The organism is Ruegeria sp. CG1, assembly GCF_056537265.1.
The window spans coordinates 225786-450323 of record NZ_JBQFRF010000001.1; the positions used below are offsets into that span (position 1 = coordinate 225786).

Genomic DNA, 224538 nt, shown 5'->3' on the forward strand with positions numbered 1-224538 from the left:
GTGTTTGCCCCGCGCACCTGCATGAATTTGTCCAATGAGTATTTAAAGCTCTTCTGATTGCGATCCGCGGCAATCGTACGTGTTGCATATTGCGTTTGTGCGAGCGCCTGCAGACCCTTCTTTTTAACACCCGCTCGTTTGGCGGTTTTGGCAAAGTCGGCTTTCCAGGCCTCGAACCCGCTGCTGGTATTCCCACAAGGGGCGGACAGTGCCACCGAGGGCAGAAGGAACGCGAGTGCAGCGTAAAGGCGAAGACGAGGCATAGAGGAAATCCGAGTGCTGAAAAAACTACGCTCAGCCTAAGCCGAGTTCGACCTACCGCAAAGTGGTTTAATAGAGATCAAGCTCGTCTGTGCCTTTCAGGGATTCGAACCATTCATCCGGGGTTTTGTCGATCTTGGCATGTTTGACCATCATCGCGTTCATATTTGGCAGACTGGATGAGTCCGGCCATTCATCGGGGTGCCACAGGTTTGATCGAATGATGCATTTGGGACAGTGCGCAAAGACGGTTTCGACATGGATTAACAGGGCCAGCTTGGGCACGCGTCCACCGACGGCCATGTTTGAAAGAAGTTCGGGATCTGCGCTAATTCTCGCGGATCCCCGCAGGCGCAGAGTTTCCAATTTTCCGGGGACAAAGAATATTACGCTGACGCGCTGATCTTTCAGCACATTATGAAACGTATCCACGCGCTTGTTCCCAGGCCGGTCCGGGATCGCAATCATCGAGTTCGAGAGCACCTGCACAAACCCCGCAGGATCGCCACGAGGCGAAATATCGAGATGCCCATCGGGATTGGCCGAAGCGATCAGGCAGAACGAGGACATGCCGATGAAGTCTCGACACATCTCATCAAGTGCAGGCAATTCCTTTGCAATGATCTGCGGCAAGGGTTGCCCGCAAATGCGTTCCAGATCTTTTTCCGAGGTTACAAGTCCTGAATACTCAGAAAAGAGTTTGTCGCTTGCGGGCATGTGCTCTCTCCGCCTGATGTTGAGCTCAAATTTTGAAAGATCATCATCGATCCGTCAAATCTCGCGGAGATACAGAAAAAGGGGCGCCCGATGGGCGCCCCCTGAGAATTTTCGTCGAAAATTCTTAATCAGCAGCTGTAGTACATGCCGTACTCAACCGGGTGAGGTGTGTGCTCGTAGGTTTCTACCTCTTCCATCTTCAGCGCGATGTAGCCGTCGATCTGGTCTTTGGTGAACACGTCGCCTTGCAGCAGGAAGTCGTGATCAGATGCCAGCGCTTCCAGAGCTTCGCGCAGGCTGCCGCAGACGGTCGGGATGTCGGCCAGTTCTTCGGCAGGAAGATCGTACAGGTTCTTGTCCATGGCTTCGCCCGGATCGATCTTGTTCTTGATGCCGTCCAGACCGGCCATCAGCAGCGCGGCGAACGCCAGATAGGGGTTTGCGGCCGGATCGGGGAAGCGGGCCTCGACGCGCTTGGCTTTCGGGCTTTCGGTCCACGGAATACGCACGCAGCCTGAACGGTTGCGGGCCGAATAGGCGCGCAAGACGGGGGCTTCGAAACCTGGGATCAGACGCTTGTAGCTGTTGGTCGCCGGGTTGGTGAAGGCGTTCAGCGTTTTGGCGTGCTTCAGGATGCCGCCGATGAAGTACAGCGCCTCATCAGACAGGTCGGCGTATTTGTCGCCCGCGAACAGCGGCTTGCCGTCTTTCCAGATCGACATGTTCACGTGCATGCCGGTGCCGTTGTCACCTGCGATTGGCTTCGGCATAAAGGTCGCCGATTTGCCATAGGCATGTGCAACATTGTGGATCACGTACTTGTATTTCTGAAGCTCGTCGGCCTGCTTGGTCAGGCTGTCGAAGATCAGGCCCAGTTCGTGCTGACACGATGCAACCTCATGGTGGTGCTTGTCGACCTTCATGCCCAGACGCTTCATGGTCGACAGCATTTCCGATCGCAGGTCCTGCGCTTCGTCAACGGGGTTTACGGGGAAGTAACCACCTTTAACGCCCGGACGATGGCCCATGTTGCCCATCTCGTATTCGGTGTCGGTGTTCCACGATGCATCAGTCGCATCAACTTCGTAGGATACCTTGTTGATACTGTTCGAAAAACGAACGTCATCAAAGAGGAAAAATTCGGCCTCAGGACCCATATAGGCCACATCACCAATACCGGAAGCCTTCAGGTACGCTTCGGCTTTCTGAGCAGTGCCTCGCGGGTCACGCTCATAGGCTTCACCAGTGTCAGGCTCCACAACCGAGCAGTGCAGGCAGATGGTCTTTTCCGCATAGAACGGATCGACATAGGCGCTGTCGGTGTCGGGCATCAGTTTCATGTCGGAAGCTTCAATCGACTTCCAGCCCGCGATGGACGAACCGTCGAACATAAAGCCCTCTTCCAGGAAGTCCTCATCGACCTGATCGGACATGATGGTGACGTGCTGAAGTTTGCCGCGCGGGTCGGTAAAGCGGATGTCGACGTATTCGGCGTCTTCATCACGGATCAGCTGAAGAACTGCGTCCTTGCTCATACTATTTGTTCCTCTGATTTGAAGATTGCTGTGTTACAGGGCTTCCGAACCGGTTTCGCCGGTGCGGATACGAATGGCTTGTTCGATAGGTGAGACAAAGATTTTTCCGTCCCCGATCTTGTCGGTCTTGGCGGCGCCAACGATGGCTTCGATCGCTGCGTCAACCTGATCATCATCAAGGACGACCTCGACCTTTACCTTGGGTAGAAAGTCGACAACATATTCTGCGCCGCGATAAAGTTCGGTGTGACCTTTCTGGCGACCAAAGCCTTTCACCTCGACCACGCTGAGGCCCTGGACACCCACGTCCTGCAGCGCCTCTTTCACTTCGTCCAGTTTGAACGGCTTGATGATCGCTTCGATCTTTTTCATTCCGGTTCACCTTGTGTGGTTGTCTTGATGGCAATGATCACGTCTAAGATCGAGCGGCAATGGAACCGCGAATTTGGTCGCCTTGTGGTGCTGCGAAATCGTGCAACGGGTTAAATTTTGATCGATGTGCACAAAATGTAATCAGAATTGAATCGTGTGAGGGCGCAATATGGCAGAGTTGCTGACAGCGGCACAGATGCGGACGATCGAAAAATCCGCGATTGAGTCCGGTGACGTGAGCGGACTGGAGCTGATGGAGCGGGCGGGGCGCGGTGTTCTTCAAGCCGTATTTGAAGAATGGCCAGAGCTGCAGCGGGGGCCAGCCCCCGCACCCCCGAGGTATTTGGGGCCAGATGAAGAGGATCCGCTGCGTGCGGTAATTCTTTGCGGGCCGGGAAATAACGGGGGGGATGGATTTGTTGTTGCACGCTTGCTGCGGGAGCGCGGCTGGGAGGTGGCGGCATTTCTTCTTGGTGATCCGGCGAAGCTGCCACCAGATGCGCGTGTGAATCATGACAGGTGGGGCGAATTGGGGGAGGTTCAACCATTTTCCGAAGTGTTTGCCGCGCATCAAGGGGCTGACCTTTATGTCGATGCGTTATTCGGGACGGGCTTACAGCGACCGCTTGAGGGTGATGTTCTAAAATGGGCAGAAATGACTGCCTCGGATCCAGCCATCGCCGAAAAGACAGTATCCGTTGATATGCCGTCTGGCCTGTGTTCCGATAGTGGGCGTGAGCTGGCCCCGGGGACCGCGACGGTTCAGGCCAGGATCACGGTATCGTTTCATACTGCAAAGCTGGGGCATTATCTGGGGCTGGGGCCGGTCAGAAGTGGCCGATTGGTCGTCAAGGACATTGGTTTGGAGGAGGGAGTTCAGGGCGCGGTCAAACTGGTGACCACCCCGGATCCTGATTTTTCGAAGGCAACTGCCTTACACAAATATGCGCATGGGCATGCCTTGATTATTAGCGGAGGTGCGGGGGCAACCGGCGCAGCAAGGCTGGCGGCACGTGGTGCATTACGCATCGGGGCCGGATTGGTGACGCTGGGTGTTCCACCCTCGGCTCAGATGGAGGTTGCCAGTCACATCACTGCGCTGATGCTGCAGCGGGTCCAGAGCGGCGATGATCTGATGGAAGTCCTGATGGATGCGCGGTTGAATGCACTATGCCTCGGTCCTGGTTTGGGGCTGGCGCGTGCGCAGGAGCTGGTTCCTGCGGCGCTGGCCTCGGGGCGTCCCGCAGTGCTGGACGCGGATGCTTTGACGGCGTTTGCTGATGCGCCAGAGGTGCTGTTGGACATGCTCCATGACAGATGTGTTCTGACACCGCACGGGGGCGAGTTTGCGCGATTGTTCCCGGAGATCTCTGAAAAGCTCTCGGTCAAGCCGGGCAAAGGGCCGGCTTATTCCAAAGTGGATGCCGTGCGTGAGGCGACCAAGCAGGCTGGCTGTGTGGTACTATACAAGGGCCCTGACACGGTGATTGCTGCACCGGATGGGCAATGTGCGATCAATGCGGCGCTGTTTGACCGGGCGGCGCCCTGGCTGGCGACAGCAGGGTCGGGCGATGTGCTTGGCGGGTTCATAACGGGACTACTGGCGCGGAGCTTCAACCCGATGGCTGCAGCCAAGACCGCAGCTTGGTTACATGTGGAATGCGCCAGGCAATTTGGGCCGGGGTTGATTGCTGAAGATCTGCCGGAACAATTGCCAGCGGTATTCGCACGGCTTGAAATAAATGGGTCATAGGCAAATATTGGCCGATCGCGGGTCAAAGCGGCAATGTTTCGCCTTATGATTTACCTGTGCGCATAACGGGTGTTTGCAAGCTGCAACACGCAGCGCAAGAATTGTCTTGCAGGTTAGCTGGGTGCTGCTTTCGAACTAGGTCAAAATATTGATTATAAAACGCTTTCCCTGAAGGTCCCCGCTTCCGCCTGTGGCAGAAATGCAATGCCGGGCTAATAAGCTTTAGCAATCATTGGAACCGTTAATCCAGGTGCGCATATCGGCAATATCTAAAAAAACTGACCCATCTATGGTGAATGACATGACAGTGAATTTTAAGCTGACTTCGATAGCCGCGGCGCTTGTCGCAACAACGGCAATCCCCGCCGCCGCCGAACTGAAATACGAAAACAACACGGGCGGTTATGTCCTGCTTTATGGTCAGTTGCACCCGGCCTTAATCTCGGTTGACGACGGTGAAGAGACCGAAACGCGCGTTCTGGACAATGACCTGTCAAACAGCCGCGTCGGTTTGGAACTGTTGCAGCCCTTCGGCAACAACGATTTCACCTTCCGTTTTGAAACCGGGCTTGGTCTGCCGAGCTCGAGCGAGTGGAACCAGCTGGGCACAGATTTCAGCGGCTGGACCCGTGAAGATATCCGTCACGTGGATTTCGCACTTGCCGGTGACTGGGGTAAATTCTCGGCCGGTCAGGGCAGCATGGTGGCCGATGGCGCTGCCGAAGTGGATCTGTCTTACGTTGGAACTGCGCTGTATTCCTTTACCAACGATGAAAATGGCGGGTTCTTCTATCGCGGTACTGACGGTTTGCTGAGCGACATCACCGTTGGCGATTCCAGCAGCAACTTTGACGGTGCGCGCCGTGGCCGCGTTCGGTATGACACGCCGGAGTTCAGCGGTTTTAAGGCCGGCATCGCCTATGGTCAGAACATTCTGTCCAGCAGCGATGACGATGACTATTACGATATCGGCCTTCGCTATAACAACACCTTCGGCGGCGGGGTTGAATTTGCAGCGGCGGTTGCATACTCGGTGCGTTCGGCTGACGATGGATCGGGGGACCGCAAGGATACGATCGGGTCGGCCTCGGTTATGCTGCAAAACGGCCTGAGCTTCACCGTAGCCGCCGGTACGCGGGACAATGACGCAGATGGTGCGTCTGACCCGAACTACTTCTACGGCAAGATTGCCTATGAGGATCAGTGGGTATCCTGGGGTAAAACCGGTATCGGGATCGACTATTACTCGGGCTCGGACTTCGTAAATGACGGTTCCAGCACCGATGCTTGGGGCATCGCTGTTGTTCAGCGTATCGACAGCATCAATACAGATGCATATCTGAAATACCGCAATCACGATTTCGAAGATGGCGCTTCGTTCGACAACAACGAGGCGTGGGTGCTGGGGGCCCGCTGGAGGTTCTGATTTCTCAGCTTTCGATGATCGAACGCTCCGGCCTGTGCCGGGGCGTTTTTTCGTCTGTAATAGGGGTAAAACCAGCCTGAAAGGGCCTTTGCCTCTTGCACGCAGGCGGCTGTGCAAATAGAAGGCGTCAAATTTGCCCGGCGCGCCCGTTTTGCGCGCCCCGAATCCTATGGGGACTACCAAAATGCAGGTTACCGAGACGCTGAACGAAGGTCTGAAGCGCGGCTACAACATCGTTGTGACCGCAGCCGAGCTGGACGACAAGGTCAACGAGAAACTGACCGAAGCGCAGCCCGAGGTTGAAATGAAGGGTTTCCGCAAAGGCAAGGTGCCGATGGCTCTGCTGAAAAAGCAGTTCGGCCAGCGCTTGCTTGGCGAAGCGATGCAAGAAACCATCGACGGTGCGATGAACAAGCACTTTGAGGACAGCGGCGAACGTCCTGCGTTGCAGCCCGAGGTCAAGATGACCAACGAGGACTGGAAAGAAGGCGACGACGTAGAAGTTGCGATGTCCTACGAAGCGCTGCCTGAGATTCCGGAAGTTGACCTGAAATCGGTTGAACTGGAGAAGCTGGTTGTCAAAGCGGACGACGCAGCCGTGGAAGAAGCGCTGAACAACCTGGCCGAGACCGCGCAGAACTTCAAAGCGCGCCGTAAGGGTTCGAAAGCCAAGGACGGTGACCAGATCGTGTTCGACTTTGTTGGTAAGGTTGACGGCGAAGAGTTCGAAGGCGGTTCGGCTGAAGATTACCCGCTGGTTCTGGGCTCGAACAGCTTCATCCCCGGCTTTGAAGAGCAGTTGGTCGGTGTGAAGGCCGAGGAAGAAAAAGACGTCAACGTCACCTTCCCCGAAGAATACGGTGCTGAGCATCTGGCCGGCAAAGACGCCGTTTTCACCTGCACCATCAAAGAGGTGAAAGAGCCGGTCGCGGCTGAGGTCGACGACGAGTTGGCCAAGAAATTTGGTGCCGAAGATCTGGCTGGGTTGAAGGCACAGATCGCCGAGCGTCTGGAAGCCGAATATGCTGGTGCGTCCCGTGCAGTTATGAAGCGCGCTTTGTTGGACGTGCTGGACGAGAAAGTCTCGTTCGACCTGCCGCCGTCACTGGTAGAAGCCGAAGCCAAGCAGATCGCACACCAGCTGTGGCACGAGGAAAACCCTGACGTTGAAGGTCACGATCACGATCCGATCGAACCAACCGACGAGCATAACAAGCTTGCCGAACGCCGCGTGCGTCTAGGCCTGCTGCTTGCCGAACTGGGCCAGAAGGCCGAGGTTGAGGTGACCGACTCGGAAATGACACAGGCGATCATGAACCAGGCGCGTCAGTACCCGGGCCAGGAGCGCCAGTTCTTTGAATTTGTGCAGCAGAACGCCCAAATGCAGCAGCAGCTGCGTGCGCCTATCTTTGAAGACAAGGTTGTCGACTACGTCTTCGAACTGGCTCAGGTTGCGGACAAAGAAGTCAGCAAGGACGATCTGCAAAAAGCCGTTGAGGCACTGGAAGAGGAATAATCCTCTTCCTTCCCCCATTAGGGGTCAAAAAAAAGCGGAGCCGTCTCGAATTAGACGGCTCCGCATGGGTGGCTTTGTACTATGAGGTGAGGGGGTCAGGCCTCATGAGCAAAAGCACGGGGGGTCTGTAACAGAGCGGTCTTCTGCTCTGGGGTGAATGTGTCGGACAGCGCTTCGATCAGTTTCAGCACTGCCTGCCTTTCTTCTTCCGTCTTGGCCGCACTCATCTGTTCGACAAAGTACTTCTCAAGATCGGTGAGCGGCTTGTGGTCGCGATTTGCCGGGCTGAGTTTGGCGGCCTTTTTGGCCTCGAAGAACTCCAACGCCTTTTCTTCTTCGATAAAGACATCGTGGTGAATGTCTGCGAATTCGCGAAGACCCGAAATCCTTTCTTCTGTGCAATCCAGCAACGCCGCCATGGCCGGTACCTTGCCCATCGGAACGGTTTCGCCCACATAGTCGTAAGGCGCACAGTTCGAGCGTTTGAGAACGCGGTTCATAACCGGGTCAATCACGGTGATGATGTCCTGGATACCCGCGCTGCGGCAGTATTCCAGAGATCCGATCATCAGCTCACAGGTCGCGTAAGAAACCGAGTTCTTCTCTTTTCCTCGGGTCAGTCGCTGCGTGTCGACGCAGAAGCGGGTGGATTCCCACATGGTCGCGCTGCGCATTGGCGCTTCGCCGCATAAGATATCCGAGAACACATCTGAAAGCATGTGCGGGCCGGTTGTCTGGAGTGCACGTACTGCGGCTACGACGTTCCCCTCATCGTCGAGACCAATTACGTATGCAGGATCCAGATGATCGAACTGATCGATTTCTTTGCCGTCTTCGATGTGGACGTCCCATCCAAGTCGCCCGCCAAAAACCCGAGCGCGCAGTTCGAACATATCGTCAAGAACTTCGGTGAACAGATGTCTGTTCAGCCCATCAACTACCAAAATCATGTTAACCCCCTTCGAGTGATCTGTCTGTGGATAAGACGTTACCCGGTTTCCACAGCGAATCTATTGGGGGTTTCCCGTAATATTGGCTTTTTTTAGCCCAATTTCGGCAAAATTTGGCTTTATCCTGGGTAGATTAAGCCGATTCCGATGGCCCGACCGACAGCCTGCGGAGTCGTCAGTGCATTAAGCTTTTCGCGAGAAGAGCGCAAGTGCACCTCAACCGTGCGGTGCGAAATCGACAGTATATCGCCGATATCTTGTTGCGATTTACCCGCTGCGGCCCATTGCAAAATCTCCAATTCTCGGCTGGAGAGGGTCGGGTGGTACAGCATCCGGCTGATCGTATCCGATGTCATGACATTGTCATGGATGTGTACGGCCAATGATTGCAGGTCACTTATCACGTTGGGCACCAGTTTCTTCCACTCATCCCGGCTGCACTCGCGCACTGCGCTAAGCAAGCCGATATCTCCGTACGGCCCGCGAACCGGAATCGTAATGCCTTGATCTGGAATGCCAAAATCATGCGCATCGCGAAAAACGCGCTGGAAATCTTTACCGCGTTCCAGACGGCTCCAGTCGACCGGAGCGATACTGCGCTGGCTCATGTGCAGCGTCGGATCGATCAGGTGCAGGCCTTGCTCTTGATAGTGGGTTTTCCAGTCGTCCCCATAGGTCACATGGCCGTGAATCGTACCTGCAGCAGGATTCATACCCGCATAGGCTGCGTGGTCCATTTCATATTTGTCACAGACCTGACGCAGGAACTCGTCATACCGAGTATCCTGTTCGGGAAGAGTGCTGAGATCAACAATATCCATACGGTAACGACCAGTTAGACCCGAGTGAGCGGGCGGATCCCCTTGGCCAGGAAAATGATACTGTCTTCCCTGACGTCAAGCAGGACACCACATTTCGCTTGTCAAGACAAGAAGATGTGGGAAATGTCTGCCTTTTATAGGTAAATGTGCCTTTCGGGCACACAATTACGCACCTTTAAAAGATTTAACGTCAGAGTTGTGCAGTAGGTCATGGGATTCGCCGTGGCATTTCGAAGGTTATGTATGTGCATTACAATCGAAATGCGAATTAAACATGCCTATTCTGTGGCAGAAACCAGACCCGTCTCGACGAGCATGCCTCTGGCCTTTGCTTCGGGCCAATATCCTTTGGCATAAAGAAAGATGGCACGTTGTTGATCTCCATCAGACAAAAGCCAGGCGCCTCGCAGGTATTTTCCGGCGAACTCCAGATTGGTATCGGCGTCCAGCAGGCCTTCGGCATTTCCAGTATAACCCATTGATCGCGCAGTGGCCGGGAGGATTTGCAGAAGCCCATAATAGGGCCGGTTCACCGCCCACGGTCGATGTGTACTTTCACGGATGGCCAGCTTGTGCACCAACTCCCGCGGGAGCTCGTAGTGGTCAGCCCATTTATTGATCGAGGCGCGAAGCTCGGGTGTTTCATTGGGGTAGAGGGGGGGATCGAACGTATCGCCGGAACCTGAGCTGCCAGGACTGCCACAAGCTGCAAGCGGTGCCATAAGCAACAAGGTTAAGACGCGGCGACGAAGGAGGGGGGTCATCAAAATACTCCTGATTGCGAATGGCGATGATATGAAACCCTCGCCGGTCTGCAAGGCCAGGCGAACAATCGGGCCGAATTTTGCTTGCGATGTAACAAAAAGAAAAAGGGCCGCGTAAAAGCGCGGCCCTTTGATATTGGATATGCAGCCAGATCAGGCTTTTGCTTCGTCTGCTTCGACCGGAGCTTCTTCGGCAACCAGATCTTCGTCTTCCGAAGCGGCAGAGCCTATGTCGTCGAACAGTTCGGCGATTTCGAATTCGGCAGCGGCTTCTTCTTCAGCAGCCAATTCCTGGATCGATTTGCCCGATGCCTGCAGTTCGGCTTCTTCTTCCGAACGTGCGACGTTCATCTTGATCTCGACTTCTACCTCGGGGTGCAGGTTGACTGCGACCGAGTGCAGACCCAGTTCCTTAATCGGAGCGATCAGGGCAATCTGTTTCTTGTCGACGGTGAAACCAGCTTCGGTTGCAGCGTCTGCGGCGTCACGCGGGGTGACCGAACCGTACAGAGCGCCGGCATCCGATGCCGAGCGAATCACGATGAACTGCTGACCGTCCAGCTTTTCAGCCAGCGCTTCAGCTTCTTTCTTGGTTTCCAGGTTGCGTGCCTCAAGTTGGGCTTTCTGGGCTTCGAACGACGCGATGTTGGCGTTCGATGCGCTCAGCGCTTTGCCTTGGGGCAGCAGGAAGTTGCGGGCGTAGCCGGGCTTGACGTCAACGACGTCGCCCATCTGACCCAGTTTCGCAACGCGTTCCAGAAGGATAACTTGCATGTCAGTCTCTCCTTACTTCACGGCGTAGGGCAGCAGGGCGAGGAAGCGGGCGCGCTTGATAGCACGGGCCAGTTCACGCTGCTTTTTCGCCGAAACGGCGGTAATGCGCGAAGGTACGATCTTGCCACGCTCAGAGATGTAGCGCTGCAGCAGACGAGTGTCTTTGTAGTCGATTTTCGGCGCGTTCTCACCCGAGAACGGGCAGACCTTGCGGCGGCGGAAAAATGGTTTTGCGGCCATGGTTTATGTCCTTTCGTCAGGCGTTGATCAGCGGCGCTCGCGGCGGCCTTCGCGCTCATCGCGCTTCTGCATCTGGACCGAGGGGCCCTCGGCATGCTCGTCGACCTTGATGGTCAGAACGCGCATCACGTCATCATGCAGGCGCATCAGGCGTTCCATTTCCTGAACCGCACCCGAAGGGGCATCGGTTTTCAGGAAGGCATAGTGGCCTTTGCGGTTCTTGTTGATCTTGTAAGCCATCGTCTTGACGCCCCAGTACTCGCTTTCGACGACGTTGCCGCCGTTGTCAGCCAGAACGGTGCCGAAATGTTCGACAAGGCTTTCTGCCTGCGCGTTGGACAAATCCTGACGCGCGATCATTACATGCTCATACAGTGGCATGTGCACTCCTGTTTATATCAAGGCGCATTTCAAAGGCGGGGCCATATGGTCCTTCGCGACCCTGCCACGAGAGGCTGCGCGATTCATAACTCCTGCGAAGGATGGCCCCGTATACACGTTTGAGCGGGCGGGGCAAGCCCTGCCACATATGCCTTTGTGAAGTCGCCCTATTTCCACTGGTGCGCCCAATTCCTGACGCTTTTCGCCCCGAGGTTGTTCATGAAGCCGGGAGAACCCGGTAGATTGGAAAACATAGACAGGGCAAGACAATGGCCGTCATGAACACAAACACTTTTGAACAATCGGCACCTGCCGCGGTATTTGATAAATCCGTCCCCGTGCTGATTACGTTTGCGCCGAATTGGCGGGCTCGGATGTTTCTTCTGCGTGCCGTTGGTGTCTTTCTGATTGTGTCGGCCTTTTCGATGTGGTTGATGCCGGGTTCGGTTATGGGGGCCGAGGTTTGGCCTATCAAGTTAGTCGCTTCGCTGATGTTCTTGATTGTTGGCGTCAGCCTGCTGACCATCGAGGTGATGGATGCGCGCCCAGACGCCTACTTTGACCCAATCCGCCGCGAGGTTCGCATTCTTCAGAAAAACGAAAACGGTCGGCCGCAAACGGTATTGCGCCGCAGCTACGACTCGCTGGGTGGCGCGCGTTTCGCTGACGACCAGGTCGAACTGTACGATGTAGACGGAAGCCTGCTGATGAAGCTGCCACTGGAATCGGCGGATGTTGGCTCAGCGCTCAAAGGTCAACTCAGCCAAAACGTAACAATTTTCGCCTGACTTTTATTCTGTTCAAAAAGGAACAGAAGTTGTGAATCAAAAAAACTTGTGTGCTGCCCTTGGGCAGCACATTTTTGTTATCGAGCAACCCATTCGGTTTGCATTCACAAATTTGCGGAGATTGTCATGAAATCCACCCTTCTTGCTGCTGCTTTGGCCGTATCAGCGACCTCGGCGTTTGCCAGCGCCGAGAAATACGTTCTGGACCCCAGCCACAGCCAGGTCATCTTCAGCTATAACCACCTTGGCTTTTCGACTACCACGGGCATGTTTTCGGGCTTTGAGGGCGAAATCATGTTTGATCAGGAAGACCCGGCAGCATCGAGCGTGACTGTTTCGATGCCGGTCGTTGAGATGATCACCGGTTGGAAGCCGCGCGAAGATCACTTCATGACCGAAGATTTCTTTGGCGCAGCCGAAGGTGATCTGGTGACCTTCACTTCAACTGGTATTGAGGTCACTGGCGAAAACACAGCCAACATCACCGGTGATCTGACCATGAATGGTGTCACCAAATCCGTGGTTCTGGATGCCAAGCTTAACCAGGTGGGTGAGCACCCGATGGCGGGCAAGCCATGGGCCGGATTTGACGCCACCACAACGCTGGTGCGCAGCGATTTTGATTTGGGCCAATTCGCTCCATTCGTGGGTGACGAGGTCGAGGTCAATATTTCGATCGAGGCGCAGAAGGCCGACTAATCCCTTCATGATCCCAAAAAGAAACCGTCGGGGTTATGCGCCCCGGCGGTTTTTTATTTGTTGTCGCGTTCTGCCGTCAATTCGACTGCCACGATAACCGTGAACCCCAACGAATCTTCGGTGGGTTGCGATGTTCCAACGTCGAAATCCATTCGGTTGAGTTCCAGATTCCCCGACATCGTCGCTGCATCGTCGGCCAGTTCCAGCGTAAATGGCAGGACGACATCGATAGATTTGTCCCGGATTGTCAGAGGTCCTCGCGCCTCATAACCCGCATCCGTTTTGAACAGGTCGGCCTTAAATTGGGCCGTAGGAAACTGCGCACTGTCAAAGAAATCCGCACCCATCGCTTGGTCGGTGACTGTGCCGAGGCTGAGTGAACCAATGGCAATCGTTACATCGACGGAACCGGCCAACCCGGGTTCGGCGGGATCCTCAAACGCTATCGCTGCAGTCCAGTCTGCAAACTCGCCGCTTACGGGACTGCCCAGTTGCGAGATAGTAATCGACAGGGATCCGTCTTCGACCTCCCATTCCGATTGAACTTGCGCAAGTTCGGCCGTGTCTTCGGATGCTTTGGACTGGTCGTCAAAGACACCGGTGGACCAACCTCCGACCAGCACCGCGCCCCAGATTGCCAAGGCGGCGAAGGCGGGAACAATGGAATGGTGCTGCGCCGGGGGTTCCGGCGCGTCCGATTGGCCGGGCAGCATACGGCGCAGGGTGCTGTCTTTGTCCACGACATGGTGTTTCAGCGCGCCCGCTATGTGCAGCACGAGTGCCACACCCAGGGCCCAGACGAACAGCCAATGCAGGCTGGCGCTGATGTCGGCAAGGAAAGCTGACTTCGGAATAAGCGGCAGGTTCTGACCAAGGGGCCATAGGATCGGCGCGAAGCCGTCGGTGGCGGCGTGGTGGATCCAGCCGCTGAGCGGAGCCAGTACAAGCGAGCCGTACAGCAGCCAGTGCACAGTTTCGGCGGCGAAGGCCTCGGGTTTGTTTTCAGCGTTCAGCAAGCCCGGCTTCGTCTGGGTAACAGCCCAAAGGATTCGGGCCAGTGCGACGAAGAACACGGTAACACCAATGGTTTTGTGCAGTGAAAACAGCTGGGCGGCGCGGGCGATGTCATCCTCGGTCGTGGGAATGCTCGGATCGTAAATCGCATGGGCCAATTGGTTCGCGAACCAGCCCAGCGGCAGAGCCGTCAGGATCAGTAGTGCGGTCAGCCAGTGAAATGCTTTGGTTACACCACCATAGCTGGACCGGGTGTTGGTAAGGGGCATCGATTGGCTCTCCGAGTTTCTGAATTGAGGGTAAGTTAAATGGATGCCGTGTGGACACAAGACAGAGAAATGCACAGTAAAGGTGTCCTGATGCAGAACGCATGCAATGCTTGTGCCGCGCCGATTGTCAGTTTAAACCCCGCCGAAATCTGACGTCACGCAAGAGGCACCAATGACACGCGCGTTTGTTTTCCCCGGGCAGGGCGCCCAGACCATCGGAATGGGCAAGGCCTTGGCTGAGGCATATCCAGCCGCCCGCGCCGTTTTCGATGAGGTCGATGAGGCCTTGGGCGAAAAACTGAGCGATCTAATCTGGGACGGCGATATCGCAGAGCTGACCCTGACTCAGAATGCACAGCCCGCGCTGATGGCAACCTCGATGGCCGCAATGCGCGCACTTGAGGCCGAAGGCGTTTTGATTTCAATGGCATCTTATGTGGCGGGTCACTCGCTGGGTGAATACTCGGCGCTGGCTGCGGCCGGAGCCTTGACGGTTGCCGATACTGCCCGCCTGCTGCGGACGCGCGGGCAGGCGATGCAAAGTGCAGTGCCGGTGGGCGAGGGCGCAATGGCCGCCATTCTGGGGCTCGATCTTGAAGCGGTGCGCGCCGTTGCGGAAGAGGCCGCGCAAGATGAGGTCTGTCAGGCTGCCAATGACAATGACCCAACCCAAGTAGTCGTTTCTGGTTCAAAAGCCGCTGTTGAGCGCGCAGCCGAGATCGCCAAGGAAAAAGGTGCCAAGCGTGCAATTATGTTGCCGGTAAGTGCTCCATTTCACTGTGCGCTGATGCAGCCTGCGGCAGATGTAATGGCAGAGGCATTGGCTTCGGTTGAAATCAAAGCGCCTGCCGTGCCTTTGGTTGCGAATGTTCGCGCCGAAGCTGTGGCTGATCCAGATATGATCCGTCAGTTGCTGGTGGAACAGGTCACCGGCTCGGTTCGGTGGCGTGAGAGCGTACAGTACATGGTCGCGCAGGGTGTGACCGAAGCGTGGGAGATCGGCGCGGGCAAAGCTCTGTCGGGAATGATCCGCAAGATCGATCGAGCATTGGCGTGCACAGCGGTCGGGACGCCTGAAGATGTACAAAAAGCCGTTAACCCCGGCGCATGAACAAGGGACAGCCGCCGGATTCGGCGGCCAGAGAGGAAACATAGATGTTTGATTTGACAGGTAAGAATGCGCTAATCACCGGTGCTTCGGGTGGTATTGGCGGCGATATCGCCCGCGCGCTTTACGACGCTGGTGCAACTGTTGGCCTTTCCGGAACGCGCGTGGAGCCTCTGCAAGCTCTGGCCGACAGCCTTGGCGATCGTGCGCATGTCTTGCCGTGTAACCTGAGCGATCCCGAAGCCGTCGAGGCCCTGCCGAAACAAGCGGCTGAGGCGATGGGCTCGGTTGATATTCTGGTGAACAACGCAGGCATCACACGCGACAACCTGTTCATGCGCATGTCGGATGAAGAATGGCAGAGCGTGATCGACGTGAACATGACCGCAACGATGAAGCTGTGCAAAGGCGTGATCAGGGGCATGATGAAGGCGCGCTGGGGTCGGATCGTCAATGTCTCGTCCGTTGTGGCTGCGATCGGAAATCCAGGGCAGGCGAACTATGCTGCCTCCAAGGCCGGCATGATCGGCTTTTCCAAGGCGCTGGCGCATGAGGTTGCGACCCGTGGCATTACCGTTAATGCGGTTGCGCCGGGCTTTATCACCACCGCGATGACCGAGAAGCTGACGGATGAGCAAAAGAAGGGTCTGCTGCTCAAGGTTCCGGCCGGTCGTATGGGTGATCCGCAGGAAATCGCAGCCGCTGTGCTGTATCTGGCAAGCCCTGAAGCAGGTTATGTTACCGGAAGCACCTTGCATGTGAATGGCGGTATGGCCATGTTGTAATCGCAATTCAGGGTGGGCGCGAAAGCGTTTGCCTTGTGCGTTGTCTGTGCTATAGGCGGCGCATATGCGCAGGAACCGGTCCAAGGGCCGGTTCTCTGATTTCCCGGGGACCCGGGACCCAAACCGCCCGGAAAGGGCAAAACAAGTCCACCCCGAACGGGCAAGGGCAGAACCGGGCGGACAGCCCTGAAATTGAAATGAGGAATAGACATGAGCGACGTCGCAGATCGCGTAAAGAAGATCGTTGTTGAGCACCTGGGTGTTGAAGAGGACAAGGTTGCGGAAAACGCCTCGTTCATCGACGATCTGGGCGCAGACAGCCTGGACACCGTTGAGCTGGTAATGGCGTTCGAAGAAGAGTTCGGCATCGAGATTCCGGACGACGCAGCCGAGACCATCCAGACCTTTGGCGACGCGGTCAAATTCATCAGCGAAGCTTCCTAAGCTGACCTGACTGAGGCAAAAACGGCGCTTCCGGGCAACGGAAGCGCCGTTTTTTTTGCTCTGCCACATTTCGCGCTTGCTTTGAGGCGTTGAGGCTCCGCACTCTGACACCTGAGGCAAGTTTCTGAGCGGGCAAGGGCATGATAAGATCCACCCCGATGATCAACACGGCGCGTCTGACCTTGTGTGCAATGCGGCCCGAGGATTTCAACCGGTTCGCCGAAATCTGGCGCGACCCCGAAGTTGTACGCCATATCGGAGGCACCCCGAAAACGCGCGGCGAGGCGTGGGATTCTTTCCTGCGCAACGCTGGACATTGGCAGATGACCGGGTTCGGTCAATGGGGTGTGATGCTGCAGTCGAATCGTACTCTGATCGGGCAAGCCGGGTTCTTCTATGGCAACCGGTCTCTGGGCGATGATTTTGATGGTTTTCCCGAAGCCGGCTGGGTTCTGGCCCCGGACATGCAGGGGCAAGGATACGGGTGTGAGGCCGCGCAGGCGGCGCACGACTGGTTCGACCGGATCATTCCGGGCCCGTTGGTTGCGCTGATCGACGCGGACCATGCAGCCTCACAGCGATTGGCTGAAAAGCTGGGCTACAAGCTGTTGCGCGAAGCTGAATACCGCGACACCCCCGTTCATCTGTTTCGCCGTGACGGACCTCCGACACGGGTGTGAAGCGCATTGGGCAGTGCGATGCCGCAAAATGGACGAGCTTTGCCGATCTTGTGAAATAAAGCGGCAAACTGAGACTCTATGCTATCGTGGAATTACGGAATGATTCAGCGGAGGATATGAATCATGATGATTTACCCCACGATGGAGTTGCAGAACGGTCGGTGCGTTACGCTGGACAAGGGGCGTCTGGATGAAGCGATGATCTGGCATGTAGATCCGGTCGAGACCGCGCGCGGCTGGTCTGCGGCTGGAGCGGAATGGATGCAGCTTACGGATTTTGACGCGATCGAAGGCCGGGATACCAATTCCGAGCTGATCGAAGAAATCATTCGCTCCTCTGAAATGTCAGTACAGTTGGCAGGGGGGATGCGGACCCGCGAGCATGTTGAACATTGGATCAACAAAGGGGCTGGCCGAATCGTGATTGGCACACTTGCGGCTTGGGACCCACAGTTGGTTAAGGAATTGGCTAAGCTTTATCCCGATCAGATCGTGTTGGCGGTCGATGTTTGGCAAGGGCAAGTGATGACCGAAGGTTGGCGTAGCCAAAGTGCGTTTACCCCGGAAGCCTTCATCGAAGCTTTCGCGGATACGCCTCTTGCTGCCATTCTGGTGACCGATATCGATAGCGATATGGAAGACGTCGAGGCGCAGCTGGGTCTGATTTCAGGACTGGCCGAAAAATCGCGTACACCGATCATAGCCAGCGGTGTCGTGCGTACCAGCGACGATATCTCTCGTCTCGCCTATATCTCGAATATTTCGGGTGCGATCGTTGGCCGGGCACTGTTCCGCAAGTCCGTCGATCTGTCCGAAGCATTGGAAGTCGCCCAATCGGCACACGAGCCAGTCGCCGAGTTCCAGTAAACTTCAGTACCAGACGACCCGCCTTTCCCGTTGAAGGAAGGGCGGGTTTTTGCCTTTCAGGCATCGTTCAACTGAATTGACAGAGGATTTGAACAGGTTACGGCACAAGGATGCCGGTTCAGAATATGCCGTTGCTCTTGCCCCCGCACCCCGGGCCGGGGTATGAGCGGTTCTCATAACAGGAAGCAGGCAAGAGGCACTTCATGCGCAGAGTCGTTGTAACCGGTCTTGGATTGGTCACTCCTTTGGCCAGTGGGGTCGAGGAAACATGGTCACGGCTGCTGGATGGAGAATCCGGCGCAGGACCAATCACGCAGTTTGATGCCGAGGCAAGCGGGGTCACCACGACCTATGCCTGCGAAGTGCCGCGCGGAGATGGCACCAACGGGACGTTTAATCCTGACGATTGGATGCCGCCGAAAGAACAGCGCAAGATTGAAGATTTCATCCTATATTCCATCGCTGCAGCCGAGATGGCTTGCAAGGATGCCAATTGGCTGCCCGAAGACGAAGAAGACCGCCTGCGCACGGGCGTTCTGATTGGGTCCGGTATCGGTGGGCTGGGATCAATTGCCAACACGGCCAACCTGATCCGCGACAAAGGTCCCCGTAGGGTTTCTCCGTTCTTTATCCCGGGCGCGCTGATCAATCTGGCCTCGGGGCAGGTTTCGATCCGTCATGGGTTCAAGGGGCCGAACCACTCGGTCGTGACTGCTTGCTCGACCGGTGCTCATGCGATCGGTGATGCCAGCCGCATCATCCGCGCCGGGGATGCAGACGTGATGATCGCAGGCGGCGGCGAGGGCTGTATTTGCGAAATCGGTATCGCCGGCTTCAACGCCTGCAAGGCGCTGTCGACCAAATACGCCGATGATCCGAAGAAAGCGAGCCGCCCCTATGACATCGACCGCGACGGTTTCGTCATGGGCGAAGGTGCAGGCATTGTAGTTCTTGAGGATTACGAACACGCCAAAGCGCGCGGTGCCAAGATTTATGCCGAGGTTCTGGGCTATGGGATGTCGGGTGACGCTTATCACATCACCGCGCCGTCCGAGGATGGCGACGGGGCCGAACGCTCGATGAAAGCAGCGCTGCGTAGTGCGGGGCTTGAGCCGAAGGATCTGGATTACATCAACGCGCATGGCACCTCGACCATGGCGGATACAATTGAACTGGGTGCAGTTGAGCGCCTGCTGGGGGATCACGCCAGCAACGCGACGATGACATCGACCAAATCGGCCACTGGTCACCTGCTGGGCGCTGCTGGCGCGATTGAGGCGATCTTTTCGATCCTTGCGATCCGCGATCAGGTTGCACCGCCGACCATCAACCTGGACAACCCTGCGGTGGAGACTCCGATCGACTTGGCACCGAATGCAAAACGAGAGCGTGAGATCAACGTGGCCTTGTCAAATTCGTTCGGCTTCGGCGGCACCAATGCAAGTGTGATCTTCGGAAAGGTCAACTAAATGTGGCGAGCGCTCGCTTCGAACGCGTTGACAATACTGATCGTTGGGCTGTTCCTGATGGGCGGTGTCGTCCTGTGGGGGCAGTCGCAATACAAGTCAGAAGGACCGCTGGAAACCGCGATCTGCCTGCAGGTAAAGCCGGGCTCCAACATGACACGGGTCAGCCGCGACCTCGAGGATCAAGGTGCGATCAGCAGCGGGTTGATTTTCCGCTTAGCTGCTGATTACACAGACAAATCTCAGCAGCTGAAAGCGGGTAGCTTTCTGGTTCGCGAAGGCGCGTCGATGGAGCAAATCGTCGACGACATAACTCATAGCGGCGCCAGCACTTGCGGGACCGAGATCGAATACCGCATTGGTGTGACCCGTATGCAGACCCGCGTGCGGGAACTGAACCCGGCGACTCTGGATTTTGATGAGGTGGCTTCCTTTGTGATCGGCGAAGAGGACGCCCCGGAAGTTTATGCAGAAAAACGCGGTGAGGCGGATACGCGTTATCGCATCTCGTTAGCTGAAGGCGTTACCAGTTGGCAGATTGTCGAGTCGCTAAAGGCGATGGATTTGCTAACCGGTGAAGTAGCCGATTTGCCCGCTGAAGGGAGGTTGGCCCCTGACAGTTATGAGGTCAGACCCGGTGAAGATCGGAATGCAATTCTTGCTGAAATGCAGGAAAAACAACAGCTTAGAATCAACGCAGCGTGGGAGGGGCGTCAGGATGGTTTACCTCTGAACAGCCCCGAAGAGATGCTGATTTTGGCTTCGATCATCGAAAAAGAAACAGGTCAGCCGGAAGAGCGTGGCCAGGTAGCCAGCGTTTTCGTTAACCGTCTGAACCAAGGTATGAGGCTGCAGACAGACCCGACGGTGATCTATGGTGTAACCAAAGGGCAGGGTACTTTGGGTCGCGGTTTGCGGCAAAGCGAACTGCGCCGTGCGACGCCTTGGAACACCTATGTTATCGAAGGGCTGCCACCCACCCCGATTGCCAATCCGGGTCTCGCGAGCCTTGAGGCTGCGGTGGCACCTGACAACACGGATTTCATCTTCTTTGTTGCGGACGGAACCGGTGGTCATGCCTTTGCCGAGACCCTGCAAGAGCACAATCGCAACGTCGCAAAGTGGCGTGAGATCGAGGCCGAGCGGAATTCCGGGAACTGATTCAATCGTCCGTGTTGTACAGGTTTGAAACGGCACTTTGTCCGACTTGTACAACACGAAGCTCTGACCCCGATAAAGCAACGGCCCGATCAATCGACCGGGCCGTTTCTTATTCAGGCCGCTTTCGCGCGACGCGGTCGGCGGCGTTTCTGACCGCCCGGTTTGGGCGCACCAGAGTGCTGAGGTTTCGGGCCGCGACGGCGGTTGCTTGGGCGGCGCGGGGTTTTCTTTGGTGAGATTGCTTCAGGCATCTCACCGCTGGCGACCGGGATTTCGATCTTCATCAGCTTCTGAATCTGACGCAGCAGGTCGACCTCTTCCGCCGAGCAGAAGGCAATGGCCTCGCCCTCGCGGCCTGCGCGAGCGGTGCGGCCGATGCGGTGGACATAGTTGTCCGGTACCTCGGGCAGGTCGTAGTTGATCACATAGGCCACGCCCGGAATATCGATGCCGCGCGCGGCGACGTCGGTAGCGACGAGGACGTTCACCTCACCCGCGCGGAAGGCCTTGATGGCGCGGTCGCGCTGGCCCTGGCTTTTGTTGCCGTGGATGGAAGCAGCGTTGAACCCATCCGCGACCAGCCCCTTCATCAGCTTTTCGGCCCCGTGTTTGGTGCGGGAGAAGACCAACGTCAGCGCGTCCATGTCAGCCGAGAGGATCTCGCGCAGTTTGGCGGGTTTTGCAGGCTTTTCAACAAAGTGGATCGACTGCGTGATCTTGTCGGCTGCTTTGCCGGGGGGCGAGACCTGCACCCGTTGCGGGTTGGTCAAATAGGCACGGCTGAGCTCTTCCATTTGCTTCGGCATGGTGGCCGAGAACAGCATGGTTTGGCGCGGCGTGCCCAGTTCCGGCGCGATCCGACGCAGGGCATGGATGAAGCCCATATCGAGCATCTGGTCAGCCTCGTCCAGCACGAGGTGCTTGACTGAACCCAGATTAACCGCACCGCGATCCATCAGGTCGATCAGGCGACCGGGGGTGGCGACAAGAATGTCGGTGCCGCGCGCCAGAAACATGATCTGCTTGTTGATCGACTGACCGCCAACCACGGTCGCGACGCGGATCTTGGTTTTCTTGGTCAAGTTGCGAAGGCTGTCGGCGATCTGGTTGACCAACTCGCGGGTGGGCGCAAGGATCAGCGCCTTGGCGGTTTTGGGATCGGGCTTGCCGGGCTGGGCCAGCAGATGGTCGATCAGCGGCAGGCCAAAGGCCAATGTCTTACCTGTACCGGTCTGGGCGAGGCCAAGGATATCGTGACCATTCAGGGCCAGCGGGATCGCCTGGTTCTGGATCGGGGTCGGTTGAGTGAAGTTGGCGCGTTTGAGCGCATCATTTAGAGCGGGCGCAAGGCCCAGCATATCGAAGTCGAACAAATAACTATCCTTTACAGCCCGAGGCAAAGGTCCACGGGCAAGTCGTGATGGGCCGCTTCCGCGACCGGCAGGGGTTGTGCGAAACCTCAGGACGTGCAGGCGTTCCCTGCAGCATCTGGTTGTCGCGTCAAGAACCCTGCGTGATGGGGAACTATGGGTGAATCGGGCGCTGTTGGGGGCGGTGTCGCCCACGTGCTCACGCGGTAGCGCTGTTTGAGGGGCACATGCGCCTTGCGGTCGCGATTGTCAAGCGCCGTGTCGGCCATAAGCTTGCGCGGGTTGCGCGTTTGCCAGATACGGTTCGGAAGGTTTTATGAGTCGGGTCATGACATTCAGAGCTTTACACGGAGCGGATTTGAGGACCGCCAGCGTCGCCCTTGTCATCGGCGGGATGATGTGGGGGCTGTACTGGATTCCGGTTCGCTACTTTGTCGACCAAGGACTGGATGGCCCATGGCCCGGTATTGTGATGTACACCTCGGCGTTGATCGTACTGACGCCTTTCCTGATGCGCGAACGGCAAGCGCTTTTGAAAGACTGGCGCGGGCTGATCTTCAGCGGGATGTTCACCGGTGCTGCGTTCAGCTTGTTTACCATCAGTCTGGTTTACACAGATGTCGTCCGGTCAATCCTGCTGTTCTATCTGACACCGGTCTGGGGAACGATCCTTGGAATGGTGTTTCTGGGTGAACGTCTTGGCCCGGCGCGCGTGCTGGGCTTACTCTGCGGTCTGGGTGGCATGTTCATCGTGCTTGGCGGAGAACAGGGGTTTCCCTGGCCGCGCAATACTGGAGACTGGCTGGCCCTGATCTCGGGGATCACTTGGGCGATGGGATCGCTGGGGCTTTATCGGACGTCCGGTATCTCTGTTCCGGGGCAGGTTTTTGCCTTTATTTCAGGCGCTTTGGTTTTGTCTCTGCTGAGCCTTCCATTCGGCGGCGGTTTGGCGTCATCAGAGGCAGTCGGCGAGATGGTTATACGAATCGGCCCGGTCGCGTTGCTGTCGGTCCTGTACACCTTGCCGATGTTTTTTCTGACGATTTGGCCCGCAACCAAGCTGACCCCGGCACGCGTTGGTCTACTGCTGATGAGCGAAGTTGTGGTGGGCCTGATCTCGGCGGCGGTCTTCTCGGGCGAGCCGTTTGGGATGAGAGAAGCATTGGGTGCGGCTTTGATCGTAAGCGCTGCGTTTCTTGAGGTCATGCGGGGCTGATCGTTAACGGATCGGACGCCGGGTGTTGCGTCCGCGTTGCGTAACGCATTGACTTTGCGCGCTTTTCTTGGTATGAATTGTGTCATGCTAGAAGAGGTGGGCAACGGCCCCGGGGCGACCCGGCGGTCGTTTTTCGTTTCTCTCGTGCGGAAAAACTCACGCATGAGGTCACAGGCAAACATGACTTTGATTACCCCGGAAGAGCGGATTTCTCAGACGGCTGATTTATTGCGGTCGCTTGAGCGATCCATTCGCGATCTGCGCCAAGCGGCGGAAGAACTGCGAAAACAGATCGGTGCCGGGGAGGATGCAGACCTTGCCGGAACAGGCAAGCAACTGGGTCAGCTAGAGGGGCTGATTCGCAGTTGCCAGAAAGTGGAGACAAGCTTTGTTGAACAACATCACAGACAAGCCGGAATTGCCCAAGGGGGCTATGCGCTCGACCTTGATCGGGCACGATCTGAGATCGGGTGCAGGCTGGCTCGCCTCCGCGCCTGCTGCGGTGCAGGGCAGATTTCTGAGTGAGATCGGGGAGGGGGGGCTGTGTGCCCTCCCTTTCCTGTTCGAGTTCTGGGCGCTGCCGCATCAGTTGCCGCCTGAAGGGGATTGGCGGTCCTGGGTGATCATGGGTGGGCGCGGGGCTGGCAAAACGCGGGCCGGGGCCGAATGGGTGCGGTCGGTGGTCGAGGGGTCTTTGCCTTTGGATAAGGGTGAGGCCAGTCGCGTGGCTTTGGTCGGTGAGACCTTTGATCAGGTGCGCGATGTGATGATCTTTGGGGATAGTGGGATATTGCAGTGTTCACCGCCGGATCGGCGGCCTGTGTGGAAGGCATCCGAACGCAAGCTGGTCTGGCCCAACGGGGCCGAGGCGCAGGCGTTTTCGGCGCATGATCCGGAGGGTTTGCGCGGGCCGCAGTTTGATGCGGCCTGGGTGGATGAGCTGGCCAAGTGGAAGAAGGCGGGCGAGACCTGGGATATGTTGCAATTTGCGCTGCGCTTGGGGGATCGGCCTCGGGTCTGTGTGACCACGACGCCGCGCAATGTGAAGGTTTTGAAGGATTTGCTGGCGTCACCGTCTACGGTGCAGACCCATGCACCGACCGAGGCGAACCGGGCCAATCTGGCGGATTCGTTTCTGGACGAGGTGCGCGCGCGATACGCGGGCACACGGCTGGGGCGGCAGGAGTTGGACGGGGTGCTGCTGTCGGATGCCGAAGGAGCACTGTGGACAGGTTCGGTGCTGGAGGCGACGCGCTGTGCGCAGGTGCCCGCGTTGGATCGTATCGTCGTGGCGCTGGACCCGGCTGTGACGGCGGGGGCGGATGCGGATGCCTGTGGGATCGTGGTTGTGGGTGCGCGGGTGCAGGGGCCGCCTGAAGAGTGGCGCGCCTATGTGCTGGCCGACAGGACGGTGCAGGGTGTTGGTCCTGCGGGCTGGGCGCAGGCGGCGATTGACGCGATGGATGAATTCGGGGCCGAACGGCTGGTGGCCGAGGTCAATCAGGGTGGGCAACTGGTGGAAGAGGTCGTGCGGCAGGTGGACCCTCTGGTGCCTTATCGCGCGGTGCGGGCGTCGCGCGGCAAGGTCGCGCGGGCCGAGCCTGTGGCGGCTTTGTACGAGCAAGGGCGGGTGGCGCATGTCGCCGGACTGGATTCTCTGGAAGAGCAGATGTGCCAGATGACTGCGCGCGGGTTCGAGGGGCAGGGCTCGCCCGACCGCGTCGACGCGCTGGTCTGGGCGCTGCATGAGCTGGTCGTAGGGCCCGCGGGGGCGTTTCGGCGGCCGAGGGTGCGGAGTTTGTGAGCAATTTGAGGGTTGCTCTACAAACAATCAAATTTCGACTAAAGAGCTGATCTTTCGCTGGGCGCATTCAGGTTCAGGACGTTGGGTACTCTTGATTCCAACTGTCCTCGTATTCTCCGAGCAAACGCGACAATGTCAGCAGCGAAGAAAACAGCCTTGCGTGGACATCCGGCGACATCATTGTTTTGTAGTCATCAAGCAGCTGCACAAGAACGACTACGTTGGAGGCAAACACCTCGTAGACGTGTTTGTCGGCAGCAGTAGGTTCCTTGGTCCAGTTATTGTTCGTATCGGAGTGTCCGGACGGTGCAGGTTCGTTTTCAGTCATCGGGTGGCCTCTTCAATTTGAAGCACACTTGGGGGCATGTGAAACGCAGACAATTGCCATGGCACGAAATCACAAGAACTTGGCGGCGATTGCAAAGGAATTAGGTTAAATGTCCAGCGAGCTGCTAAACCTTGCAATCGGCCATGCTGGAGTCAGGTGCAGGGCTCGGCTGACCGGGTCGATGCTCTGGTCTGGGCGTTGCATGAGTTGGTGGTAGGGCCTGCGGGGGCGTATCGGCGGTCTAGGGTGCGGAGTTTGTGAAGCCATAGATGCGAGGAATCGCGAGAAGGTCGCACATCTCGTTTCGAATCGAGAGAGGGTGTAGGGTCTTTTGTGTCGGGGTTCTTATAACTGAGCCGGAGAGACACTATGGAACCTACTGTTTCACAAGAGGAACTGGACGCTGGGCGTGGCTATGAGGAGCTGTTTGTGCCCGCATTGTTTGCGCCGTGGCCCCCACATTTGGTGAAATCCGCCGGAGTCCAAGCGGGCCAGCAGGTTTTGGACATTGCATGCGGCAGCGGTGTTCTGGCGCGGCACTTGTTATCAGTGGTCGGCGATGCAGGCCATGTAACCGGGCTCGATCCGGCGCCAGGGATGATTGCGGCTGCGCGAGAGGTCGAGCCGCGCATTGACTGGGTTTTGGCCGGTGCAGAGGATACCGGGCTGGAGAGTGGCGTTTTTGACGCCGTACTCTCTCAGTTCGGCATTATGTTTTTCCAAGATCGTAATCAAGCGGCACGCGAAATGTACCGTGTGCTCAAGCCGGATGGAGTGGTTTCAGTAGCTGTTTGGAATGATCTGGATCACAATCCGGCCTATCATGCGATAATCAAACTTCTGGAGTCGGAAATCAGCAGGGCGGCCGCAGATGCCCTGAGATTACCCTACTCGTTGGGAAGATCTGAAAAGGTCGCGTCAGTCTATGAAAAGGCTGGCTTCTTGGACATTTCAGTTACCAACAAAACCGAGCCGGCGAGGTTCCCAAGCGCTAGAATAATGGTTGAGGCCGATTTGCGCGGATGGTTGCCTCTATTTGATATTCACCTGAGTGAAGAGAAAATCGCGAGTGTCTTAGCTTGTGCAGACGACGCTCTTGCAGAGTTCCGCGCGGTCAACGGCGAAGTCGTATTTCAGGCGTCAGCTTATATTGTCAGCGGCAGGAAACCCTGATTGGTTGTCGGTCCGCTTCCGTTGCCCAACTCCCGTACGCCCTATTCCCAAGCCTTAAACTTCTTTCCGTCATAACTCCTTTCAACAAGCCGGGCAGAGCGGCGGCAGAAAGGAGCACAGATGGTATTCGATTTCTTGCGTCGTGGATCGGCGGGCGAAGCGCCCGAGGCGAAGGCGAGCGCGGCGGGGCCTGTGGTGGCGTGGCAGACGGGCGGGCGCGTGGCGTGGAGCCCCAGGGATGCGGTGTCGCTGACGCGCACAGGGTTTTCGGGGAATCCGGTGGGGTTCCGCTCGGTCAAGCTGATTGCCGAGGCGGCGGCGGCCTTGCCACTGGTGCTGCAGGATCAGGCGCAGCGCTATGATACCCATCCGATCCTGTCCCTGATGCGCCGTCCGAATGCGGCGCAGGGGCGGGCGGAGTTGATGGAGGCGCTGTTCGGGCAGTTGCTGCTGTCAGGCAATGCTTATGTCGAAGCGGTACGGGCCGAGGAAGGCTTGCCGATAGAGCTGCATGTGCTGCGCTCGGACCGGATGAGCGTGGTGCCGGGGGCAGATGGGTGGCCCAAGGCGTATGACTATGCCGTGGGCGGGAAGAAGCACCGGTTTGCGGCGGAAAATATCTGCCATATTAAGTCGTTCCACCCTCAGGATGACCATTATGGGTTCTCTCCGATGCAAGCGGCGGCGATGGCGATCGATGTGCACAACAGCGCGTCTCGGTGGTCTAAATCGTTGTTGGATAATGCGGCGCGGCCTTCGGGGGCGCTGGTGTGGAAGGGCGATGGCCATGGGGTGATGGCCGAAGATCAGTTCCGGCGTCTGTCCGATGAGATCGAGCAGAACTATCGCGGGGCGCGCAATGCGGGCCGCCCGATGGTTCTGGAAGGGGGGCTGGATTGGAAGCCGATGGGGTTCTCTCCGTCCGATATGGAGTTTCAAAAGACCAAGGAAGCCGCCGCCCGCGAGATCGCGCTGGCCTTTGGGGTCCCGCCGATGCTGCTGGGGATCCAGGGCGACGCGACCTATTCGAACTATCAGGAGGCCAACCGGGCGTTCTATCGCCTGACCGTGCTGCCCCTGGTGACGCGGGTGGCGGCGGCGGTGTCGGAATGGCTGGCGGGCTTTACCGGTGAGGATCTGGTGCTGAAACCCGATCTGGATCAGGTACCCGCGCTGTCGGCGGAACGGGATGCGCAATGGGCGCGGGTGAGCGGGGCCGAATTCCTGAGCAATGCTGAGAAACGTGCGTTGCTGGGGCTGCCGGAGCGTGGCGATGGGTGACGGGTATCCTCCGTTCGACTGCGCGCCGGGCCTGCGCCTGGCCGCGCATGAGCGGGTGACCGAGATCCAGCATGCGCACCTGTGCAGGCGGTTGGATCAGATTGAAGAGATGATGGAGCGGCTGGAGAAGCGGTTATGGCTGACAGTGTACGGCGTGGCTGCGGTGATTTTGGCGCAGGCGTTTCAGTCATTCCTTGCGGTAACGCCATAATGTCAGCGGGTTACATGGAGAAGTTCATGGATTTGGAACATAAATTCGCGCGGTTTGGGGACGGCTTGTCGGTGACCGAGGACGCTGTGATCGAGGGCTACGCCAGCCTGTTCGGGCAGGTCGATCAGGGCAGCGACGTGGTGCAGCGCGGGGCGTATCGCGGCTCGCTTGACGGGCTGGCCAAAGCGGGTCAGCGGGTCAAGATGCTGTGGCAGCACGACCCGGCGCAGCCCATCGGTGTTTGGGACGACGTGCGCGAGGATGACAAGGGCCTTTGGGTCAAGGGACGTTTGCTGGAGAGCACGCAGAAAGGCCGTGAGGCGGCCGAGTTGATCCGGGCGGGGGCGATGGACGGCCTGTCGATTGGCTATCGCACCAAACGGGCTGTGAAAAATGACAAGGGCCAGCGGGTCCTGACCGAACTGGAGCTGTGGGAGGTGTCTTTGGTGACCTTCCCGATGCTGCCCAGTGCGCGGGTGGCAGCGAAGGGTTTTGAGCCTGACGTTGAAAACACCTGGCGCAGTATTGCCGAGGTGTTCAACGACGCTCGGCAGGAGCTGGCGCGGACCTAGCGCGCCTCAATACCCACCCAAAAACAGGACATGCTGATGAGCAAGACCGAGACCCCGGCCTTGACCGGAGAGGGTGCGCCCCTGGTTCAGGAGGTGAAGCAGGCGATGGCTGGCTTCGTGAATGAATTCAAGGGCCTGAAGGCTGAAGTTAAAACCAAACTGCAACAGACAGAAGAGCGACTGACCATGCTGGATCGTAAATCAACCATCGCGGCGCGTCCGCATCTTGCGGCCTCGATCGAGGACGGTGCCCCGCATCAAAAGGCATTCGACGCCTATGTGCGTTCGGGCGAGGATGACGGGCTGCGCGGGCTGGAGATTGAGGCCAAGTCGCTTTCGACGGCAGTCAACAGCGATGGTGGCTATCTGGTCGATCCGCAGACGGCTGAGATGATCAAGTCGGTGTTGAATTCGACTGCTTCGATCCGTTCGATTGCGTCGGTGGTGAATGTCGAGGCGAACTCGTTCGACGTGCTGATCGATCACACAGATGTGGGCGCGGGTTGGGCGGATGAGAATTCGGCCACGGCTGAGACGTCGACTCCGTCGATTGATCGGATTTCGATCCCGCTGCACGAGCTGAGTGCTTTGCCCAAGGCGTCGCAGCGTCTGTTGGATGACAGTGCGTTTGACGTCGAAGGCTGGCTTGCCGGTCGTATCGCTGACAAGTTTGCGCGGGCCGAGGCGGCGGCGTTCATCATTGGCGATGGTGTGGACAAGCCCAAGGGCATCCTGACCCACCGCACGATGGAGAACGGCAGCTGGGGCTGGGACAGCCTGGGTTATGTCGCGTCGGGCATTGATGGCGGCGTTGATGCGGATGCCATTGTGGACGTGGTCTATGCGCTGGGCGCGCAGTACCGGGTGAACGGCACTTTCGTGATGAACTCGAAAACCGCGGGTCTGATCCGCAAGCTGAAGGACAGCGATGGCCGCTTCCTTTGGTCGGATGGCCTAGCCGCTGGTGAGCCTGCGCGTCTGATGGGCTATCCGGTGCTGATTGCCGAGGACATGCCGGATGCGGCGACCGACAGCTATTCGATTGCCTTCGGTGACTTCCAGTCGGGCTACACCATAGCCGAACGTCCCGATCTGCGCGTGCTGCGCGATCCGTTCAGCGCCAAGCCGCATGTCCTGTTCTACGCGACCAAGCGCGTGGGCGGTGATGTGAGCGATTTTGCTGCAATCAAACTGCTGAAATTCGGCATCGCCTAAGCGGTGGCGGATCCGGGGGGCTGCAAGGCCCCTCGGGCGGCGGGCGCGGGCCGGGGTGAGATCCCCCGCGTTGTCTAGCTGCTCCCCTCCGTCCGAGCAACGTGGGGCGGCGCGTGCCCGTCATTTTCCAAGGATACGGCCCCGGAGGGGTCCGAGATTGCGGAGTGAATGGATGATGTTGATCGAAGAAACCGCCATCGCGGATGCGGCGCTGCCGGTGGATCAGTTCAAGGCGCATCTGCGGTTGGGCACGGGGTTTGCCGAGGGCAATTTGCAGGACGAGGTGTTGAATGGCTTTCTGCGTGCGGCCATTGCGGCGATTGAGGCGCGCACCGGTAAGGTGCTGATCGAACGGGATTTCTCGTGGAGCCTGAACGGTTGGCGCGATCCAGCAGGTGAAGTGCTGCCGGTGGCCCCGGTGGTCTCGGTTGCTGCGATCACGCTGACGGATGCGGCGGGGACCGACACGGTTGTGGATGCCGAAGCTTACCGTTTGGAGCGCGACATGCAGCGCCCTCGGTTGCGTCCGGTTGGCGCTTGTTTGCCAAGGGTGCAGACCGGCGGCTCGGTGAAGATTGCCTTCACTGTCGGGATGGCAGCGGATTGGGGCGGGCTGCCCGCTGATCTGGGGCAAGCGGTGCTGCTGTTGGCGGCGCATTACTACGAATATCGCGATGAGACGGCGCTGGGTGCGGGCTGCATGCCGTTTGGTGTGACCAGTCTGATCCAGCGTTACCGCACGGTGCGCTTCGGCGCAGGGGTGACGCAATGAGCGCGCCGCGATTGAACCGCAAGCTGGTGCTGGAGGCTCCGGTGCGCAATGCGGATGGCGCGGGGGGATACACCGAGACCTGGGCCGCGCTGGGCTCGCTTTGGGCGGAAGTCACGGCGCGCAGTGGGGCGGAACGCGCTGTCGGTGGCGCTTCGGTGTCGCGGGTAGGGTACCGGATCGTCGTGCGGGGCGCGCCCGAGGGGTCCAAATTGCGGCCCACACCGGATCAGCGCTTTGTCGAAGGGACGCGCCGGTTTGTCATCCGCGCGGTGGCCGAGCGTGATGGGCGCGGCCAATATCTGACCTGTTTTGCAGATGAAGAGGTGGCGGCATGAGCTATGGCGTTGCAGCCGCTTTGCAGGCGGCGGTGTTTCAGCAGCTTTTGGGGGATGTGCAGGTAAGCGCCCTGTCAGGCGGTGCGATCTATGACGCGGTGCCATCGGGGGTGCTGCCTCAGACCTATGTGACGCTCGGGCCGGAGGAGGTGCGGGACGCCTCGGACCGGTCGGGGGCGGGCGCATTGCACCGGTTCACGGTTTCGGTGGTTTCCGAGGCGGCGGGCTTCAGTGCGGCCAAGACATTGGCGGGCGCGGTGTGTGACGCGCTGGAAGGTGCAGCGCTGAGCTTGGACCGGGGCCATCTGGTGGGGCTGTGGTTCGAACGCGCTAGCGCCCGGCGCACGGGAACTGGCGGCGCGATCCGCCAGATCGATCTGAGATTCCGCGCCCGCGTGGAAGACGACTAAGCAATCAACGGAGAGAGCATATGGCTGCCCAGAACGGAAAAGACCTTTTGGTCAAAGTGGATATGAACGGCACCGGCCTGTTCGAGACCATCGCGGGCCTGCGCGCGACGCGGATCAGTTTCAACGCGGAAAGTGTGGATGTGACCAGCCTGGAAAGTCAGGGCGGGTGGCGCGAGTTGCTGTCGGGGGCCGGGGTCAAATCGGCCGCGATTTCGGGCTCGGGCGTGTTCAAGGATGCGGGCACAGATGAGCGTGCGCGCCAGCTGTTTTTTGACGGTGAGACGCCCGGCTTTCAGGTGATCATCCCCGATTTCGGTATTATCGAAGGCCCGTTTCAGGTCAGCAGCATCGAATATGCGGGCTCGCATAACGGTGAGGCGACCTATGAGATGAGCATGGCAAGCGCTGGTGCGCTGAGCTTTACGGCGCTCTGATGGCCAATCCGTGGACGGGCGAGGTGGCGTTGACCATCGATGGGGAGCAGCGGGTGCTCAAGCTGACTTTGGGCGCTTTGGCGGAATTGGAACAGGAGCTGCAAGCCGGGTCTCTGGTCGAGCTGGTGCAGCGGTTCGAGGGTGGCGCATATTCCAGCGGCGATGTGCTGGCGTTGCTTATTGCCGGGCTGCGCGGCGGCGGGTCTCAGGTGACCCGCGATGATCTGCTGCATGTCGAGATTGCAGGCGGGCCGATGGCGGGTGCGAAGGCGGCGGCTGAGCTGCTGGCGCGCGCCTTCATGGTGCCCGAGTGAGCGGGTTCGACTGGCCCGTACTGATGCGGGCCGGGTTCCTCGGTCTTCGCCTGACGCCGGATCAGTTCTGGCGTCTGACCCCGGCTGAGCTGCGGCTGATGCTGGGGCAGGGCGCGGGGATGCCGGCGATGAACCGGGCGGGGCTGGATGCGCTGCTCGCGGCATATCCGGACAAGACACAAGGAGAGCGTAATGACGGATCGTGATGGTTTTGACGACCTGCAGGAGCGGGGAGAGGCGCTGGGTGACGCGCTGGGCGATGCGGCGACCATGGCCTCGGCATTTGATGGCCAGATGCGACGGATCAAGGCCGCGTTTGAAGAGACCGGAAAGGATGTGGCTACGCTGGAGCGTGGCATGTCGGGCGGGTTGCGCAAGGCGTTCGATGGTGTGGTGCTGGATGGGATGAACCTGTCGGGCGCGCTGGATGTGCTGAAGAACTCGATGATCCGCACGGCGTATTCGGCGGCGATCAAACCTGTGACGGATCATTTTGGCGGCATGCTGGCCAACGGGGTTGGTGGGTTGGTTCAGGGGATTCTGCCCTTCGCGGACGGAGGCAGTTTTTCTCAGGGCCGTGTGATGCCGTTTGCCAATGGTGGGGTCGTTAGCAGTCCGACCATGTTCCCGATGCGAGGCGGCACCGGGTTGATGGGTGAGGCGGGTCCCGAGGCGATCATGCCACTGGCGCGCGGGGCCGATGGCAAGCTGGGTGTGCGGTCACAGGGCGGCGCGCGAGCGGTCAACGTGGTGATGAATATCTCAACACCGGATGTGCAGGGGTTCCGCCGCTCTCAAGGCCAGATCGCGGCGCAGATGAGCCGCGCATTGGGCCGCGGCAATCGCAACAGATAAGGGGAGCAGGCGATGAATTTCCACGAGGTGAGATTTCCCGCCAGCCTGAGCTTTGGCTCGGTCGGTGGGCCGGAACGGCGCACGGATATCGTGACGCTGGCCAACGGGTTCGAAGAACGCAACACGCCCTGGGCGCATTCGCGCAGGCGCTATGATGCCGGGCTGGGGATGCGGTCGCTAGACGATATCGAGACATTGATTTCCTTCTTCGAGGCGCGGCAAGGCCAGATGTTTGGATTCCGCTGGAAGGACTGGTCGGATTTCAAATCGGGCGCGGCGACGGCTGAGGTCGACAAGGGCGATCAGGTGATTGCGCGCGGAGATGGCGAGACGGTTTCGTTTCAACTGGTCAAGACCTACAGCTCGGGCGGGTTCAGCTATGTGCGGCCAATCCTGAAGCCGGTACTGGGGACCGTGACGCTGGGGCTGGATCAGGACGCGCAACGCGAAGGCGTGGACTTTGAGGTCGATTTGGCGACCGGACGCGTGATGTTCTCGGCCCCGCCGCCTGAGCAGGTCGAGATCACCGCAGGGTTTGAATTCGACGTGCCGGTGCGGTTCGACACGGACAAGATCCAGACCAGCGTCGCCAGCTTTCAGGCAGGCGACGTGCCCAATGTGCCGGTGGTTGAGGTGCGGGTCTGATGAACGGCGATAAACAGGCGCTACAGGCGCATTTGCAAACGGGCTTGACCACCACCTGCCGCTGCTGGGCGATAACCCGTAGCGACGGACAGGTCTATGGCTTCACCGATCATGACAGGGAGCTGAGCTTTGACGGGCTGGTGTTCAAAGCCAGCACCGGTCTGACCGCTGCGGCCATCGAGCAGGCAACCGGCCTGTCGATCGATAATACCGAGGCGATGGGCGCACTGTCTGATGCCTCGGTCCGGGAAGAGGATATCGAGGCGGGGCGCTTTGATGGGGCCGAGGTGCGGGCCTGGCTGGTCAATTGGGCCGATCCTGAGCAGCGGATGCTGCAGTTTCGTGGTTCGATTGGCGAGTTGCGTCGCGCTGGCGGGGCGTTTCATGCGGAATTGCGCGGGTTGACCGATCTGCTGAACCGGCCTTTAGGGCGGATTTATCAGAAGCCCTGTACGGCAGTGTTCGGGGATAAGGCGTGCCGCTTTGCCCTGGAGACGCCGGGTTATCGCGCTGAGGCTGAAATTGTCGCGCTGGACGGCGCGGCTTTGCGTTTGCAGGGCGCGGAGAGTTCTGATGCGGGTTGGTTTGAACGCGGCAGGCTGGATGTGCTGGACGGGGCTGCGCAGGGCCTGTGGGCCTCGATCAAGCTGGATGAACAGGTCAGAGATGGCCGCGATGTCACGCTGTGGTCGGCGATTGGCGGCGGGCTGGCGGTTGGGGACCGGGTCCAGCTGATCGCCGGGTGTGACAAGCGCATGACCACTTGCCGACTGAAGTTCAACAACATGCTGAATTTTCAGGGCTTCCCTGACCTGCCGCACGAGGATTGGGTCATGGCCGTACCCAAGCGCAGTAGTCAACACAAAGGGGGAAGCAGGCGGTGATGCGGACAAAACAAGATATCGTGGACGAAGCGCGCGGATGGCTGGGCACACCTTATGTTCATCAGGCCTCTGTTCGGGGTGCAGGCGCCGATTGTCTCGGCCTATTGCGGGGCGTTTGGCGCGCGGTGATGGGGCATGAGCCTGAGGCGGTGCCGGTCTACAGCATGGATTGGTCCGAGCCGCAGGGTGAGGAACGCATGTGGGCCGCAGCCCGTCGCCATCTAGTCGAGAAATCGCCCGATGATTTGGCCCCGGGGGATGTATTGCTGTTTCGGATGCGGGATGCGGCCGTGGCAAAGCATCTGGGCATCGTCAGCGCCCAAGACCCGATGCGATTCATCCACGCCTATACCGGGCATGGTGTTGTTGAAAACACGCTGAGCGAGCCTTGGCGTCGCCGCGTGGTCGCTTGTTTCGAATTCCCGCTGGAGGATTTCTGATGGCCACAATAGTTCTGTCTGCTGCAGGTGCGGCAATAGGTGGTTCGATCGGGGGCTCGGTTGCGGGCCTGTCAACGGCGGTGATTGGCCGCGCGGTTGGGGCGACGCTGGGGCGGGTGATCGACAACCGGTTGATGGCCAGCCAATCCGTAATGGGCGGCGGCAGCGAGGTGGTCGAGACCGGGCGTCTGGATCGTTTCCGTCTCACCGAAACCGGTGAGGGTGCGACCGTCGCGACGGTCTACGGCCGGATGCGAGTTGGAGGACAGGTCATCTGGGCCTCGGACTTTCTGGAAACCCGATCGACCTCGACGACGACGCAAACATCAGGCGGTGGCGGTGGAGGCAAGGGGAAACCCAAGCCCGTTGAAGTGACGACAACGACAACCACGCATAGCTACAGCTATTCGGTGTCTCTGGCGATTGCGGTGGGCGCGGGACAGGTTGCGGATATCACGCGTGTCTGGGCCGATGGTGAAGAGGTCGAGCGCCGAACGCTGAACATGCGGATATATCGCGGCGATCACGAGCAATTGCCCGACCCGCTGATTGAAGCGGTGGAAGGGGCAGGCACGGTGCCCGCCTATCGCGGCACGGCTTATGTGGTGATCGAAGATCTGGCGCTGGGCCCCTTTGGCAACCGCGTGCCGCAATTCTCGTTCGAGGTGGTGCGGCAGGAACAAGACGAGATGCCGGATGCCGAGGACGCGCTGTCTCGGATCATCAAGGGGGTGGCCTTGATGCCAGGTACGGGTGAATACGCACTGGCTTCATCTCAGGTTAATTACACCAAGGGCCGGGGGCGCAGTTGGGCGGCGAATGTCAATTCACCATCGGGCAAGTCCGATCTTGTGACCTCGACCCGCGCGCTGAGCCGAGAGTTATCGGGATGCGAGGCGGCCTCGTTGATTGTGTCGTGGTTCGGTGATGATCTGCGCTGCGGAGAATGCCAGATCCGCCCCAAGGTCGAGCGCAAGAATATCGAAGGCGCAAACATGCCCTGGAGTGTTTCAGGTCTGTCCCGAACTGCGGCGGGGCAGGTGAAATGGCAGGATGGGCGTCCGGTTTATGGCGGCACACCGGCTGATGCGGCCGTAGTGCAGGCGATCGGGCACCTGAAGAGCTCGGGCAAACGGGTTATGTTTTATCCGTTTATTTTGATGGAGCAATCAGAGGGCAACGGCCTGCCTGATCCGTGGTCCGATGCGCCGGATCAACCTCATTTACCCTGGCGTGGGCGGATCACTTTGGATGTTGCTCCGGGGCGGCCAGGCTCGCCGGATCAAACTGCCGATGCGGATGCGCAGGTGGCGGCGTTCTTTGGTACGGCGCGCGCGTCACATTTCTCGACCAGCGGCAGCAAAGTGACCTATCGCGGCCCAAGTGAATGGGGGTTACGGCGGTTCATTCTGCACTATGCGGCCCTGTGCAAGGCGGCGGGCGGCGTGGAGTCCTTCTGCATCGGGTCCGAGATGCGCGGGCTAACGCAAATCCGCGGCGCGTCTGGCTTCGCTGCAGTTGCGGGGCTGCGGTCTCTGGCCGCGGAAGTGCGCGCGATATTGGGGCCGGAAACTAAGATCGGCTATGCCGCAGACTGGACCGAGTATTTCGGGTATCAGCCGCAAGACGGCACCGGAGACCGGTATTTCCACCTCGACCCGCTTTGGGCCGATGAGAACATAGATTTTGTCGGCATCGACAACTATATGCCGCTGTCCGACTGGCGGGATGGGGGCTCGCATCTGGACGCTGAGGTGTCGAATGGGTCGATCTACGATCTGGACTATCTGCGCGGCAATATCGAAGGCGGCGAGGGGTATGATTGGTACTATGCGTCACCCGAGGAAGCCGAAGCGCAGATCCGAAGCCCGATCACTGATGACGATCATGGCGAGCCGTGGGTCTGGCGGTACAAGGACCTGCGCAACTGGTGGGCGAACCGACATCATGAGCGGATCGGGGGCGTGCGGCAGCAAACACCCACGGGTTGGGTTCCGGGGTCCAAGCCAATCTGGTTCACCGAACTCGGCTGCGCGGCCATCGACAAGGGCACGAACCAGCCGAACAAATTCTTGGACCCAAAGTCGTCTGAATCGAATTTGCCGCGCTATTCCAATGGAGTACGGGATGATTTTATCATGGTTCAGTACCTTCGGGCCGTCCTTGGCTATTGGGGTGATACTGAGATCAACCCGGTTTCAGATATCTATGACGGCCCGATGGTGGACCTGTCGAACGCCTTTGTCTGGGCTTGGGATGCGCGTCCGTTCCCGACTTTCCCGAACCTGCGGACGCAGTGGTCGGACGGCGATAACTATGCACGTGGGCATTGGCTGAACGGGCGGTCCGGGTCGCGGACTCTGGCCTCGGTCGTGACAGAAATCTGCCATGAGGCAGGGGTGACGGCGATTGATGTGTCCGAGCTCTACGGCGTGGTACGCGGTTACGCGGTTGAGGACGTAATGAACGCTCGGCAGGCCTTGCAGCCGCTGATGCTGCGCTATGGGTTCGACGCGATCGAGCGGGACGGGGTGCTGAAGTTTAAAACCCGCGACGGGCGTCAGGCCGTTGACATCGACCCCGAGCAGATCGCCATCAGCGCGGATATCGACGGGCCAGTGGAACATCGCCGCGAGGCTGAGGCCGAGATGACCGGGCGTGTGCGTCTGCGGTTCGTCCAGTCGGATGCGGACCATGATGTTGTCGCGGAAGAGGCCGTCTTGCCTGATGACAGAACCCATTCGGTCGCCGTCAACGAAATGCCTCTGTCGATGACCCGCGCCGAAGGGCGTCAGACGGTCGAGCGCTGGCTGAGCGAATCCCGCATTTCGCGCGAGACGGCGCGCTTTGCTCTGCCGCCCTCGCTGCTGCATGTCGGGGCCGGCGATGTGGTGCGTTTGCCGGATGCCGGGGACGGAACGCTATATCGGATTGACCGGCTGGAACAGGCCGAGATGCAATTGGCGGATGCAGTACGGATTGAACCCGGCGTCTATACGCCGTCCGACGTGCTGGACGATGTGGCGGCAGCCAAGCCGTTCATTGCTCCGGTGCCAGTTCTGCCGGTGTTCATGGATCTGCCGCTGATCACTGGATCCGAAGCGCCCCATGCGCCGTATCTGGCGATATCGGCCGAGCCCTGGCCCGGTAACGTGGCTGTTTATTCGGCTGCACAGGATGAGGACTATACCTTGCATCAAGTGATCGCGGGGCAGGCGGTGATTGGCTTCACCGAAACACCCCTGCGACGCGCAGGCGCTGGGATCTGGGACGAAGGGGCCGCGTTGCGTGTCAACTTGATCGATGGCGTGTTGGAGTCTCGTCCCCGCTCGGCGTTGCTGAGTGGTGCCAATCTGGCTGCCATCGGTGACGGAACACCGGGCAATTGGGAAGTGTTTCAGTTCTCGGATGCGGTTTTGCAGGAGACTGGCGTTTACAATTTGTCAGGCCGCTTGCGTGGTCAGCTGGGTACGGATGCCCTGATGCCGGATGTATGGCCTGAAGCGTCTACCTTTGTCCTACTGGATGAACGTGTTTATCAGACCGGATTGCTGCGCACCGAACGCCGCGTGGCCAAGCATTACCGTATCGGCCCTGCAACGCGCGGCTACGAGGACCCGGCATATGTGCATCTGGTTGAAGCGTTCGATGGCAATGGGCTGAGACCTTATGCGCCAGTGCATTTGCAGGCTTCTGCGTCGGCTACCGGGGACAAGATCTCGTGGGTGCGCCGCACCCGGATTGATGGCGATGACTGGAGCGCATTGGATGTGCCTCTGGGCGAAGAAAGCGAATCCTATCTGATCCGCGTCTTCACTGAGGGTGCTTTGTTGCGCGAAACTGTCACCAGTGATCCGGTTTGGCAGTATTCTGCCGCGATGAAAGCCGATGACGGGCTGGCCGGACCCTACGATATCGCAGTCGCGCAGGTTTCGGCTACCTACGGACCCGGGGCGTTTGCGCGCCTTTCGGTCGGCTAGCCGTGCGGCCAGTCCTGCACGGAGATCTCAGCGCGGCGGCGCGGGCTTTGCTGGCCGCGCCGCGAACCGACCGCGATAGGATAAGCACCCTCCTGATTGCTGAGGCCGAACTGGCGGATCGACATGTCGCCAGAACAGGGCGGTTGCATCCTGTTTATGGAAATGGCTCGTTGATGGCAGCCGCGCGCTGCCGGCCCTTGGCAGACGAGCCAAATTTCGACGATCTGCAATATTGCCAATGTTTCGAGATGGTTCTGCGCAAACTGATCCGGTTCCAAATCAGCCAGATGCGCAGCTGACACATTTTGAGGCGGCAAGGTCCAGCTCTAGCCTTCCGTGCGCTATTTCCTCGCCGCAATCTTCGCAATAGCCGAATTCGTCTTCGTCCATCCGGTTCAGCGCGGCCCGAAGCCGATGCGTTTCGGTGTCGCGCCGGGCCTGTTGCGCCTTGGCCATTGCTTGATTTTGCAACGCATCCATCCGGCTGAGCCGACCCACTGCCTGTTGATCCAGCTCCACAACTGATTGCGCATCCTGACCGGCGGCGGATTGCGCGGCGAGATCGCGAAGGCGCTGGTGAATAAGCTTCCGAAAATGGTCCAGATCGGCTGAGTTCATTTTTTGTTGTAGTGCATATCAAGGGTTTGCGTTTGGTAATTTTACGACTAGATGGCTATTCTAAGCGCAGCAAAGGATGAAAAGCCATGTTCGAAACGCGCAGCCAAGTGACACCTGTGGACCCGGTTTGGGACCGCATCACCTCGGAAGCCCATGCAGCCGTCGAGAAAGAGCCGCTGATGGGCGGGTTGGTACACGCCTGTATCTTGCATCACCGCAGTCTTGAGAGGGCATTGTCCTATCGCATCTCGGCCAAGCTATGCTCGAACGAGATGTCGATGATGGTACTGCGTGAGATCGTGGATGAGGCCTATGCTGACGACAAAGCGTTGATTGAAGCCGCGCGCGCGGACCTGATGGCCGTTTATGAACGCGATCCGGCCTGCCACCGCCTGCTGCAACCGATCCTTTATTTCAAGGGGTATCAGGCGATGCAGGCTTATCGCGTAGCCCACTGGCTTTGGAACAAGGGGCGCCATGATCTGGCGTATTTCTTCCAGATGCGATCTTCCGAGATATTCGGCATTGATATCCATCCAGCTGCCCGCATCGGTAAAGGCATCATGATCGACCATGCCCATTCTATCGTGATCGGTGAAACCGCTGTGGTTGGGGACAATGTTTCGATGCTGCATTCGGTGACGCTGGGCGGAACCGGTAAGGAAGAAGAACAGCGCCATCCAACCATTGGTGACGGCGTTCTGATCGGCGCTGGTGCTAAAGTTCTGGGCAATATCGAGGTTGGCCATTGCAGCCGTATCGCCGCCGGATCAGTGGTGCTGCAGGAAGTGCCACCGTGCACGACGGTCGCTGGCATTCCCGCCAAGATCGTGGGCGAGGCCGGGTGCGATCAGCCGTCAATCTCGATGGATCATATGCTGGGGAAAGACCAGTAATTCGGAGTGAATAGACGAAAAAGGCCGCCTCGGGGTTCGGGGCGGCCTTTTTTTTGTGCATGATCTTCTGGGCTTAGGCCAACATGACCATCGGATTTTCCAGATTGTCGACGATGGCTTGCAGTAGCTGAGCGCCAAGCGCGCCGTCGATGACCCGGTGATCGACCGACATGGTGACGGACATGACGGTTGCGACCGTCAGTTCTCCGTCATCGCCCACGATGGGTTTCTTGAGGCCGGTACCAACTGCGAGGATACCTGCATGCGGCGGGTTCACGATGGCATCGAAATTGTCGATGCCGAACATGCCAAGGTTCGAGACTGCGAAAGTACCGCCTTGGTACTCGTGCGGGGCCAGCTTGCGCTCGCGGGCGCGTCCGGCGAGGTCTTTCATCTCAGTCGACAGCGCCGACAGCGATTTGGTGTCGGCATCTTGCAGGACCGGAGTGAACAGACCGCCCTCGATGGCGACGGCAACAGCCACATCCGAAGGTTTCAGTTGTAGAACCCGGTCACCCGCCCAGACGGCATTGCACTCGGGCACCTGCTGCAGCGCGTTGGCGACGGCCTTGATGATAAAGTCGTTGACGCTGAGTTTCACACCCCGGCCTTCGAGTTGCTTGTTCAGCTGGCTGCGGAATTTCAGCAGCGCATCCAGCTTGATATCCCGGCGCAGGTAGAAATGCGGGATGGTCTGTTTGGCCTCAGACAGACGCGCGGCGATGGTCTTGCGCATGCCATCGAGTTTGATCTCTTCGTATTCGCGGCCTTCGTACATCTTGGCCACGGCGTCAGCCGATGGACCTGCGGGAGCGGCGGCGGTTGGGGCGGCTGCAGCAGCAGGCGCAGGTGCTGCTGCAGGTGCGGCTGTGGCGCTTTCCACATCGGCTTTGACGATACGGCCATGAGGGCCAGAACCTGAGATTTGAGCCAGATCTAGACCCTTTTGTGCGGCAATCCGACGAGCAAGGGGGGATGCGAAGATACGACCGCCATCCGCTTTGGCCGGTGCCGCTGGGGCAGGGGCGGGCGCCTCGGGTGCCGCTGGTGCGGCAGCCTCGTTGCCCGCTGCGGCAGCTGGCGCAGCCGCGGGAGCAGCGGTTGGCGTTGCACCGATATCATCAGCGCTTTCTCCATCTTCCAGCAGGACTGCGATGGCGGTGTTGACTTTAACGCCTTCGGTTCCCTCAGGAATAAGGATCTTGCCGACGGTGCCTTCGTCAACGGCCTCGAACTCCATTGTTGCCTTGTCGGTTTCAATTTCGGCCAGCAGATCGCCCGAGGAGACGGTGTCGCCTTCCTTGACGAGCCATTTTGCAAGTGTGCCTTCCTCCATCGTCGGGGACAGGGCAGGCATCAGGATTTCGGTGGGCATTTCAGCGCTCCTCAATCAGAGTAATTTGGTCAAAGGGCGCCTTGGGGCGCCCGGTGCCGCGTGCGAGTGTCGCAATCGCAGCCTCGATTTTGTCTTTGTTCTCCGCCATCCAGACATAGGCGGTCTGGTGTGAGGGGCGCGCGCCGATCAAACGCATATCCGCCGCCAGTCGCTCGGGTATAAGCGCCCGCACGATGCGGTTGTCGATGTCAATCTCGACACGGTAGCATTCGGTTGCTGGATCGCGGCCCCTGATCTCCATTACCGGTAGGTCACCTGTTTCACCGCAGCGATCACCTCATCAGTGGTGATCAGCGCCAGCTTTTCGAGGTTCGCCGCATATGGCATCGGAACATCTTTGCCGGTGAGGGTGATGACCGGGGCGTCGAGATAATCGAACGCTTCCTGCATGACCACCGAGCTGATGTAGCTACCGACGGAACCTTGCGGCCAGCCTTCTTCGACAGTCACAAGACGGTTGGTTTTCATCACCGAGTTGATGATCGCACCGGTGTCCATCGGGCGGATAGTGCGCAGGTCGATCACTTCGGCGCTGATGCCGTCTTCGGCCAGTTTGTCTGCGGCTTCCAGCGCATATTGCATGCCGATGCCGAAGCTGACGATGGTCACGTCAGAGCCTTCGCGCCAGATGCGGGCCTTGCCCAGCGGGATGGTCAGGTCATCCACTTGCGGCACGTCGAAGGAGCGGCCGTAGAGGATTTCGTTTTCAAGGAACACAACCGGGTTCGGGTCGCGGATGGCCGATTTCAGCAAACCTTTGGCATCGGCTGCGGAATAGGGCATCACCACTTTGAGACCTGGCACCTGCATGTACCATGCGGCGTAGTCCTGCGAGTGTTGCGCGGCCACGCGGGCAGCGGCACCGTTAGGGCCACGGAATACGATCGGACAGCCCATCTGACCGCCAGACATATAAAGCGTTTTGGCGGCAGAGTTGATGATCTGGTCAATCGCCTGCATGGCGAAGTTGAAGGTCATGAACTCGACAATTGGTTTCAGCCCGCCAAAGGCCGAGCCGACGGCGATGCCGGTGAAGCCGTGTTCAGTGATCGGGGTGTCGATGACACGTTTGGCACCGAATTCATCGAGCAGGCCTTGAGAGATTTTATAGGCGCCCTGATATTCAGCGACTTCTTCGCCCATCAGATAGACATCTTCGTCGCCGCGCATTTCTTCGGCCATCGCGTCGCGCAAGGCCTCGCGTACGGTTTGCTGCGCCATCTCGGCGTCGGCAGGCCAATCGGGCGACAGGTCCACAACCGGAGCAGCGGGGGCTGCTGCGGCAGGAGCGGGGGCCTCAACCGCCGCAGGGGCGGCTTGGGCCTCCGCTGCGGCTGCGGGCGCAGCCACGGGCAGGGCGGAGGCGTCTTCACCATCTTCGACCAGGATCGCGATAGGGGTGTTTACTTTGACCCCTTCGGTGCCCTCGCTGATCAGAATCTTACCGACGATGCCTTCATCGACGGCTTCGAACTCCATCGTAGCCTTGTCGGTTTCGATCTCGGCCATGATGTCGCCCGAGGATACGGTGTCGCCTTCCTTGACCAGCCACTTGGCCAATGTGCCCTCTTCCATCGTGGGCGAAAGGGCGGGCATGAGAATTTCGGTTGCCATGTCTTATTCGTCCTCTCAGGCGTAGATATCAGTCCAGAGCTCGTCCAGCGAGGGCTCGGGGCTTTCTTTCGAGAATTCGGCGGCCTGATTGACGACCTCTTTGATCTCTTTGTCGATCGCCTTCAGGTCATCCTCGGTCGCGTGTTTGCCGGTTAGCAGCAGCTCGCGTACATGTTCGATCGGATCGCTTTGTTCGCGGACCTTCTGAACCTCTTCGCGTGTACGGTACTTGGCCGGGTCAGACATCGAGTGGCCGCGATAGCGGTAGGTTTTCACCTCGAGGATGTAGGGACCTTTGCCCGCACGGCAGTGGGCGACCGCTTTTTCACCTGCGGCTTTGACGGCCAGCACATCCATGCCGTTCACCATTTCGCCCGGTATTCCAAAGGCTTGGCCGCGGTGGTATATGTCGGCTGACGACGTCGAGCGCGCCTGCGCGGTGCCCATGGCGTATTGGTTGTTTTCGATCACGAATACCACCGGCAGCTCCCAAAGAGCTGCCATGTTGAAGGTCTCATAGACCTGACCCTGGTTGGCTGCGCCATCACCGAAATAGGTGAAGGTGACGCCGCCGTTCTCTTTATACTTGTCAGCAAAGGCCAAACCCGCACCCAGCGGAACCTGTGCGCCAACGATGCCATGGCCGCCATAGAAATTCTTCTCTTTCGAGAACATGTGCATCGAGCCGCCTTTGCCTTTGGACAGCCCGCCTTCGCGACCGGTCAATTCGGCCATTACGCCGCCCGGGTCCATTCCACAGGCCAGCATGTGGCCGTGATCGCGATAGGACGTGATGCGCTTGTCGCCTTCCTTGGCCGCGGCCTCAAGGCCGACAACAACCGCTTCCTGACCGATGTAGAGGTGGCAGAAACCCCCGATCAGACCCATGCCGTAGAGTTGACCTGCCTTTTCCTCGAATCGGCGGATCAGCAGCATCTCGCGGTAATATGTGGTCAGTTCTTCCGCAGAAACATTTGGTTTCTTTGTGGTTTTTCGCGCAGCCATAGTGGCGATCTCCCCCTTTCGGCAAGATAGTTTAGCGTTAAACTATCTCATAGAGCATTTCACACGTTCTGGCGAGTACTAATGTTACGCGAGGGCAGGATACGCGAGTTGCGGCCTGCCACAGCTTATCTTCCGGGCGTTAAGGTACAGAGATCCTTAGTCAAAAATTTCGTCAGCGGATAACGATCTCATCCGCGCGGATCATGCCGAGCACTGAGCGGGCCTGTTGATCCAGCAGATCGAGATCCAGATAGGTGTCTGACAGTCGGCGGGTCAGGTTTTCCATTTGTTCGATTTCGGCGTTCAGCTGCGCCAGATCGCGAGACAAAACATCGCGCTCGGCGGCAATCTCGACCCGGCGAAACAGACCGTAATCCCCTTGAACGGCGGCAAAGGTGAAATACACCCCCAGCATGAAGGCGATTGAGAAGAAAATGAAAGCCCCTAAACCGGGCCGATTGGAACGGGACACTGTGTTAACCGCCGTGTGAAATACTGCCTCAGAAACGCACCCTTTTTGGATGTCTCGACGCACTATGTCACAGGTGATTCGGGTTGTGAATCCCCTGAGTAGAAAAAGCTGAGACCTGAGGTTTGAGCGCTTATAGTTCCAGCGCAGCCACACCCGGCAAGGTCTTGCCTTCCATCCATTCAAGGAAGGCACCACCAGCAGTAGAGATATATGAGAAATCCGTTGCCGCGCCCGAGGCGTTCAGCGCGGCGACCGTGTCACCCCCGCCCGCGACCGAGGTCAGCTTGCCATCGCGGGTTAGTGCAGCCGCCTTCAGCGCCGCCGCATTGGTTGCGGCATCGAACGGGGTCAGCTCAAACGCCCCCAGTGGGCCGTTCCAAATCAGGGTCTGGCTTTTTTCCAGCACTTCGGACACGGCTGCGACGCTTTCGGGACCGGCGTCTAGGATCATCGAGTCAGAAGGGCACTGATCAGCGGGCAGCACCTGATGCGGCGCGTTGGCCTCGAACACTTCGGCCACGACGATGTCGCGCGGAAGGACGATCGTACAGCCAGCGGCTTCGGCCTTGCCGAGGATTTCGGCGGCGGTATCGGTCATGGCGTGCTCGGCCAGTGATTTGCCGACATCGATCCCCTGGGCCAGTAGGAATGTATTCGCCATGCCGCCACCGATGACCAGATAGTCAACCTTCTCGATCAGGTTGCCCAGCAGGTCCAGCTTGGTCGACACTTTGGCGCCCCCGACAACCGCTGTGACAGGCCGCTTGGGCGCGCCCAGGGCGGCCTCAAGTGCGCTCAGTTCCTGCTGCATCAGGCGTCCGGCACAGGCGGGCAGCAGACGGGCCAGCGCCTCGGTCGAGCTGTGGGCGCGGTGCGCGGCCGAGAAGGCATCGTTGCAATAGATGTCGCCCAGCTTTGCCATGCCTTGGGCAAGTGGGACGCTGTTCTTGGTCTCCTCGGCATGGAAGCGGGTGTTTTCCAGCAGCAGAACCTCACCTTCCGCCAGGGCGGAGGCTGCGGTTTCAGCCTCATAGCCTACGCAATCATCGGCAAAGCGCACGGGAACCCCGAAAGCGGATTCAAGTGCTGGCACAAGCTGCTTCAATGACAGCTCGGGTACATGCTGACCACCGGGGCGTCCGAAATGGGCCAGCAGGATGGGTTTACCGCCTGCGGCGAGGATATCGCGCACGGTTGGCACGATCCGTTGAATGCGGGTGTCGTCGGTCACCACGCCATCCGCGACCGGTACGTTGATATCCACGCGCACCAGAACCCGCTTACCGCCAAGATCCATATCGTCCAGAGATTTCCAGCCCATCGCGCTCATCCTTGCCCATTGCATCCAGTTTCAGCGGTTCTTTTCCTGCATTTTGCGTTCAGGTCAATGCGTCACTTGGCATTCGCGCGCCCGCGTCATAGGTATTTGCGCAAGTTTCAAAGACAGGAGGGCCAGATGGCCGAGATCAAAGACCCCGAAAACACGATCATCATTGAGCTGAAAGACGGCAATGTCGTCATCGAATTGCTGCCTGATGTGGCCCCTCAGCACTCGGCTCGCATGAAAGAGCTGGCACGTGGTGGTGAATATGACAACGTCGCCTTCCACCGTGTGATCGACGGGTTCATGGCGCAAACCGGCGATGTGCAGCATGGCGACATGGAAGACGGGTTCAACATTCGTATGGCAGGCACCGGTGGATCGTCGCTGCCGAACGTACCTGCCGAGTTCTCGAAACTGCCTCATGATCGCGGCACGTTGGGTGCGGCACGCTCGGCCAACCCGGATTCGGCAAACTCGCAGTTCTTCATCAACTTCAAGGACAACCACTTCCTGAACGGCCAGTACACCGTTTATGGCCGCGTCATCGACGGGATGGAGCATGTGGACGCCATCGTACGCGGTGAACCGCCTGCAAGCCCCGACCGCATGATCAGCGTCAAGGTGGCCGCCGATGCATAAGCTGGCCGCTGTTTTTGCCCTTCTGGCCAGCCCTGCGCTGGCAACCGGGCTTGAGATTGAGATCGAGGGCGAGGGCGCCAATGGCACCGTCACCGTTGATCTATTCGAGGATATTGCACCCAAGCATGTAGAGCAGATCACCGCTCTGGCCGCTGCTGGTCAGTACGATGGGGTTGTGTTCCACCGTGTGATCGACGGCTTTATGGCGCAGACCGGCGATGTTGAGTTTGGCCGGGTCGGTGGCGACATGCGTCGTGCGGGTACGGGTGGATCGGATCGCCCTGATCTGCCTGCTGAGTTCTCGGATTTCAATTATGACCGGGGCGTCGTGGGTATGGCGCGGGCGCAGGACCCAGACAGCGCGAACTCGCAATTCTTCATTATGTTCGAGCCCGGCCCGTTCCTGAATGGTCAGTACACGGTTGTCGGTCAGGTGACAGAAGGGATGGACGTGGTCGATGCGATCAAGCGGGGCGATGGCCCTAATGGCGCAGTGATCGGACAACCGGATGCGATGAAAAAGGTCACGGTGACCGAATAAAAGAAAACCCCGGCGCGCTTCTGCGGGCCGGGGGTTCTTGATGCGGCCGGGTCAATCGTCGTCCGACATCGCCCGCCAGATCAGTGCGCCAATCGCACCGCCGATCAAAGGTGCCACCCAGAACAGCCAGAGCTGCGCCAGTGCCGGACCGTCAGCAAACAACGCCACGCCGGTTGACCGGGCGGGATTTACGGAGGTGTTGGTCACCGGAATCGAGATCAGGTGGATCAGCGTTAACCCCAAACCAATCGCAATCGGGGCGAACCCGGCAGGCGCGCCGCTGGAGGTCGCGCCGAGAATGATCACGATGAAGAACGCGGTCATGACGATTTCGATGATCAATGCGGACATCATCGAATAGCCTTCGGGTGACGCCTCGCCATACCCGTTCGAAGCAAATCCTCCGACACCTTCAAAGCCGGGCGCGCCACTGACGATCAGGTACAGCACCGCTGCTGCGGCGATCGCTCCGATCACCTGCGCGATCCAGTAAGGGATCAGATCTTTGGCATCGAACCGCCCTCCGATCATCAGCCCAAGACTGACCGCCGGGTTAAAGTGCCCGCCCGATATATGACCGACCGCATAAGCCATGGTCAGCACCGTTAGGCCGAAAGCGAACGAAACGCCCAGCCAGCCGATACCCACATCGGCCACACCTGCAGCCAGTACCGCGCTGCCACAGCCACCCAGTACCAGCCAGAATGTACCGAAGAATTCGGCCATGAGTTTTGATGACATGAAAAGCCCTCCAGAAATCAATGACTTTAAGGTTAATTCAAAAAACGCTTTTTGTGAAACTGTGAGAATGCGAGGGATTTTCCTTCAAGACACGTCAGATAGGGGGACTGTTAGGGAATATGCTTATTCCGGTGTGTTGGCGATTAAGAACGACACACTCGGCCCAACTTGCGTTTTTCTCCTTTGCGCCCCAATGTCCGGTATCGGTTGTGGGCTTGCGATGTGGCGGGGGTATCAAAGTGAAGTTCAAAAAGCTGTATTCGGATGCTCAAGGCGAAAGCCATTGGAAAGACATCGAAGTCGAACTTGAAGAGCAAAGCTTTGCACCACCTGCGAAAGCAATCGAGATTTCAAAGCCAGAAGCTGTCAAGCAAACCATGTTCTTGAGACTCAAGAAGGGTTGGGATGAGCCAATTCATCCCACACCTGTCGCTCAAAAGCTCATTTGTCTTTCTGGCTCAGTGCGCGTGACCGCGAGCGACGGGGAATTCAGAGATATTGGTCCGGGTGACGTCTGGCATATGGAAGACAAACACGGCAAAGGCCACCACACAGTTGTAACAAGCGATGATGATTTTCTTTCGATGATCGTGCAGTACGAGTAGCGGGAGCAGCGCAGACCAAGCCCTCCTGATCAACCAAGCGCATTGCGGCACTTGCGCGGTGTAAGGCCGCTTCGTCCCGCATTGAGGTCATTGTCAGATTTATACGAACACTCCAAAATAAAAAAAAACGCCGCAGGGTATCCTGCGGCGTTGCTGATTGGTCTTGCCGATAAGTGTTTACTGCTTCACTTCCGCCGCCGGGTTGGCACCCGATTTGCCGCTGCGGCCCGGGTTCAGCGGGTCGTCCTGACGCTGCACCGAACCTTCGAAATGCGCGCCGCTTTCAATGGCGATGGTCTTGTGAATGATGTCGCCTTCGACGCGGGCGGTCGAGGTCAGGCGGACCTTCAGGCCACGGACGCGGCCCACGATACGGCCGTTGACCACTACGTCATCTGCAGTGACTTCGCCCTTGATGGTGGCAGTCTCGCCGATGGTCAGCAGATGGGCGCGGATGTCTCCTTCGACGGTGCCCTCGACCTGGATATCGCCCGAGGTCTTGATGTTACCGGTGATGTGCAAATCCGAGGACAGCACCGATGCGGGTGGCTTGGGCTTGGGAGGGGTGCTGGCCTTTGTTTCAGCCGGTGCAGGTGTTGCCGGAGTGGCCGGAGCGGCTGGTTTTGCTGCCTCAGTCTCTTTCGATCCGGGTTCGTTGATTTTGCTCTTAGAAAACATTTCTCGCAGCCTTGATGTAAGTCATTGGGTTAACAGGTTTTCCGTTCACACGGACCTCGTAGTGCAGGTGTGTGCCGGTCGACCGTCCGGTGCTACCCATATCAGCTATATGATCCCCGCGCGAGACCCTTTGACCAACCTTTACGCGTACCTTGGTGTTATGAGCGTAAAGTGTCTCAATCCCAAAGGCGTGCTTGATCTTTACCAGCCGTCCGAAACCCGATTGCCAGCCTGCATGAGTGACAACACCATCAGCAGTCGCGAAGATATCGGTGCCCGAGGGGCCGGCGAAATCGGCGCCATTATGCATGCGGCGCCCGCCGGTTTTAGGGTCGCGGCGGGTTCCGTAGCCACTGGTATAACGGACAGCGGCGCGCACCGGGCTGGCGAAGGGGGCCTTTTCCGCAGCGATGCGATAGAGGTTCAGCTGGTCCATCTGTTCCAGCAGGATATTGGCGCGGATCTGGTCGGGGCTCAGCTCCTCACCGCGGGTGCTGAAGGATAAAGGGGTCAGCGGACCGCCCATACCGCTATATCCGCGCCGAACTTCGTCGAGGATACGATCTGTTGGCATGCCCGCGCTGCGGAACATCTTGTCGAGAGGTTCGACCGAGATCAGCATCGCCTCTTCCAACTGGCGGAAAATCTCGTCGCTGCGCTCCTGCATCAGGCGGATTTCAAGCTCGAGCTCGTCACGCTGGTCCAATGCGCCTTGCGCATCGGCAGCGATCTGGTCGCGCTGCGCCGCGGTCCGGGCCAGGGCATCGGTCATAAATGCCATCTGTTCCGGGTTTGCCGATGCCATCGCATAAGCCGCGTCCGCATCAGTGCTGGGTTGCAGTTCGGCCAGTTTGGTCCGCGCGTCTTCGCGCTGCTTCATAGTGGCACGCAGCGTGGTTTGGATCACCTCGATGCCGGTTTCCAACTCGCGCCGGCGGTTCTCGGATTCCAGCAATTCGGACTGCATGACCGAAATCTGTTCCAAAGCCGCGTTGAACCTGTCATGTGCAGCCAGAGCTTCGGCCGCACGCGCATCGCGCTCTTCCGACAGGATGTTCAGACGTTCTTGATAGGTCGCCTGATCGCGCTTGGCCTGTTCCCGGAAATTGCCCGATCCGATGCTGTCCATCAACAGAACTGACGTGGCAATCGCGGTCCAGGCGACCATCACCGACACACCGGCGACTGCAGCGATCTGAGTTTCAGAACTCAGTCGGATGAACCGCGTGTCGTTGTCAGATTTCAGAAAAACACGGCGCTCTGGAAAGTGCCGCTCGAGCAGTGAGTGTAGTTTAATTGCCAGACGTGTCCGCACGCGTCCTACCTCAATTGTCCCCATATCTCGGAGCCGGTCGTGAGTGAGTAGCCGCTCCTTGACGCGATTGCATAAAGCGGTCGAGGCATTCGGGCAAGTTTGTTAACCAATCAAGAGCTATGAACGGAGAATTACCGCACGTGATCGGCGAGAACTTGCCGATAGCGAGCATTTGCTGTCAGTCCGACACAACTCCGGGTGGTGGCAGGTCTTCGGTCAGGGGCCAATAGAAATCTGGCGGCAGTCCGGCCTCGGCCCGTTTCTCTTCGTTAAATGGTGGTTTCAGCGCGCCGTGGAAATAGCGGCGGACGAGGGCGTGGAATACATCCTTGGGGTCGGCATTCTCGCGCCCGCACAAGAAGTGGAACCATTTCGAGCCATAGGCGACGTGACCAACTTCCTCGGCATAAATCACTTCCAGTGCAGCGACTGCGTCGTCAGCCTTGGCCTTGCGGAAAATGTCGATCATTCCGGGGGTCACGTCCAGCCCACGTGCCTCAAGCACCATTGGGACGACGGCAAGACGACCCATAAGATCCTCGGCAGTGTCCTCGGCGGCGCGCCACATGCCTGCATGGGCGGGCAGGGCGCCATAATGGCTCCCCATCTGTTCGAGGCAGTCGCAGACCATCTCAAAATGGCGCGATTCTTCTTCGGCGCATTTCACCCAATCGTCATAGAAGCCGATGGGCATGGGCACATGGCCAAACCGGGCAATGATATCCCAATGCAGATCCACGGCGTTCAACTCTATATGAGCGACAGCGTGCAACAGTGCGATGCGGCCGGCCTCGGACCCCGCCCTTCGGCGCGGTACATCACGAGGCGACAACAGTTCGGGCTTTTCAGGTCGCGCAGGGTATAGCGGTGGCTTTGCGGTGCCCACTTCGATCTTGGGCGCGTCGCCTTGCCGGGCTGCGAACCAGGCAGCGGCGTATCGTTTGGACAGGGCGGTTTTCTCGCGACCGACTGATGTGGTCAAAACCTCGGTCGCCATTTCGGTCAGTGTTTTTGACACGCTTGCCCCCTTACGCTTCACTCCGCGCGGGTCATACCCTTGATGCCCGCGCGGGTCGAGAGGGCTAGAGCGCGCGTGCGGCCTCCAACACTTCGTCCACATGACCCGGCACTTTCACCTTGCGCCAGACGCGGGCGATTTTTCCATCCGCATCAATCAGAAAGGTCGAGCGTTCGATCCCCATGGATTTGCGTCCGTACATGTTCTTTTCGACCCAGACGCCATAATCTTCGCACACGCTCTGACCCTCATCGGACAAAAGCGGCGTCGTAAGGCCGTGCTTGGCGACAAATTTGTCATGCTTGGCCACGGTATCGCGCGAGATGCCGAAAACGTTAGCACCCGCATCCGCAAAGGCTTGTAGTTGTTCCGAGAAACCGATGGATTCCTTGGTGCAGCCCGGCGTATCATCGCGGGGATAGAAAAACAGAACGACCGCGCGGCCACGTTGTTCCGACAGGGTCACCTCGCCGCCGCCGTCGCGAGGCAGTGTAAAGTCGGGTGCGATGTCTGAGACTTCGGGCATATTCAAACTCCGGCTGAGAAATTAACGGTTGCCGCATATCATAGGGCTCCGTTGACAGGTTGAAAGGCGTGAGACGCAAATTGGTCCGGCAAGAACAGCAGGATGACACGAAGGCGGATAAGAAACCCCGCCGTCGGTCGCGGCGTCGGACCGCAGGGCTGTGGACATTGCGCGGTGTCTTCATCCTTGGATTTCTGGCACTGGTCACCGGCTTTATGGTTGTCGGCCAGCGCATGCACGCGCCGGATTGGTTGCGCGACCGGGTCGAGGCGCGCCTTGATCAGACATTGGGTGGCGTCAAAGTTCGGTTCGGCGATGTCAGTTTCATCATTCATGAAGGCTGGCGTCCGCGATTGCGACTGACCGATGTTCGTATCAGCGATGCGGACGGACGGCAGATTGCCGAAGTGTCCGACCTGCGGGCCAGCCTGTCGATGCGCCCGCTGTTGCGCGGGCATGTGCGCCCGAAGCGGATCATATTGCAAGGCGCGCACATTGCACTGACACGGGGTGTCGATGGAGCGCTGTCGCTGACGGTCGGTGCCGGAAGTGCGCCGGTCGGTCAGGCCCGGAACCTGGCGCAGCTGATTGAATCATCGGACGAGGTGTTCCAGGCGCCTATTTTGTCAGCCCTGACCTCGGTCGAACTGGATGCAATTACGCTGGACTATCAGGACCTGCGGTTGGGCCGGTCCTGGGTGCTGGACGGCGGGCGTATTCAGGCCAACCGCAGCGCGGGTGAGGTTCGTCTGGCCACCAATTTCTCGGTGCTGGCCGGTCGCGATTATGTCAGCACGATCGAGGCCAACTATACCAGTTTGCTGGGCAGTCCCGCTGCGCAGTTCGGCATCTCGATCACCGATCTTCCCGCCGAGGATATCGCAGGCCACAGCCCGGCGCTGGCATGGATGCAGGTACTTCGCACACCGATCTCAGGTGCTTTGAGGGGTGGCATTGATACTGAGGGCGCGCTGGGGCCGGTCTTTGCCACGTTGAATCTGGGTGCAGGCGCCGTGCAGCCCACGCCTGAAACAACACCGATCAAATTCGACGCGGCGCGGACGTATTTTACCTACGACCCGAAACAACAGGCGCTGGATTTCAATGAAGTCTCGATCCAGTCTGCCTGGGGTACGGTGCAGGCAGATGGCAAGGCCTTTCTACATGGGGTCAAAGCTGGCGGGTTGGACAGTATGTCGGGGCAGTTCCGCCTCAGCGGGATTGAGATCAACCCGGCCAATCTGTTCCCCGAAGCACTGAATCTGACGCGGGCCGATGTTGATTTCCAGATGAAACTTGCGCCGTTCCGTATACAGCTGGGGCAAATGACGGTTGAAGACGGTGCACATCGCGCACGGCTCAGCGGGTCTCTGGCTGGTTTGACCGACGGCTGGGTCGCAGCCATTGATGCACAGATTGATCGGATGAGCTCTGATCAGCTGTTGAACTACTGGCCCGAACGACTTGCCCCGAAACCGCGCCTTTGGGTCACCGACAACCTCTATCACGGAGAAATGTCCGATCTGGATTTCGCCCTGCGTCTACGGCCCGGCGAAAAGCCGGACATCTATGCGGATTTCGAATTCGACGAGACCGAGATTCGGTTCGCCAAGACGTTGCCAACTATCCAAGACGCGCAGGGGCAGGCCAGCCTGCTCAACCGGCGCTTTACCGTCTCGGCGCAAAAGGGGATTGTGATCGCGGATGAAGGAGGTACCGTTGATGCCTCGGGCACCTCGTTCATCATCCCCGATACCGGCATCAAAAAAACCACCCCGGCCATTGCGCGGATTAAGGCCAGCGGCAGTGTAACCGCAGCCATGTCATTGCTGGACCGCCCGCCGCTGCAACTGTTGACCAAGGCCAATCTGCCGGTGGATCTGGCCGACGGTCAGGTCAGTCTGAGTGGAACGCTTTCCTTGCCGCTGATCAAGGGCCTGAAGCTGGAAGATACCAGGTTCCATTTCATTGGCGAGTTGTCGAATTTGGACAGCAGCAAGCTGGTACCCGGATTTGAAGTCAGCGCAGACCGATTGGACCTGAGCGGCGACCAGACGCAAGTGGCCATCCAGGGCGAGGGGCTGTTTGGTGTTGTACCGGTTGAAGCGCTTTGGCGGCAGCCGATCGGAGGCGAAACCCCGCAGCAAAGCGAATTGACAGGTCAAATCGAATTCTCCCCGCGTCTGATGGAACAAATCAATGCCGGACTGCCGCGCGGCATGTTGACCGGAGAGGGGATCGCCGATTTCAGCCTGAGTCTTGGTGCGGGTGAGCCCCCGCGCTTGTCCGCACAATCCGATCTGGTTGGTGTCGCGCTGGCGATCCCTGAGCTTGGATGGCGCAAATCAGCCAGCACTGGCGGCTCTCTGACTGCCGAGGCCACGCTGGGCGCTCAGCTAAGTGTCGATTCCCTTCGGATCAACGCTGCTGGTCTGCGGACAACTGCAGCGATCTCGTTCCGGGATGGCGGGTTCGAAAGGGTACGGTTCAGCACGTTCGAACTGGGCGACTGGCTTGCAGTTCCGGCGGAATTGATTGGGCGTGGTGCCGCGCTGCCAGATATCCGTGTGTTGGGCGGCGTGCTTGATCTGGGAAAATCCACCATCGGTGAGGGAGGTAGCAGCGGTGGTGCTGCCGGGCCCGGGCCAAAGCTGGATGTGAAGCTGGACCGACTACAAGTCACTGAATCCGTTGCGTTGACCGGGTTGACTGGCTCGTTTCAAACCACTGGCGGATTGACCGGCAGCTTTGCCTCGCAAGTCAATGGCGGTGCAGCGATCCGCGGTCAGGTCACCCCGCGCGCGTCCCGATCTGCGGTTGGTCTAACCTCGGACGATGCGGGGGCAGTTCTGCGATCAGCGGGGGTTCTGACGCAGGCACGCGGTGGAACAATGCAATTGCAGCTGGATCCGATCGCGGAGCCTGGAAACTATGACGTCGACCTGAAAATCAAAAATACGCGGATCACGGACGCCCCGGCCATGGCAGCGATATTGAACGCGATCAGTCTGGTGGGGTTGCTGGATGAAATGGCGGGGCAAGGTATTTTCTTCGCAGCCATCGACAGCAAAATGCGTATCACTCCGACCGAGGTGAAAGTGCTGAGCGGTAGTGCCGTGGGGCCATCAATGGGGCTGTCCTTTGACGGTACGGTCGACACTGTAGCCGGGATGCTGAACCTGCGCGGCGCGATTTCACCGATCTATCTGGTCAATGCTATTGGCAGCGTTCTGACCAAAAAGGGGGAAGGTATCTTTGCCTTCAACTACACTTTGTCCGGACCGCTGTCCGACCCGCAAGTTTCGGTCAATCCTCTGTCTGGTCTCGCACCTCTGTTTCTGCGCAACCTGTTGCGCGAGCCTGCGCCAACGGTCTCGGATGGCCCGAATGCCACACCGGATCGATCTGGCGAACCCAATCCCGCCTTTCAGACACGGGGTGAGGATCGCTGATCTGAGCTGTGGCCGAATCTGTCGGGCCGATGTATGGCGCGGCCATGAAACTCAGCGACTTTGACTTCCACCTGCCCGAACACCTGATTGCCACGCGTCCCGCCAGCCCGCGCTCGTCCGCGCGACTGCTGCTTGCGCAGGGTGATGCGATTCAGGATCGGCATGTGTTCGATCTGCCGGACATATTGCAGCCCGGGGACCGTCTGGTGCTGAACGACACCCGCGTCATTCCCGCTCGCCTCAGCGGTCGCCGCCACCGTGACAGCGCGCAAGGGCCGGTATCTGCCGCGATTGAGGCGACGTTGCTGGACCCGCAATCTGATGGTTGCTGGGCCGCGCTGATCAAGCCGCTTAAGAAGATCAAACCGGGCGAAGAGATCGTATTCTCAGACGATCTGAGCGCAACCCTGGACCGAGTTGCCGATGGCCAAGCCTATCTGCGCTTCAACCTGACCGGAGAGGATTTCGATCAAGCGTTGGAGCAGGCCGGCGCGATGCCGTTGCCTCCCTACATCGCAGCGAAACGCGCGGCGGATGAACAGGACAAGACCGACTACCAAACTGTGTGGGCGCGAAACTCCGGAGCCGTAGCGGCCCCAACCGCGTCCTTGCATTTTGATGATGCGCTTTTGCAGGCGCTATCGGAGCGCGGTGTCGAGTTCACGCATGTCACGCTGCATGTGGGGGCAGGCACATTTCTGCCGGTCAAAGTGGAAGACGTGACCTCCCACAAGATGCACGCCGAATGGGGACGGGTCAGCGCGCAGGCCGCTGCCGAGATTGCGGCGACCAAAGAAGCGGGCGGGCGCGTTATCCCGGTGGGCACAACCGCCCTTCGACTGATCGAAAGCGCGGCACGCTGCGGCCGGATCGCGCCGTGGGAAGGCGAGACCGATATCTTCATATACCCAGGTTTTGAATTTCATGTCACTGATGCGCTGATGACCAACTTCCACCTGCCGAAATCCACATTGCTGATGCTGGTTTCGGCGTTGATTGGGCAGGATCGGATCAAGTCGGTCTATGACCACGCTATCGCAGAAGAATATCGCTTTTTCTCATACGGCGACGCGTCTCTGCTGATACCATAGTCGTATCTTGGCCATCTGAGCCCTTACAATGTCGTAGACAAGCGCGACGTGCTTCGTCATTGACGGCAAAGCGGACAAAACACACCGGCAATTTTGGATAGGCAGAATGCTTCAGGTTCTTTCCAGCGCTTGGGCGCTTCTTCTGGGAATGGGGTTGCTGATGGTCGGCAACGGCCTGCAGGGCACGTTGCTGGGGGTGCGTGGGGAGATCGAGGGATTCTCGACCCTAGAGATGTCCTTTGTGATGTCGGCCTATTTCCTTGGGTTCCTTGGCGGCTCGCGTCTGGCACCTGAAATGATCCGCCGCGTGGGGCACGTGCGCGTGTTTGCGGCGCTGGCCTCGTTTATCTCGGCTGTCATGATCATGTATCCGATGCTGACCGATCCAATTGCATGGTCGATTGGCCGCGTGATTATCGGGTTCTGTTTTTCGGGCGTGTATGTGACTGCTGAAAGCTGGCTGAACAATGCCGCAAACAACGAGAACCGAGGGCAGGCGCTGTCGCTTTATATGATGGTGCAGATGACAGGTGTGGTGAGTGCCCAGGCCTTGTTGCTGGTCGGTGACCCGGCAGGATATGAGACCTTTGTCATCGCTTCTATACTGGTTTCGATCTCATTTGCGCCTATTCTGCTGTCCATTTCTCCGACCCCGGCGTTCGATACCACCAAACCGATGACATTGCGCCAGCTGATGGAAACATCGCCGCTGGGCTGCGTCGGCATGTTCTTGCTTGGCGGGATATTTTCAGCGCAATTCGGGATGAGCGCCGTTTATGGCGCTCAGGTTGGATTGAGTCTGGTCGAGATTTCGACCTTCGTAGCGGTGTTTTATATCGGCGCCGTAGTCCTGCAATATCCGTTGGGCTGGATGTCCGACAGAATGGACCGCCGTCTGCTGATCATGCTGGTGGCCGCTGTTGGTGGGGTAGGCGCCGTGATAGGCATGATACTGGGCGTCACTTTCACCATGCTTCTCGTAGCTGCCTTTATCATCGGCGGCATGACAAGCCCGCTCTATTCTCTGTTGATCGCGTATACCAATGACTACTTGGAGTATGACGATATGTCGGCGGCTTCGGGCGGTCTGGTTTTTATTAACGGCTTGGGCGCTATCGCAGGTCCAATTATCACCGGTTGGCTAATGGGGGCTGGCGTGCTCGGCCCACAAGGCTTTTTCCTGTTCATCGCGGCGCTGATGTTCATCATGGCCGCCTATGCGGCCTATCGTATGACCCAGCGCGTCTACAAACCCGTGGATGAAACCGGATCGATTGCCCCGATTTACCCGACATCTTCGCCCGTTGCTCTGGAAGTTGCGCAAGAGGTCGCCATAGAGGCAGCCCAGGACGAGCAGGATACGCAAGAACCCGCCTGAGCGCCGGAAATGTGACTTTTGTGTTGCAATATGTTACTGTCACAAATCTGTAAAAGTGATTTTAATGACGTTACGTCCTGGGGAGGGCAATTACGGAGTCTAGGGCAATGGTAGGTCCTGAAGAAGTATTGAGTTTTTGGTTAGATGAGGTTGGCCCCGAGGGGTGGTACCTGCAGGATGAAGCGCTGGATGCGCGGATCCGGGATAAATTTCTTTCAACATGGGAAGCCGCGTGTGAGGGTAAATTCTCGCTTTGGCTGACCTATCCTAGCGGTTCGCTGGCCTATATTATTCTTATGGATCAGTTGCCTCGCAACATGTTCCGGGGAAGCAAACAGGCCTTTGCATCGGATCGGGCGGCACTGGCTGCAGCGAAATGCGCGGTCGACAAAGGCTGGGATCTTAAGATCGACGAACCGGCGCGGCAGTTCTTTTATTTGCCGATGATGCATTCGGAAAATCTGTGCGATCAGGAGCGCTGTGTGCGCCTTATGATCGAACGGATGCCGGAAGGCGGCGAGAGCAATCTGCTTCATGCGCGCGCTCATCGTGAGGTGATCCGCAAGTTCGGTCGTTTCCCGTATCGAAACGATGCGCTGGAACGCGCGACCACTGAACACGAAGCCGCATATGTCAGTAATGGCGGATATGGTTCGACTGTGCGCGAGTTGCAGGCCGCGACCTAGGTCGCGGGCTCACAGCCTTTTAGGATCAGAAGGCGGTCGGTGACAGTGTCGGCGGATGTCGTGATGGCATAGTCGATCAAGTCTTCTGGTTTTTCGACCAGGCCCGCCAATCGGGTCTGAGTGTCTTCCAGCTTCCCCTCCAGATCACCCAAACGTCGCAATGCCGCATTCAACTGTTGGCGTGTGACCGCATCGAGCTGCGTGCCCTGACTGCCAAGGGTCGCAAGATCGCTGCGCAACGCGGCCAGTTCCCCACGAATTCCCTGCGCCTGATCTCGTAGCGGCGCCACGACCTGCAGGTTCTCAGCAAACCCGACCCGGATCTGATCGACAGACTGCGCAAGTTTCCACCCCAAAAACAGGCATAAAGCCAACAATATCAATGTCGCGTTCAAAAGAGCGAGCAGTAAATCTTTGAGCGTTTTAGCCATGATACGCCTTTCGAAAATCGGGAAGGTCAAAAACTGGTAGTGCATATTCTTCAGTTCTAGCCTTTGCGGTAACGTGGGTATAGGCTGAATTCAGCTCCAAATACCTGATTTGACCCCGCGTCACATATGTCGCGGGCTCTGATGTTGATGCGTTGTAAAAAATAGTTTAACGGTAAACTAGTTTTTGAACTGACCTGTGCCGAGAGGGAAACATGGCTGCACAATCTTATGATCTGATCGTAATCGGGGCTGGCCCCGGTGGCTATGTAGCCGCTATTCGCGCGGCGCAACTGGGCCTGAAGACCGCTGTTGTCGAGCGCGAACATCTGGGTGGTATCTGCCTGAACTGGGGCTGTATCCCGACAAAGGCACTACTGCGGTCATCGGAAGTGTTCCACCTGATGGAGCGTGCCAAGGATTTTGGCTTGAAAGCAGACAAGGTCGGCTACGATCTGGATGCGGTTGTGAAGCGCTCGCGCGGTGTTGCCGCGCAGTTGTCCGGCGGCATAGGTCATCTGCTGAAAAAGAACAAAGTCGCTGTTGTCATGGGTGAGGCATCGATCCCCGCCAAGGGCAAGGTCAGCGTCAAAACAGACAAAGGCACGGAAGACCTAACCGCGAAGAATATCGTTCTGGCCACCGGTGCCCGGGCGCGCGAACTGCCGGGCCTTGAAGCGGATGGCGATCTGGTCTGGACGTACAAACACGCGCTGCAACCGCCGCGGATGCCCAAGAAACTGCTGGTCATCGGCTCGGGTGCGATCGGGATCGAATTCGCCAGCTTCTATAACACTTTGGGCGCGGACACGACCGTGGTCGAGGTGATGGATCGAGTGCTGCCTGTCGAAGATGCCGAGATCAGTGCATTTGCCAAGAAAGCTTTCACCAAGCAGGGCATGACCATCATGGAAAAGGCGATGGTTAAACAATTGGACCGCGCCAAGGACAAGGTGACTGCGCATATCGAGGTGAAAGGCAAGGTTGAGAAACACGATTTTGACACGGTGATCTCGGCCGTGGGCATCGTCGGCAATGTGGAAAACCTCGGGCTTGAAGCCTTGGGTGTGAAGATCGACCGCACGCACGTGGTCACCGATGAATACTGCCGCACTGGGGTAGACGGGCTTTACGCTATAGGTGATATCGCCGGGGCGCCCTGGCTGGCACACAAAGCCAGCCACGAAGGCGTGATGGTCGCGGAACTGATCGCGGGCAAACACGCACATCCGGTCAAGCCTGAAAGCATCGCGGGCTGCACTTATTGCCAGCCTCAGGTCGCTTCGGTTGGGTATAGCGAAGCCAAGGCCAAAGAGCTGGGCTATGACATCAAGGTCGGACGCTTCCCGTTCATCGGCAACGGCAAGGCCATCGCGCTTGGTGAGCCCGAGGGACTGATCAAGACCGTCTTCGATGCCAAGACTGGGGAACTGCTAGGTGCACACATGATCGGTGCCGAAGTCACAGAGCTTATTCAGGGCTATGTGGTCGGTCGCCAGTTGGAAACCACTGAAGAAGACCTGATGAACACCGTCTTCCCGCATCCGACGCTGTCTGAAATGATGCATGAAAGCGTGCTGGATGCCTATGGACGCGTGATCCACATGTAAGGACAGGGGGCTCTGCCCCCGCCGCGGCAAGCCGCGACTCCCCCGAGATATTTATAGCCAGATGAAGCAGGGGATCCGTACTTCATCTGGCCGAAAATACCTCGGAGCGCGAGGCAGAGCCTCGCAAAGGATCCTCATTTATTTATTGCTTCCAATATACGGGCCCACGAGCGGATGCCTCTGTGGAAGCTTTTGACGTCGTATTTCTCGTTCGGCGAGTGGATGGCATCATCGTCATTGGCATACCCAACCAGCATCGAATCCAGCCCCAACACTGTATTGAAATATCCAACCACTGGGATTGATCCGCCCATCCCGGTGAAAACGGCCTCGCGATTCCACTCGTCCGAAAGTGCTCCGCGGGCCGCTTCGAATTCTGGGCGGCTAAGGTTCATCACCGAAGCAGGAGAGCCTTCGAGATCACTGTCCCAGACCACTTTAGCATCCGTGGACAGGCGCTCTTCGACATGTTTGCGGATCCTTTTGCGGAGCGCGTCCGGGTCCATGTCGCCGACCAGGCGGCAGGTGATCTTGCAATGTGCCTCGGACGGGATAACGGTTTTGGAGCCCGCGCCGTTGTAACCTCCCCAAAGGCCATTCACTTCGAGCGTGGGTCGCGCCCATTGTTGTTCCAGCGTGGAATAGCCTGTTTCACCGTGCGGCTCGGTATAGCCAACCGAATTCAGGTATTCCGTTTCATCGAACCCGCAATTCTCCCATTGGCGCAACTGCTCGGCCGGGACTTCGTGTACGCCTTCGTAAAAACCTTCGACTGCGACGCGGCCGGTTTCTTCATCATAGAAGGATGCGACGATGCGCGACAGTTCCCGCAGCGGGTTCAGACCCGGCCCGCCATAGTGGCCCGAATGCAGGTCAATGCGGGGACCGATGATTGTGAATTCATCCTTGAGCATGCCGCGCAATTGCGACGCTATCGAAGGCACCCCCCGCGACACCATCGAAGTATCACAGACCAACGCGAGATCCGCCTGAAGCTCGGATTTGTTTGCTTTGAGAAATGGCACGAGCGAGGGCGACCCGGATTCTTCCTCACCTTCGAAGAAAAACGTGATGCGGCAGGGCAGGGTGCCATGCACTGCTTTCCAGGCGCGGCAGGCCTCGACGAAGGTCATCAGTTGGCCTTTGTCGTCAGAAGCGCCGCGCCCGCGTATCACCTGTCCGTGTGGAGTGTCTTCCAAAGCCGGATCGAAAGGATCGCGTGTCCACAGCTCCAGCGGATCGACAGGTTGCACATCATAGTGCCCATAGAACAGAACATGCGGCCCACCGCTGTCCTCACCGACATGGCCAACGACCATGGGATGTCCCGGAGTTTCGCGCTTTTCGGCTGCAATACCGATACTTTTCAGATCCGCCACCAGCCAATCGGCAGCCTGGTCGACTTGGTCCTTGAAGGCCGGGTCAGTCGAGATGGAGGGAATGCGCAGAAACTCCATCAGGCGGTCGATGGAGGTGGTCAGATCGGTATCGATCCGGCTCAGTACAGCGTCAAGCGACATAGGGGTCTCCTGGGAAGGTCTTGAAATTGGGCAGAGCCTATCAGCATGGGCGGTACCGTCCAGCAGGTTTCTGTGCTGGATCTGGGGAAAAGGCCTGCGGCGTTTCCTCGCGTCTTGTGGTCGTAACTTTGCTTGTCGGTTTAGGCGTTTGGCGTTATTTGATGCAAATCAAAGTTGGGTTCGGCTGTTCGGCTGTAGGCCAGTTGGACAGATGAACGCGACGCCATACTTCCAGCCCGGCTTGTGAAGTGGCGAAAAAAGTCGCCCGGGGCTATAATAACCGGGCATCCAAGGAGGGTCCGTTGGACTATACTGCTCAGATCGATACAGCGATTGCCAGGCTGCATGACGAAGGACGTTATCGGACCTTTATCGATATTGAACGTCGGAACGGTCATTTTCCGCATGCGGTACGGACTTGTCCCGATGGTTCGCAGCAGAACATCACCGTGTGGTGTGGCAATGATTATTTGGGCATGGGTCAGAATCCTGTTGTTTTGGAGGCCATGCACGAGGCGGTGGAGGCCGCAGGCGCAGGCTCGGGCGGGACGCGCAACATTTCAGGCACGACAGTCTATCACAAACGGCTGGAAGCTGAATTGGCGGACTTGCACGGCAAAGAAGCCGCACTGCTATTCACCAGTGCCTATATCGCCAATGACGCGACACTCAGCACTCTGCCAAAACTGTTCCCCGGCCTGATTATATATTCCGATGCACTGAACCATGCGTCGATGATCGAAGGCGTGCGCCGCAACGGGGGTGCCAAACGCATCTTCCGCCACAATGACGTGGCACATCTGCGTGAGTTGCTGGAGGCTGATGACCCTGCAGCCCCCAAGCTGATCGCGTTTGAGTCGGTCTATTCGATGGATGGCGATTTCGGACCCATTGAAGAGATTTGCGATCTGGCCGATGAATTCGGTGCTTTGACCTATATTGATGAGGTTCACGCGGTTGGCATGTACGGCCCCCGCGGCGGGGGCGTAACCGAGCGTGATCGGTTGGCGCATCGCATTGACATCATCAACGGAACGCTTGCCAAAGCCTATGGTGTCATGGGCGGCTACATCGCGGCGAGTGCCAAGATGTGTGACGCCATCCGGTCCTATGCGCCGGGCTTCATCTTCACTACCTCGCTGCCACCTGCGGTTGCGGCAGGGGCGGCAGCCTCGGTGGCCTATCTCAAGCGCGCGCCTGAACTGCGCGAGCAGCACCAGACCCAGGCCAGCATTCTTAAGCTGAGGCTGAAAGGGCTTGGCATGCCTCTGATTGATCACGGCAGCCACATTGTGCCGGTGATCGTTGGCAACCCCGTCCACACCAAGAAGTTGAGCGATATGCTGCTGGATGACTATGGTATCTATGTGCAGCCAATCAATTTCCCGACCGTTCCGCGCGGCACCGAACGTCTGCGGTTTACGCCATCTCCGGTGCATGGACCCGACGAAATGAACCGTCTGGTGCAGGCGATGGACGAACTTTGGTCACATTGTGCGCTAAATCGCGCCGAACTTGCTGGTTAACCTCACGCTAAAGTGTGCAACGAGTTTGCTGCGTGTTAAGCTTACGCTAACAAAAGAAGCGGACGAATCGTTATAGGGGCGATTCGACGTTTGCGCGTAACACGCGACAGGCAAAGATGGGGCAGCAGGAATGATTGGGCGCAGATCACAGCGCGATTCCGAAGAAGACATGGACGTCAGACCCAAGGGTTTTGATGACTATGAGGTACGGCTTGGCGATGTCATGCGCGGCGAACGTGCAACGATGGGCAAGTCGCTTCTGGATGTGCAGCGTGAACTGCGAATCAAAGCCAACTACATCGCCGCCATCGAAAATGCAGATCCCGATGCCTTTGACACACCCGGCTTCATCGCCGGGTATGTGCGTTCATATGCCCGCTATCTGGGCATGAACCCCGATGAGACTTTTGCGACCTTCTGTCAGGAAAGCGGTTTCGAGGTTGCGCATGGCATGTCGGCCGAGGCGTCGGTGGTCAAAAAAGCGCAAGGTGGTTTGCCCTCACGCGGGCCGATGGGACGTGATCCGTTTGTCTCGCCCAGTACGCCTTATATTCCGGGCCGCGAATCCGTAGTCAGCCAGATTGAACCGCGTGCTATTGGATCGACGCTGGTGCTGTTGGCCGTCATTGGCGGCATCGGTTATGGGGGCTGGTCGGTTCTGAACCGCATTCAGCAGGTGCAGGTCAGCCCGGTTGAGCAGGCCCCCGTCGTGCTTACAGACCTTGATCCGCTGGATGCCGCCCAGGCCCGGCCCGAGGGAACCGAACTGGCCAGCGCCGAGGTGCCAAGCTCTGAAGCGCTGGATCGTCTGTATCGTCCGCAGGCGCTTGATGTGCCGGTGCTGGTGGCGCGGGATGCGCCGATTTCCACCCTTGATCCGCGCAGTGTCGGAACGTTCCGCGCGCCTGAACCTCCGCAAATCAAAGTGACCGAAGTGCATACGGTTGAACGCCCGGCCTTGCCTCAAGTGGTTGAAAAGCTGGATACGACGCTGAAGATCGTGGCCGTGAACCCCGCTTGGATGCGTGTCACGGCAGCCGATGGCAGCGTGATTTTCGAAGGAACTCTGGGCACCGTTGAGCAGGGCAGCACGTTCGAGGTGCCGCTCACCGAGGAACCCCCGCAACTGCGAGCAGGAGCTGCAGGGTCGGTCTATTTCTCGATGAATGGCGAACATTTTGGTCCTGTGGGCGCGCCGGGCACGGTGGCCAAAGGTGTTGTTCTGTCAAAAGATGCCGTTGCAGAAACCTTCGCAGTTGCCGATCTTGAGGCCGATCAGAACAGCGCACTCAAGCAACTGGTGGCCGAGTTGCAGACCGAGGCGGCAGAAGCGCCCACCGAGTGATCTTGGCATTGCTCCCCAAGGGATGGCGAACTATCTAAGGGTCAATTCAGGCTGATCCGGATCGATCCTCATGTCGCTCAATCACGTGCGCCCTTGGCGCAATATCTATCGCCGCAAATCCCGCCAGATCATGGTCGGCAATGTGCCCGTCGGAGGTGACGCACCGATTGCCGTGCAGACCATGACCAACACGCTGACCACCGACGTGGCTGCGACCGTGGCACAGGTGCAGGCGGCAGCAGAGGCGGGGGCGGATATCGTGCGGGTCTCGGTCCCGGATGAGGCCTCGTCAAAAGCGCTGAAAGAGATCGTGCGCGAAAGCCCTGTTCCTATCGTGGCTGATATTCATTTCCACTACCGTCGCGGAATCGAATCCGCCAAGGCCGGTGCGGCCTGTCTACGGATCAATCCGGGCAATATCGGCGATGAAAAACGGGTGAAAGAGGTCATCAAAGCCGCGCGAGACCACAATTGCTCGATCCGGATCGGGGTGAACGCAGGGAGCCTGGAAAAGCACCTGCTTGAGAAATACGGCGAGCCGTGCCCCGAAGCGATGGTCGAGAGCGGGTTGGAGCATATCCGTATTCTCGAAGACAACGACTTTCACAATTTCAAGATCAGTGTGAAGGCCAGCGACGTATTCCTGTCAGCGGCGGCTTATCAGGGCATTGCCGAGGCGACGGATGCGCCCATCCATCTGGGCATCACCGAGGCCGGAGGGCTGGTCAGCGGCACCATCAAATCGGCCATCGGTCTGGGCAATCTGCTGTGGATGGGCATTGGCGACACGATCCGCGTCAGCCTGTCTGCTGATCCGGTGGAAGAGGTCAAGGTCGGCTATGAGATCCTGAAATCTCTGGGCCTGCGCCATCGCGGCGTGAACATCATCTCATGCCCCTCCTGCGCGCGACAGGGTTTTGACGTAATCAAAACGGTTGAGGCGTTGGAGCATCGCTTGGAACACATCAAGACACCCATGAGCCTGTCGATCATCGGCTGTGTCGTGAACGGTCCGGGTGAGGCGCTGATGACCGATGTCGGTTTCACCGGTGGCGGGGCAGGCTCGGGCATGGTCTATCTGGCAGGCAAAGCCAGCCACAAGATGTCAAACGACCAGATGATTGATCACATCGTTGAAGAGGTCGAAAAGAAGGCAGCAGAGCTGGATGCGGCAGCTGAAGCTGCTGAGTAACAAGGCCTATGCAACAGGCATTTGCTGTGTTGCGCAGTGAATGCCGCCGCCCAGCTCGCCCAATACGTCGACATTCAATGCAATGATCTCGCGCCCGGGGTAGTGACGAGCTAGGGCCATCTGTGCAATCTCATCGGTTTCGCGGTCTCCGAACTGGGCCATCACGATGCCGCCATTACAAACATAGTAATTCGCATAAGATGCCACGAATTCGGGATCGTTAACTCGGCGCCTATTGGGTTCAGAGATCACCACAACCTGCAATCCTTCGGCGACGAGACGGTCATGAGTATCAAGGGCCGCGACATGAAACGGATCATCCATATCCGGCTCGTCTGGCAGGTTGATCAAAACGCGCCCAGGGCCGGTGAAGCGCGCCAGACTGTCGATGTGGTAATCGGTGATATCCTCGCCCCAGACCCCATCAGACCAGACCATGCGGTCAGCCCCATAGGCTGCCAGTAATCGGGATTCAATTTCGTTGCGTGACAGGTCTGGATTGCGGTTCTCATTCACCCACGAGCTTTCATGGGCCATGATCAACCCATGCCCGTCTTGTTCTACACCACCGGCCTCGCCCCTCAAGCCGGACGGAAGCAGGGGTAGGCCGAGATGATCGGCAACCTTACTGGCGATTTGCGCATCGTGTTTGTGCACCTGTTTCCGGCCCCAGCCGTTGAACTGGATATGACTGACCGCAATCCCGCCTCGATTGTCGATCACGAAGATTGGACCTGCGTCGCGGCACCACAAATCTTCGGTTGGAACATCCCAGAGCTCGACTGATGAGGAAAGTTTTTGACGCGCATCCGCATGGTGCTTTGCCGCCGCAAGCATTGTCACGGGTTCAAAGGCGGAAATGGCGTTCGCGATTTCCGCGATGGTTTGTTGCACCATATCCAGAAAGATCTGGTCACGGTAAACTTTGCGGCTGACCGGCCATTGCATGAATGTGCGTTCGTGGGGCGCTTCTTCCGCCGGTACGAAGAAGTTTGAAGTGCGCTGAGCGAGGGTTTGCTTAGACAGGCCCATAAAACTCAGCGCGCCTCCAGTGAGTAAGAGGTTCCGTCGATCCATGCTGGAAACCTACAGTGATGACTTAACCCTGTTCTGCCCGAACTCCATTTGCGATCTGGAGCATTTGGTCTGCGGGCAGGTACCCGCGCATCATTTCGGTGCCCAGAACAAAGGATGGTGTGCCTGAAATCCGCAGCTTTTGCGCCAGATCGCGGGTTTTTGCGATTTCTTCGGTGACCTCATCGCTGTTCATTGCCGCGATGATCGCGTCGCTGTCCAGACCCAGCCCATCTGAAATCCGGCGCAGGGTCACCTCGGAGGGCTCGCCGCTGAATTCCAGCAGAGCGTCATGCACCTGCTTATAGGCATCGTCTCCGGCCACCTGTTTTGTTGCGATGGCAAAGCGGGATGACGCTACAGAGGCATCGCCTAGGATCGGCAATTCCTTAATCACAAGACGGATATTGCCGTCCTCGGCCAGCAGGGTGGCCACTTCGGGCACGGCGCGCCGGCAGTAACCGCAACGGTAGTCCATGAACTCGACCAGAGTAATATCGCCGTCCGGATTGCCACCGACCCAGCTGTAACCGTCATTAAAAAGCTCGTCAGCGTTGGCCGCGACAAGCTCCTTGTCAGCCTGAGCCTCGGCAACGGCATTGCGTTCCTCAAGGATGTTGATCGCCTCGAGGATCACTTCGGGGTTTTCCAGAAGGTATTCGCGCACCTGTGCGCCAAACTCGGCCTTCTCGGCGTGGCTCATCGCGTTCAATTCCAGCGCCTGCGCAGGACCAGTGATCAGGGAAAGACCCAATAGGGCCGGTGCAGCATGTCTCAGGATCATTTCCGTTTCCTCTTTTTCTTCTTCTTTGCGCGCTCCGAGGCAATCAACACATCCTGTGCCCTTTGCCAACCCGGAGAGCCTTCGGGGAGCTGTGCAACAGCCCGTTTAGCATGTATGCCCGCATCATCAAGTCGGCCCTGCAGCGCATAGCGTTCTGCAGTCACCGCAGACGCCATTCCGTTGTTGCCCACCTGCGAATAGGCAGAACCCAGATCCTGCATCAGCCGGGCATTGCGATAGTCGCGTGCGCGCGCCTTTTCAAGCACTTGCAGGGCTTTCTTCGTCTTGCCATCCGCCAGCAAAGCACGTCCGTAACCGGCGAGGATCAGGGCATTGTTGGGCGCCATATCAACGGCTGCACCGTAGGCATCCACAGCTTCGCGCACGCGCCGGTTCTCCAATAGAATCTGGCCCTTCAATTCATAAAAAAACGGATCGTCAGGGCGAATCTCCAGCGCACCATCGATTGCGGCGCGGGCACTGGCGAGATCGCGATTTTGATGATGGGCCGATGCCTCGCGCATCAGGCGTATGTCACGATCTTTTTCTTCGCCCGCGCGACGCATGGTCCAGGTCGGGGATCGAAGAAAGGCTGACAACTTACCTTTGATCCGCGCGAACCAGTAATCGGCATTTGCGTTTTGCTCTGCCTTGTCGCCGAATTCGTTCAGAAAGGCCTCGGCGGCGCGCAAACGTTCGCGGCTGGTAGGGTGTGAGCGCATGTAGGGGTCTTGATTGACGGGGTTCAACAGCTCTTGCCCCGCGAACTTACGGTGCAGGTTGACCATCCCGCGCGGAGATACTCCCGCCCAACGCAAATAGCTGGCAGCACTTCGATCCGCCGAGGCTTCTTCAGCCCGCGTATGGCCCAGAAAGCTGCGCAGCGCCGAGGCTTGTGTGCCCGCTGCAATTCCTGCTGCAGCTTCTCCGCCACCTGCGGCCGCGGCTGCAAGTGCTAAAAGCGTCCCAAGCTGCGCGTTACGTTGCGCCGCGCGCAGGTTCTCTGAGCGTCTGGCCAAGTGGCCGTTGGCGATGTGCGCGGCCTCGTGTGCGATCACCGCTTGCAGCATCTCGGGCGTATCGACGCTTAGGATCAAGCCATAGTTGATATAGATCGTGTTGTAATCGATCACGAAGGCATTGAACGTACCATCATTGACGATCAGTACGCGCACCCGGTTGGTGTTCAGGCCAGCGGCCCGCAGGATCGGAAAGGCGAGCTCTTGCAGCCCGTGTTCAATGTCGGGATCGCGGATAAGGCTTTGCGCGCTGGCCTGCATGGCGCTGATCGACCATGTCACTGCCAGCAGCAACACGGCCGGGATTGACGCCAGCCGGGATAAGCGTTCAAAAGCCATGGCTGCAACATGGGAGATGGCCATGAGAAACTCAACCCGTTCCGGGGTCGATCCCTTCATCGTGATGGACGTGATGGAGGCCGCGCGCAAGGCGGAAGAAGCCGGGCGGCATGTCGTTCACATGGAAGTAGGTCAACCGGGGACCGGCGCACCCAAAGGGGCAACCGAAGCATTGGCGAAGGCCATGGAACAAGGGCCGCTTGGGTATACGGTGGCTTTGGGTTTGCCCGCTCTTCGTCAGCGGATCGCGCAGATGTATGGTGAATGGTATGGCGTTGATCTCAATCCAGAACGGGTGGTCATCACACCGGGATCATCGGGCGGGTTTTTGCTCGCCTTTACCGCTCTGTTCGACAGCGGTGATCGGGTGGGGATTGGTGCCCCGGGATATCCCTCATATAGGCAAATCCTGAAAGCATTGGGTTTGGTGCCGGTAGACTTGCCGACAGCACCGGAAAACCGGCTACAGCCGGTGCCCGCCGATTTCACGGGGCTTGATTTGCAGGGATTGATGGTTGCCTCGCCTGCCAACCCGACTGGAACAATGCTGGATCATGCGGCGATGCAGGCGCTGATCGATGCGGCGCACGCGCAGGGTGCATCGTTCATCAGTGACGAGATTTATCACGGGCTGGAATACGAGGCCAAAGCCGTCACTGCGCTCGAGCTGACGGATGAGTGCTATGTGATCAACTCATTCTCCAAATATTTTTCGATGACCGGCTGGCGCGTTGGCTGGATGGTTGTGCCCGAGGATCAGGTGCGGGTGGTTGAGCGGATTGCCCAGAACATGTTCATCTGCGCGCCTCACGCCAGTCAGGTGGCCGCATTGGCAGCTATGGATTGTAACGACGAATTGCAGGCAAATCTGGATGTATACCGCCGCAATCGTCTGTTGATGCTGGACGGGTTGCCCAAGGCCGGTTTTACCAATATCGCACCGCCGGATGGGGCGTTTTATGTTTACGCGGATGTCTCAGACTTGACCGATGACAGCCGGGCATTTGCAGCCGAGATTCTCGACAAAGCCGGGGTTGCCGTGACGCCGGGGCTGGATTTCGACCCGGTGCGCGGGCACACGACGCTGCGATTTTCCTATGCGCGATCGAGCGACGACATTCAGCAGGGGCTGGATCGGCTGCAACGTTTTATGGCCGAGCGAGGCGCTATCCCGCGAACGGCCTAAAGCGTTCACAAAGGCAGGGTTATGCGATAGTCTCTGCCTCAAACGATCTCGGGATAACTTGAGGCCATGAGCAGGATTTTCTACGCAATCGCCCTGATATGGGCGCTGACTGGTGCTGCTGTCGCGCAGGACTTTAGCGCGCTTGCACGCGTCCTTCCGGACCAGAGCGGAATCGTCGATGATGGCAATACCGGCGTAAGGGTCGAACTTGGGCTGACTCAAGGCGTGCCATACCGCGTGTTCACACTGCGCGATCCATACCGCGTGGTGCTGGATTTCCAAGAGGTCGACTGGTCTGGCCTGAACCGCGAGACCTTTCTGCAAACCAGCCGGATCAGCGGTGTTCAATTCGGCGCATACGTGCCCGGTTGGTCGCGTCTGGTGTTGGAGCTGGGCGCTCCGCTGGCGGTGGAAACAGCTGATCTGCGGGTTGATCAGGCGACGGGCACTGCTCAACTATCGCTGCACCTGAAAGGCACTGATTTTGACAGTTTTGCAGCCAGCGCAGGTGCCCCCCGTCAGCCCGGCTGGGATTTGCCGGAACCCGCAGTGACACCGGCACTGCCGCGGCGCGACGGTGTGCGGGCGGTTCGGGTCATGCTGGATCCCGGGCATGGCGGCATTGATCCCGGGGCAGAATTCGCGGATACCAATGAGAAAACACTGATGCTGACCTTCGCGCGAGAGCTGCGAGAGGCGCTGCTGCGTACCGGCGGTTTCGAAGTGGTGATGACGCGTGTTGACGATCAATTCGTCTCGCTCGAACGCCGTATCTCGCTGGCACATCAGGCCGGGGCCGACGTGTTTATCTCACTGCATGCGGATTCGCTTTCCGAAGGGCTGGCGCATGGGTCGGTCGTCTACACTCTTTCAGAGGAAGCTTCAGACGTTGCCAGTCAAAAGCTGGCCGAACGGCATGACCGGAGTGATTTGATCGCAGGTATTGATCTCAGCGGTGCAGACGATCAGGTCGCTGATGTGTTGCTGGATCTGGCTCGGCGAGAGACTGTGCCACGCAGTAGCGCACTGGCGCGCTCGCTGGTGGATGGAATGACGCAGCAGGGAGGCCCGATGAATCGTCGTCCGCTACGTTCTTCGTCGTTTTCGGTGTTGAAGGCAGCAGATATCCCATCGGTTCTGGTAGAGCTGGGTTTTTTGTCCAGCCCGCGCGATTTCAAGAACATCTCTGATCCAAACTGGCGCGCATCCATGGCGCATGGGATTGTGCAGGGGCTTGAGAACTGGCGTCGGGACGATCTGGTTAAGCGATCTCTGATCGGACAATGACGCAGCGGCGCAAAACAGCCATTGTAGCCTTTCGTGTTTTGACCCTGCGCGGGGGCGACACTATATAGGCGTCATCGCGAGTAAAAGGCAGTAACGTGATCCGGTTCATTCTTTCGTTTTTCGGGGCGATTTTCAGCCTCGTGACCTTGGGTATTTTTATGGCCGCGCTGGTCGTTGGCGCGGTGTTCTGGATGTATGGGCGCGACCTGCCCAGTCATGAATCACTGGCGCAATACAAACCACCGACGATCAGCCGGATTTACTCGGGTGAGGGCCAGCTGATCGACGAATTTGCACAGGAGCGCCGCCTGTTCACGCCGTCCGAGGAAATTCCCGATCTGGTAAAACAGGCGTTTATCTCGGCGGAAGACAAGAATTTCTATACCCATCAGGGCTATGACCCACGCGGTATCATTGCTGCCGGGGTCGAGGCAGTGCGCACTAAAGGCGAAACCGTTCGTGGTGCGTCAACCATCACGCAGCAGGTGATGAAGAACTTCCTGTTGTCCGGTGACCGCCGGGCCGAGCGCAAGATCAAGGAAATTATCCTCGCCACCCGGCTTGAGGATACCTTGGACAAGGAACAGATCCTCGAGCTCTATATGAACGAGATCTTTCTGGGCCAGAACTCTTATGGTGTGACCGCTGCTGCGCAGACCTATTTCAACAAAACTCTGCAGGAACTGGCCCCGCATGAAGCCGCGATGCTGGCGGCGATGCCCAAGGCACCATCGGACTACCATCCTGTGCGGCAGAAAGAACGTTTGCTGAACCGCCGCAACTATGTGCTGCGCGAGATGCAGCAGAACGGCTATATCGATCAGGCCACCTATGAGACCGAAGTCGAGATGCCTTTGCGTTCGGTTCAGAACGGGGATTTTGAAAGCTTCCGCACTGCACTGCCGCCGCGTGACTATTTCACCGACGAAATCCGTCGCCAGTTGAGCGAGGATTTTGGCGAGGGTGAGTTCTTTACTGGCGGTTTCACCGTACGCGCCTCGGTGGATGAGGAAATGCAGGTCGAAGCGGCGAAAGCCCTGCGCACGGCGCTGCAGAAATACGACCGCTCTCGCGGGCGGTGGCGCGGCACAGGCGAAGTCATCGCCGAGGAGAAGCTGGCGGATGAAGCACAGTGGCGCGAGGCGCTGGCGATCATGGAAATCCCCCGCGACGTGGTGCTGCCGACGCAGTGGTATCCTGCCGTTGTTTTGAACGTGGCCGACCAATCCCTGACCGTCGGGATCGAAGATGGTCCAGCAGATGGCACCATCCCGCGCGAAGACATCAAGTGGATGCAGGGCAATTTCCAGGACAATTTCAAACGCGGCGATGTCATTCTGGTAATGGCTGGCGAAGAGGGGCAGTGGTCTGCCCGTCAGGTGCCAGAAGTGCAGGGCGGCTTTGTCGCGATGGACGTGAATTCGGGCCGTGTTCTGGCGATGCAGGGCGGGTTCTCGTATCAGGATACCGTGTTTAACCGCGCCACTCAGGCACAGCGCCAACCCGGGTCGAGCTTCAAACCGTTCGTTTATGCAGCGGCGCTAGACAGCGGATACAGCCCCGCAACGATCGTTGTGGATGCGCCGATTGAAGTGAATACACCGCAGGGCCTGTGGCGTCCCAAAAACTCGACGAACAAGTTTTATGGTCCGACCCCGTTGCGTACCGGGATCGAACAGTCGCGGAACCTGATGACCATCCGTCTGGCGCAAGAAGTCACAATGCCCGTGGTCGCAGGCTATGCCGAGCGGTTTGGCGTTTATGACCGGATGGGTGCGTTCCTTGCGAACTCGCTAGGGTCTGAAGAGACTACGCTGTACAAAATGGTCGCTGCCTATGCGATGTTCGCCAATGGTGGCGAGCGGGTTGAACCCACACTGGTTGACCGTATTCAGGATCGGTTCGGCAAGACCATCTATCGCCATGACGATCGCCAGTGCGTCGATTGTAACTCTAGCTGGCTTGAGCCTGATGAATCGCCCACGATCCTCACCGATCGCAGCCAGGTCATGGATGCCATCACCGCCTACCAGTTGACGTCGATGATGAAGGGCGTGGTTGATCGCGGCACTGCATCACGTGTTGTGAACCTGCCCGTGCCCACAGCGGGCAAGACCGGCACCACGAACGAATCCAAGGATGCGTGGTTCATCGGTTTCACCTCAAATATCGTGGCCGGTTGCTACATCGGTTATGACCGCCCGCGCCCGATGGGCCGAGGGGCCTACGGCGGCACCTTGTGCGGTCCTGTGTTCCAAAGCTTTATGGAAAAAGCAGTCGAGAAATACGGCGGTGGCCCGTTCGAGGTGCCTCCGGGTGGCCATTTCATCAAGATTGACCGTTTCAGCGGCGCGCGCCTGCCAGAAGACGCGAGTGGAGAATATGTGGTCGCCGAGTATTTCCGTGATGGCGTGGATGGTTTTATCGATCGCGTCTATGACGGTGGCTTCGCGATGGGATCTGACCTACCGTTGTTTGAAGAGGCAAGTTCGGGCCGTCAGGTGACCACCTCAACCGGGGATACGATCACGGTTGGCCCCAATGCCAGCCAGGGCGATCTGCAGGGCGGCGGGCTTTACTGATCCGCCCAAGTTTCCCGGCTCAGTCGTCTTGTGGTGCCTCGCACCTCTTGCTATCACGCACACCTGATTGAGCAAGTTGGGACCTGACCATGCGCGCCGAAACCCAGAATATCGTGGCGGAAATCGAAAAGTCGCTGGAGCTGCTGGCGCAGCGCATGGACTATGAAACAGCGCCGCACCGGTTGGAGGAATTCAACGCGCGTGTTGAAGATCCGAACCTGTGGGACAATCCCGAGAACGCGCAGAAATTGATGCGCGAGCGGCAGTTGCTGGTCGATGCCATCGAGACCTACGAATCTATCAAGACCGATCTCAGCGACAATATTGAGCTGATCGAACTGGGCGAGATGGAAGAGGACGAAGAGGTCGTGACCGACGCCGAAGAAGCGATCAAAAAGCTGCAGACCAAGGCCGCAAAGAAAGAGCTTGAGGCGCTGCTTGATGGCGAAGCGGACGGCAATGATACCTTCCTTGAGATCAACTCGGGCGCGGGCGGTACGGAAAGCTGCGACTGGGCCTCGATGTTGGCGCGGATGTATGTCCGCTGGGCCGAGAAAAAGGGCTATACGGTCGAACTGCAATCCGAGACAGCGGGGGAAGAGGCGGGGATCAAGTCCGCCGCCTACAAGATCACTGGCCACAATGCCTATGGCTGGCTGAAATCGGAAAGCGGTGTGCACCGTTTGGTGCGTATCTCTCCGTTCGACTCGGCGGCCAAGCGGCATACCTCGTTCAGTTCGGTCTGGGTTTATCCTGTGGTGGACGACAATATCGAGATCGAGGTGAACCCATCGGATATCCGCGTTGATACCTACCGGTCCTCGGGCGCGGGTGGTCAGCACGTGAACACGACGGACTCGGCGGTTCGGATTACGCATATTCCGACCGGAATCGTGGTCACCAGTTCCGAGAAATCGCAGCACCAGAACCGCGATATTGCCATGAAAGCGCTGAAATCACGGCTGTACCAGCAAGAGCTGGATCGCAGAAACGCCGAGATCAACGCTGCCCACGAAGCCAAGGGTGATGCGGGCTGGGGCAACCAGATCCGGTCTTACGTGCTGCAGCCCTATCAGATGGTCAAAGACTTGCGGACCAATCACGAGACATCGGACACCAAGGGTGTGCTGGATGGTGATCTGGATGGTTTCATGGCGGCGACACTGGCCCTGAATGTCTCGGGCAAAAGCCGGTCCGAGGCACAGGGCGACGGCTAATTGCGGCAGTCCCTGACCTCGGCTGTGAACCTGATCAAGGGCCACTGGCAATTGATCGCAATTGTCGCGTTGGTGTTTGTGTTCTGGAACACGATGCTGGTGCTTCCGTTGAAAATCCTGGTTGTGTTCCTGCATGAGCTTTCGCATGCAGGTGCCATTATACTGACCGGTGGTTCGGTTGAAAGTTTCTCGGTCTCTCCACAACAAGGTGGTCTGGTTATTGGCCTAGGAGGCAATCGGTTTGTCAGTCTGTCAGCGGGATATCTTGGGTCCTTGATGCTTGGGATGGGCCTGCTGATGATCGCCCTGCGCACCAATGCCGATCGGGCTGCGCTTGGTCTCTTTGGGGGAGTCATGCTGATTGTTGCGCTCCTGTATATCCGGGAACCGTTTGCCATGGCGTTCAGCGCGGGCTGTGGAGCGGTGATGCTGGCCACCGCGTGGTTCCTGAACCGCAACCTGTGTGATCTGATTTTACGGGTCATCGGGCTGACCAGCATGATCTACGTTCCGTTTGACATTTTCGATGACACGATCCGACGCGCGGGATTGCGATCAGATGCATATATGCTGGCTGAAGAATTCGGCGGAACCACCATGATGTGGGGCGGGTTGTGGCTGGTGCTTAGTCTGGTGATGATCGTCTTTGGTCTGATGAATGTGCTGGGCCGCGACAGCAATTTGCGGATCGACCTCAGGATCAGATGATGCGCGCTCTTGCGCCGCTCTTCTTCGCGAAATTCTAAAAAGATACATTTAAACAGTGGCTTTAAATGGTCCGAGCACGTCGCTAGGCTGATGACGAGCAGCCAAAGGACCAACCCGCATGGATTTGACCAGAGCATCCGCGACGGACATTCTTGACGCCTTGTCCCGCCGACAGCTTTCAGCTGCAGAACTGATGCGCGCGACGCTGGATCGGATCGCCCAGGTGAACGGTGAGGTAAACGCGATTGTCGCGCTGCGGGATGAAGACGCTTTGATGGCCGAGGCGCGGGCGGCGGATGCCGCGTCACCTCGCGGCGCGCTGCACGGGTTGCCGATAGCGGTGAAAGATCTGGTAAATGTGGCAGGGATCACTTCGACGCAGGGTTCGCCATTGTTCAAAGATCATGTGCCACAAACTGACGATCTGCTGGCCGCCCGGCTAAGGGCTGCTGGGGCAATTCTGATCGGTAAGACCAACACGCCGGAATTCGGACTGGGTTCGCACACGTTCAATCCTGTCTATGGTCGAACACGCAACCCTTATGATCCCACGAAAACCTGTGGAGGTTCGTCGGGCGGTGCAGCAGTTGCGTTGGCGACTGGAATGCTGGCGCTGGCAGACGGCTCGGACATGATGGGCAGCCTGCGCAACCCGGCCGCATGGAACAACGTATACGGGTTCAGGCCAAGTTGGGGGCGCGTTCCGTCTGAGCCAGTGGGGGACAGTTATCTGCATCAGCTTTCAACACTGGGGCCTATGGCGCGCAGCCCCGAAGACATCGGGCTATTGCTTGACGTCATATCCGGCCCCGATCCAAGGATGCCATTAAGCACAGAGGTCGAGCGCGTGTCGCCCGTTCAAGCGGCTGATCTGACAGGGATGCGCATAGGCTGGTTGGGCGACTGGGGCGGGGCGTTTCCATGCGAAGAGGGTATCCTTGCGCGATGCCGCGATGCGTTGCACGTTTTCGAAGAACGCGGTGCGCGAGTTGAGGCGCTTGAACCACCGTTTGACGCGGACCTGATCTGGGACAGTTGGATTACTCTGCGCTCCTGGTCAGTGGCCGCAGGGTTGGAGCCTTTGGCCAAGAAGAAATCATCACTCAAAGATACCGCGCAATGGGAATTGGAGCGCGGCCTGGCGCTCAGCGCGATGGATGTGCACCGGGCCAGTGTGAACCGGTCTGACTGGTACAAGCGGGCGGTGGAGCTTTTCGAAGACTATGACGCCTTGGTGTTGCCCGCAGCGCAGGTCTGGCCGTTCGAGCTCGAAACGCCGTACCCAACCGAAATCAAGGGGCAGGGGATGGATACCTACCATCGCTGGATGCAGGTCGTGACACCCGTTAGCCTTTTAGGGTTGCCCTGTCTGGGTGCGCCTGTCGGTTTCGGACCAAAAGGGCTGCCGATGGGAATGCAGCTGTTCGGTCCGCGTGGTGCAGATGCGCGGATCTTGTCGATTGGGGCGGCATATCATTCTGCAACGCTTTGGCCTCAGAAACGACCCGCCATGTAGAACAACCGCCCGGGAGGAGAAAACAAGAATGGACAAACCCTTTGGTGTGCCGACGCTGAAACCCGTTGATACCGCGATGCTTAAAGAGGCACTGCGCCGAGCGTGGCAGGATTATCGCCGCGCGCCGCTTTTTGGGCTTCTGTTTGCGGGCTTCTACGTGCTGGCCGGGTGGCTGATGGCGTGGGTCACGCTGCAGACGGGAACGTCGTTCTGGCTGGTTTTGGCCGCGATCGGCTTTCCCCTGATCGGGCCGTTTGCTGCCGTGGGATTGTATGAGGTCTCGCACCGGCTGGAACAGGGCGAGCCGTTGAATCCCGGTGCGATATTCGGCGTGGTCATACAGCAAAGCCGAAGGCAACTGCCGTCGATCTGCGCCATTATCGTGGTGATCTTTCTGTTCTGGTTCTTTCTGGGCCACATGATCTTTGCGCTGTTCATGGGGCTGTCGACGATGACCAATATTTCAACATCATTTGAGGTGTTCCTGACACCCAATGGGCTGAGCATGTTGGTACTGGGCACACTGGTCGGGGCCGTATTTGCAATCATTCTGTACATGATCACCGTGCTGTCGATTCCTATGCTGCTGGATCGTGAGCTGGATTTTGTGACCGCGATGATCACCAGCTTTGCCTATGTCAAAGCGAACATTGGTGTGATGCTGGCGTGGGGGGCCTTCATCGCGATCATCACTTTTTTGGCGATGATCCCTTGGTTCCTGGGCCTGTTTATCGTCCTGCCTTTGCTGGGGCATGCCAGCTGGCATCTTTATCGCTTGATCTTGGACAACGATCCGTCCGGGGCTGCTCAGCCGACACCCTCTTAAATCTGTCCGTTTAAGTCAGGCCCTGATGAATTGTGCGCCTTTCGGGCCGATTGCAGTGCTGCGGACAAATTATGCCCAAGGTGATGCAGCGTAAGCCGTCTTACATCGGATCCACTGCCACCGGCCAACCGATACACATAACCCGACCATTCCTGAGGTGCCCATTCAGGCGGAAGGTTCAGAACCATCATTCTGCAATCCTGTGCGCCGGGCCGGGACATCAATGCGCAGACTTGTCCGCCGATGTGAGAAACGATGCCCTGAACCTCACGCATCGGCGCGGAGCATTTCGGCATATGCGACAAGGGTTCATAGCTGCGCAGCAAGGTGCAATGCCGAATGCGGCGCATAAACAGTAGCCGGTGAAGTGTTGGTTCGCGTCGGTTTGGTGAGGCCTCAGCGGCGTGATAAAATCCGGTCGCCATAGTTTTTTCTGACCCGGTGACGAGAAATCGATCGATGATTTCTGATGCGGGATGAGCGGCGACCGGTTCTATTTCATCCAAAGGTTTCAGCAGGATACGCGCGTCGATATCGAAGAATCGACACATCCGGTCCAGCACATCCGGCCTGGGAAAACTTTCACCTGACAGATAGCGATTAAACTGCGTTCGATTGATGCCCAATTGGCGGCAAAGCTCTGAAACCGACCGATAACTGTTTGCGAGCTGCCTGAGGTTGGCTCCGAACATGCTGCGCAATTCTGCGGGGCTGCGATTGATGTCGGTCACTTCTGTCCCAGATTTCCGTTTGTATCTTCAGCAAAAACAGGTTTGCGGCGGCACAGCGGCCGCGCAGTATTCAGAAATCGTAAAGTTGACCCCAACGGGCGCTGCAAAGCGCCTCGCTACGCGTCACAGGCTAGTCTGATGATAAGCAAAATCAATAGGCTTTCAGCCTATTTGCATGATCTTTTTCATGCTGTTGCTCATATTTGATGAACGCATTAAGCCTTTTTGAGGTTAGCAGGGCACAATGGCCAAGCAGGCCGCCGCCCCGAGAATGAATTCAGTCCCAGGGCGGAAATGGGGCTTAGTCACCGCGCAATAGGGCTGCAACTCCGGTACGGGCGATTTCAATCAAGCCAAGAGGGCGCATCAGATCGGCAAAGGCATCGATCTTGTCCGGTGCACCGGTGATCTCGAAGATGAACGAATTCAGCGTACTATCGACGACATTGGCCCGGAAAATGTCGGCCAGTCGCAGGGCTTCGACCCGTTTATCGCCTTCACCCACAACCTTGATGATCGCCAGCTCGCGCTCGACCGAAGCACCTTCGACGGTCAGATCATGCACGTCACGGACCGACACGATGCGTCCAAGCTGCGCCTTGATCTGTTCGATCACTTGCGGGGTGCCGGTAGTGACGATGGTAATTCGGCTGAGATGCCCGGTATGGTCAACCTCGGCAACCGTTAGACTTTCAATATTATAGCCACGACCCGAGAACAGACCAATTACGCGGGCCAGAACCCCCGGTTCGTTTTCAACCAGCACCGCGATCGTGTGTTGTTCCTGCACGTCCGAGAATGTCGGGCGTAGGTTATATGCAGAATGGCGGGTGGAGCCTTTGACGATGTTTAGCGGAGTCATTGATAGACCTCATCTTGGACATAAGTTTCTTCGGGCTTTCGTAGCGCAGAGATCAGCGCTTGGAGGCAAACTACGCAAGCCAGTATTAGGATCGGGGCAAACACGAGGCGCAAAGACAATATCTCGGTCATCTTGAAAAGCACCATATGTGTTGCTGGTCCTATACCGATCCACATTGCGGCGGCCAGTACCAGACGCCATGGAGAAGTTGTCAGGACGCCAGCTCGAAGCAGGAACAGTGCAACGATTGCAAGCAGCCCAGATTCATAGAACCAGAAGTACGGTGTAGACATGGAAATACCTAGAAAGAGTACCGCTACCCGCAAGTCAAAACCTACTCTTGGGCTGCGCCATGCAACGAAGACTGCAATTCCAGACAACACTGTCAAAGTCCATTGCATCGCAAGCGCGAGCGTTTCTGGCACACCGATGCTGGCCAGCAAGGAATAAGGGCTAAGCATCAGCGTATTGAGATGGATGGATTCTCGTATCTCTTCAAAGTGGACGCCCATCATGTTGCGCATTTCGGTCCAATATTCGACGCCAACGACCAGGGTGGCCAGAACGGACAAGACCACCGTCGTGACCGTTGCTGATATGATCGTTTTCCACGCACCGCTTGCCAAAAGCGCAAGCGGTATGAGCAGGCCGAGTTGGGGTTTAAGCGTCAGCAATCCAATAAAGAACCCTGCCAGCACGAAGCGGTCGTTCTTTAGCGCCGCTAGTGCGGCCAGAAGGCCTGCTGCCCAAAGGGTTGTGGTCTGCCCCATATACAAGTTTGGCAACATGGCGGGGGAGAGTGCAAAAGCAAACCAAACCGGTACAAATCCGCAGGAAAACGGTCGCACAGCAAGAAGCATTGCGACAATTGAGATCGCCGTGAAAATTGCCCAAGCCGGAGAAAACGACAATGCCCCGAGTGGTTGGAGTGCGACAAGGAACGAGGGAGGATAAGACCAAGGCATCCAATCGTCTTCCTTGGACGCTTCGTGTATTTCCGACAATCTGTCGATATCAAATGCCGCAAGCGGTTCGCCTAAATGCGCGAGGTGACCTGCAGCCCAGAACACCTTGAAATCAACGGATAACGCCATTTTTCCTTGATCAACAACGGCATACCAGCCTGTGCCGACCCAGAACAATATCAACGCTAGAACGAAGAGTGGAACCATGAGCCCCACTTGCCAACCGCGACGGCCGGCGAATATCGACAAATTCTCTTCCGGGCTCGAAGCTCTGGCTGAGAACTGACTGCTGAGATCACGCATGATCTAACCCTTTTTCATGTCACGTGCGGCGACCTTAGCTCCGGCATTTGACCTAGATGTGGCAAAGCGGTGCTCAAACAAGCACAGCTCCACCAGCTTGGATAACACCTTGCGTTTCGGCTTCGCCCAGCAGCATCTCATTGTGGGCCTTGCCCGATGGGATCATCGGGAAGCAATTCTCGTGCTTTTCGACCACGCAGTCGAAGATGATCGGACCGTCGTAATTGATCATCTCCATGATCGCGTCGTCCAGATCAGCTGGGTCGGAACAAAGAATACCCTTTGCGCCGAAAGCTTCTGCGAGTTTAACGAAATCGGGCAGGGCCTCGGACCACGAATGCGAATAGCGTTCGCCGTGCAGCAGCTCTTGCCATTGGCGCACCATTCCCAGCCGCTCGTTATTTAGGATGAACTGCTTCACGGGCAGGCGGTACTGCGCGGCCGTGCCCATTTCCTGCATGTTCATCAGCCACGAGGCCTCACCGGCCACGTTGATGACCAGCGCATCGGGATGTGCCATTTGCACACCGATCGAGGCGGGGAAACCATAGCCCATGGTGCCCAGACCGCCCGAGGTCATCCAGCGGTTGGGGTCTTCAAAACCCAGGTATTGCGCCGCCCACATCTGGTGCTGTCCAACCTCGGTTGTGACATAGCGGTCGTATTTCTTCGTCAGCTCTTCAAGCCGTTGCAGCGCGTATTGCGGCTTGATGGTCTTCTCGCTGTTTGTGAAGGCAAGGCAGTTGACCTTGCGCCATTCGTTAATCTGGTCTTGCCACTGCTTGATATTGGCAGCGTCTGTTTTGCGACCGCGTGCTTTCCAGACTTTCAGAATATCCTCAAGCACGTGGGCAACATCGCCAACTATTGGAATGTCGACACGGATAACTTTGTTGATCGACGACGGGTCGATATCTACATGGGCTTTGATTGAGTTCGGCGAGAACGCATCGATCCGGCCGGTGATACGGTCATCAAATCGCGCGCCGATGTTTATCATCAGATCGCAATCATGCATCGCCATGTTGGCCTCGTAGAGCCCATGCATCCCAAGCATGCCGATCCAGTTTTCGCCCGAGGCCGGATAGGCCCCAAGCCCCATCAGAGTCGAAGTGATCGGAAAGCCGGTTGCATCCACCAGTTCGCGCAGCAGCTGGCTGGCAGCTGGACCAGAATTGATAACGCCACCACCGGTATAGAAGACTGGTTTCTTCGCGGTCTCGATTGCTGCAACAAGTTCCGTGATTTCTTCCAAATCGCCTTTCAATACCGGCTGATAATGGGAAGTTGACGGTTTCGGCGTTGTATACTCTCCCGAGGCAAACTGAACGTCCTTCGGAATATCGACCAGCACGGGGCCGGGGCGACCCGATGTGGCCACATGGAAGGCTTCGTGCATAGTCGCCGCCAGCGAGTCGGTATCCTTCACCAACCAGTTGTGCTTGGTGCAGGGGCGGGTGATGCCCACGGTGTCGGCTTCCTGAAAGGCGTCAGAGCCAATCATGAAGGTCGGAACCTGACCGGTAAGAACAACGATCGGAATTGAATCCAACAACGCATCGGTCAAGCCGGTCACGGCATTGGTCGCGCCAGGACCGGATGTGACCAAGGCAACGCCCGGCTTGCCGGTCGAGCGGGCATAGCCTTCGGCAGCATGTACCGCACCTTGCTCATGCCGTACCAGAATGTGACGGATGTCATTTTGCAGAAAGATCTCGTCATAGATCGGTAGGACGGCGCCACCTGGGTATCCGAATACCGTGTCCACGCCCTGATCCTTGAGGGCCTGAACTACCATCTTTGCGCCGGTCATCTCACGTGTCATCTGCTTTGCTCCGTTCGCGACATGTGTCTTGCGTGTTGCCAAAAAAAAGCCCCCGAGATTTTCGGAGGCGCATGGGTTCGATTATGGTTTACCGTTACCGGCCCATGCGCGTGTTTCCTACGATTACGACTAGCGCTTTCATCGCCAGAGGCTCCTTCTTTGCGTGCAGGGACATTATGGTTGAGGGGAAGGGGCGTCAACAGGCAAATACAAAAATATTGTAAGTCTGGACTCGTGGGATTTGATATTTTGTTGCGCAAAATGACGCAGGTCGAGAAATATCCGCGAAAATTCGCCGTAAATTGGCGTGCGATCGGGCGATCAACAGTGGTCTGATTGCGTCAGGCCTATGTCTGAAACAGACCAGAGCAGCGCCCGATGCTGAGGCAGGCTGGTGAAAACAGCGCTAAATCGGGAGGTCAGACATGCTGCACGATCTTGTGGATCTGGGGCGCTATCCGATCGATCGGCCTGATTCATACGGGTACAGGCAGCTGATCGCGGACCTGAGGCGGGATCTGGAAGTTGATGGATGCGCGGTCCTCCCCGGCTTTGTGCATGAAGATGGCCTAGGGAAACTGATCGCTGAGGCCGATCACGTCGCTCCCAAAGCGCATCGCTCGTTCAATCGCACGAATGCCTATTTTACGCAGGATGATCCCAGTTACGGGATCGGTCATCCAATCCGACGGTTTTATGACCGATCCAACGCCTTTGTTCCGGCTGACAACTTCCCTGTCACAAGCCCGCTGCGGCGTATTTATGAGTATGAAGGTTTCATGCCTTTCATCCGCATGGCTTTGAACGAGCCGGAGGATCGGTTCTTCCGATATGATGACCCGTTGGCGGATGTGATCATCAATGTGGTCGAGAAGGGAGGCGGCTTTCCGTGGCATTTTGACACCAATAATTACACCGTGACGCTGGCAATCCAGAATGGCGAGGAGGGCGGTGCATTCGAATACGCACCCAAACTGCGGACCAGTGAAGACGAGAATTTCAAGGGCGTCGCTGCGATTTTGGATGGCAGCAGGAGGGGTGTACACCAACTGGAACTGCAACCGGGTGACCTGCAGATTTTCAAGGGGCGCTATGCCTTGCACCGGGTTGCGCCGGTCGAAGGACAACGGAAACGCTATGTTGGTATCTTTTCGTTTGTCGAAACCGAAGGCATGTGTGGTGGGGTGGAGCGGACCCGTCAACTCTATGGCCGTGTGCTGCCGCATCATTATGAGCGTGAAGGGTTGCGGGGTGATCAACTGCTTGACTGATATGTGCTAATCTCGGGCCCGAGGTTGGAAAGGGCTGTTTTGATGCAGATATTACAACTTACACCATTTGTCCTATGTTCTTCTTTGGACGCGCAGATTGAGTTCTACACTCAGCGGCTTGGGTTTTCCTGCACATTCAGGCAGGACAATTATGCCTTCTTGCGCCGTGATCCTGTGGCGATCCGATTATTGGAATGTCCACCGCGTCAGGATGGGCGCGCATTGGGGGATGAGCAGTCGTTTTATGTTGACGTCAAAGGAATCGACAGCCTGTTCGAAAGCCTGCGCCCCGGGTTGGAGGAGCTGCCTGAAGGGCGGGTGCGCCCGCCATTCGATCAGCCCTATCAGCAGCGCGAATTTCATGTCCTCGATGAAGATGGGACTTTGGTGTTCTTTGGTGAAGATATCAGTGAACGCGGCAGCGGGTAGTGCTCCCGCCCGACTTCAATGTGCCGTTGGCACATCTCCTTCGGTTGGGCCGGGCAGCGCGTTTCGCGCTGCGGTCATAGCCCGGGGCTGGTGCCCTGCAGGACGCCATGCTCCAGGGCATAGCGGGTCAAGCCGGCGGTGGAGGAGATGCCAAGTTTGCGCTTGATGTTCTTGCGATGCGTCTCAACCGTGCGCACCGAAATGTCCAGCGCCATTGCCACCTCTTTGTTGGATTTACCTTGCGCCAATTCCAGCAGGATTGTCTGTTCCCGGCCGGTCAGCGCCTCGCGCGTGTTGCCGTCCTTGGGCTCCAGCGAGCCGCTGGCCCCGGTACAAAGATACCGCTCGCCCCGCATCACGGCATCGATGGCTTGCTTGATCTCTTCGGTGGGAACGTCCTTGAGGATATAGCCTTTGGCGCCGTGGCTGAGCGCGGTTGAGATGTATTCGGGACTGTCATGCATCGACAGGATCAGAACGCGGGTTTTGGGCAGGCGCTCTAAAATGATCTCGGTGGCGTTCAACCCGCTCAAGCCGGGCATATTGAGATCCATCAGGATCACGTCCGGCTGCAGGTGGGTTGCTCGATCGACAGCTTCTTGTCCGTTGGAAAGTGTGCCGACAACTTCGATCTCATCATAGCTTTCCAGCAGAGACTGAATGCCTTCGGCGACCATGGGGTGATCGTCGACAATAAGGACCCGGATGATTGAGTCGGACATCAGATACCGGCCTTTCGTTTTGGCGTTGGGTCTTCCTGCGGTGGCAGCATATGACTGAGCGGCAAGCTGACCTCAATCACGGTGCCGCTGCGCCCGCCGCGCGATGAGAGGATGCGTAGAGTGCCGTCAAGCTGTTCGATCCGTTCCTGCATGTTGCGTAGCCCGATTCCGGTGCTGACATGACCTGGCTCGTTCCGCAACCCGCGACCATTGTCCGTAATCCGCATCGTGGCGCCTTTCTTATGACCCCGCAGGTCAATGGTAACACGGGTTGCTCCCGAGTGGCGCTCGATATTGGTCAGGGCTTCCTGCGCAATACGGTAGAGGGCAATCTTGCTGTCTTGATCCAATCGGTTTCGGAACACCACGGTTGAGAAATCGGTTTCAATACCCGTGCGTTCACTGAAATCGTCGGTCAAAGCCTTGAGCGCTGGCCCAAGCCCCAGATCATCCAGAACACCCGGACGCAGGTCGCGGCTGATGCGGCGAACCTCGGTGATGGCGGTGGCCAGATTGTCGATACCTGTTTGCAATGGTTCCTGCGCCGACTCGTCATCCCCGCGGATCAGACGTCGTCGGGCGTTGTCCAGTGCATAGCGTACGCCAACCAGAATCTGGCTGATGCCGTCATGCAATTCGCGGGCGACGCGCCCGCGCTCTTCTTCCTGAGCGTCCAGTACCCGCTGTGTCAGTTCCTTAAGCTTGGCATCAGCCAGCCGCCGTTCGCGGAAGTTCAGCAACATGCCCGAGGCAAAGACGATTAGAACAGCGGCCAGAACAATGCCTCCGATATAAAGGAAGGTGCGCTGCACGCGCGCCTCAACCTCAGCCCGGGCATTGGCGACGGTGGCGACGATGTCATCGATGAACACACCCGTGCCCACCACCCAGCGCCAGTCCTGCAGGCCAACAACATAGGCGATCATCTGAGCCTCTTCACCGGTCGATGGTTTTTGCCACATAAAGCTGTGCCAGCCTGCGCCCTGCCGGGCGAGCGTGATGAACTCATCCACAATCGGGGTGCCATCGCTGTCGGTCAGATCGGCCCAGTTGCGATTGATGAATTCAGTCTGGCGCGGGCTGACGAGGTTGTTGCCGTCATAGTCATAGACAAAGAAGAACCCGTCCTTGCCGTAAATCATCGCCGACAGAATCTGGGTCACGAGGTTTTTTGCGATTTCGTCATCCGGGGAGGCGCGACCGTAAATATAGGCAAACCCGTTCCGCGCCTGGGTCACGTAATTACGCAGCTCTTCTTTTTTGGCTTCGATCAGGCGGCGCTCGAGGGCCTGTATCTCACTCTCGGCAGTCGCGCGCGATTCATAAGCGACCACCATTGCAATGGCCGCAACCGCTGCGATCAGCGGGATTGCGGCAACCAGCGACAGTTTTTGCGCATAGGTTAGCGAGATTAGGTTCCGGATTCCTCCCATGTTCGAATCGATACGCAAGCTGCCGGCAAATTGCAAAAAATTTGGAAGAACACAGTGCTCGGCCACAGTGATTTGGGCGCGAGCGGGTAAAATCAACCGGATTTGTGCTTTTGAATGTGGAAAAACCCGACTGGCTACGTAGTAGTAGGTATTCACATTCATGTGTGTGGAACTAGGCTAACGCGCACTAGAAACGATCGACCCGGCATCACCCGGGGAATGAATATGAAGGGGAGGATCACTCATATGGATCGTCGTAAGTTTCTGAAAACATCAGCACTGGGCGGCTCGGCCGCTGCAGCCACCACGCTGGCAGCGCCCGCCTATGCGCAAGGCAAGCGCACGCTGACTATGGTCACCTCGTGGGGCCGTGGCCTCGCAGGTGTGTTCGACAGCGCGCAGCGTTGCGCCGACAGCATTACCACAATGTCGGATGGCGACCTGAACGTTGAAATCAAAGCCGCTGGTGAACTGGTTGGTGCCTTTGAGGTGTTTGACGCGGTATCGTCCGGACAGGCCGATATGTACCACGCGGCAGACTACTACTTTGTGGGTCAGCACCCGGGCTATGCGTTCTTCACCGCTGTTCCGTTCGGCATGACCGCGCAGGAACTGGTGAACTGGTACTACCATGCCGGCGGCATGGAGCTGCATGATGAGCTGGGCGAAATCTTCGGCCTGAAATCCTTCCTGGCCGGTAACACTGGCGCGCAGGCAGGTGGCTGGTACTCGAAAGAGATCAACAGCCCCGAAGACTTTAACGGCCTGAAATTCCGCATGCCGGGTCTGGGTGGCAAGGCGCTGGGCAAACTGGGCGCATCCGTTCAGAACATTCCGGGTTCGGAAGTGTATCAGGCGCTGTCGTCCGGTGCTATTGACGGAACCGAGTGGATCGGTCCCTGGGCTGATGAAAAAGCGGGCTTCCAGGAAATCACCAAAACCTACTACACCGCGGGCTTCCATGAGCCGGGTGCGGGTCTGTCTCTGGCCACCAATCGCGAGGTTTATGACAGCCTGTCCGCCGCGCAGCAGAAGATCATCGAGATCGCAGCTGCCGAGTGCCACCAGTGGAACCTGGCACAATTCCTGGCCAACAACGGTGCAGCGCTGCAGCGTCTGCAGGCCGGTGGTGTTAAGGTCATGGAATTCCCGGACAGCGTTTGGGACGCGTTTGGCGCAGCCAGCCAAGAAGTTCTGGATGAAAACATGGGTGATGAGCTGTTCAAGCGCATTCACGACAGCGCCATGGAGTCGATGGCAGCATCGTCGGCATGGAACAACCTGTCGTCGGGTGTCTACACCTCGCAGCGTGACCGCGTACGCGGCTAAGCAATCCGCTCAATGCAATCGGTTCCCCCGTCAGCGGGGGAGCCTTTCCTGTTGCACATAAGCGGCCCGGACATGCCGTCATAACCAAACGTGCAACCGATGCGACCTGGGGACAACATGCAGGACGAAAACGGTATCTCGTTCTTCGGCGCCCTGTGGAATGGACTGGTCTGGTTCATTCAGAACATTGCCGAAGCCTTCTATAATTTCGGATACGCCATCACGCATCCGCAGCTCTGGCTGGACTGGTCGAACAAAGAAGCAATCATGCGCTTTGTTTATTATGGCGGGTCTGTCGAGTTCTTCTTCGTGATCTTCGCGCTGTTTCTGGTGCTGACGGCCATTGGTCTTTACTATCGGAACTTCATGTGGGGAATGGTGCGCGGGCTCGAGGGCTTCGCCAATACCACTGGCCGCTTCTTTGCGTGGGCGGGATTGCTGATGGTAATTCAGCAGATCGTTATCGTATTCATGCAGCGGGTGTTCACACGGCCGGATATGTCCTTTGGGCTGGGTATACCTTTTCAAATGGATATCAGTTGGTTCGCCGAAGAACTTAAACTCTACAACGCCATGGTTGTCTGCCTCTGCTGCACTTATACATTCGTGCAGGGCGGCCATGTGCGCGTTGACCTGATCTATGCGGGCATCAGTCACAAGGCCAAACGCGTCGTTGATATGTGCGGGGCGGTTCTGTTCATGATGCCCATGGCCGTTCTGACCTGGATGTATGGATGGTACTTCATGTGGCGGCACCTGATCGTGCCGAAACCCTCGGCCAGTGACACGCTGGATAGGCTTGTGGCCAAGTCCCGAGCGCTGCGTTGGAACGTGGAAACCATCGGGTTTAGTCCTAACGGGTTCAACGCCTACTTCCTGTTCAAAATCCTGCTGGTGGTCTTTGCCGCCATGGTGTTCCTGCACGCGATTGCGTTCCTGTATCGCTCGTATCTGGAATACGTGGAAGGGCCGGAAAGTGAAGGAAAATACCTCGACAAGGACAGCCTTGGCGAGGGTGAAGAAGCCTACGAAGGCGCGCATTAGGGACGGAGAACCAGACAATGCTATTCGGACTTGATGGCGTCGAGATAGGCCTCATTATCGTATTTTTCTGCCTCTTCGGAGGCATTCTTTCGGGTTTCCCCGTGGCCTTTGCCATCGGTGGGGCCGGGGTGATTTCGTTCGGGATTATCGCTGCATTGGATAGTGCCGGACTGTTGATCCACCAGGCGATCGACACCGGCTCGCAAGCCTACCGCGACGTGGTGAATTCTGGCGTCAAACCTGACGTGATATCCGTGTTCCGATACCCGGATTTGCCAAGGATCGCCGAGCCGGTCTTTGTACAAGGCTGGGAAACCGCGCTGGACCGGAATGTTTCCTTCATCGTGAACCGCATGAACGAACGTGTTCTGGCCGGGCAGTCGATCGAGACGCTGCTGGCGGTGCTGATGTTCGTTCTGATGGGCATCACGCTGGAGCGTTCAAAAATTGCAAACGACCTGCTGACCACGATGGCGCGCGTCTTTGGCCCGCTGCCCGGTGGCCTTGCGGTCTCGATTGTGGTCGTGGGCGCGTTCCTTGCTGCCTCGACCGGAATCGTCGGCGCGACCGTTGTTACCATGGGACTGTTGGCCCTGCCGACCATGCTGCGGAACAACTATTCGCCGGAATTGGCGACAGGTGTGATCGCGGCCTCGGGTACGTTGGGGCAGATCATTCCACCCTCCATCGTGATCGTTCTGCTAGGTACACTGGCTGGTGACCTCTATTCGACCGCGCAGGAAACACGCGCGGTTGAGGCCGGGTGCACCGACGCGCTGACCTATCTGGGCGAACCTGCAGTTGTTTCGGTGGGTACACTGTTCCAGGCGGCGCTGCTGCCTGGGATCATGTTGGCGCTGCTCTATGCGCTCTATGCCTTTGGCTATGCGCTGTTGAACCCGGAAAAGGCCCCGGCTGTTGAATTGTCGGGAGGCTCGGGTGAAACCATCACGCGCTCGGAAGGGCTGACCTGGCTGCTGGGCGCTCCGGTTGCTCTGATTGTTGGCGCGGTGCTTCTGGGAAGCGCGGGTGTGATTGGCAGCCAGAACATCTCGGTCTCGGCATTTACGGATATCGGGCAGGGCGCCTCGCTGCGCACGAACGTGTCCGAAGAGTGTAAGGCTTCGATGATCGAACTGCATGGGCAATCAGCCTGGGATCAGGCCGTGGCCGAGCAGGAAGCGATTGACGAAGCAGGTGGTTCGTCCGAAGCGCAGCGTCTGAGCGAAGAGGAACTGGCTGCTGCGCAAGAGGCCAAGATCGCCGCTGCAGCGCCAATTGGCAACGGTGTCGCCGTGATTGTGGTACTGCTGGGTCTGACACTGGTGCTGGGTCGCGGAATCGCACCGTCGCAAGCGCCGCAGCCTCTGATCGTCGGAGCGATTGGCCTGTTGCTGATGCTGTTGGTCGACGTGTTGCTGATCGCGCCAACGACTTCGTCCGGGGCTACGTTCCTGATACTCGCCATACCTTTTGCGCTCGCAATGCATGGGTGCAAAGAAGCTGCCGCCCGTTGCGCGACCAATGATCTGATCCGTGTGGTCTTCCCACCGCTGGTGCTGATCATCGCGGTGTTGGGTTCGATTCTTGGCGGTGTCACCAACCCTACGCCGGCTGCGGCACTGGGGGCGGGTGGAGCGATCATGCTAGCGGCCTATCGGAAACTTCAGGATCAGAACCGGTCGGGCAAAGTGATCATCTGGTCAACCTTCGCAGTGATCATCGCACTGGTGATGGGGGTGAACTTCGATCTGCGCATCAATCAGGGCAATGTTTCGGTTGAAAGCTGGATAGCGTTCATCATCGCCTATTCGGCCTACCTCTATGCGCTGTTCGGCTTGATCTACGGCTGCTGGGTGCTGTTCTCAAGCGGGGTTCTGACACCGGTGGTGCGTGAGACAGCTAAGGTGACGTCGATGGTCTTCACCATCCTGATCGGATCGCAACTGCTGAACCTGGTGGTGATTTCGTTTGGTGGAGAGCACTATATCCAGCAGTTCCTGCGCAGCTTTGATAATGAATTCACGGTCTTCCTGATCGTGATGCTGGTGCTGTTCATTCTTGGCTTTGTGCTGGATTTCCTTGAGATCATCTATATCGTGATCCCGATCGTGGGCCCCGTGATCTATGGCGGATCGTTTGATCCGAAATGGGTGACCATCATGGTAGCGGTGAACCTGCAGACCTCGTTCCTGACGCCTCCGTTCGGATTTGCGCTGTTCTATCTCAGGGGTGTTGCGCCGAAAGAGGTCACCACTGGCCACATCTATCGCGGCATCATACCGTTCGTGATCATTCAGGTTGTGGGCATCGCAATCCTGTGGTTCTTCCCGTCGATTGTAACCATCGTTCCTGACCTGATCCCGAACTGATCTGTCGCTTAGACTGACGAATACGGAGGCCCATTAGGGCCTCCGTTTGTTTTTCAGGAATTCGGCTGTGGGTGTGTCAGCCTTTCGAACTCCGCTTCAGTGGCATGATCGATTGCAAGGTCTGTGGTCTCGACAAGTCCGGCATTGGGATTGTCGAACGTGGCCTTGTCCAGCTTGCCGACCGTTTGCCCGACAATGGTGGTCACCACCGCATCGCCAGTGACATTCACAACCGTCCGCATCATATCGAGGATCCGGTCGACGGCCAGAATGATGCCGATGCCTTCCAGCGGCATACCCAACTGGTTCAGAACCATCGCCAGCATCACTATCCCCACACCGGGCACACCTGCCGTGCCGATTGAGGCCAGAACCGAGATTGAAATCACGGTCAGATAACCGCTTAGCCCCAGATCAATGCCATAGGCATTAGCCAGAAAAACGGTCGCCACTCCATGCATGATTGCGGTGCCATCCATGTTGATCGTCGCCCCTAGGGGAATACCGAACGACGCCACGGAACGGTCAACGCCGACTCTCTGAGTCACGCATTGTAAGCTGGCCGGAATTGTCGCGTTCGAGCTTGAGGTCGAGAACGCAAACACCTGCGCCGAGCGCATCTTGCGCAGGAATACCCGAGGGCTCAGCCCGGTCGTAAAATACAGCAGCGCCATCAACGTGACACACAGATGGAATACCAGCGTCAGGCTGATCGTGGTCAGATAGCCGATCACCGGTCCGAATAAGCCAAAGCCCTCCATCGCAAAGGTTTTGGTAATCAGGCTGAAGACGCCGATGGGGGCGAAGGCCATGACGATATTGACGATCTTCATCGCCAGTTCATTCATGAACTCGCAGCCTTCCACAAAGGCCTTGGCGCGGCTGCCCATCATTAGCACTGCAATACCAACGACCATTACGTAGAAGATGATCTGCAGCATCTCACCATTGGCCAACGCGTTGATCGGGTTCTTGGGAATGATGTTTGCCAGTATTTCCCAAGTGGTCTGTGGGTTGGCGACGCTTACGCTGTCACCGGCCAGATGCAGGCTCGTGAATCCTGTGCCCGGCCCAATGAGGCCCGCAAAGATCAAGGCAGTTGTCACGGCCAAGGCGGTGGTGGCCAGATAGGTAACGAAGGTCAGCCCTCCGACACGGCCCAGCAATTTGACATCGCCAATGCCGACAACGCCGCACAGCAGTGAGAATACAACCAGCGGCACAACAAGCATCTGAAGTGCATTAAGGAACATTTGCCCAAACATGGACAGCACACCCTGCACAAGTGTTGCGTTGAGCGCAGCGATATCGAGATAGTTCAAGACCAGACCAAAGATCGAGCCCAAGGCGAGCGCGACCAGGATCTGGGTCGTCAGCGTGGCCGAAACCAGTCGGCGTGCGGCATATGTCATTTTCCCCCTCCTTCAGAACCTCTGCGACAGGGTGGGAGGCCTGCCGTAGCGACAATAAAGCCAGCCCGGTCAGCGTCTGATTGAGCTACGGGTTTCAGGTTTGGGCTGGACGTTTAGAAGTGCGGCTAATTTGGTGACCTTGCGTCAACTTTCAATCACACGGGCGGGGGAAGGTCGATTAAGATTGCTTAACAATTGGGCGCAGCATGGCGGAAGGTAGTTTAACGTGATGAAAAAAATGTATTTATTTTGTCGATACAGGTGCTGAAAATTCGATCAAATCCCAACGATTTCCGAAAGGATCCCGCCAGACGGCGACAATTCCATAGGGTTCATGGCGCGGGCGCTCTTCAAACCCTACGCCTGCTTCCAGCATCGCCGCGTGATCGCGGTAGAAATCATCTGTTTCGAGGAAAAAGCCAACGCGCCCACCGGTTTGATTGCCGACCGATGCGATCTGTTCCGCGCCCACCGCCTTGGCCAGCAACAACGAAGCACCATCCGAGCCCGGAGGCGTGATCCGCACCCAGCGTTTACCATCGCCCAGATCAATATCCTGCGTCAGAGTAAAGCACAGCACTTTGGTGTAGAACGCGATCGCTGCGTCATAATCCGGGACGACCAGCGTCACCGCATGAAGGCTCTGACGCATGATAGATTAACCTTTGGTGGGGTGGCGGTCAGGCAGTTGGATGTTGGCCACCTGCTCGGCAATCGGGGCCGACGAAAGGGGGTGGTGGGCCGTATGGTCACACTGCTCGGGATTTTTAATTCGCTGCCATTCACCCTGCATATAGACCTGCAAGCCCGCGAATTTGGCCTTGTACCCCATCTTGGGGCTGCCGGGCACCCAATAGCCCAGATAAATATAGGGCAACCCAGCCTCGCGCGCGATCTCGATATGGTCGAGAATCATGTAAGTGCCCAGCGAGCTTTGCTGGAACTCTGGATCGTAGAATGAGTAAACCATGCTCAGCCCGTCATCCAGTACATCGGTCAAACTGACGGCGATCAGCTCGCCGGTTTCGGGATCGGCATATTCTACGACTCGGCTGCGGATCGGGGTTTCCTCGATCATCGCGGCGAATTCGAAGACATCCATATCGGCCATGCCGCCATCCGCATGGCGCGCGTCCAGATACCGACGGAACAGGTCGAACTGTTCATCCGTTGCCCAGGGCGATGTTGCACGTCGGATCAAGTAGGAATTGCGCTTGTGGGCCCGTTTTTGGCTTTTGCTTGGCTGAAAGGCTGACACATCGATACGGGCAGACAGACAGGCGGCGCAGTCGGTGCAGGACGGGCGATACAAAACGTTCTGCGAGCGGCGAAATCCTTGTTGTGAAAGGCAATTGTTCAATTGATCCGCACCTTCCCCCTGTAGGGCGGTGAACAGTTTGCGCTCCATCCTGCCCTCAAGGTAAGGGCAGGGCTGGGGTGCCGTCACATAGAATTGTGGCGCAATTGGCAGCGTGTGTCGCATGAAGGTCCCGCATTTCCTCGGAACCGATGATAGCAACGGTTTTTGACGCAGCCAAGTGTTTCACTCAGGTGTTTTTAGGCGCGCTGGTTGATCATCACGGTGCCGAGGAAGGCATCGGTCAGGCCCTGACAGCGGGCGCTGGTCATCATCATGATGACCGAAATGATCTGTAGTACCGGGATCGCCATGCTGACAAAGTAACCTGCCGTATGTGCAATGGCTTTCCCCGTATCCATTCGGGCGCCAAAGGCGTCACGCAACTCTATCCCCATGAAGCGCATCCCCAGCGTGGCCGAGCCGTTGGCGATGGTAACAACGCGATAGACAAAGCTGATGACTGCGTAGATTAGCGCCAATATGAAGAAGCCCATGCCAAAGGTCAGCAGAATCGCAACCGTGCAGAGCAATGAGATGAATGCGATGTCGAACAGCCATGCGAAGAAACGCTTGGTCGCCACGGATTGATAGAATTCGGGTTGGCTGTCGGGATCAGGCAGATGAGACATGTATTATGGTCCGTGTCTTTTGCGGAAACACCCTGTCCCGAGGGGAGGGACAGGGCAAGCTGCGTTTAGGCGGGTTGTTCGCCATTTTCTCTGTCGTCACGATTATCGCGGGCGCGTTCATCCATGAACTCGTCGAACTCGGCCTTGTCCTTGGCTTCACGCAGGCGGTGCAGGAACGCCTCAAAGTCTTTCTGTTCACGCTCCAAACGCGCCAGTGTGTCGGCCTTGTAGGCGTCAAACGCGCTGTTGCCCGAAGGTTTCATGGCGCTCATGTGGCTGTTCCACGACGAACGGCGGCTGCAGGATTTGCTGAACATGCGTTTGCTCCAGATCATATAGGCAAGAAAGGCCAGGCCGATGGGCCAGAAGAAGATAAAGCCAAGGACCATTGCGGCGATCCAGGCGCCTTTGCCCTTGCTATCAAGCCAGGCTTCGCTTCGGTGCAGCCATCCCGGATTTTGGGGAACGGCGTGGTCGGACAATGCGGTCATGTGCTTTCTCCAGTTAGGATGTAAATGCTTTTCACATTACCAAGATGGGAGGTGGGGTAGGTGGTTGCAAGGGGGTATGTGAAAAAGATTTACATTTTTCCGAATCCAGCGTCTGACCGGGTGGATCAATCAGCGGGTTAAGGCGGATTTGCGTCTCAGTATTTCAGGCCGAGCGACGCAGCCCATCGATTAAACGTTTCATTAAGAAGGCTTAATAATCAAACGCTTCCATAGGGTTTGCACAATGGCTGCATACATAGTTTTCCGAGGAGTAATCAAGGGAGGTCGCTGAAATGAATGTTGTGAACACAACTCATTGGCCGTTCGGGTCAGAGGAGAGTTTCATCTTGTCGACCGAACCAGGCCCAGCTTCGCAAGGCGGCGTATCTAGTTCGATTGATCAAGTCGATTTGCCTTTTTTGAACCTCGATCCCCATGATCTCGAAGGGAAAGAAGATCTGCCGGATATCGAATTGCGCGGGTTTTGGGACGGGGTGATCGACAGCACGGTCAGCGCGTATCAAGGTGCTGGGTCTCACGAGGTTGAGTTCAATCTTTCGATGGTGAACCACGAGATCGCGACACGCGGAAGCGCCACGCTCATTTCCGAGCTGTACCATACACAGCAATTCGCGCTTGAAACCATAAGCATGAATGGAACTGACATACCTGTTTCTTATGAGGCCCGGTCAGCCTTTGGATTTGAGGGCGTTCACATTAGTCAGGCAGCACAGTTTCAGCATCTGTCTATAGCCAGCGAACAGGGGGAGATGTTCGATGTGCATGGGTTCGATACAAATGGCGATCTGGTTTTGGCGTCGTACGGCTATTACGAGGTCGTCGAGATCGCAGGCAAGCTTCACCAAAACGGTATTTCTGATTTTGCACTTAGTTTCGAGGTGTCGTTCGAGCTCGAAATGAATGAGACCGGTCTTTATGAAGTATTTGCTGCGGTCTCGTTCGATGGCCAAATTGACTTTAACGACGGAATGTCGCGCTACTTTGAGTTTGAAGAGGATATGTATTTCCCAGCTCGCGATCTGGGGAGTGTGGAATTTGGCCCTTTGCCAGATGGCTTGTTCCAACAACTGGCGATGTTTCAGACTCATATGGGTGACGCCTGGGACGAGTTGGTGAGTTTGAACGATCAGCTTGAGGCGGTGTTTCTGCAGCTTCGTGAAGACGAGCACTATGATGAGTGGGATTTAGCCGGGCAGGGGATTGAAAATCCGTTCACTTTCGATTTGCCGCCAGTGGATCAGTGGCTATAACGATTTGGACATTCGGCCCTTTCTGCTGTTCAATCGGACAGGGCTAAGCCAACTCTGTCCGATCATGTGCGCTGGCCGCATCTGATTTTCGGCCGTCACAAGTCATAGGCAAATGGAAGATATTGAAAACACCAGCCCACCGTCACTCGATCAGATCCTCTCGCTGGAGAAACAGGTATGGACTGCGCTGGTTGAAGGCAATGCACAGGCCGACCGGGCGCTGCTGAGCCCCGATTTTCTGGGCGTGTATCCAACGGGTTTTGCCAATCGCGACGATCATGTTGGCCAGTTCGCCGATGCGCCTACGATGGCGCAATATGAACTCAGCGATACCAGGTTGCGCGTCTTATCGGCGGAGGTGGTTTTGCTCTCATACAGGGCAGATTATCTGCGTCCCGAAGCACAGGAATGGGAGGCGATGCTGATCTCATCCCTATGGGAGCGGCGTCACGACGTCTGGATCAACAGTTTCAGCCAGGACACACCACTGGAACGGTCATGAGCCAGCCTCTTGTTATCAACCGCTTGCCGCGCGCTTTTCATACCGATCTGGGTGACGAAACACGCGCGGCGCTGCCCGATTTGACTGCCGAGCAGGGGGAGTTGATCGCGGGAACTGCGGGCTCTAGCCCCTACCTGAAAGGGTTGATTGACCAAGAAAGGAACTGGTTGCCACACGCGATGCAGCAACCGGAGCAGGCATTGTCGGAAGTGATGGACGCGGCGCGCGCGCTGCCGTCGGATCAGTTGAAACCCGGTTTGCGGCAAGCGAAGAGGCGCATGGCCTTGCTGACGGCGCTGGCCGATCTGGCGGGTGCGTGGCCGTTGGAAAAGGTAACTGCTGCGCTGACTGACTTTGGCGCTTTGGCCGTAGATGTGGCAGCGAAGGCCGAAATTGCTGCGCTGATCCGGCGCGGCAAGCTGCCGGGTATGACCGAGAATGATGTCGAAACCGCAGCTGGTATGGTCATTCTGGCGATGGGCAAAATGGGCGCATATGAGCTGAATTATAGCTCGGATATCGATCTGATCGTGCTGTTCGACGAAACCCGTTTCGATCCCGATGATTTCTATGAAGCCCGTCAGGGAATGGTGCGCGCCACGCGGAATTTCTGTGCCACGCTCAGCGACAAGACGGCGGATGGGTATGTATTCCGCACCGATCTGCGACTGCGCCCGGACCCGGCAGTCACACCCGTGTGTCTGGCGATGGAAGCGGCTGAGCGCTACTATGAAAGCCTTGGGCGCACGTGGGAACGCGCGGCCTATATCAAGGCACGCCCCTGCGCCGGGGACATCGCGGCAGGTCAGAGATTCCTTGATGCATTGCGCCCGTTCGTCTGGCGGCGGCATCTGGATTTTGCCGCCATTCAAGACGCCCATGACATGCGCTTGCGCATTCGCGAGAACAAGGGAACGGGCGGAAGTCTCTCGATTCCCGGCCACGATATGAAGCTGGGGCAGGGCGGTATTCGAGAGATCGAGTTTTTTACTCAGACCCGTCAATTGATCGCGGGCGGACGTGATCCCGACCTTCGCGTCCGGGGTACCGTTCCCGGTCTGGCGGCGTTGGCGTCGAAGGGCTGGGTGCCCGAAGACGTCGCAGAGAAACTGACTGACCACTACCGCGCCCACCGCGAGGTCGAGCATCGCATCCAGATGGTGCACGACGCACAGACCCATAAGGTGCCAAATTCAGAGGACGGTTTCGAACGGGTCGCGTGCCTGATGGGGATCAGCAGCGCCGAATTGACCGCCGAACTGACCCGCCGCCTGACCGAAGTGCACGAACTGACCGAAGGGTTCTTCGCCCCTGGACCAGGCGCGGCACCCGTGCCGCTTCAGGAGGTTGAGTTTGACAAGGGTGTGCTGGCCCGCTGGCCGACTTATCCGGCGCTTCGATCGCAGCGTGGTGCACGGATATTCGAGCGGCTCAGGCCGGAACTTCTGGCGCGATTGGCAAAAACTGCGAAACCCGACGAAGCGCTATTGGCACTGGATGGTTTTCTGGCGGGATTACCCGCCGGAGTGCAGCTGTTTTCCCTGTTCGAGGCGAACCCGCATCTGATCGATCTGCTGGTCGATATCGTTGGAACGTCACATGCGCTCGCCACCCATCTGTCGCGCAACGCCTCGGTTTTTGATGCGGTGATTGGTGGCAGTTTCTTCAGCGATTGGCCCGGGCAGGCGACCTTGCAGTCGGACTTGACGCAGGCCTTGGCAGAGGAAAGCGACTATGAAACACAGCTCGATTTCGCACGTCGCTGGTGCAAGGAGTGGCACTTTCGCATCGGTGTGCATCATCTGCGCGGACTGATCGATGGGGCGCAGGCCGGGCAGCAATATGCCGAACTGGCGCAGGCCGTGATTGCGGCGGTTCTGCCCTGCGTTGTCGACCAGTTCTCCAAAAAGCATGGACCGGTGCCGGGGCGCGGCGCTGCGGTTTTGGGCATGGGGTCACTTGGGGCAGGGCGCATCAACTCGCAATCCGATCTGGACATGATCGTCATTTATGACCCGCAGGATCAGGATATGTCCGACGGTCCTCGCCCGCTGGCGACGCGGACGTATTATGCTCGGTTCACCCAGGCACTGATCACGGCGCTCAGCGCGCCAATGTCGCAGGGACGGCTTTATGAGGTCGACATGCGTCTGCGCCCGTCGGGCAATCAGGGGCCGGTGGCCACAAGCTGGGCCAGCTTCACCAACTATCAGCAGAATGAGGCCTGGGTGTGGGAACACCTTGCTTTGACTCGCGCCCATGTCGTCGCAGGCGACGCCGGTCTGGCCGAGGATATCGAAAACTTCCGCGCTGATTTCCTGTCGCAACCGCGCGACCGTGACAAAGTGCTGAAAGAAGTGGCCGAGATGCGCGAAAGGCTGGCCGGCGCAAAAGCGCCAGCGGGCGTTTGGGACGCAAAGAATGGGCCGGGTCGCATGATGGATATCGAACTGATGGCAGAGACGGGCGCATTGCTGGCCGGATTGCCCCAGCGCGATGTACACTCGGGTCTGGACGGGGCGGTCGCTGTCGGGCTGCTGGATGTCGCGCAGGCGCAAACCCTGAAGGGTTGTTACGATTTATGCTGGTCGGTGCAATGTGCGGCGCGTCTGCTGTCGGGAAAGGTGATCGAGGCCGACAAGATCGGTGAAGGCGGTACGGCCTTTCTGTGTCGGGCGACCGGGTTCGATCAGGTCGAACAGCTGCAATCCGCGTTGCAAGACAATTACAGCACTGCGGCCTCGTTGATTGGCGCAGTTGTCGGAAGGGTTGAAGATGGCACGCAGTGATGATCCGAATGACCACAAAGGCCTGATCCGCGAGGCGTATCGCATTGAAGGCATCACCTTGCCCGAGTGTCGCAGCATCTTTCTGGATTGGGCGCTGAGCCTGCCCGGAGAGCTTGATCAAAATCAGGCCTTGACCAACCTACACGCAGTCTATTCGGAACAGGCTGCTGATCATCCGATGACGCAGGTCCTGACCGAGGGTTTGCAGGCGGCCCAAGCCCCCAAGCGTCGTGGCGGCTGGCGCAAGCGCAACCGTTAACGGGGCTTTCACCCCCGTGCATTCACGATTATGAGGGCGCCATGACACCCGTAGCTGACCGCCCCCGTATCCGTTTGAAACCCAAGGCCAATGCGCGTGGCCTGCGCCACGGGTTTCCCTGGGTCTATGCCAATGACATCGTCACCGACCGCCGGACCCGCAAAATCGGGCCGGGGTCCTTGGCTGTGCTGGAAGACGAGAAGCGCGCGCCAATCGCTCTGGTCGCGGTGAATCCGGCCTCAAAGATCATGTGCCGGGTGCTGGATCGCGACATTAACGCGCAGTTGGATGCGGACTGGTTTGAAACCCGTCTGCGCCGCGCGCTTGAGATGCGCGAGCGACTGTTCGATGCGCCTTACTATCGCCTGATCCATGCCGAGGCGGATGGGTTTCCCGGGGTGATCATCGACCGGTTCGGAGACGCCTGCGTGATCCAACCCAACGCAACCTGGGCTGAGGCACATCTTGAATCTCTGACCGACGCGCTAGTCAAGGTGACCGGGGTCGACACAGTGTTGAAGAACGCCTCGGGGCGCACGCGTGTGCTCGAGGGGTTGGACGACACCAATCTGACCTTGCGCGGCATCGCGCCCGATAAGCCTCTGCCGGTGCCAATGAATGGCGCAACCTACATGGCTGACCTGACTGGTGGACAGAAAACCGGCCTGTTCTATGACCAACGCCCCAATCACGCGTTTGCCGCCAAGTTGGTTCACCCCGAGGCGCAGGTGCTGGATGTATTCAGCCACGTCGGAGGCTTTGGTCTGGCCATGCTGGCGGGCGGCGCAGCACAGGCGTTGTCCGTTGACGGCTCGGCAGCGGCGCTCGAACTGGCGGCGAAGGGCGCTGAAGCCTCAGGATTTTCTGCCCGTTTCCAGACCCGACAAGGCGACGCCTTTGATATACTGACCAAACTCGGCGAAGAGGACGCGTTGTTCGACGTCGTCATCTGTGATCCCCCGGCTTTTGCACCTTCGAAACAGGCGTTGGATGCAGGTTTGCGCGCCTATGAGCGTACCGCACGTCTGGCGGCTCCGCTGGTCAAACCGGGCGGGTATCTTGGCCTCTGCTCCTGTTCTCATGCCGCTGATCTGGGCCGTTTCCGCGATGCCTCATCCCGTGGGATCGGACGGGCAGGACGACAGGCCCAACTGATCCGAACTGGCTTTGCCGGGCCGGACCATCCACAACTGCCGCAGCTGGCAGAAAGCGGCTACCTCAAAGCCGTGTTTTACCGTCTGTGAAGGTCGTTCTGGATACCTGCGTCATCTATCCCACGGTGATGCGAGAGATGCTGTTGGGCGCTGCGAGGCTTGGTTATTTCACGCCCGTCTGGTCTGCACGTATCCTCGAAGAATGGGCCCGCGCCGCCCGCAAGCTTGGCCCCGAGGGCGAGGCGCAGGCGCGCGCCGAAATCGCGCTGGTTCAGGCCCAATGGCCAAATGCCGAGCAACCCGCCAACCTCGGTGTTGAACAGCGCCTATGGTTGCCGGATGCCGCCGACATCCACGTTCTCGCAACGGCGGTCACAAGCTCGGCAGATGTCATTGTCACCGTCAATGCCAAGGACTTTCCCAAGAATATGTTGGCCGACGAAGGGCTTGAGCGGCGCGATCCGGACGGGCTGCTGCATGAACTCTGGCTGTCCGACCCCGAAGGCATGACGCAGGTTTCCAAAGCGGTCCTTGCTGAAGCCAACCGGCTATCCGGTGCTCAATGGACCTTGCGCAGCTTAATGAAAAAAGCCCGCCTGCCGCGCCTTGGCAAAGCCCTGAGTACTTAATTCGGGATCCCATTCATCTGGCCAAAAATTTCTCGGGGAGCGCGAGGGGCTGGCCCCTCGCTCCTATCCTAAACTCCCACGCCCCACTTTTGTTCAAGTACTTCCAGAGCTGCGATCCGCTCATCCGTCTTTGGATGACTCATCAACCAAGCGGGCACAACGCCCGCGCGCTGCTGTGTCAGATCCTCAAGCTTGTGGAACAAAGACTTCTGTGGACCAATCCCGATCCCGGCTTTTGTCAAAAGCGCAGCCGCATATTCATCCGCCTCATATTCATCACTCCGCGACAGGCGGGAGGCCAGCAAATGAGTCAGCATATTTGCAATCCAGGCTCCAATGAACGGGATGAAGCGGTTCAATAGCATCATCAGCGCAGCACGCAGGGCGTTTTGACCCGAGAAATCAATCATCCGCCGCCGGGCGTGGCCAAGGGCGACATGGCCCAATTCATGCGCGATTACGCTTGCCATTTCTTCCGCTGATACTTCGCCGTTGCCAAATTTGCGATAAAAACCGCGAGTGATGAAAATACGCCCATCCGGCGCTGCCAGCCCGTTCACCGGATCGATCTCGTAGATGTAGACTGGGACCCGATCAATCTCCAAGGCTGCAGCCAGCCGGTCCGTCATGCGTTTTAGCGCAGGATCGGCCAGTTCGGTGGACTTCGCATCCAACTCACGATGCGTGCGCCAGACGGATATCCGGTACATCACAACGGCATAGGCTATGGCCAGCAGGATGGGTGTTAAGCGAAGCATGAGTTAGATATGGGCGGCCCACCCAGAGGAGGCAAGCGGTAACTCGCCCTTCACGTCCGATCAGTTATTTGGCTCAATCCAGCCTTACCTGCCTGGCGAGGGCAGGTGCAGGTTCGAATGAAACTCGGCAAGGGACTGCTTGGTTAAGATCTCGCCCTTCGAAGCCTCAAAAAATGCGCGTTCAGCTTCCTTTTCTGCGACCAGAGCATCAACTCTCAGGTCCCTCACATCTGCGCGCAGAGCGTCGCGCGCCTCCTCGTAGGTTTCAGCATCGCGCAGCTCATCCTCAAGCGCACTCAGCTTGTCATCATAGTCCGGGTCCGCAGGATCAAGTGCGGCGATATCATCGGCGATGTCTTCGCTGCTGCGGCCATCGTAGTCTTCGTTCAGATCACGCAGTTCACGGCGCGCCTCATAGAGGTCACCGCGTAAGTCGTAATAGGTTTCCGCCGCCGCCTGGTAGGTCGCGATTTTGCCGACATTGCTGTTGGGTGAAGCGTTGCGGAACGCTGGGGCCGCTGCCTTAGACGCATTCAGGTTACGCAGCTTGTCCGAGCCATAGGGATCGGTGATCGCTGCAACAAGCGGGTCGCGATAATAGCGGTAGCGGTTCTTATTGCGATCGGAATATGGCTTGTCGTAGCGCAGTCGATAGTCGGTTTCATCATAGAACTTCTTATCATCCGAATAGCGGTAGCCGTCAGGATCGTAAGGCACCGGCTGGACCGTTGCCCAGTCCTTGTGCCGGTGGTTTGGCTGTGGCAGATCGAGATTGCCGTGGAACTCGCCCAGCGTCGCCTTGGTCAATGTACGCCCTTTCGAAGCGTCATAAAAGGCAGCCTCCGCATCTTGCAACGCGTCGCGGGTTTCGTATTTCAGATCCCTCAGATCCGCGCGCAGATCGTCGCGCGCCTCCTCGTAGGTTTCGGCATCGCGCAGCTCATCCTCAAGCGCACTCAGCTTGTCATCATAGTCCGGGTCCGCAGGATCAAGTGCTGCGATATCATCGGCGATGTCTTCGCTGCTGCGGCCATCGTAGTCTTCGTTCAGATCACGCAGTTCACGGCGCGCCTCATAGAGGTCACCGCGCAGGTCGTAATAGGTTTCCGCCGCCGCCTGATAGGTCGCGATCTTGCCGACATTGCTGTTGAGTGAAGCATTGCGGAACGCCGGGGCCGCTGCCTTAGACGCATTCAGGTTACGCAGCTTGTCCGAGCCATCGGGATCGGTGATTGCTGCAACAAGCGGGTCGCGATAGCGACGCTTGCCGGGCTTCTTATTGTCATAGTGCTTGGATTTATAATCTGTGCGAGCAACAGGTCGCGGGGAATACTCAACAGGAGCAACCGAGGCCTTGCGGTACGATTTCTTTACCCGGTTCGCGCTTGACTTGGTTTTTACCGGCGAACGCTTGCCAAATAGTTGCTCGACATCGCGTATAAACTCTCTTCCAAAGCCCGCCAGTGTGGTCTTTTGTACCTTGCCGTTCCGTTCCTTAGCTTTAGCAGAGGTTTTGGCTGACCGGTGGTGTTTTGCCTTTTGCTTCTTGTTAAACCCGAAAGCCTTTTCCACGCGGTGCGTTTTGGAATTGGCCTTGCCGGCATCTTTACCCGCGCTTTTGGAACCCTTAGCTTTGCCGGATTTTCCCTTTTCGCCACTTTTGTTGCCGTCGTTGCCTTTTCCGGACTTACCCTTGCCTTTGTTGCCGTCGTTGCTTTTTCCAGAATTACCTTTGCCGCCGCCGCGGCCCTTTCCATTGCCATTATCATTCTTGGCATAAGCGGCGTCAGGGGAAAGTACCAATGTCGCGGTCGCACCCGATGCAATTGCGAACGCTGTAATGGTCAAAACAGATGTCAGGATATTTGGTAGTTTTGAAATGGTCATCTCAGCCCCCCAGCTTCAATCCCTTTGTCGTATATCACGAATTCGAGAGAGGCAGGGAATTTTGCCGAGATTGTTTCTTCTGTGGTGCTTTTGACGCGAATATCTCTGAAAAATGGGCCTATTGTTTCCGGATTCTGAGGCAACCAGGACTCCGACGGTGACTAGCGCGTCAGTTCCCGCATACCTTGTTCTAAACCCGCCAGCGTCATGGGTACCATGCGATCTTCGAATATCTCACGGATCATGCCGATCGAATGGGTGTATTCCCAATACTTCTCTGGCACAGGATTGATCCACAGGTTCGATGTCCACTGTTCGCGTGCACGGCCCAGCCAGACTTGGCCAGATTCCTGATTCCAATGCTCATTTGCACCACCGGGATAAGCGATCTCGTAAGGACTCATCGAGGCATCGCCGACAAAGATGCATTTGTAGTCCGGCCCGTATGTGCGCAAGACCTCGTGCGTCGGAGTTTGCTGATCCCAGCGGCGGCGATTGTCGCGCCAGACGCCTTCATAGAGGCAATTGTGGAAGTAGTAGTATTCCAGATGTTTGAATTCGGTTCGGGCCGCTGAGAACAGTTCTTCCACAACCTTGATATGCGGATCCATCGACCCGCCCACGTCCAGAAACAAAAGCACTTTGACGGCGTTGTGTCGTTCGGGTCGGGTTTTGACATCCAGATATCCGTGTTCAGCCGTAGCCCTGATCGTTCCATCCAGATCAAGCTCTTCCGCTGCACCTTCACGCGCCCAGCGGCGCAGGCGTTTCAAGGCAACCTTGATGTTCCGGGTGCCCAGTTCAACAGTGTCATCTAAGTTCTTGAATTCGCGCTTGTCCCAGACCTTTATGGCACGCTGATGGCGGCTTTCTTTCTGGCCGATGCGCACGCCTTCGGGGTTGTAGCCATAGGCACCGAAAGGTGAGGTGCCCGCGGTGCCGATCCACTTGTTACCGCCCTGATGGCGACCCTGTTGGTCCTTGAGGCGCTCGCGTAGCGTCTCCATCAGCTTCTCAAAGCCACCAAGCGCCTCGATCTCGGCTTTTTCTTCATCCGACAGGTGCTTTTCGGCCATCTTTGCAAGCCACTCGGCAGGAATATCGACCGCCTCGAGTACTTGATCGAAACTGATTTCACCCAACCCTTCGAAACTGGCGGCAAAGGCACGGTCGAACTTGTCGATGTTGCGCTCGTCTTTCACCATCGAAACGCGGGCGAGATAGTAAAACGCCTCGACATCGTATGTCGCCAAGCCCTTTTTCATCCCTTCCAGAAACGTCAGGTATTCGCGCAGAGATACGGGAATGCCAGCGTTTCGGAGGTTTTCGAAGAAGGGCAGGAACATCGTTCTATACCAGGCGGACAATGACCAGTGAAATCACCAGCCCGACCAACGCAAAGGCAATGCCGTAACCTGCAGCGTATTGCGCCATATCCGCACCGCTTCCGTTACGTTTGCGTGCTGTCAACGCGCCCAGAATCGCGCCCAGAATAGCCATGCCCAGAACCACTATCATGTGACGTTATCCACCCGTGCTTGTGGCGGCTGACTGCGCGATGTCTTGTGTGACCGAGCGCACCACCAAATCCGAGCCGAAGCCGTAACGTGCCCATCCGATACTGTCCAGCCGAACGCGACGTGCCTGATCTAGTTGACCGGACTGCCGCAGTGCCTCGGATTTGAGCAGCAGCAGAGTGGCCAGAAGGGCGGCGTTCTCGGCCTTGGTCATGACATTGATTGCTTTGTTCAATTCGGGCAGGGCCTCGGTGCCCTGACCCTGTGCCAAAGCAAAGGCTGCGGTTTGTGCCGTGATATGAGCGCGCTGAATTTCTGTTCCCGGGGTGGCGTTCAGGTATTTCAGGGCAATTTCATATTGCTGCTGCGCCGCCTCGGGGTCGTCGAATTGCCCCATGCGCCCTAGCAGATAATGCGGATAGGCGCGGCGGTGGTCGGTCCAGCCTTGCTGTTGACCAATTCGCGCTGCCTCGTTCGCAGCGTTGACGCGTTTGGCCGTACCAGCGCCAGCCCCCAAAGCGCGTTGAACTGCGTTAATCCAGGCCCGAGGTGTCTCAGTAACCTGTTGTGGCGCAACCCGATCCCCTCTGGGGTTCAGCCGGCTGAGTACGCCGGGCAGAACCGCTGCCACCTGTTCGCGTGTCATGCCATTTTGCAACTCAGGCGCATAGGCTGCGCGCAGGATCAACATGTCGAATCCGGTCAGAACCGTGTGGAAATTGTCGTCGTTGAATACTGAATCGGTTAGGCGATAGAGGTCGTTCAGAGGTCCAAGTGCCTGAGCCAATTCTTCATGCAGGCAGTCCCGAATTTCCTGTGGGCTGGCATCGTAGGGGATGAATATCCCGATCCGTTCACGTTTTCGCAGTTCGGTCCAGTTGCTTTTGCTTTTGCGCCTGTCACGGCGGTATTCTTCCAGACTTGAAGAGTTGGGAACGACGAAACAGGCGGCCTGCGGCAGGATGCGGCGGATCTGTTTCTGGCTTACAGCCTCGATCGTGATGTTCGCCTGACCCTCTGGAATCTGCCGGATGTCGATCTTCGCCTCACGTTGCAACCGGGTCAGTAGCCGGCTCAGGTCGGTCTGCATCGTTGGTGGCGGTGTCCCAGTCAGACGCACCGTGATGGGTCCATCAAACCGGGTGAAAACGGGCAACTCTGCGCCGCTCTCAAGTGCGAAATGCAGCGATAGGAAATCTGCGGCGATGTTCTTGTTTGAGCGGGCAGGCGGGCTTGGACGAGCAGCGCCGAAGGATTTAGACGGCGGTAGCGATGCTTCAATCACCTGGGTACGGGTCGGCGTCTCGATCCGGTCGACCGTGGTGCAGGCAGACAGCGCCGCCAGAAGTAGGGTTGCGCCTAAAAGCCTCATGGTCGCTGATACTTCAGGAACGGCGACAACTTGCCGATGCGGTCATAGAGTTTGCGTGCGGTATGGTTGTTTTCCTGCGTCAGCCAATAGACTGAGGGGGCTTTCTGCCTGTCCGCTTCTTCATAGACGGCCTCAATCAGGGCGCGTCCAACTCCGGTGCCTCGCGCTTCTGGGCGGGCATAGAGATCCTGCAGATAGCAGACACTTTCTTCCTTCCAGGCGTGGCGATGAAACAGGTAGTGGGTCAGTCCAAGCAGTTGCCCATCCAAATCCGCGACAAAACAGGAAAAGTCATTCGGATCATCACCTAAGAGCCGCGCAAAGGTGCTTTGGAAAGTCGAATCCGGCACTTTGGTTTCATAAAATGCCAGGTAGTCACGCCACATTTCGGCCCATTGATCCCGGTCTTCTGGTCGCAAGGGGCGAATTGTGAGGGCGTTAGACATTTTACTATTTCCTGCTCTGGAGGCCCGATTGGCGCGGGGTCTTTCGTTGATGTAATGCTGACACCCGACCGTACCGATGACAAGCTGTGATCACCGCTTGCTACGCGCCATAAAGGCCAGCCGTTCAAACAGATGTACGTCCTGCTCATTTTTTAGAAGCGCACCATGTAGCTTGGGCAGTGCATTCACACCGTCGCGTTTAAGGTCCTCAGCGCTCAAGTCCTCAGCCAAGAGCAGTTTCAGCCAGTCCAGCACTTCCGAGGTCGAGGGCTTTTTCTTCAAACCCTGCGTTTCGCGGATTTCGTAGAACTGGGTCAGCGCGGTGGTCAGCAGCGCATCTTTGATGCCGGGGTGATGGACTTCGACGATACGGCGCATCGTGGCTTCGTCTGGAAAGCGGATGTAGTGAAAGAAGCAGCGGCGCAAGAATGCGTCAGGTAGTTCCTTTTCGTTGTTCGACGTGATTATGACGATAGGGCGGTTCTTGGCACGGATCGTCTCGCCAGTCTCGTAGACGTGGAACTCCATCTTATCGAGTTCCTGCAGCAGGTCGTTCGGAAACTCGATATCAGCCTTGTCGATCTCGTCGATCAGCAACACGACCTTTTCATCCGCGTCAAACGCCTGCCACAGCTTGCCCTTGCGAATGTAGTTCGAAACATCATGCACGCGCTCTTCGCCAAGCTGGCTATCGCGCAAACGGCTGACCGCATCGTATTCATACAACCCCTGTTGCGCTCGGGTGGTGGATTTCACGTTCCACTCAATCATCGTCAGCCCCAGCGCGCCTGCGACCTGTTTCGCCAGCTCGGTTTTGCCGGTTCCGGGTTCGCCCTTGACAAGCAGCGGGCGTTCCAGCGTGACGGCGGCGTTCACGGCAATGTTCAGATCGTCGGTGGCAACATATTCTGCGGTGCCTTGAAAACGTGCGGTCATGGGACCCCTCATGTGGTTTCCGCGGAATGCGGGCTGGGTTTGCTCTGCTCGGGTTACAGAGAGGCAAGGTTATTTACAAGCCGGGCCGCAGCGTCGCGAAAGGATGGAATGGGCTGTAAGTCCAATCTGTTTTGGGCGATTCGTTCGGGGCGGGGTATCGCAGGGGTTGAAGCTGCCTGAAAAACGCCTTGCGAGAACCACAGAAAAACAAGGTTTTGTTGTTACAAGTCTCAATATTAGAGCAGTCGGAGTGACGCGGCGGCGAGGCATACGTTTGTGTAGTGACAATCTCTGCCCCGTCGGATAAACGCTCCGCAGAAGGGGGTGCCGAATGTCAGGTAATACAATCGCAACCGACGTTTCAGGCCATACCGAGGGAGCAAATATGAAGCAGGAAGTTTTTCTGCCGGAAGATTACCGTCCGGCTGAAGATGAACCTTTCATGAATGATCGCCAGCTTGAGTATTTTCGCCGCAAGCTGATGGATTGGAAGACAGAACTACTCGCAGGCAGCCGTGATACGATCGAAGGTCTGCAGGACAACACCCGAAACATTCCCGATGTCGCTGACCGCGCAAGCGAAGAGACCGACCGTGCGCTGGAACTGCGCACCCGGGATCGTCAGCGTAAGCTGGTGGCCAAAATCGACTCGGCCCTGCGCCGGATCGAAGAAGGGGAGTATGGATATTGCGAGAAGACCGGTGATCCGATCTCGCTCAAGCGCCTGGATGCGCGTCCTATCGCGACTATGACGCTTGAGGCGCAAGAGCGTCACGAGCGCCGCGAAAAGGTCCACCGCGACGATTGATCGCTGGGAAATTGCAACAAAACAACAGCGCCGGGGCCTGTCGCCCCGGCGTTTTTGCGTTATGGCAGGCCCATGAATATCAATGGTCTGAATTTCTGCGTCATTGGCGGCGGCATTGGGGGCATGGCGGCGGCACTCGCACTGCGAAGTCAGGGTGCTCAGGTGACGGTTCTGGAGCAGGCCCCAGAACTGACCGAAGTTGGTGCTGGATTGCAAATCAGTGCGAACGGGATGGCGGTACTGCGTGCGCTAGGCGTTGCTGGTAAGGTCCCGGAAGCTGGACAAATCTCGGGTGGGACCGTTTTGCGCGATTACCGTAATGGGCGCGTGATCAGTCGGGTCCCGGTCCCTGCCGCTGGGTCGACTTACTATTATCACCGGGCAGATCTGCTGGACCTGTTGCACAAAGCCGCCTTGCGCTCTGGGGTGGATATTCGGCTGGATGCACCTGTCGCCACGGTTCATAAACACCCAAGCGAAGCCGAGATCGTTCTGGAAAGCGGCGAAAGGCTGCGTGCGGAATGCGCAATCGCCGCAGACGGTGGGCGCAGCGCTATCCGCCCGATCTTGAATGGTCCCGAGGTCCCGGTGTTCACCCATCAGGTTGCCTGGCGAGCAACGATCCCCTGGACCCAGCGAGAAGAACTGCCATGCGCGTCCTTGACGATGGGGCCAGGCCGGCACGTGGTAACCTACCCGCTGCGCGATCAACGCCTCGTGAACATCGTGGCCATAGAAGAGCGTTCCGACTGGCAAGAGGAAGGCTGGCGACGTCAGGGTGATCCCGACGACCTGCGAACCCGGTTCGCCGATTTTGGCGGACCGGTTGGTGACATATTGTCAAAGATTGAAGAGGTTCACCTTTGGGCGCTGTTTCTGCGCCCCGTGGCGCAAATCTGGCAGAATGGGCGATTGGCCGTGCTTGGGGATGCGGCGCACCCGACGTTGCCTTTTATGGCCCAAGGAGCTTGCCTAGCACTGGAAGATGCCTGGGTCCTGACACGCGCGTTCCAGGACAACTCAGGCGTCGCCCGCGCATTGGCTACCTATGAAGCCACTCGACGACCGCGTGCCAGGCAAGTGATTGGCGCCGCAGGCGCAAATGCGCGTAATTTCCACCTTCGTGGGCCAATGAGGCTGGCCGCGCAGGCCGCCTTAATGGCGGTTGGTCCACGCTTGGCGCGGCGCTACGAGTGGATCTATAGCTACGACGCGACCGCGTAAGCGTTCACAGGTCGAGATCAACCCAGACCGGCACATGGTCCGAAGGTTTTTCGTGCCCCCTCACTTCGGCATCGATCCTGCAATCACGCATCAAATCTGCAGCTTGCGGCGTCAGAAGAAAGTGATCGATGCGGATCCCGTCGTTTCTGTTCCACGCACCGGCTTGATAATCCCAGAATGAGTAATGACCGGGGCCTTGCGTTCGTGCGCGAAAGGCTTCGGTGAAGCCCAGATTTAATATCTTGCGAAATGCTGCACGGCTTTCGGGCCGAAACAACGCATCCTCGCGCCAGGCGTCGGGGCGCTTGGCATCTTCGGCCTGCGGAATAATATTGTAATCCCCGGCCATCAATGCGGGTTCCTCTGATGCCATCAAATCGCGGGCACGATCATAGAGGCGCTCCATCCACTCAAGCTTGTAGTCATATTTCGGCCCCGGCACCGGATTGCCATTTGGCAGATACAATCCGCAGATGCGCAGTGCTCTCTTTCCTATGACAGTGGCTTCGATCCAGCGCGCCTGCTCATCACTTTCATCACCGGGCAACCCAAGGGAGACATCCTCAAGCGGCAATTTCGAAAGGATTGCAACGCCGTTGAAGCTCTTTTGCCCATGGGTTTCAACGTTATATCCACGCTCCCCGAAAATCTCGCGGGGGAAATTCTCATCGATTGATTTGATTTCCTGCAGCAACACGACATCGGGCTGTGCCTCATCCAACCAGCGAGGTAACGCCTCGGCCCGTGCCTTGATACCGTTGATGTTGAATGTGGCGATTTTCATGCGTGATCCTCCGGTGCCATTGGCAACCTATCGCGCAGAATACACGCAACGGCAAGTTGCCGAACAAGTTAGCGAGGCTCTGCCTCGCGCTCCGAGGTATTTTTAGCCAGATGAAGAAACGGATTCTTAACCATATTCGTCAAAACTGAGTATGCGGTACAGGCGGAGGCGCCGATGACCGCGCCAGGTGAAGCTCTCTGACTTTGACTGTCAGAGAGCGGATCCCTCTTCATCTGGCTAAAAATACCTTGGGGGTGTGGGGGCAAAGCCCCCACTGGCGCTACATCGAGAACGATGTGCCGCAGCCGCAGGAAGACGTGGCGTTGGGGTTCTCAATCACGAAGCGCGCGCCGATGAGTTCCTGTGTGAAATCAATTACCGCGTTCTCCAGAAACGGCAGAGAGATCGAGTCGACGATGACCTTTTGGCCTTTGCCCTCTAGCACCAAATCGTCCTCTTTCGGCTCATCCAGGGCGATCTCATATTGAAAACCGGAACATCCGCCACCCTCCACAGCGACACGCAGGGCCTGGCCCTGATCTGCGGCACCGATTTCGGCCAGGCGTTCAAAGGCGCGTTCTGTGACTGTTGGGGGCAGATTCATGTCGGTCTCCAAAGGTTTATTTCCTTAGCATCGTACAATATATGGAATCTGACGACAGGCGACAAGGACAAGACCTTTGGACAGAGCGGGTTTTGCCTCGGACCCAGGCCGCGCAAGGGGGCGGCTTGTACCTGAGGAGGAAAGCAGTTTTCGGTCATGCTTTCAGCGCGACCGTGACAGGATAATTCATGCCAGCGCGTTTAGGCGCCTCAAACACAAAACTCAGGTGTTTGTCGAGCATGAGGGCGACAGTTATCGAACCCGCCTGACGCATTCCATTGAAGTGGCTCAGGTGGCCAGGACGATTGCCGGGGCCTTGGGTTTGAACGGCGAATTGACCGAGGCAGTCGCTTTAGCGCATGACCTAGGGCACACACCGTTTGGTCACACGGGCGAGGATGCTCTGCATGCGTTGATGGAGCCATATGGTGGCTTCGATCACAACGCGCAGGCCATTCGGATCGTAACCAAACTTGAGCGTCACTACGCCGAGTTTGATGGGTGCAACCTGACCTGGGAATGTCTGGAAGGAATAGCTAAACACAACGGACCGGTTACTGGCGAGCTGCCCTGGGCGCTGGCCGAATGCAACCAGGGCTTTGACCTCGAACTCCATACCCATGCGAGCGCCGAGGCGCAGGTCGCGGCGCTATCGGACGACATTGCCTACAACAACCACGATCTGTTTGACGGATTGCGGGCGGGATTGTTCAGAGATGAAGACATTCAGCAGCTTCCCATAATTGATGCCTGTTTCGCCGAAGTGGATGCCAAGTATCCGGGTCTTGACCCTTATCGCCGTCGGCACGAGGCGCTCAGACGGGTATTTGGCGTCATGGTTTCGGATGTTATCGACACCTCACGCGCGTTGATAGCGGCCTCGGGGGCGCAGTCGGTCGAGGATATCCGCCATCTGGGTTATCCGGTCATTCAATTCTCGGATGATCTTTGGGCGAAGCTCAAACAGATCCGTGCCTTCCTGTTTTCGCGCATGTATCGCGCACCGAGCGTGATGGAAGTGCGCGCCAGTGTCAGCAAGGTGGTTGAGGAACTGTTTCCGATTTACCTGTCCGACCCGAAACAGATGCCCAGGCACTGGCATGTCGATATCGAGACGGCAAAGGATGAGACCGCGCTGGCCCGCATCGTCTCGGATTATATCGCGGGCATGACCGACAGGTTTGCGCTGCAAGACCATGCCCGGCTTACCGGAGATCACTCGATCGCAATATAGGCGATGGCCCAGACCTGTTGGCTGGCTTGTGTTTGAGCCAGTTCAGCATCATTCGTGGGCGGGAAAACGATCATCGTGGGGCCGTAACTACCAATGCCCATCGGCACGCCATCCGCGTGGGTGGCCACGATGGGTTGATGTGTCTCGATGCTTTCCCATGGGATTTCAGCCTGATAGCCATCCATAGCCATGGGCAGAGCAGATTTGCCCCTCGCACCTGCCATCGTCATCACGTCGGACAACAGTGGGCCGGAAAAGGTATAGTCGCGCTGGTTCTCTGGCGGGCCGTAGGGGATGGTGATTTCGATCTGTTCCAACCCGTCCAGCATGGCAGCGTCAAAGCCTGCTGCACCGTCATGTGTGACTTCGAGAAAACCCAACAGCCCACCGTCGTTCTCAGCGCGCGCGGGCAGATTGGTTTCGGTGATGGCGCCACCGAGCGTCAGCAGTACGTGGCCTTGAGGTGAGGGCATCTCGGCCCATGTGGGCAGGGTGGTGGTCAGCAACAGGGCGAAGGGCAGGGTAAGGCGCATTCAGGGGCTCCGGTCACGGTTTTCCCCGACCTTAGTCCTGATAGCGGTTAATCCAAGCGCAAAATTTAGGCGTCCATTGACCTTGGCGCTTTGCGTGGTAAACCCCGCGGCAAGCAAAAGGACATCCGAAATGAACCTGTTTTCCGAGATCCGCGGCCTGGTACTGGACGCGCTGGCGCAGATGCAGTCCGAAGGCGCGCTGCCTGAGGGGCTGAGCTTTGACAACGTGGCGGTTGAGCCTCCGCGCGATGCGGCGCATGGCGATATGGCGACCAATGCGGCGATGGTACTGGCGAAACCGGCGAAGATGAAGCCGCGGGACATTGCGGATGTGCTTGCGGGCAAGCTGTCTGCAGACGACCGGATCACCAGCGCCGAGGTGGCGGGCCCGGGCTTTCTAAACCTGCGGCTTGCGTCTTCAGTTTGGCAGGGAGTGTTGGCTGCGGTGCTGGAAAAGGGCACCGGTTATGGCCGTTCGACCATGGGATATGGTCAGAAGGTGAACGTGGAGTATGTCTCGGCCAACCCGACCGGCCCGCTGCATGTGGGCCACACGCGGGGGGCTGTGTTCGGTGATGCGCTGGCAAGCTTGCTGGCCTATTCGGGCCATGAGGTGACCCGCGAATACTACATCAACGATGGCGGCGCGCAGGTGGATGTGCTGGCGCGGTCGGCCTATGAACGGTATCGCGAGGCTAATGGGCTGAGCCCTGAGATCGCAGAAGGTCTCTATCCCGGCGATTACCTGATCCCGATCGGTCAGGCGCTGAAAGAGAAATACGGCGACAGCCTGATCGACAAGCCAGAAAGCGTATGGCTGGAAGAGCTGCGCGAATTCTCAACCGACGCTATGATGGACCTGATCCGCGCCGACCTGAAGGCGCTGGGTGTTGAGATGGATGTGTTCTTCTCAGAGAAGTCGCTCTACGGCACAGGGCGGATCGAGGCTGCGCTTCAGTCGCTAACCGACAAGGGCCTGATCTACGAAGGCGTTCTTGAGCCGCCCAAGGGTAAGAAACCCGAGGATTGGGAACCGCGCGAGCAGACCTTGTTCAAGTCGACCGAACACGGGGATGACGTCGACCGCCCGGTCAAGAAATCGGACGGCAGCTGGACCTATTTCGCCCCGGATATCGCTTATCATTATGACAAGGTGAGCCGTGGGTTTGACGCGCTAATCGACGTGTTCGGTGCGGACCATGGCGGCTATGTCAAACGGATGAAGGCGGCGGTTTCGGCCCTTTCCGATGGTAAGGTGCCGCTGGATATCAAGCTGACCCAATTGGTGAAGTTGTGGAAGAATGGCGAGCCATTCAAGATGTCCAAGCGGGCAGGGAACTTTGTCACGTTGCGCGATGTAGTCGATCAGGTCGGGCCTGATGTAACCCGTTTCGTGATGCTGACCCGCAAGAACGACGCACCGCTGGATTTCGATTTCGACAAGGTGCTGGAACAAAGCCGCGAAAACCCGGTGTTCTACGTCCAATACGCCCATGCCCGCGTCATGAGTGTGCTGCGCCGCGCCGCTGAGGCCGGGATTTCTGCCGATGATACTACGCTATCAGGGGCAGATCTGGGCAAGATCGACCACGCCTCTGAGCTGACCGTTGCCAAGAAGCTGGCAGAATGGCCACGTCTGGTTGAAATCGCCGCTCGCACAAATGAACCGCATCGGGTTGCCTTCTATCTCTATGAATTGGCAGGAGATTTCCACGCGCTGTGGAACAAGGGCAATGACGAAACCCAGTTGCGCTTCATTCAGGATGGCGATGTTGCCACAAGCCAATCGAAAATCGCACTGGCCCGGGCTGTTTCTGTTGTGATTTCAGCGGGCTTGGGTATTCTTGGCGTTACCCCGGCGCAGGAGATGCGATAACAAATATCGCCCGAACCGCCGGTCTGAGGCAGACAAGAAATGACCCGCGCGCCACTTTTTACGGCGCAATCGGGCGGTGAGGCGGAAATGGCACGTTACGATTACTCGGGGCAGCATAGCCCCGAGCAGATGCATTACTCGAATCAATCGCATCCTGAAGATGCGTATGATTATCCTGATGAAAGCTATAGCTATGATGACGCCCCGCGCGCAGGCGCTGGGCTGGGCCGTATTGTCAACGTGCTTGGGGCGGTTGCGTCTTTGGCGCTGGTCGCCGGAGTCGGCGTTTGGGGCTACCAACTGATCATGCGCGACGTCAGCGGGGTACCGGTCGTGCGTGCCGCCGAAGGACCCATGCGCGTGCAGCCCGAAAATCCCGGCGGGACGCCTGCTGATCATCAGGGCCTAGCGGTGAATGCAGTTGCCGCTGTCGGGACTGCTGCACCGCCGGCAGATCGTCTGATCCTCGCACCGCGTCCCGTGTCTCTGACTGATGAAGACACGCCCATGACCGCGCTTGAGGCCACAAATGCAGTGCAAGTGATTGAGGAACCTGCCACTGATCAGGCGATCGTGAACGCTCTGGCCGAAGGGCTCGCCGCCGAACCTCTGCCCGAACAGGCGCCTGAGCAGGGCGTGCAATTGGCTTCCCTGGTCACGCCCGAAGAAGAGCCCGCGATTGATCCGGCTGATTACGCAGCGCAACAGCCCGACCCTAAGATTGCTGCACTGCCTGGTGTGCGCCGGTCGCTGCGTCCGCATATGCGTCCAGCCCGCGCTACGCCAAGTTCTATTTCGTCCAACAGCGCTACGGAAGCTGCGATCAATGCTGCAGTAAAGGCTGCTGTTGGTCTGGATGTTGATCCCGATACATTGACCAAAGGCACGCGACTTGCTCAGCTTGGGGCATACGAAAGCGCCGATGTGGCGCAGGCCGAATGGGCACGTTTGAATGGCCGATTTGGAGAATATATGAATGGAAAACAGCGTGTTATCCAGAAGACCTCAAGCGGAGGACGAACCTTCTATCGCCTGCGTGTCATGGGGTTTGATGATCTGAGCGACTCGCGCCAGTTTTGCGCGGCCCTAGTCGCGCAGGGTGCAGACTGTATCCCGGTCGCCGTCCGGTGAGATTTGGCGCGGTTATCACCGATGCCGAAGGGCTGCGCCTGACGCCGGATGAAAAAGCTTTGTTCAAAGAGATGAACCCGTTCGGGTTCATTCTGTTTGCCCGCAACATCGAATCCGCTGATCAGACCCGCGCCTTGTGCGAGGACTTCCGCGCAGCGGTTGGCCGAAATTGCCTAATCACCGTCGATCAGGAGGGGGGCCGCGTACAACGTCTGCGCGCACCTTTAGCCCGTGAATGGTTGCCTCCTTTGGATCATGTCGCGCATGCCGAAGATCAGGCCGAGCGCGCGATGTATCTGCGCTATCGTCTGATCGCGCATGAACTGCTGGAATTGGGCATCGACAGCAATTGTGCACCGATGGTCGATCTGGCCCGCGAGGGTACTCATGCGTTCCTGAAGAACCGCTGCTATGGGTCTGATCCCGAAAAGGTTTCCGCGATTGGTCGAGCCGTTGCCAACGGACACTTTGATGGCGGAGTGTTGCCGGTAGTAAAGCACATGCCCGGCCACGGTCTGTCGACGCTCGACAGTCATCACGAGTTGCCGCATGTGGATCTTTCTCTAAGTGCACTGGAAGCAGCAGATTTTGCACCATTCCGCGCGCTGAACGACTTGCCGATGGGGATGACGGCGCATTTGGTTTATGACCAGATCGATCCACGGCCCGCAACGATTTCTGCTGGAATGATGACGATGATTAGGGAGCGCATCGGTTTCGACGGTCTGATTATGACCGACGATATCACGATGAAAGCCCTGAACGGCGCGCCCGCCGACTTGGCCCGACAGGCACTGGACGCTGGATGCGATGTTGCTTTGCACTGCAACGGGGCCTTTGAAGAGCGTGCTACGGTGCTCGAAGCCGCTGGTGAGATGTCGGATGCGGCACAAGCCCGCGCAGATCGGGCGCTGGTCCGGAGACAACCGCCACAGGAACTTGACATCCAAGCCGCCGAGGCGGAACTATCTGCCCTAATGGGCGGGCAGGTATATGCAGGATAACCTTTTCAGCGAAGACCCGGTCTCGGTTGCCGATCGGCTGGCCGCCGAGGCTTTGATTGTAGACGTCGACGGGTTTGAAGGTCCGCTCGATGTGCTTTTGACACTTTCGCGTACGCAAAAAGTGGACCTGCGAAAAATCTCGGTTCTTGCGCTGGCTCAACAGTATCTGACCTTTGTCGAAAAAGCGCGTCAGTTGAGGATCGAACTGGCCGCCGACTATCTGGTGATGGCCGCTTGGCTAGCTTTCCTCAAATCCCGCTTGCTGCTGCCCCCGGACCCGGATGACGAAGGCCCATCGGGTGAGGAACTGGCCGCGCACCTCGCATTCCAATTGGAGCGTCTGCAGGCCATGCGCGATGCCGCTGCGCGCCTGATGGCGCGTGACCAATTGGGCCGTGATTTCTTCAAACGTGGGCAGGGTGAGGATGTTACGCGTATCCGCACCGTGACCTATTCCGCGACGCTACTGGACCTGATGCAGGGCTACGCGCGTATCCGCACGCGCGACGAGTTCCGACCCTTCGTCATGGACCGCGACGCCGTTTTCACCATGGAACAAGCGCTTGAGCGGATGCGACCCCTGATAGGCTTTGCCGGTGCGTGGACGGATATGGAGACCTACCTGCCCGAAGGCTGGGATGCTGATCCGGTGCGGCGACGCTCGGCCACGGCTGCAACCTTCGCAGCCTCGCTGGAGCTGGTGAAAGAAGGACATATGGAGATCAAGCAAAGCGAGACCTTTGCGCCGATCCATCTGCGTAAGAGGACTGAGACACGTGACTGACGCCAACGAAGAGACAGGCACACTGTTCGAAGCGCCGCCCTTGGCGGAACAGGAACGTATGGTCGAGGCCGTGCTGTTTGCCAGCGCCGAGCCAGTGACGATTGGCGATCTTGAAGCGCGGATGCCCCATGGCAGCAATGCCGCGCAAGCTGTTGAATCGCTTCAGAAACGGTACGAAGGGCGCGGGGTGCGTGTGGTGCGCGTTGGTGAGGCTTGGGCGATCCGCACAGCCCCCGATCTTGGCTTCCTGATGCAGAAGGAAACGGTTGAGACCCGCAAGCTTAGCCGGGCTGCAATCGAAACGCTGGCAATCGTGGCCTATCACCAGCCCTGCACGCGTGCGGAGATCGAGGAAATCCGGGGCGTGTCCGTTTCGCGCGGAACTATCGACCAGTTGCTCGAAATGGAATGGATCCGGCTGGGCCGCCGCCGCATGACACCGGGCCGTCCGGTGACATTCGTCGTAACGCCTGAGTTTCTGGATCATTTCGGGCTGGAAAACGCCCGTGACCTGCCGGGCCTGAAGGAGTTGCGCGCAGCCGGACTGTTGGAGAATCGCCCACCCCCTGGTGCTGTGTCGCTGGGCGAAGGGCAGGGTGATGACGAGGACGAAGATCAAACCGAGCTGTTCGAAGAAGAGTGATCGGACAGCCCTTTTATTGCCGCAGATCCCGCCTATCATTGGGTGCAGGAAACGGAGTTGAGCCAATGAATGCCAATCGGATCATCGATATGATCGTGCGCCGGGTGATGCGTCGCCTGGTGAACCACGGTGTGGACAAGGGTATTGATATGGCCAGCAAGGTGGGCCGTAAACCGGGTCAGTCTGATACTGGGAATGGCCCCGAGGCGGACCGCCAGATGCGCGATGCGACCAAGCGCCAAAATCAAAGCGCAAAGCAGATGCGGCAGGTGTCGCGTCAGATGCGTCGATTCATGAAGTTCTGAAACTCAGCCCACAGCTTTGAAATGCTTGGACAGTTTCAGGCCTTGACCCTGATAGTTCGAAGCAATCCCAGCACCATATAGCTGTGTCGGCATTTCGGCCATCTTCTCATAAACCAGGCGCCCGACGACTTGTCCGTGTTCCAACACAAATGGCGCTTCGTGGCAGCGCACTTCCAGCACCCCGCGTGATCCAGCGCCGCCTGCTTCGGCATGTCCAAAGCCCGGGTCAAAGAATCCGGCGTAATGTACCCGGAACTCGCCGACCATAGCGAGATATGGGGCCATTTCAGCAGCATACATTGGCGGGATATGCACCGCTTCGCGGCTGACGAGAATGTAGAACGCGCCGGGGTCGAGGATGATGCGACCGTCCTTGGTATGCACCTCTTCCCAGTATTCCTGCGGGTCGTATTCGCCGATCCGATCCAGATCGATCACCCCGGTATGGGGCTTGGCGCGATAGCCGACCAGATCGGTATCGGGCAGTTGCAGATCGACCGAAAACCCCAACCCGTCCTGAATGACGGCTGGCCCATCAACCAACGGCGTTTGACCATGCAACGCGGTCAGCTCGGCGTCGCTGAGTACCGCCTGACCTTTGCGGAAACGGATCTGATTCAGACGCATTCCGGGGCGCACCAGAACCGAGAACGATCGCGGGCAGATCTCGGCATAAAGCGGACCTGTGTAGCCTGCGGGAACCCGATCAAACTCGGTTCCGCCATCGGTGATCGTGCGCGTGAGCAAGTCGAGCCGGCCGGTCGAGCTTTTGGCATTGGCCACCGCACTGACGTCATCGGGCAGGGCGAGCGATTCCATCAGCGGCACCAGATAGACACAGCCCTTTTCCAGAACAGCGCCTTCAGTGATGTCGATGCGGTGCATCTCAAACTCGGCCAGCCGGTCTGCGACAGAACGCCCTTCGCCCGCCAGAAACGACGCGCGCACCCGGTAAGCCACTGTTCCCAAACGTAGATCAAGGCTTGCCGGCTGCACCTGTGCAGGGATGATGTCAGGGCTGGCGGTGATCTCACCGCGTGCAATCATCGCCTCAAGCTGTTGGTTTGGGCAAACACCTGTCATCTCGATCCCCTCTGCTGCCAGAGCGGGATCTGGCCTATGTGCCATAAACGTCGGTGTGATTTGGTCGGGCTAGCAGGACTCGAACCTGCGACCTTCCGTCCCCCAGACGGACGCGCTACCAGGCTGCGCCATAGCCCGACGTTGAGGTGTTCATAAAGACTTTCCCGGCGGGGGCAAGAGGAAATCATCGCCTTTTTTGCTATCCCGCCGTGTGGTGTTCGACGCGATCCAGCCACCTGCGCAGGTCCTTGGCGATGGGTGCAATCTGGTGCAACAGCTCATCGTCATACTCGTCACGATTCCATGCCAGCGAGGCAATACCACCCATCAGCGGCGCTGCATCCAGCTCAGCCGGTATCGGTTTGGGTTCGGGGGTTGCGACGGGTTTCTGAGCCTCTGGGGCAGGGGAATGGGCGGGTTCGTCCAAATCCATGTCGATCTGGTTTGCGGATGGTTCCGGCGCTGAAGCGAACGGAACCACAGTATCGTCGATGCTGGGTGCGGGCGCGTTTTCGTCCAGGCTAGGTGACAGCGATGCAACATGCGCAACGCCCTGTTCCCGAAGGATACGCTGAACACCTTTGATGGTAATCCCGTCCTCGTGTAGCAGTTTCTTGATACCGCCCAGAAGACGCATATCATTGGGGCGATAATATCGCCGCCCACCGGCGCGTTTGACGGGTTTGACTTGGGTAAACCGGCTTTCCCAGAAACGCAGCACATGAGCCTGAACTCCGAGCCAGTCCGCAACTTCACTTATGGTGCGAAAGGCATCGGGGGACTTACTCATAACCTGGATGTCCTGAACTTACTTGCGGTTCCCTGCGGCGACGCGATCCTTCATCAGGTGCGACGGACGGAATGTCAGTACACGACGGGGCTGGATCGGAACCTCTTCACCGGTTTTAGGGTTGCGACCGATACGGGCGGTTTTGTCCCGAACGCTGAAGGTGCCGAATGACGAAATCTTAACCTGTTCGCCACGCACCAGCGCGTCAGACATGTGGTTCAGAACGCTTTCGACCAGCTGTGCGCTTTCATTGCGTGACAGGCCAACCTCACGAAAGACAGCCTCGCTCAGATCCATTCGGGTCAGTGTTTTGTCGCCCATGCTTTTTCCCCTGTTGATGTCTGAGCATATGGCGATGCAAAATTCGCTGTCAATATCAATGAATTGCAGGAGGCTCTGTAAGCCGGATTGTGCCGGTCACCAACGCAGTGCGACCGCACCCCAGGCCAGACCGCCACCAATCGCCTCTGTAACGATCAGATCGCCGGTTTTGATCTGGCCGTTTTGCTTGCCCACCGACAGGGCCAGAGGGATGGAGGCTGCCGATGTGTTGCCATGGTCCTGAACGGTGACCACAACGTTATCCATCGGCAGGCCCATCTTCTTGGCGGTGCCCTGAATAATGCGGATATTGGCCTGATGCGGCACGATCCAGTCAACATCGTCGCTGGACAGACCTGCACGCTCCAGCGCGACTTCTGCGGTTCGGGCCAGTTTTTCGACCGCATGACGGAAGACCTGATTGCCCTGCATCCGCAAGTGGCCGGTGGATTGGGTCGAAACTCCGCCATCAACATAGAGCAGGTCTTTGTAGCGTCCGTCCGAGTTCAGGTCGGTCGCCAGAATGCCGCGATCGTCCGAAGTGCCCTGACCCTCTTGCTCTTCCAGAACCAATGCGCCCGCGCCATCGCCAAATAGCACGCAGGTCGACCGGTCGGTCCAGTCCATGATTCGCGAAAAGGTCTCGGCGCCGATCACCAGTACGCGCTTGGCCTGACCGGACAGGATCAGGGCGTTGGCGTTGCTGAGCGCAAAGACAAACCCAGCGCAGACCGCCTGTACATCGAAGGCAAAACCTTTGGTCATGCCCAACCGGGCCTGAACCATGGTTGCCGCCGAAGGAAAGGTCAAATCAGCTGTGGAGGTTGCCAGCACAATCGCGTCGATATCATCCGCCGTCAGTCCGGCATCAGCCAGTGCAGCTTCGGCCGCTTTGGTGGCCAGATCGGAAGTGGTTTCGTCCTCGGCCGCGAAATGTCGCCGCTCGATCCCGGACCGGGTGCGAATCCATTCGTCCGTCGTATCCAGCGTTTTCTCGAACTCAGAGTTCGGTACAACGCGCTCTGGCAAATAATGCCCGACACCTACAACAACTGAGCGGCCTGCCATGCTGGGGTACTGCCTTTTTTGTTATTATTCCGATTGAGACACGGAATGGGCCGCATCTTGTGCAAGTGCGGCTGTTGATGCAACCCGTGCCGCCAATTTTTCAGAGAAGCCGGATTCGGCCAGCGTGAAGGCCAGTTTGACCGCAGCCGAAACGCCCGTTGCATCCGCTCCGCCATGGGATTTGACCACAGTACCGTTGAGACCGAGAAACACGCCCCCATTTACGCGACGTGGGTCAATCCGTTTCTTGAGGCGATTCAACGATGTGATCGCCAGTACCGAAGCCAGACGCGACAGCGGAGAATACTTGAATGCCTGCCGCAGCAGATCACCGATCAGATTCGCCGTGCCTTCGCCGGTTTTGATCGCGACATTGCCGGTGAAGCCGTCGGTCACGATCACGTCAGCCTTGTTACCGGGAATATCACTGCCTTCGACGAAGCCTACGAATTCGAAATTCGCCTGATCGGCAAAGTCCGAGATCATTGCATGGGCTTCTTTCAGCTCGGCGCGGCCTTTATGTTCTTCCGTGCCGACATTCAGCAACCCGATCCGAGGGCGGCTGAGCGCCATACCGTTGCGCGCGTATGAAGCCCCCATCAGCGCGTATTGCAACAGGTCCTTGGCATCGGCGCGCACATCCGCGCCCACGTCCAGCATCACGTTGAACCCGTGGGGATTGCGCGAGGGCCACAGGATCGCGATAGCAGGGCGGTTCACGCCCGGCAGCTTGCGCAAACGCAGCATCGACATCGCCATCAGCGCGCCGGTGTTGCCGCAGGACACCGCTCCGTGCGCTTCGCCTGCGCGCACCGCTTCCAGCGCCGACCACATCGATGTGTTCTTGCCGCTACGGACAACCTGGCTGGGCTTGTCCTCCATCGTGACCACATCAGGGCAATCACGAAAAACGACGCGCCCATCAAGGACACGCCGTTTGGCAACCAGCTTGCGTAGTTCCTGTTCCTGACCGTGCAGGATGAACCCGATCTTCGGATTCTTGTCCGCAGATTTTGCAATGCCCGCCACAACGACGGCAGGGCCCGAATCTCCGCCCATAGCGTCAACCGAGATGATGATCCGTCCGGTTTGCGTGGGCTGATCCGTCATGCCTTGGCCTGTGTCCAATCAGGCTTAGGCCGCGTCTTCGTCCAGGTCGATTTCGTCGGCCTGAGCGACGACTTCACGGTCATCATAGTGGCCGCAAGAGGCACAAACATGGTGCGGGCGCTTCAGCTCGCCGCAGTTCGGGCATTCGTTCGGGTTTGCAGCAACCAGAGCGTCATGTGCGCGGCGATTGTTGCGGCGCGACTTGGAAACTTTGTTCTGTTGGACGGCCATGGTCTCAACCTTTGTCTGATAAGGGCTTACAGATTCGCTGTCAGCCGGGTTACGTACTTTGTTTTCTCGTGGTTTGACGCGCGTTTAAGGGGCTTGCCCCGCAATGTCCAACCCAAAATCCAATGAGCGCGCGAAAATACTGCGATTCTCGTCATGTTCAAGCGGTTTTTCTGACGGTCTGCTATGACAGGAAATACCTTGCCTGTCACTCGTCTTTTTTCATCGCATCTCGCAGCTCGGCCAGACCGGCGAAGGGTTTCACATCCTCATCCGTCAGGGCCTGTTTGCCCGGTTCGGTATAGTCCGCCTGACCCAGCTCAGCCCCATCCTTGCGGGGGTATTGGGGCAGGGCCAGCGATAGCGCCTCAACCATGATCAGCGCCGGATCGATCTCGGGTCCAAGCGGTTCGGTTTCGTCATCCTCGGGGATTTCGAACTCGGGCTCGTCCGGATCGGTCCAATCGGCCAGAAAGACACGACTCACAGGGGTATCGATGCGTGTGGTCACAGGTTCAAGCGTCACGACACAAGGTTGGATCACCGTCGCGCCCAGCTTGCCCGAAAGAGTCCAGTCGCGTTTGCCCTGCGCCCGCAATTCGCCGACAAAGCTGAACTTGCGCAGGCCAAGCAGGCCGAGCTCTTGTTTTATGGCCTCCAGTGCGTCGCCGGTCGGGCGCAGCTCAAACGGGGTCGGAGCGTTTTGCGGCAGGTCTGCGACGCGTAAAGATGTCTGGTTGCTCATTCGTGAGGTTTTCCTGTGTTGAACCGGAGCCTTGGTTTCTGTAATCGGATAGGGTCCGTAAGGGGCCATGGCAAGAGGATGTGCATGTTGAAGGGTTTGAACAGGTTGAAACCAGCGTCGAAAACGCTTGTCTTTGCGGCCTGTCTGGCGATCGCGGGCGCATGTTCACCGATCTTCAAGAATCACGGCTACGTGCCTCCGCCCGAGGATCTGGCCAAGATCAAGGTCGGCGTCGATACCCGCGACAGCGTTGAAGAAACCATCGGCGCACCCAGCTCGGCGGGCGTGGTACGGGATTCGGGCTATTACTACGTCGCCTCGCGCGTCCGTCATTATGGGCCCAAACGGCCCGAGGTCGTTTCACGTGAACTGGTCGCGATCAGCTTTGATCAGCGCGGTGTCGTTCGTAATATCGAGCGGTTCGGCCTGGAAGACGGCTATGTCATCGTGCTGGATCGTCGCGTGACCGATTCCAACGTGGAAGACAAAGGCTTCCTGCGTCAGCTTCTGGGTAACATCGGCAACTTCAACCCGGCAAATATTCCTGGCGCGAACAACTAAAGCGACCAATTCTCTTGCAGTGGTCACAGGACAGTCACACATTCTGTAGTAAGGACCAGACAGATGTGACCGGTCAGCAACCGCAGGAGGATGCGACCATGGCGGTTTTGTTGGACAAGGGCCGATATCGCGCCCGCTTGGCGCAAACCGAGCAAGACGTGGCGGCGGCGCAGACGCTGAGGATGCTGACCTTTGCTACTGATGGTCAGGATTGTGATGCTTTTGACGAACGCTGCGCCCATGTTCTGGTCGAAGATCTGCAGGCCGGTGGGGCGTTGGTGTGCTGTTTCCGTATGCTGACAATGCAGGGCGGCTTTGAAATCGGTCTCAGCTACTCGGCACAGTTCTATGACCTGTCGGCGCTACGCGATTTTGCCGGACCGATGGTTGAGATGGGCCGGTTCTGTATCCACCCGGACTACAATGATCCGGATATCTTGCGTGTCGCGTGGGGCGCAATGACGGCGTATGTCGATCAGAACGGGATCGAAATGCTGTTTGGTTGTTCGTCATTCGCTGGAACCGAAACAGCCGAATATCTTGACGCTTTTGCGATGCTCAAACACCGGCATCTGGCACCAAGGCGTTGGTTGCCACGAGTCAAGGCGCCGGATGTGTTTCGCTTTGCGGCGCGTTTGCGCCGACGCCCCGATGTAAAACAGGCGATGCTGAGGATGCCGCCCATGTTGCGCACCTATCTGATGATGGGGGGGTGGGTCAGCGATCATGCGGTGGTGGACAGGCACATGAACACCCTGCATGTGTTCACCGGCCTTGAAATCGGAGCAATTCCCCCAGCCCGTAAACGGTTGCTGCGCGCGGTGGCTGGGTGATTTGAGTATCTGGGAAAAGGTGAAGTTGGGGCGTTGACGCCTTGCTTTGGCCGGTTTAGCTGGCGGGTATGGCGAGAATTCCTTTATTGCAGATGTCCGGTATCTCTCTGACGTTCGGGGGTGATCCGGTGTTTTCCGATCTGGACCTTGTGGTTCAACCCGGTGATCGCGTCGCGCTGGTCGGGCGGAACGGGTCTGGCAAATCCACCTTGATGAAAGTGATGGCCGGGCTGGTCGAGGCCGATCAGGGTGAAATCGTCATCCCTCCTGGTAAATCAGTGGGTTACATGGAGCAGGATCCCGGAATGCAGGGGTTCGCGACGCTTGGAGACTATGCCTCAAGCGGGTTGGAACCGGGTGAGCTGTATAAGGTCGAACGCGCGGGCGAAGGGCTGAAATTCGACCCTGAGCGTGCGGTCGAAACCGCTTCGGGTGGGGAAAGGCGACGCGCCGCCTTGGCCAAGCTGATGGCCGAGGCGCCTGACTTGATGTTGCTGGACGAACCGACGAACCACCTGGATATCGAGGCGATTGCGTGGTTGGAGCGTGAGTTGGGCTCGACGCGCGCGGCTTATGTTTTGATATCGCATGACCGCGCTTTCCTGCGTGCGTTGACCCGTGCGACGCTGTGGATCGATCGAGGAGTTGTGCGGCGGCAAGAACAGGGCTTTGCGGCCTTTGAAAACTGGCGGGACAAGGTCTGGGAAGAGGAGGATCAGCAGCGCCACAAGCTGAACCGCTTGATCAAGTCCGAGGCGCGATGGGCCGTCGAGGGTATCAGCGCCCGCCGCAAGCGCAATCAGGGTCGTGTTCGGGCGCTACAAGCCTTGCGCGCCGAGCGTGCAGCGCAGATCAAACGTCAGGGATCGGCTGCCATGACGTTGGAATCCGGTCCGAAATCAGGCCGCAAGGTCATCGAGGCCAATGGCGTTTCAAAGGCATTTGACTCTCAGCAGATCGTGCGCAATTTCGATCTTCTGGTTCAGCGCGGTGACCGTGTGGCCTTTGTTGGGCCGAACGGTGTGGGCAAGACCACGTTGCTGAAAATGCTGCTGGGTCAGGTCGAACCGGACGAGGGTTCGGTGGTGCTGGGTACTAACCTTGAGATCGCCGTGTTCGATCAGGCGAGGGCACAGCTGGACCCGGAAATGAGCCTGTGGGACAGCTTGACCGGCGATCCCGAGATGCGGGTCTCGGGCAAGGCGGATCAGGTGATGGTGGGCGGCCAACCCAAGCATGTAGTGGGCTATCTCAAAGAGTTTCTGTTCGATGACGCGCAGGCAAGAGCGGCTGTTAAGTCCTTGTCCGGTGGGGAAAAAGCCCGGTTGCTGTTGGCGAAACTGATGGCAAAAACCTCTAACCTGCTGGTGCTGGACGAACCGACGAACGACTTGGATGTCGAAACGCTGGATCTGCTGCAGGAACTTCTGGACGACTACGATGGAACGGTCTTGCTGGTCAGTCACGACCGAGATTTTCTGGATCGGGTCGCCACCACAACCATCGCGATGGAGGGCAATGGGCGCGCAACGGTCTATGCCGGTGGTTGGTCCGATTATATCGCTCAGCGAGGTGATGTGGTTGCGAAAAAGGAAGAAAAAGCAAGGCCTTCAAAGCCGAAAGTGAAGCAAGAAGCGAAGTCAAAAGCAGGGCTGTCGTTCTCGGAGAAACACCGACTTGAGAAGCTACCAGCAGAGATCGCGCGCCTTGAAGCCGAGATCGCCAAGCTCGAAGAACTGATGTCTGATCCTGAGCTGTTCACACGCGAACCGATCAAGTTCCAGAAGGCAACCGATGCCCTGGTCGAACGGCAGGAAAAACTGTCAGCGGCTGAGGAAGAGTGGCTGATGCTTGAAGAGAAGGCCGAAGCCGGTTGAGTCCGAGTTGTACAACCTCAATCGACTAGATTGTCTGAGTTGTACAAACCTATGCACCGGTTTGCGCGTGCTCAAATGGGGCGGGCGGGGTTACCGACAACAGTTGCTCCGGCGGGGACGTCCTTCGTGACGACGCTGCCTGCACCGACGATGGCGCGGTCTCCGATAGTAACGCCGGGCATGATGATCGCGCCACCGCCGATCCAGACGTTTTCGCCGATTGTCACCGGGTGGTCGATTTCCAGACCCTGTGCGCGCAGGGCTGGGTCTTTGGCGTGTTGGGCGCAATAGATCTGCACCGTGGGGCCGAGCATCGAGTCACTGCCGATGCGAACAGGCGCGGTGTCGAGAATGACACAGCCCGCATTCAGATACACCCGGTCGCCCAGCGACAGGTTCATCCCATAGGCGCAGTGGAACGGAGCCTCAAAATAGCAATCTTGCCCGATCCCCGCAAAGAGCGCCGCCAATTCGGGAGCTATAGCCCCTCGGTCATCGGGCGGGCAGGTGTTGTGGGCATGGACCGCGCGGCGTGCTTTCATACGAAGCACTTCCAGTTCGGGGTCGAGGCAGCAATACCACTCGCCTGCCGCCATTTTCTGCCGCTCGGTCATGAAACCCGTCTTAGCGCATCCGCAGGGCACCGTCGATGCGGATGACCTCTCCGTTCAGGTAGCCCATCTCGACGATGAACCCGGCCAGACGACCGTATTCGCGCGGGTCGCCGAGGCGAGCAGGGTTGGGGACGTCCGCCGCAAGCTGTTGCTGCACCTCTTCAGGCAGGCCGGCCAGCATCGGGGTCATGAAGATGCCCGGTGCGATGGCCATCACACGGATACCAGTCGAGGCCAGATCGCGCGCCATGGGTAGCGTCATGCCGACCACGCCGCCTTTCGAGGCTGCATAGGCCGCCTGACCTTTTTGCCCGTCAAAGGCGGCGATGGAGGCGGTGTTAATAATCACGCCGCGCGCGCCATCTGGTTCAGGATCATTCTTTGCCATCTCTGCGGCAGCAAGACGCGAGACGTTGAAGGAGCCGACCAGATTGATGTCGATGGTACGCTGGAACGCCTCCAGAGGGTGGGGGCCGTCTTTGCCAACCGTTTTGGCTCCGATCGCGATCCCGGCGCAGTTCACGGCGGCGGTGATGCGACCCATCTTGTCCATCGCATGTGCAATCGCTGCAGCGACCGAGGCCTCATCCGTCACATCAGTTTGCGCGAAATGTCCGCCGATTTCAGCCGCGACTTGCGGGCCACGCTCGGCGTCGCGGTCAAGGATTGTGACCTGCGCGCCGTTCTCGGCAAAGTGACGGGCTGTGGCTTCACCCAGGCCGGAGGCTCCGCCGGTGATCACCGCAGCTGTGGTTGAGAGTTGCATGGCGGGTTCCTTCCTGATCTGAACACTTGTTCAGATAATCCCAACCATGGCCCTCTGTCCAGTCACAGCTTTGATCAATCAAGCCTGCTGCGCTGCTGCATGGGCGTGACACCAAAGGCAGCCCTGTACACGCGCGAGAAGTGGCCGGCGCTTTCGAAGCCACAGGCAAAGGCGACCTCGGTCACCGAAGATTCGGTCTGCAACAGCAGATTGCGGGCGCGGTCCAGCCGCAATTCCATGAAGTATTTCTTAGGCGAGGTGTTCAGGAATTTCCCAAACAGGCGCTCCAGTTGCCGGGTTGAGATGCCGATGTTGCTGGCGATGACCGAGGGGGACAACGGGCTTTGGATATTGTCGGTCATGATGTGGATTGCCTTAGCCAGATGCGCGTTCCGCATCCCGTTGCGCGATTGCAGCGAAACGCGCTGATCGGCGGTGGCGTTGCGCACGGCGTTATAGACCATTTGATCGGCCACTGCGACTGATAGATCGTGACCGTGGTCGCGTTCAATCAGGTGCAGCATCAAATCGGCGGTTGCGGTGCCGCCCGAGGCGGTCATGTGTTTTTCGTCGGCGACAAAGACGCTGCGGACGAGGTTGATCTCGGGGAAGGCCTCCATGAAAGCATCATGGTATTCCCAATGGATCGCCGCCTGCATCCCATCCAAAAATCCGGCCTCGGCCAGCAGCCATGCACCCGAACACAAGGCGCTGATATTGGTGCCCCGTGCCCGCTCTCGGCGCAGGGTTGCGAGCAGCGGACGCGAGACGTGATTGCGCATGTTTATTCCTGACAGAACAAACAGTTGGTCACATTTTGGGATAGATCCCAATCCGCCATGCACCAAAGTGACCGATCCGTTTGAACAGACCGCATGCTCAGCGTGTTCGGACAGGAAGGACCATCGATAAAGATCTTCCTCGGCCAGCAAATTTGCGATCCGCAATGGCTCGACCGCGCAGGAGAAGGCGAGATGCGAGAATTCCTCGACCAGTATGAAGGCGTAGTGCTGTGTTTGGCTCATCGATAGGACCGGAATCAGGGCGTTCTGACTGTTTTCTGCATGCTGCACGAAAACTAACTGTATACAACATGTATTTTTATACGATACCAGAGGGCAAGCTATCGATTCGCGGGATCGTGATGAAGGGGATCGGATGAGGGACGAAGGGAAATCACCAAAAGAGGCGTTGGCTGAGCATCTGAAGATGTCGGTTCTGACCCTGCGTTTGCGTCCCGGAGAAGATTTGGACGAGGCGCAGCTGTCGCAGGCCTTTGGCCTGTCGCGCACGCCTTTGCGCGAAGTGTTCCGGCAGTTGGCCGGTGAGGGGTATCTGGACCTGCGCACCCATCGCGGGGCGCGGGTGTCAGAGATGTCTCATACCACGCTACGCGATTTCTTTCTGGTTGCGCCGATGGTCTATGGCGCGGTGCTGCGTCTGGCCGCGGCGAATGCGACGCACGATCAGATCGATCAGTTGAAAGAGGCGCAAGAGACGTTTCGGCAAGCCTTGCGTACAGGCTCGGCTGAGGAGCGGACGCTGGCCAATACCCGGTTTCACGAGGTGACCGGAGAGATGGCGGGGAATGTCTATTTATCCCCATCGTTCAACCGGTTGCTGATCGATCACGCGCGGATCGGGATGACATTTTATCGCCCGCAGACCGCACGAATGGCTGAGAACCTTTCAGAGGCGAGCGACCAGCATGACGCCATCATCGCCGCCATCGAGGCGGGCGATGAGGCGGCTGCTGCGCAGCTGGCCGACGACCACTGGACCCTGTCACGCGATCAGATCGAGCTGTTCGTGATGCCCGAGGGGTTAGATTTTCCGCTGGGGCAGGTCCCCGGCAAGACTTCTGCATGAGGGACACATGACTCCGATCTTCAGATTTGAGGGTATTTATACGCCGGTGGTGACACCCTACGCGGCGGATGGTGGCGTGAACTGGGACGCGTTGGCCGAGGTGATCGAGTACCTGATCGAGAATGGTGTGCACGGGCTGATCTCGGGCGGGTCCACCGGCGAAAACTATGCGCAGACCGTCGATGAGCGGCTGGAACTGGCGCGCTTTACGCATGAACGACTGAAGGGGCGTGTGCCTCTGGTTGTGGGAACGGGGGCGATGCTGACCGGGGACTCCGTCGCTTTGGCCTCAGGTGCGCGAGACCTAGGCGCAGATGCGATCTTGTTGGCCAGCCCGCCCTATTCGGTGCCCACCGACCGCGAGAATGCGCTGAATGCGCTGGCAATCGACAAGGCGGCTGACCTGCCGGTGATGCTGTACAACTATCCGCACCGGACCGGCACGATGATGGGGGAAGAGTTCCTGGACCGCGTAGGCCGCAGCCGGAATTTCTGTGGCATCAAGGAAAGTTCGGGCGATATCAACCGGGTGCATCTGCTGGCGCGGGACTATCCGCATATTCAGCTGGGTTGTGGCATGGATGATCAGGCGCTGGAGTTCTTCGCCTGGGGAGCGCCGTTCTGGGTCTGTGGCGGGTCGAACTTTCTGCCTGCCGAACACGTGGCGCTGTATCAGGCTTGTGTGATCGAGGGCAACTTTGCCAAGGGCCGTCGCATCATGAGCGCGCTGATGCCGCTGATGCGGGTGCTGGAGCAGGGCGGCAAATTCATCCAGACGATCAAGCATGGCGTCACCATGAACGGGATTGACGCAGGCGTGGTGAGGCCGCCTCTGAAAGGTTTGAACAAAGATGACAAACGCGCGCTGGAACAGGTGACGCGCGTTCTGAAACGCAAAATCGCAGATATTGTGGCGGAGGGTTAAGGCATGGGCTTGCTGACGAAAGACGAATACGAATCCATCGCTGCGCATCTGGATCTGCCGACGGGCGCTTTCATCGACGGCGGTTATCGCCCCTCGATCTCGGGACAGGTGTTCGACACTATCAATCCAGCCACCGGGGCTGTGCTGACCAGCATTGCTGCCTGCGGATCGGAGGATGTGGATTTTGCGGTCGAAAAGGCGCGAGAAGCCTTTGACGACGGGCGTTGGTCAAAGATGCACCCCTCGGATCGCAAAGACATTCTGATCCGCCTGTGCAAGCTGCTTACCCGCAACGCGCGGGAACTGGCGGTGATGGAGAGCATCGATAGCGGCAAGACGATCTTTGATTGCGAAACCGTTGATGTTCCCGAGACGATCCACTGCCTGAAATGGCATGCCGAGGCGATCGACAAGATCTATGATCAGGTCAGCCCGGCCAGTGATGACCACATCGCCATGGTGGTGCGCGAGCCCATTGGTGTGGTTGGACTGGTCCTGCCGTGGAACTTCCCCTTGCTGATGCTGGCGTGGAAGATCGGGCCGGCGCTGGCGGCGGGGTGTTCAGTGGTGCTGAAGCCGGCGGCCGAGACTACTCTGACCGCTTTAAAGGTGGCGGAGCTGGCGTCTGAGGCCGGGTTGCCGCGCGGTGTGCTGAACGTGGTACCAGGTGGTGGCGCCGAGGTGGGCGAACCCATCGGGCGGCATATGGATATCGACATGGTGTCCTTCACTGGCTCGACCGTGACGGGCAAGAAGTTCCTGAACTATTCCGCTGAAAGCAATGCCAAGGAGGTGGTGCTTGAGATGGGCGGCAAGAACCCGGCCATCGTGATGGAGGATGCGGAAAATCTGGACCGCGTGGCGGCGCATGTCGTCAATGGTGCGTTCTGGAACATGGGCGAGAATTGCTCGGCCTCGTCGCGGTTGATTGTGCATAAGGACGTGAAGGCAGAGTTGTTGGAACGGATCGCGCATCATGCGAAGCAATGGAATGTCGGCGAACCGCTGGACCCGGAAACTCGGATGGGCGCGCTTGTTAGTGAAGGGCATTATTCCAAGGTTTGCGGATATCTGGACAAGGCCGAAAACGTGCTGATTGGCGGAAAGGCCGAGAATGGATTCATCGAGGCCACGGTGGTCGAAGTGCCCGGAAACGATGCCACGCTGGCGCGCGAGGAGATCTTTGGCCCGGTTTTGTCGGTGATCGAAGTTTCGGGCTTTGACGAGGCGATCAGCATTGCCAATGACACCGAGTATGGGCTGTGCGCCTCGATATTCACAGCCAACGCCAAACGCGCGATCCGTGGCGCGCGGGCGATCCGGGCGGGTACCGTCACGATCAACAGCTTTGGTGAAGGGGATATCACCACACCCTTTGGTGGCTACAAGCAGTCCGGGTTTGGTGGCCGGGACAACTCGGTTCACGCCCATGATCAGTATACCCAGCTGAAAACCATCTGGATTGATCTGGCCGATGACGAAGATGAGGCGGTAGATTGACGATCTACACCGCCAAACGTTTACCCCGGCAAACCGGCGTGGCAGGATGGAATGCCATCCTGCCTCTGCAGCAGGACCTGCCTCGGCTTGAGCAAGACCAGACCGCAGATGTGACCATCATCGGCGGTGGTTTTGCCGGGCTGTCCGCAGCGCTGAGGCTGCATCAGCTTGATCCGGCGCTGAAGGTTGTGGTGCTTGAGGCTGGGCGCTTTGCGGAAGGCTCTGCCGGGCGCAACTCGGGGTTCATGATCGATCTGCCGCATGACTTGGCCTCGGACAATTACGCCAGCGATGGGCTGGAGGCAGATCGGGCCACAATCGCGCTGAATCGCCAGGCGATTTCCTTTGCGACCCGGGTAGCCGCTGAGTGCGACCTGTCGCCTGAGATGTTCGACCCGTGCGGCAAGATCAACGCTGCTGCGACCGCAGCGGGTGATCGGCACAACGCAGACTACGCAGTGCATTTGGCACGATTGGGAGAGCCCCACGAGCTTTATGATGCACAGCAGATGCAGGCGCTGACGGGCAGCCCGCATTACACATCTGGTCTGTTTGCGCCCGGGACGGTGATGATCCAGCCCGCAGCCTATGTGCGGGCTCTCTCAACGCATCTGTCTAGGCAGATTAGTGTTTATGAAAACTCTGCCGTGACCGGGTTTCGCAAACAAGGCGGTGGCTGGGTGGTCGAGACCGAACAGGCGCGGGTTTCGACGGGGCGGATCGTGATGGCAACAAATGGTCATCTGGAAAGCTTTGGGTTTTACCAGCGGCGTCTGATGCACATCTGCCTCTACGCGTCGATAACGGAACCACTGACGCCAGATCAGATCGCCACGCTGGGCGGACAGCCACGCTGGTCAGTAACGCCAGCGGATCCGATGGGCACTTCGGTCCGGCGGGTTTCGGGCAGTTATGGGGATCGCATTCTGATCCGGACCTGTTCAAGCTTTCATCCTGAAATCCATAGTAGCGACAGCCATTTGAAACGGGCAGGCGCGGTGCACGATCGTAAGTTTCAGGAGCGATTTCCCAACTTGCCGAATGTACAGATGCAGCACCGTTGGGCTGGGATGCTGTGCCTCAGCCGCAATGGCTCGGCCGCGTTCGGTAAGATCGAGCAGGGTGTATATGCCGCCTGTTGTCAAAACGGATTGGGTATAGCGCGAGGAACACTGCAAGGAATGGGCGTGGCAGAGCTTGTGCAGGGGAAAGACTCCCAGATTGCAGATCATTTTCTGGCGCAACCGATGCCACCGCGTTTACCACCCGAGCCCTTCGCATCGGTTGGGGCCAATGCGTATCTGCGCTGGAAAGAGTGGCGATCAGGGGCGGAATAGCTTGCAGGCTGGTCAGGGCAGGCTGAGCTTTGCCATCCGTCCGCCATCGATCGTGTAAATTTGACCGGTGACAAAACCCGCTTCCTCGGCTGCCAAGAACGCGACCAGTGCGGCGACTTCTTTCGGGTCGCCGGTGCGGCCTACGGGATGAATGCGGGCGATATCCCGGCGGAATGCGCCGGGGTTGTTCATGCTCTCGATGAAATCGATGTTGAGGTCTGTGTCGATCCAGCCCGGTGCCACCGCATTGCAGCGAATGCCTTCTGCTCCGTGATCCACGGCAACCGCGCGGGTCAGCCCATGCAGCCCGGCCTTAGAGGCGCAGTAGGCGGCATGGCCGGGGTTGCTGCCCAACCCCTCGACCGAGCCGATATTGACGATGCTGCCCTTGGTTTTGCTCAGATGTGGCAGTGCAGCCTGGATCAGCAGGAACGGGGCGGTCAGGTTGACCATGAGGTTGCGTTGCCAATCTTCAAGCGGCATGTCGTTGACGGAAGCCTCCTGCATCATGCCTGCATTGTTGATCAGTACGTCCAGCTGGCCCGCGCTGTCCACAACCTGCTTGATGATCTGCGCCGGGCTTTCCGGATTTGCAAAATCCGACGGGATAGAGGGGAACTCATCATCTTTACCGCGCTGCGCAGTGTAGACATTAGCCCCTTCTTCGCGCAGCCGCCGGGCGATGGCTTGTCCGATGCCACTGCGGCCACCGGTCACGAGCGCTGTTTTTCCTGCAAATCTTTTCATCGCACCGGCTTGCCCCCATTCACTTCGACCAGAGCACCACACATGTAGCGCGCCGAATCCGAGGCGAGAAAAAGGATCACTTCGGCTATATCTTCGGGTTCGGCGATACGCCCTAAAGGCACCGACTTCCCAAGCTCGGCAATCGCCGTATCAGGATCGAACCCACGTTTGGCAAAGCCCGAACGCAGCATCGGTGTGTTCACCTCGTTCGGGCAAACGGCGTTGATGCGGATGCCCTGATGGGCGTGATCGTGCCCCATGCATTGGGTGAGGCTGGCAATGGCCGCTTTGGTCATGCAGTACACCACATGATCCGGGCCAGGTCTAAGGCCCCAGCACGAGGCAGTGTTCACAATAGCACCGCCACCCGCCGCCGCCATGATTGGAATCGCAGCGCGGCAGATACGGAAAGGGGCCTCGACATTCACTCCGACGGACAGGGCCCAGTCCTCATCGGATGTTTCAGTCACCGGGCCGCGGGTGATCACGCCTGCATTGTTGATCACGATATCAAGACCACCCAGCGCCCGATGCGCGGCCAAGGCCAGCCCGTCGCAATAGTCGGGATCGCGCAGATCGCCGGGCAGATGCGCCTCGGCTTCAAGGCTGCCCACATCGCGGTCAGCAACAGCTACACGCGCGCCTTCGGCCCGCAACTGGCTGACGATGGCGCCCCCGATCCCGCCCGACGCCCCTGTGACGAGTGCGGTTTTTTCAGCGAACCTCATTCGTGTACCTCCCCGGGATCTAGTAGGACTGGTTCAGCTCATCCGCAGCCGGTATTTCACGCTCGCGCCGGGCGATGTAATCCAGCAGCTCTTCGTTCTTGGCGATATCGAGCGTTGGTTCCTGATACTCGGCCAGCAGCTTGCGGGCGTGTTTCAGGGCGCGTTCGGTGATTTCAACACAACCCTCAGCCTGCCATTGTTCGATCGAGTTGTTGTCGAACATATCAGGCATGAAGAATGCGCTCTGGAAATTGTCCTGCGTATGCGGATGCCCAAGGTAATGCCCGCCCGGACCGATATCACCGACTGCCGAAACGGCCTGATCGAAATCGCCCCATTTCGGGCCCTCGGCCATGCGATAGGCCATGGCGCATTGTTCCGCGTCAACGATGAACTTGGCGGTCGAGCAGTGCATCCCGGCCTCGTTCCAGCCCGCCGAGTGCCAGATGTAGTTCGCACCAGCATGGATGACCGCCTGCAAGGTGGTGGCAGATTCATAGCCTGCCTGCGCGTCGAACGTCTTGGCTCCGCCCAGAGTGTTTGAGGTACGCCAAGGCACTTCGTAGTGCCGCGCCATCTGGCCGATCATAAAATTCATCAGGCTGATCTCGGGCGTGCCTGCCATCGGCGCGCCGGATTTCATCGAAACGGTCGACAGGTAGTGCCCGTAGATCGCGGGCGCGCCCTTGCGGATCACCTGCGTATAGGCCAGCGCGCTGAGCGCCTCGGCATTCAGTTGCGCCACGGTCGCCGGAACGCTGGCGGGCGTGTTGGCCCCGCCCAGTACAAAGGGCGAGCACAGCACGGGCTGCTTCCGGCGACAGAAGGCGCGCATCGCGCCCAACATGGTCTCATCCCAGACCAGCGGCGAATTGCCGTTGCAATTGCCAGTGGTGACCGGGTGATCTTCAAGGAAATCCTCGCCGAACAGGATGGCGCACATCTCTATGACATCTTCGGCATTCTTGGGGCTGGTGGTCATGCCCATGAAGGTTTTGTCAGAGTGCTTCATTGACGAATAGGTAATCCGCAGATGCCGCTGACTTATCGGGTGATCATAGGGCTCCACGATGTGATGGGCCGAGGAATGCAGCGCGGGCAACATATGGCTGAGCTTGTGGAACATCGCCAGATCATCCAGCGTCGGGTTGCGGCGCACATCTTCCAGATCGCGCAAGAAAGGCGCGCCGGTCATTGGCACGAAGATCGAGTGTTTACCGCCCAGCCGCACGTTCTTTTTCGGATCGCGCGCGTGGTAGGTGAAATCTGACGGAATGGTCGCGATCAACTCGCGCACCAGACCGCGATCCAGATAGACGAGCTCGCCTTCTACCTTGGCACCAGCCTTCTTCCAGTCTTCCAGCGCGATGGGGTCACGGAACTGGACACCCACGTTTTCCAGAATATCCATCGAGGCCGCATCAATGCGTTCAACCTGTGCGCCGTCCATCACTTCGCATAACGGAATGCCGCGGGTCAGCCCTGGCAGCATCTCGAAGTTTGGAGCGGTGCGCATGGCGCGCCGGGCAGAGCGCCCTCCGGTACGTGTGGCTGTGGCAGTTCTGGTCATATGGTGCCTCCTTCCGGTTCAGAGTGGAACGGAAAGGGTGAGGTCCACATGCAGGAATGCGAAAGACTGTTGCGAAATGCGACGTTGGGGTTTCGTCAAATAAACGGCAACTCGAAGGAGGTTCACTAAAGCATCTCAAACGCATCTTTGTGGGAGTTTGTGTTTAACATCACGCAATGGCAGCGAAGCAGACGATGGGGCCAAAGAATTGCGGCCAAAAGTGACTAGTCCGCCCGCAGACTGTATTCTGATTAATGTATCGGCACCATTCGAGACGGGCTTAATCCATGTGGGAGCGGGGCATTAGGAACTCTCAGCAACCAAATCTGATCGTAAGGAGCGTGGCAAAAGCTGCCCTGTCTGTGCGGGTGAAACTGCTGATGGCGTTTTTGGGTATCACCTTGTTGCTTTTGGGATTGGCGCTTTTTGCGGTGTCGGCCTTGCAGCAATCGAACAGGCGTGTCGATGCGATGATCCATGATCAAGAGAGGATTGCATATTTCAACGAAATCCATTTGGCGCTGAGCGAGTTGAACCTGATGAACTTGTCCTTGGTCATCGATCAGACGCCCGGGGACGACTCGGACGAAATTTTTGCATTTTCAACCGGCAATTTCATCGGTCAGATCGAGAACCTGCAACATCACATTGCGCAAGGGATACGTCGATTCCTGCAGGCGGGCAGCAAAGAGTTCCAAACCATTGATGAAATCCGCGCAGATTTGGGCGACATCAAAACCAAGGCCGCCGCCATGGTGCGGTTTCGAAGAGACGGGGACATGCAGAATCTCGCCGAATTGGGATTGGATCAGATTTTTCGCCAAGTTCGTTCACTGCAAAGCGATGCGTATAATCTTGTGCAGGGCGCCGAAGCAGAGATGCGTGACCGGGCAAATAGGAATGCCGAAGTTTACCAATCGACGCGCAAAATGGTCGTGGCGGCGGCAACAATTGCAATGGGGGCAGCCCTTTTTCTTGGCTACGCAATCTCTTCGTCACTGATCTGGCCAATGCGCCGAATCGGCCAAACACTTAGCGTTGTCGCCGAAGGAGATTTCGCGGCGCGAGTTGATGTCCCCAATCGCGACGAGCTTGGCAAATTGGCAAACGACGTGAATGCAACAAGTGCGCGTCTGGGTGATCTTTATGAACAGGTAGAGACCCAGCGAGCCGAATTGGAAGCCGAATACGACCGGTCGGAAAAGTTGCTTTACAATTTGCTGCCAGAAGACATTGCGGTAAGATTGAAGCTTGAGCCAGACCAGACTATCGCTGACAGTTTGCCCAAGGTTGCAATACTATTCGCTGATATCGTGGATTTCACGCCACGGGCATCGAAACTGCCGCCGGAAGATGTAGTCGGGTTTCTGAACAAGATCTTTCGTCTATTTGATGAATTGGCCGACAAACACGGATTGGAAAAGATCAAGACAATTGGTGATGCCTATATGGTCGCGGCAGGTATGCCGTCTCCGGTCGGCGACCCGGTGCATCGCGTCGCCGAGATGGCTCTGGACGTGCAACGGTCGGTTGCGGAAATGTCACCTGATTTTCCGGATGGGCTTCAAGTAAGAATCGGACTTCACGCAGGGCCTGCTGTCGCCGGTGTCATTGGAAACCAGAAGTTGTTCTATGATGTTTGGGGGGAAACGGTGAACACCGCCAGCCGGATGGAGAGCCACGGTGAACCGGGGAGGATCCAGGTAACGGGTGCCGCAAAAGAGGAGCTTGAAGCGGACTACGACTTCGAACCCCGAGGCGTGGTGGAGATAAAGGGATTGGGTTCTGTGAAAACGTGGTTCTTGATCGGTTCTAAAACCAAAAGCTGACCACTACGTCTCGACCTAATTAATCTGCCACTTCTACTTCAATGGACGGCCACCCGGCGGCGACCGCCCAATTTGGATCAGCCCAATTGAACCAGTGCGTGGCGCTTCTTGCCCGCGCTCAGCTTGATCGGCGATGACAACGCGCCTGCGTCGATCATCAGTCCCGCATCAGTCAGCGGGGCGTCGTCCATTTTGGCGCCGTTTTCGGCGATCAGGCGTTTGGCTTCTTTGCCGGATTTGGCGAGGCCGGATTTGACGATCAACTGCACGATGGACATGCCGTCACCCAGCTCTGATGCGCTGAGGGTCAGGGTCGGGAGGTCTCCGCCAACGCCGCCCTTTTCGAACACCTCGCGCGCGGTCGCCTCGGCGGTTGCAGCGGCTTCTGCACCGTGCAGCAGAGTTGTGACTTCGTTGGCGAGGCGGATTTTGGCCTCGTTGATTTCGGACCCTTGCAGCGCGGCCATGCGGTCGCATTCGTCTACCGGAAGCTCGGTGAAGATTTTCAGGAACCGTCCCACATCGGCGTCGGTCGTGTTGCGCCAGAACTGCCAGAACTCATAGGCGCTCAGCATGTCGCCGTTCAGCCAGACGGCTCCACCTTGCGATTTGCCCATTTTGCGACCATCGCTGGTGGTCAGCAGGGGTGTGGTCAGACCGTAGATTTCGTGATCCAGCACCCGGCGGGTCAGGTCGATGCCGTTGACGATGTTGCCCCATTGGTCCGAGCCGCCCATCTGCAGAACGCAGTTGTATCGGCGGTTCAGTTCGAGGAAATCATAGGCCTGCAGGATCATGTAATTGAATTCGAGAAAGCTCAGCGACTGTTCACGATCCAACCGCGATTTCACCGATTCAAAGCTGAGCATCCGGTTGACCGAGAAATGCCGCCCAATATCGCGCAGGAAATCGAGGTAGTTCAGGCTATCCAGCCATTCGGCATTGTTCAGCATCAACGCGCCGGTCTCGCTGTCATCGTAAGACAGGTATTTCGAGAACACCTGTTTCATGCCTGCGATATTGGCGTCGATCTGTTCAGGGCCCAGCAGGGGGCGTTCATCCGAGCGGAACGAGGGATCGCCCACCTTGGTGGTGCCGCCGCCCATCAGGGTAATTGGCTTGTGGCCGGTTTTCTGCAACCAGCGCAGCACCATAATGTTCATCAGGTGACCTACATGCAGCGACTGTGCGGTGGCGTCATAGCCGATATAAGCCGTCTGCACCCCAGAAATCAGAGCGTCGTCAAGGCCTTGATAATCGGTGCAGTCGGCGAGAAAGCCGCGCTCGATCATCGTGGCGATGAAATCCGATTTGGGGTGGTAGGTCATGACGCTCAACAGGCCTTGTGTTCTGGCCCTCTCTGCAAGGGCTGGTGTAAGTCATAGGTCAGTAATTTCAAAACCAGACCCGCTTGGTCGCACGACGGAAGGTACATTCATGCGACTGGCCTTCTAATTCCCTAAGTCTCGCGGAATGTCCAGACATTGGCGAGCAAGTGCAGTCCGCACTGAAAGAATCTTGCGGATAAGCTTTCTGAGGGAAACGCGAAGAAATAACGCATAGCGAAACACAGAATATCGCGTCAGTCTTTGAAGCGTACCAAGTCCTGCCGGATAACCTCTGGTTCTAGCGTGCAGTGTGTCTGGACAGAAGCGGCTTTTCATTCTTGATGTGGCGTTCAATCAGTTGCTTTTGCAGCTTCCCGGATGGGATCGGGCAGGCGGGCTTGGGGGCAAATTCCAGTTCTGCTATCTCGGGGAATATGCTCAGGATTTCTGTTCGTGCTTCTGCACTGATGGCCTTGAGTACTTCCGGTCCGGTAAACAGGCTTTCCGATGGTGCGCCTTCGGCATAGACTACCTCGTGCTGTCCAAAAAGAAGGTGAAAATACTCGACGCTCTGGGCATCCTGGTCGATGAAAATACCGGGCAGCGAAGTCAGATTGACGGCGGGTACCAGAACTTCGGAAGTCCTGAACATCCGCTCGACAATCTTTGAAGACACCAGCATCCGGTGCTGCCGGGACACCACAAGATCACGCTGAGGCAAGCCCAGACCTAACGCTCCGGCGCTGATACGAACTGGGCGCAGTTTGGGGTTTGCCGCCAGTTCTGGGGCAGATATCGTACGGCGAAACACCCGCAGCAGGGTGGCAAATCCGGGCCCATCACCTGTGGGATCAAACACTTCGACGTCATCGCTGGCTTTCAGGTCCTCGACCGACTTATGACCACCCCTTACCCGAATACTCGTGCCACTGGTGAAACAAGGAACAAAGTCGTCAACGGGCAGATTTACGACTGGACTGGCGAAGGCACCGTCACCAAGCGCCGTGATCGTCAGTGTTGTGTTGAGCGGGGGGACATCCCCCAAAAAGCCGATGAAAAACCCTTGCTCGGCTCCGCCGCCAAACGCGCCGTTGCCGCTGGAATCATAGTCGAAAACGCCAATCGTATAGGTATTGGTGCCATCCGTGACTATGTAATTGTAGTCCCAGGCAATTGCATTCCCCAGATAGGTTTGCGTGGGGTCGTCTGGGAATTCGTTGTTTACACCGTCTCCCTCGATGGTGTTGGGGTCAACACCATCAGTAATTTCGATCGTATTGTACGCGGAGATCTGAAATGTCGTTCCAACGCCGCCGAATTGGGCCTGGTTCGTGGTCAGAGTCGTGTCCGTCCGAAATGCACCGTATATGTTTGGCATAAACCCTGTTCAGGCCAATTCACTGCCGCTTTTTACTAAGCGGTATGAACCTACTCACCCGTCCTCAATTTGTTGTCTGTGCTTTGCTGCATATTAGTATCTCATCTATAAGCATTGGTGCAACATTTGCGAATATCCGGGGTTTTGAGCCTGCGCTTTTATTGCACTGAACATCCCAAAGTACCGGCCATTATTCAGTCGCTTTGTTTCAATGAAAATCTGACGAAGCTGAGCTATATGGAATGATCGTAGGTGCTTCAGATCAAGTGGAACACTGAAACCGGCGACGGGCATTCTTGGGAGAGCTTGGCAGCTGCTGTAGCGATCTGCGAACATGTGGTAATGGACTTTGTACAGCTCTTTCATGAGCACTCGGAACTGCGCTGCGTTTGGGAACGCCTTGTCGCCTTCATTCGCGGTCTCGTACCTTTCGGAATTTTGTAGCGGCGCACGGTACAGGCGGGGGCAGAGGCAAGGAAAAGGCACCTTTTCCAAGAAAAATGAAGCTCGCGCATGATGTGTCTTGCCTTGGCTTTGCATTACCGTGCAGGTTGTGCTCAGAACCCGGCGAAACGGGTGGAGAGACGCAATACGAGGTCGGCGTGGGCAGGGTCATCAGCAAATCGGGGGCGATCAGAGCGTTGGGGGCCATGTCGGGCACATCGCTGGACGGTGTGGACGCTGCGGTCGTTGAAACCGATGGGCAGCAGATATTCGGCTTTGGTCCTAGCGGGTATCGCGCTTATTCCGAAGAAGAGCGTGCCACACTGCGCGCGGCGCTGGGGCTTTGGCATGGACCAAAGGTTGATATTTCGGCTGAATTGGTGACCCGGGCACATGCCGAGGTTCTTTCAGAGTTCGAAGAGGTCGACCTGATCGGCTTCCACGGTCAGACATTGGCACATGAGCCGCGTGGGCGTGGCACGTTGCAGGTGGGTGACGGGCTGGGTCTGTCGCAGGCTTTGGGGCTGCCGGTGGTCTGGGATTTTCGCAGCGATGATGTGGCGCTGGGCGGAGAGGGTGCGCCTCTGGCCCCGTTCTTTCATTTCGCCTGCGCCAAATGGATCGGGGCGGAAGAGCCGCTGTGTTTCCTCAATCTGGGCGGTGTTGGGAACCTGACCTATGTTGACCCGTCTTTTGACGGGCCTGAAGCGCCAGGGGCGTTGCTGGCTTTCGACACCGGACCCGCCAACGCGCCGGTTGACGATCTGATGCAGGCGCGGTTGGGGTTGCCGATGGATCGGGACGGCGCGCTGGCCCGAGAGGGTACGGTCGAGGCCGGCGCACTGGAGCTGTTTCTGGCCGAGCCCTATTTCAACCGAATGCCGCCCAAATCGCTGGACCGGAATGATTTCTCGGAAATGATCGGTCTGGTGACCGAGCTGAGCGATGCGGATGCGGTGGCCACGTTGACCGGGATGAGCGCTGCGGGTGTGCTGCAGGGGATGGAGCATTGTCCCAAGCCACCCGCCCGTATGTTGGTGACCGGGGGCGGACGTCACAACCCAGTGCTGATCGAAATGCTGCGCGTGTCGCTGGATTGCCCGGTCGAGCCGGTTGAGGCGGTTGGGCTGGACGGAGACATGCTGGAAGCGCAGGCCTTTGCCTACCTTGCCGTGCGTGTGGCGCGGGGATTGCCGACCTCTTGCCCGGGTACCACCGGGGTAAGTGCGCTGGTCGGGGGCGGTGTCGTCTCGTCTCCGGCGAAAGGTGTCGTGGTGAGCGGGTAGGGGGCTCTGCCCCCGTCGCTGCGCGACTCCCCCGAGGTATTTTTGGCCAGATGAAGAGGCGGATCTAGCGATTTAGGGCGCGGGCGTAATCCAGGGTGAATTCGGTGTAGCCGTCCGAGGTGGATTGCAGGTGTGCCTGGGTCCAGCGGTGGAAGGCTGGAAGGTGGTGGAAAGGCACGTTTGGAAAGGCGTGGTGTTCCGCGTGGTAGGGCATGTTCCAGGCCAGAAATCGGATCATTCGATTGGTAAAGGTGGTACGGGAGTTTTCGAGCATATTTGCCACCGGCGGGCAGAGGCCGTGTTCAGCCAGCAGGTATAGGCGCAGGAAAGGCTGGCCGATAAGGGCGGGCAGAAGCCAGAGCCAGAACAACAAGGGGCTGAAGAACAGGCTGAGTGCGGCCAGGGCATATAGTGTAGATAATATTCGGGCTTCGGTTCGTATGGCGCAGTGCTGGCGGGTTGGCAGGTAAGCGGCGTCAATCCTGCCGCGCGCGTTGTCGGTCAACACACGGGCCATACCCGTCCAATATGGCCAGCCGCTGAGATAGATCGCAAGGCTGCGCCAGTTTTCGGGGCGGGGTTTGCCGCCAAGTTCCGGGTCTTTGGCCGGGTGGTTTGTCCATTTGTGATGGGCAAGGTGAAAGTAGCGAAACCATGTGAACGGCAGGCAGATGGGAATTGAGACAAGGTGCCCAACCGCTTCGTTGATCCAAGGGGTTTTGAACGGCGTCTTGTGGGTGCATTCGTGGCTGAGCGTAAAGAGGAAAACCAGCAATAGGCCTTGCGGCAGGAGCAATAGTGGCCAGAGGGGAACCTGTAGGATGATACCGGTGCTGGTTGCTGTCAAAGCGCCGAAATAGATCGCTAGATGTCTGAGACCTGCCGTGTCTGACCGCTGTTGCAGCCTGTCCTTGGTCTCGGGCGGGATCGCGGCGATCAGGGCGCGGTGGTCCATGGAATTACACTCTTGGAATATCAAAGCCGGGTGGTGCGAGTTCAAATCCGTCAAAATCAAATCCCGGTGAAACAGTGCAACTGACCAGCGTGTAGTCTCCACTGCTGCGCGCCGCCTGCCAATGGCCCTTGGGTACAATAAGCTGCGGTGCGCCTTGGGTCAGATCAGGTGTGAGGGTGTGGTCTTTGGCAGGGCCTGTATCGGAGGCGCTGAGCGAGAGGATCAGCGGAGCGCCGGAATGGTAGAGCCAGATCTCGGTCGCATCTACCTTGTGCCAGTGGCTGCGCTCACCCTCTGCCAGTAGGAAGTAGATGCAAGTGCCGGTGGCACGTCCGGGATTGTCGGCGCGCCAGGTCTCTTTGAACCAGCCGCCTTCGGGGTGCTGCTGCAGGTTCAGGTGTTGGATGATGTCTTGCGCGGTCATGGAAGCCTCGGGTCTGTTTGTGGGATTATGCACGCACGCGCACGATCTGCTATGGCAATTGTGTATGCAGAGCATATGTTTGCCGCATGACTTTGACGATCCCGTTTGACAACAGCTATGTTCGCCTGCCGGACACCTTCTTTGCGCGGCAGGGGCCTGTGCCTGTGCGTGCACCAAAGCTTGTTGCCTTCAACAGTGATCTGGCGCGACTGTTGCGGATTGCGCCGGGCGACGTAGAAGAGATGGCGCAGGCTTTTGCGGGCAATACTGTGCCCGAAGGGGCCGAGCCGCTGGCGCAGTTATATTCCGGGCATCAGTTTGGCACCTATAACCCTCAACTAGGAGATGGGCGCGCGGTTTTGTTAGGTGAGACGGTCGGAACCGACGGGATTCGGCGGGATATTCAATTGAAGGGCTCAGGGCAGACACCTTTCTCGCGCCAGGGAGATGGACGTGCCTGGCTGGGGCCGGTTTTGCGCGAATATGTGGTTTCCGAGGCGATGCATGCGCTGGGCATTCCCACCACGCGCGCCTTGGCAGCGGTTGAAACCGGAGAGATCGTGCTGCGCGAGGGTCCGATGCCCGGGGCGGTACTGACACGTGTGGCGCAAAGCCATTTGCGGGTAGGCACGTTTCAGGTGTTTGCAGCGCGAGGGCAGTTAGAGAGCCTGCAACGGCTAACTGAATATGCCATTCAGCGCCACTATCCTGAGGCGGACGGGGCTATGGGTTTGTTGCGCGCGGTTCGGGATGCGCAGGCCGGGTTGATCGCCCGATGGATGAGCGTGGGTTTCATTCACGGGGTCATGAATACTGACAACAGCTCGATCGCCGGTGAGACGATCGACTATGGCCCATGTGCGTTCATGGACAGCTATCACCCGAATACAGTCTATAGCTCGATCGACCGGATGGGGCGGTATGCCTACTCGAACCAGCCTGAGATTGCGGTTTGGAATCTGGCGCAGCTGGCAACGGCCCTAATTCAGCAGTTTGAGGACAAGGACGCAGCTGTCGAAGAGGCCACCGAAATTGTCCATGCCATGCCTGCGTTGATGCAGGCACATTGGCTGGAACGTTTCAGGGCCAAGATCGGATTGGTTCGGGCAGAGGAGGGGGATCTTGAAATGATCTCGGATCTGTTGACGCGGATGGCGCAGAATCAGGCGGACTTCGCAAACACGTTCCGCGCGCTGGGCAGCGACCGCGCGCGAGACCAGTTTGCCGACCCGGCGGCTTTTGACGAATGGGCAAAGGGGTGGCAGGAACGCTTGGCGCGTGAGGATGCGCCTTTGGACGTGATGGCTGTGGCCAATCCGGCCTTCATTCCACGCAATCATCGGGTGGAGCAGATGATTCAGGCTGCGGTGCAGGGCGATTACGCACCGTTCAATCGGCTGAATGAAGTGCTGTCACGGCCGTATGAGGATCAACCAGAATCAGCTGACCTGATGCGCCCTCCGGCGAAGAACGAGGTCGTACACGCGACATTCTGCGGTACGTAACAAAGAGACGGTTTCTTATGAAGAAACCGAGCCTGAAACTTTTGAAGTTTCAGGTTTCGAGGCTATCGGGGCGTGTCTGCAAAGGGTTCGGCGATCACCTGACACGCATCTTCATAGACAACGTAGCCGATCCGGTCTGATCGCAGAGAATCGATCTGATATCCGTTTTCTTTGAGCAGTGCGACCATCTCATACGACTTGCCCAAAACCTCATTGGCTTCGGGTTTGAACCAGCTGAGGCCTTTGGTATTGCGCTGAAAGGCGCCTTTAGATTTTGTCCTGTTGAACCGATAGGGGATTTCAAGGTTTTCCCGGAACCAAACCAGCAGCGCCTCAATTCGATCGAATGTGTATTTATCCAGCGCGGCAGTGTCGCGCAGGTCGTAGGCCGCGCAGAAGAACCCCTGACGCGCGTCCATATCTTCTATCTTGATCGGGTGCACAAACCTTATGAACATGATCGTGAAGGTGGCCGAGGGGCTGCGCGGGCTCAAGGCCGTTTTGCACAAATGTTAGCGGAGCAGGCGGCGCGTTGCCATTCAGCGCTGGGTTCGGCTTGCACTTGTCCGACCAGTTGGCGATCTTGGGTTAAATCAGTTTAAGTGTGCCGATGACCTACCGCTCGACCCTGCGCCTTGCCAGTTACAACATTCAGAAATGCGTGGGACTCGATTTCCGGCGGCAGCCGCAGCGGATATTGCAGGTCATCGAAAGCATGCAGGCCGATATCGTCGTTTTGCAGGAGGCGGACAAACGATTGCCGCCCCGTCCTGCCGCTTTGCCACATTTCATGTTGGATGAGGCCGGGTGGCAGATCGTGGACTTGGGCGGTGCCGGTAGTCTTGGTTGGCATGGCAACGCGGTGATCTGGCGTGGGGACGCCATTCAGGTGCGTCAGGCAGGTCATCATGATTTGCCGGGTCTGGAGCCCCGCGGCGCCGTGCGGGTCGAGTTTGATACGCAGATCGGACCTTTGCGGGTGATGGGGATGCATCTTGGGCTTTTGCCGGCGTCGCGACGCCAACAGATCAGTCATATCCGTCGATGTGATTCTGATCTGGAACACATGCCCACCGTCTGGGCCGGGGATTTCAACGAATGGTCACGCCAGCCTGTTCTAGATCATTTGGCCCCGGACATGCAGTTTCTTCCTCCGGTTCCAAGCTTCCCGGCCGCGCAGCCATTGGGGGCACTGGACAGAATCGCGGTGGGGCAGGGGCTTGAGGCTGCACTGCACGGGGTGCATGATGCGCGGCCCGCGCATATCGCCTCGGATCATTTGCCGGTCTGGGCCGATCTGCGACGCATCGCCTGACCGCAAAATCGTCTGTGGCGCAGGGCGCGTAGACATATTAAGACAGAACACCGAACAGTCCCGGGGGTCACCATGTCCGACACGATTATCGCCCGTTGCGAAGCCAAGGGCCTGCGCATGACCGGCCAGCGGCGGACCATTGCACAGGTCTTGCAGCAAAGCGAAGATCACCCGGATGTAGAAGAGCTTTATGCCCGTGCTTCAGCCGAAGATGCGGGAATTTCGATCGCGACAGTCTATCGTACCGTGAAGTTGTTCGAAGAGGCCGGGATACTTGAGCGGCTGGAGTTCGGTGACGGGCGCGCGCGGTACGAAGATGCGGAGCGCGATCACCACGACCACCTGATCGACATGCAGTCAGGCGAGGTGATCGAGTTTGTCGACCCTGAGATTGAAGCTCTGCAAGAAAAGATTGCGGCCAAGCTTGGCTACAGGCTGAAAGGCCATCGCCTAGAATTGTACGGCGTACCGTTGGAAAAAGACTGACACATCACGAAAATCGATCGGTCGGTGAACGCGATTTCATCGAACATGTCGTAATACTGCTTGCGACGTCGCAAAGGTTGCGGTTTTGCTGCCGGAAAGGTCCGCCTGTCAGCGGCCTGTTCCAATGGAAACGCGCATGAACAACGTAAACGGCATTTTGCTGATCATCGGCTCGATGGCGGCCTTCGCGCTTGAGGACATGTTCATCAAGCATCTCTCGGTCAGTGTGTCGACCGGGCAGATCATGATCGCATTGGGTCTGATCTGCGGGGCTGTGTTTACGCTTATGTCTATGGCAACACGCAAACGCATCTTCGACCCGGTCGCGTGGCAACCTTTGCCGCTGATCCGTGCCGGGACCGAAGCCTTTGGTGCGCTCAGCTTCGTGACCGCGCTGTCACTTGTTGATCTGTCGACTGTGGCGGCGGTTTTTCAGGCGATGCCACTATTCGTCACGATGGGGGCAGCACTGTTTCTGGGTGAGCAGGTCGGTTGGCGCCGTTGGAGCGCCATCGGGATCGGCTTTGTCGGCGTCTTGATGATCATCCGCCCCGGGTTCGAGGGATTCCAGCCGGAATCATTGTTTGTTTTGGTATCGGTCGTTGCGATCGCGGCACGTGATCTGATCACACGCAGGTTGGATGTTCGTGTGGCCTCGTCGGTCGTCGCATTGCAGGCCTATATCGGAGTGGCGCTGGCTGGTGCGGCCCTTATGGTGTTCACAGCACAGCCCGTTGTGCCGCTGCAAGCTGCGCAGATCGGGCCTTATCTGGGTGCCATCGGGTTCGGCGTATTGGGCTATTACGGTATCGTAACCGCGATGCGGATTGGCGAAGCTTCAGCGCTGACGCCATTTCGGTATACTCGGTTGGTGTTCTCGATCACGGCCGGGATGCTGATGTTTGGCGAACGCCCCGACAGCATGACGTTGGCCGGTGCCGGTCTGATTATCGGATCAGGTCTGTATACTTTCATTCGAGAACGCCAGCTGGCGCGGGCATTGGCAGTGGCCTAAGCGCCCGCGACCTGTTGGCGCAAACAGCAAACTGTTAGCCCTAAAGGCCGAAAAATATAAGTGTTAGCGATAACGGAAACGGTTTACTTTTCGCCGCGTGCTGGTATGAGGCATGCAACCGTTGGCATCATTGGGACCCGTATCATGAGCACGATCATCGACATCCACGCACGCGAAATACTGGACAGCCGGGGCAACCCGACGGTCGAAGTGGACGTGATTCTGGAAGACGGCACCATGGGCCGCGCCGCTGTGCCTTCAGGGGCGTCGACCGGCGCCTACGAGGCGGTGGAAAAGCGCGATGGTGACAAATCTCGTTACATGGGCAAGGGCGTGCTGGAAGCGGTTGCTGCCGTTAACGGAGAGATCGCCGAAGAACTGGTGGGCTTTGACGCGACCGAGCAGGTGGCCATCGATCAGGCGATGATTGAACTCGACGGGACCGAGAACAAGGGCCGTCTGGGCGCGAACGCTATCCTGGGTGTCTCGCTGGCGACGGCCAAGGCGGCGGCGGATTTCACCACGCAGCCTCTGTACCGCTATGTTGGCGGTACTTCGGCGCGCGTGCTGCCGGTGCCGATGATGAACATCATCAATGGCGGCGAACACGCCGATAATCCGATCGACATTCAGGAATTCATGATCATGCCGACCTCGGCCGCGAATATCCGCGAAGCCGTGCGCATGGGGTCGGAGGTGTTCCATACGCTCAAGCGCGAACTGTCGGCTGCCGGACTGGCCACCGGAGTGGGGGACGAAGGTGGTTTTGCCCCTAACATCGCTTCGACCCGTGAGGCACTGGATTTCATCCTGCAGGCGGTCGAAAAAGCGGGCTACAAACCCGGCGAAGAGATCCATCTGGCGCTGGACTGCGCCGCCACCGAATACTACCGCGACGGAAAATATGTTCTGTCGGGTGAAAACATCTCGCTGACCTCAGAGGAAAACGCAGAGTATCTGGCGACATTGGTCAAAGATTACCCAATTATCTCGATCGAAGACGGTATGTCCGAGGACGATTGGGATGGCTGGAAAGCGCTGACTGATGCCATCGGCAACGAAGTACAACTGGTCGGCGACGACCTGTTCGTAACCAACCCAGAGCGTCTGGCAGAGGGGATCGATCGTGGCTGTGCCAACTCGATGCTGGTCAAGGTGAACCAGATTGGATCACTGACCGAAACTCTGCGCGCCGTCGATATGGCCCACCGCGCACGGTATACCAACGTGATGTCGCATCGCTCGGGCGAGACCGAAGATGCCACCATTGCCGATTTGGCTGTGGCGACCAACTGCGGGCAGATCAAAACCGGCTCGTTGGCGCGGTCGGACCGGTTGGCCAAATACAACCAGCTGATCCGCATCGAGGAATCGCTGGGTGAGGTCGCAGAATACGCCGGCGCGTCGATCCTAAAGCGCTGAGTTTGGCGTACTTGGTAAAACCAGATCAGGCCCCGGTAGAACGCCGGGGCCATTTTTTTCTTTGAGTCATTACCGATCCGTCTAAGCTGGGCATCGAAGGCCAACATGGGAGAGGGCGATTTATGACAACATTCAAACGCATCGTTGGCGCTGGGGCGCTATTGATCCTGCCTCAGCTTGCAGGGGCTGATCGTCCGCCTCAGGCAGTGTGCCAGAAAATGGTGGAAGGCGATCCCAGCGGGCAGGTCACGATGGAGGAATGCCTGTGCACCTATAACGTCGCCAACACGGTTTTGGACGATGACATCAAAGAATTATTGTTCGAGTCCTGGTACACCGGTGAGAACATAACTGAACAGTTGAATGCGCTGCCCAAACCCAAACGCGTGCCCCGGCAGTTCAAGACCATGGAGCAGACGTTCAATAAGAACTGCCGCTGATCGTTAAGCTAAACAAACATAAATGTCGTTATGTGTGAACTTGTTCCTATTGCGGCGCTGTGACTCCCGATAGTCTGCAAGCATTGCAGAAAGGGGGACGATATGTCTGCTTCAAAGGTCTTTCTCGTAATTTCAATGCTTTGCGCGGGGATGCTGGCCGCATGTTCAGAGCCTGGGACCTATCCGATCACAGGGATGCAGGTTTCGCAGGATGATCCGGTGCAGGAAATGGCAAATCCGGCGGTAATCTTCCGGGGGGAATCGCGCTAAAGCGATTTGCTCATCAGCATGTAGCGATCGCGCGGTTTAAAACCTGACCGCAGATATAGTTTCTGCGCGGTTTCGTTGGTCCGGTCGACCTCAAGATGCAGGGCGGTCAGACCGGCCTCGGCCAACGCCTTGGGGAGATCATGCAGCACTTCGGTGGCGATACCGCGTCCGCGGACGGCGGGGCGGATGTAAATCTCATCTACAAAGGCATCCATGCCACCAAACTCGACCGACCAGCCGAAGGTGAGGATGACATAGCCCAGCGGTGCGCGGCCCGGACCGATCAGATATATGCACCCATGGGGAATTCCATCCAGTAGAGGGGTCAGCGCGTTGCGACGTTTCTCGTCGTCCTGCGCGATGCCGGATTCCGAGTGAAACGCTGCGACCAGCGCCATCAGTCGGTCCAGATCGTCGGGGCGGGCAAGGCGGAGTGCGGCGGTCATAGGCGGGCAAGTCTTTCTGTGAGCAGGTCGAAGAAACCTTGGGCATCCACGTCACCCATGAACATGGCGTTTGGTGCGCGATCAGTGACCCGCCACCAGTCGGCCACTGTCATGCCCAACGTCAATTCTGATTGGGTTTCGATCTCAACATTGATGTGGCGGCCCGAGAACAACTCGGGTCGGATCAGATAGGCGGTGACGCAGGGGTCGTGCAGCGGTGCGCCCTCCGATCCGTATTTTTCCTTGTCGAAACGTTCGAAGAAATCGGTCATTTCTGCGACCGCATGACCAACCTTGCTGTCCAATGCCCGGAATGCATCGTTGCGATGGGGCGTGACCAGCGCGTCGTGGGTGACATCCAATGGCATTACGACGACATGAATGCCGGATTTAAACACAATATCAGCGGCTTCCGGGTCGACATAAATGTTGAATTCGGCTGCTGGTGTGATGTTTCCAACCTCAAAATACGCACCACCCATCAGCACGATTTCCTGCACCCGGTTGATGATGTCGGGCGCTTTCTGGAACGCTGTGGCGATGTTGGTCAGCGGCCCCAGAGGGCAGAGCGTCACCGTGCCGGGCTCATGTGCGCGTAGGGTATCGATGATAAAATCGACCGCGTGACCTTCGGCCAGAGGCATTTCAGGATCTGGCAAAACAGGGCCGTCGAGCCCTGTTTTACCATGCACATGCTCGGCGGTGACGAGCGGGCGTTTCAGGGGGCGATCGCATCCGGCGTAGACGGGGATTTCGGTGTGCCCCGCCAACTCGCACACGATGCGGGCGTTTTTGGCGGTCAGCTCCAAAGGCACGTTTCCAGCGACGGCGGTGATACCCAGAACCTCGATCTCTTCGGGGCTGGCAAGCGCCAGAAGAATGGCGACGGCGTCGTCCTGTCCGGGATCGGTGTCGATTATGATCTTGCGGGGCATTGTGGTCTCCGGGGCCGTGAAGGGCGGACACTCGCAAGTGTCGCGGGGCTTGTCCAGCGGTTTCAGGCCTCGCGTGCGGCATCCACCGGCGGGAGTTTGCCGTTGGCGCGGTGTTCCTCGATTTTCACCTCGTCCCACAGCGCGTCCATTTCGGCCAGATCACTTTGGGAGGGCGTTTTTCCGCGTTCGGCCAGCCGGGCTTCGACCTTCTCAAAACGACGAGTAAACTTGGCGTTTGTGCGGCGCAGGGCGGCCTCGGGTTCGATGCCTAAGTGGCGGCCGAGGTTGACAATCACGAACAGCAGATCGCCAAATTCATCCTCGAGCGCGTCGGCATCCATGCTGTCGCGCGCCTCTTCCAGCTCAGCGGCTTCCTCGGTGATCTTGGCGAGCACATGGCTGGCGTCAGGCCAGTCGAACCCTACGCGCGCGGCACGTTTCTGCAGCTTATGTGCGCGTAGCAGGGCGGGCAGGTTGGCGGCGACACCGTCTAGTGCACCTTTTTGTTCTTTGCCCGCACGTTCGGCGGCTTTGATGGTTTCCCAGTCCTTTGTCTGTTGATCCGCCGACTTGTCTCGGGACTCATCACCGAAAACATGTGGGTGACGGGTAACCATCTTGTCCGACATGGTGCGCACCACGTCCTGAAAGGTAAAATGCCCAGCCTCTTCAGCCATTTGCGCGTGGAAGACGGATTGGAACAGCAGGTCGCCCAGCTCTCCCTTCAATTCGTCATAAGCCTCGCGTTCGATGGCATCGGCGACTTCATAGGCTTCTTCGATCGTATAGGGCGCGATGGTCGAAAAATCCTGTTCGATATCCCACGGGCAGCCGGATTGAGGGTCGCGTAAGCGGCGCATGATTTCCAGCAAACGCTCGATACCTGCGTCCGTGTCGTGGATCAGAGGATTTTCGGCCATTGCGAACCCTTTCGTTCCGGTGTCAGATGCATCCATCCCGCAGTCAGGATCAGGAGTCCACCCCAGATGCCCGTCGTCAACCGAATTGCCGATTACGCCGCTGATATGGCCAAGTGGCGCCAGCACCTTCACACTATCCCCGAATTGGAATTCGAATGCTATGAGACCGCCGCCTTTGTGGCCGAGCGTCTGCGCGAGTTTGGGGTGGATGAACTGCATGAGGGAATCGCCAAAACCGGCATGGTCGCGATCATCAACGGGCAGGGCGAGGGACCGACTATTGGTCTGCGCGCTGACATGGATGCATTGCCGATTACCGAGGAAACGGGCGTGGACTACGCCTCGAAGAACCCCGGTAAGATGCATGCCTGCGGTCATGACGGGCACACAACCATGCTGCTGGGTGCTGCGCGCTATCTGGCCGAAACGCGGAATTTCGCGGGCCGGGTTGCGCTGATCTTTCAGCCTGCCGAGGAAGAGGGCGGCGGCGCGGGCGTGATGGTTGAAGAAGGCATCATGGATCGGTTCAATATCTCTCAGGTTTACGGCATCCATAACACTCCGGGCCGGCCCGAGGGGCTGTTCGAGACTACGCCGGGGCCGCTGATGGCCGCAGTAGATACTTTCGAGATCAATATTCAGGGCGTGGGCGGCCATGGGGCCATGCCGCATGAGACGCGCGACCCGGTGATGGCGGCTTGCGGGATGGCGCAGGCGATCCAAACTATCGTCAGCCGCAACCACTATGCGCTGGACGATCTGGTGGTGTCGGTGACGCAGATACACACCGGAACAGTGAATAACGTGATACCTGATACCGCTTATCTGAACGGCACCGTTCGCACCTTTGATCCGGCCGTGCAAAGGATGGTCAAAGAGAGAATGGCGCAGATCGTGGCGGGGCAGGCGGCCTCGTACGGTGTCGAGGCCAAACTGGACTATCAGGAGGGTTATCCCGCCACTATCAACGACGCCGACAAGGCGGCATTCGCGGCTGAAGTGGCGCGGGATGTATCCGGCGCGGAACGCGTGAAAGATGATGCTGGGCGTGAGATGGGGGCAGAGGATTTTTCCTACATGCTGCAGGCCCGACCCGGTGCTTACCTGTTCATGGGACAAGGAGATGGCGCTGGGCTGCACCATCCGAAATACAACTTCAATGACGACGTCGCGCCGATCGGAGCGTCCTTCTTCGCACGGATCGTCGAAAAGGCACAGCCGTTGGGCTGACAGGGAATAGATATGGCACTGGAAGATGCAAAGAACCAGGTGGATGAGGCATTCACCAACCCCGATCTTAAGGGGCTGTCCTATGAAAACACCTTTGGCGGCGCGACCTCATTCCTGCGGCGGCTTTATACCAAAGACCTGACGGGTGCGGATATTGCTGTAACCGGCGTGCCTTTCGATCAGGCGGTGACAAATCGCCCCGGAACCCGTCTGGGGCCGCGCGCGATCCGTGAGGCGAGCGCGTTGCAATCCCCGGATGCACCCTATGGCTGGCCCTTTGACGCGCTCAGCGAGTTGGCGATCGTGGATTATGGAGATATGGCCTATGACTATGCCAATATCCCGGCCTTTCCCGACACGCTGACCGATCATATCCGTACCATTTTGGCGGCGGATGTGGCTTCGGTCACGCTGGGAGGGGATCACTATATCAGCTTCCCGATCCTTAAGGCCTATGCCGAGAAATATGGGCCAATGTCACTGCTGCAATTCGATGCGCATACGGACACCTGGGCCGATGACGACATGTCCCGCGTGGATCACGGGACGATGTTCTACAAGGCAGTGAAATCGGGGTTGGTTGATCCGAAACGCTCGGTTCAGGTGGGCATTCGCACTACAAACGAAGACACGTTGGGCGTCAACATCATCGACGCGCGCGAGGTTTACGAATCCGGCCCAGCCGCCGTGGCGCAGAAGATCAGGGGTATTCTGGGCGACAGCCCCGTGTACCTGAGCTTCGACATCGACGGTCTGGACCCTGCTTTTGCGCCCGGTACTGGTACGCCGGTCTGGGGTGGGCTGAGTTCGATTCAGGCGCAAATCATCCTTCGCGACATCGCCGGGATCAACATCAAGGGCGGCGATGTGGTTGAGGTATCTCCGCCATACGATACCTCTGGTGCGACGGCGATTGCGGGGGCTCATGTGGCAACACAGATCATTTGCCTTTTGGGGTGGAACAAGCTGGTGAAGCCTTAACCTTTGGTTAGGCATAATCCCGGTATCTGCTTGGTGAGGCACCGGATCGGAGACATCACATGACCCAATACAACCAACCGATTGGCGGCAATGATCTGGCACGGTTTTCGGGGCCGAACACGTTTATGCGGTTGCCACAGGCGTCGTCGCTGGACCGGCTGGATGTGGCGATCCTGGGGGTTCCGATGGATATCGGCACTTCGTGGCGGTCGGGCACACGGTTCGGACCCAAGCAGATTCGCAGCGAAAGTGCGATGATCCGGCCCTATAACATGTCCAATGGCGCGGCGCCCTTCGACCATCTGCAGATCGCAGATATCGGCGATCTGGCGATCAACACATTCTCGCTCGCCGATAGTCTTGGGATCATCAAGGAAAGCTATGACGGCATTCTGGCGCAAGGTGTCATCCCGGTGGCGATGGGTGGGGATCACTCGATCACTTTGCCGATCCTGCGGGCGATGGCCGCCAAACATGGGCCGGTGGCTCTGGTGCACGTGGACGCCCATGCTGACGTGAATGATGAGATGTTCGGTGAAAAGGAAACCCACGGCACTGTCTTCCGCCGCGCCTATGAGGAAGGGCTGATTGTCCCTGACAAGACCTTTCAGATCGGCATTCGAGGCTCGGGTTACGCCGCCAGCGACTTTACCGAGGCACAGGGTTGGGGGTTCCGTCAGTTTCCGGCGTGGGAGCTGTGGCAACAGAACCTGACCGAAATCGGCTCTTTGATCCGTAAAACTGTTGACGATCTCCCGGTCTATATCACCTACGATATCGACAGCCTCGATCCGGCCTATGCACCCGGAACAGGCACGCCCGAGATCGCAGGTCTGACCACTCCGCAGGCGCTGCAGTTGATCCATGCGCTGGCAGGCATGAATGTGGTGGGCTGCGATCTGGTCGAAGTATCTCCACCCTATGATCCGTCGGGCAATACGGCACTGACCGCAGCCAATCTACTGTTCGAGATGCTGTGCATTCTGCCCGGAGTGACGTCACGATAGGGGTGCGACGCCATCCTCTGACCGAGTAAGCAGGGCATAGCGGGAATGAATGGGCAGATGAAAATGGTGCTGTGGCTGTTGATTGCGGTGGGCCTTGCAATGGGTGCCTATATCAGACTTGCGCCTTCAGATCCTGTGCGCTGGCATGTGGCCCCTGAAGACACGGAACGAGACCTGAAGGGTGGTGTCGTTCGGGTCGTCGAAACCGGTCCTGATGGGCTGGCGCGTCTCGATAAAATTGCGCGCGCAACACCACGCACCAGTGTGCTGGCCGGATCTCTAGAAGAGGGCATGATCACCTATATCACCCGTACCAAGGTGTTCGGGTTTCCCGACTACACCACCGTGCAGCAAGACGGCGATACGCTGCGTATCTATGCCAGATTAAGATTTGGCCGTAAAGATTTCGGCGTTAATCGGGACCGGGTCACCCAATGGCTTGCTTTGCTGCAACCCTGACGACAAACAGCCCTCTTGCACCTCGCGCCACATGGGCACGTTCAGCGACATCTGGCATTGGGCCATGAACATGCGGCCGTCGACCTGCAGGCATATCATCTCTCCCAACTCGATGCGGGTGCCGGATTTGTCGGTGCAATAGCAGTCTTGCACTTTGCCTCCGGGGCCAACAACATCGGCCATTCCGGGCGTCGCAATGAGTGTCAGGGCTAAGATCAGTCGCTTCATGGCCCAAGCCTAGCACAAGGCAGGGCCTTGACCAAAGCCTCTGGATGATAGACACCGCGCGGATGATCCCCGAAGAACGCCTTGAACAGATAACTCAGCGATTCCAATACCTCGAAGCGGCCATGGCGGATGGTGCCTCGGGCGGGGATATTGCAGCTTTGGCAAAGGAATATTCCGACCTCAAGCCGGTGGTCGATCAGATCATGGCGTGGCGTCAGCTGGTTTCTGATCTGGCCGAGGCCGAGGCAATGCTGTCCGACCCGGACATGAAAGAGCTGGCCGAAGAGGAAATTTCAGAACTGCAGGCGCGTATCCCCGAGGCGGAGCATGCCTTGCAGCTGGCGCTGTTGCCCAAAGACGCGGCTGATGCGCGCCCGGCAATGCTGGAAATACGCCCCGGCACCGGCGGGGATGAGGCCGCGCTGTTTGCCGGAGACTTGCTGCGCATGTATCAACGCTATGCCGAAGCGCGGGGCTGGCAGTTCGAGATCATCGAGGAACAAGCGTCTGATCTTGGTGGGATCAAAGAGGTGGTGGCACATATCAAGGGCGACAATGTCTTTGCGCGGATGAAGTACGAATCCGGCGTGCATCGCGTGCAGCGCGTGCCCGAAACCGAAAGCGGTGGGCGCATTCATACCTCGGCGGCGACGGTGGCGGTTTTGCCAGAGGCCGAGGATGTGGACATTCAGATCGATGCCAATGACATCCGTATTGACACGATGCGCAGCTCGGGCGCGGGGGGGCAGCACGTGAACACGACGGATTCGGCTGTGCGGATTACCCACTTGCCCAGCGGTATCGTGGTGACCAGTTCCGAGAAATCCCAGCACCGAAACCGTGAGATAGCGATGCAGGTGCTGAAAACGCGCCTTTATGATCTTGAACGGCAGCGGATCGACAGCGAACGCTCGGCGGATCGCGCCAGTCAGGTCGGTTCAGGTGACCGGTCGGAACGGATTAGGACGTATAACTTCCCGCAAGGCCGCATGACGGATCACCGCATTAACCTGACGCTTTATAAGCTGGATCAAGTGATGCAGGGCGATCTGGATGAGGTGATCGACGCGCTGACCGCAGATGATCAGGCTCGGCTTCTGGCCGAAATGGCGCAATGATTTCGGCGCTGACAGCCGCGCAGGCCATGGTCGCTGCAACCGCACGTTTGCGAGCAGCCGGTGTGCCTGATCCAGCGCGGGATGCGCGGGTGCTGCTGGCGCATGCGGCGCGGATCGAGGCCAGCCGGGTGACTCTGATCGCGCCCGAGGAGCTGCCGGTGGATATCGCGGAACGCTACGATCAATTGATTTCGCTGCGGGCCATCCGTGTGCCGGTGTCGCATCTGTTGGGCGAGCGGGAATTCTATGGCCGCCGGTTCCGGGTCAGCCGCGATGTGCTGGACCCGCGCCCCGAAACCGAGGCTTTGATCGAGGCGGCGCTGAGTGAGCCGTTTGACCATGTACTCGATTTGGGTGTGGGCTCGGGCTGTATCCTGATCACCTTGCTGGCCGAGCGGGCGAGTGCCTCGGGCGTCGGCGCCGACCTCAGCGAAGCTGCCTGTCTGCAGGCCAGCGCCAATGCAGTACAGCATCAGGTGCAGGCGCGCGTCGAGATTCGGCAATCTGACTGGTTCGAAAACATTGAAGGTCAGTTCGATCTGATTGTTTCGAATCCGCCCTATATTTCAGCGGACGAGATGCACGCGCTTTCCCCTGAAGTGCGCGAGCATGAGCCGCGCATGGCGCTGACGGATGAGGGCGACGGTCTGGATGCCTATCGCCGTATTGCGGCGTCGGCCCCGGATTATCTGATGCCCGGCGGGCGTATCCTGGTTGAAATTGGCCCGACACAGGGCGCTTATGTTTCTGCCCTTTTTGATGCCGCTGGTTTGACCGGCGTAAAGGTGATCCCCGATCTGGACAGGCGTGATCGTGTTGTGGGGGCCAGAATGCCGCCTTCTAAGCGAAACTGAGGCCGAAAAATGCCGATTGATGTAAAAAAGCTGCGACATTTTCGAGAATCCCCTTGTCTGAACGCTCAGGACATGTTTACTCAGGATTAGTCGGCGAGGTTGACGCTGTTTCAGCGCACCCCTGACGCCAAGCCCAAAAAGTCGATAGCGCGTAACGGCACAAGCCACTGAGCAGCGTTAGATACGGGTTGATCGACAGTGAATTGATAAGGCTGACGTAAAGTAAGATGAGATCTTCCAAATCCCGCTCGCGGGCCAAGAACAACCGCAATCGTCCTTCTGGCGGAAACGTCGTAAACCGAGTTTTTGACAGCTCGGGCCCCGAAGGCAAGGTGCGTGGCACACCGCAGCAGATCATTGACAAATACAACCAATTGGCGCGCGACGCTCAGCTGTCGAATGACCGCGTGGCAGCTGAGAACTTTCAGCAACACGCCGAGCACTATCTGCGCATGCTAAGCGAAGCGCAGCGCGAGATCGAAGCGCGCCGCGAAGAGCAAGAGCGTCAGAACCGCGAACGACAGGCCGAGCGTGATCGTGAACGCGCCGAGCGTCAGGAACGCGAAGCAGCCCGTCAGGCCGATCCGGCCGAGGCTCCGCAGCCGGACGTTGTGGATTTCGGGAATGAGGCGGCTGCGCCCGATACAGGGCTGGTCGAGACGCCGGAAAGCAAGGATGCCGAGCAACCCGAAGCGACCGAGCGTAAGGAAAAGCCGCGCCGCCCGCGCACCCGGAAGCCAAAGGCTGCCACCCCTGCGGCTGAGGATGCACCCGCTGACAAGGGCGACGCACCCGAGGCAGCTGAATAAGCGCTTTTCGATCATGAATTGAATGAAAACCCCGGGCAAAGGCCTGGGGTTTTTTCGTTCAGGGTTTGCGAATTTCGCGCGCGAGCGCGCAGAAGGCTTCGAGCGGGATCTGCTCGGCCCGGTCGGTGGGTTTGATTCCGGCTGCGATCAGGCGGTCCTCGATATCTGGCGCTGCCCCTTTGAGTGAGGCCCGCAGCATTTTGCGGCGCTGATTGAAGGCTGTGGCAACCACGCGCGACAGGGTTGCGGCGTCAGCGGGATAGCGGGGTTCGGGCAGGGCAGTCAGGTGAACCACGGCGCTTGAGACCTTGGGCGGTGGAGTGAAGGCTCCGGGTGGCAGGGACATTGCAATGCGCGCTTCGGCCCGCCATTGGGCAAGGATGGCGAGGCGGCCATAGGCCTTGCTGCCGGGTTGGGCGACGATCCGCTCGGCCACTTCACGTTGAAACATAAGGGTCAGGCTCTGCCAGAAGGGCGGCCATTCGGGCGGGGTGAGCCAGCGGACCAGAAGCTCGGTCCCGACATTGTAGGGAAGGTTCGCGGCCACCCGGATCGGAGGTGTCAGGTGGGCCAGCGGCTCGATTTCCAGCGCGTCGCCGTTGATCACTTCCAGCTGGCCCGGATAGGCGGCGGCGATGTCGTTCAGGGCGGCGATGCAGCGGGTGTCCTTTTCCACGGCCACGACCTTGCGCGCGCCTTCGGACAGAAGCCCGCGAGTCAGACCTCCGGGGCCTGGGCCGATTTCAAGGACATCGCATTGAGTCAGATCACCCGCCTGCCGCGCGATCTTGGCGGTCAAGTTGAGGTCGAGCAGGAAGTTCTGGCCCAGCGACTTGCGGGCCGAAAGCTGGTGAGTTGCGATAACCTCGCGCAGCGGGGGGAGGGAGTCGATGGCGCTCATGACTTTACCGTCGCGCGGGTTGCGGGGAGAGCACCAGAGTTTTTTTTGCCTCCGGCGGAGGTATTTGGGGCCAGATGAAGCATTAGCGGGAATGGCCCATTCGTTGGGCGAGTTTCAGGGCCTCGATCAGGCTGGTGGCGGTCGCGCGGCATTGGCCCGCGATGTCCAGAGCGGTGCCGTGATCCGGCGAGGTCCGGACGAAGGGCAGGCCCAAGGTTACGTTCACACCGCTGTCGAAATCCAGTGTCTTGATCGGGATCAGGGCCTGGTCGTGATACATCGCAATCGCGGCATCATATCGCGTGCGCGCCGCGGCGTGGAACATGGTGTCTGCCGGGTGGGGTCCGGTCACGGTGCAATCGACTGGATTGAGGTCTGCGATCAGTGGCGCGATCCAGTCAAGCTCTTCCGTACCCATTTTCCCGCCTTCGCCAGCGTGGGGGTTCAGCCCCGCGATGGCGATGCGAGGATGGTGGATACCGAATTGGGTGCGCAGGCCTTGGGCGGTGATCTCGATGGTTTCTTGCAGCACTTCTGGGGTGAGTGCGCTTGGGACCTGAGAGAGCGGGATGTGGATGGTGGCCGCAACCACGCGGAGCTGTTCGCTGGCCAGCATCATTACCACGCGTGACCGGCCTGCCAAAGCAGCAAGAAATTCGGTATGGCCGGGGAAGGCAAAGCCCGCACCGTCGATCAGCGCCTTTTTGTGGATCGGCGCGGTACACAGTGCAGAGGCTGCGCCGGAACTCACCAGCTCAACACCCTTTTCAATAGAATCGATGACCGAAAGTGCGTTTGCTGGATCGGGGTGGCCGGGCGTGTTCGGGGCAGGAAAGTCGAAATGCAGCACCGGCAGAGCCGAGGCGCTGGCCGGTGTGGCCTCTGACGGGTCGGCGATCCGGGTAATGGGTGTTCCATCGGGCAAATGTGATGCGTCGCCGATGTAGAAGAACGGACAGGTATCGCGCAGGGCTGCCCAAGCTTTGGCTGCGATTTCGGGTCCGATCCCGGCGGGCTCACCACAGCTTAGCGCGATTGGGGCGATCATTGTTCGATGATGACAGCGTCGGCCCTCAGCTGTTCCAGCAGGCTGTTTGCAAGGGCCTGTAACCGTTGCTGGGTCAGTGCGTTTGCCACGTCCACACGGGTGGTATCTTCGCCCAGGTTGCGGGTGCGATTGCACAGCATCAGGAACATCAGCGTCTGCCCGTTGTTGCGCGTCAGCGTGGCCGATGCCTCATTTGGATCAAGCTTGGCCAGCTCAAGCGCTACGTCGCGTGGAATCGCCGAGGGGCTTTGGGTAAGGCGTTCCAGCACGTCGGGCGATTGATCTTTGGCGATGCCGTAGAGGTCATCGCAGGTGTCGATCTCTTCCTTGAGCTTTTCGGCTTTTGCAAGCGTTTCGGCGCTGCGGCCACCGGGAAGGTAGTAGATCGCGTAGTCGATCTCGGAATAGGTTGGGGCACCTGCGGCAACTTCGCGGATGCCGCGCATCTGGAACAGAGCCACGGCGTTCGGGAGCGAAAGTGGGTCGGTGATCTCACCGTTTTTCAAGCCCAGAATGACGGGTTGCAGGGCCGGAGGCAGGTTGTTGAGCGACAGCCAATCCAGTCGCCCGCCATTCTCGCGTGTGGCAGCGGCAGAGTATTGCGTAGCAGCCGAAGAAAAGCTGTCTTGATCGGGAAGTTGTGAGATTTCATCGGCCAGGGCTTCAGCCTGCGCCAGGGTCTGCGGTGTTACCGGAATGATAATTTCGGACAACAGAACCTGTAGGCCGCCGCCGCCACCCTGACCCAAAGCACGGTTGATCTCATCTTCCGAGGGACGAGCCTGCGACAGAAAGCGGGTACTGACAAAGTCGCGCCAGGACAGTTGATCGGCGACAAAATCCCGGACGGTTTCCTTTGATACGCCCGCATCGTTGAGCAGCTGCAGAAACTCTTCGCTGCTGAGGTTGCCGCGCGAGGCGAATTCATCAATCCCGGTCTGGATATCTTCGGGCGCGGCTTCGATGCCGGCATCGCGCATCGCCTGTTTGCGCAAACGATCCTCGATCAAGGCTTCGCGGACTTCGCGCTCGGAACTGCCCGGAACGCCGAGCAATTCGAGAAACTGCTGACGTTGTTGAAGTTCATACCAGGTGACAATGTCCTGATTGACCCGGATTGCAGGCGAGAACAGGCTTTGAGCCTGAACCTGTGGTGTGGCCATTGCAACAAGCGCGGCAGCCAGCACCGGCAGCACCGATCTACGGCAGCCAGAGCGGAGAGATTTTGTGAAACCTGAGATCAACTGCATCTTCTCTTAAACTTCTGTCCATCGCCTTCGACGGAATACCCTGTCAGGGCAACGGTAAAGCCGAATTCTGTCGAAGGCTCAATACTTGATGTGGAGGTAAAGCGTCTGTTGACGTTCACATTTACCTGCACACACTCATTTTCGTAGGTCACGCCGAACCCAAGGCGGAGTGGTTCAGATTCGCTGAAATCATAGCGTGCGTTGGCTCGGGTCAACCAATTCTGATCTACGCGGTAGCGACCGCTCACCCGTAATTCCGAGATTTCATCATTATTCGCTTCAGCAGGATCAGGCTCGAGCCAGATGTAACCGCCGGAGATTGCCGTATCTCCACTAGACCAGCCTGCACGAATTTCAGCTTTGGTAAAACTGAAATCGCTGTTTAAAAGCCCACGCGCGGCCAATGTCAGCCCCTTGCCGTTATTCAATTGCCCGGCAAGCAGAATGTCGGATTTGGTACCCTGCAGCCCCGATGTGAGCGTGAAATCCGGATCCGCATCGGACCGGAAGACCTGTCCGATTGTCGCCAGCGCCCGCCAGCCGTCAGCATTGTACCGAGACCAGTTCAGGCCCACAACGGCGGTTGCACCGTCTTCGCGGCGGTCGGGGGCCGGAAAGCGCGAAAGGGACAAAAGATTGCCCTGATCGAGTTCCTGAAAGGTACTTTCATCGTTGGGAACGTCATTGTTCGAAACATGCGTCCAACCAATTTGCGCGATTGGCTCAAGGATTTGTGTTGCACCGGACTGCTCGCGGCGCAGCATGGGGTAGCGCAGGGTAAAAGCTGCACGCGGGGTCGAGCGGGTTACATTGTTCGGAAACTCGCTGTCATTGCGGATATTGAACGTATCCACTGACGCGCCCACCAATGCCTCTGCACGTAATCCGGTCGCAAAGGTCCAGTTGCGCAGCCATTCCGCATCGAATGTTGCCCTGGCGACGTCGCGACCAATAATATCTTCGTCACTGGTTCGCGTGTGGGTGTGACCATCGAGGCTTAGTTCAACTTCACCCCCTAAGGTGCTGGGGAAGAATCGCTTTCGATAGTTGATGTCGAAGACACGCGATGGGATTTCATCCTGATTTTCGCTATCCCGAAGGGACTTGTAGTGGATGAAGCTGGTTCTGAATGCTGTATCACGCTTGATCCGCTCAAGTGCAATTTCGCTACGCAGGCGGTCAAAATCGGGCAAGCCGTAATCTGCCAGATACGAGTCATCCGAAGTTGTTTTGATATCGAATGTCAGCCGGTAGTCATATCCAAGACCGAACCGGCCATCGGCGAAGAAATACCCCCGATCCTGACCGGGCTGCAGGTCGTCGCGTGTATAAGAGCCTCGCAGCCGAATGCGCCCGCGTTTGAATGCCTGCCGGTAACGAAACCCAAGTGTGCGGGTCTTGGGCGACAGATAGGGCGTCAGAGTCAGGTCCTTGTGATCTCCGATCTTGAAGAAATACGGCACCTGAACGCCAGTGCCCAGTTGCGAAGTGGTGCGGATCGACGGCACGAGAAAGCCGGTCGCCCGCTCAAGTGTCGGGTCGGGTAGGCGCAGCGTGGGAAAGTAGAAGACCGGGACATCGAGTATTCGGAACTGTGCGCCTTCGAAATAGAGCTGCCGTTCAAGCTGGTCATGGGTCACTTTCCGGGCGCGAATTTGCCAGATCGGGGGTCTGCCATTCGCGCAGACATGACATGAGGTTGCAGCGACCTTGCTGAATTGCGTGTAGCGACCTGCCGCACGGGTGGCCTGAACTGAGGCGATCTGCACTTGCTGGTCAAAGACCATGCGCGCGCCCATCAGAAGGCCATTCTGTATCCCGCTGTCCAACTGCGCGGAATCGGCCAGCAATGTGCTGTTTCCGCCTTGATCGATCCGGATTGGGCCTGTCAGGGTCAGCTCGCCGGTTTCGCGATCATAGGTGACGCTTTGCGCTGTCAGTTTGACGTCGCCTTGGAAGGCCTCGACATTCCCCTCTGCGACCAGTTTGCGATCCGGGGTAATGAATATCTCATCGGCCACCAGTAGGGCGGGTTGATTCTGTTCAGTCGCGTCAGCCTCGCTGGCGGCACCTTCTGGTTCGGACTGTGCGGCAACTGCTGCTGGCAGCGAGAGGATCAGTGCGCTCGACAGCAACAAAGACAGGACGGAGCGCATCAGCCATCCTCCGCATGGAGCAACAGGCCCAGAGACAGTAGAATGCCCGCAAAGGGTGGGGCCCAGGCCGAGACCAGAATAGGTAATTGCCCGTTTTCGCCAAGAATTTGGGCGAAATTCCGGATGAAGTAGATACCGAACCCCAGCAATACAGCGGTCAGCACGGCAACTCCGGTGCCGCCGAACCGGACATGGCGCATTGTGAAGGCGGCCCCGATCAGAACCATCGAAACCAGAAACAGGGGTCGCGCAAGTTGTACTTGCAGCCAGACCTCATATTGCTTGGTTGAAAATCCCGCCTCGCCCAGATCACGAATCAACTGGGGCAGATCATAGACCGAAACCGAATCCTTTTGCCCGAGAGTGTCCAGAATCCGGTCTCTGGTCAGCGTTGTGGGTAGGTTCAGGATCTCATGGCTGGTGGCATTTGCTTCGGGATTTAAATCGTCCTGAATGGGCCAGATTTTGGCCTGATGCAAGGTCCAGAATCCATCCTCCAGATCAGCTTGCTGGGCCGAGATTTGCTGGTTCGGCTTGCCGTCGGATGAGAACGTTGTGATGGTCACGTTCTGCAGGGCGAACCGGTCGCCGTTGACAGTGCCGGTTGCGTGAATCACCGACTGACCGTTGGCTGAGCTCTGGCGCAGCCACAACCCCTCGCGGCTGATGGACAGGGCTGAACCACCCTGGTTGCGATAACCATCGGACAAGCGTTGGAACTCTTCCGACGTCGCGGCCGCGATGGGATTCAGCAAAGTCACAGCAAGTGCGCCGATGGTCAGCGCAAGCAATACGGGCGCTAGCAGGGCTCGGATACCGGATCGCCCGATAGCGCGGGTCACCACCAGTTCGGAGCTGCGGGCGAGGCCGACAAACAGCGCGATGGTGGCCAGGATCATCAGCAGGGGTAACATCTCGCTGATCGCGGCCGGTGTGTTCAGCAACGTCAGTTGCAGCAACTGGCCAAAGGATAGGTCAACGCCATCGAACCGCCGCACCTGTTCGATCAGATCGATCAGGATCATCAAGGTCAGAAAAATGCCGCCGATTACAAGAAAGCTTTGAATAAAGCGGCGGGCAAAATAGCGGTCGAGGATCACTTGGGCATCCCCGTCAAACCCCGGCATCCAAGAATCACAATCGGGCATGGAATCATGCGCGACGGCCTGTAACTGCCGATTGGTGTCACGTTCTCTCCCCCGAGCCTGCCGTTATTTTCGCGCGACCATAATGCAATTGCCCGGCGGGGAAAACTGCTATCTGGTCAACGGTGGCTGCGCGGGCTAGGTCTTGGGCAACGCATTTTTCAGGAGAATGATATGAGCAGTCTTGTGCCCGTCCGATTCACCCCCTTTGACCTTGATGCGATAGCGCAAACCGAAGGGCGCGTGGCCATTCTCATTCCCGCCGATGGCAAGATGAGCCCCGCCGCGCGTCGAGCCAATCGCCTGACCAAAGGCGCGGTTGCGCGGCTGGTCGAAAGCGAGCGGTTCAGCAAGGTCAAATCGGGTAATGTTATTTCGCTGGCCTGGCCTGCCGGAATGGTGGCCGAGGCGCTGGACATTCTGGTGTTGCCGCGTCGCCCCGACGCGGACGAGGCGCGCAAGGCCGGGGCCAATCTGGCGAAAGCTGCAGCGGGCAAACCCGTGCTGGTCATGGCCGCCAATCACGCGCGTATCGAAGAGGTAGCCTTGGGCATGGTACTGCGGGCCTACGATTTCGATGTCCACAAATCCAAGGACTCAGACCCGGCGGGTGAGATCACCATCGGTCACTCCAAGCCGGAGGAGGCCGAAGCCGCTTTTGCACCGCTCTATGCCGTCGCAGACGGTGTGCGCATGACACGAGATCTGACAAATGAACCCGCGAATGTGCTGACGACAACTGAGTTCGCGGACAGATTGGTCGAGATGGAATCGCTGGGCCTGAAGGTCGAGGTTCTGGAAGAGGACAAGCTGGCCGAACTGGGCATGCGTACGCTGCTGAGCGTCGGGCAGGGCTCGGTCAGCCCCTCGAAAGTTGTGGTGATGCAATGGGACGGCGGCGACAAGGATGACGCGCCGCTGGCCTTGGTCGGTAAGGGCGTCGTGTTCGATACCGGCGGTATCTCGCTTAAGCCGGCCGGAGGCATGGAAGACATGACCATGGACATGGGCGGCGCGGGTGTTGTTGCCGGAACCATGCGAGCGTTGGCCAAGCGCAACGCCAAAGCCAATGTCGTGGGGCTGGTCGGGTTGGTCGAAAACATGCCCTCGGGCAATGCCTCTCGCCCAGGCGATGTGGTCACTTCGATGAAAGGCGACACTGTCGAGATCATCAACACCGATGCCGAGGGTCGTTTGGTTCTGTGTGACGTCATGTGGTACGCGCAGGATCGGTTCCAGCCGGTGGGCATGATCGATCTGGCCACACTGACGGGCGCGGTCATCATTGGTCTTGGGCATGAGAATGCCGGTGTGTTTTCAAACAATGACACCTTCTGCGACGCCTTCTTGAAGTCGGCCAAGGCCGAGGACGAGGGCGCATGGCGGCTGCCCTTGGGTGAAGGCTACGACAAACAACTTAAATCGCGCATTGCGGATATGAAGAACGTGGGCGGGCGGCCCGCAGGTTCGATCACCGCAGCGCAGTTCCTGCAGCGTTTCGTCAAGGAAGAGACGCCGTGGATTCACTTGGATATCGCAGGTGTGGCCTCTGTCTCTTCCGAGACCTCTTATGCGCCGAAAGGGGCCACGGGCTGGGGCGTCCGCGCGCTAAGCCGGTTCGTGCAGGACAATTTCGAGTAAGCGCATGGGTGCCGTCTATTTCTACCACCTGACCCGCCAGCCGTTAGAGCACACATTGCCTGTGCTGCTCGACAAGGCACGACAGGCCGGGTGGCGGATTGCCGTGCGGGGAATCGACCCTGTGCGGATGGACTGGCTGGATGAGAAATTGTGGCTGGGACCTGAGGACGGGTTCCTGCCGCATGGCCGCGAAGGTGGCCCGCACGACGCGGCACAGCCCGTTCTGCTGACGACCGGCCAAGGGGCTGCAAATGGCGCGACCTGTGTGATGGCTGTCGATGGGGCAACGGTTGAGGCGGAGGAAGTTTCGACCATGGAGCGTGTCTGCATTCTGTTCGACGGAAATGATCCGGAGGCGGTTCAACATGCGCGCGGGCAGTGGAAGGCTCTGACCGGGGCGGGGTGTTCGGCACAGTATTGGTCCGAGGAATCCGGGCGATGGGAGAAAAAGGCCGAAGCTTGATCGGTCACAAATATATTTTAGGAGATTTCAAATGGATATGAAGCCTTTGGGCCGCACCGGGATCATGGTGTCGGATTTATGTCTTGGGACAATGACCTTTGGTACTCAGACCTCGGAAACTGAGGCGCACCGCCAGATGGACATGGCGCTTGCGGGTGGGATCAACTTTGTCGACGCGGCTGAGATGTATCCGGTGAACCCGATCTCGGCAGAGACGGTCGGGCGGACCGAAGAGATTCTTGGCAATTGGAATGCCGCCAATCCTTCGCGGCGCGGTGACTATGTGCTGGCCACGAAACACTCTGGTGAAGGGTTCGTGCATGCGCGCAATGGCGCCCCAATCTCGAAAGAGACCATACCTGAGGCGATAGAGGGTTCACTGCGTCGTCTACAGACTGATTGCATAGATCTCTATCAGTTCCACTGGCCAAATCGTGGTAGTTACATGTTCCGACAGAACTGGGACTATGCGCCTTTGGGTCACAACCGGGACGAGATTATGGACGAGATGCGCGAAAGCCTGATCGCTCTGCAGGCGCAGGTGGACAAGGGCAATATCCGCGCCTTTGGTCTGTCGAATGAAAGCGCTTGGGGTACCGCTCAGTGGTTGCGGGCGTCGGATGAGGTTAGTGGACCTCGGGTCGCGTCGATCCAGAACGAATACTCTTTGCTCTGCCGGTTATTCGATACCGACCTGGCTGAATTGTGTCTTCTGGAAGATGTCGGGTTACTATCATTCTCACCGTTGGCGGCAGGTTTCCTGACTGGGAAATATCAAGGGGGTGCTGTTCCAGAAGGATCACGCATGGCGCTGGTGCCGAATATGGGCGGGCGCAAAACAGATCGCGTTTTTGATGCAGTGGCGGCTTATCTGGATGTCGCCGCGCGGCATGGGCTGGACCCGATCCACATGTCACTGGCGTGGTGTTGCAGCCGTCCGTTCATGGCCTCAACCATCTTTGGCGCGACAAATGTAGCGCAGCTAGAACATATTCTGGCGGGTAAGGATTTGAAGCTGTCGTCCGATGTGATGGCCGAGATCAGTGCGGCGCATCGGGCGTTTCCGATGCCATATTGAAGGGATGGGGGCTCTGCCCCCGTCGCCTTTGGCGACTCCCCCGAGGTATTTTATGCCAGATGAAGTTGGATCGTGTCAGTGATGGGTTGGTTGCGTACGGTCTTGCCTGAGGTCGCGAGCCGTGAGGCCGTGGGCGGTTCGGAACGCGCGGGCGAAGCTGGATTGCGAGGCGAAGCCGGTGGCCAGCGCCACGTCCATCAGCGGCAGGTCGGTATCGGTAACCAGACGGCGGGCCTCGGCCAGTCTGAGTTGCAGGTAATGATCCTGTGGAGTTGTATTCAGGCGCAGGCGGAACTGCTGCTGCAGGGTGCGCGTACTAGTGCCGAGTCTATCGGCGATGTGCGCAAGGGACAGGGGGTCGTCCAGTGAGGATTCCATCAATGAGTTGGCTTTGGCAGTGAGCGCGGTGTGACGGTGCGGCGCACCGGTGCGGCTTTGTGGTTTTGAGGGCTGAGACGCACCTTCATAGAGGAATAGCCCGGACACGCGGGCGGCAAAGCCCGCGCCATGACGTGCAGCAATAATATGGAGCATCATATCGATCGCCGGGACGGCGCCGCCGGAGGTTAGGCGTGTATCGGAGACGGTAAATCGGTCAGGGCGCACATCGACATTGGGAAAGCGCGCAGCGAAGTTCTCCAAATCCTCCCAATGGGTCGTCGCCGCGTGACCGTCGAGCAATCCAGCCTCAGCCAGTAACCAGGGGCCGCCATCTATCCCGGCGATTGTTGCACCGGTGGCCGCGATCCTGCGGAGCCCGGCGAGCAGGCTGGGCGTCGCATGACGGGCCAATTGGAATCCGGCAACTACGATCAACAGATCGCAGCCCTGCAACCGGGCCAGGGGAATGCCCTGCACATTCAGAGCGCTGGTCAGCAACGCGGGTTCTGCGGTTGCCGTGACGTAGTCCCAATCAAAAGCGGGCCGATCCGCCAGTCGGTTGGCAGCACGCATCGGATCGACGGCGGCCGCGAAGCTGAGTGTGTTGCATTCGTCCAGCACCAGCACCGCCGTTTTCAGGGCGCGATGTTCGGGCTGCAGTATGTTTTTTGCGGATTTCATCAAGTCTGATTCGCATTTTGCTAAGTGGTTCCCTCAAGGCTGCGTCAGAGTTGGCGTTGACGCAAATCGGAATCCGGGGAGAAGCCTGGGGAAAACCCACGGTAAAACCGGGTATAAGCTGGGGATAACGCCATGCCTTTGGAAATGAACCGCGAAGTCTTTATCACCTGTGCCGTCACCGGCTCGGGCGGGACACAGGATCGCAGCCCACATGTGCCGCGTTCGCCTAAGCAGATTGCCGATAGTGCAATTGCTGCAGCGAAAGCCGGTGCGGCCGTGGTGCACTGCCATGTGCGCGACCCCGAGACCGGTGCGCCTTCACGCGATCTGGCGCTGTACCGTGAAGTCACGGACCGCATTCGCGATGCCGAAGTAGACGCGGTTCTGAACCTGACGGCGGGCATGGGCGGAGACATGGTGTTCGGCGGGATCGAAAATCCGCTGCCTTTGGCAGAGGCCGGAACCGATCTGGTTGGTGCCACTGAACGTGTTGCACATGTAGCGGAGTGCTTGCCTGAAATCTGTACTCTGGATTGTGGCACGATGAACTTTGCCGAGGCCGACTATGTGATGACCAATACGCCCGGCGCCTTGCGGGCGATGGGGCAGATGATGACCGATCTGGGTGTGAAGCCCGAGATCGAGGCCTTCGACACCGGCCATCTGTGGTTCGCCAAGCAGCTGGTGAAAGAGGGTGTTCTGGAACCGAACGCTCTGGTCCAGCTATGTATGGGGGTGCCGTGGGGGGCTCCGGATGATCTCAACACCTTTATGGCGATGGTGAACAATGTGCCGGAGGACTGGACGTTCAGCGCGTTTTCGCTGGGGCGCAATGAGATGGCGTATGTCGCGGCCTCGGTTCTGGCGGGCGGTAATGTGCGCGTCGGGCTGGAGGACAACCTGTGGCTGGAAAAGGGTGTTCTGGCCGAAAACTGGCAGTTGGTCGAGCGTGCAGGCAGCATCATCGAAAACATGGGCGCGCGGGTGATCGGGCCGCAGGAAGTACGTGAGAAGCTGGGGCTTACCAAGCGGGCTCCGGTTGCGAAGTAGTCGCGGATTGGGGGCCAGCCCCCAAACCCCCGAGATATTTTTGGCCAGATGAAGAGGCGGATCGTGGGCAAAGAACAGCAAGCAAAAACAGCAGCAATCATCGGAGGCGGAGTGATTGGTGGCGGGTGGGCTGCCCGGTTCCTGCTGAACGGATGGGATGTTCGGGTATACGATCCCGACCCTGAAGCCGAGAGGAAGATCGGTGAGGTGTTAGATAACGCGCGTCGTTCTTTGCCGGGGTTGAGCGATGTACCTCTGCCTCTAGAAGGGACGCTGAGCTTTCATGACGATCTCGGTGAGGCAGTTCAGGGTGCGATCTGGATTCAGGAGAGCGTACCGGAAAGGCTCGATCTGAAGCTGAAGGTTTACAAGAGCTTGCAGGGGGCTTGTGATCCAGATGCAATCATCGGGTCCTCGACCAGCGGGTTCAAGCCCTCGGAGTTGCAGGAAGGCGCTTTGCGACCCGAGCAGATCGTGGTGACACACCCGTTCAACCCGGTCTACCTGTTGCCACTGATCGAACTGGTTCCGACCGACAAGAATTCACCTGACTTGATCGCGCGGGCCAAAGATCTTTTGACCTCGGTGGGGTTCTTCCCGCTGCACATCAAGAAGGAAATCGACGCGCATATTGCTGACCGGTTCCTCGAGGCGGTGTGGCGCGAGGCGCTTTGGCTGGTGAAAGACGGCATCGCAACGACCGAAGAGATCGATGAATCCATCCGCATGGGTTTTGGCATCCGTTGGGCCCAGATGGGACTGTTCGAAACCTATCGCGTGGCCGGTGGAGAGGCCGGGATGCGGCATTTCATGGCTCAGTTCGGCCCGGCGCTGAAATGGCCCTGGACCAAGCTCATGGACGTGCCTGAGTTCACCGATGAGTTGGTCGACATGATTGCGGATCAGTCGGATGCGCAGTCTGGCAAGTACTCGATCCGCGAGTTGGAGCGTATCCGGGACAATAACCTCGTTGGTATGATGCGGGCGCTGAAGGCCCAGAACTATGGTGCAGGGGCGGTATTGAACCAGCATGATGCGGCCTTGAAGCCAGGAGCGCTGCCGACGCTGGACGAGGCGGATCTGAGCCAGCCGATCCTCACGCTGTCGCGCGCCGTTCCGCTGGATTGGACCGACTACAATGGCCACATGAATGAAGCTAAATATCTGGAGGCCTTTGCAGCAGCCACGGATCGTTTCATGGAAATCATTGGCTGCGATATGGAGTATATCGCGACAGGCGGCAGCTATTTCACTGCCGAAAATCACATCCGTTACATGCAGGAGACCCATGCGGGGTCGCGGATCGAATGCCGTACGCAGATGCTGTTAGGGCAGGGCAAGAAGCTGCATGTCTTCCACAGCATGTACGAGGGTGAAACGCTGTTGGCCACAGGCGAAAGCTTTCTTCTGCATGTCAGCCTTGAGACCCGACGCCCCAGCCGACCTTCACCCGAGATCGAGGCCGCGATGGCACGGGTTGCCGAGGCGCAGGCCGGGTTGCCTTATCCCGAAGGCGCGGGCGCGGCGATCCGCAAGCCCGCATGAGCAGCCGGGTCTTGATTACCGCAGGCGCCTCTGGCGTCGGCAGGGCCATGGCTGAAGCGTTTGATGCTGCCGGGGCTCAGGTCTGGGTTGCGGATGTTGATGCGGATGCGTTGGCGGATTGCCCGGCGCATTGGAAGCAAAGCCAGCTTGATGTGTCGGATGAGGATGCTGTCGCGGCTGCGTTTACTGACCTTGAGACCGAATGGGACGGGCTTGATGTGCTCTGTGCGAATGCGGGGATAGCGGGTCCCACCGCAGCAGTTGAGGACGTTTCCCTGACGGATTGGAGGTCATGCCTTTCCATCAATCTAGAGGGGTCATTTTTGTGCTCTAAATACGCTGCACCTCTGATGAAACAGCAGCGCAGCGGGGCGATCTTGATCACTTCATCGACTGCAGGCCAGTACGGATACCCCAACCGCGCGCCGTACGCGGCGGCCAAGTGGGGCATGGTGGGATTGGGCAAGACGCTGGCGATGGAGCTTGGGCCGCACGGTATCCGCTGCAATGTGATCTGCCCGGGTTCGGTTGAAGGACCACGCATGGAGGGCGTGTTACAGCGCGAGGCTGATGCCAAGGGCATGACCCGGGATCAGGTTTACGACGGCTATGCCTCGGGCACGTCCATGGGCCGCTTTGTAGAGGCGCAGGACATAGCGAACATGGCTGTATTCCTGGCTTCAGATGCAGCGAGGCTGGTGTCGGGTCAGGTAATCGCGGTGGATGGCCATACGGTCAATCCTGACCCGAAACTGTGAATCAGCCCTGATTTGGCCCCCGAATCTGGCGGATGGCGCTGCGGACGGCTTGCCAGTCCTGCGCCTCCTGCTGATTTCCGGCGGCTTCACATTCGCGCATTTTCTGCGCAGCTTCGGCTTCGGCCCGATCGCCATGGGCCGTATAAAGGGCACGTGCGTATTCAGCGGTTTTGAGTGCGTCCATTCCCGTCATCCTCCATCTCAGATCGGAATGTCTGTAGTTTCGCGCCAAGTGACTATACTACAGCTTTCAGCCCAGGTCATGTCTGAGAGATTTCTGAGCGCAATTGCTGCAGATGGTCCGGGAAATCACGCGCGGTCATATCCGCCTCTCGAACCAGCCGGTCGAAATGGAGCGTAAAGACCTCAATCCGGTCGCGGTCTCGGAAAGCCATGTAGTGGCTTCCGGCATAGAACACGCATAGAAGTGGGCCGAATATCGTGACGGGGGCAGAGTAAAGACGTTTTGCATCAAATAGATAGATGCGCAGACGTGGATAAAGCTGCTCACACACCGACAGCAGGTGATCGATCTGATCCAACCGGACCTGAAGCGGTAGTCCCTCGTAGTAACCGGTGGCATAGGCAAAGCTGTGAAGCTCGTACAACGGCATGGCAATCTCATAATCGGACTGGGCGCTGCGCATCCATGCCAGCCGGTCTGCCGAGGCGCCAATGGCTTGATCTGCAGTACGGCCGAGATGCGGAGCGTATTCCCATTCAAGCACGGCGCGGGTCTTGAGCATGTCGGGCAGGGTAGCCGGAACGTAGCGTATCTTGTAGCCGGCGGCCTCTTGATGCCATTCAAAAATGCGCTCATCAACCAATGCCCGGGCGGCCTCGGTTAGGGTGAGGGAACTGGCCAATAGTTCTGCCGCGCTTTCGGGTCGGTTGGAAAGCCCAAGAAGCCAATCGGCGGAAACCCCAAGCGCCGAGGCGCAGCTGCCGACGACATGAGCATTCGGAAGGCGTGCCCCCGCCCCGGTCAGCAATTGCGAAACGGTAGATCGGTCAACCCCGATGCTGCGTGCCAGGGCGCTTTGGCTGACATTGCGCTCTTGCATCGCTCGGGCCAGGCGCTGGCGAAAATGCAGGGCGCGATCCCGTTTGTCGATTTTATCAATCATGTGATGATTAATATCACCTTTGGTGAGAATTGTTAATCATATTCAGAATTCACGACCCTTGGCTCTGTCTGTAACGCTGGTGTTACAAAAATAAGAATGGGGTCTGGAATGGAAACGCGACGCAGGTCGGTCGTGAAGGCGCTGGTGTGGAATGCGATGGGGCTGGCGATGATGACGCTGGTTGGTTTGATCGCCACGGGTTCAGCAGCACTTGGAGGGATGGTTGCACTGGTCAATACGGCCATTGGTTTGACCATGTATGTGATTTACGAGCGTATCTGGGCCGGAATTTCGTGGGGCCGCAATGGCTGAGCCGGTCACACCCAAATCGCCCGAATGGGCGACATTTGCCCTAATTATCGCGTGTTATTCCGCTTGGCTTGCTGCGATTTTCTGGCTGGCAGGCATATTATTGTGGCTGGCGATCCTCTTCATGGGGCTGGTAGCCGCTCTGCATTCCTCGCTGACGCATGAGGCGCTGCACGGGCACCCCTTTCGCCAGAAATGGCTGAATGAGGCACTGATGGCGCTGCCGCTGACTTTGTTCATTCCTTACAATCGGTTTCGGGACCTGCATCTGGCGCATCACTGTGACGCGAACCTAACCGATCCCTATGATGACCCTGAGACCAACTATCTCGACCCGCAGGTCTGGGCGTCTCTGGCTCGATGGCAAAGACGGATGTATCAAGTGAACAATACTTTGCTGGGGCGGATGGTTCTGGGGCCTGCGATCGGGCAGGTTGCGTTCTTGCGGGATGAACTGCGTGGTGCACTTCGCGGAGATCGGGCGATTTTGTTGGCATGGGCGCTGCATATGCCAGGCGTTGTCGCGACTCTTTGGATCGTCGCGCTTTCGCAAATGCCGATCTGGGCCTTCGCCCTTTCAGCATATATCGGGCTGGGACTGGTCAAGATCCGCACATTCCTGGAACACCGCGCGCATGAGAAATCGCGCGCGCGCACAGTGATCGTAGAAGACCGTGGCATCCTTGCATTTCTGTTTTTGAACAATAACTTGCACGTCGTTCATCATATGAACCCATCAGCACCTTGGTACCGATTGCCTGCACTCTACCGCACGGGCAAGGAAAGATACTTGGCCTGTAACGAGGCTTATGTCTACCGTTCGTACGGGCAGATATTCCGAGAGTACTTCTGGCGCGCCAAGGATCCGGTGGCGCATCCGCTCTGGCCAAAGCCTTGATTTAACGACAGAAGGGAAGCCATGAGTTTATGGATTCCCGTCACCATCGCGGCCGCATCGTTCCAGACGGTGCGGTTCATGCTGCAGAAATCCCTGAGCAGCGTGAAGCTTTCGGCTGCCGGGGCGACATTTGCACGATTCGCCTATTCCATGCCATTGGCCTTGCTGGGGCTTTTCATTGCTTTGGCCGCGACGGGGTACGAACTGCCAGCGCTGACGGCGAAGTTCTGGATATTTGCTGTCATCGGCGGGACCACACAGATATTGGCCACGATCTGCGTTGTGGCATTGTTCAAGCAGCGCAACTTTGCGGTAGGGATTACGTTTAAGAAAACTGAGGTGATTCAAACCGCTATTGTGGGGTTCCTTGTCCTCGGCGATCAGGTCTCTACCGGGGCGCTGGGGGCAATACTGCTTGGGTTGCTGGCCGTCCTGTTGTTGTCAAAAACGCCCGGAGGCAGCGGCGCTTGGTGGCAACATCTGACAAACAAAGCCTCGCGTCTTGGACTGGGGTCAGGCGTGTTATTCGCATTCTCCTCGGTCAGCTATCGCGGTGCCTCTTTGCAATTGGGCGACATCGATGCGTGGTTCCGAGCACTTGTGACGCTGGCCGTCGTGGTAACGTTCCAATTTCTCAGTATGTGGCTGTGGCTGCTTTGGCGAGACAGGGCCGAGCTGCGCGCGGTGTGGGAGACTCGCCGGACCGGTGTTTTTGTCGGCCTGACCAGCCTCTGTGGTTCGTTTTGCTGGTTCTTCGCCTTCACGTTGCAGAACGCAGCCTATGTAAAGGCCTTGGGTCAGATCGAACTGATCCTCAGCCTGTTCGCATCGCTGCTGTTTTTCCGTGAAACCATCACCCGTCGCGAGATCGCCGGGATGACGTTGCTTGGCTTGTCGATACTGGCGCTTGTGCTGACAATCTAGCCAGCGCGACGCTCATCAAAGCTGAGAGCGATAAAGCTGGGGAGGTGATCCCCCATGCCTACAACTGCTGGCCCGCCATCGTCGCGACGCCCACGACCACGGGTTTTGGGCTCTCGCTCTTTGCGGCTCTCGCTCTTTTTGTTGTCCGACGCTTTGGCCTTCTTCTCTGGCTTTGGCGCCTCGGGCTTGGGCTCATCGGCCTTGACCGGATTGTCGATGCGCGGAATGTCCTTCTGGATCAGGCTCTCGATCGCGGCCAGCGCCTTTTCATCGCGGCCCGAGCAGATCGTGATTGCCTTGCCTTCGCGCCCGGCACGGCCCGTGCGGCCGATGCGGTGGACATAATCTTCGGCATGGCCGGGAACATCGAAGTTGAACACGTGGCTGACCGAGGGGATATCCAGACCCCGCGCAGCAACGTCCGAAGCCACCAGCAGCCGCAGTGATCCATCGCGGAATCCGTCCAGTGTTTTCATCCGCTGCGACTGATCCAGATCGCCATGGATCGCGGCGGCGTTATAGCCGTATTTCTTCAGCGACTTGGCGCAGATATCTACATCGGTCTTGCGGTTGCAGAAGATGATCGCGTTGGTGCATTTGTCGCCCTCGGCATCGATCAATGCGCGCAGGGTTTTGCGTTTCTGGCTGGCCTCACGATCCCGGCGACCACCTTTGAACATCACCACGCCTTGTTCGATGGTTTCCGAAGCGGTGGCCTGACGCGCAACTTCGACCCGGGTGGGGGCCGACAGGAAAGTATCGGTGATCCGTTCGATCTCGGGCGCCATGGTGGCCGAGAAGAACAGCGTCTGGCGGGTGAATGGCGTCAGCGAGAAGATGCGCTCGATATCAGGAATGAAGCCCATGTCGAGCATCCGATCAGCTTCGTCCACCACCATGATCTGAACGCCTGTCAGAAGCAGCTTCCCGCGTTCGAAATGATCCAGCAGACGGCCCGGAGTGGCAATCAGCACGTCAACACCGCGGTCAATCAGAGCATCCTGTTCCTTGAAGGAAACGCCACCGATCAACAGTGCTTTGGTCAGCTTGAGGTGCTTGGCGTAGGTGTCGAAATTCTCGGCCACCTGAGCTGCCAGTTCCCGCGTTGGGCACAAGACCAGCGAGCGTGGCATGCGTGCGCGGGCGCGCCCACGGGCCAGCAATGTGATCATCGGCAGGGTGAAGCTGGCAGTTTTGCCGGTGCCGGTTTGGGCGATCCCCAGAACATCGCGCCCTTCCAGCGCGGCTGGAATTGCGCCTTCCTGGATCGGGGTCGGAGTTTCGTATCCGGCTTCCTCAATTGCTTTGAGGACCTTCGGGTTCAGGTTCAGTTCGTTAAACTTTGTCATGTATGTCCGGTTCAAGCGGACACTAGACCTGGCCCGCGCGTCTGAAAATGCCGGGCCCGGATGGCCATGCGCCCCATGCGCGTTTCGGCTGTGGCGCGGGCATAACAAAAACGTGGGGCAGGGTCAAATGAAGTCGGTTTAATCCGTGGCAAATCTGCCGGTAACAAGGATTTCCGCAACAATTCAGATGGTTCCGGGAAAGTGTTTCGCGACTTTTTGGTCCAGATCAAGCGGCCGGTGACGGATCATGTCGTTATCCTCAAGCCGTTCCAGCACTTCCGGGTCAGCAGCGCTGATTTCATCGTAAAATTCCCGCAGGCCATCGAGCCCGTATTCGGTTTCCAGAAGGGTGATCAATTCGTACCTGTCTAGCGCACCGATCTTTCGCGGGCGATCCGGGCTGGCCTGGTACGAGCCGCGTTCGAGGCGGAAACGATAATGCGCCAGCCAATGCTCCCAATCCGGGGCGTGGCGATGACACAGATCGATCTGAGGAAGCTCGGTTCTGACTGGCAGAAACTCACCGTGCTGATAGAGGTTGTGGATACGGTCGCTCAGTTTTTTCAAACCGCCGCGTACGAACAGTTTGCCCTGAATGTGGCTCATGAAACCGGCCAGAACGTAAGTGCCGAAATTGGGATAGAGCGCTTCGACCAGCGCTTGTCGATTCTGACCTTCGGGAATGAACGCTTTGTAGAGGTCCTGGCCACCCGCCAGCGCCTCAATCGGGCGGACGCGGACGGCGGGGATGTCATCGGGGATGTCGCGCAGCAGGTCGGGGATCGGGGACATCGGCCACAGAAACTCATCGACATCGATATGTGCGACCCAGTCCAGATCAGTCCTGTTGTAGATCAAATTCGCGTTCGAGGATTGTCGAACCTGATGTTTGTCCGGCCTCTCACGCCTGCGACGCTTCCAGAACGCCGCATCGCAGGTACGCACCCGGATCCGGGGATGCTCGCGCAGGGCTGAGATGTCCCCCTGGACCGGCTCGTCCAGAAAGATGTGAATCCGGTCCGCGCCGATATCGAGGTGGTGGGCGGCAAAGCGCAAAATATCCTCACGCGGGGCGCGGATCGTTGACACAATCCCCCATGTGGTCACTTCTGGATTGCCTGCAGAATCCGTCAGGTCATCATTTCCTTCGTCGCGGTCAGGCTCAGCTCGGGATAATCGCGGACGACCCGGTCGATGTCCCACTGCAGCCGCGTCAGATAGACGATATCTCCATCGTGATCATGGGCAATATGCTGCTTGTTGGCGTTGACGAATTTGTCGATCTCAACCTTGTTGCCACTGACCCAACGGGCCGAGGTGAACTGAGACGCCTCAAACCGCACAGGCAGGCCGTATTCCATCTCAATCCGGCTGGCGAGCACCTCGAATTGCAGCGCACCGACGACGCCTACGATGAATCCTGACCCGATTGAGGGTTTGAAAACCTTCGCGGCACCTTCCTCGGCAAACTGCATCAGGGCCTTTTCCAGATGCTTGGCCTTCAATGGGTCACCCGCGCGCACCGTTTGCAGCAATTCCGGTGCGAAGGAGGGGATGCCGGTCACCCGGATCGCCTCACCTTCGGTCAGCGTGTCACCGATGCGCAACTGACCGTGGTTGGGAATGCCGATGATATCACCGGCCCAGGCTTCCTCGGCCAGTTCACGATCAGAGGCGAGGAACAGCACGGGGTTCGATATTGCCATCGGTTTCTTCGATCGCACATGCGTTAGCTTCATGCCGCGTTTGAAATGGCCCGAGGCCATGCGGACAAACGCCACCCGGTCGCGGTGTTTGGGATCCATATTGGCCTGCACCTTGAACACGAAACCGGCGACCTTCTTTTCATCGGGCGCGATCTGACGGGGCTCAGCCGACTGAACCTGCGGCTGCGGACCATAGGCGCCGATACCCTCCATCAGTTCCTTGACGCCAAACGAGTTGATGGCCGAACCAAACCAGATCGGCGTCATGTGCCCCTCAAGCACCGCCTGAGGGTCGAGCTTGGGCAACAATTCGCGTGCCATCTCAACCTCTTCCAGCAGCTTGTCGAGCAATTCAGCGGGCACATGCTCGGCCAGCTTAGGGTCATCCAGACCATTGATTTGGATGCTTTCGGCCACCTTGTTGCGGTCGGCGCGGTCCATCAGTTCCAGTCGGTCGCGAAGCATGTCGTAACAGCCGATGAAATCGCGACCTACACCTATCGGCCACGCGGCGGGCGTGACGTCGATCGCCAACATCTCTTGAATTTCGTCGATGATCTCGAACGTGTCGCGGCTTTCGCGGTCCATCTTGTTACAGAAGGTCAGGATCGGCAAATCGCGCAGGCGGCAGACCTCGAACAGTTTCTGCGTCTGGCTTTCCACACCCTTCGCGCCGTCGATCACCATCACAGCAGCGTCTACAGCGGTCAGTGTGCGATAGGTATCCTCGGAGAAATCCGAGTGGCCGGGCGTGTCCACCAGATTGAACCGGAAGTTGCCGTAATCAAAAGACATCGCCGAGGCGGAAACCGAGATGCCGCGATCCTTCTCCATCTGCATGAAGTCCGACCGCGTTCGCCGTGCCTCACCCTTGGCGCGCACCTGTCCAGCCATCTGGATCGCGCCACCATACAGCAGGAACTTTTCCGTCAGCGTTGTCTTGCCCGCATCCGGGTGCGAGATGATAGCGAAGGTCCGGCGACGAGCGATCTCGGGCGGCAGGGTGGGTTGGTTCGAAGTATCAAGCATAAGCGCGCGTATAGGCGGGGAATCCAACTGAGGCAAGACAAAGGGGGTGGTTCGAATCATGTGGCTGTGGCAATAAGAACATATAGTGAACAAAATATGGAGTGGACCAATGAATTTGAAAGAAATCGCAGACGAACTGGTTGCTGGATGCCGCGAGAACCGGGCCAAGGAAAACCTCGAGAAGCTTTATGCCTCGGATGCTGTTTCTGTTGAGGGACAGGATTTTGCGGGCATGGGGCGCGAGACGCACGGATTGGAAGCCATTCGTGGCAAGCACGAATGGTGGGAAGGTGCTCATGAAGTATCGGGCGCGTCCGTCAGTGGCCCGTACCCGCATGGTGACGACCGCTTTGCCGTGATCTTTGAAGTGCAGGGCAAGGTGAAAGAAACCGGTGAAAGCTTTGATATGCGTGAGGTCGGTGTTTATCACGTCGCCGATGGCAAGATCGTGCGTGAAGAGTTCTTTTATTAATCCGCAAGATCCCATTCTGGTCTTCTTTGCCGGGCCGATGTTAGATGTGTGCCGAAGATAGGGAGGGCCAGAATGGACTTGGGAATTCGCGGAAAACGTGCGCTGGTTTGTGCCAGCAGCAAAGGCTTGGGATTGGGTTGTGCCGAGGCGCTGGCCAAAGCCGGCGTCGATCTTGTGATGAACGCGCGCGGAGCCGAAACGTTGGAGGCCGAAGCCACGCGTTTGCGATCATCATATGGCATTGCCGTGCAGACAGTGGCTTGTGATGTTACCACACCAGAGGGTCAGGCCGAGGTGATAAGTGCTGCGCAGGGTGCTGATATCCTTGTCACAAACGCGGGTGGCCCTCCGCCCGGCATGTGGTCGGACTGGGAGCGTGATGATTTCATCAAAGCGCTGGATGCCAATATGCTGACACCCATAGCTTTCATGAAGGCTCTGCTACCGGGAATGATGGATAAGGGCTGGGGTCGCGTGGTGAATATCACCTCGCAGTCGGTACGCGCGCCGATTGCGGTGCTGGGCCTGTCGAATGCGGCGCGAACTGGATTAACCGGCTATGTTGCGGGCACATCGCGCCAGGTGGCACCACATGGCGTGACGATCAATAATCTGCTGCCAGGTATCCACGCCACCGACCGCGCGAACGCGCTGGATGGCGGGGTGTCAGAGCAGAAAGGTATTTCGATGGCCGAGGCACGGGCTGAACGCGCTGCAACCATCCCAGCGAGACGCTATGGCACGAGGGAAGAGTTTGGGGCGACCTGCGCGTTTCTATGCTCGCAACACGCCGGGTTCATTGTCGGGCAGAACATTTTGCTGGACGGTGGTGGCACCAATCTGACGATGTAGGTATGGCACAGAACTTTTCTCTGAAAGATCAGTTGTTCAACGCGGAAAAGGTAAGCTTTCTTGCGGGCTTGTTCGCCAAGGCTGATTCCGATTTCAAGGAAGAAGCATTCGCGGCGAAAGTGATGTCGCGTTTACCCGAGCTTGAACTGAAAGAGCGTATGGCGTGGATTGCAGAGTGTCTGCAAGAATCGGTGCCCGGCGATTTGCCGGCAGTGGCACCGGTCATTCTGCGGGCGCTGCCGCCTCCGCTGGACCCTGCCAAAAGTGATGACGACTTCGGAGACTTTATCTTTGCGCCCTTGGGTGATTGGGTTTGTGCAATCGGCCTGGATCATCCCGCTTTGGCGCTGGATGTATTCGAAGAGCTGACCCAGAGATTTTCGATGGAATGGGCGATCCGCCCGTTCCTCAATCACCACTCCGAACTGGTCATGGCGCGGATGCAGGCTTGGTGCACGCATCCCAGCTATCACGTGCGTCGTCTGGTCAGCGAGGGCACGCGGCCGCGTTTACCGTGGGGGCAGGCCGTTGGCTTGGCAATGTCAGACCCATTGCCGTTATTGGACCGGTTGCACGGGGATCGGACGCGCTATGTGACGCGCTCGGTCGCCAATCATCTGAATGATATCACCAAGAAAGACCCCGATCTGGTGCTGGAACGTCTGCGTAGCTGGGGCGAGACAGGGCGGCAGGACAAGGACGAACTGAACTGGATGACATCTCATGCATTACGAGGCCTTGTGAAATCTGGGCATCCCAAGGCGATGAAAGTGCTTGGATACGATCCCGATGCAGATATTGCGGTAGAGATTCAGATAAATGGTCCGGCCCGGATTGGTGAAGCGCTGGAGTTTGAAACCCGCCTGAGCGGCGCAGAAGATCAGCCAGTCTTGGTCGACTATATCGTTCATTTCCAACGACCTGGCGGAAAGATCTCACCCAAGGTTCACAAGTTGAAACAGGCCGCGCTTACAGGTGGTCAGTTGACACTTAGAAAGCGGCACAAGCTGAAGGGCAATGCAACAACGTTCAAGTTGGTTCCTGGGCCGCATCGGTTGGAGATTCAAGTGAACGGCCGCGTGCACGCAGGCGTCGATTTCGACCTGCTCGCCTGAGCCCTGTCACGGTTTCGTCAGATCGGGCGCTGGTGGATTGCGTGGTGTGGATTGCTGCACTAGCTGCAAAAGACCAGTGACAAAAGGATTGCCCCGATGAAGCACGAGGCTGTGCAGAACTACTATGGTGAGGTGTTGCAAGGCAGCGCGGATTTGCAAACAAATGCCTGCTGTACTCCGGATGATATGCCGGATCACTTCAAGAAAATTCTGTCGCAAATTCATGATGATGTGCTGACACGTTACTATGGATGCGGGCTGATTGCTCCGTTGGATCTGGAGGGAATGCGTATCCTGGATCTGGGCTGTGGTGCGGGGCGCGATGTGTATGCTTTATCCGCGATGGTCGGTGAAAAGGGCCGTGTTGTCGGCGTTGATATGACGCCTGAGCAGCTCGACGTGGCGCGAGCGCATCAGGACCATCACGCGAAGGCATTCGGACATTCGGCCAGCAATGTCGAGTTTCACCACGGCTATATCGAAAAGCTGGATGAGCTGGACCTCGAACCGGGATCGTTCGATATCATCGTCTCAAACTGCGTGATCAATCTGGCGACCGACAAGGCTGCTGTGCTGCGTGGTGCGCATCGGCTGCTGAAAGAGGGTGGCGAGATGTATTTCTCGGACGTCTACGCCGATCGCCGGGTGCCCAAGGCGATGGCCGAGGATGAGATCCTGTATGGCGAATGCCTGTCGGGTGCGCTCTATTGGAACGATTTTCTGTCGATGTCGCGTGCGGTCGGGTTCAGCGATCCCCGTCGGGTGACGCATCGGCCTTTGACCATCGAAAACCCAATTCTTGAAGAACGGGTCGCACCGCTGAGCTTTATCTCGGCCACCTACCGTCTTTTCAAGCTGCCGGAGTTGGAGCCTGCGTGCGAGGATTACGGTCAGGCTGTGATCTACAAGGGCACAGTGCCGCATGCGCCGCATGAATTTGTTCTGGATGACCACCATACGATCGAGGCCGGCAAAGTATTCCCGGTCTGTGGCAACACGTGGATGATGCTGCAAGACACCCGTTTTGCACGACATTTCGAGTTTATCGGCGATTTCTCGACCCATTACGGGATTTTCGAAGGCTGCGGCGGGGATAGCCCGTTTGTTGTACGGGGCGAAGCTGCCTCGACCGGGTGCTGCTGATCCCTTGCGCCTGATGGGCGGGGTTGTTATCCCCGCCTAAGCCCGATGGAATTGATCGGGAAAGGCAATGGGGTCCATCGGTGACAGTGACGACAACTCCTCCTCGATTGGAAATCCGCAATCTGATTGCGCGCTTTGGCGGGCGGACGGTCGTGGATGATGTATCGTTGACCGTACACGCGGGGCAGGTGACTTGCCTGCTGGGGCCTTCGGGCTGCGGAAAGTCGACCACATTGCGGATGATCGCGGGCGTCGAAATGCAGACCTCGGGCGAGATTTATGTAGATGGCAAGCTGATCTGTGACACGGTGTTCCGAGTACCGCCCGAACGGCGCGAGATTGGGCTGATGTTTCAGGATTTTGCGCTGTTTCCGCATCTCAGCGTGGCGGATAACGTCGCGTTCGGCCTGAAAGGCAGCAAAGAGCAGAAACGCGCGCGGGTCGAGGAACTGCTGACCAAGGTCGATCTGATGCGGTTCATCGATGGATTTCCGCATCAGTTATCTGGGGGTGAGCAGCAGCGGGTTGCTCTGGCCCGTGCTTTGGCCCCACGTCCGCGGATCATGCTGATGGATGAGCCGTTCTCGGGCCTCGATAACCGTTTGCGCGACGGCATTCGGGACGAAACGCTCGCAGTCCTCAAAGAAGAGGACGCTGCTGTTCTGTTGGTCACGCATGAGCCGGACGAGGCGATGCGAATGGCTGATGAAATCGCGCTGATGCGGCGTGGCAAGATTGTGCAGCAGGGGGCGCCATACAATGTCTATACCCGGCCTGCAGACAAGGCAGCAGTTTCGTTTTTTAGTGATATCAATGTGTTGAAGGCTCAAGTTAATGGTGCGTTGGCGCATACTCCGTTTGGCCGTTTTCTTGCGCCCGGTGTGCCGGACGCAACCGATGTTGAAATCGTGTTTCGACCCCAGCACGTCAAGCTGGACTTCGACCGCAATGGCAAAGGGCCTGCGCCGACGCCGACAGACGGCATTGCCGCCCGAGGCGTGGTTGAGCGTGCTCGGTTTTTGGGAAATGAAAGCCTTGTCGAGTTTCGCATGGACTATGATGGCTCGATCCTGAAGGCGACGGTTCCGAACGTCTTTGTGCCCAAAGAGGGCCGTGTCATGTGGCTGACCATTCGCCGCGACCGGTGTTTTGTGTTCCCGGCCTGACGCTCAAATCCTGCATTTTCATCCAAGTGGTGCGTGAAAGCCTCAGATTGCGCATGTGCATTGCTTGTCGCAGCGCTGAGGCGGGTCTATCAAGGGCAAAACGAGGGGTGGACCGGGCATGCGAATTCTTCTGACCAATGATGACGGCATCAATGCGCCGGGACTGATTGTACTTGAAGCGATCGCGGCTGAACTGGCCGGTCCCGATGGCGAGGTCTGGGTCGTCGCGCCTGCCTTTGAACAGTCGGGCGTGGGCCATTGCATCAGCTATACCCACCCGATGATGGTCGCCAAACTGGGCGAGCGTCGCTATGCCGCCGAAGGGTCTCCGGCGGATTGCGTGTTAGCCGGTTTGCACGACGTTATGAAGGACGCCCCGCCCGATCTGGTGTTGTCAGGGGTGAACCGGGGCAACAACTCGGCTGAAAACACGCTGTATTCGGGTACAATCGGCGGCGCGATGGAGGCGGCGTTGCAAGGTGTGCCCGCGATTGCCTTGTCTCAGTATTTCGGGCCGCGCAATCTGGGGCTGGACGATCCGTTTGAGGCGGCTGCCAAATTTGGGGCCGATCTGGTGCGCCGCATTCTTGATGCGACACCCGAGCAGCAGGGCGACTATCGTCTGTTCTATAATGTGAATTTCCCTCCGGTTCCCGCAGATGAGGTGCTGGGTACGCGCGTGGCCCCGCAGGGGTACCGACGCGATACACATTTCTCTGTCGAGCCGCACAGCTCGCCCTCGGGTCGCCGGTTCCTTTGGATCAAGGGCGGGTATCAGCATAACCCGACCGCTCCGGGCACGGATGCGGCGGTCAATCTGGAAGGGTATATCTCGGTCACTCCGATGCGCGCTGATCTGACAGCATATGACACGCTCGAGGCGCTAAAGGTCATCGAATGACTGGGCCAAGCGCAGAAACCATAATGCAGTTCCTGTTTGCCCTGCGCTCGCGCGGGGTAACGGATGCACGTGTGCTGGCGGCGATGGAGCAGGTTGACCGGGGGCAGTTTGTCAAAGGCCTGTTCGCGGACCGGGCCTATGAGGACACTCCGCTACCGATTGCCTGTGGACAGACCATCAGCCAGCCTTCGGTTGTGGGGCTGATGACGCAGGCGCTGCAGGTGCGTCCGCGTGATACGGTTCTAGAGGTCGGCACCGGCTCGGGCTATCAGGCGGCGATCCTGTCCAAGCTGGCGCGCCGGGTCTACACGGTTGAGCGGCACAAGAGGCTGGTGCGCGAAACGGGAGAACTGTTCCGTGAGCTGGGGCTGACGAATGTGACCGCGATGCTGTCGGATGGATCGTTTGGCCTGTCCGAACAGGCCCCGTTTGACCGTATCATTGTGACCGCGGCCGCCGAAGATCCTCCGGGGCCGCTCTTGGCGCAGTTGAAAATCGGCGGTATCATGGTGTTACCCGTGGGCCAGTCGGACGCGGTGCAGACCCTAATCCGGGTCACGCGCACTGAAACCGGTCTGGACTATGACGAATTGTTGCCGGTCCGTTTTGTGCCCTTGCTTGAGGGGCTGGGAAAAGACGGAGCGTAAAGGTATATTAGAGGCGCCAGAACCCCGGAGAACAGGGGCAGGTGTTGAGGACAGTAAAATGAGAGCAGTTTCCAAATCAGCAATGCGCCGCTATGCGACAGGTGTTGCCGCACTGGCAATTCTGGCCGGGTGTGAAGGGCCATATGACTATGACCTGCGCGGCAATGTCGGCGGGTTCTCCACTGCAGATGCCGCCCTTGCAGCGACCGCCAACCGCCCGACGCCGGATGCGCGTGGCGTGATCACCTATCCGAACTATCAGGTCGCGGTAGCCCGCCGTGGGGATACAGTTGGCGATGTCGCCACCCGGATCGGCATGCCGGTGGCCGAATTGGCCCGGTTTAACGGATTGCAGCCAAATGACAGCCTGCGAGACGGTGAAGTTTTGGCCTTGCCGCGCTCGGTCGGTGGGACGAGCAATGTTGATATTGCGACCATTGCCGGAACCGCGATTGACGAGGCACCGGACACAGGATCTGTACAGACATCGACATTGGAGCCCGCGCAACCTGCTGCGGCTCCGGCACCAGTTGCTACGGGGCCTGAGCCGATCCGGCACAAGGTCAAGCGGGGTGAGACAGCCTATACAATTTCGCGCCTCTATCAGGTGCCTGTGGAGTCTCTGGCAGAATGGAACGGTTTGGGACCAGACTTTATGGTGCGCGAAGACCAGTACCTGTTGATCCCGGTCAAGAATCAACCGGCACCTCGGGCAGCAGCGCCGGCCGCCACGGCAACTGCGGTAACCCAACCGGGCGAAGGCTCACCAACTCCTACGCCGCCGAGCGCGACGCAGCCATTGCCGGATGAGAAAGTTGCCGCGGCAACGCCTGCGCCGGATATCACAGCCGAGGCCCCGACCAATTCGGGAAGCTCGGCGCTGGCAAGTCCGGTGAGCGGCACCATCATTCGGACCTACAAGAAGGGTAAGAATGAGGGGATAGATATCGCCGCAGCGCCAGGCGCGTCGGTCAGTGCGGCCGAGGCAGGCACGGTCGCCGCGATCACCGCGGATGCGGATCAGGTTCCGATCATCGTTGTGAAACACAACAATGACTTGCTGACTGTTTATGCCAATGTCGACAATATCACCATCAAGAAAGGTGATCGGGTGCGACGGGGACAAAAGATCGCCTCGCTGCGCGGAGGCGACAATGCATATGTGCACTTCGAAGTGCGCAAAGGGTTCGAGTCGGTTGATCCCGAGCCTTACCTGAAGTGACCGAAATGGCCCGTTCCGGGCCATGCCTCCGGCGGAGGTATTTGGGGCCAGATGAAGGACGGATCACGCATTGGGATCGTAGTCGCTGAGCCGTTTACCTGGTTCGTCGATAAAGAGTTCCGGTAGAGGCGTGACGTTCTCTATCAGGTCGATGCGGAAGACCCGGAAGTCGTCGCGCAGTTCGCACCAGGCGGTCAGTGTCCAGACACGGCCCCAGTATTCCATATGTAGCGGTCGGATGGTGCGTTCGGTCAGCGCGCCGTCAATGCGACGGTAGCTGAGCTGCAATTTCTGGCGCGATTTGATCGCGGCGCGGATCGGGGCCATATGTGCCATTCCGCGTACGACATCAGCGAAGGGATAGACCGCGAATTTCCAGCTGTCGGCCTCGGCAATGACCTGCGTGGGCAAGACGGCGTCGATTTTCTCGGCCAGAGATTCCGCGGCGGATTTAAGATCGGGATCGGCGGCCTCGGCAACGATCGCCATGCCGAGGTTCAGAGCCTCAAGCTCGGCGGGTGTCAGGTTTAGCGGGGGCAGCGTGATCTGTTCACGCACCATGTAACCTACGCCGCGTTCGCCTTCTACAGGAACGCCCGAGGCCACCAACGTGTCCATATCGCGATAGATCGTACGGACCGACACCTCAAGTCGGTCCGCGATGTCCTGCGCGCGGTGCAAGTTACCATCGCGCAGGATCTGTATGATGTCGAACAGGCGGTCAGTGCGGCGCATGACACGCCGTCTGAGCCGCCCTTAGGCGGTCATGTTCCATAGCACGGTCTCGTGACGCATCTGGGCGCTGTCGGGGTTGATTGCCGCCATCAGAGCGGGTGCAAAATCCTGTTGCATGAATGCAGCAGCGGCGTCCTTTGCGGATTTCATATCGGTCCAGACGACATAGTCGGTCCAGCGGCCATCTTCGCCATGGCTTAGCTGGCGGTGGGTAAAGCCGGGAGCCGCGCGGACGAAGGCTTCGGAGGCTTGGCTTAGACTGACGAACTGTTCGGGCTTTGTGCCGTCGGCAAGGGTAAAGGTGACGATTTCTGCGACATGGGTCATGTGGTTCTCCGTAGACCAGGTTTCGATATCGTCCTTCTAGGTGATATCAACTGACATAAACCTGTCAGTTGAGAAATGCGAGTCCGCAAAAAACGCATGATCCGTTCAATTTTGCGCGCGGATTTGATCTGTCGCACTTTTGCTGATGCCCGTACGGGCGTAGACACGGGGCCAGACATATTCACGGCGCGCTGCGCCGACGTAGAAGGAGACAAGTCATGCTCAACAATATTGGCCTTCCGGGTATCCTGCTGATTGCTGTTGTGGTTCTCGTCCTGTTTGGACGCGGCAAGATCAGCTCGCTGATGGGTGAAGTGGGTAAAGGCATTACCTCGTTCAAAAAAGGCATCAAGGAAGGTTCGGAAGAACTGGAGCAGGATGCGTCCGAGCTGGCCAAAGACGTCACGCCTGAGACTGACAAAGACAAGGTCTGAGCCTAGATGTTTGATCTGGGCTGGACCGAGCTTCTGGTCATCGGCATCGTCGCGTTGATCGTGGTGGGGCCAAAGGACCTGCCTGTGCTGTTCCGCAATGTCGGACGGTTCGTCGGAAAGGCGCGCGGCATGGCGCGCGAATTCAGCACTGCAATGAACGAGGCTGCGGACGAAGCAGGCGTCAATGAGATCAAGAAGGGCCTGAACGCGGCGACCAACCCGGTTAGTACAGCGATGGACGGGATCAACGAAGCCGCGCGCGACGTGGCCAAATCCATCGACCCAACCAAGTTCGACCCTGACAGCGAGACCGGCAAGCTGGCCACCGAGCGAGCAGAGCAAGCCAAGAAGATCCAAGCCACAACGGCCCGCGCTGCCGCTGAACGCAAAGCCAAGGAAGCCGCGGATGCGCTGGCCAAGGCGGAAGAGGCCGAAGCAGCGCTGAAAACCGAAAGCAAAACATGACCAAGACCGACGAGATCGAGGACAGCTCGGCACCCCTGATCGAGCACCTGGCCGAGCTACGTACGCGGCTGATCCACTGCGTTGTGGCGTTTCTGATCGGTATGATCATCTGTTTCACCGTGGCCACGCCACTGTTCAATTTCCTCACGCAACCGCTATGTGAGGTGCTGACCGAGCGTGGACAGGATTGCGGGCTGATCTTCATCTCGCCGCAGGAAGGGTTCTTTGTCGCCATCAAGGTTTCGCTGCTGGGCGGGTTCATTCTGGCCTTTCCCTATATCGGAATGCAGATGTGGAGGTTCGTGGCGCCGGGCCTGTATAAATCGGAAAAGAACGCGTTTCTGCCGTTCATGCTGGCCTCTCCCTTCATGTTCCTGCTGGGCGCAAGCTTCGCTTTTTATGTGGTCACGCCACTGGCCTATGACTTCTTCCTCGGTTTCCAGCAATTTGGAGCGGAAGGGGAAGCTGTAGCAGAAGGCGCAACCGCACCTTTGAGCGTGGTGTTTCAGGGTTCGGCGCAGGAATATCTCAACCTGACCATCAAGTTCATCGTTGCCTTTGGCCTGTGCTTTCAATTGCCCGTATTGCTGACACTGATGGGTAAGGCCGGACTTGTCAGTGCCGAAGGTCTGGGGGCAGTGCGTAAATATGCGGTGGTAGGCATTCTGGTGTTGGCTGCGATTGTCACACCGCCGGACGTGATCACCCAGATCATCCTCTTTGTCGTAGTTTACGGGCTCTATGAAATTTCAATATTCCTGGTTGCCCGTGTCGAGAAGAAGCGCGAAGAACAGTTGCGTGCCGATGGATACTACGACGATGAAGAGGCCGAAGCCGACGCAGACGTGATGCAGGATTACGAAGAGAACAAGTAACCTGTTCCAATAGCTTTAAAGGCGCGCCCAAGGTAGGCGCGCCTTTTTCAATTGCTACTCTTGTTGTGTTGATCGGAACATGGTTGAACTCCGCCAGAACATCCCGGAGGAGCCGATGGACGACCAAGCCCTGAACCGCATTGCGGACGCGTTGGAACGCATGGCGCCCGCGCCGCTGGCGACACCTGATTTCAACGCGGCCCCGGCTTTCGTCTGGCATGTCGAGCCTGACCGGCTGGAACCCGTCACACAGGTCAATCGGGTCGACCTTGATCTATTGGTGGGGATCAACCGCTCCCGCGATACGTTGCTGGACAACACGCGCCGCTTTGCTGCGGGTTACAAGGCTAATAACGCGCTCTTGTGGGGCGCGCGCGGAATGGGGAAATCCAGCCTCGTCAAAGCGGTGCACGGTACGTTGCAGGATGAGCATCCTGACCTGAAACTGGTCGAATTGCAGCGCGAGGATATGGGCTCGGTCGCGCGTTTGCTGAACCACCTGCGTGCCGCGCCGCACAGGTTCATCCTGTTTTGCGATGATTTGTCGTTCAGCCACGATGACCAGCATTACAAATCGCTCAAGGCCGTGCTGGATGGCGGTATCGAAGGTCGCCCGGAAAACGTTGTGTTCTACGCCACATCAAACCGCCGCCACCTGATGCCGCGCGACATGATCGAAAACGAACGCTCCAGCGCCATTAATCCGTCCGAGGCGGTCGAGGAGAAGGTCTCACTCTCTGACCGTTTCGGCCTGTGGCTGGGGTTCCACCCCTGCGATCAGGACGAATATCTAGCGATGATCGATCGCTACTGCGCCGCTCATGGCGTCAAGGTTGATCCCGAAACTCTGCGCGCCGAAGCCATCGAGTGGCAAGCCACACGGGGGGCACGCTCGGGCCGCGTCGCCTGGCAATTCTTCGTCGACCTCGCCGGGCGAAACGGCGTCCATATCGGTTAGTCCGCCCGCTTCATCTGGCCAGAAATACCTCCGCCGGAGGCATGGCCCGTCAGGGCCATTCTCACAACAGTGCTATAATCCGCGCCGCCTCATCCGCAGTGCTGGTTAATACATCCCGATCCTCACCGGGATGGAAACGTGCACGGACAGCGGTCGGCATCGGTGCAGGCTCAACAATCGATACGCGCGGTCCCGTCCGTGCGGTCTCGGTCGCCCAACTGCGAGCCAGCGCCATCTGTGCCGCTTTGGTGGCGCCGTAGATGCCATAGAACTTCTCGCCTGCCTTCGGGTCATCGAAGAACACGGCATGGCCAGTTTCGTCCAACAAAGGCGAGACATACGGGATCAGAACCGAGGTGGCGTTTGCATTGATGCTGACTGCCTTGTTCCATTCCTTCGGATCAACGAAATGCACTGGCGTCAGGGCTGAGGTATGGATTGCGGTATGCAACCACAAATCGATCTTGCCCCAGCGATCGTGAATGCCCCGGCACAGGGTCGCCATCGCATTGGGATCGGTGATGTCCATGGGGGCCAGAGTGGCCGAGCCACCCTTTGCCTGGATGCGGTCATCCAGCTCTTCCAGCCCGCCCTGAGTGCGAGCGACAGCGACGATGTGATAGTCGGGGGCCAGCGCTTCAGCCAGCGCCGCGCCCAACCCGCGAGAAGCCCCGGTGATAAGGGCGATTTTGGTCTGATCGGTCATGAGGGGGGTTTGAACCTGCACGCGCAGGGCGTCAAGTCAGGATCAGCTGCCTGGGATGTCGATCCGGCGGTTCTGGCCGCTTTGTCGCAGCACAACACCATTTTCATCAATGGCGACGATCTTACCCGGGCCGACACGACTGCCGGGTTTCACTTTCTTAATGCGCCCCGACGACATGCGGACCAGGGCTTGCAGGTCCGCCTTGGGTCCAAAAATACCCAATACCGAGACCGCGTTCTTCTTGAGCGCCCCCGCCTGTGTGGCGGCGCTTTTCACCGTTGCGTTTGCCATGATCTGTGGCCGAGCTGCGCGCCCGGACCCTGTTTTGTGAGTGGTTTTCGGCATCCGGGTAACACGGGCTTTGCCGGACCAAAAGGCCGGCAGTACTCGGTTGGAAGCGGTTCGAATGCCGCATACCGAACCCTTTGCAAATGCAGCCTGTTCAGCAATAGGTTGTCGGCGGATTCTGACCTATGGCCGCTAGCGCAAGTCTCTTGGCCGACGCCTCAGGACAAAGCGATTCGCCCGATCACCCCGAGGCCAGTTTCGCCGCGTTCCACGAACTGCCGACCACCTGCATATCTTCACGCTTTTTGCTGACCCGACTGCTGTTTTCCAGACTACCCAGATATTCCTCGTCGACGCCGGTGACGTAGTTGCCGTCAAAGCAGGAACAGTCAAAGGCTTCGATCTCGGGGTTGCCTTCCTTGGCAGCCCAGATCAGATCGTCGAGATGTTGGTAGAACAGCGCATCCGCACCCAGTTCTTCGCGAATCTCCTCGATCTCTTTGCCATTCGCGACAAGCTCGTGTCGGGTTGGCATATCGATGCCATAGACATTGGGGTATTTCACCGGGGGCGAGGCGCTGGCGATATAGACCTTTTTGGCGCCGGCCTCACGGCACATCTGGACGATCTTTTTGATTGTATTGCCGCGCACGATCGAATCGTCGATCAGCAGTACGTTATGACCGTCAAACTCCAAAGGCACCGCGTTCAGTTTGCGTCGCACGGATTTCTGCCGTTCTTCCTGGCCCGGCATGATGAAGGTGCGGCCAACATAACGGTTCTTAACAAGCCCCTCGCGATAGGGAATGCCTGTGATCTTTGCGGCCTCAAGCGCGACAGGGCGGGCGCTATCTGGCACAGGGATGATCCGGTCGATCTCAAGTCCCGAGTCCTGAATTTGCTTGGCCAGCGTCTGCCCCATGCGCATTTGGGTTTTGTAAACCGACACCCCATCCAGCAAGGAATCCGGTCGGGCCAGATAGACATACTCGAAGATGCAGGGTGTCAGTTTACCTTCAACGGCCTGGAACTCGTGCATATTGCCGTCGAGATCGATAAGGATCGCCTCGCCGGGGCGTAGGTCACGCAGCTTGTCAAAACCGTTGATGCCGAATGCCACATCTTCGGACGCAAAGGCATAATCATCGCCGTCACCAGTTGCGGCACGCTTGGCAACAGACAAAGGTCGGATGCCGTAAGGATCGCGGAAGGCCAGCATCCCGACGCCCGCGACGAGGCAGATCACCGAATACGCCCCCTGAACCCGCTCCATCGTCATTTTGACACCGGCAAACAGGTTGCGGATCGGATCAGCATTACCATTGACCTTGATCGCATCAGCGACCTTGTCGGCCAGCACGTTCAGTAGAACCTCGGAATCCGAGGTGGTGCGCAGGTGACGGCTGTATTTCGCGGTAACCTTTTCGCGCTGTTCTTCGGTATTGGTGATGTTGCCGTTATGGACCAGATAGATGCCATAAGGCGCGTTCACGAAAAATGGTTGCGCCTCGGCCGCGCTGAGCGAGCCAGCGGTTGGATAGCGGACATGGCCCATGCCGACCTTTCCCAACAGGGTTTCGGCGTCACTGGCATTGAACACGTCTTTGACGAGACCATTTGCTTTCTTCTCACGGAAGAACTCGCCGTTATAGGTGACGATCCCCGAGGCGTCCTGACCTCGGTGCTGAAGCATCAGCAAGCCGTCATAGATTTCCGCAAAGACATCATGCGTCCGGCTTGCGATCCCCAAAATCCCACACATACACGGGCTCCAATTTCTATGACTTGCTTAGGATGGTGTTCAGGTCGGATCGGGTGCGGACGGGTATCTGAATGGTGTGTTTTGGTCCGTTTGCACGGGACTCAGGCACAAGCGCGAAAGCGGCTAGCGCATAAGAAAACAGATACAGCAAGGTAGGCAGCTCCGATTCCATGTCGGTATGGCCTCCACATAATGCCAAACGATGCGTGTGTCATCAAAGGATCACATTCGCGATTTGACGCAGGTGCAAATTGTACACGCTGCGGGTTTAGGATGACAAATGTACAGACCTATGCTGTCATATCATTACGAAGGTTTTTTGCATGCAGTCCGGCAATACCTGGTGGAGCAGACGCCATGTGGCAACACAAGCAAAACACACCGAAGGACAAACCTGTCAAGCGGCGTTGCCACCGATGTCGTGGGGCAGGGCGCGCACCCTGCGAGATCTGCAAGGGAACCGGTGAAGTGATCAAGAGCCGAGACCAGTATGGCAAGCCGATCTCAAGCCGATGTGACGGATGCTTTGGCCTGAAGACCATCCGGTGCAATATTTGTGGTGGCGAAGGGTTTATCTGATTTTTCCGAACCAAACGCAAAAAAGCCCGGCTGAAACCGGGCTTTTCTTTGGAATTTGGTTTGATTAACCCTCAGAGGCGTTGTCGGCGGTGCAGCTTGCGACCAGCTCTTCGTACTGGGCGGTAACCCAACCCAACGCCGCCTCGGGGTTTTGTTCCTCGATCTTGCTGCTGAACTGTTCGAACACCTTGGCCGAGCGGCTTTCATCGACCATCGTGTAGGATTGACCGGTCATCACGGTGTCGTAGACGAAGAACGCAATCGCAACCAGCAATATGCCGCGTGCGATTCCAAAGAAGAAGCCAAGCGCCTGATCCAGGCCGCCAAGCGCAGAACGCTGCACCAGTGAAGAGAATAGCGGCGTGAAGATGCTGACCACGATCAGTGCAATGGCGAAGACGGCGGCAAAGCCGGTAATCACCGAAAGCTCACAACTGTCGCGCAGGAATTCACCGACCACTGGCACTTCTTTGACCAGCGGCACAGCCTGCGGCGCAAAGATGAATGCTAGAACTGCCGCGGCGACCCAACCTGCGATGGCCAAAACCTCGCGCATGAAACCGCGCGAATAGGCCAGCAAGCCCGACAGCACGATGATCAGGGCCACAACCCCGTCAATTATTGTAAAACCTTCCATGGCCCTCGCCTGTTCGTTTTCTGCCCCTCAAGGCGCGACTTTACCCTGCTCCGAAGGTTTCGCCAACAAACCCCACCAAATCAGAGGGTCGGGTGAGTGTCAGACCTGCCACAGTGCCAGTTTTGCCACCTGCCGGAGCAATTGCCGCTGTGAAACCAAGTTTTTGCGCTTCTTTCAACCTGTTTTCGGTCTGCGGGGCTGGTCTAAGTGCCCCGGATAGCGAGATTTCTCCGAAAACGACCGTATCGGCAGGCAGGGCGGTGTCTTCACGAGCGCTGAGCAGTGCAGCAGCAACGGCGAGGTCAGCGGCGGGTTCGCTGACTTTCAGCCCTCCGGCGACGTTCAGATAGACATCGAGCCCGGCAAAGGGGATGCCGCAGCGGGCTTCGAGTACTGCAAGGATCATGGCGAGCCGCCCGCTATCCCATCCCACAACCGTGCGGCGGGGCTGGGAATGGGGGGACGGCGCCACCAGTGCTTGCAATTCGACCAGCACGGGGCGGGTGCCTTCGATACCTGCGAATACGGCGGAACCTGGGCTGGGCTTACCGCGTTCCGATAGGAACAGGGCCGAGGGGTTGGTGACTTGCGCCAGCCCTTTGCCGGTCATTTCGAAGACGCCAATCTCATCCGCTGGGCCAAAGCGGTTCTTAACGGCGCGCAGGATGCGGAACTGGTGCCCGCGTTCGCCTTCGAAGTAAAGCACGGTGTCGACCATATGTTCGACTACACGGGGTCCAGCGATCTGGCCTTCTTTGGTGACGTGGCCAACCATGATGATCGATACGCCGTGGCGTTTTGCAAATGTCGTCAGCTCATGCGCTGCGGCGCGCACCTGCGACACCGAGCCCGGCGCGCTGTCGACATTGTCGGCCCACATCGTCTGGATCGAGTCGATGATGGCGAGGCCGGGTTTTTCTGCCTCTAGCGTCGTGAGGATGTCCCGAAGGTTGGTTTCAGCGGCCAATTGCACCGGCGACTCTTCCAGACCTAACCGGCGCGCGCGCATCCTAACCTGCGCGCTGGCCTCTTCGCCCGAGACGTAGATGGTTTTGACACCTTTGCGGGCAAAACGTGCGGCGGCCTGTAGCAACAGGGTGGACTTGCCAATACCGGGGTCTCCGCCCACCAGCAGGGCCGATGCAGGGACAAGGCCGCCGCCGAGGACGCGATCCAGCTCTTCAACCCCGCAGAGGGTGCGGGGCGGCGGTGTTTCTTCGGTCGATAGGTCGGTGAGTGCGATGGATTGGCCGCGCTTGCCGCCGAGTGACTTCTTGGCTGGTCCTGCCGAAAGCGGCGCTTCCTGAACGATAGTGTTCCATTCGCCGCACGCATCGCAGCGGCCCGACCATCTGGTGTGAGAGGCTCCGCAGGCCGAGCAGGAGAAGGAGTGTGTCTTTGCCATGTCGCCCTTGGTGCCCGAGGAAAGGCGGTTCTTCAAGCCCTTGCGGGCTTTCCTCACCGCCGGTGGCGCGCCACGTCCTCAGGCCCTTCGGGCAATCGTCCGCTGCGGGCGCTAGATGCGCCTATTCCGCGGCACGCGGCGGGGTCATCGCAACCACGCTGCCTGGTGTTTGATCGTCCGTGGGGGATTGCAATTGCGCCGACAGTTCCGGAAGCAGATCGAACAGCTCATCCCTGAGGCGCGCGAGTTGCGATTTGGCGATGGATTCCTCGATCTCGATGTCTCGGGTCCATTGGCGCAGCTCATGCTGGATGGTCTGGGCGTCTTCGATCCGATGCTGGAATTGTTCGACCTCTTCCTGACGTTGCCGCAGGAAGGCACGGGCGCGTTCGACCTTTGTGTCCCCATAGGTCTCGGCCAGTTCTTGGCTGATCTGGCTCATCTGAGCAGCCAGTTCCAGCACCTGCGGTTCGAGCCCCTGCAAATCGGGGTGATCGCGCAGGAAGGCCATGCGCTCTTTCACCGCGTCGAATTCGGAGGCCAGCGCAAAGACCCCGCTGCGGTCAGCGGCATGGGCGACCTGATAGGCCCCGGCCACGTCCTGCATATTCATTGTGAACTTACGATGGGTGTTTTCAAGCGCCATCATGCGGGCGTTCGATGGCAGATAGAAGACCAGCATCAGGATCAGGGCGGTCAATCCGGCCTGAACATACACGCCTGCGTCAATCGTTGCACCGTTGCTGAGACCGGCCTGCAACGAGAGCCAGGGCAGGATACCAATCGCAGATAAAATGGTGGTCGTCACCGCGAACAATGCTGCGGCGCAGATCAGGAAAAAAGTGAGCCTTAATAAGGTATTCTGAAATTGCAATGTAATTGTGTGGAGGGCGGCCATGATCGTCGTTCTCCTTCTTCAACCGGTACGAAAACCGGGCCGAAGCGGAAGGTTAAACAGACGCGAAGTGATCCGCTACGGACCCGAAAACTACAAAATTTACTGCTCGAAATATAAAGATGATACTCAGAAATCTGTTTTCAATCAATTAGGTCTGAGGTTTTCGTGATCCAAATGTCATCTCTGTAATATGGCCCAAGGCCAGCGAGGCCAGAATGCAGCCGGTGAACAGGTAGAGACCCCATGCGGTTTCGATGGTGGCGTATGAGATGCCTTTGGCCAGCGTGATGTAGAGCGCGATGAGGAAGATATCGGCCATCGCCAGCTTGCCGAGGATGTTGAGCGCGGGCTGGACGCGCGGGTCCAGCAGGTTCCATTGGATCAGAGCGGTGCCGATGGTTTTGACGTAGGGCGCGAAGAGGGCGAAGACGGTAACGATCAACGCGAGGAAGATGTCGGACTTCCACAAGGACTGGAGCCCGGTGATGACGCTGATTTCACTGAGGCCGAAGATCGGGAGGAGACCGGCGCGCATCAGCGGGGCGAACCACGCGATGGGGTAGAGGATCAGGAGGGATAGGGTGGCGAGGCGGAGGATCATGAACAAGAATTTTGATAAGGCAGTTGAATACTTAATGAGTGGAGGTATCTGCGGCAAGTTCTGAGTTGCGGTCGCTTGAGTTGAGTGTAAGTTTAAGTAAGTCCTAAATTAATCAGCTTTAGATTGCAGTGCCTGACCCAATAATAAAGATCGTAAATGGCCCATCCGCATTTAGTAAAGGAACCGTTGCTGCGGGAACTGACGGCTTAAATGCTGTCTTTTCAGCTGCGAGTGCGGCAGCAGACAGGTTGCCGTTTGACCGAGAGCAGCTCTTTGGTGTTTTGCATTTCCGACTTTACGAAACGGATCGCGCACGAAGAAGAGCGGTATGGTTTGGTGGCCGTCTATTCAACAGGTTTTCTGGTGAAGATCCCGGCTACATCCCGGTTTCCGGAACACATCTTCGCCAAGTGTTTGATGCAATACGCATTCAAACCCCCGACTTTGTGATAAGCGCAGGGCAATATCTATTGCGCTATGACTACGCTAAGCGCGCGTATTATCAGTTAAAGCAGGAACGTGAGGCGGAGAGAGCTTAACGCACCGCCTCAATCGGCCCCTCGGCACTCCCGCTGATGAACTGCTCCACATAGGGATCACCTGAGGCGTCCATCTGGCTGACCGGGCCAGTCCACTGGATCACGCCTCCGTGCAGCATGGCTACGTTGTCGGCGATGGCACGGACGGAGCTCATGTCGTGGGTGATGGTCATCGCGGTGGCGCCCATCTCGGTCACGATTTCTCGGATCAGGTCGTTGATGACGCCGGACATGATGGGGTCGAGGCCAGTGGTAGGCTCATCGAAAAAGATGATCTCGGGCTCGGCGGCGATGGCGCGGGCGAGGCCGACGCGTTTTTGCATGCCGCCCGACAGCTCGGCCGGGAACCGGTCAGCGACGTTGGATTTCAGGCCCACACGGCGCAGTTTCTCGATGGCGATCTCGCGCGCCTCATCGACTGGGCGTTTCAGCGAGCCGCGCAGCAGGCGGAAGGCGACGTTTTGCCAGACGGGCAGCGAGTCGAACAGCGCCGCGCCCTGAAACAGCATTCCAAAGCGGGCCAGAAACGCATCGCGGTCGCCTTTCGCGGCGTCTTTGCCGTCGACGTAGATCATGCCGCTGTCGGGTTTGATCAGGCCGAGGATACATTTCAACGCCACGGATTTGCCAGTTCCAGAACCGCCGATGATGACCATCGAGGTGCCCTTGGGGATCTCAAGGTTCATGCCTTGCAGGACGTGGTTGTCGTCAAAGGCCTTATGTACGTTCTCCATTCGGATCATAGCGAGAAGAACACCCCTGTAAGAACGAAATTGGCGGCGAGGATCAGCACGGCAGCAGCCTCGACCGAGCCCTTGGTGGCGCGGCCCACGCCCTGCGCGCCGCGGCCTGAGGACATGCCGTAATAGCAACCCATAATGGCGGCGATCACGCCGAATGCAGCACCTTTGACGAGTGACGAAACGATATCCCGCGCTTCAAGGAAATCGACGGTGTTTTTCAGATAGGCCGCCGGGTTGAAGCCCAGATTTTGCGTTGCAACGGTGTAACCGCCTGCGATCCCGATGATATCTCCGACCCCGACCAGCGCTGGAACCGTGATCAGGGCGGCCAGCACGCGTGGGGCGGTGAGGTATTTCATCGGATGGGTGGACAATGTGACCAGAGCGTCGATCTGCTCGGTCACTTTCATCGTCGCAATCTCGGCGGCGATCGAAGACGTCACGCGGGCGGCGATCATCAGGCCGACCAGCACCGGGCCAAGCTCTCGCACCATGCCTATGGCGACGATCTGGGGCACAACGGCTTCGGCGTTGAAACGCGCGCCGCCTGCGTAGATCTGCAACGCCAACGCGCCGCCGGTGAAGATGGCGGTCAGGCCGACCACGGGCAGGGACAACCAGCCGATATTCAGCAGGGCGATGCCGAACTCGCGCGGATAAAACGGTGGTCGAAAAATGTGCGAAACCGCGTCGAGCGCGAACAGCGCGACGCGGCCAAACGCGGCGAGCATGGTCAGGATAGAACGCCCCAGCTCACCCAGCAATGAAACGGGATTCATTCCACGTAGCCCCGCGAAAAGCGACTGCCGAGCGAGGTCAGAATTTCATAGCCGATGGTGCCAGCGGCTTCGGCCAGATCATCGACGGTTTGGTGCCCGTTCAGGATACGCAGGCGATCAGGTTTATACGGCAAGTCAGTCACATCCACGGTGATCAGGTCCATCGAGATACGTCCTACCACCGGGCAGGGCTGATCACCAGCGAATGTATCGATGCCGCCCCCAATGGCGCGATGCAGCCCGTCGGCATAACCGGCCGCAACGGTCGCAATCTTCGACGGGCGGCGCGCGCTCCAGCTGTTGCCGTAGCCGACGGTCTCGCCCACGGCGACGTCGCGCACTTGAATCACCGGCAGATCGACGGTGACGACCGGCTTGGCCCCGGCAAAGGGCATCCCGCCGTACAGGCCAATCCCTGGGCGGCAAAAGTCAAAGTGGAATTCCGGCCCCATCAGAGTACCACCCGTCGCCGCAAGCGAGCGCGGCGCGTCGACGCCATCGGTCATCTGTTTGAACGTGTTCAACTGTTGGCGGTTCATAGGGTGTTCAGGCTCATCCCCGCAGGCCAAATGCGACATCACGACCAGCGGGTCCAGGGCAAGAGCTTCGTGCCGCAGTTCGGCCCAGTCCGCAGGCTCAAGCCCAAGGCGATTCATACCGCTGTCGAGCTGGATACCAAAGCCATGATCGGGCAGGGCCTGACGATGACGCTTGAATTGTTCGGGCGAGTTGATCAACGGCGTGAGATCATGCTGGCGCAGCAGATCCGTGTCACCCTCCATATGTCCGGAAAACACCGCAACCAACGGGCCGGGGCCCACAGCCTCACGCACGGCCACGCCTTCCTCGGCAACGGCGACGAAGAATTTTGCAACGCCTTCCTCAGCCAGCGCAGAGGCGACCGGACCGGCACCTAACCCGTAAGCGTCAGCTTTGACCACTGCGCCGGTCTCAACCTGGGTCTTTGCGTCAAGCGCCTGCCAGTTCTGGGCGAGCGCGTGCAGATTTATCGTCAGATGTGCGGTACTCATAAACGCCGTTCATCACATAGGATTGGCCCAGGTCAAGGGGGGAGCACCTTAATTCTTGGCGGGTTTATGCGCCTCATAGGCCGCTTCCAGCTCGGAACGCAGGAAATCCGCAAATAATAAGGGGCTAAACTGAGGTTGGCCGGTCCCGGGTAGGGGTTCGATGATTGTGCTGACATGAGGATCAAAGAAGAACGGAACGCTATATCGTTCACGGCCCGAACGGTTGATGACCCGATGCGGCGTCGAAAGCAGGCGGCCGTTCGACATCCGGTGCAGCATATCCCCGACATTGACGACAAAGGCGTCGCGACGGGACGGAACGTCAACCCAATGCCCTGACGGTGTTTTGACCTGCAAGCCGCCCACCTGATCTTGAGCGAGCAGCGTTAGGCATCCGAAATCAGTGTGCGGGGCCGAGCCGAACAGATCATCGGGGCTGGTCTTTGCTTGCGGAGGATAGTGAAGCAGACGCAGCCAGAATGTAGGCTCATCAAACGCGGAAAGGACCGAGAAATCCTGCGCCTCGCAAGCGATCAGCGCGATATGCATCAATCTGCGTCCAAGGGCCGACATAGCCTTAACGTAGGTTTCCAGGGTGTCGCGAAAATCCGGTAGATCAGGCCATCGGTTTGGACCCGAGAGGTAGATATCGGGATCAACGCCAGCATCCTCGCGCATCATCATGAAGCTGGCGGATTGGTTGGGTTTTTTTACATCGGCCAGTGTTGAGTTCACATCTGTCGATGTGTTGATGACGATGTATCCGCGATGCGTGTGGTCGACTGCGATTGCCAGCTTTTGATCCAGCGGCAGCGCGTGAAACTGTTTTGAGGCTTCGAACACATCGCGCATCAGCTGCGGGTCTATTCCGTGATCTTCGATATAGCCGAAACCAGTCGTGCCGTAGGCCGAACGAAACTCGGCCGCGATTTCCTCATCAGGGCGTGCACCCAGACGAATAACGGGGATCTCTGTGAACTCAGTCATGTCTCTCTCGCTTATATTGGGAAGATTGCAGGGGCAAAAATGCCCCCGGTCTATCCCGCAAAGCGTTTGCGGCGATGCCCGAAATGACGCGCCAGAATCACGCGCCGGGGTAGGGGATTGAGACAAGCTTGCATGGCCCGATCCGTACACATCGGACCGGGCTGGTCAAGGGATCAATAGCCCTCGATCTGGCTGTCCTGTTGCCAAGGTTTGACCAGATTGCCAAATCGGGTGAACTGAGCTTCGAACGACAGCTCGACCGTGCCGATGGGGCCGTGGCGCTGCTTGCCGACGATGACCTCGGCCTTGCCATGCAGGCGCTCCATGGCCTGTTTCCACTCTTCCATCTTTTCCAACTCGTGATCGCCGGGTTTTTCGCGTTCCTTATAGTATTCCTCGCGGAACACGAACATCACAACGTCGGCATCCTGTTCGATCGAGCCCGATTCCCGCAGGTCAGACAGCTGCGGGCGTTTGTCGTCACGGCTTTCTACCTGTCGGCTGAGCTGTGACAATGCGATGACCGGGATGTTGAGTTCCTTGGCGATGGCTTTCATGCCCATCGAAATCTCGGCGATTTCGTTGACCCGGTTGTCGGCCATTCCGCGGCAGAGCTGAAGGTAGTCGATCACCAGCAAATCCAGCCCGTGCGTCCGCTTCAGCCGCCGTGCACGGGCAGCGAGTTGCGAGATTGGCAGGGCGGGGGTGTCATCAATGAACAGCGGGCAGGCTTCCAGTTCTTTCGCGGCGTCCACGAAGCGGCGGAACTCGGACTCGGTCATGTCGCCCTGGCGGATTTTGTGACTGGAAATCTCGGAAGCCTCGGCCAGAACCCGGCCCGCAAGTTGCTCGGCGCTCATTTCGAGTGAAAAGAACCCAACCACACCGCCGTCGATCGCACCTTCAGAGCCGTCCGGCTTGGTGCCGCGCTTGTAGGCCTTGGCCACGTTAAATGCGACGTTTGTTGCCAGCGATGTCTTACCCATCGACGGACGCCCGGCCAAAATGATCAGGTCGGACGGGTGCAGGCCACCCAATTGCTTGTCGAGATCGGCCAGACCGGTGGAAATCCCCGCCATGCCGCCACCGCGTTGGTACGCCTCGTTGGTGACGTTGACGGCTTCTGTGACCGCCTTGAGGAAGGATTGAAAACCCTGTTCGGTCTGGCCCTGCTCGGATAACTGATAAAGTTGTTGCTCGGCCTCGACGATTTGCTCTTTGGGCTCGCTGCTGACATCGACCCTCGCAGCCTTGTCTGAAATGTCCCGGCCCAGCCGGATCAGCTCGCGCCGAATGGCGAGGTCATAGATCATTTGGGCGTAGTCATGCACCGCAAAGGCACTGATCGAGGCACCGGCAAGCTTGACCAGATAGGCCGGACCGCCCAGTTCCTTCAGGCCCTCATCCTCGGCCATGAAAGACTTCAGCGTGACGGGTGAAGCCAGCGCATTTTTAGCGATACGGGTCGACGCGACTTCGTAGATGCGCGCATGAACCGGATCATAGAAATGCTCGGCCCCAATAATCGATGCGACCCGATCATACAGATCGTTATTCGTCAGAATCGCACCCAGAAGCTGCTGCTCGGCCTCGATGGAGTGCGGCATTGTTTCTGGGTTCTGAATCTGTGCGGCGGCCTGCTCGATACTGCTGATCTCGTTCATTGCTGTTCTCTTTGTCCCGTGGACAGAGGCCATAGCGCGGCCCTGTGAGTCGGCGCAAATTGTATGTTTTCTGGGGATATGCTGTGCATATCTCTCTGCCCCATCATATTGAAGGATGAGGCAGGGTTGCGTCAACATCTTGTGGATGAAGCGATCGATGCAGCGGTCAGTGTTTCCATTCTGAAAACAGTTTGCGCAACGTCAGCTTTTATGTGCGTCCTGCCAACCGCGCGGGTCGTTCAGGAAGGCCTCGACGCCATCAAGCGTCTCTTCGTCAAACGCCTTTTGCGCTTTGGCTTCCGCCAAAACATCCCACCAAGTACAAAGCGAGTGCAATTTTACGCCGTGATCGCCCAGCGTTTTCTCGGTTTCGGGGAAAATACCATAATAGAAGATCACAGCCGTATGCCCACAGGTCGCACCGGTTTCGCGGATCGCGTCGACAAAGGACAGTTTTGAGCCTCCATCGGTGGTCAGGTCTTCAACCAGCAGTACCCGCTCACCCTCGCTCATCGCGCCTTCGATGCGGGCGTTCCGGCCGTAGCCTTTGGGTTTCTTCCGCACGTAGGTCATTGGCAGTGACATGCGCTCGGCCACCATTGCAGCGAAGGGAATACCTGCTGTCTCGCCACCGGCGATATTGTCAAACGCTTCGAACCCCGCGTCGCGCATCACGGTAACCGTCAGGAAGTCCATCAGGGTCGAGCGGATGCGCGGGTACGAGATCAGCTTGCGGCAATCGATATAGGTCGGGCTTGGTAGACCGCTGGCCAGCGTGAAAGGTTCGCGGGAATTAAAGTGTACGGCTTTGATCTCCAGCAGCATCCGTGCGGTCAGGCGGGCGATTTCGGTGCTGTCGGGGAAGGAACTGGGGATCATGGCGCAAACCTCTGGGCTGAAAGGGTGTCGCAGGCTGATAGCCTGACCCCCGGCCCAGAGTCGAGAGGGCACGCTAAAAGAAAAGCGGACCCCCAAGAGGTCCGCTTGATGCCCTTGCGGGCAGAGCAGCCAAGGTGGGCTTGACTGCTCATTTCTCAGGCTCGCTTTCCGCAATCGGCAAGACCGTGCCTTCAATCTCGGTATCGACGTGTATGCGAGGCGAGGTAAGAAGCGCAACCACCATTGCCGTCACAAATGCGTAGGCTGCCGCGCAGTAACTGTATACAGCGCCCAGTATTCGAAATGATGCGCTGTAGACTGCAGGTATTCTTAGGTCTGAGCCAGATCAGCAAGAGCGTCTCTCAAAAGGGTCAAAGCGTGGTCCCGCGCAGCGCGACGTACGTTATCCCGTCCCTGCGCTCCGAATTCCACGGTCTCGGTTCGGGTCGGTTGACCCTGTGCAGCGAGGCCAAAGCATACGCGGCCTTCGGGTTTGTGTTCGGACCCGCCGGGGCCCGCGATGCCGGTGATCGAGACCGCCAACTGCGCCCGCGAATTCCGCAGGGCGCCATTGGCCATTTCTTGGGCGACTTCTTCTGAAACTGCGCCACATGTCTCAAGCGTATCGGCGCGCACGCCCAGCATCTCTTGCTTTGCGGTGTTGGTGTAGGTGACAAAGCCGCGCTCAACCACGGCAGAGCTGCCAGGGATGTCAGTCAGTGCAGCGGCGACCATACCGCCGGTACAGCTTTCAGCAGTGGCGATCATCATGCCCTGCGCCTTGGCGCGATCCAGCAGGTCGACAACGGTCATAGACCCATGACTCCATGTGAGATACCGGCGAGGACGACCACACCGATGGCCGCAAAGACGCCAGCGATCACATCATCCAGCATGACACCCATCGGATCTCCACGCCGGTCGGCCCAGCCAATGGGACCGGGTTTGGTAATGTCGAAGAGGCGGAACAAGAGAAAACCCGCGATCCAGCCGGGCCAGAGCGCTGTGATGTCGATCCCATGCGCCCAAGACGAGTAGGAAATCGCCCATATCGCGATGAACTGGCCCGCGACTTCATCAATGACAATTTCGGACGGGTCGTGGTCATCTTGTCCAGCTGTCATCACTTGCGTAGCCCACAGGCCCCCGAAGAAAACCGCGAGTGTTGAGATGACCAGCAAGGGGAAGCCACCCAGCGTATGCAGAACCCATGCCAGCGGCAAAGCAGCCAGCGATCCCCAGGTGCCGGGGGCAGGGCGGAGGTAACCGACGCCGCAGACGGTTCCGATTAGACGAGCCGCTGTCATGACTTCACCAGACAGGCAGTTGCGAGCGAGGCAATGCCTTCGCTGCGACCGGTAAAGCCCAGCCGTTCGGATGTGGTGGCCTTGACCGAGACCTGATCGGTGCGCAAGCCCATGATCCGTGCCATTTCGGCACGCATGGTATCGGCATGAGGGCCGATCTTGGGAAATTCGCAGACCAGTGTGCAGTCGACATTCGAGATCTCATAGCCCAACTGCCCAGCCAATTCGACTGCGTGGCGCAGAAAAATTTCACTCGCTGCACCTTTCCACTGCGGATCGGAGGGCGGAAAATGCTGTCCGATATCACCCCGCGCCAGGGCGCCATAGATCGCGTCGGTGACCGCGTGCATCCCCACATCTGCATCGGAGTGACCTTGGAGCCCACGATTGTGCGGCACCTTCACACCGCAGAGGATCACGTGATCTCCGTCACCAAAGCGGTGCACGTCGTAGCCGTTGCCCAGCCTTACATCCATATTCATACCCATTGTACGTTCGGCCCGGGCGAAATCCTCGGGCCGTGTGATTTTCAGGTTATCCGCATCGCCCGGAATAATCGCGACTTCGATTCCCGCAGCGCGCGCGACTTCTACATCATCCGCTGCACCTCCGGGATGGGCTGAATGGGCGGCGGTGATTGTGACATAATGAAATCCCTGCGGTGTCTGCGCAGCGTAAAGGCCGGATCGATCCTGCGTTCCTGTGACCACTGAACCGTCGCCTGTCCAGAGCGCATCCGTGACGGCCAAGCCTGGAGCAGCTGCCGCATGCGTGTCGAGTGCTTTCAGAACATCGCCGATTATCCGAGCGCTGACGCAGGGTCGGGCAACATCATGTATCAAAACCTTTTCAACGCTGTACGCTTCCAAAGCCTGCAACCCGTTGCGCACTGATCCGGCGCGGTCTGCACCGCCGGGTGCAAGGATCAGGTTTGTCGCGCTGAATTCTTCCCAAACGGCTGTGTCCTCTTCGGCCAGCACCAAAACGACGTGATCAACCAACCCTTCGAAGCGGTCAATCGCCCAATCGGCCACGCGCCTCCCGCTCAACGCACGCCACTGTTTGGGCACTCCGCCTCCGGCGCGCTGGCCGCGCCCGGCGGCGACGATGATGGCGGCTGTGGTCATCTGAAAGGTCTCCTGATTGGGGCATTGTTTAGGGGGCGGTGAATGCAGAGGCAATCACCCGCGTCAATTTGCTTAAAAAATAAGCATATGATGATTTTGCGGGCTTGAATGCTCCCGTTTTATTGTTCATATGCCGCAATTTCGATATCAAATGCGCAACTGCTCAAGGATTAAGCACATTGACCCTGCGTCTTGGTGAAAAGGATCTGACCCCTCCGGTGCTGTTGGCGCCAATGGCCGGAATCACCGACCGGCCTTTTAGGGACCTTGTGATGCGCTTCGGCGTGGGCTTGGTGGTCAGCGAAATGGTCGCCAGCCAAGAGATGGTACAGGCCAAACCAGGCGTACGTGAACGGGCCGAGCTGTCGGCGGATGTGGAAAACACCGCAGTGCAATTGGCCGGACGCGAGGCGCATTGGATGGCCGAGGCCGCCCGGCAAGTCGCTGACCGGGGCGCGCGCGTGATCGATATCAATATGGGTTGCCCAGCAAAGAAGGTAACCAATGGCTATTCCGGTTCGGCTTTGTTGAAAACTCCGGACCATGCACTGACGCTGATCGAGGCCGTTGTGGGTGCAGTTGATTTGCCTGTTACGCTGAAAACGCGGCTAGGCTGGGATGACAATCTGCTGAACGCGCCGGATGTGGCGCGGCGTGCGCAGGACGCAGGCATCCGGATGGTGACCATCCATGGGCGTACGCGCTGTCAATTCTATAAAGGCCGGGCAGATTGGCGGGCGATCCGTGCGGTGAAAGAAGCCGTCTCGATCCCTGTCATCGCAAACGGTGACATCGTCGATACCGAGGCCGCGCAAATCGCGCTGAATCAGTCCGGGGCCGATGGCGTCATGATAGGTCGTGGGGCGCAGGGCAAGCCCTGGCTGCTGGCGCAGATTTGCCATGATCTCTATAGCGCTGCTTCTCCAACCATTCCCACGGGCACTGAACTGATCGAGATGGTGCGTGGCCACTATCTGGCGATGCTGGAGTTCTACGGTACCGATCTGGGCCTGCGCGTCGCACGCAAACATCTCGGTTGGTACATGGATGAGGCCGGAACACCCGCCACCTTGCGGCGGGCTGTCCTGACATCCCGCGACACCAATGAGGTGTTACGGCTTTTGGCAGATGCGCTTAGTGGCACGGCGGAGGCAGCAGCATGACCTCTGACCAGAGCATCTGGACCTCGCTTCCGGTTCCGGCGTTCATTATCGATGCCGGAGATCGGATATCGGACGTCAACTCCTCGGGTGAGGGGTTTCTGAACGCCTCCCGCAAGGCAGTGATTGGACACCCGGTCTGGGATCAACTCGCGGTTGACGCGCCGTTGGAAGAGGCGTTTCTGCGCGCGCGTCAACAAGGTACACCGTTGTTCGTGAACGATGTGGACGTTGGGTCGGGCAATCGCGCGCCGCTGCAATGTGCGCTGCAAATCGCACCGCTGATGGGGCATCCCGGTTCAATGATCATGATCATCTCGCCGCGCGAACTGGCCGGTCGGATGACCCGTGGCAACACTGTGAAATCGGCAGCGCAGTCTGCGATTGGTATGGCCGAGATGCTGGCGCATGAGATCAAGAACCCTTTGGCAGGGATCACCGGTGCGGCGCAATTGCTCAGCATGAATATTTCGCAGCAAGATCTTGAGCTCACTGACCTTATCGTTGAGGAAAGCCGCCGCATCGTGAAGTTGTTGGAGCAGGTAGAACAATTCGGCAACCTGTCTCAACCCGATTTCAAACCGGTCAATATCCACGATGTACTGGATCGCGCGCGCAGGTCAGCGCTGTTGGGTTTTGGCGCGCATATGACGATTATCGAGGATTACGACCCCTCGCTGCCCTTGGCCTATGGGGACCCGGATCAGTTCCTGCAGGTGGTTCTGAACTTGCTCAAAAACGCTTCGGAAGCTGCTGATGGCAACGGTACAATCCGGCTGCGTACCTATTTTGAGCATTCATTCCGACTGCGGCGCAGTGACGGTTCGGGTCATTCGCTGCCTCTGCAGATCGAGATTATTGATGATGGGCCGGGCCTGCCGGAAAATATTCGCAGTGATATTTTCGACCCCTTCGTGTCAGGTAAGGAGAACGGCACCGGGCTTGGGCTGGCGCTGGTCAGCAAGATCGTTTCCGACCACGACGGCTGGATTTCGGCTGAATCTGTGCCCGGACGCACTAGTTTTCGACTGTCCCTGCGGCGTGCACCGAACGACGCGTATGAAAAGGAGAGCATCTGATGGATGGCACAGTTCTGGTTGCCGATGACGACCGCACGATCCGCACGGTTCTGACACAGGCCCTGACGCGGGCGGGGTGCAAGGTTCACGCGACATCTTCGCTGACCACGCTGATGCGCTGGGTGGCCGAAGGCAAGGGCGACGTTGTGATCTCGGATGTGGTAATGCCGGATGGAAACGGGTTGGAGATGCTGCCAAAGATCGCGCAGGACCGTCCCGGTTTGCCGGTCATCGTGATCTCGGCCCAGAACACCATCATGACAGCCATTCAGGCGGCTGAGGCGGAAGCTTACGATTATCTGCCAAAGCCTTTCGATTTGCCCGATCTGATGAAGCGCACCGCGAGGGCGCTGGATCAAAAGCAGCGGGTACAGGCTGAGCCGGTGATGGCCAGCGAAGACCGACCTGATGAACTGCCGCTTGTCGGGCGCACCTCGGTGATGCAGTCGCTTTATCGTCTGGTCGCTCGGGTGATGAACACGGATCTGTCTGTGATGATTTGTGGTGAAAGTGGGACGGGTAAATCTCTGATAGCACGCGCTATTCACGATTTCTCTGACCGAAGGACACTGCCCTTTGTCACCGTGACTGCTGCCGATCTGAGCGATTTGGAAGGCCCGGCACGGGTTATGGCGCGCGTACGTGGTGGTACGCTGCTGATCGATGAAATTGCCGATATTGATGATGAGATTCAGGCCCGTATCGTGCGCATGATGGACACGCCGGGCGATCACGTGCCGCGTTTCATGGCCACAAGTCAATCAGATCTGACCGACGCGATGGAAAGTGGTCGCGTACGACAAGATCTCTATTACCGTCTCTGCGGTGCGACGATCTACGTGCCTGCGTTGCGCGAGCGGGTTGATGATATCACCTTGCTGACCGATCACTTTCTGGCGCGGGAGGAGCGGGAAAGCGGCGCGCAGCGTCGTCTCAGCCCCGAAGCGGTCGAGTTGGTGCGCCGGTATTCCTGGCCCGGCAATGTCCGACAGCTTGAAAATGCGATCCGGCGTCTTGGTCTAACCAGCCGTTCTGATGAAATCTCGCGCACCGAAGTTGAGATGGTGCTGGGTAGCCAGCCCGAGGCCGAACCAGTTCTGGGTGATGGCGAGCGTGAGAAGCTGTCATCTTCGGTTGGTCGTCACCTGCGCCGGTATTTTGATCTGCACGGAAACATCCTGCCGCCTCCCGGCCTCTATCAACGTATTCTACGCGAGGTCGAGGCACCGTTAATCGAAATCGCGCTGGATGCGACTGGTGGAAATCAGGCAAAATGTGCTGATCTTCTGGGGATTAACCGGAATACGCTGCGGAAAAAGATTACTGACCTCGATATTCAGGTGACACGCCGTCGCAAACTGATGTAATATCGCCACACAAACAGTGGCATTCGGGTTCGACCCCGGGAACGACCACGATATATGGCGGTAAGCCGCGCAAGCGGCACATCAGAATGAGGGCAGACGGTGGCAACCCGGGCACAGAACGGGCCGATCTTATCGATTAACCGGTGGCGCAAGTCCCGGAGGATGCGCAATTTCAGTACATTGGGATTGGTTATACTGGGCCCGGTTCTGGCGCTTGCAACCTATCTCGTCATTGGCCCTTTTGATCTTGGCGCGGCGGCACCGACGCTGCGGCTGATTTTGTTGGCTGATCTGGTCTACGTGCTGGTCGTAGCTGCGCTGGTGTTGGGCCAATTGTTCAGTCTGATCGCCGCACGTCGCGCGAAATCTGCGGGCTCCCGTCTTCACCTGCGCCTGATCGGCGCTTTCACGCTGTTGGCTTTGGTGCCGACGGTCACCGTGGCGATTTTCGCCGGGCTGACGGTGAATATCGGCCTTGAAGGTTGGTTCTCGGACCGTGTGCGGCAGGTGGTTGGGTCGTCACTAACTGCAGCCGAAGCTTACGAACAGGAACACCGCGAGGGCCTGACGCAGGATGCGGTTGTTCTGGCGCGTTTCCTCGATAACGCGCGATCGTTGGATTATTTTGTCTCAGACGCCGAATTGCGAGAGGTTCTGGCCCAGGGGCAGGCCCAGATACAACGCGGTTTGCGAGAGGCCTATGTGATCGATGGCAGCGCCGAAATCCGATCGCGCGGTGATCGGTCCTACCTGTTCGACTACGAGGCACCAACCCCCGAAGAGATGATCGAGGCCAATGATCAGGGCGTGGCCATCATTGCCGATTGGGAGAACAGCGAATTCCGCGCGCTTGTTCCTTTGCACGCCTATCTTGACCGGTATCTCTATGTCAGTCGCGAGGTTGATGGGCAGCTTCTGACCCTGCTTGATGAAACCAAAGAGACAGCACAGTTCTACAGCCAATTGGAAAGTGAGCGGGGCAGGGTCCTGTTCGAATTCGGCCTTCTTTATCTCGGCTTTGCTGTGATCCTGATTCTGGCCGCGATGTCGCTGGGCATGTGGTTCGCCGAACGTCTTTCTCGCCCTGTTGGACGGCTGACAACGGCGGCGCAGCGCGTTGGTGCTGGTGATCTGAGTGTTCAGGTCATCGAAGAGGCCAGCGATGACGAAATCGCGATGCTGGGCCGCTACTTCAACCAGATGACTCGTCAGTTGAAGGGGCAGCGCGACACGCTGTTGGAAAACACCCGCCATATCGAACGTCGAAGGCGGCTGTTTGATTCAGTTCTAAGCTCGGTGACATCCGGTGTCGTTGGCGTTGATTCAGAGGGCTGTGTGACCTTCGTGAACCGATCCGCCGAACGTCTTCTGGGCTGGTCTGGTGGAGAGCAGAACCTGGCTATCGGCATCGCTGTTCCCGAATTTTTGCCTTTGTTCGAAGCCCTTAAGGACAGCGGGCAAGAGGCGGTTCAGGGGGAGATCAAGGTAACCCGTAAAGGCCGGTTGGAGAACTTACTGGTACGCATGGCGACGCGGCGTGGCGAGGATGGAAGGCTGGAAGGCTACGTTGTGGCCTTTGATGACGTGACCGATCTGGTAAGCGCGCAGCGCATGGCGGCGTGGGGTGATGTGGCCCGTCGCATTGCGCATGAGATCAAGAATCCGCTGACACCGATCCAACTGAGCGCCGAGCGAATCAAACGCAAATTCTCGCGCAAGCTGGACGAGGACGATTGCGATAGCCTGGAATCGATGACCGACGTGATCGTGCGGCAGACCAATGATCTGCGGCGGATTGTTGACGAGTTCTCGAAATTCGCACGCATGCCCGAACCGGAACGGCGTGAAGAGAATATCGTGACGCTAGTGCGTGAGGCGGTTCTGTTGCAGCAGGCGGGTCAGCCTGATGTTCAGATCGATGCGGACTTACCTAAACAGCCCATTTTGGCGGATGTGGATTCGACCATGTTGAGCCAGGCGTTGACGAACCTGATCAAGAACGCGGGCGAGGCTATTGAAACGCTGAAAGAAAAAGGCGCACCGGACAATCTGAAACCTCAGATCAAAGTCGTTGTCTCCACTGACGATGCAGGAACGCAGATCACCATTGCGGACAATGGCATCGGTCTGCCCGAGGACAGGGCACGGCTGTTCGAACCTTATGTGACCACGCGTGACGAAGGCACCGGCCTTGGCCTGCCCATCGTAAAGAAGATCATCGAAGAACATGGCGGAGCGCTGACATTGGAAGACGCGCCCACATTCGACGGACAGGACCATTTCGGCGCAATGGCTGTCATTCGTCTACCCGGGGCCTCAGGCGGCCCGACAAATGCGCCGGAAAAACAGGCGATTAAAACAAACAAACTGAAAGCAGGCCAAAGATGAGCGACATTCTGATCGTAGATGACGAACGCGATATTCGCGAATTGGTGTCCGACATTCTGGAGGACGAAGGCTATTCAACTCGGCTGGCGGCAAACTCGGATGAGTGCATGTCGTCGATCAATGCCGAACCTCCGGGGCTGTTGATCCTGGATATCTGGCTGAAAGACAGTCGAATGGACGGGATCGACATCCTGAAAGCTGTAAAACGGGACAACCCGGATGTTCCGGTGGTGATCATTTCCGGACATGGCAATATCGAGATTGCAGTGGCGGCTATCAAGCAGGGGGCGTACGACTTTATCGAAAAGCCCTTTAACATTGACCAGTTGATGGTGGTGATCCGCCGTGCGATGGAAACCTCGCGCCTGCGTCGCGAGAATGCCTCGCTGAAGCGGCAGGAAGTCAGCTGTTCAGACATGATTGGCAATTCTGCGTCGTTCCGCGCGATGCAGGGGCAGTTGGACAAGGTAACAAAGTCGAATGGCCGGGTTATGCTCAGCGGGCCGGCTGGGTCGGGCAAGGAAATTGCCGCGCGCTATATCCATGCCCATTCCAACCGGGCGAATGCCCCATTTGTGACGGTCAATTGTGCGGGGATTGAACCTGAGAGGGTTGAAGAGGTTCTGTTCGGACGAGAATCGTCTGAGCGCGGAATCGAGTCAGGCCTGCTGGAAGAGGCGCATGGCGGCGTTGTCTACTTCGACGAAGTCGCTGACATGCCGCTGGGGACGCAGTCCAAGATTCTTCGCGTGTTGGTTGATCAGCAATTCCAGCGTGTTGGTGGCTCTGACAAGGTGCGGGTTGATCTGCGGGTCATTTCCTCGACCAACCGCGATCTGGAAGAAGAGATCGCCGCCGAACGGTTCCGCGAAGAACTGTATCACCGGCTGAATGTGGTGCCGATTGCGGTTCCCTCGCTGGAGGAACGGCGAGAGGACATCCCGGTTCTGGCGCAACATTTCATCGAGGTGTGCAACGATACACAGGGTCTGCCGATGCGCGAGCTGTCGGATGAGGCTATTGCTTTGCTACAAACGATGACATGGCCGGGCAATGTGCGTCAGCTGAAGAACCTGATCGAGCGGGTGCTGATCCTAGGCGACAGCACTGGCCCGATCGAGGCCCGCGAGTTGCCCAACGAAGAAGAGAAATCCGACGAGTCCGGGCGCGTGGTACTGTCTGGCGCACTGGCGACGCTGCCGCTGCGTGAGGCGCGCGAAGCGTTCGAGCGTGAATATTTGCTGACCCAGATCAATCGGTTTGGTGGCAACATAAGCCGCACGGCCAGTTTTGTCGGCATGGAACGCAGCGCCTTGCATCGCAAGCTCAAGTCGCTGGGCGTAGTGACCTCGAACAAATCCGGTGCGCGGGTGGCTCAAATTGACGAGCCCGAACCAGCCGAGTGAGTACCGCGCCGAATAAGAAGACCGTAGCCGTTTCCATCGGTTTTCCCGCCTTTGGTAAACGGTTGAAGCGGTTGCGGCGATCGGTTGGACTTAAGCAATCCGCCCTCGCAGATCTGATTGAAGTCGACCAAACCACGATTTCCCGGTGGGAAAACGGGGGTCAAACGCCATCGCCACATATTCAACAGTCCGTTTTTGCAGCGTTGGGGCCGGTTCGGGTGCAGGATTCTGCGCTGAAACGTCTGGTCGTTCATTCGGCAGAGTGCTTGCACCTTGTCGAAGAGGCCAGCCATATCTGCCTTGCTTATTCGGGCAGCCGGGCGCTGGATTGGAAGACCTCACAGCGCGCCTTGCTGGGCGTGTCGCTTTGGCAATTTGCAACGGATGAGATCCGACAAGCCGAAGCAGAACTGCAGAACGATGGCTGGTGGGATTTGCATTCGCCTTCACCCAAAGCGTTTCTGACTTCCGAGGCTGTGCATGATCAAATCAGGATCAGCGCCGGGCAAATCGTGTGGGAGCGGTTGTATCTGGGTGATGGCACTCCGGTCCGTCTGGTCAGCGGGCGGCGCGAAGTCACCGCATAATTTATGCGTTCCGCTGGCAGGTTAGGCGCGATAGACCGGCTGCATGAGTGACTCTTTTCGTACATTCTTGCAGGTCATGCTGATCTGGTTTGCTGGCCTCGGTGCGGCAACCCAATTTGCAAAGATTGCCGTACCATTTTCTGATGTGGGGCTGTTGTACCCGGACAACGCTGCCGTGATCGGCTGGTTGCTGTCCATTATCAGTCTAATGGGGGCTGCTTTGGGCGCGATATCCGGAGCGATCACAGCGCGTATTGGGCCAAATCGTCTATTGCTATTAGGGCTTGTGCTCGGTGGCGCGTTATCTTTGCTGCAAGCAAGCTTGCCGGTTTTTCAACTGATGCTGCTCAGCCGGGTGATCGAGGGGCTGTCCCATCTTGCGATTGTGGTGGCGGCACCGACGCTGATTGCTCAGATCACATCCGGTCGGGCGCGGTATAATTCCATGGTGCTGTGGAGTACATTCTTTGGCGTTGCATTCGCATTAAACGCTTGGGTTGGGCTGCCCATCGTCGATCGTTTCGGACTGCCCACATACTTTGCCATGCACGGGGGTCTGATGCTGCTGATCGCCGCGCTGATCGCGCTTAGCAATCTGAAAACCGACATGGGCCAGACGGAGGGTACCGGGTGGGGGCTCTCCGCCTTCCTTGATGTGCATATCAGGACCTACCGCTCACCCTTTATTTCGGCCCCGGCAATTGGCTGGTTCTTTTACACGCTGACATTTGTTTCTCTGTTAGCGATCCTGCCGGGTCGTTTACCCGAAGGGCAGGGTGCATCGATTGCAGCACTTATGCCCCTGGCAGGGATTGTACTGTCATGGCTGCTGGTGCCCTTGCTGTTGACCGTCCTGTCCTGCGTCAGCGTCGTCAATCTGGGCTTTGTGCTGGGGATCGCGACGATCATCGCATTGTTTCTGGGGGCGCCCCTTACGTTCGGATGTATCGCCTTGTTTGCCGTGCTCGGGCTTGTACAGGGCGGCAGCTTCGCCGCAGTGCCAGAGTTAAACGATACCACCGAAGCCCAAGCCCTGAGTTATGGTGCGATGGCGCAGATGGGCAATGCCGGAAACCTGCTTGGAACCCCGGTATTGCTGGCGATATTGCTGGGCGTCGATGAGGCTGGCATGTTTGTAGCCGTCGCCGCGTTCTATAGCATCGCGATCATAGCGCATCTGCTGCTGGCGCGGCGTCGCAAATCAGCCGGCTTGTCCCGGAGTGACGATCTGAAATGACCCGTCGTCAAATTTCACGAAACAGGACGCGCTGTTCAGCGGCGGGAGCGTCGTGGTGCGCGTGGGCGTGACCCGCGATTTGACACCCTGTTTGCAAGGCGGAAGGCTGACCGGGCGATAGCCCTTTTGGGCCATGCACTGCGCCTCGACCTTGTTTCTCAGCCCCTGATTCACGTCGACGGTATAGACCCGCCCAGGCTCCCACCATCCGGGGTTGCGATAGCAGCGTCCTCGGCCATCGCAATAGGTGCGCCCAGGCCAATAGACTGGCGGGCTCTGCCGGACCTGATTGGCGACAGGGGCGTCCTTGAGGGCTTGCACCTGACAGTTCGTGGTCTCGGTCTGCATCCGCGAGACGCTCTCACCTTCGCGATAATACAAAGAAAGCGGACCACAGGCGGACAGCGTCAGCAGGCAAATCAGAGCAGGCAGAATGGTTTTCATATGCTTACTTTGGCGCAGCTTAGGAGGCATGACAATTCAATTGACCGCTTTGGGGGCATCTGTCATTCAAAGATTTCAGGCAGAAAGGCCAAGAGCATGAAGGTCATCATATGCGGCGCCGGTCAGGTCGGCTGGCAGATTGCGCGTCACCTTTCGGGCGAACTGAACGATGTGACGGTGGTCGACAACAATCCCGATCTGGTACGTCGCGCGACCGAGACGCTGGACGTGCAGGGGATCGCCGGTTTCGCCAGTTATCCGGATGTGCTGGATCGTGCAGGGGCGCGGGATGCCGATATGATCATCGCCGCGACACATTCGGATGAGGTGAATATGGTCACCTGCCAGATGGCGCATTCGGTTTTTTCGATCCAGCGCAAGATCGCGCGTTTGCGATCAAAATCCTATCTTGAGGCGATCCACTCCGATCTGTACCGTCGTGATCATCTGCCCATCGATGTCGTAATTAGCCCCGAGCGCGAGGTTGCCGCCGCAGCGATGCGCCGTCTTTCGGCACCTTCTGCTTTTGACACCGAGATTTTCATGGACGGTAAGGCGCAACTGTTGGGCATTCGAGTCGAAGAAGACTGCCCCATCGTCAACACACCGCTGCGACAATTGACCGACCTGTTTTCAACGCTCAGCTCGATTGTGGTTGGTGTGCGCCGCGAAGGGACGCTGTTTGCACCGGAATCCGAGGATCAGCTGTTTGTAGGCGACGAATGCTACGTCTTCACGAGCGTCAAGGACGTTGAACGTACGATGGAGGTGTTCGGCAAGGCTCAGCGTAAGCAAGATCGTGTGGTGATCGTCGGTGGCGGTAATGTCGGGTTGGAAGTGGCCCGCACACTGGAAGAGCGCGAAAGCCGGGTGCGGGCCAAGATTATCGAGCGTGACCGCAAATGCGCCGAAATCGCTGCCGAAGCATTGGAGCGGACCATTGTTCTGAACGGCGACGGCCTTGATTCATCTTTGCTGAGCGAAGCAGGGATTGAGCGCGCCGACGCGATGTTGGCGGTCACGGATGACGATCGCACCAACATGCTGGCCGCGGTACGCGCCAAGGGAGAGGGTTGTCCACTGGCCATCGCCCTGATCAACGACCCCAGCATGGTCGCCTTGATGGGACCGCTGGGGATTGACGCATATATTAACCCGCGCGCCACCACTGTCAGTTCGATCCTGCGTCACATTCGGCACGGGCGCGTGCGTCAGGTGTATTCCATTGGTGATGCCGAGGCCGAGGTAATCGAGGCCGAAGTGCTATCAACCTCGCCCATGGCTGGACAAAAACTGCGCGACATCGATTTCCCAGAAGGCGTTCTGGTCGGCGCAGTACGCAAAGGTGACGAGGTTCTGCGCCCGACCGGCAGCCTGCGCATCGACGAGAAAGACGTGGTGGCGATCTTTGCAATGGCCAAAGACGTGCCCGAGGTTGAGCGTCTGATGCAGGTTTCAATCGATTTCTTCTGATGTTGCAAGCACGCGGACAGCAACGGATCGGAGTATTGCGGCGATTGCCGCTGCTGCTGATGATCTGGGGTATCGTGTCGCTGGCAATGTGGATACCCGCAGTTTATGCGCTGGCGCTGGATGATCACGCCACCTCACGGTCATTCTTCTATTCCGGATTGCTGGGTGTTTTTGCGGTGTCGATCATAGCTCTGGCCATGTCGAACCGACGACCACGGCGGGGAACGCTTGGCCAATTGGCGGTTCTGCTGGCCGCCTTTACCGTACTGCCGATATTTCTTGCTATTCCGTTTCATGATGCGCTGGGGACAACCAGCTTCCTGAACGCCTATTTCGATATGGTCAGCGCGCTGACCACAACCGGCGCTGATCTGTTCCCCGATCCCGCACGCCTTTCGGCGCCGTTGCACTTATGGCGCGCGTTGGTCGGTTGGATGGGCGGATTGCTGATGTGGATCTCGGCGGCCGCGATTCTGGCACCCTTGTCGTTGGGCGGTTTCGAAGTCACAGCCCGGGGGCAACCAGGGCGTCCCGTCTCGGGCGTGGCACAGAGCGAGAAGTCCGATCCACGCGGCCATCTGATCCGCGTGTCGCGCACATTGGCACCCGTCTATGCGGGTTTGACAGCTGTGATCTGGATCCTGCTGTTGATCGCAGGTGAGCAAGGGCTTACTGCCGTGAGCCACGCGATGTCAGTGATTGCGACTTCCGGCATATCACCCGTCGGTGGATTGGAAGGATCGACCGCAGGAATCACTGGCGAGGCGATCCTGTTCCTGTTCCTGTTCTTTGCCCTGTCGCGGCTGACCTTTTCGACCGATACAGCGACCTCAGGGTATTCGCGGCTGGACAAAGACCCAGAATTTAGGATTGGCATCTTCATTGTGCTGGCGGTCGCTGTGCTGCTGTTCATCCGGTTTTTGGCTGGAACGGCCGAACTGAACATTGCCGTCGAAGTGCGGCAAGCACTTGGCGTTTTTTGGGGGTTCATGTTTACGGCGATGTCGTTTCTGACCACGGCCGGATTTGAAAGCGCCAACTGGAACGACGCGCAGCAATTGTCGGGCTTGAGCACACCGGGCCTGATTCTGATGGGGCTAGCCCTGGTCGGAGGAGGCGTGGCGACGACTGCGGGTGGGGTAAAGCTGTTGCGGGTTTTTGCGCTCTATCTGAATGGCAAGCGCGAGATTGACCGACTGATCTATCCTTCTTCGGTCAGCGGAGAGGGTGGCGGCAACCGCCGCATTCAAAGCGACGGTGCCTTCATCGCCTGGATCTTCCTGATGATGTTCGCCCTGACGTTGGCCTTGTTCGATTTGTTGCTGGCCGTCATGGGCGTAGGTTTTGAACAGGCCATGCTGCTCAGCGTTGCCGCACTCAGCACCACGGGGCCGTTGATTGAATTGGCAACGGATGTGCCCATACGTCTGATTGATCTTTCCAGCGGGGCCAAGTTGACGGTCTGCGCGGCGATGGTGATCGGGCGGTTGGAAACTCTGGCGATCGTGGCACTGATTACGCCAACGCTGTGGCGCGATTGACCCTGCGTCAGGCACCTGGTGTTACTGCCTGATTTTTCATCTGGAATATCTGTGCGCGGCACTCCATACTCTGCCGGAGGGAGCGCGTTGGTCCGCAGCGCGTAGCAAGAACAATGGCGAGATAACAAAATATGGCTTCGGACAGACAGAATCTGCAGGACGCGTTCCTGAACAATGTACGGAAAGCAAAGGTCCCGGTCACAATATTCCTGATCAACGGTGTGAAATTGCAGGGTGTAATCACCTGGTTCGATAACTTCTGCGTGCTGCTGCGCCGCGACGGACAGTCGCAGTTGGTGTACAAGCATGCGATTTCGACCATCATGCCGTCACAGCCGATCAACCTGTATGAGGGCGAAGACGCCTCTTGATGGAACATGAGAGGGCGCGCACCCGGGCTTGGGTGCTGCATCCCGAAATCAAATCAGATGAACAGCGCCGTGTCCCCGAACCAGCGCTGGAAGAGGCGGTGGCACTAGCTGCCGCTTTGCCCGATCTGGATGTGGTCGGTTCCGAAATAGTGCGCCTACCGCGCGCGCAGGCTGGTTTTCTGTTCGGCAGCGGCAAGATCGAGGAACTGGCCGAACGCGTCCACGACAATGAGA

General features: G+C 58.1%; 228 protein-coding genes and 1 tRNA gene (2 of these 229 running past the window's edge). 125 read left to right on the forward strand and 104 right to left on the reverse strand.

From position 1 onward, the window contains the following. The 4 genes from ACR0AU_RS01140 to ACR0AU_RS01155 form a co-directional block, all read right to left on the reverse strand. Nucleotides 1-263: the beginning of a lytic murein transglycosylase gene (locus ACR0AU_RS01140; RefSeq protein WP_170733389.1), read on the reverse strand. 532 nt of this gene lie to the left of the window's left edge; only the first 263 of its 795 coding nucleotides appear in the window; its start codon is at nt 261-263; its stop codon lies off the left edge, out of view. A 67-nt stretch (nt 264-330) separates the two neighbouring features. After that, nucleotides 331-978, reverse strand: a complete 648-nt coding sequence (locus ACR0AU_RS01145; protein WP_170396434.1) for an MSMEG_1061 family FMN-dependent PPOX-type flavoprotein — start codon at nt 976-978, stop codon at nt 331-333. A 128-nt stretch (nt 979-1106) separates the two neighbouring features. Next, the gene (gene glnA / locus ACR0AU_RS01150; RefSeq protein ID WP_170396436.1) at nt 1107-2513 is read right to left on the reverse strand and encodes a type I glutamate--ammonia ligase; all 1407 of its coding nucleotides are present in this window, start codon (nt 2511-2513) and stop codon (nt 1107-1109) included. 33 nt (nt 2514-2546) lie between these two features. Next, nucleotides 2547-2885, reverse strand: a complete 339-nt coding sequence (locus ACR0AU_RS01155; protein ID WP_170422248.1) for a P-II family nitrogen regulator — start codon at nt 2883-2885, stop codon at nt 2547-2549. A gap of 169 nt (nt 2886-3054) precedes the next feature. On the opposite strand from ACR0AU_RS01155, the gene ACR0AU_RS01160 reads away from it, so the two are divergent. From ACR0AU_RS01160 to tig, 3 genes are all read left to right on the forward strand, one after another. Then, complete coding sequence (locus ACR0AU_RS01160) at nt 3055-4638, forward strand: NAD(P)H-hydrate dehydratase (RefSeq protein ID WP_480795159.1); 1584 nt, start codon at nt 3055-3057, stop codon at nt 4636-4638. A gap of 301 nt (nt 4639-4939) precedes the next feature. Then, nucleotides 4940-6064: a porin gene (locus ACR0AU_RS01165; protein ID WP_170422244.1), complete on the forward strand. Its 1125-nt coding sequence runs from the start codon at nt 4940-4942 to the stop codon at nt 6062-6064. A gap of 184 nt (nt 6065-6248) precedes the next feature. Beyond that, the gene (gene tig, locus ACR0AU_RS01170; RefSeq protein WP_170396960.1) at nt 6249-7580 is read left to right on the forward strand and encodes a trigger factor; all 1332 of its coding nucleotides are present in this window, start codon (nt 6249-6251) and stop codon (nt 7578-7580) included. A 95-nt stretch (nt 7581-7675) separates the two neighbouring features. Here tig and ACR0AU_RS01175 read toward each other — a convergent pair whose 3' ends face one another. The 6 genes from ACR0AU_RS01175 to rpsF form a co-directional block, all read right to left on the reverse strand. Continuing rightward, nucleotides 7676-8530: an acyl-homoserine-lactone synthase gene (locus tag ACR0AU_RS01175; protein ID WP_170396444.1), complete on the reverse strand. Its 855-nt coding sequence runs from the start codon at nt 8528-8530 to the stop codon at nt 7676-7678. 119 nt (nt 8531-8649) lie between these two features. Next, the gene (locus ACR0AU_RS01180) at nt 8650-9351 is read right to left on the reverse strand and encodes an autoinducer binding domain-containing protein (RefSeq protein WP_170396446.1); all 702 of its coding nucleotides are present in this window, start codon (nt 9349-9351) and stop codon (nt 8650-8652) included. Between the two features lie 278 nt (nt 9352-9629). Continuing rightward, nucleotides 9630-10115, reverse strand: coding sequence for a lytic transglycosylase domain-containing protein (locus ACR0AU_RS01185; RefSeq protein ID WP_170511990.1), 486 nt, complete (start codon nt 10113-10115; stop codon nt 9630-9632). 153 nt (nt 10116-10268) lie between these two features. After that, a complete protein-coding gene (rplI, locus tag ACR0AU_RS01190; RefSeq protein ID WP_170733387.1) occupies nt 10269-10889 on the reverse strand; it encodes a 50S ribosomal protein L9 in 621 nt (206 codons plus the stop codon). 12 nt (nt 10890-10901) lie between these two features. After that, nucleotides 10902-11129, reverse strand: a complete 228-nt coding sequence (gene rpsR, locus ACR0AU_RS01195; protein WP_005608650.1) for a 30S ribosomal protein S18 — start codon at nt 11127-11129, stop codon at nt 10902-10904. A 27-nt stretch (nt 11130-11156) separates the two neighbouring features. Continuing rightward, a complete protein-coding gene (rpsF, locus tag ACR0AU_RS01200; protein WP_068332653.1) occupies nt 11157-11510 on the reverse strand; it encodes a 30S ribosomal protein S6 in 354 nt (117 codons plus the stop codon). A 278-nt stretch (nt 11511-11788) separates the two neighbouring features. On the opposite strand from rpsF, the gene ACR0AU_RS01205 reads away from it, so the two are divergent. Continuing rightward, complete coding sequence (locus tag ACR0AU_RS01205; RefSeq protein WP_255612061.1) at nt 11789-12298, forward strand: hypothetical protein; 510 nt, start codon at nt 11789-11791, stop codon at nt 12296-12298. A 126-nt stretch (nt 12299-12424) separates the two neighbouring features. Further along, complete coding sequence (locus tag ACR0AU_RS01210) at nt 12425-12997, forward strand: YceI family protein (protein WP_170646377.1); 573 nt, start codon at nt 12425-12427, stop codon at nt 12995-12997. Nucleotides 12998-13050: 53 nt separating this feature from the next. Here ACR0AU_RS01210 and ACR0AU_RS01215 read toward each other — a convergent pair whose 3' ends face one another. Then, complete coding sequence (locus ACR0AU_RS01215) at nt 13051-14280, reverse strand: cytochrome b/b6 domain-containing protein (RefSeq protein ID WP_170733386.1); 1230 nt, start codon at nt 14278-14280, stop codon at nt 13051-13053. A gap of 172 nt (nt 14281-14452) precedes the next feature. Between ACR0AU_RS01215 and fabD the strand changes: the two genes are divergently transcribed. The 7 genes from fabD (at nt 14453) to mltG (ending at nt 20791) form a co-directional block, all read left to right on the forward strand. Continuing rightward, nucleotides 14453-15391 (forward strand): ACP S-malonyltransferase, encoded by a 939-nt coding sequence (gene fabD, locus ACR0AU_RS01220; protein ID WP_170733385.1) that lies wholly within the window; start codon nt 14453-14455, stop codon nt 15389-15391. 44 nt (nt 15392-15435) lie between these two features. Beyond that, complete coding sequence (gene fabG, locus ACR0AU_RS01225; RefSeq protein WP_170396459.1) at nt 15436-16173, forward strand: 3-oxoacyl-[acyl-carrier-protein] reductase; 738 nt, start codon at nt 15436-15438, stop codon at nt 16171-16173. Between the two features lie 210 nt (nt 16174-16383). After that, a complete protein-coding gene (locus ACR0AU_RS01230) occupies nt 16384-16617 on the forward strand; it encodes an acyl carrier protein (protein WP_008756330.1) in 234 nt (77 codons plus the stop codon). A 140-nt stretch (nt 16618-16757) separates the two neighbouring features. Beyond that, nucleotides 16758-17297: a GNAT family N-acetyltransferase gene (locus ACR0AU_RS01235; protein WP_170403143.1), complete on the forward strand. Its 540-nt coding sequence runs from the start codon at nt 16758-16760 to the stop codon at nt 17295-17297. 123 nt (nt 17298-17420) lie between these two features. After that, on the forward strand, nt 17421-18164 hold the full coding sequence (locus ACR0AU_RS01240; protein ID WP_170396463.1) for a 1-(5-phosphoribosyl)-5-[(5-phosphoribosylamino)methylideneamino]imidazole-4-carboxamide isomerase: 744 nt from the start codon (nt 17421-17423) through the stop codon (nt 18162-18164). A gap of 203 nt (nt 18165-18367) precedes the next feature. Continuing rightward, the gene (fabF, locus tag ACR0AU_RS01245) at nt 18368-19633 is read left to right on the forward strand and encodes a beta-ketoacyl-ACP synthase II (RefSeq protein ID WP_170403139.1); all 1266 of its coding nucleotides are present in this window, start codon (nt 18368-18370) and stop codon (nt 19631-19633) included. Next, nucleotides 19634-20791, forward strand: a complete 1158-nt coding sequence (gene mltG, locus ACR0AU_RS01250) for an endolytic transglycosylase MltG (protein WP_480795160.1) — start codon at nt 19634-19636, stop codon at nt 20789-20791. A 113-nt stretch (nt 20792-20904) separates the two neighbouring features. On the opposite strand, the gene ACR0AU_RS01255 is transcribed toward mltG, so the two are convergent. Next, the gene (locus tag ACR0AU_RS01255; RefSeq protein ID WP_170512004.1) at nt 20905-22164 is read right to left on the reverse strand and encodes a DEAD/DEAH box helicase; all 1260 of its coding nucleotides are present in this window, start codon (nt 22162-22164) and stop codon (nt 20905-20907) included. A gap of 325 nt (nt 22165-22489) precedes the next feature. Between ACR0AU_RS01255 and ACR0AU_RS01260 the strand changes: the two genes are divergently transcribed. Together ACR0AU_RS01260 and ACR0AU_RS01265 are read left to right on the forward strand one after the other, a co-directional pair. Beyond that, a complete protein-coding gene (locus ACR0AU_RS01260; RefSeq protein WP_170403131.1) occupies nt 22490-23377 on the forward strand; it encodes a DMT family transporter in 888 nt (295 codons plus the stop codon). A 433-nt stretch (nt 23378-23810) separates the two neighbouring features. After that, nucleotides 23811-25181 (forward strand): DNA-packaging protein, encoded by a 1371-nt coding sequence (locus tag ACR0AU_RS01265; RefSeq protein ID WP_480795391.1) that lies wholly within the window; start codon nt 23811-23813, stop codon nt 25179-25181. A gap of 73 nt (nt 25182-25254) precedes the next feature. Here ACR0AU_RS01265 and ACR0AU_RS01270 read toward each other — a convergent pair whose 3' ends face one another. Then, the gene (locus ACR0AU_RS01270) at nt 25255-25509 is read right to left on the reverse strand and encodes a hypothetical protein (protein ID WP_170422230.1); all 255 of its coding nucleotides are present in this window, start codon (nt 25507-25509) and stop codon (nt 25255-25257) included. 429 nt (nt 25510-25938) lie between these two features. On the opposite strand from ACR0AU_RS01270, the gene ACR0AU_RS01275 reads away from it, so the two are divergent. The 17 genes from ACR0AU_RS01275 (at nt 25939) to ACR0AU_RS01355 (ending at nt 39329) form a co-directional block, all read left to right on the forward strand. Further along, nucleotides 25939-26682: a methyltransferase domain-containing protein gene (locus ACR0AU_RS01275; protein ID WP_480795161.1), complete on the forward strand. Its 744-nt coding sequence runs from the start codon at nt 25939-25941 to the stop codon at nt 26680-26682. A 120-nt stretch (nt 26683-26802) separates the two neighbouring features. Further along, nucleotides 26803-27963, forward strand: coding sequence for a phage portal protein (locus tag ACR0AU_RS01280; protein ID WP_480795162.1), 1161 nt, complete (start codon nt 26803-26805; stop codon nt 27961-27963). After that, the gene (locus tag ACR0AU_RS01285) at nt 27956-28174 is read left to right on the forward strand and encodes a GTA head formation protein, RCAP_rcc01685 family (protein WP_170733377.1); all 219 of its coding nucleotides are present in this window, start codon (nt 27956-27958) and stop codon (nt 28172-28174) included. Before ACR0AU_RS01280 ends, ACR0AU_RS01285 begins: the two co-directional genes overlap by 8 nt. Before the next feature lie 26 nt (nt 28175-28200). Further along, nucleotides 28201-28746, forward strand: coding sequence for an HK97 family phage prohead protease (locus ACR0AU_RS01290; protein ID WP_480438661.1), 546 nt, complete (start codon nt 28201-28203; stop codon nt 28744-28746). A gap of 36 nt (nt 28747-28782) precedes the next feature. Then, complete coding sequence (locus ACR0AU_RS01295) at nt 28783-29961, forward strand: phage major capsid protein (RefSeq protein WP_480795163.1); 1179 nt, start codon at nt 28783-28785, stop codon at nt 29959-29961. Nucleotides 29962-30133: 172 nt separating this feature from the next. Further along, entirely contained in the window at nt 30134-30733 is a 600-nt protein-coding gene (locus ACR0AU_RS01300) for a head-tail connector protein (protein WP_480795164.1), read from the forward strand. Continuing rightward, on the forward strand, nt 30730-31068 hold the full coding sequence (locus tag ACR0AU_RS01305; RefSeq protein WP_170733374.1) for a phage head closure protein: 339 nt from the start codon (nt 30730-30732) through the stop codon (nt 31066-31068). The genes ACR0AU_RS01300 and ACR0AU_RS01305 overlap by 4 nt, the downstream gene beginning before the upstream one ends. Further along, entirely contained in the window at nt 31065-31478 is a 414-nt protein-coding gene (locus ACR0AU_RS01310) for a DUF3168 domain-containing protein (protein ID WP_170663689.1), read from the forward strand. Before ACR0AU_RS01305 ends, ACR0AU_RS01310 begins: the two co-directional genes overlap by 4 nt. Before the next feature lie 20 nt (nt 31479-31498). Further along, nucleotides 31499-31912, forward strand: a complete 414-nt coding sequence (locus ACR0AU_RS01315) for a phage major tail protein, TP901-1 family (protein WP_170733373.1) — start codon at nt 31499-31501, stop codon at nt 31910-31912. Continuing rightward, on the forward strand, nt 31912-32226 hold the full coding sequence (locus ACR0AU_RS01320) for a gene transfer agent family protein (RefSeq protein WP_170733372.1): 315 nt from the start codon (nt 31912-31914) through the stop codon (nt 32224-32226). Before ACR0AU_RS01315 ends, ACR0AU_RS01320 begins: the two co-directional genes overlap by 1 nt. Beyond that, nucleotides 32223-32432 (forward strand): rcc01693 family protein, encoded by a 210-nt coding sequence (locus tag ACR0AU_RS01325; protein ID WP_170422216.1) that lies wholly within the window; start codon nt 32223-32225, stop codon nt 32430-32432. Before ACR0AU_RS01320 ends, ACR0AU_RS01325 begins: the two co-directional genes overlap by 4 nt. Then, nucleotides 32419-33081 carry a phage tail tape measure protein gene (locus tag ACR0AU_RS01330; RefSeq protein ID WP_170403101.1) on the forward strand — a complete coding sequence of 221 codons (663 nt, stop codon included), beginning with the start codon at nt 32419-32421 and terminating at the stop codon, nt 33079-33081. The genes ACR0AU_RS01325 and ACR0AU_RS01330 overlap by 14 nt, the downstream gene beginning before the upstream one ends. 12 nt (nt 33082-33093) lie before the next feature. Next, nucleotides 33094-33726: a DUF2460 domain-containing protein gene (locus ACR0AU_RS01335; RefSeq protein ID WP_170565943.1), complete on the forward strand. Its 633-nt coding sequence runs from the start codon at nt 33094-33096 to the stop codon at nt 33724-33726. Then, on the forward strand, nt 33726-34610 hold the full coding sequence (locus tag ACR0AU_RS01340) for a baseplate hub domain-containing protein (protein WP_170733370.1): 885 nt from the start codon (nt 33726-33728) through the stop codon (nt 34608-34610). The genes ACR0AU_RS01335 and ACR0AU_RS01340 overlap by 1 nt, the downstream gene beginning before the upstream one ends. Next, the gene (locus tag ACR0AU_RS01345; protein WP_170396502.1) at nt 34610-35050 is read left to right on the forward strand and encodes an NlpC/P60 family protein; all 441 of its coding nucleotides are present in this window, start codon (nt 34610-34612) and stop codon (nt 35048-35050) included. Before ACR0AU_RS01340 ends, ACR0AU_RS01345 begins: the two co-directional genes overlap by 1 nt. Continuing rightward, the gene (locus tag ACR0AU_RS01350; protein ID WP_480795165.1) at nt 35050-39030 is read left to right on the forward strand and encodes a baseplate multidomain protein megatron; all 3981 of its coding nucleotides are present in this window, start codon (nt 35050-35052) and stop codon (nt 39028-39030) included. Before ACR0AU_RS01345 ends, ACR0AU_RS01350 begins: the two co-directional genes overlap by 1 nt. Before the next feature lie 2 nt (nt 39031-39032). Next, complete coding sequence (locus ACR0AU_RS01355) at nt 39033-39329, forward strand: DUF7742 family protein (RefSeq protein ID WP_170403088.1); 297 nt, start codon at nt 39033-39035, stop codon at nt 39327-39329. Here the strand turns inward: ACR0AU_RS01355 and ACR0AU_RS01360 are convergent. Then, the gene (locus tag ACR0AU_RS01360) at nt 39310-39648 is read right to left on the reverse strand and encodes a TraR/DksA C4-type zinc finger protein (RefSeq protein ID WP_170396506.1); all 339 of its coding nucleotides are present in this window, start codon (nt 39646-39648) and stop codon (nt 39310-39312) included. The genes ACR0AU_RS01355 and ACR0AU_RS01360 overlap by 20 nt on opposite strands. Nucleotides 39649-39734: 86 nt before the next feature. On the opposite strand from ACR0AU_RS01360, the gene cysE reads away from it, so the two are divergent. After that, nucleotides 39735-40544, forward strand: a complete 810-nt coding sequence (gene cysE / locus ACR0AU_RS01365; RefSeq protein WP_170396508.1) for a serine O-acetyltransferase — start codon at nt 39735-39737, stop codon at nt 40542-40544. A 73-nt stretch (nt 40545-40617) separates the two neighbouring features. On the opposite strand, the gene ACR0AU_RS01370 is transcribed toward cysE, so the two are convergent. The 6 genes from ACR0AU_RS01370 to ACR0AU_RS01395 all read right to left on the reverse strand — a co-directional run bounded on the left by ACR0AU_RS01370 (nt 40618) and on the right by ACR0AU_RS01395 (nt 46352). Then, nucleotides 40618-41919 carry a pyruvate dehydrogenase complex dihydrolipoamide acetyltransferase gene (locus tag ACR0AU_RS01370; protein WP_170396510.1) on the reverse strand — a complete coding sequence of 434 codons (1302 nt, stop codon included), beginning with the start codon at nt 41917-41919 and terminating at the stop codon, nt 40618-40620. Nucleotide 41920: 1 nt separating this feature from the next. Next, nucleotides 41921-42181 carry a hypothetical protein gene (locus tag ACR0AU_RS01375; protein WP_170396512.1) on the reverse strand — a complete coding sequence of 87 codons (261 nt, stop codon included), beginning with the start codon at nt 42179-42181 and terminating at the stop codon, nt 41921-41923. Continuing rightward, nucleotides 42181-43554 carry a pyruvate dehydrogenase complex E1 component subunit beta gene (locus ACR0AU_RS01380; RefSeq protein ID WP_170800450.1) on the reverse strand — a complete coding sequence of 458 codons (1374 nt, stop codon included), beginning with the start codon at nt 43552-43554 and terminating at the stop codon, nt 42181-42183. Before ACR0AU_RS01380 ends, ACR0AU_RS01375 begins: the two co-directional genes overlap by 1 nt. A gap of 15 nt (nt 43555-43569) precedes the next feature. Further along, a complete protein-coding gene (pdhA, locus tag ACR0AU_RS01385) occupies nt 43570-44559 on the reverse strand; it encodes a pyruvate dehydrogenase (acetyl-transferring) E1 component subunit alpha (RefSeq protein WP_170396516.1) in 990 nt (329 codons plus the stop codon). Between the two features lie 172 nt (nt 44560-44731). After that, nucleotides 44732-45031: a septum formation initiator family protein gene (locus ACR0AU_RS01390; RefSeq protein ID WP_170396518.1), complete on the reverse strand. Its 300-nt coding sequence runs from the start codon at nt 45029-45031 to the stop codon at nt 44732-44734. Nucleotides 45032-45161: 130 nt separating this feature from the next. Further along, nucleotides 45162-46352, reverse strand: a complete 1191-nt coding sequence (locus tag ACR0AU_RS01395; protein WP_170512041.1) for a phosphoglycerate kinase — start codon at nt 46350-46352, stop codon at nt 45162-45164. A gap of 135 nt (nt 46353-46487) precedes the next feature. On the opposite strand from ACR0AU_RS01395, the gene ACR0AU_RS01400 reads away from it, so the two are divergent. Both ACR0AU_RS01400 and ACR0AU_RS01405 read left to right on the forward strand, forming a co-directional pair. Continuing rightward, entirely contained in the window at nt 46488-46994 is a 507-nt protein-coding gene (locus ACR0AU_RS01400; RefSeq protein WP_170396522.1) for a peptidylprolyl isomerase, read from the forward strand. Next, nucleotides 46987-47535: a peptidylprolyl isomerase gene (locus ACR0AU_RS01405; RefSeq protein WP_170512043.1), complete on the forward strand. Its 549-nt coding sequence runs from the start codon at nt 46987-46989 to the stop codon at nt 47533-47535. Before ACR0AU_RS01400 ends, ACR0AU_RS01405 begins: the two co-directional genes overlap by 8 nt. 51 nt (nt 47536-47586) lie before the next feature. On the opposite strand, the gene aqpZ is transcribed toward ACR0AU_RS01405, so the two are convergent. After that, the gene (gene aqpZ, locus ACR0AU_RS01410; RefSeq protein WP_170403069.1) at nt 47587-48276 is read right to left on the reverse strand and encodes an aquaporin Z; all 690 of its coding nucleotides are present in this window, start codon (nt 48274-48276) and stop codon (nt 47587-47589) included. A 239-nt stretch (nt 48277-48515) separates the two neighbouring features. On the opposite strand from aqpZ, the gene ACR0AU_RS01415 reads away from it, so the two are divergent. Then, nucleotides 48516-48881, forward strand: a complete 366-nt coding sequence (locus tag ACR0AU_RS01415; protein ID WP_008758336.1) for a cupin domain-containing protein — start codon at nt 48516-48518, stop codon at nt 48879-48881. 177 nt (nt 48882-49058) lie between these two features. Here ACR0AU_RS01415 and ACR0AU_RS01420 read toward each other — a convergent pair whose 3' ends face one another. The 4 genes from ACR0AU_RS01420 to ACR0AU_RS01435 all read right to left on the reverse strand — a co-directional run bounded on the left by ACR0AU_RS01420 (nt 49059) and on the right by ACR0AU_RS01435 (nt 52418). After that, nucleotides 49059-49559: a bactofilin family protein gene (locus ACR0AU_RS01420; protein WP_170396528.1), complete on the reverse strand. Its 501-nt coding sequence runs from the start codon at nt 49557-49559 to the stop codon at nt 49059-49061. Continuing rightward, nucleotides 49549-50874 carry a DUF5930 domain-containing protein gene (locus ACR0AU_RS01425; RefSeq protein WP_170733362.1) on the reverse strand — a complete coding sequence of 442 codons (1326 nt, stop codon included), beginning with the start codon at nt 50872-50874 and terminating at the stop codon, nt 49549-49551. The genes ACR0AU_RS01420 and ACR0AU_RS01425 overlap by 11 nt, the downstream gene beginning before the upstream one ends. 178 nt (nt 50875-51052) lie before the next feature. Continuing rightward, entirely contained in the window at nt 51053-51871 is an 819-nt protein-coding gene (locus tag ACR0AU_RS01430) for a ferritin-like domain-containing protein (protein ID WP_170404710.1), read from the reverse strand. An 85-nt stretch (nt 51872-51956) separates the two neighbouring features. Then, complete coding sequence (locus ACR0AU_RS01435) at nt 51957-52418, reverse strand: peroxiredoxin family protein (RefSeq protein WP_170396533.1); 462 nt, start codon at nt 52416-52418, stop codon at nt 51957-51959. A gap of 68 nt (nt 52419-52486) precedes the next feature. Between ACR0AU_RS01435 and ACR0AU_RS01440 the strand changes: the two genes are divergently transcribed. From ACR0AU_RS01440 to ACR0AU_RS01455, 4 genes are all read left to right on the forward strand, one after another. After that, complete coding sequence (locus tag ACR0AU_RS01440) at nt 52487-55870, forward strand: YhdP family protein (RefSeq protein WP_480795166.1); 3384 nt, start codon at nt 52487-52489, stop codon at nt 55868-55870. A 44-nt stretch (nt 55871-55914) separates the two neighbouring features. Beyond that, nucleotides 55915-56961, forward strand: coding sequence for a tRNA preQ1(34) S-adenosylmethionine ribosyltransferase-isomerase QueA (gene queA / locus ACR0AU_RS01445; protein WP_480795392.1), 1047 nt, complete (start codon nt 55915-55917; stop codon nt 56959-56961). 106 nt (nt 56962-57067) lie between these two features. After that, nucleotides 57068-58339 carry an MFS transporter gene (locus ACR0AU_RS01450; RefSeq protein WP_170422201.1) on the forward strand — a complete coding sequence of 424 codons (1272 nt, stop codon included), beginning with the start codon at nt 57068-57070 and terminating at the stop codon, nt 58337-58339. 107 nt (nt 58340-58446) lie between these two features. Further along, nucleotides 58447-59025 carry a DUF924 family protein gene (locus tag ACR0AU_RS01455; protein ID WP_170396541.1) on the forward strand — a complete coding sequence of 193 codons (579 nt, stop codon included), beginning with the start codon at nt 58447-58449 and terminating at the stop codon, nt 59023-59025. Here the strand turns inward: ACR0AU_RS01455 and ACR0AU_RS01460 are convergent. Further along, on the reverse strand, nt 59022-59456 hold the full coding sequence (locus ACR0AU_RS01460) for a hypothetical protein (protein ID WP_170733359.1): 435 nt from the start codon (nt 59454-59456) through the stop codon (nt 59022-59024). The genes ACR0AU_RS01455 and ACR0AU_RS01460 overlap by 4 nt on opposite strands. Before the next feature lie 212 nt (nt 59457-59668). On the opposite strand from ACR0AU_RS01460, the gene lpdA reads away from it, so the two are divergent. Continuing rightward, nucleotides 59669-61063: a dihydrolipoyl dehydrogenase gene (gene lpdA / locus ACR0AU_RS01465; RefSeq protein ID WP_170733358.1), complete on the forward strand. Its 1395-nt coding sequence runs from the start codon at nt 59669-59671 to the stop codon at nt 61061-61063. A gap of 134 nt (nt 61064-61197) precedes the next feature. On the opposite strand, the gene ACR0AU_RS01470 is transcribed toward lpdA, so the two are convergent. Further along, nucleotides 61198-62583, reverse strand: a complete 1386-nt coding sequence (locus ACR0AU_RS01470) for a dipeptidase (protein WP_170612344.1) — start codon at nt 62581-62583, stop codon at nt 61198-61200. Between the two features lie 302 nt (nt 62584-62885). On the opposite strand from ACR0AU_RS01470, the gene hemA reads away from it, so the two are divergent. The 3 genes from hemA (at nt 62886) to ispG (ending at nt 66646) form a co-directional block, all read left to right on the forward strand. Beyond that, on the forward strand, nt 62886-64109 hold the full coding sequence (gene hemA, locus ACR0AU_RS01475) for a 5-aminolevulinate synthase (RefSeq protein WP_170612342.1): 1224 nt from the start codon (nt 62886-62888) through the stop codon (nt 64107-64109). Nucleotides 64110-64239: 130 nt separating this feature from the next. Continuing rightward, nucleotides 64240-65454 (forward strand): helix-turn-helix domain-containing protein, encoded by a 1215-nt coding sequence (locus tag ACR0AU_RS01480; RefSeq protein ID WP_170663671.1) that lies wholly within the window; start codon nt 64240-64242, stop codon nt 65452-65454. Between the two features lie 70 nt (nt 65455-65524). Further along, entirely contained in the window at nt 65525-66646 is a 1122-nt protein-coding gene (gene ispG / locus ACR0AU_RS01485; protein ID WP_170733356.1) for a flavodoxin-dependent (E)-4-hydroxy-3-methylbut-2-enyl-diphosphate synthase, read from the forward strand. A gap of 6 nt (nt 66647-66652) precedes the next feature. Here ispG and ACR0AU_RS01490 read toward each other — a convergent pair whose 3' ends face one another. From ACR0AU_RS01490 to ACR0AU_RS01500, 3 genes are read right to left on the reverse strand one after another with little or no spacing between them, the layout of a single operon-like run. Then, entirely contained in the window at nt 66653-67723 is a 1071-nt protein-coding gene (locus ACR0AU_RS01490; RefSeq protein ID WP_480585341.1) for an agmatine deiminase family protein, read from the reverse strand. A gap of 22 nt (nt 67724-67745) precedes the next feature. After that, nucleotides 67746-68504: a DsbA family protein gene (locus tag ACR0AU_RS01495; RefSeq protein ID WP_480795167.1), complete on the reverse strand. Its 759-nt coding sequence runs from the start codon at nt 68502-68504 to the stop codon at nt 67746-67748. Beyond that, complete coding sequence (locus ACR0AU_RS01500) at nt 68501-69886, reverse strand: M48 family metalloprotease (protein ID WP_170733497.1); 1386 nt, start codon at nt 69884-69886, stop codon at nt 68501-68503. Before ACR0AU_RS01500 ends, ACR0AU_RS01495 begins: the two co-directional genes overlap by 4 nt. Here ACR0AU_RS01500 and ACR0AU_RS01505 point away from each other — a divergent pair. The 7 genes from ACR0AU_RS01505 (at nt 69885) to ACR0AU_RS01535 (ending at nt 79184) form a co-directional block, all read left to right on the forward strand. Further along, entirely contained in the window at nt 69885-71048 is a 1164-nt protein-coding gene (locus ACR0AU_RS01505; RefSeq protein WP_480795168.1) for a pyridoxal phosphate-dependent aminotransferase, read from the forward strand. The genes ACR0AU_RS01500 and ACR0AU_RS01505 overlap by 2 nt on opposite strands. 66 nt (nt 71049-71114) lie before the next feature. Then, complete coding sequence (locus ACR0AU_RS01510) at nt 71115-72335, forward strand: N-acetylmuramoyl-L-alanine amidase (RefSeq protein WP_480795169.1); 1221 nt, start codon at nt 71115-71117, stop codon at nt 72333-72335. A 95-nt stretch (nt 72336-72430) separates the two neighbouring features. Continuing rightward, nucleotides 72431-74917: a penicillin-binding protein 1A gene (locus ACR0AU_RS01515; protein WP_480585332.1), complete on the forward strand. Its 2487-nt coding sequence runs from the start codon at nt 72431-72433 to the stop codon at nt 74915-74917. A gap of 89 nt (nt 74918-75006) precedes the next feature. Then, the gene (prfB, locus tag ACR0AU_RS01520) at nt 75007-76134 is read left to right on the forward strand and encodes a peptide chain release factor 2 (RefSeq protein ID WP_170566005.1); all 1128 of its coding nucleotides are present in this window, start codon (nt 75007-75009) and stop codon (nt 76132-76134) included. Continuing rightward, nucleotides 76135-76842 (forward strand): M50 family metallopeptidase, encoded by a 708-nt coding sequence (locus ACR0AU_RS01525; RefSeq protein WP_480438635.1) that lies wholly within the window; start codon nt 76135-76137, stop codon nt 76840-76842. Between the two features lie 118 nt (nt 76843-76960). Further along, entirely contained in the window at nt 76961-78358 is a 1398-nt protein-coding gene (locus ACR0AU_RS01530; RefSeq protein ID WP_480795170.1) for an amidase, read from the forward strand. Between the two features lie 28 nt (nt 78359-78386). Further along, on the forward strand, nt 78387-79184 hold the full coding sequence (locus ACR0AU_RS01535; RefSeq protein WP_170422180.1) for a DUF2189 domain-containing protein: 798 nt from the start codon (nt 78387-78389) through the stop codon (nt 79182-79184). Here ACR0AU_RS01535 and ACR0AU_RS01540 read toward each other — a convergent pair. The 4 genes from ACR0AU_RS01540 to ACR0AU_RS01555 form a co-directional block, all read right to left on the reverse strand. Further along, nucleotides 79181-79876: a helix-turn-helix domain-containing protein gene (locus ACR0AU_RS01540; protein ID WP_170396965.1), complete on the reverse strand. Its 696-nt coding sequence runs from the start codon at nt 79874-79876 to the stop codon at nt 79181-79183. The two genes, ACR0AU_RS01535 and ACR0AU_RS01540, sit on opposite strands and share 4 nt — an antisense overlap. A 340-nt stretch (nt 79877-80216) precedes the next feature. Beyond that, nucleotides 80217-80777 (reverse strand): acetolactate synthase small subunit, encoded by a 561-nt coding sequence (ilvN, locus tag ACR0AU_RS01545; protein ID WP_170396580.1) that lies wholly within the window; start codon nt 80775-80777, stop codon nt 80217-80219. Continuing rightward, complete coding sequence (locus ACR0AU_RS01550; RefSeq protein ID WP_170733349.1) at nt 80774-82045, reverse strand: glycosyltransferase family 87 protein; 1272 nt, start codon at nt 82043-82045, stop codon at nt 80774-80776. Before ACR0AU_RS01550 ends, ilvN begins: the two co-directional genes overlap by 4 nt. Before the next feature lie 73 nt (nt 82046-82118). Next, nucleotides 82119-83870 carry an acetolactate synthase 3 large subunit gene (locus tag ACR0AU_RS01555; RefSeq protein ID WP_170733348.1) on the reverse strand — a complete coding sequence of 584 codons (1752 nt, stop codon included), beginning with the start codon at nt 83868-83870 and terminating at the stop codon, nt 82119-82121. A gap of 425 nt (nt 83871-84295) precedes the next feature. On the opposite strand from ACR0AU_RS01555, the gene ACR0AU_RS01560 reads away from it, so the two are divergent. Together ACR0AU_RS01560 and ACR0AU_RS01565 are read left to right on the forward strand one after the other, a co-directional pair. Further along, nucleotides 84296-85141 carry a HalD/BesD family halogenase gene (locus tag ACR0AU_RS01560; RefSeq protein ID WP_480795171.1) on the forward strand — a complete coding sequence of 282 codons (846 nt, stop codon included), beginning with the start codon at nt 84296-84298 and terminating at the stop codon, nt 85139-85141. Nucleotides 85142-85183: 42 nt separating this feature from the next. Then, nucleotides 85184-85570, forward strand: coding sequence for a bleomycin resistance protein (locus ACR0AU_RS01565; RefSeq protein WP_255612071.1), 387 nt, complete (start codon nt 85184-85186; stop codon nt 85568-85570). Between the two features lie 74 nt (nt 85571-85644). Here the strand turns inward: ACR0AU_RS01565 and ACR0AU_RS01570 are convergent, their stop codons facing one another. Then, nucleotides 85645-86292 carry a response regulator transcription factor gene (locus ACR0AU_RS01570; protein WP_480795172.1) on the reverse strand — a complete coding sequence of 216 codons (648 nt, stop codon included), beginning with the start codon at nt 86290-86292 and terminating at the stop codon, nt 85645-85647. Next, nucleotides 86292-87725 (reverse strand): cache domain-containing protein, encoded by a 1434-nt coding sequence (locus ACR0AU_RS01575; protein WP_170396592.1) that lies wholly within the window; start codon nt 87723-87725, stop codon nt 86292-86294. Before ACR0AU_RS01575 ends, ACR0AU_RS01570 begins: the two co-directional genes overlap by 1 nt. Before the next feature lie 246 nt (nt 87726-87971). Between ACR0AU_RS01575 and ACR0AU_RS01580 the strand changes: the two genes are divergently transcribed. The 3 genes from ACR0AU_RS01580 (at nt 87972) to ACR0AU_RS01590 (ending at nt 92470) form a co-directional block, all read left to right on the forward strand. Next, nucleotides 87972-89054: a TRAP transporter substrate-binding protein gene (locus ACR0AU_RS01580; RefSeq protein ID WP_170396967.1), complete on the forward strand. Its 1083-nt coding sequence runs from the start codon at nt 87972-87974 to the stop codon at nt 89052-89054. Between the two features lie 117 nt (nt 89055-89171). Then, nucleotides 89172-90098 carry a TRAP transporter small permease subunit gene (locus ACR0AU_RS01585; RefSeq protein ID WP_170598117.1) on the forward strand — a complete coding sequence of 309 codons (927 nt, stop codon included), beginning with the start codon at nt 89172-89174 and terminating at the stop codon, nt 90096-90098. A 17-nt stretch (nt 90099-90115) separates the two neighbouring features. Then, nucleotides 90116-92470 (forward strand): TRAP transporter large permease subunit, encoded by a 2355-nt coding sequence (locus tag ACR0AU_RS01590; protein WP_170396596.1) that lies wholly within the window; start codon nt 90116-90118, stop codon nt 92468-92470. Between the two features lie 53 nt (nt 92471-92523). Here the strand turns inward: ACR0AU_RS01590 and ACR0AU_RS01595 are convergent, their stop codons facing one another. The 5 genes from ACR0AU_RS01595 to ACR0AU_RS01615 form a co-directional block, all read right to left on the reverse strand. Then, nucleotides 92524-93882 (reverse strand): dicarboxylate/amino acid:cation symporter, encoded by a 1359-nt coding sequence (locus ACR0AU_RS01595; RefSeq protein ID WP_480795173.1) that lies wholly within the window; start codon nt 93880-93882, stop codon nt 92524-92526. A gap of 244 nt (nt 93883-94126) precedes the next feature. Next, nucleotides 94127-94534, reverse strand: a complete 408-nt coding sequence (locus ACR0AU_RS01600; RefSeq protein ID WP_170396600.1) for a VOC family protein — start codon at nt 94532-94534, stop codon at nt 94127-94129. Nucleotides 94535-94540: 6 nt separating this feature from the next. Continuing rightward, nucleotides 94541-95365 carry an arginyltransferase gene (locus ACR0AU_RS01605; protein ID WP_170396602.1) on the reverse strand — a complete coding sequence of 275 codons (825 nt, stop codon included), beginning with the start codon at nt 95363-95365 and terminating at the stop codon, nt 94541-94543. Nucleotides 95366-95439: 74 nt separating this feature from the next. Beyond that, nucleotides 95440-95871 (reverse strand): RDD family protein, encoded by a 432-nt coding sequence (locus ACR0AU_RS01610; RefSeq protein ID WP_170396604.1) that lies wholly within the window; start codon nt 95869-95871, stop codon nt 95440-95442. Nucleotides 95872-95936: 65 nt separating this feature from the next. After that, on the reverse strand, nt 95937-96362 hold the full coding sequence (locus tag ACR0AU_RS01615) for a DUF2852 domain-containing protein (RefSeq protein ID WP_480795174.1): 426 nt from the start codon (nt 96360-96362) through the stop codon (nt 95937-95939). 347 nt (nt 96363-96709) lie between these two features. On the opposite strand from ACR0AU_RS01615, the gene ACR0AU_RS01620 reads away from it, so the two are divergent. The 6 genes from ACR0AU_RS01620 to ACR0AU_RS01645 all read left to right on the forward strand — a co-directional run bounded on the left by ACR0AU_RS01620 (nt 96710) and on the right by ACR0AU_RS01645 (nt 102966). After that, a complete protein-coding gene (locus ACR0AU_RS01620; protein ID WP_480795175.1) occupies nt 96710-97633 on the forward strand; it encodes a hypothetical protein in 924 nt (307 codons plus the stop codon). A gap of 112 nt (nt 97634-97745) precedes the next feature. After that, nucleotides 97746-98135, forward strand: a complete 390-nt coding sequence (locus tag ACR0AU_RS01625) for a DUF4440 domain-containing protein (RefSeq protein WP_480795176.1) — start codon at nt 97746-97748, stop codon at nt 98133-98135. Beyond that, entirely contained in the window at nt 98132-100924 is a 2793-nt protein-coding gene (locus tag ACR0AU_RS01630; RefSeq protein WP_480795177.1) for a [protein-PII] uridylyltransferase family protein, read from the forward strand. Before ACR0AU_RS01625 ends, ACR0AU_RS01630 begins: the two co-directional genes overlap by 4 nt. Continuing rightward, a complete protein-coding gene (locus tag ACR0AU_RS01635; RefSeq protein WP_170396636.1) occupies nt 100911-101183 on the forward strand; it encodes a hypothetical protein in 273 nt (90 codons plus the stop codon). The genes ACR0AU_RS01630 and ACR0AU_RS01635 overlap by 14 nt, the downstream gene beginning before the upstream one ends. Nucleotides 101184-101224: 41 nt before the next feature. Beyond that, nucleotides 101225-102427: an RSP_2647 family RNA methyltransferase gene (locus tag ACR0AU_RS01640; RefSeq protein WP_480752914.1), complete on the forward strand. Its 1203-nt coding sequence runs from the start codon at nt 101225-101227 to the stop codon at nt 102425-102427. Continuing rightward, complete coding sequence (locus tag ACR0AU_RS01645) at nt 102424-102966, forward strand: RSP_2648 family PIN domain-containing protein (protein ID WP_480752915.1); 543 nt, start codon at nt 102424-102426, stop codon at nt 102964-102966. The genes ACR0AU_RS01640 and ACR0AU_RS01645 overlap by 4 nt, the downstream gene beginning before the upstream one ends. A gap of 68 nt (nt 102967-103034) precedes the next feature. On the opposite strand, the gene ACR0AU_RS01650 is transcribed toward ACR0AU_RS01645, so the two are convergent. From ACR0AU_RS01650 to ACR0AU_RS01680, 7 genes are all read right to left on the reverse strand, one after another. Then, nucleotides 103035-103724, reverse strand: a complete 690-nt coding sequence (locus ACR0AU_RS01650) for a M48 family metallopeptidase (RefSeq protein WP_170396642.1) — start codon at nt 103722-103724, stop codon at nt 103035-103037. Nucleotides 103725-103808: 84 nt separating this feature from the next. Then, complete coding sequence (locus ACR0AU_RS01655) at nt 103809-105611, reverse strand: hypothetical protein (RefSeq protein WP_480795178.1); 1803 nt, start codon at nt 105609-105611, stop codon at nt 103809-103811. A 161-nt stretch (nt 105612-105772) separates the two neighbouring features. Next, nucleotides 105773-106957, reverse strand: coding sequence for a vWA domain-containing protein (locus ACR0AU_RS01660; RefSeq protein ID WP_170732429.1), 1185 nt, complete (start codon nt 106955-106957; stop codon nt 105773-105775). A gap of 4 nt (nt 106958-106961) precedes the next feature. Beyond that, nucleotides 106962-107129, reverse strand: a complete 168-nt coding sequence (locus ACR0AU_RS01665) for a hypothetical protein (RefSeq protein WP_170396648.1) — start codon at nt 107127-107129, stop codon at nt 106962-106964. Between the two features lie 6 nt (nt 107130-107135). Then, nucleotides 107136-108500 carry a DUF2927 domain-containing protein gene (locus ACR0AU_RS01670; RefSeq protein WP_170406392.1) on the reverse strand — a complete coding sequence of 455 codons (1365 nt, stop codon included), beginning with the start codon at nt 108498-108500 and terminating at the stop codon, nt 107136-107138. Then, on the reverse strand, nt 108497-108946 hold the full coding sequence (locus tag ACR0AU_RS01675) for a GNAT family N-acetyltransferase (protein ID WP_170732427.1): 450 nt from the start codon (nt 108944-108946) through the stop codon (nt 108497-108499). The genes ACR0AU_RS01670 and ACR0AU_RS01675 overlap by 4 nt, the downstream gene beginning before the upstream one ends. 90 nt (nt 108947-109036) lie before the next feature. Then, a complete protein-coding gene (locus ACR0AU_RS01680; RefSeq protein WP_170396653.1) occupies nt 109037-109882 on the reverse strand; it encodes an AAA family ATPase in 846 nt (281 codons plus the stop codon). 385 nt (nt 109883-110267) lie between these two features. Between ACR0AU_RS01680 and dksA the strand changes: the two genes are divergently transcribed. Together dksA and ACR0AU_RS01690 are read left to right on the forward strand one after the other, a co-directional pair. Further along, a complete protein-coding gene (gene dksA / locus ACR0AU_RS01685) occupies nt 110268-110690 on the forward strand; it encodes an RNA polymerase-binding protein DksA (RefSeq protein WP_074736317.1) in 423 nt (140 codons plus the stop codon). Nucleotides 110691-110762: 72 nt separating this feature from the next. Continuing rightward, nucleotides 110763-111914 (forward strand): FAD-dependent monooxygenase, encoded by a 1152-nt coding sequence (locus tag ACR0AU_RS01690; protein ID WP_170732425.1) that lies wholly within the window; start codon nt 110763-110765, stop codon nt 111912-111914. A gap of 4 nt (nt 111915-111918) precedes the next feature. On the opposite strand, the gene xth is transcribed toward ACR0AU_RS01690, so the two are convergent. After that, nucleotides 111919-112698, reverse strand: coding sequence for an exodeoxyribonuclease III (xth, locus tag ACR0AU_RS01695; RefSeq protein ID WP_170611073.1), 780 nt, complete (start codon nt 112696-112698; stop codon nt 111919-111921). Nucleotides 112699-112978: 280 nt separating this feature from the next. Further along, nucleotides 112979-113302: a HesB/IscA family protein gene (locus ACR0AU_RS01700; protein ID WP_170406378.1), complete on the reverse strand. Its 324-nt coding sequence runs from the start codon at nt 113300-113302 to the stop codon at nt 112979-112981. Nucleotides 113303-113378: 76 nt separating this feature from the next. Here ACR0AU_RS01700 and ACR0AU_RS01705 point away from each other — a divergent pair, with 76 nt between their 5' ends. Further along, nucleotides 113379-114536 (forward strand): deoxyguanosinetriphosphate triphosphohydrolase, encoded by a 1158-nt coding sequence (locus tag ACR0AU_RS01705; RefSeq protein WP_170732423.1) that lies wholly within the window; start codon nt 113379-113381, stop codon nt 114534-114536. On the opposite strand, the gene ACR0AU_RS01710 is transcribed toward ACR0AU_RS01705, so the two are convergent. Next, nucleotides 114518-115069, reverse strand: coding sequence for a putative pterin-binding protein (locus tag ACR0AU_RS01710; protein WP_480795179.1), 552 nt, complete (start codon nt 115067-115069; stop codon nt 114518-114520). The genes ACR0AU_RS01705 and ACR0AU_RS01710 overlap by 19 nt on opposite strands. A 130-nt stretch (nt 115070-115199) precedes the next feature. Here ACR0AU_RS01710 and argS point away from each other — a divergent pair, with 130 nt between their 5' ends. The 6 genes from argS (at nt 115200) to ACR0AU_RS01740 (ending at nt 120812) form a co-directional block, all read left to right on the forward strand. Then, nucleotides 115200-116945, forward strand: coding sequence for an arginine--tRNA ligase (gene argS / locus ACR0AU_RS01715; protein ID WP_480795180.1), 1746 nt, complete (start codon nt 115200-115202; stop codon nt 116943-116945). A 39-nt stretch (nt 116946-116984) separates the two neighbouring features. Next, nucleotides 116985-118076, forward strand: a complete 1092-nt coding sequence (locus ACR0AU_RS01720; RefSeq protein ID WP_480795181.1) for an SPOR domain-containing protein — start codon at nt 116985-116987, stop codon at nt 118074-118076. Continuing rightward, nucleotides 118073-119080 (forward strand): beta-N-acetylhexosaminidase, encoded by a 1008-nt coding sequence (nagZ, locus tag ACR0AU_RS01725; protein WP_480795182.1) that lies wholly within the window; start codon nt 118073-118075, stop codon nt 119078-119080. Before ACR0AU_RS01720 ends, nagZ begins: the two co-directional genes overlap by 4 nt. Then, nucleotides 119070-119864 (forward strand): segregation and condensation protein A, encoded by a 795-nt coding sequence (locus ACR0AU_RS01730; RefSeq protein ID WP_170509855.1) that lies wholly within the window; start codon nt 119070-119072, stop codon nt 119862-119864. Before nagZ ends, ACR0AU_RS01730 begins: the two co-directional genes overlap by 11 nt. Further along, nucleotides 119857-120507 (forward strand): SMC-Scp complex subunit ScpB, encoded by a 651-nt coding sequence (gene scpB / locus ACR0AU_RS01735; protein ID WP_170567026.1) that lies wholly within the window; start codon nt 119857-119859, stop codon nt 120505-120507. The genes ACR0AU_RS01730 and scpB overlap by 8 nt, the downstream gene beginning before the upstream one ends. Nucleotides 120508-120572: 65 nt before the next feature. Beyond that, complete coding sequence (locus ACR0AU_RS01740; RefSeq protein WP_170611055.1) at nt 120573-120812, forward strand: hypothetical protein; 240 nt, start codon at nt 120573-120575, stop codon at nt 120810-120812. Nucleotides 120813-120815: 3 nt separating this feature from the next. On the opposite strand, the gene ACR0AU_RS01745 is transcribed toward ACR0AU_RS01740, so the two are convergent. The 8 genes from ACR0AU_RS01745 to ACR0AU_RS01780 all read right to left on the reverse strand — a co-directional run bounded on the left by ACR0AU_RS01745 (nt 120816) and on the right by ACR0AU_RS01780 (nt 126157). Further along, nucleotides 120816-121895, reverse strand: coding sequence for a 2'-deoxycytidine 5'-triphosphate deaminase (locus ACR0AU_RS01745; RefSeq protein ID WP_170611156.1), 1080 nt, complete (start codon nt 121893-121895; stop codon nt 120816-120818). 61 nt (nt 121896-121956) lie between these two features. Then, a tRNA-Pro gene (locus tag ACR0AU_RS01750) sits at nt 121957-122033 on the reverse strand. A 61-nt stretch (nt 122034-122094) separates the two neighbouring features. Further along, complete coding sequence (locus tag ACR0AU_RS01755) at nt 122095-122685, reverse strand: MerR family transcriptional regulator (protein ID WP_480795183.1); 591 nt, start codon at nt 122683-122685, stop codon at nt 122095-122097. Between the two features lie 18 nt (nt 122686-122703). Next, nucleotides 122704-123006 (reverse strand): integration host factor subunit alpha, encoded by a 303-nt coding sequence (gene ihfA, locus ACR0AU_RS01760; RefSeq protein WP_008755922.1) that lies wholly within the window; start codon nt 123004-123006, stop codon nt 122704-122706. A gap of 96 nt (nt 123007-123102) precedes the next feature. Next, entirely contained in the window at nt 123103-124074 is a 972-nt protein-coding gene (locus ACR0AU_RS01765) for a beta-ketoacyl-ACP synthase III (protein WP_170406350.1), read from the reverse strand. A gap of 24 nt (nt 124075-124098) precedes the next feature. Beyond that, entirely contained in the window at nt 124099-125184 is a 1086-nt protein-coding gene (gene plsX / locus ACR0AU_RS01770) for a phosphate acyltransferase PlsX (RefSeq protein WP_480795184.1), read from the reverse strand. A 24-nt stretch (nt 125185-125208) separates the two neighbouring features. After that, nucleotides 125209-125415, reverse strand: coding sequence for a 50S ribosomal protein L32 (gene rpmF / locus ACR0AU_RS01775; RefSeq protein ID WP_008756996.1), 207 nt, complete (start codon nt 125413-125415; stop codon nt 125209-125211). 205 nt (nt 125416-125620) lie between these two features. Next, the gene (locus ACR0AU_RS01780; RefSeq protein ID WP_480795185.1) at nt 125621-126157 is read right to left on the reverse strand and encodes a YceD family protein; all 537 of its coding nucleotides are present in this window, start codon (nt 126155-126157) and stop codon (nt 125621-125623) included. A gap of 84 nt (nt 126158-126241) precedes the next feature. On the opposite strand from ACR0AU_RS01780, the gene ACR0AU_RS01785 reads away from it, so the two are divergent. From ACR0AU_RS01785 to ACR0AU_RS01795, 3 genes are all read left to right on the forward strand, one after another. Continuing rightward, the gene (locus ACR0AU_RS01785) at nt 126242-126718 is read left to right on the forward strand and encodes an outer membrane protein assembly factor BamE (RefSeq protein ID WP_480795186.1); all 477 of its coding nucleotides are present in this window, start codon (nt 126242-126244) and stop codon (nt 126716-126718) included. 98 nt (nt 126719-126816) lie between these two features. Then, a complete protein-coding gene (locus tag ACR0AU_RS01790; protein WP_480795393.1) occupies nt 126817-127551 on the forward strand; it encodes a GNAT family N-acetyltransferase in 735 nt (244 codons plus the stop codon). Nucleotides 127552-127619: 68 nt separating this feature from the next. Next, nucleotides 127620-129428, forward strand: a complete 1809-nt coding sequence (locus tag ACR0AU_RS01795) for an ABC-F family ATP-binding cassette domain-containing protein (RefSeq protein WP_480795187.1) — start codon at nt 127620-127622, stop codon at nt 129426-129428. Nucleotides 129429-129499: 71 nt separating this feature from the next. On the opposite strand, the gene ACR0AU_RS01800 is transcribed toward ACR0AU_RS01795, so the two are convergent. From ACR0AU_RS01800 to ACR0AU_RS01810, 3 genes are all read right to left on the reverse strand, one after another. Beyond that, on the reverse strand, nt 129500-130042 hold the full coding sequence (locus ACR0AU_RS01800; RefSeq protein WP_170626814.1) for a sugar O-acetyltransferase: 543 nt from the start codon (nt 130040-130042) through the stop codon (nt 129500-129502). A 10-nt stretch (nt 130043-130052) separates the two neighbouring features. Further along, a complete protein-coding gene (locus ACR0AU_RS01805) occupies nt 130053-130808 on the reverse strand; it encodes an SDR family NAD(P)-dependent oxidoreductase (protein WP_170509423.1) in 756 nt (251 codons plus the stop codon). Nucleotides 130809-130882: 74 nt separating this feature from the next. Then, nucleotides 130883-131833: a GlxA family transcriptional regulator gene (locus ACR0AU_RS01810; RefSeq protein ID WP_170567036.1), complete on the reverse strand. Its 951-nt coding sequence runs from the start codon at nt 131831-131833 to the stop codon at nt 130883-130885. A 133-nt stretch (nt 131834-131966) separates the two neighbouring features. On the opposite strand from ACR0AU_RS01810, the gene ACR0AU_RS01815 reads away from it, so the two are divergent. From ACR0AU_RS01815 to ACR0AU_RS01830, 4 genes are read left to right on the forward strand one after another with little or no spacing between them, the layout of a single operon-like run. Continuing rightward, nucleotides 131967-132677 (forward strand): GntR family transcriptional regulator, encoded by a 711-nt coding sequence (locus tag ACR0AU_RS01815; protein ID WP_170396695.1) that lies wholly within the window; start codon nt 131967-131969, stop codon nt 132675-132677. Between the two features lie 7 nt (nt 132678-132684). After that, nucleotides 132685-133602 carry a dihydrodipicolinate synthase family protein gene (locus tag ACR0AU_RS01820; protein WP_170732407.1) on the forward strand — a complete coding sequence of 306 codons (918 nt, stop codon included), beginning with the start codon at nt 132685-132687 and terminating at the stop codon, nt 133600-133602. A 3-nt stretch (nt 133603-133605) separates the two neighbouring features. After that, the gene (locus tag ACR0AU_RS01825) at nt 133606-135102 is read left to right on the forward strand and encodes an aldehyde dehydrogenase (protein WP_480795188.1); all 1497 of its coding nucleotides are present in this window, start codon (nt 133606-133608) and stop codon (nt 135100-135102) included. Continuing rightward, nucleotides 135099-136439 carry an NAD(P)/FAD-dependent oxidoreductase gene (locus ACR0AU_RS01830; protein WP_480795189.1) on the forward strand — a complete coding sequence of 447 codons (1341 nt, stop codon included), beginning with the start codon at nt 135099-135101 and terminating at the stop codon, nt 136437-136439. Before ACR0AU_RS01825 ends, ACR0AU_RS01830 begins: the two co-directional genes overlap by 4 nt. Nucleotides 136440-136451: 12 nt before the next feature. On the opposite strand, the gene ACR0AU_RS01835 is transcribed toward ACR0AU_RS01830, so the two are convergent. From ACR0AU_RS01835 to ACR0AU_RS01845, 3 genes are read right to left on the reverse strand one after another with little or no spacing between them, the layout of a single operon-like run. Next, nucleotides 136452-137186: an SDR family NAD(P)-dependent oxidoreductase gene (locus ACR0AU_RS01835; RefSeq protein ID WP_480795190.1), complete on the reverse strand. Its 735-nt coding sequence runs from the start codon at nt 137184-137186 to the stop codon at nt 136452-136454. After that, on the reverse strand, nt 137183-137914 hold the full coding sequence (locus ACR0AU_RS01840) for an SDR family NAD(P)-dependent oxidoreductase (protein WP_480795191.1): 732 nt from the start codon (nt 137912-137914) through the stop codon (nt 137183-137185). The genes ACR0AU_RS01835 and ACR0AU_RS01840 overlap by 4 nt, the downstream gene beginning before the upstream one ends. A gap of 19 nt (nt 137915-137933) precedes the next feature. Then, nucleotides 137934-139484, reverse strand: a complete 1551-nt coding sequence (locus ACR0AU_RS01845) for a trimethylamine methyltransferase family protein (RefSeq protein ID WP_170732398.1) — start codon at nt 139482-139484, stop codon at nt 137934-137936. Nucleotides 139485-139825: 341 nt separating this feature from the next. On the opposite strand from ACR0AU_RS01845, the gene ACR0AU_RS01850 reads away from it, so the two are divergent. After that, a complete protein-coding gene (locus ACR0AU_RS01850; protein WP_170422077.1) occupies nt 139826-141313 on the forward strand; it encodes an adenylate/guanylate cyclase domain-containing protein in 1488 nt (495 codons plus the stop codon). A gap of 77 nt (nt 141314-141390) precedes the next feature. Here the strand turns inward: ACR0AU_RS01850 and tyrS are convergent, their stop codons facing one another. Both tyrS and ACR0AU_RS01860 read right to left on the reverse strand, forming a co-directional pair. Further along, complete coding sequence (gene tyrS / locus ACR0AU_RS01855; protein WP_170611148.1) at nt 141391-142641, reverse strand: tyrosine--tRNA ligase; 1251 nt, start codon at nt 142639-142641, stop codon at nt 141391-141393. Nucleotides 142642-142939: 298 nt separating this feature from the next. After that, nucleotides 142940-144019: a Hint domain-containing protein gene (locus tag ACR0AU_RS01860; RefSeq protein WP_480795192.1), complete on the reverse strand. Its 1080-nt coding sequence runs from the start codon at nt 144017-144019 to the stop codon at nt 142940-142942. Nucleotides 144020-144669: 650 nt separating this feature from the next. On the opposite strand from ACR0AU_RS01860, the gene ACR0AU_RS01865 reads away from it, so the two are divergent. After that, entirely contained in the window at nt 144670-145749 is a 1080-nt protein-coding gene (locus ACR0AU_RS01865; protein WP_480438855.1) for an anhydro-N-acetylmuramic acid kinase, read from the forward strand. A gap of 64 nt (nt 145750-145813) precedes the next feature. Here the strand turns inward: ACR0AU_RS01865 and ACR0AU_RS01870 are convergent, their stop codons facing one another. Both ACR0AU_RS01870 and ACR0AU_RS01875 read right to left on the reverse strand, forming a co-directional pair. Next, nucleotides 145814-146704 (reverse strand): fatty acid desaturase, encoded by an 891-nt coding sequence (locus ACR0AU_RS01870; RefSeq protein WP_480795193.1) that lies wholly within the window; start codon nt 146702-146704, stop codon nt 145814-145816. Nucleotides 146705-146708: 4 nt separating this feature from the next. Next, nucleotides 146709-147128, reverse strand: a complete 420-nt coding sequence (locus ACR0AU_RS01875) for a cupin domain-containing protein (protein WP_170626825.1) — start codon at nt 147126-147128, stop codon at nt 146709-146711. 86 nt (nt 147129-147214) lie between these two features. Between ACR0AU_RS01875 and ACR0AU_RS01880 the strand changes: the two genes are divergently transcribed. Continuing rightward, nucleotides 147215-148633 (forward strand): protein adenylyltransferase SelO, encoded by a 1419-nt coding sequence (locus tag ACR0AU_RS01880; RefSeq protein WP_170422065.1) that lies wholly within the window; start codon nt 147215-147217, stop codon nt 148631-148633. 62 nt (nt 148634-148695) lie between these two features. Here ACR0AU_RS01880 and ACR0AU_RS01885 read toward each other — a convergent pair whose 3' ends face one another. Then, nucleotides 148696-149127 carry a hypothetical protein gene (locus ACR0AU_RS01885; protein ID WP_480795194.1) on the reverse strand — a complete coding sequence of 144 codons (432 nt, stop codon included), beginning with the start codon at nt 149125-149127 and terminating at the stop codon, nt 148696-148698. Nucleotides 149128-149243: 116 nt separating this feature from the next. Here ACR0AU_RS01885 and ACR0AU_RS01890 point away from each other — a divergent pair, with 116 nt between their 5' ends. The 6 genes from ACR0AU_RS01890 to ACR0AU_RS01915 all read left to right on the forward strand — a co-directional run bounded on the left by ACR0AU_RS01890 (nt 149244) and on the right by ACR0AU_RS01915 (nt 153581). Continuing rightward, nucleotides 149244-149948, forward strand: coding sequence for an endonuclease/exonuclease/phosphatase family protein (locus ACR0AU_RS01890; protein WP_170406281.1), 705 nt, complete (start codon nt 149244-149246; stop codon nt 149946-149948). A gap of 72 nt (nt 149949-150020) precedes the next feature. After that, nucleotides 150021-150434, forward strand: coding sequence for a Fur family transcriptional regulator (locus tag ACR0AU_RS01895; RefSeq protein WP_170396723.1), 414 nt, complete (start codon nt 150021-150023; stop codon nt 150432-150434). A 136-nt stretch (nt 150435-150570) separates the two neighbouring features. Next, the gene (locus ACR0AU_RS01900) at nt 150571-151449 is read left to right on the forward strand and encodes a DMT family transporter (protein ID WP_170422062.1); all 879 of its coding nucleotides are present in this window, start codon (nt 150571-150573) and stop codon (nt 151447-151449) included. 144 nt (nt 151450-151593) lie between these two features. After that, nucleotides 151594-152871 (forward strand): phosphopyruvate hydratase, encoded by a 1278-nt coding sequence (eno, locus tag ACR0AU_RS01905; protein ID WP_170406273.1) that lies wholly within the window; start codon nt 151594-151596, stop codon nt 152869-152871. Nucleotides 152872-152993: 122 nt separating this feature from the next. Further along, nucleotides 152994-153311, forward strand: a complete 318-nt coding sequence (locus ACR0AU_RS01910; RefSeq protein WP_170422059.1) for a hypothetical protein — start codon at nt 152994-152996, stop codon at nt 153309-153311. Between the two features lie 102 nt (nt 153312-153413). Further along, entirely contained in the window at nt 153414-153581 is a 168-nt protein-coding gene (locus tag ACR0AU_RS01915; protein ID WP_170396730.1) for a hypothetical protein, read from the forward strand. Here ACR0AU_RS01915 and ACR0AU_RS01920 read toward each other — a convergent pair. The 3 genes from ACR0AU_RS01920 to mazG all read right to left on the reverse strand — a co-directional run bounded on the left by ACR0AU_RS01920 (nt 153578) and on the right by mazG (nt 155882). Next, on the reverse strand, nt 153578-154027 hold the full coding sequence (locus ACR0AU_RS01920; protein ID WP_170396732.1) for a GNAT family N-acetyltransferase: 450 nt from the start codon (nt 154025-154027) through the stop codon (nt 153578-153580). The genes ACR0AU_RS01915 and ACR0AU_RS01920 overlap by 4 nt on opposite strands. Beyond that, nucleotides 154024-154962 carry a nucleoside hydrolase gene (locus ACR0AU_RS01925; RefSeq protein WP_170509500.1) on the reverse strand — a complete coding sequence of 313 codons (939 nt, stop codon included), beginning with the start codon at nt 154960-154962 and terminating at the stop codon, nt 154024-154026. Before ACR0AU_RS01925 ends, ACR0AU_RS01920 begins: the two co-directional genes overlap by 4 nt. 62 nt (nt 154963-155024) lie before the next feature. After that, nucleotides 155025-155882, reverse strand: a complete 858-nt coding sequence (gene mazG / locus ACR0AU_RS01930) for a nucleoside triphosphate pyrophosphohydrolase (protein WP_170509503.1) — start codon at nt 155880-155882, stop codon at nt 155025-155027. Nucleotides 155883-155948: 66 nt separating this feature from the next. On the opposite strand from mazG, the gene ACR0AU_RS01935 reads away from it, so the two are divergent. From ACR0AU_RS01935 to ACR0AU_RS01950, 4 genes are read left to right on the forward strand one after another with little or no spacing between them, the layout of a single operon-like run. Beyond that, nucleotides 155949-157112 (forward strand): M20 aminoacylase family protein, encoded by a 1164-nt coding sequence (locus tag ACR0AU_RS01935; protein WP_170509506.1) that lies wholly within the window; start codon nt 155949-155951, stop codon nt 157110-157112. A gap of 12 nt (nt 157113-157124) precedes the next feature. Next, on the forward strand, nt 157125-158093 hold the full coding sequence (speB, locus tag ACR0AU_RS01940) for an agmatinase (protein WP_170509509.1): 969 nt from the start codon (nt 157125-157127) through the stop codon (nt 158091-158093). A 59-nt stretch (nt 158094-158152) separates the two neighbouring features. Beyond that, entirely contained in the window at nt 158153-159100 is a 948-nt protein-coding gene (gene speB, locus ACR0AU_RS01945) for an agmatinase (RefSeq protein WP_480795195.1), read from the forward strand. A 45-nt stretch (nt 159101-159145) separates the two neighbouring features. Further along, nucleotides 159146-159559 (forward strand): DUF1499 domain-containing protein, encoded by a 414-nt coding sequence (locus ACR0AU_RS01950; RefSeq protein ID WP_480590125.1) that lies wholly within the window; start codon nt 159146-159148, stop codon nt 159557-159559. On the opposite strand, the gene ACR0AU_RS01955 is transcribed toward ACR0AU_RS01950, so the two are convergent. Next, a complete protein-coding gene (locus tag ACR0AU_RS01955) occupies nt 159485-159787 on the reverse strand; it encodes a hypothetical protein (protein WP_480590127.1) in 303 nt (100 codons plus the stop codon). The two genes, ACR0AU_RS01950 and ACR0AU_RS01955, sit on opposite strands and share 75 nt — an antisense overlap. 62 nt (nt 159788-159849) lie before the next feature. On the opposite strand from ACR0AU_RS01955, the gene prfA reads away from it, so the two are divergent. From prfA to ACR0AU_RS01970, 3 genes are all read left to right on the forward strand, one after another. Further along, complete coding sequence (gene prfA, locus ACR0AU_RS01960; protein WP_480795394.1) at nt 159850-160905, forward strand: peptide chain release factor 1; 1056 nt, start codon at nt 159850-159852, stop codon at nt 160903-160905. Further along, a complete protein-coding gene (prmC, locus tag ACR0AU_RS01965) occupies nt 160902-161759 on the forward strand; it encodes a peptide chain release factor N(5)-glutamine methyltransferase (RefSeq protein WP_170509927.1) in 858 nt (285 codons plus the stop codon). The genes prfA and prmC overlap by 4 nt, the downstream gene beginning before the upstream one ends. 227 nt (nt 161760-161986) lie before the next feature. Then, a complete protein-coding gene (locus ACR0AU_RS01970) occupies nt 161987-162568 on the forward strand; it encodes a DUF4167 domain-containing protein (RefSeq protein ID WP_170396747.1) in 582 nt (193 codons plus the stop codon). A 58-nt stretch (nt 162569-162626) separates the two neighbouring features. On the opposite strand, the gene rsmA is transcribed toward ACR0AU_RS01970, so the two are convergent. The 5 genes from rsmA to lptG form a co-directional block, all read right to left on the reverse strand. Then, nucleotides 162627-163469 carry a 16S rRNA (adenine(1518)-N(6)/adenine(1519)-N(6))-dimethyltransferase RsmA gene (gene rsmA / locus ACR0AU_RS01975; protein ID WP_170610981.1) on the reverse strand — a complete coding sequence of 281 codons (843 nt, stop codon included), beginning with the start codon at nt 163467-163469 and terminating at the stop codon, nt 162627-162629. Nucleotides 163470-163551: 82 nt separating this feature from the next. Continuing rightward, entirely contained in the window at nt 163552-164517 is a 966-nt protein-coding gene (gene pdxA, locus ACR0AU_RS01980) for a 4-hydroxythreonine-4-phosphate dehydrogenase PdxA (RefSeq protein WP_170732381.1), read from the reverse strand. After that, complete coding sequence (locus ACR0AU_RS01985) at nt 164514-165767, reverse strand: peptidylprolyl isomerase (RefSeq protein WP_170406236.1); 1254 nt, start codon at nt 165765-165767, stop codon at nt 164514-164516. The genes pdxA and ACR0AU_RS01985 overlap by 4 nt, the downstream gene beginning before the upstream one ends. Continuing rightward, entirely contained in the window at nt 165758-167923 is a 2166-nt protein-coding gene (locus ACR0AU_RS01990) for an LPS assembly protein LptD (RefSeq protein ID WP_170732379.1), read from the reverse strand. Before ACR0AU_RS01990 ends, ACR0AU_RS01985 begins: the two co-directional genes overlap by 10 nt. Next, the gene (gene lptG / locus ACR0AU_RS01995) at nt 167923-169023 is read right to left on the reverse strand and encodes an LPS export ABC transporter permease LptG (protein ID WP_170406461.1); all 1101 of its coding nucleotides are present in this window, start codon (nt 169021-169023) and stop codon (nt 167923-167925) included. Before lptG ends, ACR0AU_RS01990 begins: the two co-directional genes overlap by 1 nt. 219 nt (nt 169024-169242) lie before the next feature. Between lptG and ACR0AU_RS02000 the strand changes: the two genes are divergently transcribed. Genes ACR0AU_RS02000 through ACR0AU_RS02010 form a run of 3 tightly spaced genes read left to right on the forward strand, consistent with a single transcriptional unit; the run spans nt 169243 to nt 172250 of the window. Next, complete coding sequence (locus ACR0AU_RS02000; protein WP_170732377.1) at nt 169243-170709, forward strand: leucyl aminopeptidase; 1467 nt, start codon at nt 169243-169245, stop codon at nt 170707-170709. Between the two features lie 4 nt (nt 170710-170713). Next, entirely contained in the window at nt 170714-171172 is a 459-nt protein-coding gene (locus ACR0AU_RS02005) for a DNA polymerase III subunit chi (RefSeq protein WP_170732376.1), read from the forward strand. Between the two features lie 31 nt (nt 171173-171203). Then, nucleotides 171204-172250: an aldo/keto reductase gene (locus tag ACR0AU_RS02010; RefSeq protein ID WP_480795196.1), complete on the forward strand. Its 1047-nt coding sequence runs from the start codon at nt 171204-171206 to the stop codon at nt 172248-172250. A 75-nt stretch (nt 172251-172325) separates the two neighbouring features. On the opposite strand, the gene ACR0AU_RS02015 is transcribed toward ACR0AU_RS02010, so the two are convergent. Beyond that, nucleotides 172326-173312 (reverse strand): GlxA family transcriptional regulator, encoded by a 987-nt coding sequence (locus ACR0AU_RS02015; protein ID WP_170396763.1) that lies wholly within the window; start codon nt 173310-173312, stop codon nt 172326-172328. Between the two features lie 132 nt (nt 173313-173444). Between ACR0AU_RS02015 and bcoG the strand changes: the two genes are divergently transcribed. From bcoG to ACR0AU_RS02030, 3 genes are all read left to right on the forward strand, one after another. Continuing rightward, on the forward strand, nt 173445-174362 hold the full coding sequence (gene bcoG / locus ACR0AU_RS02020) for a 3-dehydrocarnitine:acetyl-CoA trimethylamine transferase BcoG (RefSeq protein WP_170509547.1): 918 nt from the start codon (nt 173445-173447) through the stop codon (nt 174360-174362). A 63-nt stretch (nt 174363-174425) separates the two neighbouring features. Next, on the forward strand, nt 174426-175907 hold the full coding sequence (locus ACR0AU_RS02025) for a carnitine 3-dehydrogenase (protein WP_255612083.1): 1482 nt from the start codon (nt 174426-174428) through the stop codon (nt 175905-175907). Further along, complete coding sequence (locus ACR0AU_RS02030) at nt 175904-176665, forward strand: SDR family oxidoreductase (protein ID WP_170396769.1); 762 nt, start codon at nt 175904-175906, stop codon at nt 176663-176665. Before ACR0AU_RS02025 ends, ACR0AU_RS02030 begins: the two co-directional genes overlap by 4 nt. Nucleotide 176666: 1 nt before the next feature. On the opposite strand, the gene ACR0AU_RS02035 is transcribed toward ACR0AU_RS02030, so the two are convergent. Both ACR0AU_RS02035 and ACR0AU_RS02040 read right to left on the reverse strand, forming a co-directional pair. After that, nucleotides 176667-176849: a hypothetical protein gene (locus ACR0AU_RS02035; RefSeq protein WP_170396771.1), complete on the reverse strand. Its 183-nt coding sequence runs from the start codon at nt 176847-176849 to the stop codon at nt 176667-176669. Nucleotides 176850-176925: 76 nt separating this feature from the next. After that, nucleotides 176926-177792: a helix-turn-helix domain-containing protein gene (locus ACR0AU_RS02040; protein WP_170396773.1), complete on the reverse strand. Its 867-nt coding sequence runs from the start codon at nt 177790-177792 to the stop codon at nt 176926-176928. A gap of 108 nt (nt 177793-177900) precedes the next feature. Between ACR0AU_RS02040 and ACR0AU_RS02045 the strand changes: the two genes are divergently transcribed. Genes ACR0AU_RS02045 through ACR0AU_RS02055 form a run of 3 tightly spaced genes read left to right on the forward strand, consistent with a single transcriptional unit; the run spans nt 177901 to nt 179923 of the window. Then, nucleotides 177901-178104, forward strand: a complete 204-nt coding sequence (locus tag ACR0AU_RS02045) for a DUF2061 domain-containing protein (RefSeq protein WP_039535902.1) — start codon at nt 177901-177903, stop codon at nt 178102-178104. Next, a complete protein-coding gene (locus ACR0AU_RS02050; protein WP_480704997.1) occupies nt 178097-178999 on the forward strand; it encodes a fatty acid desaturase in 903 nt (300 codons plus the stop codon). Before ACR0AU_RS02045 ends, ACR0AU_RS02050 begins: the two co-directional genes overlap by 8 nt. 21 nt (nt 179000-179020) lie before the next feature. Next, on the forward strand, nt 179021-179923 hold the full coding sequence (locus ACR0AU_RS02055; RefSeq protein WP_170406200.1) for a DMT family transporter: 903 nt from the start codon (nt 179021-179023) through the stop codon (nt 179921-179923). Here ACR0AU_RS02055 and ACR0AU_RS02060 read toward each other — a convergent pair. The 3 genes from ACR0AU_RS02060 to ACR0AU_RS02070 all read right to left on the reverse strand — a co-directional run bounded on the left by ACR0AU_RS02060 (nt 179920) and on the right by ACR0AU_RS02070 (nt 184007). After that, nucleotides 179920-181272, reverse strand: a complete 1353-nt coding sequence (locus ACR0AU_RS02060) for a DEAD/DEAH box helicase (protein WP_170396782.1) — start codon at nt 181270-181272, stop codon at nt 179920-179922. The two genes, ACR0AU_RS02055 and ACR0AU_RS02060, sit on opposite strands and share 4 nt — an antisense overlap. Before the next feature lie 183 nt (nt 181273-181455). Then, nucleotides 181456-182361 (reverse strand): glycosyltransferase family 2 protein, encoded by a 906-nt coding sequence (locus ACR0AU_RS02065; protein ID WP_170406195.1) that lies wholly within the window; start codon nt 182359-182361, stop codon nt 181456-181458. Nucleotides 182362-182402: 41 nt separating this feature from the next. Then, nucleotides 182403-184007, reverse strand: coding sequence for a peptide chain release factor 3 (locus ACR0AU_RS02070; protein ID WP_170396785.1), 1605 nt, complete (start codon nt 184005-184007; stop codon nt 182403-182405). 109 nt (nt 184008-184116) lie between these two features. On the opposite strand from ACR0AU_RS02070, the gene ACR0AU_RS02075 reads away from it, so the two are divergent. The 8 genes from ACR0AU_RS02075 (at nt 184117) to ACR0AU_RS02110 (ending at nt 191525) form a co-directional block, all read left to right on the forward strand. Then, complete coding sequence (locus tag ACR0AU_RS02075) at nt 184117-184479, forward strand: SnoaL-like domain-containing protein (protein ID WP_170396787.1); 363 nt, start codon at nt 184117-184119, stop codon at nt 184477-184479. A gap of 72 nt (nt 184480-184551) precedes the next feature. Next, nucleotides 184552-185331: an SDR family oxidoreductase gene (locus ACR0AU_RS02080; RefSeq protein WP_480795197.1), complete on the forward strand. Its 780-nt coding sequence runs from the start codon at nt 184552-184554 to the stop codon at nt 185329-185331. Nucleotides 185332-185333: 2 nt separating this feature from the next. Then, nucleotides 185334-186446 (forward strand): hypothetical protein, encoded by a 1113-nt coding sequence (locus ACR0AU_RS02085; protein WP_480795198.1) that lies wholly within the window; start codon nt 185334-185336, stop codon nt 186444-186446. Nucleotides 186447-186542: 96 nt separating this feature from the next. Continuing rightward, nucleotides 186543-187589 carry a methyltransferase domain-containing protein gene (locus ACR0AU_RS02090; protein WP_480795199.1) on the forward strand — a complete coding sequence of 349 codons (1047 nt, stop codon included), beginning with the start codon at nt 186543-186545 and terminating at the stop codon, nt 187587-187589. Nucleotides 187590-187669: 80 nt separating this feature from the next. Beyond that, entirely contained in the window at nt 187670-188755 is a 1086-nt protein-coding gene (locus ACR0AU_RS02095; RefSeq protein ID WP_170396795.1) for an ABC transporter ATP-binding protein, read from the forward strand. Between the two features lie 118 nt (nt 188756-188873). Further along, nucleotides 188874-189656, forward strand: coding sequence for a 5'/3'-nucleotidase SurE (surE, locus tag ACR0AU_RS02100; protein ID WP_170406170.1), 783 nt, complete (start codon nt 188874-188876; stop codon nt 189654-189656). Continuing rightward, on the forward strand, nt 189653-190303 hold the full coding sequence (locus ACR0AU_RS02105; protein WP_170509978.1) for a protein-L-isoaspartate(D-aspartate) O-methyltransferase: 651 nt from the start codon (nt 189653-189655) through the stop codon (nt 190301-190303). Before surE ends, ACR0AU_RS02105 begins: the two co-directional genes overlap by 4 nt. A gap of 58 nt (nt 190304-190361) precedes the next feature. Next, a complete protein-coding gene (locus ACR0AU_RS02110) occupies nt 190362-191525 on the forward strand; it encodes a peptidoglycan DD-metalloendopeptidase family protein (protein ID WP_170406164.1) in 1164 nt (387 codons plus the stop codon). Nucleotides 191526-191588: 63 nt separating this feature from the next. Here ACR0AU_RS02110 and ACR0AU_RS02115 read toward each other — a convergent pair whose 3' ends face one another. Further along, complete coding sequence (locus ACR0AU_RS02115; RefSeq protein WP_170509576.1) at nt 191589-192260, reverse strand: helix-turn-helix transcriptional regulator; 672 nt, start codon at nt 192258-192260, stop codon at nt 191589-191591. Between the two features lie 21 nt (nt 192261-192281). After that, nucleotides 192282-192587: a hypothetical protein gene (locus ACR0AU_RS02120; protein ID WP_170567102.1), complete on the reverse strand. Its 306-nt coding sequence runs from the start codon at nt 192585-192587 to the stop codon at nt 192282-192284. A 218-nt stretch (nt 192588-192805) separates the two neighbouring features. Here ACR0AU_RS02120 and ACR0AU_RS02125 point away from each other — a divergent pair, with 218 nt between their 5' ends. The 4 genes from ACR0AU_RS02125 to ACR0AU_RS02140 all read left to right on the forward strand — a co-directional run bounded on the left by ACR0AU_RS02125 (nt 192806) and on the right by ACR0AU_RS02140 (nt 195319). Continuing rightward, nucleotides 192806-193021: a twin-arginine translocase TatA/TatE family subunit gene (locus ACR0AU_RS02125; RefSeq protein ID WP_010440381.1), complete on the forward strand. Its 216-nt coding sequence runs from the start codon at nt 192806-192808 to the stop codon at nt 193019-193021. A 6-nt stretch (nt 193022-193027) separates the two neighbouring features. Next, nucleotides 193028-193486, forward strand: coding sequence for a Sec-independent protein translocase protein TatB (gene tatB / locus ACR0AU_RS02130; protein ID WP_170396807.1), 459 nt, complete (start codon nt 193028-193030; stop codon nt 193484-193486). Continuing rightward, entirely contained in the window at nt 193483-194361 is an 879-nt protein-coding gene (tatC, locus tag ACR0AU_RS02135; protein ID WP_170396809.1) for a twin-arginine translocase subunit TatC, read from the forward strand. The genes tatB and tatC overlap by 4 nt, the downstream gene beginning before the upstream one ends. A 115-nt stretch (nt 194362-194476) precedes the next feature. Next, nucleotides 194477-195319 (forward strand): ATP-binding protein, encoded by an 843-nt coding sequence (locus ACR0AU_RS02140; protein WP_170396985.1) that lies wholly within the window; start codon nt 194477-194479, stop codon nt 195317-195319. A 61-nt stretch (nt 195320-195380) separates the two neighbouring features. Here ACR0AU_RS02140 and ACR0AU_RS02145 read toward each other — a convergent pair whose 3' ends face one another. From ACR0AU_RS02145 to ACR0AU_RS02220, 16 genes are all read right to left on the reverse strand, one after another. Further along, nucleotides 195381-196025, reverse strand: coding sequence for an SDR family NAD(P)-dependent oxidoreductase (locus ACR0AU_RS02145; protein ID WP_480795200.1), 645 nt, complete (start codon nt 196023-196025; stop codon nt 195381-195383). Nucleotides 196026-196067: 42 nt separating this feature from the next. Further along, complete coding sequence (locus ACR0AU_RS02150) at nt 196068-196316, reverse strand: hypothetical protein (protein ID WP_480795201.1); 249 nt, start codon at nt 196314-196316, stop codon at nt 196068-196070. 238 nt (nt 196317-196554) lie between these two features. Continuing rightward, nucleotides 196555-198075 carry an amidophosphoribosyltransferase gene (gene purF / locus ACR0AU_RS02155; protein WP_170610951.1) on the reverse strand — a complete coding sequence of 507 codons (1521 nt, stop codon included), beginning with the start codon at nt 198073-198075 and terminating at the stop codon, nt 196555-196557. Nucleotides 198076-198718: 643 nt separating this feature from the next. Continuing rightward, the gene (locus ACR0AU_RS02160) at nt 198719-199291 is read right to left on the reverse strand and encodes a CvpA family protein (protein ID WP_170421967.1); all 573 of its coding nucleotides are present in this window, start codon (nt 199289-199291) and stop codon (nt 198719-198721) included. A gap of 40 nt (nt 199292-199331) precedes the next feature. After that, entirely contained in the window at nt 199332-200696 is a 1365-nt protein-coding gene (gene radA / locus ACR0AU_RS02165; RefSeq protein ID WP_170396821.1) for a DNA repair protein RadA, read from the reverse strand. 121 nt (nt 200697-200817) lie between these two features. Next, nucleotides 200818-201594, reverse strand: coding sequence for a DNA repair protein (locus ACR0AU_RS02170; protein WP_480795202.1), 777 nt, complete (start codon nt 201592-201594; stop codon nt 200818-200820). 148 nt (nt 201595-201742) lie between these two features. Further along, nucleotides 201743-202195, reverse strand: a complete 453-nt coding sequence (locus ACR0AU_RS02175) for a paraquat-inducible protein A (protein WP_170465294.1) — start codon at nt 202193-202195, stop codon at nt 201743-201745. A gap of 535 nt (nt 202196-202730) precedes the next feature. Continuing rightward, nucleotides 202731-203477, reverse strand: coding sequence for an ATP-binding cassette domain-containing protein (locus ACR0AU_RS02180; protein ID WP_170626863.1), 747 nt, complete (start codon nt 203475-203477; stop codon nt 202731-202733). Further along, nucleotides 203474-204256: an MlaE family ABC transporter permease gene (locus ACR0AU_RS02185; RefSeq protein WP_170396831.1), complete on the reverse strand. Its 783-nt coding sequence runs from the start codon at nt 204254-204256 to the stop codon at nt 203474-203476. Before ACR0AU_RS02185 ends, ACR0AU_RS02180 begins: the two co-directional genes overlap by 4 nt. Further along, entirely contained in the window at nt 204253-205287 is a 1035-nt protein-coding gene (alr, locus tag ACR0AU_RS02190) for an alanine racemase (RefSeq protein WP_170421950.1), read from the reverse strand. Before alr ends, ACR0AU_RS02185 begins: the two co-directional genes overlap by 4 nt. A gap of 48 nt (nt 205288-205335) precedes the next feature. Beyond that, nucleotides 205336-206274 (reverse strand): 2OG-Fe(II) oxygenase family protein, encoded by a 939-nt coding sequence (locus tag ACR0AU_RS02195; RefSeq protein ID WP_170732359.1) that lies wholly within the window; start codon nt 206272-206274, stop codon nt 205336-205338. Nucleotides 206275-206447: 173 nt separating this feature from the next. Further along, complete coding sequence (locus tag ACR0AU_RS02200) at nt 206448-207938, reverse strand: replicative DNA helicase (protein ID WP_170421945.1); 1491 nt, start codon at nt 207936-207938, stop codon at nt 206448-206450. A 201-nt stretch (nt 207939-208139) separates the two neighbouring features. Continuing rightward, nucleotides 208140-208817: an orotate phosphoribosyltransferase gene (locus ACR0AU_RS02205; RefSeq protein ID WP_170732358.1), complete on the reverse strand. Its 678-nt coding sequence runs from the start codon at nt 208815-208817 to the stop codon at nt 208140-208142. Nucleotides 208818-209147: 330 nt separating this feature from the next. Then, entirely contained in the window at nt 209148-209630 is a 483-nt protein-coding gene (locus ACR0AU_RS02210) for a CinA family protein (RefSeq protein WP_170732356.1), read from the reverse strand. Next, a complete protein-coding gene (locus ACR0AU_RS02215; RefSeq protein WP_480795203.1) occupies nt 209627-210124 on the reverse strand; it encodes a phosphatidylglycerophosphatase A family protein in 498 nt (165 codons plus the stop codon). Before ACR0AU_RS02215 ends, ACR0AU_RS02210 begins: the two co-directional genes overlap by 4 nt. Next, the gene (locus ACR0AU_RS02220) at nt 210121-211251 is read right to left on the reverse strand and encodes a bifunctional 2-C-methyl-D-erythritol 4-phosphate cytidylyltransferase/2-C-methyl-D-erythritol 2,4-cyclodiphosphate synthase (RefSeq protein WP_480795204.1); all 1131 of its coding nucleotides are present in this window, start codon (nt 211249-211251) and stop codon (nt 210121-210123) included. Before ACR0AU_RS02220 ends, ACR0AU_RS02215 begins: the two co-directional genes overlap by 4 nt. Nucleotides 211252-211430: 179 nt before the next feature. On the opposite strand from ACR0AU_RS02220, the gene dusB reads away from it, so the two are divergent. The 7 genes from dusB (at nt 211431) to ACR0AU_RS02255 (ending at nt 220475) form a co-directional block, all read left to right on the forward strand. After that, nucleotides 211431-212414 (forward strand): tRNA dihydrouridine synthase DusB, encoded by a 984-nt coding sequence (gene dusB, locus ACR0AU_RS02225; RefSeq protein ID WP_480795205.1) that lies wholly within the window; start codon nt 211431-211433, stop codon nt 212412-212414. Then, nucleotides 212411-213490 (forward strand): two-component system sensor histidine kinase NtrB, encoded by a 1080-nt coding sequence (locus tag ACR0AU_RS02230; RefSeq protein ID WP_480795206.1) that lies wholly within the window; start codon nt 212411-212413, stop codon nt 213488-213490. The genes dusB and ACR0AU_RS02230 overlap by 4 nt, the downstream gene beginning before the upstream one ends. Further along, nucleotides 213490-214857 (forward strand): response regulator, encoded by a 1368-nt coding sequence (locus ACR0AU_RS02235; RefSeq protein WP_480795207.1) that lies wholly within the window; start codon nt 213490-213492, stop codon nt 214855-214857. The genes ACR0AU_RS02230 and ACR0AU_RS02235 overlap by 1 nt, the downstream gene beginning before the upstream one ends. Before the next feature lie 162 nt (nt 214858-215019). Continuing rightward, entirely contained in the window at nt 215020-217245 is a 2226-nt protein-coding gene (locus ACR0AU_RS02240) for a sensor histidine kinase NtrY-like (RefSeq protein ID WP_480438593.1), read from the forward strand. Next, nucleotides 217242-218651 carry a nitrogen assimilation response regulator NtrX gene (ntrX, locus tag ACR0AU_RS02245; protein ID WP_170732348.1) on the forward strand — a complete coding sequence of 470 codons (1410 nt, stop codon included), beginning with the start codon at nt 217242-217244 and terminating at the stop codon, nt 218649-218651. Before ACR0AU_RS02240 ends, ntrX begins: the two co-directional genes overlap by 4 nt. Continuing rightward, on the forward strand, nt 218648-219238 hold the full coding sequence (locus ACR0AU_RS02250; RefSeq protein WP_170465307.1) for a helix-turn-helix domain-containing protein: 591 nt from the start codon (nt 218648-218650) through the stop codon (nt 219236-219238). The genes ntrX and ACR0AU_RS02250 overlap by 4 nt, the downstream gene beginning before the upstream one ends. Nucleotides 219239-219281: 43 nt before the next feature. Then, a complete protein-coding gene (locus ACR0AU_RS02255; RefSeq protein WP_170732346.1) occupies nt 219282-220475 on the forward strand; it encodes an MFS transporter in 1194 nt (397 codons plus the stop codon). Here the strand turns inward: ACR0AU_RS02255 and ACR0AU_RS02260 are convergent. Then, a complete protein-coding gene (locus ACR0AU_RS02260; RefSeq protein WP_170732345.1) occupies nt 220440-220919 on the reverse strand; it encodes a hypothetical protein in 480 nt (159 codons plus the stop codon). The two genes, ACR0AU_RS02255 and ACR0AU_RS02260, sit on opposite strands and share 36 nt — an antisense overlap. 96 nt (nt 220920-221015) lie before the next feature. Here ACR0AU_RS02260 and trkA point away from each other — a divergent pair, with 96 nt between their 5' ends. The 4 genes from trkA to hflX form a co-directional block, all read left to right on the forward strand. Continuing rightward, entirely contained in the window at nt 221016-222392 is a 1377-nt protein-coding gene (trkA, locus tag ACR0AU_RS02265) for a Trk system potassium transporter TrkA (RefSeq protein ID WP_170396865.1), read from the forward strand. Beyond that, nucleotides 222392-223933 (forward strand): TrkH family potassium uptake protein, encoded by a 1542-nt coding sequence (locus ACR0AU_RS02270; protein WP_170396867.1) that lies wholly within the window; start codon nt 222392-222394, stop codon nt 223931-223933. The genes trkA and ACR0AU_RS02270 overlap by 1 nt, the downstream gene beginning before the upstream one ends. A 131-nt stretch (nt 223934-224064) precedes the next feature. Next, nucleotides 224065-224304, forward strand: coding sequence for an RNA chaperone Hfq (gene hfq / locus ACR0AU_RS02275; RefSeq protein ID WP_005982826.1), 240 nt, complete (start codon nt 224065-224067; stop codon nt 224302-224304). Further along, nucleotides 224304-224538: the start of a GTPase HflX gene (gene hflX, locus ACR0AU_RS02280; RefSeq protein WP_170406099.1), read on the forward strand. It continues 1037 nt past the right edge of the window; the window shows 235 of its 1272 coding nt (coding positions 1-235); its start codon is at nt 224304-224306; its stop codon lies beyond the right edge, outside the window. The genes hfq and hflX overlap by 1 nt, the downstream gene beginning before the upstream one ends.

Excerpts from the sequence above, each read along its gene's own strand:
- ACR0AU_RS02215 (WP_480795203.1), bottom strand. The coding sequence starts at position 210,124 with ATGACAGCGGCTCGTCTAATCGGAACCGTCTGCGGCGTCGGTTACCTC.
- ACR0AU_RS01155 (WP_170422248.1), bottom strand. The coding sequence starts at position 2,885 with ATGAAAAAGATCGAAGCGATCATCAAGCCGTTCAAACTGGACGAAGTG.
- ACR0AU_RS02185 (WP_170396831.1), bottom strand. The coding sequence starts at position 204,256 with ATGAATCCCGTTTCATTGCTGGGTGAGCTGGGGCGTTCTATCCTGACC.
- ACR0AU_RS02075 (WP_170396787.1), top strand. The coding sequence starts at position 184,117 with ATGAATTTGAAAGAAATCGCAGACGAACTGGTTGCTGGATGCCGCGAG.
- speB (WP_480795195.1), top strand. The coding sequence starts at position 158,153 with ATGACCCAATACAACCAACCGATTGGCGGCAATGATCTGGCACGGTTT.
- ACR0AU_RS01345 (WP_170396502.1), top strand. The coding sequence starts at position 34,610 with ATGCGGACAAAACAAGATATCGTGGACGAAGCGCGCGGATGGCTGGGC.
- ACR0AU_RS01340 (WP_170733370.1), top strand. The coding sequence starts at position 33,726 with ATGAACGGCGATAAACAGGCGCTACAGGCGCATTTGCAAACGGGCTTG.
- mazG (WP_170509503.1), bottom strand. The coding sequence starts at position 155,882 with ATGGCCGAAAATCCTCTGATCCACGACACGGACGCAGGTATCGAGCGT.
- pdxA (WP_170732381.1), bottom strand. The coding sequence starts at position 164,517 with ATGATCGCCCCAATCGCGCTAAGCTGTGGTGAGCCCGCCGGGATCGGA.
- ACR0AU_RS01285 (WP_170733377.1), top strand. The coding sequence starts at position 27,956 with ATGGGTGACGGGTATCCTCCGTTCGACTGCGCGCCGGGCCTGCGCCTG.
- ACR0AU_RS01895 (WP_170396723.1), top strand. The coding sequence starts at position 150,021 with ATGTCCGACACGATTATCGCCCGTTGCGAAGCCAAGGGCCTGCGCATG.
- ACR0AU_RS01740 (WP_170611055.1), top strand. The coding sequence starts at position 120,573 with ATGAATGCCAATCGGATCATCGATATGATCGTGCGCCGGGTGATGCGT.
- ACR0AU_RS02200 (WP_170421945.1), bottom strand. The coding sequence starts at position 207,938 with ATGAACGAGATCAGCAGTATCGAGCAGGCCGCCGCACAGATTCAGAAC.
- ACR0AU_RS01430 (WP_170404710.1), bottom strand. The coding sequence starts at position 51,871 with ATGGCGACCGAGGTTTTGACCACATCAGTCGGTCGCGAGAAAACCGCC.
- ACR0AU_RS01280 (WP_480795162.1), top strand. The coding sequence starts at position 26,803 with ATGGTATTCGATTTCTTGCGTCGTGGATCGGCGGGCGAAGCGCCCGAG.
- ACR0AU_RS01575 (WP_170396592.1), bottom strand. The coding sequence starts at position 87,725 with ATGGGAGGAATCCGGAACCTAATCTCGCTAACCTATGCGCAAAAACTG.
- ACR0AU_RS01910 (WP_170422059.1), top strand. The coding sequence starts at position 152,994 with ATGACAACATTCAAACGCATCGTTGGCGCTGGGGCGCTATTGATCCTG.
- trkA (WP_170396865.1), top strand. The coding sequence starts at position 221,016 with ATGAAGGTCATCATATGCGGCGCCGGTCAGGTCGGCTGGCAGATTGCG.
- queA (WP_480795392.1), top strand. The coding sequence starts at position 55,915 with ATGAAACTCAGCGACTTTGACTTCCACCTGCCCGAACACCTGATTGCC.
- ACR0AU_RS01675 (WP_170732427.1), bottom strand. The coding sequence starts at position 108,946 with ATGTCTAACGCCCTCACAATTCGCCCCTTGCGACCAGAAGACCGGGAT.
- ACR0AU_RS01320 (WP_170733372.1), top strand. The coding sequence starts at position 31,912 with ATGGCCAATCCGTGGACGGGCGAGGTGGCGTTGACCATCGATGGGGAG.
- ACR0AU_RS02090 (WP_480795199.1), top strand. The coding sequence starts at position 186,543 with ATGAAGCACGAGGCTGTGCAGAACTACTATGGTGAGGTGTTGCAAGGC.
- rpsR (WP_005608650.1), bottom strand. The coding sequence starts at position 11,129 with ATGGCCGCAAAACCATTTTTCCGCCGCCGCAAGGTCTGCCCGTTCTCG.
- ACR0AU_RS01600 (WP_170396600.1), bottom strand. The coding sequence starts at position 94,534 with ATGCGTCAGAGCCTTCATGCGGTGACGCTGGTCGTCCCGGATTATGAC.
- ACR0AU_RS01435 (WP_170396533.1), bottom strand. The coding sequence starts at position 52,418 with ATGCCCGAAGTCTCAGACATCGCACCCGACTTTACACTGCCTCGCGAC.
- ACR0AU_RS01880 (WP_170422065.1), top strand. The coding sequence starts at position 147,215 with ATGACTTTGACGATCCCGTTTGACAACAGCTATGTTCGCCTGCCGGAC.
- ACR0AU_RS01900 (WP_170422062.1), top strand. The coding sequence starts at position 150,571 with ATGAACAACGTAAACGGCATTTTGCTGATCATCGGCTCGATGGCGGCC.
- ACR0AU_RS01615 (WP_480795174.1), bottom strand. The coding sequence starts at position 96,362 with ATGACCGCATTGTCCGACCACGCCGTTCCCCAAAATCCGGGATGGCTG.
- ACR0AU_RS01745 (WP_170611156.1), bottom strand. The coding sequence starts at position 121,895 with ATGACAGGTGTTTGCCCAAACCAACAGCTTGAGGCGATGATTGCACGC.
- ACR0AU_RS02210 (WP_170732356.1), bottom strand. The coding sequence starts at position 209,630 with ATGACCGTTGTCGACCTGCTGGATCGCGCCAAGGCGCAGGGCATGATG.
- ACR0AU_RS01535 (WP_170422180.1), top strand. The coding sequence starts at position 78,387 with ATGGACAAACCCTTTGGTGTGCCGACGCTGAAACCCGTTGATACCGCG.
- ispG (WP_170733356.1), top strand. The coding sequence starts at position 65,525 with ATGTCGCTCAATCACGTGCGCCCTTGGCGCAATATCTATCGCCGCAAA.
- ACR0AU_RS01595 (WP_480795173.1), bottom strand. The coding sequence starts at position 93,882 with ATGACATATGCCGCACGCCGACTGGTTTCGGCCACGCTGACGACCCAG.
- ACR0AU_RS01505 (WP_480795168.1), top strand. The coding sequence starts at position 69,885 with ATGAGAAACTCAACCCGTTCCGGGGTCGATCCCTTCATCGTGATGGAC.
- ACR0AU_RS01580 (WP_170396967.1), top strand. The coding sequence starts at position 87,972 with ATGGATCGTCGTAAGTTTCTGAAAACATCAGCACTGGGCGGCTCGGCC.
- ACR0AU_RS02030 (WP_170396769.1), top strand. The coding sequence starts at position 175,904 with ATGAGCAGCCGGGTCTTGATTACCGCAGGCGCCTCTGGCGTCGGCAGG.
- ACR0AU_RS01640 (WP_480752914.1), top strand. The coding sequence starts at position 101,225 with ATGACACCCGTAGCTGACCGCCCCCGTATCCGTTTGAAACCCAAGGCC.
- ACR0AU_RS01370 (WP_170396510.1), bottom strand. The coding sequence starts at position 41,919 with ATGCCCACCGAAATCCTGATGCCTGCCCTGTCCCCGACGATGGAGGAA.
- fabD (WP_170733385.1), top strand. The coding sequence starts at position 14,453 with ATGACACGCGCGTTTGTTTTCCCCGGGCAGGGCGCCCAGACCATCGGA.
- ACR0AU_RS01350 (WP_480795165.1), top strand. The coding sequence starts at position 35,050 with ATGGCCACAATAGTTCTGTCTGCTGCAGGTGCGGCAATAGGTGGTTCG.
- ACR0AU_RS01215 (WP_170733386.1), bottom strand. The coding sequence starts at position 14,280 with ATGCCCCTTACCAACACCCGGTCCAGCTATGGTGGTGTAACCAAAGCA.
- ACR0AU_RS01790 (WP_480795393.1), top strand. The coding sequence starts at position 126,817 with ATGGCGGTTTTGTTGGACAAGGGCCGATATCGCGCCCGCTTGGCGCAA.
- lpdA (WP_170733358.1), top strand. The coding sequence starts at position 59,669 with ATGGCTGCACAATCTTATGATCTGATCGTAATCGGGGCTGGCCCCGGT.
- rsmA (WP_170610981.1), bottom strand. The coding sequence starts at position 163,469 with ATGAGCGCCATCGACTCCCTCCCCCCGCTGCGCGAGGTTATCGCAACT.
- rpsF (WP_068332653.1), bottom strand. The coding sequence starts at position 11,510 with ATGCCACTGTATGAGCATGTAATGATCGCGCGTCAGGATTTGTCCAAC.
- ACR0AU_RS01555 (WP_170733348.1), bottom strand. The coding sequence starts at position 83,870 with ATGACACGTGAGATGACCGGCGCAAAGATGGTAGTTCAGGCCCTCAAG.
- ACR0AU_RS02220 (WP_480795204.1), bottom strand. The coding sequence starts at position 211,251 with ATGACCACAGCCGCCATCATCGTCGCCGCCGGGCGCGGCCAGCGCGCC.
- ACR0AU_RS02005 (WP_170732376.1), top strand. The coding sequence starts at position 170,714 with ATGGGTGCCGTCTATTTCTACCACCTGACCCGCCAGCCGTTAGAGCAC.
- ACR0AU_RS01670 (WP_170406392.1), bottom strand. The coding sequence starts at position 108,500 with ATGAGGCTTTTAGGCGCAACCCTACTTCTGGCGGCGCTGTCTGCCTGC.
- ACR0AU_RS02260 (WP_170732345.1), bottom strand. The coding sequence starts at position 220,919 with ATGAAAACCATTCTGCCTGCTCTGATTTGCCTGCTGACGCTGTCCGCC.
- ACR0AU_RS01870 (WP_480795193.1), bottom strand. The coding sequence starts at position 146,704 with ATGGACCACCGCGCCCTGATCGCCGCGATCCCGCCCGAGACCAAGGAC.
- ACR0AU_RS02070 (WP_170396785.1), bottom strand. The coding sequence starts at position 184,007 with ATGCTTGATACTTCGAACCAACCCACCCTGCCGCCCGAGATCGCTCGT.
- ACR0AU_RS01490 (WP_480585341.1), bottom strand. The coding sequence starts at position 67,723 with ATGGATCGACGGAACCTCTTACTCACTGGAGGCGCGCTGAGTTTTATG.
- ACR0AU_RS01380 (WP_170800450.1), bottom strand. The coding sequence starts at position 43,554 with ATGGCAACCGAAATTCTCATGCCCGCCCTTTCGCCCACGATGGAAGAG.
- ACR0AU_RS01925 (WP_170509500.1), bottom strand. The coding sequence starts at position 154,962 with ATGCCCCGCAAGATCATAATCGACACCGATCCCGGACAGGACGACGCC.
- ACR0AU_RS01650 (WP_170396642.1), bottom strand. The coding sequence starts at position 103,724 with ATGCTTCGCTTAACACCCATCCTGCTGGCCATAGCCTATGCCGTTGTG.
- pdhA (WP_170396516.1), bottom strand. The coding sequence starts at position 44,559 with ATGGCTGCGCGAAAAACCACAAAGAAACCAAATGTTTCTGCGGAAGAA.
- ACR0AU_RS01985 (WP_170406236.1), bottom strand. The coding sequence starts at position 165,767 with ATGCAGTTGATCTCAGGTTTCACAAAATCTCTCCGCTCTGGCTGCCGT.
- ACR0AU_RS01510 (WP_480795169.1), top strand. The coding sequence starts at position 71,115 with ATGAGCAGGATTTTCTACGCAATCGCCCTGATATGGGCGCTGACTGGT.
- prfA (WP_480795394.1), top strand. The coding sequence starts at position 159,850 with ATGATCCCCGAAGAACGCCTTGAACAGATAACTCAGCGATTCCAATAC.
- ACR0AU_RS01825 (WP_480795188.1), top strand. The coding sequence starts at position 133,606 with ATGGGCTTGCTGACGAAAGACGAATACGAATCCATCGCTGCGCATCTG.
- ACR0AU_RS01655 (WP_480795178.1), bottom strand. The coding sequence starts at position 105,611 with ATGACCATTTCAAAACTACCAAATATCCTGACATCTGTTTTGACCATT.
- ACR0AU_RS01915 (WP_170396730.1), top strand. The coding sequence starts at position 153,414 with ATGTCTGCTTCAAAGGTCTTTCTCGTAATTTCAATGCTTTGCGCGGGG.
- ACR0AU_RS02035 (WP_170396771.1), bottom strand. The coding sequence starts at position 176,849 with ATGGACGCACTCAAAACCGCTGAATACGCACGTGCCCTTTATACGGCC.
- ACR0AU_RS02060 (WP_170396782.1), bottom strand. The coding sequence starts at position 181,272 with ATGACAAAGTTTAACGAACTGAACCTGAACCCGAAGGTCCTCAAAGCA.
- ACR0AU_RS01840 (WP_480795191.1), bottom strand. The coding sequence starts at position 137,914 with ATGAGGTTCGCTGAAAAAACCGCACTCGTCACAGGGGCGTCGGGCGGG.
- ACR0AU_RS02110 (WP_170406164.1), top strand. The coding sequence starts at position 190,362 with ATGAGAGCAGTTTCCAAATCAGCAATGCGCCGCTATGCGACAGGTGTT.
- ACR0AU_RS01720 (WP_480795181.1), top strand. The coding sequence starts at position 116,985 with ATGACCCGCGCGCCACTTTTTACGGCGCAATCGGGCGGTGAGGCGGAA.
- ACR0AU_RS02105 (WP_170509978.1), top strand. The coding sequence starts at position 189,653 with ATGACTGGGCCAAGCGCAGAAACCATAATGCAGTTCCTGTTTGCCCTG.
- ACR0AU_RS02255 (WP_170732346.1), top strand. The coding sequence starts at position 219,282 with ATGAGTGACTCTTTTCGTACATTCTTGCAGGTCATGCTGATCTGGTTT.
- ACR0AU_RS01610 (WP_170396604.1), bottom strand. The coding sequence starts at position 95,871 with ATGTCTCATCTGCCTGATCCCGACAGCCAACCCGAATTCTATCAATCC.
- ACR0AU_RS01450 (WP_170422201.1), top strand. The coding sequence starts at position 57,068 with ATGCTTCAGGTTCTTTCCAGCGCTTGGGCGCTTCTTCTGGGAATGGGG.
- ACR0AU_RS01210 (WP_170646377.1), top strand. The coding sequence starts at position 12,425 with ATGAAATCCACCCTTCTTGCTGCTGCTTTGGCCGTATCAGCGACCTCG.
- ilvN (WP_170396580.1), bottom strand. The coding sequence starts at position 80,777 with ATGACTCCGCTAAACATCGTCAAAGGCTCCACCCGCCATTCTGCATAT.
- ACR0AU_RS01395 (WP_170512041.1), bottom strand. The coding sequence starts at position 46,352 with ATGGGCTGGAAATCTCTGGACGATATGGATCTTGGCGGTAAGCGGGTT.
- ACR0AU_RS01310 (WP_170663689.1), top strand. The coding sequence starts at position 31,065 with ATGAGCTATGGCGTTGCAGCCGCTTTGCAGGCGGCGGTGTTTCAGCAG.
- tatB (WP_170396807.1), top strand. The coding sequence starts at position 193,028 with ATGTTTGATCTGGGCTGGACCGAGCTTCTGGTCATCGGCATCGTCGCG.
- tig (WP_170396960.1), top strand. The coding sequence starts at position 6,249 with ATGCAGGTTACCGAGACGCTGAACGAAGGTCTGAAGCGCGGCTACAAC.
- ACR0AU_RS01630 (WP_480795177.1), top strand. The coding sequence starts at position 98,132 with ATGAGCCAGCCTCTTGTTATCAACCGCTTGCCGCGCGCTTTTCATACC.
- argS (WP_480795180.1), top strand. The coding sequence starts at position 115,200 with ATGAACCTGTTTTCCGAGATCCGCGGCCTGGTACTGGACGCGCTGGCG.
- ACR0AU_RS01270 (WP_170422230.1), bottom strand. The coding sequence starts at position 25,509 with ATGACTGAAAACGAACCTGCACCGTCCGGACACTCCGATACGAACAAT.
- ACR0AU_RS01420 (WP_170396528.1), bottom strand. The coding sequence starts at position 49,559 with ATGTTTTCTAAGAGCAAAATCAACGAACCCGGATCGAAAGAGACTGAG.
- fabF (WP_170403139.1), top strand. The coding sequence starts at position 18,368 with ATGCGCAGAGTCGTTGTAACCGGTCTTGGATTGGTCACTCCTTTGGCC.
- ACR0AU_RS01455 (WP_170396541.1), top strand. The coding sequence starts at position 58,447 with ATGGTAGGTCCTGAAGAAGTATTGAGTTTTTGGTTAGATGAGGTTGGC.
- ACR0AU_RS01460 (WP_170733359.1), bottom strand. The coding sequence starts at position 59,456 with ATGGCTAAAACGCTCAAAGATTTACTGCTCGCTCTTTTGAACGCGACA.
- ACR0AU_RS01590 (WP_170396596.1), top strand. The coding sequence starts at position 90,116 with ATGCTATTCGGACTTGATGGCGTCGAGATAGGCCTCATTATCGTATTT.
- ACR0AU_RS01795 (WP_480795187.1), top strand. The coding sequence starts at position 127,620 with ATGGCGAGAATTCCTTTATTGCAGATGTCCGGTATCTCTCTGACGTTC.
- ACR0AU_RS01835 (WP_480795190.1), bottom strand. The coding sequence starts at position 137,186 with ATGAAAAGATTTGCAGGAAAAACAGCGCTCGTGACCGGTGGCCGCAGT.
- ACR0AU_RS01540 (WP_170396965.1), bottom strand. The coding sequence starts at position 79,876 with ATGTTCGGAGCCAACCTCAGGCAGCTCGCAAACAGTTATCGGTCGGTT.
- ACR0AU_RS02050 (WP_480704997.1), top strand. The coding sequence starts at position 178,097 with ATGGCTGAGCCGGTCACACCCAAATCGCCCGAATGGGCGACATTTGCC.
- ACR0AU_RS02000 (WP_170732377.1), top strand. The coding sequence starts at position 169,243 with ATGAGCAGTCTTGTGCCCGTCCGATTCACCCCCTTTGACCTTGATGCG.
- ACR0AU_RS01625 (WP_480795176.1), top strand. The coding sequence starts at position 97,746 with ATGGAAGATATTGAAAACACCAGCCCACCGTCACTCGATCAGATCCTC.
- ACR0AU_RS01680 (WP_170396653.1), bottom strand. The coding sequence starts at position 109,882 with ATGACCGCACGTTTTCAAGGCACCGCAGAATATGTTGCCACCGACGAT.
- ACR0AU_RS02055 (WP_170406200.1), top strand. The coding sequence starts at position 179,021 with ATGAGTTTATGGATTCCCGTCACCATCGCGGCCGCATCGTTCCAGACG.
- ACR0AU_RS01160 (WP_480795159.1), top strand. The coding sequence starts at position 3,055 with ATGGCAGAGTTGCTGACAGCGGCACAGATGCGGACGATCGAAAAATCC.
- alr (WP_170421950.1), bottom strand. The coding sequence starts at position 205,287 with ATGAGTACCGCACATCTGACGATAAATCTGCACGCGCTCGCCCAGAAC.
- ACR0AU_RS01700 (WP_170406378.1), bottom strand. The coding sequence starts at position 113,302 with ATGAATCTGCCCCCAACAGTCACAGAACGCGCCTTTGAACGCCTGGCC.
- ACR0AU_RS01165 (WP_170422244.1), top strand. The coding sequence starts at position 4,940 with ATGACAGTGAATTTTAAGCTGACTTCGATAGCCGCGGCGCTTGTCGCA.
- ACR0AU_RS01970 (WP_170396747.1), top strand. The coding sequence starts at position 161,987 with ATGAGATCTTCCAAATCCCGCTCGCGGGCCAAGAACAACCGCAATCGT.
- dksA (WP_074736317.1), top strand. The coding sequence starts at position 110,268 with ATGAAGCAGGAAGTTTTTCTGCCGGAAGATTACCGTCCGGCTGAAGAT.
- ACR0AU_RS01360 (WP_170396506.1), bottom strand. The coding sequence starts at position 39,648 with ATGAACTCAGCCGATCTGGACCATTTTCGGAAGCTTATTCACCAGCGC.
- ACR0AU_RS01260 (WP_170403131.1), top strand. The coding sequence starts at position 22,490 with ATGACATTCAGAGCTTTACACGGAGCGGATTTGAGGACCGCCAGCGTC.
- cysE (WP_170396508.1), top strand. The coding sequence starts at position 39,735 with ATGTTCGAAACGCGCAGCCAAGTGACACCTGTGGACCCGGTTTGGGAC.
- ACR0AU_RS01570 (WP_480795172.1), bottom strand. The coding sequence starts at position 86,292 with ATGTCCGACTCAATCATCCGGGTCCTTATTGTCGACGATCACCCCATG.
- ACR0AU_RS01800 (WP_170626814.1), bottom strand. The coding sequence starts at position 130,042 with ATGACCGAGCGGCAGAAAATGGCGGCAGGCGAGTGGTATTGCTGCCTC.
- ACR0AU_RS02170 (WP_480795202.1), bottom strand. The coding sequence starts at position 201,594 with ATGGCCGCCCTCCACACAATTACATTGCAATTTCAGAATACCTTATTA.
- ACR0AU_RS02120 (WP_170567102.1), bottom strand. The coding sequence starts at position 192,587 with ATGACCCATGTCGCAGAAATCGTCACCTTTACCCTTGCCGACGGCACA.
- ACR0AU_RS02015 (WP_170396763.1), bottom strand. The coding sequence starts at position 173,312 with ATGAAATCCGCAAAAAACATACTGCAGCCCGAACATCGCGCCCTGAAA.
- ACR0AU_RS02205 (WP_170732358.1), bottom strand. The coding sequence starts at position 208,817 with ATGATCCCCAGTTCCTTCCCCGACAGCACCGAAATCGCCCGCCTGACC.
- surE (WP_170406170.1), top strand. The coding sequence starts at position 188,874 with ATGCGAATTCTTCTGACCAATGATGACGGCATCAATGCGCCGGGACTG.
- ACR0AU_RS01530 (WP_480795170.1), top strand. The coding sequence starts at position 76,961 with ATGGATTTGACCAGAGCATCCGCGACGGACATTCTTGACGCCTTGTCC.
- ACR0AU_RS01330 (WP_170403101.1), top strand. The coding sequence starts at position 32,419 with ATGACGGATCGTGATGGTTTTGACGACCTGCAGGAGCGGGGAGAGGCG.
- ACR0AU_RS01660 (WP_170732429.1), bottom strand. The coding sequence starts at position 106,957 with ATGTTCCTGCCCTTCTTCGAAAACCTCCGAAACGCTGGCATTCCCGTA.
- ACR0AU_RS01690 (WP_170732425.1), top strand. The coding sequence starts at position 110,763 with ATGAATATCAATGGTCTGAATTTCTGCGTCATTGGCGGCGGCATTGGG.
- ACR0AU_RS01295 (WP_480795163.1), top strand. The coding sequence starts at position 28,783 with ATGAGCAAGACCGAGACCCCGGCCTTGACCGGAGAGGGTGCGCCCCTG.
- ACR0AU_RS01665 (WP_170396648.1), bottom strand. The coding sequence starts at position 107,129 with ATGATAGTGGTTCTGGGCATGGCTATTCTGGGCGCGATTCTGGGCGCG.
- speB (WP_170509509.1), top strand. The coding sequence starts at position 157,125 with ATGGCACTGGAAGATGCAAAGAACCAGGTGGATGAGGCATTCACCAAC.
- ACR0AU_RS01375 (WP_170396512.1), bottom strand. The coding sequence starts at position 42,181 with ATGGAGATCAGGGGCCGCGATCCAGCAACCGAATGCTACCGTGTCGAG.
- ACR0AU_RS01305 (WP_170733374.1), top strand. The coding sequence starts at position 30,730 with ATGAGCGCGCCGCGATTGAACCGCAAGCTGGTGCTGGAGGCTCCGGTG.
- ACR0AU_RS01550 (WP_170733349.1), bottom strand. The coding sequence starts at position 82,045 with ATGCGTGATCTCAGCAGTCAGTTCTCAGCCAGAGCTTCGAGCCCGGAA.
- ACR0AU_RS01405 (WP_170512043.1), top strand. The coding sequence starts at position 46,987 with ATGCATAAGCTGGCCGCTGTTTTTGCCCTTCTGGCCAGCCCTGCGCTG.
- ntrX (WP_170732348.1), top strand. The coding sequence starts at position 217,242 with ATGAGCGACATTCTGATCGTAGATGACGAACGCGATATTCGCGAATTG.
- ACR0AU_RS01785 (WP_480795186.1), top strand. The coding sequence starts at position 126,242 with ATGTTGAAGGGTTTGAACAGGTTGAAACCAGCGTCGAAAACGCTTGTC.
- ACR0AU_RS01300 (WP_480795164.1), top strand. The coding sequence starts at position 30,134 with ATGATGTTGATCGAAGAAACCGCCATCGCGGATGCGGCGCTGCCGGTG.
- ACR0AU_RS01860 (WP_480795192.1), bottom strand. The coding sequence starts at position 144,019 with ATGCCAAACATATACGGTGCATTTCGGACGGACACGACTCTGACCACG.
- eno (WP_170406273.1), top strand. The coding sequence starts at position 151,594 with ATGAGCACGATCATCGACATCCACGCACGCGAAATACTGGACAGCCGG.
- ACR0AU_RS02140 (WP_170396985.1), top strand. The coding sequence starts at position 194,477 with ATGGACGACCAAGCCCTGAACCGCATTGCGGACGCGTTGGAACGCATG.
- ACR0AU_RS01315 (WP_170733373.1), top strand. The coding sequence starts at position 31,499 with ATGGCTGCCCAGAACGGAAAAGACCTTTTGGTCAAAGTGGATATGAAC.
- ACR0AU_RS01935 (WP_170509506.1), top strand. The coding sequence starts at position 155,949 with ATGCCCGTCGTCAACCGAATTGCCGATTACGCCGCTGATATGGCCAAG.
- ACR0AU_RS01400 (WP_170396522.1), top strand. The coding sequence starts at position 46,488 with ATGGCCGAGATCAAAGACCCCGAAAACACGATCATCATTGAGCTGAAA.
- ACR0AU_RS02230 (WP_480795206.1), top strand. The coding sequence starts at position 212,411 with ATGACCTCTGACCAGAGCATCTGGACCTCGCTTCCGGTTCCGGCGTTC.
- ACR0AU_RS01290 (WP_480438661.1), top strand. The coding sequence starts at position 28,201 with ATGGATTTGGAACATAAATTCGCGCGGTTTGGGGACGGCTTGTCGGTG.
- ACR0AU_RS01875 (WP_170626825.1), bottom strand. The coding sequence starts at position 147,128 with ATGACCGCGCAAGACATCATCCAACACCTGAACCTGCAGCAGCACCCC.
- ACR0AU_RS01500 (WP_170733497.1), bottom strand. The coding sequence starts at position 69,886 with ATGGCCATCTCCCATGTTGCAGCCATGGCTTTTGAACGCTTATCCCGG.
- ACR0AU_RS01820 (WP_170732407.1), top strand. The coding sequence starts at position 132,685 with ATGACTCCGATCTTCAGATTTGAGGGTATTTATACGCCGGTGGTGACA.
- ACR0AU_RS02080 (WP_480795197.1), top strand. The coding sequence starts at position 184,552 with ATGGACTTGGGAATTCGCGGAAAACGTGCGCTGGTTTGTGCCAGCAGC.
- fabG (WP_170396459.1), top strand. The coding sequence starts at position 15,436 with ATGTTTGATTTGACAGGTAAGAATGCGCTAATCACCGGTGCTTCGGGT.
- ACR0AU_RS01845 (WP_170732398.1), bottom strand. The coding sequence starts at position 139,484 with ATGACCAGAACTGCCACAGCCACACGTACCGGAGGGCGCTCTGCCCGG.
- ACR0AU_RS02115 (WP_170509576.1), bottom strand. The coding sequence starts at position 192,260 with ATGCGCCGCACTGACCGCCTGTTCGACATCATACAGATCCTGCGCGAT.
- xth (WP_170611073.1), bottom strand. The coding sequence starts at position 112,698 with ATGAAAATCGCCACATTCAACATCAACGGTATCAAGGCACGGGCCGAG.
- ihfA (WP_008755922.1), bottom strand. The coding sequence starts at position 123,006 with ATGGGCGACAAAACACTGACCCGAATGGATCTGAGCGAGGCTGTCTTT.
- ACR0AU_RS02180 (WP_170626863.1), bottom strand. The coding sequence starts at position 203,477 with ATGATCCGAATGGAGAACGTACATAAGGCCTTTGACGACAACCACGTC.
- ACR0AU_RS01920 (WP_170396732.1), bottom strand. The coding sequence starts at position 154,027 with ATGACCGCCGCACTCCGCCTTGCCCGCCCCGACGATCTGGACCGACTG.
- tatC (WP_170396809.1), top strand. The coding sequence starts at position 193,483 with ATGACCAAGACCGACGAGATCGAGGACAGCTCGGCACCCCTGATCGAG.
- ACR0AU_RS02085 (WP_480795198.1), top strand. The coding sequence starts at position 185,334 with ATGGCACAGAACTTTTCTCTGAAAGATCAGTTGTTCAACGCGGAAAAG.
- ACR0AU_RS02125 (WP_010440381.1), top strand. The coding sequence starts at position 192,806 with ATGCTCAACAATATTGGCCTTCCGGGTATCCTGCTGATTGCTGTTGTG.
- ACR0AU_RS02145 (WP_480795200.1), bottom strand. The coding sequence starts at position 196,025 with ATGACCGATCAGACCAAAATCGCCCTTATCACCGGGGCTTCTCGCGGG.
- ACR0AU_RS01235 (WP_170403143.1), top strand. The coding sequence starts at position 16,758 with ATGATAAGATCCACCCCGATGATCAACACGGCGCGTCTGACCTTGTGT.
- ACR0AU_RS02045 (WP_039535902.1), top strand. The coding sequence starts at position 177,901 with ATGGAAACGCGACGCAGGTCGGTCGTGAAGGCGCTGGTGTGGAATGCG.
- prmC (WP_170509927.1), top strand. The coding sequence starts at position 160,902 with ATGATTTCGGCGCTGACAGCCGCGCAGGCCATGGTCGCTGCAACCGCA.
- ACR0AU_RS02040 (WP_170396773.1), bottom strand. The coding sequence starts at position 177,792 with ATGATTGATAAAATCGACAAACGGGATCGCGCCCTGCATTTTCGCCAG.
- ACR0AU_RS01950 (WP_480590125.1), top strand. The coding sequence starts at position 159,146 with ATGAATGGGCAGATGAAAATGGTGCTGTGGCTGTTGATTGCGGTGGGC.
- ACR0AU_RS01865 (WP_480438855.1), top strand. The coding sequence starts at position 144,670 with ATGTCGGGCACATCGCTGGACGGTGTGGACGCTGCGGTCGTTGAAACC.
- ACR0AU_RS01635 (WP_170396636.1), top strand. The coding sequence starts at position 100,911 with ATGGCACGCAGTGATGATCCGAATGACCACAAAGGCCTGATCCGCGAG.
- ACR0AU_RS01495 (WP_480795167.1), bottom strand. The coding sequence starts at position 68,504 with ATGATCCTGAGACATGCTGCACCGGCCCTATTGGGTCTTTCCCTGATC.
- rplI (WP_170733387.1), bottom strand. The coding sequence starts at position 10,889 with ATGCAAGTTATCCTTCTGGAACGCGTTGCGAAACTGGGTCAGATGGGC.
- ACR0AU_RS02240 (WP_480438593.1), top strand. The coding sequence starts at position 215,020 with ATGCGCAATTTCAGTACATTGGGATTGGTTATACTGGGCCCGGTTCTG.
- aqpZ (WP_170403069.1), bottom strand. The coding sequence starts at position 48,276 with ATGTCATCAAAACTCATGGCCGAATTCTTCGGTACATTCTGGCTGGTA.
- ACR0AU_RS01765 (WP_170406350.1), bottom strand. The coding sequence starts at position 124,074 with ATGGCAGGCCGCTCAGTTGTTGTAGGTGTCGGGCATTATTTGCCAGAG.
- ACR0AU_RS01810 (WP_170567036.1), bottom strand. The coding sequence starts at position 131,833 with ATGAGCCAAACACAGCACTACGCCTTCATACTGGTCGAGGAATTCTCG.
- ACR0AU_RS01955 (WP_480590127.1), bottom strand. The coding sequence starts at position 159,787 with ATGAAGCGACTGATCTTAGCCCTGACACTCATTGCGACGCCCGGAATG.
- ACR0AU_RS02195 (WP_170732359.1), bottom strand. The coding sequence starts at position 206,274 with ATGACTGAGTTCACAGAGATCCCCGTTATTCGTCTGGGTGCACGCCCT.
- purF (WP_170610951.1), bottom strand. The coding sequence starts at position 198,075 with ATGTGTGGGATTTTGGGGATCGCAAGCCGGACGCATGATGTCTTTGCG.
- ACR0AU_RS01780 (WP_480795185.1), bottom strand. The coding sequence starts at position 126,157 with ATGAGCAACCAGACATCTTTACGCGTCGCAGACCTGCCGCAAAACGCT.
- ACR0AU_RS02235 (WP_480795207.1), top strand. The coding sequence starts at position 213,490 with ATGGATGGCACAGTTCTGGTTGCCGATGACGACCGCACGATCCGCACG.
- ACR0AU_RS01730 (WP_170509855.1), top strand. The coding sequence starts at position 119,070 with ATGCAGGATAACCTTTTCAGCGAAGACCCGGTCTCGGTTGCCGATCGG.
- ACR0AU_RS01990 (WP_170732379.1), bottom strand. The coding sequence starts at position 167,923 with ATGCGCTCCGTCCTGTCTTTGTTGCTGTCGAGCGCACTGATCCTCTCG.
- ACR0AU_RS01180 (WP_170396446.1), bottom strand. The coding sequence starts at position 9,351 with ATGGATATTGTTGATCTCAGCACTCTTCCCGAACAGGATACTCGGTAT.
- ACR0AU_RS01470 (WP_170612344.1), bottom strand. The coding sequence starts at position 62,583 with ATGTCGCTTGACGCTGTACTGAGCCGGATCGATACCGATCTGACCACC.
- tyrS (WP_170611148.1), bottom strand. The coding sequence starts at position 142,641 with ATGACCTACCACCCCAAATCGGATTTCATCGCCACGATGATCGAGCGC.
- ACR0AU_RS01230 (WP_008756330.1), top strand. The coding sequence starts at position 16,384 with ATGAGCGACGTCGCAGATCGCGTAAAGAAGATCGTTGTTGAGCACCTG.
- ACR0AU_RS01480 (WP_170663671.1), top strand. The coding sequence starts at position 64,240 with ATGATTGGGCGCAGATCACAGCGCGATTCCGAAGAAGACATGGACGTC.
- mltG (WP_480795160.1), top strand. The coding sequence starts at position 19,634 with ATGTGGCGAGCGCTCGCTTCGAACGCGTTGACAATACTGATCGTTGGG.
- ACR0AU_RS02175 (WP_170465294.1), bottom strand. The coding sequence starts at position 202,195 with ATGATCCTCCGCCTCGCCACCCTATCCCTCCTGATCCTCTACCCCATC.
- ACR0AU_RS01815 (WP_170396695.1), top strand. The coding sequence starts at position 131,967 with ATGAGGGACGAAGGGAAATCACCAAAAGAGGCGTTGGCTGAGCATCTG.
- ACR0AU_RS02160 (WP_170421967.1), bottom strand. The coding sequence starts at position 199,291 with ATGGAAGGTTTTACAATAATTGACGGGGTTGTGGCCCTGATCATCGTG.
- ACR0AU_RS02010 (WP_480795196.1), top strand. The coding sequence starts at position 171,204 with ATGGATATGAAGCCTTTGGGCCGCACCGGGATCATGGTGTCGGATTTA.
- ACR0AU_RS01335 (WP_170565943.1), top strand. The coding sequence starts at position 33,094 with ATGAATTTCCACGAGGTGAGATTTCCCGCCAGCCTGAGCTTTGGCTCG.
- ACR0AU_RS02270 (WP_170396867.1), top strand. The coding sequence starts at position 222,392 with ATGTTGCAAGCACGCGGACAGCAACGGATCGGAGTATTGCGGCGATTG.
- ACR0AU_RS01585 (WP_170598117.1), top strand. The coding sequence starts at position 89,172 with ATGCAGGACGAAAACGGTATCTCGTTCTTCGGCGCCCTGTGGAATGGA.
- ACR0AU_RS02150 (WP_480795201.1), bottom strand. The coding sequence starts at position 196,316 with ATGGCAAACGCAACGGTGAAAAGCGCCGCCACACAGGCGGGGGCGCTC.
- ACR0AU_RS01205 (WP_255612061.1), top strand. The coding sequence starts at position 11,789 with ATGAACACAAACACTTTTGAACAATCGGCACCTGCCGCGGTATTTGAT.
- ACR0AU_RS01265 (WP_480795391.1), top strand. The coding sequence starts at position 23,811 with ATGCGCTCGACCTTGATCGGGCACGATCTGAGATCGGGTGCAGGCTGG.
- ACR0AU_RS01185 (WP_170511990.1), bottom strand. The coding sequence starts at position 10,115 with ATGACCCCCCTCCTTCGTCGCCGCGTCTTAACCTTGTTGCTTATGGCA.
- ACR0AU_RS01710 (WP_480795179.1), bottom strand. The coding sequence starts at position 115,069 with ATGCGCCTTACCCTGCCCTTCGCCCTGTTGCTGACCACCACCCTGCCC.
- ACR0AU_RS01890 (WP_170406281.1), top strand. The coding sequence starts at position 149,244 with ATGACCTACCGCTCGACCCTGCGCCTTGCCAGTTACAACATTCAGAAA.
- bcoG (WP_170509547.1), top strand. The coding sequence starts at position 173,445 with ATGCCTTTGGAAATGAACCGCGAAGTCTTTATCACCTGTGCCGTCACC.
- rpmF (WP_008756996.1), bottom strand. The coding sequence starts at position 125,415 with ATGGCCGTCCAACAGAACAAAGTTTCCAAGTCGCGCCGCAACAATCGC.
- ACR0AU_RS01805 (WP_170509423.1), bottom strand. The coding sequence starts at position 130,808 with ATGCAACTCTCAACCACAGCTGCGGTGATCACCGGCGGAGCCTCCGGC.
- ACR0AU_RS01240 (WP_170396463.1), top strand. The coding sequence starts at position 17,421 with ATGATGATTTACCCCACGATGGAGTTGCAGAACGGTCGGTGCGTTACG.
- glnA (WP_170396436.1), bottom strand. The coding sequence starts at position 2,513 with ATGAGCAAGGACGCAGTTCTTCAGCTGATCCGTGATGAAGACGCCGAA.
- hfq (WP_005982826.1), top strand. The coding sequence starts at position 224,065 with ATGGCTTCGGACAGACAGAATCTGCAGGACGCGTTCCTGAACAATGTA.
- radA (WP_170396821.1), bottom strand. The coding sequence starts at position 200,696 with ATGGCAAAGACACACTCCTTCTCCTGCTCGGCCTGCGGAGCCTCTCAC.
- plsX (WP_480795184.1), bottom strand. The coding sequence starts at position 125,184 with ATGACGGATCAGCCCACGCAAACCGGACGGATCATCATCTCGGTTGAC.
- ACR0AU_RS01145 (WP_170396434.1), bottom strand. The coding sequence starts at position 978 with ATGCCCGCAAGCGACAAACTCTTTTCTGAGTATTCAGGACTTGTAACC.
- ACR0AU_RS01175 (WP_170396444.1), bottom strand. The coding sequence starts at position 8,530 with ATGATTTTGGTAGTTGATGGGCTGAACAGACATCTGTTCACCGAAGTT.
- ACR0AU_RS01560 (WP_480795171.1), top strand. The coding sequence starts at position 84,296 with ATGCTGCACGATCTTGTGGATCTGGGGCGCTATCCGATCGATCGGCCT.
- ACR0AU_RS01755 (WP_480795183.1), bottom strand. The coding sequence starts at position 122,685 with ATGAGTAAGTCCCCCGATGCCTTTCGCACCATAAGTGAAGTTGCGGAC.
- ACR0AU_RS01565 (WP_255612071.1), top strand. The coding sequence starts at position 85,184 with ATGCAGATATTACAACTTACACCATTTGTCCTATGTTCTTCTTTGGAC.
- prfB (WP_170566005.1), top strand. The coding sequence starts at position 75,007 with ATGCGCGCCGAAACCCAGAATATCGTGGCGGAAATCGAAAAGTCGCTG.
- ACR0AU_RS01605 (WP_170396602.1), bottom strand. The coding sequence starts at position 95,365 with ATGCGACACACGCTGCCAATTGCGCCACAATTCTATGTGACGGCACCC.